Below are 230,686 nucleotides of genomic sequence, written 5' to 3' on the forward strand. Positions count from 1 at the left end.
ATCCTTAGTTATACCTATTCCATTGTCTTCTACACTGATGACAATATATTTCCCTTCCTGCCTGGTATGAACGTGAATCTTCGGTTCGTCCTGACCTGCAAACTTCATAGCATTAGAAATGAGATTATATAATATGCTCCTCAGATTCTTGTGAGAAAAGGATATCTCTTTTACGTCAAGTTCTGTTGTTATTGCAGCATGCGTATCTTTGATCTTTTTTTCAAGGCTCCATTCAATATTACTGATCACGTCTCCTATATCAACCCGCTCCATATCCGTCAAATCGTTTTCCATTTTGGCTATCGTGCTAATATTCTTTATCAATAAGCTGAATTTCTTAATGGAGGAATTGATAATTTGTATAAATTCCATCAATTCTGAATTCTCATTATCCATCAGGTTCATCAATGCTATACTTGATTCTATATTATTCAGGGGATCCAATAAATCATGTGATGCCATATGAATAAAATGGTCCAGATCTGCATTTATACGTAGCAAACTTTCATTTTTTTCATCCAATTCAATTTTCGCCTTTTTCAGCGCGGTAATATCATTAAAAGAAACAACCACACCATTACACCTGTTTTCTGCCTGTTGTATATAAGGCACGATCATCATTTGGTACCAATGACCGGCGTTGGTTTCAATTTCCCGGGTCACTTCGAGTCCATCCTTCAGTACATTCTTTACATCATCTATAATAGTACTCAGTTTAATATTAGTGGAGATGTGGCTAATTGACCTTCCGATATCAGCCTCCTGCAGGTTGATCAGTTTTACCGCAACAGGGGAAAATTTCATTACCTCAAGTTGTTCATTCAAAAATATCTGCCCATTGATATTACTTCTGAAATAGTTGTTCAAATCATCATTAATTTCAAGCAACTGTTTATTCTTCAATTGGTAATCGGCATTTATAGTATGCAGTTCTTCATTGACGGATTGCATTTCTTCATTCGTACTCTGCATTTCTTCATTGGATGAAATGAGTTCTTCGTTGAAGGATTGCATATTTTCATTGTAAGCATCAATTCTTTCATAGGCTGCAGAAAGTCTTTCCCTGACCTCTTTCAATTCATGCTCAAGGTTTGAAACGTACTTTATATTGTAAGCCTGTTCATCGAATACCTGGTAATCTTTATTAACGTCATATCCGCCTGCATCTTCTTTGAAGATGACTAAATAAGATACAGGATTTCCTTTTTTTGCCTGCATTGGGCTGATGGTGAGGCTAACAGAAATATTTTCACCATTGACGTCGACAGGAATACCTTTGACCCCAATTTTCTTATTTGTTATAGATACCTGACTTATTAATGTATTAAATGCAAGTTCCAGGTGTTCTGGCAGCAATTGCATCAGGTTTGAATTAAAGTTTTGTTGCAGCAGGTATTTGGTAGTATTACCAAATGACTTGACTACCTGATAGTTGTCGTCTATACATACAGCCAGGTAATCCAATTCATTCGCCAGCATATCATTTATAGTTTCTGCTACATTATATCCTTTGTTCCTGCCGGTATTTTCACGAACAGGCGCGATTGTAGACGAACCCAGCGATTCTGGTATTGAAATTGAATCGAAATTAATGGTCCGTTTTTCACTGATGTTTTTATATAATCTCCACTTTTTACTGATCACCTCCAGGTGGCTTATAATGGAATTAGGCGTTTCACTCGAACCTAAAAACAGATAGCCATTGAATTTAATTCCGAAGAGCAGCATTGAAAATACCTTCTTTTGCAAAAAGGGAGTCATGTAGATCAATAGGTTCCGACAACTGATGAAGTGCATGTTGCAGTAAGGAGGATTTTTCACCAGATCGTGCTGTGCAAATATCACCATTTGGCGTATCAGAGGATTTATCCTATAGCTTTCATTTTCTTTTAGAAAATACTTCTGCAATCTTTCGGGGGAGAGATCCTTTACACTACTCCAATGATAAAGCCCCTTGCCCGCATATAATAAAGCGGCACTATCAAGATCTGTGGCAAAAAGTTTTACAGTGATATTTTTGTAGGGGCCGGTCAACTGTTCTTTTATCAGTATCGCCATTGAATAAACCTCTTCGCCTGTAGCACAACCAGCAATCCACATCTTAAGTTCTTCACCGGGATTAAGCCTTGAAAGCAGATCTGGCAGAATACTTTTTTCAATTATTTCAAAGGCTTCTGCGTCTCTGAAAAAAGATGTAACGCTGATAAGAAAATCTTTGGCCAGGGTCACTACCTCAGCAGGGCTTGTACGCAGAAAATCATAATAATCCTCCAGTGTAATAAAATTAGCGTATGCAGCTCTTCTCTTGGTACGGCGAAGGAGGGTAGATAGTTTGTAATCTGAAAAATCAAGTGGCAATTGATTCTTTATATAATCTATAATTGTCACAATGGTATTTTCATTTTCCTGAATCCCTACTTCCTGTTCACGCTGGTGCAATACGTAATCTTCGATCACTTCGGGCATAGCAGGAGGTTCTAATACAAAATCAACCATTCCGGTGGCGATTGCATTTGAAGGCATGCCGGGAAATCTTGAAGTCAATGGTTCTCTGGCAATCACCAGACCACCAGCCCGCTTTATTGCGACAATGCCATCTGTACCATCCGCACCTAATCCTGAGAGTACAACGGCAACGGCTCTCTTGCCATGACTGGCAGCAAGAGAATTTAAGAAAATATTGATTGTGAGATGAGGCGCCTTTTCATTTTCCTTACCGGTTAAGTATAGCCGGGTATTCCGAATGGTCATTAACTTATCATTGGGAATCAGGTAAACATGATTGGCATGGATGTTCATTCCGTTTTCAGCTTCCTGCACCCACAATTTGCTATGTCTGGCAAGTAACTCCACCATCCTGCTCTTAAAATCCGTTGAAAGGTGTTGGACAATTATATATGCAACACCGTCCAATGGAGTATTATCAAAGATTGTGTTAATCTCCTCCATACCACCAGCAGAAGCGCCAATGGCAATAATATGATGGGGTTCTATGGTAACCATTGAAATATCTTTTAACGTGTAACCAGATGTAGATTTAGAAAGCTGAGCGGTTGTAACCTAAGGTAGGATAACATTCCGAAAAGCCATTCCACGGGTAAAGCTCCACTGGCATAAACTGTTGTTGCTGCTTTTAATGTCTTAAAAAGTAAATATCATTGCTGCAAAAAAAAAGCCGACCTTTAGAGAGATTGTCAACCCAAGGGTTCCCCCTCTTCCGGTCAATATCTTATTTAAACTTTTTATATGAGCGTCACAAAGATAAATATAGTCCGGTTCGCCTCAAAAGGAAACAGCAGTTTTATTGATACAGTAACCGCTAAAGTGCAGGATTATTTTCAAAGCACAAATACCTCTCCATACGCCAATGGTGGTATGTGGAGGAAGACAATAATCATGATATTGTGTTATACTATTCCCTATTTATTGATAATCAGTAGTGTTGGAGCTAATAGCCTGTTGCTGTTCTGGGTATTCTGGTTACTGATGGGTTTTGGTATTGTGGGAATTGGGACTTCTGTTATGCACGATGCGAATCACGGAGCATATTCTCCTAATAAGAAAGTTAATGCTTTTTTGGGACATATGCTCGAAGTAATTGGTGGATATAGCGTCAACTGGAAGATCCAGCATAATTTACTGCATCATACTTATACAAATATAGAAGGGCTTGATGAGGATATTGATAGTATTGTACTTTTACGTCTCTCGCCCAGGCAGCAATGGTATTGGTTTCATCGTTACCAACACCTGTATGCCTGGTTCTTTTATATGTTAATGACCTTGTATTGGATGACAGCAAAAGACTATCTGCAGGTAATTCGTTATAAAAAGCGGGATCTGCTTATTAAACAAAAAATATCTTTAAGGAGGGCTATTTTTCATATTACCTGGTACAAAATGTTTTATTACAGCTATGTATTAGTGTTACCAATTCTATTCTCTGGTCAGGCATGGTATTATGTGCTGGCTGGGTTTGTAATTATGCATTTTACGGCTGGTTTTATGCTTGCATGTATTTTCCAGCCAGCTCATGTTATGCCAGATGCTAAATTCCCGGAACCGATTGTTGAAGGTAACAAACGACATATTAAAGATACCTGGGCCGTTCACGAACTGGCTAGTTCTACAAATTTTGCACCACGCAGCAGGGTGTTATCCTGGTTTATAGGAGGTCTCAATTTTCAGATTGAACACCATTTATTTTCGAATATATGTCATGTTCATTACCGGAAACTGGCACCTATTGTAAAACAGACTGCAGAGGAATTTGGATTGCCTTATCATGTAAAACGGACTTTCCTGATAGCGTTGATTGAGCATGCAAGGATGTTGAAAATACTGGGGAAAAATCAGTTAGCCTAACATCGTTTCAGCGTGCTCTCTACTGCATTTAGTATATAAGCCTTCAGGTCGAAAGATCCGGGGCTTTTTTGTTTAAGATTATGCTGGTTGATAGAAACGCTTTTTTAACCACAACGCTACCCGTACCAATATAATCAAAGCAGGCACTTCTACCAATGGCCCAATTACACCAGCAAATGCCTGTCCTGAATTAATCCCAAACACGCCAATAGCGACTGCTATGGCCAGTTCAAAATTATTGCCCGATGCGGTGAACGAAATGGCAGCATTTTGGTCATAATCGGCTCCCATTGCCTTAGCAAGAACAAAACTCAGCAGAAACATGACCACGAAATAAATAATCAATGGCAATGCAATACGTAGCACATCTGCAGGTATTTGTACAATTAGCTCTCCTTTCAGGCTAAACATGATCAGTATCGTAAATAACAGAGCGATAAGCGTTACCGGCGAAATAAGCGGAAGAAATTTGTCGTTATACCATACCTCTCCCTTTACACGTAACAAGACCACCCTGCTTATTATTCCCCCTGCAAATGGCAATCCTAAGTACATAGCTACAGTCTTTGCTATTTCTCCGATAGTGATATGTACAACCATTCCCTCAAAGCCAAATAACGGGGGTAAAATGGTTAAGAACAACCATGCATAAAAGCTATAAAGCAACACCTGAAAAACGCTGTTAAGGGCAACCAATCCGGCAGCATACTCCCTGTTGCCTCCGGCTAGTTCATTCCATACAATTACCATTGCAATACAACGGGCAAGTCCAATTAAAATAAGACCTGACATATATTCGGGATAGCCATGCAGCAATAACAACGCTAATACAAACATAACAACAGGCCCAATTACCCAATTTAACAGTAATGATGCTGTTAATACTTTTACATTCATAAATACCTTACCCATCTGTTCAAATCTGACCTTGGCAAATGGCGGGTACATCATAAGTATTAAACCAATGGCTAAAGGTATATTGGTGGTTCCAACTGACAACCTATTGATGAATGCACCCGTATTGGGGGCGATATACCCAATAGCTATGCCAATTGCCATTGCAAGGAAGATCCAGATAGTAAGGTAACGATCTAAAAAGCTGAGACGTTTTGCACTCATTATTTAGTTATGTACTGTTGAATAAAGTCTTGACTATAGGCTTTTATCTGCTCACGCACCTCGCGAAACCGGGCCATGATTTCTTCTTCTGTACCCGTAGCCTTAGCAGGGTCCGGGAAGTTGTGGTGAAACTTTTGTGCTGAAGAAGGAAAGAAGGGACAACGCTCCTTTGCATTATCACATACTGTGATAACAAAATCAAAAGGAATGTCTCTGTACTCGTTCATGTTGTTGGAGGTGTGCATCGATATATCTATCCCATCCTCTTTCATGGTGGCTATAGCGCGGGGATTTACACCATGTGTTTCGACACCTGCACTGTATATTTCAGCTTTTCCGGATGCAAAATATCTTAAATAGCCTTCTGCTATCTGACTGCGACAGCTATTGCCTGTACATAACACTAATATTTTCTTCATTTGGCTTGAGTTTTATTTGCAGCAACCAGGGGCGCAGCATGTTTCAGTATCAGGCTTCTCTGCATAAACGGTAATGCTGTATATTCCGGTACCACTATTTCTGAATTGGTGTATTTCTTCCTGTGATAAAAAAGCACTCAATATATCGTCCGGTATTACTATCCCTTTATTCTTTTGAATAATTATATTGGTAAAACCATTGGAGCTAATTAATTCCAGATATATGCTTTTCTGGATGGCTCCCGATACACAGCCTGCGTACATTTCAGCTGCCTGCTGAATGGTTGGCGGCAATTCTCCTTCTAATACGATGTCGGAAATACTGAAATGTCCACCCGGTTTTAATACACGGTATATCTCTTTGAAAACGCCATTTTTATTAGGCACCAGGTTAAGCACACAGTTACTGACTACAACATCAGCCTGATTCGCTGCAACAGGCATATTTTCAATATCTCCCTGCCTGAACTCTACATTATTTAAGCCTCTGGTTGCTGCATTGCTACGAGCTTTATCAATCATCGCCGGGGTAAAATCTATACCGATGACTTTGCCTGTTTCCCCGGTTTCGTGCCTGGCTATAAAGCAGTCATTACCCGCTCCACTTCCCAGGTCGATTACGGTGTCGCCCTTTTTTATTTGGGCAAATTGCGTAGGCAGACCACATCCCAAACCTAAATCTGCTTCCGGGTTGTATCCTTCAACTGCACTATAATCATCTGTCATAATGTTGTATACTTCCGTGGAACAGCTTCCGGAACCGCAACAGGAGGATGCGTTACTTTCTTTATCCTGTAAGGCGATTTCACTGTATTTCTGCCTTACCAGTTCTTTTAACTCGTTTTCAGTTTTCATGGTTGAGGTGTTATTGTATTATTGCAATATTACGATGAAAGGAGGTAAAAAAAACGCTAACAGCATTTTTCTCCATTCAGTGTGACTTCTTTGAAAAAGCTTTTAAAGAGTTCATTGTACTGTTTCCATACCTTTGGATTAATACAGTAACATACACTGATCCCTTCAATGGTACCCTGGATGATACCCGCATTTTTTAGTTCTTTTAAATGCTGTGAAGTGGTTGCCTGGGCTAACCCCAGTTCTTCTACCAAATCACCACACACACACGCATTCTTTTTAACCAGATATTGTAGGATAGCAATACGGGCAGGATGGGCCAGCGCTTTCGCCATATTAGCCAACTCATTTTGCTGCCTGGTAAATAAATCTGATTTCGTTGCTCCCATATCGCAATATTACGATTAAATATTTAAAAAATATACTGTTGCCATTTTTTTTAAAAAAATAGTGGGTTGAGAGGCCCTGGCATATTTACTTTCCATATCTGCTATTCAAAAGGATTTCAATTAATAGAAGATTGACTTTGCCTGCGGTGATAGCCTGGGCATTGTTGCGGTAATTTCTTATTGCCAGAATCAATATGATCAACTGAAGAAACCCATATCTTCATTGGGCGAAATTTTGTTAGCCGGTAAAACTTCCATGAACGAGCCATTGAACCCTGAAATACTTACGCCCTGACGTTAGCAGATATCCTGATTGTGAAAATCACCTCTTCGTACCAGTCAATGATATAATATCTATCTTTGTAACGGCTATTTTACAATCGAAAAGAGACGTATGAAGAAAATAGGATTTTTATCGTTCGGACATTGGTCCAATCATCCTGCCTATAAGACCCGTACGGCAAGTGACACCTTACTTCAATCTATTGATTTGGCGGTCGCTGCCGAAGAAATCGGTTTAGATGGCGCATATTTTCGGGTACATCATTTTGCAGCTCAGTTAGCATCCCCATTTCCTTTGCTCTCTGCTATCGGCGCTAAAACAAGCAAGATAGAGATTGGAACGGGTGTTATTGACATGCGTTATGAAAATCCCCTGTATATGGTGGAAGACGCCGGAGCGACCGACTTGATTTCGGGCGGGCGATTACAACTGGGCATCAGCAGAGGGTCGCCGGAACAGGTGATCGATGGGTGGCGTTATTTTGGGTATGAACCAGCCGAAGGAGAAACGGATGCAGAGATGGGCCGCAGAAAAGCGTTGCAATTTCTGGATCAGCTCAAAGGCGTTGGATTTGCACAGCCCAACCCCTACCCTATGTTTCCTAATCCTCCAGGGTTATTAAGATTGGAACCCCACGCTGAAGGATTGCGGAATCGCATCTGGTGGGGGGCAGCTTCTAATGCTACCGCTGTTTGGGCAGCTGAAAATGGCATGTTCCTGCAAAGTTCTACTTTGAAATGGGATGAAAGTGGGAAGCCATTCCATGTACAACAGGCAGAACAGATCAGGTTGTACAAAGAAGCGTGGAAAAAGGCAGGGCATCAACGCGAACCAAGGGTTTCGGTGAGCAGGTCTATTTTTGCACTGATGAATGATCAGGATAGGCATTTCTTTGGACGGGATAGTAATGGAGCTGACAAAATTGGAATGATCGAAAGTGACAAACGCGCTATTTTTGGAAGGAGCTATGCAGGGGAACCGGATCAGCTGATTAAGCAGCTGGCGCAGGATGAAGCTATACAGGAGGCGGATACGGTGCTATTGACGATACCTAATACGTTGGGAGTTGAGTATAATGTGCATATCCTGTCGTCGATTTTGGAGCATGTAGCACCAGGGTTGGGATGGAGATAAGAGCTTCGTGAGGAAAACTGGTAAGGATTGGGACAACCCGGCGCTTTACCTGTTAAAAGATTTTTAATCAGGTGGATGGAATGTGAATAATCAGCTCCCAGTACAGGACCTAAAACACCGACAGGGTTGACTGCTGATAGTTCCAGTCCATTGCCTTCTTTTTCTATAAATTCCCAGGCGGCAAGTTCTGCCAGGGTCTTTGATTTTTGATAGGCGGGTGCTTTGCCTCTATACCGCCTTCTTTGAGCATAGCTCTTACCTCTGCATCCCGGTTTAGAGAACGGAGCGTAGCCCGTACACGATAGCCTGCCTGTAATAAATGTAATATACAATGAACGGCAATAAAACCTGCGCCGCCAGTCACCAGGACTGTTTTATCGATATTTGCATTCATCTCAATAATTTGATGATTCAAATTTCGGTGTAAAACAGATTATGGGGTTTGTTGAAAAGGCGTATTTGGTTTGTTGAAAAGTCAGGCATTTTAAAGCAGGCGTTTTAAAACCCTCCCAGTCTCATCTGCTGAATCCCTTCTTCAGTTGAAGGAATTAATTTTTCTCTTACATTATTCGCCGCATCTGCCTGTACTTCTTCTATTAATGGACGTAGGTTCCTATTATAATCCTGAAATGCCAATTCGTAATCCCCATCATGTACTTGCAGCGCATCTGCCAGTGCAGCGGCACCATCCATTGCCAATGAGCCACCTCTACCTGCAGCTGGCGAAGCACAATAAGCCGCATCACCCACTAAAGCAACCCTGCCTTTTGTCCAGGACGGCATTTTGATCTGACAAAATTTATCGAAGTAGAAGTTTTCTGCATCGGCAACTTCTTTTAATAATCCGGTAGTTCTCCACCCCTGTTCTTCAAACTGCTCCAATATGATCTTTCTTTGTTGCCCTACATCGCGATAATCGTATGGTATTTCCTCTTCTGAAAGAAAGCAAAATACAATATCGGTTTTATGCTTGTATGCATTCAACATATACACCTTGCCAGGAACATTATAGAATTGAATGGTATTTTGCGCTACCAACAATTTTTCTACAATGGAGATAGAAAAATATGCGCCGAGAAAATGTGAGAATTCACTTTCATCACCAAACCAGATTTTCCTTACACCTGAATGCGTGCCATCACAACCAAATACAAGGTCAAATGCTTTTTCCGAACCATCTTTAAAAGTAGCCATTATATTATCCGCGGTTTCATCTAATGCGGTAATGCTGTTATTAAAAACAAATGCTACTTCACCTTTTAATTGCGCTAATAAAATTCGTACTAATTCACTTCTTTCAATTTCGATCTCCTCCCCCTTCCGCTCTACCGCTATTGAGCCGACTGTGGCATCATTCGTATCTTTGAATACGATGGTTTCCAGGTTCAATGCACCTGACTTCAACTGCTCATAGATCCCCATCCGCTTCACCACATCAATTGTGGAGCCTTGCAGGTCTACTGCCGTACCTCCCATTCTGGGTGCCGGAGCAACTTCTACTACCGTTACTTTGTAACCTGATCTATTCATCCAATAAGCTATTGAAAGCCCAGCTATGCTTGCGCCCGAGACGAGTACTTCTTTTTTCAATTTATTCCGTTTTTGTTGGTACAAAGTAACTGCACCTTATGCAGGAAAATAAGGTCTGGAAAAAGTAACTATTGGACTAATCGAGGTTTTTGTTCCTGAAAGCTAAAGGCGTTTTTCCGACCACTTTGGTAAATAATCTTGAAAAATAGGGATAATCATCATAGCCTAATTCTGTGGCTATCTCTTTTACGGTCTTATCAGAATGCATGAGCAAACGCTTTGCTTCTAATATGACACGTTGCTGTATAAGATTGGAAACGGAATAGCCTGTTGTGTTTTTGACACATTCATTCAGGTAAGGGATAGATATATTTAGTTGCAGTGCATAGTCTGCCGGCCGTTTGGCTGTGGTATAATTACGTTCTAATATTTTTTTGAAGCTTTTGGTGACGGTTTCAAATCGCGACAGTTTTTGTGTGGATGGTGTTTGCGCCAGGTATTCCGCAATCACTAATGCGACCAATGCATTGCAACTATCTTTCAGTAGCGGGTGATATAGCCTGTCGTTCTGACGTTCAAAAAAACGGATACTGAGGGATACCGCATCCGTAATAAGGGAGAATGTTTCTTTCTTTAATAAGAGGGGTTTTGCCGGTGTGATCTCTTCTAATAATTGCAGGTATTCAGGATGCAGGTTTTCATTATTGAGCGACCAGACACTAACAGTTACATTTTTAAAGGATAATATGCGATGTACCTGATTAGGATGCATATAAAGGATTTGCAATGGCCTGATGTTATATTGCTGAAAATCTATCTCCACCGTAACACTGCCTTTTTCAAGCAGAAAAAACGAATGTCCATCCTCTCTGTGTGACCTTCCAGCCTCTTCCTTTTCCGGAGTACTTAACTCTTTCACAGCAAGTCTTTCAACAGCTATGCCTGAACCAAACTGGTTCGCCATCGGATTGACCGGAATGGATTTTCTTTTTTTCACATTACAAATATAATTTTTTGGCTACAAAGTGCCTCGATAGGGCTACAAGCCGAAAGCAGTATGTGCCGATCTTTGAGCAACAATTAAAACATAAATATTATGTCAGGTAAAATATGGTTTATTACAGGAACCTCAAGAGGGTTTGGACGGGTTTGGACAGAAGCTGCACTTGAGCGGGGCGATAAGGTAGTGGCTACTGCTCGCAAGCTGACCAGCATTGACGACTTTAACACTAAGTATGGTGAAAATGTGCTGACACTGGAAATGGATGTGACGAACGAGGAACAGGTGAAAGCGGCTGTGGCAAAAGCGCATGCCCACTTTGGCAAATTGGATATCGTACTGAATAATGCAGGTTATTCTCTTGTGAGCACCATTGAAGAAGCTAGTGCTGATGATGTAAGGGCACTGTACGAAACGAATGTATTAGGTCCTCTTGCTGTGATTAAGGCAGCGTTGCCTTTTCTGAGAAAACAAGGTAGCGGTCATATTATTGGCGTATCCAGTAACCTGGGACATATTGTATTGCCTGTGATCGGATACTATTGTTCTTCCAAATGGGCATTTGAAGCGATTCACGAAAGCCTGGCAGCAGAGGTGAAACCTTTCGGTATTAAAGTGACGATCATCGAACCAGGGGCCTATGCTACAGAATTCGGGACACAGGAATCGCTGAAGTTCGCTGCAGGGCTTGACATTTATGCAGATTTCAAACAGCAGTTTTTTGCACGGCTCACTTCGTTTGAAAGAGGCAATCCAGCTGCTACACCGTCTTCCCTCTTTAAAATGGTAGATGCAGACAATCCACCATTGCGCTTTAATTTGGGTAGTCATAACCTGGAAGGTCTGCGCGCAGCGTATGCTGAGCGTATAGCAACCTGGGAAGCCTGGGACGATGTTTCCCGTGCCGCACAGGGAGAATCAAAATAATATAATTGAGAATGATAACCGATCTTTATACCGGTTATCATTCTTTAATGTGTAGAAACATGAAAAAAGAAGAAAATCTTCCTTATAAAATGGGATCTCTTTCTGAGATGCATCGCATGTTAGGGTTACCGAATCCGAAGCACCCGCTGGTGAGTTTGCTCAATGGACCGACTACCCAAATAGAAAATATGCCGGCGGGACCTCATGTGCTCACGTACTATAAAATATCCTATAAACCGAAGTTTAGCGGAAAAATACGGTACGGTCAGAGCTACTATGATTTTGATGAGGGTGGTTTGCTATTCGCATCTCCGGGTCAGATCATCGGAGAAAATTCCAACCATCCTGCAATCTGTTCTGAGTATGTGTTGCTGATACATCCGGACTTTCTCCTGAATTACCCTATTGCCAAAAAGATCAGGCAGTATGGGTATTTTTCTTATTCCACCAATGAGGCACTGCATCTTTCAGAAGAGGAAAAGAATACCATCATTTCCATCTTCCAGATGATTGATACGGAACTCAATAGCCGGATCGATGATTTTAGCCAGGATGTGATCATCTCTCATATTGAGTTATTGCTGAACTACGCTAACCGGTTTTATAAGCGCCAGTTTTTGACGCGCAAAGTCATGCACTACGATCTGTTGCAACGCGTGGAAGACTTCTTTGATGATTATTTTAAACATGATTATCCATCATCCAAAGGATTGCCTTCTGTTCAATACCTGGCAGAACAACTGAACCTTTCCCCTAGTTACCTGAGCGATATGCTTCGGTCACTCACTGGCCAGAATGCGCAGCAGCTAATACAGGCACGGCTATTTGAAAAAGCAAAGGAGTTGTTGTCCACCACTACCCTATCGGCGTCTGAAATAGCTTTCCAGCTTGGGTTTGAGCACTCACAATCTTTCAGTAAATTCTTTAAAGTAAAGGCAAAAGTGTCTCCTTTGCAGTTCAGACAATCATTTAATTAGCCTGTTTTTTTTAAAATATTTGGCAGAGATATTTATTTTCTTAAATTTGCACCCTCATTGCGAGGTAGAGCAGAGGTAGCTCGTCGGGCTCATAACCCGAAGGTCAGTGGTTCGAATCCGCTCCTCGCTACAAAGTAAGTCCCGGTTATGCCGGGATTTTTTTATTTTATGCTTCTGAGTAGCGATTCTATTTCCAATTCTCCCGCTACTGTTTGAGCGCCATTTTCCATCGCCTTTTTCATGATCTCTGCGGTTCGCGGTGTAAATGCCAATGCAGCCCATCCATCATTCTCTGCTTTAAAGCCTGCTGCCAATACTTTCTTTGTTGTAGAAATGATTCCTTCTTCCAAGGCAGCCATGTTTTGTGCCAGCTGGTCTACGAATGCGTCAATTTCGGCATCTGGAAGGGCACGGTTGATCCAACCATAATGCGCAGCGGTAGCAGCGTCAAAAAGATCAGCCCCTAACATAATTTCCAATGCACGGCCACGGGTCATTTTTGCAGGAAGGTATTGGGTAGCGCCACCACCGGGGATGATGCCCATCAATGCTTCGCATTGTGCGAGCTTTCCTTTTTCTAAAGAAGCAAAACTCATATCTGCGGCGGTGACAAATTCTGCGCCACCACCACGGGCAATGCCTTTTAGTTTTACGATAGTAACCTGCGGTAAGTTTCTCAGCATTTCGCCAACTGCCTGAAATATATTTAAACCTTCGGGCGCCGTTAGCTGTAATTCATTCAATACCTCCTGTTCATCGAGAATATTGATATCTACGTGGGCAATGAAGAAATCGGGGTTCGCACTGTCAAAGACAATTACCTTTACATCATTGGATAATCCATGGAGGACTTCCTTTAATGATTTCATCAATGACCCACTCAGTACATTCACAGGTGGATTATTGAAAGTAATATTAGCAACTCCGTTTTCTATGTGTAGATGTAATAACTTTGTTGTCATTTCAGAAAAGTTTTAGCAAATGTAATTGCAGTATTGACTGAGATTAAAACTGCTATTGTAAACTATAGCATATGGAAAAGAAAAAACCGTACATCTGTACAATAAAAGATGAGAAAGAAATCAGGTATGCGCAGGATGCACTCTATGTGTTGAGTGGAAAGTGGCGCATGCCTGTTGTATTAGCGTTGCATAATGGTTTGCGCAGGTATAGAGAGATTGCGCAAAGTATTCCGGGAATCACTTTTGCCATGCTGTCAAAAGAATTGCAGATGATGGAATTGAATAACCTGGTTGAAAGAAGGGAAGATCCAGATTTTCCAAGAAACGTAGAATACAGGCTGACCGCCTATTGCGAGTCATTGTACCCGATTGTGGAAAGTTTGATCCATTGGGGAAGAGAACATCGTAAAGTGATTAATACTTCCTCAACTTGTAACTGAGGTTTCCACAAAATGTGACTGGTAACAGTGAGCCATTAAACAAAATACAATTATCTGATTATTATTTATTTGGATAGTTTTCCATCCAATTAAATACCTGTTTGTACCGTGGAATTTCACATGTAATTTATCTAATATGCAAGAGATAGCTTTTGCAACATACCATTGATTATCAAACTTCTTTATTTTTTGCCAGCTCATACGGCATACTTATTGGCTAATTCCTCAATGCGTTTTTTTCCCATATATTTCTATTTGTAAATATTAATTAGAACTATGCTACATCAACTTGCAAATATAGCAGACCATGAGCTCATGGCCAGAGCAAGAAAACTGAAAGATGAGGAAGCAGCAGGAATTTTACTTGAGAGATATAGCCATTTACTGGCGGCGGTTTCCTTGCCTTCTTTAAACAATTACGATAATACCCCTGATGAATTTTTCCCTTCTCTTTTAAAACGGCTATTTAAAAGTTTGCATACACAGACGATTCCTAAAATAGGAGAATGGATGCAGTTTTTTATTAAGTCACAGGGAAACAGAGAGGCAAGGAATACTTACTATTTTCCAACTTCTGTATCCAGCGATATTACACGGTTGGAGAATAAAGTAGAGAAGGCAAATACCCATCTGATGCAAAGGAAGGAATTGGCATTGTGTATGAAAACGGCGTTTGATGAGTTGGAATCACCGCATAGGGAGATGTTGAAGGAGTTTTATTTTGATCAGAAAACGTTTGCAGAGATAGCAGCGGAGAGGGAGTATACAATGGATAAGATCAGGAAACTGGTTAGAAAAGCAAAACAGGAATTGGCGTTGATTATATTGGAGAAGTTGGAGTATGCGAAAGTGAGACCGATGGAGTATACGGAGGTAGAAGAGGAAATTGTGGAGCAGCAGGAAGCGGTAAGGATGGTGGATGAGAATGGAAAGATAGAAGTCGTGAATCGGGAGGAGGTGAAAAAGGTAGATGAGCATGAAAAGATGAAAGTAGTGAAGCGGAATAAGAAGGTGAAGATGGTAGCCGGAAATGGAAAGATGGAAGTTATGAAGATCGAAGAAGAAATGAAAGTAGAATACGCGAAACCGGTGAAGAGTGCAAAGCGTGGATATGCGAAAGCCGCCAAGCCAAAACAGGACGTGCAACAGCCATTGACCGTCAAAGAATATGCAACAACTTTAGAACAACCAAAACCTATCAAACAGGAACCAGCTTTAATGCTGATCGTTGAAAATCCCGAAACACAAGACTATGCAAAATTCAGACAACAAGGACAAGATATTAAAGATCTTCAACAGGGTTCGTTGTTTTAGTAAAGACCAGCTTCCCCGCTATGTAGATGGCCGTTTAACCCACATGGAAAAACACCTTCTCGAACAACATCTTGTCAATTGTGAACTATGCAGTAATGCGGTAGAGATTCTCCAAAAACCAAAATACCACGCGCAATACCAGGCTATGAGTCTGAAAGTTCAGGAACTCATTCGCAGTAGTAGTGAAATTGCACCTGTGTTTGAAGTAGAACGTTATCAGAAGAAGATTGAAACGCAGGAAAGATTCCTCACTTATTTTTGGAGTGTAGTGGCAGCAGCGATCGTAACTGGCATTGTTTTTCTGGCTACTCAACAGGTAAAACATGAAAACATTCATCCGGCTATTGCGAAAGCCGAACCTGCGGCAGCTTCAGTTGGAGTAGCGCATACGGATGCCAGCACGTCACTTACTGATGTAGGCACAGCGCATACTGATGTGGTGACCAGTGATGATAATATGACTGCGGCTCCGCCACCGGTTATAGCTGAAACCGAATCTGATCAATCTCTTTATAAAACCGCCATGGCTTATTATTTCAAAGGAAAACTGGATGAAGCCATGCCAATGTTTACAAAATTAACGACAGACACCGCCAGCAATTATGGAGAATTAGCGAGATATCAGCTGGCCATGTGTTTCAAATATAAAAAGCAGAAAGCCCAGGCAAGACAACTATTTAAAGATCTGGTGAAGATGGACGGGCGAATGAAAAAGCGTGCACAGTTGGCATTGAATAACCTGTAAATATATGGAGACTGCCTCAAAAGTAACTTTGACTTTTGAGGCAGTCTCCCCTTTGCATTATCTAAGAAAATACCCCTAACCAAGAAAATCCATTTCTTCTTTTGACAATGAGATGCCTGCGGCAGCAATATTTTCTTCTAAATGCGGGATAGATGTAGTACCGGGTATAGGTAGTATCCATGCTGATTTATGTAATAACCAGGCGATATTCATCTGCGCCACTGTAATACCATGTGCATCTGCCACCTGTTGTAGTTTTTGCTGTTCCCCACCGAGCGATGTTTGTAAGGAGAAAAATGGAATAAAAGGAATTTCCTTTTGCTCACATAACGCCAATACCTCCCCTCCCTGAAAACCAAATGGACTGTTAGGATCAGTGACACGATGTGTATAACTATACAGATTTTCAACTGATGCGATATTCGCTTTGCTGGTAGCAAAATGGAACTGCTCCGGCGTAATGTTCGTCAATCCAAGATGCAGGATCTTCCCTTCTTTTTGCAATGCCAGCATCTCCTCCAACGATTCTTCATAACTTCCCGGCGTACCTGCTGCTTTTCCAAAATGCACGAGCGGTAGCTGTTCCAGTTTTAATTCCTGTAAGTTATTCTCGATGCTCTTCCTCAACTCTGCAGGTTGACTATAAGGTTGCCAGCTTTTATCGCTACCCCTCGTACCACCTACTTTTGTGGCAATGATGATGTCTGAAGCATAAGGGTAGAGTGCATCGGCCAGTAATCTGTTCGTTACACCCGGTCCATAGAAATCTGCGGTGTCGAAAAAATTCACGCCCAATTCTACAGCTCTTCTCAATAATCTGATGGCTTCATTGCGATCTGTTGGTTCTCCCCACACATCCTGCCCGGTCAATCGCATAGTGCCATATCCTGGTCTGCGGGCAGTGAGCGGATATGCTGTATCTTTTCCAAATATTATCATAGTGATTTTCTATATGATGAAGGCGTTTCGCCGGTAAATCGTTTGAAAAACTTTGTGAAGTTGGACACGTCATAATCTAACTTATGCGCGATGTTTTTGATAGATAGGGTTGGGTCTGCCAATAGTTTTATAGCCTCTTCCAGAATACGCTGTTCGTAGAAATAACAGGCATGGTGTCCCGTATGTAGTTTGACTACATTACTGATATGTACCGGGTGCAGACACATGATCCTGGCGATATCCTTTAGCTCATACATCTTCACTGCACGCCCTGCCATGAAATCATCCATATGATCATTCAGGACCTGCATGAATTGTGAGGAGATCTCTTCCTTCCTGCTGATTATGTTATCTGGAATTTGCTTACCCATACTGCAAATATCGAGTATAGGTAAGCAAAAAAATGGTGAAGTGTCAAGTTTTTATTCTCCGCTCTTCAGGCTGGTATAATCATAAAACCAGCTATTGAGGGGTTTGGTCTGGGCAGCGGTATGCATAACAGAAATTGTCAGCACCGCGAGCAGGGCTCCTATACTTTTCATTCGATTTGATTGAGATGATTTGATTGGTGGGAGAGCAAATATAACTATTAGTCCATTAATTTTGTAGATTAAACAAAACATTGTATGTTTGCTATGTTATAAGGCATGTCTCCACCAAAACCTCCCTTATATCAGTATCGAGAATGTTATACTGAGGTAGTTGATTTCTTACTAATTTATTTTTCCGTTTTTTTATTCTGCTAAGCCAGCGCTTTTAGCTATGACTGTGCTATGCCCAACCAATAGTATTGCTTCTATATCAACCTAATAATATAACAATGAAACAGAATCAGTTTATTCATTCCATCCCTATCAGTGTGTCTGGCAATAAGACTAGTTGCTGCTGCTGTTAATAATCCTCTCTTTTATTTCCTGTTAATTCATCATCCGCAGGCCATACGTTCATGGCCGGGGGGAAGTCTTTGTCTATAATCAAAAATGTCATGTATAAAAAGTTAGTTTTACTGGCTTTGCCATTGCTGTACGCAATGCTATCGCCTGCACAGGATAAGCCACTGATTAATTCTTCCGTGAGCGGAACAGTGGTGGATGCCAGAACCAAAGAGCCTTTACCCGGTGCATCTATCAGGATTGAAGGTGTAACCAATCAGACCGTCACTGATGATAAAGGTCATTTTCAATTGATAACCGGACAGAAGTTGCCCTACCATGTTATTGTACGCTTTATTGGGTACGATACTTTAAGAGTTGAATTAACTGCTTCACCTGCGAAAATTGAATTGACACAAACACTGAATCAATTAGAAGGTGTCGTAGTTGTAGGTTATGGTACACAGAAGAAAAGTGATGTTACCGGGTCTATTGCTTCTGTACCTCCTGCTGTGAAAGAACAACCTGTAAACTCCATTGAACGCTTGCTGCAAGGGTCTGTATCAGGGGTGGTGGTCACCCAGACAAACGGACAACCCGGTGGTGGTGTGAGTGTGCAGATACGTGGTAACAACTCTATTTCTGCAGGGAGTGATCCACTCTATGTGATCGATGGTTTTCCTATCAATAACAATTATAGCGTAACGAATGCCGGTGTAACGAATGGTCCTAATATTAATCCATTGTCTACATTGAATACTGCCGATATTGAATCTATCGATGTATTGAAAGATGCTTCCGCTACTGCAATTTATGGTTCAAGAGGTGCGAATGGTGTGGTATTGATCACTACCAGAAAAGGATCAAAGAACAAATCTTCTATTAATTATGATGGTTACTATGGGGTACAAAAAGTAATTAAAACGATTCCTTTACTGAATGCACGTGAATGGTGGGCATTGAGAAAGGATGCGGCTACGAATTCAGGTAAAACTGTAACATTGCCGACTGTAACAGGTTATACACTGGATACTACAGGCGAAGGGACTGACTGGCAGTCGGAAGCTTTTACCACTGCGCCAATGCAGAGTCATAGCCTGTCTATTTTTTCAGGTGGTGAGAAGACACGTTTAGCAATTGCGGGTAACTACCTGAAGCAGGAAGGCATTCTTATTAAAACAGGTTTTGAACGTTTCTCTGCACGTCTGAATGTGGAGCATGATTATAATACAAAACTGAAATTAACATCCAGCATTATTGGTACACATACAAAAGCGAATGTAGCACCTTCCAATATTGTATCCGGATTGCTGTATACGCCACCTTCCTTACCGGTTTATCAGGATAATGGATCTTATGTTATCAACAGTCCTTTTGAAACAGTGTATGCTAATCCAATCAATACATTGAATAACCAGACAAATGAGACGAGTACGAATCGTTTTCTGGGTAATGTGACTGGTGAATACACCATCGCCGAAGGTCTGAAAGCCAAGGTGCTATTGGGTGCAGATGTTATAGACAATAAGCAGAACAGGTACCTGCCTAAATCTACTTATGAAGGATCTTCTTATAATGGCTATGCAGCTGTAGGGTCTCTCTTTACTTCGAACTGGTTAGAGGAAAATACGATCACGTACGACAAGCAATTCAACGACAAGCACAGAATCAGTACAGTAGCAGGTTTCACCGCACAGCAATCACAGTCAAAAGGGGTAACGGCGGCATCTTATGGCTATACCTCTGATGCGCTTTCCTATAATAACCTGGGTAGTGGTACCAGTGCTGCCACACCGGGTTCTTCTGCGCTGAAATGGTCACTGGCCTCTTATCTCGCCAGGGTGAATTATGCTTTTGACGACAGGTTTCTCGTTACCTTTTCATTCAGGGCGGATGGTTCTTCCAAATTTTCTGCCGGCAATAAATGGGGGTACTTCCCATCCGGGGCCATCGGCTGGAATATTTATAAGGAACGATTCTTTGAAAACGTAAAAGGGATCAATGTTTTGAAGCTCCGTCTCAGTGCAGGTTCCACGGGGAACCAAGACATAGATGCTTACCAGTCGCTGGCCAAAATCACTTATTACCCCTATAATTTCTCAGGAACGGCGGTTTCAGGTTATGCCCCAAGTACGGTATCCAATAAGAACCTCACCTGGGAAAAAACTTTCCAGGTCAATGGAGGACTGGATGTAGGATTGCTGAATGGACGGATCTCTATTGTGGCCGATTACTATTATAAGAAGACGACGAATCTGCTGTTGACAGGTACTGTACCAGGTAGTTCAGGATTGGCCGATCTGACGAATAACCAGACTTCTACCACCTATCAGAATATCGGCGCCATCTCCAACAAGGGTTTTGAGCTGAATGTCAACTCCAATAACCTCACTGGTGCTTTCAGGTGGAATACGATCCTGAATTTCTCCAGGAATACAAACAAGATCCTCCAACTAACGGAAGGTGTAAATGAATACATTCCAAGCAGCTCAGCGCCATCTATTGCCAAGATCGGGCATCCTGTGGGTTCCTTTATCGTGTACAAGACAGATGGCATTATTCAGGAAGGTATGACCCCATTAACCCCACAGGCAGATGCAAGTCCGGGTGGTCAACAGTATAAAGATATCAATGGAGATGGCAAGATTACATCTGTAGACCGTGTCATTATTGACAACCAACTTGATTTTACTGCTGGTTTGACAAACTCTTTCAGCTACAAAGGATTTGATTTGAATGTGTTCTTCCAGGCTTCTGTAGGTGGGAAATTATATAATACCAATGAAGCGCAGCTGGAACTGGGAACGGGGTATACCAATGGATCGAAAGTAATGCTGAGAAGATGGACGCCTACTAACACCAATACAGATGTAAAGGAGGCTTATCAGGATCCGGCGATTACGATGTCTGATCGTTTTATTGAAGACGCTACTTATTACAGACTCAAGAATGTTTCGCTGAGTTATTCTTTTCCAGGATCTTTCTTAACAGCAGCAAAATTAAAGGGATTAAGATTGTATATCTCTGCACAGAATCTGGTTACCTGGACGAATTATACAGGCTTTGATCCTGAAGTAAGCAGTAATGGCCAAACCCTTATCAATAAAGGCGTTGACAACAACTCTTATCCAAACAACAAGTCATACCAGGCTGGTATTACCCTCACTCTTTAATTTGATTTTTTATGAAGTTCTATTATATACTTATTGCTATCAGTTTATTGTCTTCATCCTGCAAGAAATTTCTGGAAGAAGATCCGGAATCATTTGTATCGGAAGAACAATATTATAAGACAGAATCAGATGCTGAAACAGCGATCAATGCTGTGTATTACCACCTGAATACGGGCACTGTGCAAAGCCCTTACAACACCTTGTTTAATACAGGTATGAATATGGCGGATGATGATGAAGATCCGGGACCGGGTGCTACCAACTCTGATGTACGTTCACTGGCAGTATTATCTCATTCTACCAGTAATCAACGTATCTATGAGTTATGGCAACAACATTATGCGGGGATCAGAAAAGCGAATGTAGTATTGGCCAAAGTGCCGGATATTACTTTTAGCGATGAGACAAAGAAGGCAAGAATTCTTGGCGAAGCGAAGTTTCTGAGAGCACTTTTTTATTTCAACCTGGTAAGGCTGTTTGGCGATGTGCCGCTGGTAACGACTTATGAGTCTGAAGTACTGGCATCCTCTTATTATACGACAAGAACTTCATCTGATTCTGTATATGCAAAGATTGAAGAAGACCTTACAGCCGCAGCAGCTTCCCTGCCTGTTTCTTATTCTTCTCCGGATGTAGGAAGAGCGACTGCCGGTGCAGCAAAGGCATTGCTGTCCAAAGTATATTTATATGAAGCTTCTCTGCCACTGAATATTACCAGCAAATACCAAAGTGCAGTGACTGAAGCTGAAGAAGTGCTTTCTTCACAGGATGGTGGTACTGGTAGTTATGGTTATGATCTGTTCACCGATTATTCTCATGTCTTTTTACCTGCTTATAAAAATGGAATAGAGCATGTGTTCTCCGCACAGATGCTGGCTAATTCCAATAGCCAGGATAACAATGAAACGCAGAGAACTTTCCCCCCCCCCCCCCCCCCCCCCCCCCCCCTCTCTCTCTCTCTCTCTCTCTCTCTCTCTCTCTCTCTCTCTCTCTCTCTCTCTCTCTCTCTCTCTCTCTCTCTCTCTCTCTCTCTCTCTCTCTCTCTCTCTCTCTCTCTCTCTCTCTCTCTCTCTCTCTCTCTCTCTCTCTCTCTCTCTCTCTCTCTCTCTCTCTCTCTCTCTCTCTCTCTCTCTCTCTCTCTCTCTCTCTCTCTCTCTCTCTCTCTCTCTCTCTCTCTCTCTCTCTCTCTCTCTCTCTCTCTCTCTCTCTCTCTCTCTCTCTCTCTCTCTCTCTCTCTCTCTCTCTCTCTCTCTCTCTCTCTCCATTTATTCTTCTATACCGGGATTGACTGGCAACTATGCACACATGGTGCGCTATTATACAAATGGGAATGACAATTACTATAGTATTTACAAAATATTCAGGGCAGATGATAAGAGAAGAGATGTAACATTTGTACGCAGTTTTACAAGTCCGACTAACAGTAAAAAATATGCGTTGCCATTATCGAACACGGCTGTGCCAAATGACTCCACTCCTTTCTATAATAAATGGTGGGATCCTAATTATGCCAGTGCTGGTGAGTCTTCTACCAATGTGACGATCCTTCGGTATTCAGAAGTTTTATTAATTCATGCGGAAGCGGAAAATGAGTTGAATGGCCCAACTGCCAAGGCCTATAAATCTATCAACAGGGTGAGGGCAAGAGCTGGATTACCTGATCTGGTAACAGGTCTTTCTAAAGATCAGTTCAGAGATTCTGTGTACCTGGAACGTAGGTTAGAGCTGGTGTATGAATACCAGCGATGGTTTGATCTGATCCGTGAGAAGGATGCAGGTGGCAGTGGTATTTTGCTCACCAGTCTGCAAAAAGTGGGAAAAAACAATGTGGCGGCAAAGCACTATTTATATCCTATTCCTCAAACAGAAATCGACAATAATCCTTTACTCACACAGAATCCCGGGTGGTAGTAAAACCCATTCTTTCTAAGTATGAAAAAGAAATTTTTGCTATTCTTCATGGTAGGAGGTTTTTCTTCCTATTTATATGCGCAGGATACTACCTATAAAGGCAAGGTAGGTAAAACCCTTGCGGAATCACAGGAGTGGTGGGCACCTGTTATCAAGGCGCCGGCAGGAGCTCCCAATGTTGTTTTGATCCTTTTGGATGATGTGGGGTTTGGCGCTTCGAGTAGTTTTGGCAGGTTGATTCGTACACCGGTATTGGATCAGTTAGCCAACAACGGGTTGCGGTATACAAATTTCCATACAACTGCTATTTGTGCCCCGACACGTTCTGCGTTGCTCACGGGGAGGAATAGTCATTTTGTACATGAAGGCGGGTTCTCGCACATTGCAATGTCTGCAGGTTTTCCGGGATGGGATGGACGTATCCCTTCTTCTGCAGGTACGATAGCGGAGATATTAAGAGATAATGGGTATAATACTTTTGCAGTAGGTAAGTATGGATTGACACCGGATGAAGATGCAACGGATGCAGGTCCATTTGATCGCTGGCCGGGTGGAAAAGGATTTGAGCATTTCTTTGGATTCCTGGGGTCTTCTACTGATCAGTATAAGCCAGATCTGGTAGAAGATAATGAACATATCAAACCTGATGGCAGACATTTGAATGAGCAGATTACGGACAAGGCGATTGCGTATATTGACAGACAACATAAGGTGGCACCGGATAAACCGTTCTTCCTTTATTATGCACCGGGGGCTACGCATGCACCGCATCAGGTAGATAAATATTGGAGTGATCAGTATAAGGGGCAGTTTGATGAAGGATGGGATGTGTACAGAGAAAAGGTAATAGCACAGCAAAAGAAGCTGGGTGTAATACCTAACTATGCACAGTTGCCGGATAGGAATTCGAGGGTGAAGGCGTGGAATAGTCTTTCTGCGGAGGAGAAGAAATTGTTTGCACGTTTCTTTGAGGTGTATGCGGGATACCTGACTTATACCGATTATCAGATCGGTAGATTAGTGAATTACCTGAGAGAGCAGAATCTGGAACAGAATACAGTGATTTACGTGATCATCGGGGATAATGGTGCGAGTAAGGAAGGGACTGTGGATGGTGTGATTAAACCAGGGTTGAATAGTACGAATCAATCTTCTGAAGCGGAGTACTTGAAGAAAAACCTAACTTTTATTGATTCTATTGGTACTGCGGGGGCGAATACAAATTATCCGATTGGATGGGCACAGGCAGCGAATACACCTTTTAAAGATTGGAAGCAGGATGCGCATTCGGAGGGTGGTACGCATAATCCGTTGATCATTTATTATCCGAAAGGGATTCAGCAGAAAGGTGGGATCCGTGAGCAGTATGGACATGTAATAGATATACTGCCTACTACGCTGGAATTGGTAGGGTTGCAGAAACCGGCGTATATCAGGAGTGTGAAGCAGGATTCTATACAGGGTACGTCATTAGCTTATTCTATTAATGATGCGAAGGCGAAGTCAAGACATCTGATACAGCATTATTATATTTTTGGTGCGAGGGCGTTGTATTTTGATGGGTGGAAGATTAGTGCGGCGCATAGACCAGATGGGATAGATTATAATTTTTCGGAGGGGAAGAAGTTGGAGAAGACAAGGTTTGAAGATGATACGTGGGCATTGTATAATTTGAACGAGGATTTTAATGAGCGGGTGGATTTAGCGAAGAAGTATCCGGAGAAGTTGGAAGAGTTGAAGAAGTTGTTTGAGATACAGGCGACGGTGAATAGGTTGTATCCGTTTATTGATACGTATGACAGGAATAATAAGTTGATACATCATCCGAATGGAAGTGATCAGCAGGGACCGATAAAATAAAAGTATCCGCAGTGCGGAGATAATTTTAATAAAGCTGAAAAGCCCGCGGAGTTCCGCGGGCTTTTCCTATTTTTGACCCTATGTCACAGGAATTAGATAAGCGACCAGGGGAACTCAGTATCAAAAAGTCCAGTCTTAGCAAAGAGCAAAAGACTTTTAATAAACTGATTCAACAAATTGCCACACTCCGGCAGGAGTTGGCGGAATTGACGGCAGTACTGGATAAGCAACGCCAGCATTATATCAAATTTATCTATCCCTTCATTCAGCAGCTGACTGATTTGCGGGGGCAACTGGCTGTGTTGATGAATGGGTTTATGACTATCTCCAAAGGCTTGTCTGACCATGAAAAAGAAGACCTGCGGTTGTTGATCCTTCAGTTATTAAACGATATCTTCAGGTATCAGCAGGCGGATCCGGAGGGGGAATTGCTGGATATATTCAATGCCTTGTCTGAGACCTCCTACCATGATATCAATGAAGCGTATCTGACTAAGCTGAGAGCGGCGGCGGCTAGTGATGAGACTTTGCCTGCACCGGTTAGTACGACAAAACGCGAACGTTATAAAGAAGAGAAGGAACGGCTGCTGGATGCACTGCGCAGAAAGAATATTCAACAATTGTACAGACAACTGGCTAAGTTTTTCCATCCGGATCTGGAACAGGATCCAACAAAGATACAATTGAAGGAGGAGCTGATGAAACAGCTGGTGATAGCGAAAGAGCAAGAGGATCTGTTGAGCATGTTACAACTGGAAATTCAGTGGATTGAGCAGGAAGACAGGCATCCTGAGTCGCTGACGAATGATAAGTTACACCTGTATAATACTACATTGAAAGAACAGGTGAAAGATTTGCAGGAGCAAATCAATTCGCTTTTCAATCATCCTAAATATGAGTTTCTGCAGGGGTTTGCAAAGACACCGCAAAGTGCGAGGTTCATTGATTGGAAGAGTGAGAAGAATAACCTGGATCATCTGCTATATGGGTTTAGAGATATTATCAGCGGATTATCGCAGGATACGAAGAGTGCATTGAAGGTGTTGAAAAGTGTTTTAAAGCATAATGTATAATACCTGATGAAGTATTTATTTTTTATCCTTATTACCTGTTTGTTATTTTCCTGCCATCAAAAAAAGGATCCGGAGATGGATTCGCAGGCTGGTTATTTTAATGCTGTTGCTAAGAATGATATTTCATTGCCGCCACCTGCGTATGGAGATTGGTTATATAAGCATAAAGAAAAGGGACAAAATCTGGCAGCTTATCAGGCCACTAAACCGGTAACAGATAAGAAGGTGATTTATCTTTTGCCAATGGGGGATTTTACTGCTATGCAGGAAAAAGTGTTGCAGGAGACGAGGAATTACATGGAGATTTTCTTTCAGCTGAAAGCAGTATTGTTGGAGCCAATATCTGATAGTGGCATTGCTTCAAGGAAGTTCGAGGGGCATGTGCAGTTATTAGCTCCTTATATATTGGATAGTGTGTTGATTAGCCGGAAACCGAAAGACGGACTTGCGATGATGGCGATCAGCGCAAGGGATTTATATCCGCAAGCGGACTGGAATTATGTGTTTGGACTGGGATCTTATAGCAGAAGGGTAGGTGTGACATCTATATACAGGTTACAGGATACAAGTTTTTTAAGGAGATTGGTGAATATTTCTTCACATGAGATCGGACATATGTTGTCGATGAATCATTGTATACATGCAAAGTGTGTGATGAATGGAACGAATGGTTTGTATGAGACGGATAGAACACCGTTAAGGTTGTGTAGTGAATGCCAGCAGAAGTTATATTGGAATTTGAGGTTTGATAATCAGCAACGGTTGAAAGAGTTGATGGCATATTGTAAGGATAAGGGGTTTGAGTGGGATTGGGAGGTGTTTAATAAGGATGGCCAATAAAAATGACTTAACTGCCTGATAGCGATTCAGATCGGGCATCTCATTTATAAAAAAAGAGAAATTAACTGACGGGATCTATTATCAGCTTTACCATACAAATATTCTGTTTCACCCCGATTATAGATATTCTCTCTGGAATTTTTATTTTCTTTACTGATATAATAATTTACTACCATGAGAATGTTCGTAATCGCCCTATTAGTACTCTGCTGTAGCTGCAGAAAATCGACCACTAATCCAGTTACTTACACTGATGATGATCTGACTGGACCAGTATCACGCCCCAGCAGCGGGTATGGTGCAGATGGCAGTTATACGGTGGACAGTGTAAGTTTTGATAGTCCTACTTATACTGGTAAAAAAGTCACCGTATTCTACCCCAAAGAAGCGACGGGGCCTGTCCCTGTTATTTTTTATTCACATCCTTATGGAGGTGAAGAGGTGTCTTATAATATAGGCTTGTACAATTTTATTGCAAAGAAAGGTTATGCAGTGGTGTTTGCACCTTATCCTACCACAGGTGTAACAGTAGATTCAAGGTATAATACTTTGTGGCAGAGTTTTCTGAAAGCAGTGAATGACTATCCAAATATTATTGACACTAAGAAGGTGGGATTTATGGGGCACTCTTTTGGCGGCGGTGCTTCTTATGCATTGGCATATAAAGGATTTGTGGACAATGGATGGGGTGAAAACGGCCGGTTTATTTTTACCATGGCACAGTGGTATTCTTATAATATTACCGATACACAATTGCAAAGTTTTCCTTCCAATACGAAATTGATTTCAGAAGTATATAATGATGATGTGACAAATGATCACAGAATGTCGATAGATATGTTTAAGCATATCAATATTACGGATGCGGAGAAGGATTATATTTTAGTGAAGCAAAGTGTGGTAGATGGATATACTTATACTGCTGCCCATGATTTGCCGAATACAAGAACGGCTTATGATGCCTATGATTATTATGTGGTGTATAGATTGCTGGATGCGATGATCGATTATAGCTTTAATGGAAATGCGAATGCGAAAAATACGGCATTAGGCAATGGATCATCTGCACAGGTAAGTCTGCCACAGGGTATGACGGCACTGGAAGAAACGGATAATCCTGTAGCCGCGTTTACGCAGAGTAAATATTTATTTCCGTGTGGATCCAGCGATAATCCAAGGATTGCAAATTGTGAATAAAAAACAAATTCCTGTTGCTGCCTTCAGCAGCAACAGGAAACAAATACCTGCGGTGGGCTTTCTTAATGCAATAATCTGATCATGACTTCCGCCGCTACCCGGCCTTTCATCTTTAGTTGATCTCTGCTGGTGTTATCCCCCACTTCATACGTCAATGCTTCTGCCCCCAACTCGCGGGAGAGCCAGCTTTTGGAGACGTTCCCCCCATTACCACTAGGCTTTACCCTGGCTTTGAACCCGGGTATCGCCTGCTGGAATTCCTTTAACCACTGAAGGGTAAACCCCGGCCTGTTCGTATGCACTGAATCTTCATTGATATAAAATACATCCCTGTAAGTAGAATGAAAGTCAAGACCGAAATACACCTTCGCCTCCTGTGCAGCAATGGTCTTTTTCAGGTAGTCTTTTACTGCTTTCGTTTCAGGTTGTTTGAATTCATCCCAGTCACGATTCAGGTCTACACCACCAAGGTTATGCCTCCAGTCTCCTTCGTCCACACCATCCGGATTTAACATAGGCATGATCAGGATCTCATATTGCTGACGAAAGCGAATCGCTTCCGGCGTATTGGCAGTTACCACCCGAACGAATTCCTGCATAGCAAAATAACCTGTTACCTCCGGTGGATGCTGACGGCTTAATACAACAATGAGTTTTTTGCCATCACTCCCTGTTGTATGCAGGGCAACAATTGGCTTGTGCAAAATGCTGTAGCCAATAGTTTCGTGTTGCACATTGGGCAGACTATCTATCCAGTTGTACACCGCAACAGAAGGAATCACTTCCTGTGCCGCCACTATGAGTGAATCAGGAGATGTCAATAAGGTGAACCATGCTTTTGTACTGTCTGCCGAAAGACGCACCTGTGTCGTATCTGTCCATTGCCGGCCATCGTTGCTGATTTTAGGATCATAGCGATGTTGCTCCCTGTCATAATCTAAGCAGAGATGTATGCGCCCGGGCCGATCTGTCCATACACTGAATGCATACCAGGGACTTGGATTGATGGGTGCATTTTCAGGAAGAATGGTAATCTTAAAAGTACTATCATCTACCTGCCTGATGTCATTCGCCCGGGCACCAGGAAAACGGTTGCTGAAGTGTACGCCTCCTTTAAAATCATACTCCTTTCTCACCTGCATCTTTACCTTCACGGAGGAGGAGGATGTTACCTGCTGTGTACCTTTACAGGCACACAACAGGAATAGCATATAAAATAGTCTTTTCATCTTCTTTACAACGGGTTTTGCTCCATCAATGAATTCGCATTCATTTCATCATCAGGTATCAGGAACTGCCAGCGTTTGTCACCTGCATCGACTGACAATATATTGGCCAGTGCAGACGTATGATTACTGTTCGTTCTGTCCAGCGCACTATTCGTACGCTTCAGATCCAGGAACCGGAAACCCTCTGCCCACAATTCTACCCTGCGCTGTACCATGATCTCATTTAATAATGCAGTACCTGTACTGGTAGTTAACTGGTATTGCGGATCCCTGTTTACAGCTAAGGTATACAATGCTTCCGCAGCTTCCGCATCATGACCACCTTCTCTCGCCAATGCCTCTGCTGCTATCAGGTACATCTCTGCTGCACGCATGTAAGGAATGGCACCTGCTGTAGAGTTGATATCGGCTACGAGATATTTACGATGCATATATGCTTTGCGAACCCCATTGTTCACAATAGGAAAAGCAGTATTCTTACCTGTAGAATCCCAGAGTCCTTTACGAACATCGGTGGCTGTGATCTTTGCATATAACAGTTTATTGATGGCTTTCGGATTGTTTTTGGTGTGTGATGAGCTGTAAAAGTTAGCCGACATATAAGTATAAAATGTGCCATAAGTATACAACTGATCTGCCAGCTGATTGATACCCCACATCCATTCATTGTTAGAGATATCGGTGAAGCCTGCCATGTATACGGTATTCGTCATCAGCGGAAAGCCATTCAGTGCTTTCATCGCATAACTGGCCGCTGTTGCATAGTCCTGCATGGTGAGCGCCACTCTTGCTTTTAGACCTTCGGCTACATTCAGATTAAAGTGTGTTTTTGCCGTACGTGCCGCTGCATCGCCGAATAAGGTGATAGCTGCATCCAGGTCGGCATTGATCTGTGTATACACTTCTTCTACAGTGTTACGTGCATGTGCATCTGTGTTACTCGTGGCCATGATGGGTACGCCTAACTGTGTATTTTCCTTACCTGCATCATACCGCTCGCCGAATAACTGCACCAGGTAAAAATGTCCCCATGCACGAAGGCTCAGGGCTTCAGCCTTAATACGGTTCTTTTCGCTCGTCTCCCCTTCTACTGCATCGATGTTGTTGATGATACTGTTTGCATTAGAGATGATGATATAATAAAAGCGATAGGCAAAGTATGTCAATGCACTGGAGGCATCGCGATGACTGTTCCACTTATACGCTTCCCTGAAATAAGAGGTACCTGCTGCCGTATGCACCACATCGTCTCCCATCCAGTCTATATTGATCATCATGGCGCCCTGCCCGTCTTCTGACTGGCCGGCGTATTGTATATACAGTGCACGATATATTCCATTCAAGGCCTCTTCTGCATTGCTGATATTACTGAATACCACCTGATCAGAGATGGCATCTGTTGGAGAGGTATTCAACTCTTTCTTACAGGAAAAAAGCGTGATGGCTGCTATTATGAAGATGTACTTTTTCATGTGCCGGAAAAATTAGAGTGAAAAATTAGCACCGATTGAAATGATGCGTGCCGGTGAATAAGTAGAGGTAGATGAGATCACACCTGTAAACGCCTTCGATGGATCCATCCCTTTCATGGAAGTGAGCATAAACAGGTTCTCGCCTGACACATAGAACTGTGCACTGCGCACGCCAATTCTTGACAGCAACTGCTTTGGCACCATATACCCAAGCGTAGCTGATTTTAAGCTCAGGTAAGATCCACTCATCAGCCAGCGATCACTGTTCGATGCATTGAACGCACTGCTCTGACTATTGTCCATACGCGGTACATCAGTGATATCTCCTTCTTTCTGCCAGCGTTTCAACTGATCTTTGTGTAGTGCATAACCGTAAGTGGTGCCAGAACCCATGAGCGTAGCGTATTCTCCATTATATACTTTTCCACCCAGCTGATATATAAAGGTGAATTGCAGGCTGAAATTTTTATATTTAAATGTATTGGTGATGCTACCATAGATGTCAGGAATTGCACTGCCGGCGTAATGATAACGGGCATTGTTCTGATCTGTAGTCACCGTATCTCCTTTGTCATTGACAAAAGTGGTCGTTGCATCATCAAATGCATCCGCTTTGTAAAGGGTGGCGCCGTTTGCAGGATTTACACCATACCAGTCACGCAGCCAGAAGTCATAGAGAGAATGACCCACCTTACGCTTTTTGCTGTCTGTGATAATTTCTTCCTGTGGCAGCTTTGTGATTTTGTTTTTGAAAGTGGTTGCATTGATACCCAGGTTCCAGCTAAAGTCTTTGTGACGGATCACATCGCCGGCCAACTGGATCTCTATCCCCCTGTTGTACATGCTACCAATGTTCTTTGCCTGTGTTTCCACACCGGAGGTAACAGGTAAGGGTACATCAAAGAGGAGATTGCTGGAACCACGGTTGAATACTTCGAACGTACCGGAGAGTCTGTTTTTAAAGAATGCAAAATCAATCGCCGCATCCAGGCTATTGCTGGACTCCCACTTCAGGTCAGGGCTGGCAATAGTAGATTGTAGCAAACCCGGTTCTGATCCATTGTTATACCCTACGGAATACAATGCCTGATACAGGTAGTAACCTGACAAATCATCTGAGCCCACCTGTCCATAAGAAGCTCTTAATTTCAGCTGATCTACCCAGTCTGCTTTGAAGAAATGCTCTTTATTGATTTCCCATCCTGCACTCAATGACCAGAAATTTCCCCAGCGGTTTTCCGGAGAGAACTTGGATGATCCATCTCTGCGAAAGGACGCTGCCATCAGGTATCTGTCAGCATACGCATATTCTACACGGGAGAATAAGCCTTCCGTACGATAAGTATTGGTATATGAACTCAGATCGGCCAGCGTCGCAAAATTGTCTAATTCAGTAGAGCCTTCTACGATCTGACTGGTTCTTTGTCCATACAGGTAATTGTATTCGTAGCGGTAATTTTCATGACCTAACAATACTTTAATACCATGCTGTCCTAATTCTTTGGAGTAGTTCAATAACTGGTTAAAGTTAGTGGTCGTCGTGATTGAATTAGTACGATATGAACGACCGGAACCCACAGCATCGCCAATCTCCGCATTGTCATAGACAGAGGATAGGTAGTTGTTCACAGCACTGCTAAAGTTGGTGGACAACTTGAAATCTTTCAGAATAGTAATTTCAGCAAAGGTATTGCCTGTGAGCATATTCCTTTTCAGACGGTTCTGATTCAACACTGTTTCTGCCAATACATTTCTGCCAGTAAATACGGGACGCGCAGAACCCGCATCCCATACTTTCTGACCGGTAGCATCTTTTACATATGCACCATCTTCGTCGTGTTCGTATACAGGATAAATAGGGCCCATTCTCAGGGCGATATAAAATGGATTTTCGTTGAGACCACTCCCGGTATTTGCCTGATCGGATGATACCATTGTACCTGCCAGGTTCACACCGGTGCGGAACCATTTATTCGGAGTAGCAGTCGCATTTACACGGGCAGAAGCTCTTTCAAAGTTAGAGCGGATGGAGAAACCATCATCTTTCAGATAGCCTACAGACATGTAATAAGTGCCTTTGTCACTACCGCCGCTTACATTGAGGTTGTATTCACTACGTTCTCCATTTCGTTCCAGCGCGCGTTTCCAGTTGCCATAATCTACATCGTCTGCATATAGTAATTTTGCATCCGGGTTCAGTGTACCATCAGTGAGTACGATCAGATCGTCGGCTACATTGAAGGGATTATAACCCAATGCGGATTTGATATTGGCAGAAGCAGCGGTGCTGGCATCTGTTATACTGGAACCACTGGAATACACGAGGCTGTTGCGATAGGCTTCCCATTCCAGTGGATAATAATCTTTCGATGTCACTCTATCATAATCAGGAAAAGCTTTGGCGCTAAAACCATGTGATACATTGGCGTTCACCTGCATACTATTCTTCTTCCCTTTTTTAGTGGTGATGAGGATCACACCATTGGCGGCGCGGGCTCCATACAAGGCTGCAGAAGAAGCATCTTTCAGGATAGAGATACTCTCGATATCTGTAGGATTGATGCTGCTCAGTGCATTGTCATAAGGCGCACCATCTACTACATACAATGGCGCATTACCGGCATTTACAGAGCCAAAACCACGGATACGGATATCTGGTCCATCTCCAGGTTGACCACCGCCAATCGTTGTTTGTATACCCGGTGCTGCACCGGTAAGGGCGCTGGTCAGGTTGGTCACAGGTCTGTCTTCAATTTCATTCGCTTTGACCTGTACCACAGCATTGGTCAGGTTTTTATTTTTCGAAGTACCATAGGCAATGACTACTTCTTCCAGTTGTTTTGTCTCTGGCTGTAGCGTTACATCCAGTGTGACTTTGCCGGCAATGGACATTTCTTTTCGTCCATAGCCGACAAATGAAAAGATCAATACGGCATGTTCATCATTGACAGTGAGGGAATAATTTCCCCTCGCATCTGTCATGGTGTGTACACTGGTATTACCTTTCACACTGATGGTGACATTCTGTAGTGGTACGCCACCTTCGTCCGTCACCTGTCCCTTGATGGTGAACTGGTCGGGAGTGGCCATCATCCATTCCTTTTTGTCATGTTCCTTCGATTTGATGAGGATCATTTTGTCGACAATATCATAGGATAATGGCTGGTTGTTAAAACAAAGTTTTAATACGTCCTCGATGCTGGATGTATTCGTGTTACAGGTCACGGGTTTTGACTCTTTCATGAGTTCTGCGGTGTAAAGAAAATGGTAACCACTTTGTCTGGTTAGTTCTTTCAATACTTTTTCGAGTGGCGCATCCTTTACTGACAGCACAATCCTTTGTTGCGGTGATGCCATGATCGGGATTTGCAGGAGGATACATACTAGCAGCAGCAGACAGCTACTGGTAATTCTTCTAAATGCCATAGCGATGATCATTTGGTTGATAAAAATGCAATGTCCTTTAGCACGCCGGCGTGCTATTACAGCTGATTAAAAATTGGTTGATTTGCTTATCGTTTACTTTCCATTTGTTACTGTTAACTTGTGACCTTCCATTGAGAATGTTACCCCGCCGGTAACAGTTAGCATATTTAAGACCTGCGCCAGTTCCACATTACGGGGGATAGTTCCGTAAAAGTGTTTGGCCGGTAGCTGATTGTAACTGACCTCTATGTTATACCATCTTTCCAGTTGTCGGAGTACCTGTTCCAGAGAAGTATTGGCAAACTGGAACTGACCATTTTTCCACGCCAGTACCTGTTCTTCATCCATCTCATCTGCCACGCGCAGGTCATTATCTGACCATGCCTGCTGGCCGGGTTTCAGGATACAGGTATGTTGCGCATCGCTGACTTTCACGCTGCCTTCCATCAGAGATACGATTCCCTTTGGTTCATTTGCATAGGCGTTCACGTTAAAGTGGGTACCGAGTACATCGATGTTCATTTTGTGTCCTGTAATTACTTTGAATGGGTGTGCCGGTTGTTGGGCCACCTCAAAGTAGGCTTCACCAGTGAGTTCTACGATCCGTTCATTTCCAAATCGAACAGGGAATCTCAGTGTGGAAGCAGCATTGATCCATACTTTGGTACCATCAGAAAGTACCAGTGCATATTGACCTCCTTTAGGGATATTGATGGTATTATATACTATGTTGTTTTTTTCGTCGGCGCCTTCGTAGGTCAGCTGACCATGGTGACTGGTAATCGTTGTATTGCCCTGTTTTGCCAGCGTACCATTTTGCAGACTATCCAGTGTCACAACTGAACCATCGGATAATGTGAGCGTTGGTTGAGTACCACCGGGTAGTATGTGTGGAATACTCATTCCAGTAGTTTTTACCTCTTTTGCAGGATGCAGGAAGTAAAAAAGACCTGTTCCAATGAGCAGTAGAATAGCCGCTGCTGCTGAAAGTATGCTGAAGATCCGGGTCTTTTGGATGCGGGGAAAACTACGTGCTTTTATCACTGACTCCTCTCCCATCGCAGGATTCCAGGGTAGGTTCAGCAATTCAAAATCATCCTGGTAAGCATGCAATAGTTCCAGTTCCTCGCTATTGCAAAGTCCGGCATCATACTTTTCATATAGTTTGAGATACTCTTCCCTGGTCATACATTAATAAAGAGACAAATGGGGGGAAGACACACACATAGTTTTGAAGTTTTTTTTTTAAATTTAAGTACTGTTTGTTTTCACTCTTTAATTCCACTTTTATGAAGACCCTAACTTTACTATGGTTATTCCTTGCATTTTATTCTGCAGTTCTTGCCCAGGTACCCTGGCTCCATGTAGATGGTAACCGGATCAAAGACTCCATTGGTAACAATATTACCCTGAGAGGTGTATCTATTCTGGCGCCGGAGCATAATAATGAATGTACCACCTGTAATACCAAATCTATCAGCGAAATGCTGGAATGGCAGGCGGATGCCGGCAGAGGTTGGCAATCCCGCGTTGTACGGTTGCAGGTGACGTGTGCCAAGGTGAGCGATCCGGCACAGAGTTTTGCTGATATCATAGATCCTTATGTACAGCAGGCGATTGCTAAGGGATTGTATGTTATCGTAGATCTGCATTTTGTTTCTAATTATGGTTCAGGTGGTATACCGCAGGTATTAGTGATGAACTTCTGGAAATATGTGGCGCCAAAGTATGCGAATACACCGAATGTATTGTTTGAAGTATATAATGAACCGATCAATCCGGATGTATGGGCGACCTGGAAGAGTTATATACAACCAGTGATTGATACGATCAGGGCAGTGGCGCCTAAAAATATTATCCTGGTAGGTGGACCGCAATGGAGCACGCGTGTAAACAGTGCTTTGGCCAATCCGATGACGGGAGCGAACCTGGTATATGTATATCATATTTATCCTAATCAGGGAGCAGCAACAACGGCTAACCTGAATACGAAGTTTGGTACGGCTGCGCAGACCATTCCCGTGATGGTAACGGAATTTGGCTGGAATGATAACAGTAGTTATTCAGATGCGGTGACACATGGTACAACGACTGCGTGGGGTACACCTTTCAGAACTTATATGGATGCGCATCCGGAATTAGGCTGGATCGGGTATATTTTCGATAACTTCTGGAAACCGCAGTATTTCGATTGGAGCTGGAACCTGATGAATGGAGAGAATCAGGGGCAGTTTATGCAGCAATGGTTTATTGACGCACAGAATTCCGGACAGCCACAGTCAGGCAGTCTGAGAGCATATGGAGTGTCTCCTACTGCTATTAATCTGGCGCTACCTCCGGATTCAGTAGGTGAGTTAAAGCGTGCGACCATAAGTGGCGGACCTTATACCATCATTGATACAGTGCTTACGACCAATTATTCTGATACAGGATTAACAGCCAATACGACTTATTATTATGTGTATGGCAATAGCGGGGAAGTTTCGGCTACTACTGATCCTGTCGGTTTTGCACCTGACCTGCCCATGTACTTAACAAGTGAAGCGGGGAATCAGGTGGTGCAGTTAAACTGGTGGAAAACTGCCGTAGGTGCTACCAGCTACAATGTGTACAGAGCTACAGCAGCAACAGGACCCTATACATTAATAGCTTCGGGCATTACAGGCACTACTTATACAGATGCCAATGTGACGAATGATGTGACTTATTATTACAGGGTATCCTCAGTAGCTACGGTAGAGAGCGCACTGGGACATGTGGTGGAAGATATGCCTTCGGCCAATATCGTTTTTGTGGATAATACGGGAGCGGTGGCAACAGGTACCTGGAACAGCAGTACTTCATTACCGGGGTATTATAGTACAAATTATATGGTGGATATGAATACAGGTGCTACCGGTGGTAAGAGTATGCGATACTCTCCTGATCTGGCTGTGGCAGGTACATATGATGTGTATATGCGATGGTCTTCCGGCACTAATAGAGCTTCCAATACACCTGTGGATGTAAATTATTCAGGTGGTAGCAGTAGTTACATCATTAATCAGCAAATAGATAATGGGGTGTGGAAATATTTAGGTACGTATGATTTTGCAGCAGGGACAACCGGGAATGTGTTGATACGAAATGATTCTGCAAATGGGTATGTGATTGCAGATGCGGTAAAGTTTGTGCTGCACCCTGAGGAGATTCCAGCTTCTTTTATGAAGCGGATTGCCAACAATTCACTGGTGATTTATCCTAATCCGGCTACAAATACCATTCAATTTTCAGGAGTGGATGTGAATGGGAAATATATTACCGTATACGATCTGAAAGGTGTACGAAAGATGTCGGTAGTAGGGCAACAGCAAACGCTGGATATCTCTGCTCTGCAACCGGGTATGTATTTCGTGGTCATTCACGGGGCGAAAACGGTGACGGGGAGTTTTATCCGGAATTAAAAGGTGGTCGGTTGTACTGATTATGATTTTTTGTTGAAAACTCCTATCTTGATTCTGTTATGATTAATGATCAGACGGCAGATGAAAATTTATGGGAGGCAATACAGGAGGGTCATTCAAAAGCTTTTTCGCTTTTGTATGACCGGTACTGGTACAGGGTGTATACGACTGCATTTCATCATCTGAAAGATCAGGAGACCTGCATAGAAGTAGTACATGATATTTTCCTCAATTTATGGCAGAAGCGGACGCAGTTGCAGATACAGTCTTTTCCAGCGTATCTGACCACGGCAGCGCGTTATCATGTGTATAGAAAGGCGCATCAGCAGCAACAGCAGCGGGTGACTTATACAGATACGCTGGAATTGCTATCACAATCTGAAGAACGGAATACGGCAGTGGATAAATTGCGGGAGGCAGAGTTGGAGGTGAGATTGATGGCGGCGTTGGCAGGGTTGCCCAAAAGGTGTAGGGAGATATTTTTGATGAGCAGGAAGGAGCAGCTGACGAATGAGGAGATTGCGGTGAGGTTGGGAATTAGTAAGCGGACGGTGGAGAATCAGTTGACGTATGCGTTGGCGATATTGAGGGATAAGTTGAAGGATTTGATTGTGTTGGTGTTGTTGTATCAGCAAATGAAGTAAGGGGGAGGAAATATTGGGTTCGTTTATCAGCATATGAAATAAAGGTCTGAGAATATTAGTTCTATTATATATACAATTGAACTAAAGTCCTGAATCTGGTAGTGAATCATTTTGAATTTAGTCAAGCCGGCCGCAGGCAACTGCATGGGAGAGCCGGGCGATTCTTTCTAAGAAAATTGAAATTGATATATACTACTGAGAATGTTCGTTTTATTATATCCTCATGCCAAATAACTACATTTGTACCCATGAAATGGTACATCATTCCGGCATTGTTAATATTTTTACACCCTGATACATTTGCCCAATCAAAATTACAACAGTTTGATGATCGTGTGCTCGAAGATCTGGCGGCTCACCGTACGCCGGGGCAGACAAAGATGTGGCGCACTATTTCCAATATGAATGATTATGTAGATGTGGGCATACCTGTAGTGGTATTGACAGCAGGGTTAATTAAAAACGATCCTGACATGAAGCAGAACGCCCTGTATATTGCAAGTAGTACAGCGACTACTTTCCTTCTGAATACGCTGATTAAAGTGATTGTAAAGCGACCCAGACCCTTTGTAAGTAATGTAAGACTGAAAGCAGTGTACGAACCTACATCCTATTCATTTCCTTCTGGTCATACTTCTTCTGCTTTCAGTGCTACTACGGCGCTGGCCAGGGCATATCCCAAATGGTATATCATAGCGCCTTCCATGGTATGGGCATCGGCGATAGGCTATTCCAGGATGTACCTGGGGGTACATTATCCTACGGATGTGGCTACGGGCGCCTTATTGGGTGTAGGCACTTCGTTTGCCTTAGGATTTATACGCCCGGGTTTTCATTGAAAATCCGCCCTTGCATGCGTTATAAATCAGCTTCTTTTGTAAATTCTTTGTCAGCGAAAAACTTCACGCTTAATTCATATTGCAATATTTCGTTGACGGCAGCCATTGCTTCGCGTGAAGGATCGTCAGAAAGATTGTCTCTTGAGTACCAGACAATGCCGTTTTTTTCCTTCAATTGTTTCAATTGATTGTCCAATTCGGTGATGGTGACCTGAGTGCCATTGGCGAAGATGGTGCCGTTTTTTTCGACGTACACTTTCAGCACATTTGCATCATCGGTATGTTGTGCAATGGGAGGTGCGGATTCAAGGGTGAAGACACTATCGTTATTGGCAGTATCTATCGCTTGTTGTCTGCAACTCGTCATTAGCATAAATGCTGATGCGAAAAGGATGGTATATTTCATAGTCTCAGAATTCACGTTCGTATTAGGCCCTTCGATATGCTAAAATTGGAGGGTCAAATATAGTATATAAAATCTAAATGTGAAGGTTTGGGATTAATGATTGAAATTATTTTTGAGTGATATTTAAGGAGGAATGAAATGCGCTGTTTGGGCCTGCGGTAGCAAGGAACAAGTTTTTCTTTTTTTAAGTTTGCAGCGGAAATGAAGATTCTATTCTATTTATAACCCAAGATAGCAGGCCTTTTGAATACGAAGATGAACGATTGCCGATCCTCCGGAGCAATGTGGAGCGTACCTTTCTCTTATAAGGGGATGACGGAAGATATCAGGTCAGGGAAATTAACAATCTAAAAAAAGATCGCTTTTACCTTTGGTAAAAGCGATCTTTTTTTAGATTGTGTCCTGCGGCCGGCAAAAAGGCTATTGCTATCGATTTGATGCGGAACCGCTATTTTTCTTTTATCAGTGTATACACTTTATCACCATAAGTCTCAAATGTGCACGCTTTTGTTCTGCTATTTTCCTGGAGACACTTGGTTTTAAAGATCGTCAGCGTATCCATAAAAAACTTATATCCATATTTCTCTCTCTTATTCTCCGATGTTTGGAATTCAATATAATCTACATCATTGTTAATTTCAGCATACCAATCATCAATGATCGGCGTATAATGGGTAAATAGATCCAACCCTGTGATGGTGTCATTCTCTCCAAACACCACTTTCTTCCCATCTTCCAGATGATAAGTACCACTGAATAACAACTCTTCCAATATTCCCCAATCAGGTTTAGTCACATCTCCCTTCACTAATTTATAGAGATAGGTATCGCGAATTTTGATCCTTGTAGGAGAAAAAATCTGGATAGTATCAGCATATTTTTTACTACGGTCAGGGCTGGTAAAAAGGTATTGATCTCCACTTTTCACAACCACCAGATCTGCTGCGCCATCATGGAAACCACCAATATACCTGGTGACCATCAATGTGCGTGCCGGGATCTCCAGACAACTAATACTATCGGCTCTGCAAAGACGAGGGGATTGTGTGATATGCAGGTCATTTACATATCCTTCATTCACCCATATGCCGGCAAAACTCAGGGCTGTATCCAATGCTTCATAGTTACCTACGGAATCCAACTCTGCTACAGGGGGCGCGGATTCGGTGGCGGTTTCAATTTCAGATTCAGGTTTACTGGCAACTGAGTTTTTACAAGCAATAAACCCCAAGGTTATTCCAAGGATAAATAATGTGTATCTCATAGCGAACCACAAGATAATATATTTTTATAATATAAAAATATATTGATATCAACGGTTAGTTTTCCTGATAACGGGTAGCGAATTCATCTGCAAAAGTTTGCAGGTTGCGGGTACCCTCCTTCTTTCCATAAGGCATCCAGAGGATGCCTGCACGCATGGCTCTATGGGCGATTGAAGAAACAGCTATGCCGGTTTCGAAAAAACCGGAAGATTTTCCCGGAGGGGATATTGAAATTTAAGGCCTGAAAAGTAGCTGAAAACAGTGGTTTAAAAAGAGCGAAATGGAGGCAGCAAGAAGCAAAACCTTCCTTGCTGCCGCAAGACTCTTTAATAATTTACATACTTCTCTGCAAACGTCCCATCTGCATACAAATCAATCAACCCATACCCCGGCGCCGTCTCCCTCCTGTTCCCTTCCCACCAGGCACCACTCACCGCACCATTACAGATATAAGTCACATTGTTGTACACCACCTTATCTCTTAAATGTATATGCCCACTCAGACACAATTTCACATTCGGATGTTTGTAAAACAAACTGATGATCGCAGCTGTATCCGTATGCATATCTCCACCCAACATCGTCCACTTATTGACAATGTTATCCTCAATCATTAATGTAGCTGTAAGTATAGGGATATGTGATAAGACACACACCGGCATGTTCTTATCTGTATTATTCAATTCGCTTTCCAGCCAATGAAACTGCTCCTCACCCAATTTTCCAATATACCACGTATTGTCAATATCCAGGTGCACACTATCTAAGCATATAAACTTCCATCCACCTTTTACAAAACTGTAATAAGGCTTCGCCATTTCCAGCTGCTGTAAAGCATATTCCTTTTCATTCTTTTCCTTCCACCAGATGTCATGATTCCCCAACACTGAATACATGGGCAAACCAGATTCTGATTTGAACACCCCTTTCACCAGTTTCCACTGCGCCTCGTTAGTCGCCAGATCTTCTTTGTTCATATCAAATACCAGGTCTCCCCCATTGAGAATAAAATCTACTTTGGGTGAATGCGACTGTACATGATGTAAACAATCCCGTAGGTGACGGGGCGCATCAAACTTGTCTTTCAAATGAATATCTGTGAGATGGGCGATGCGCAATGCGGGTTTTGCACCGGTTGCCGCCAGCGTACTCAATGGCAATGCAGGCGCCAATAACAAGCCGCCCATTCTTTTGAATAAGGTTCTTCTTAACATCGCAGCAAAGGTAAAAATCCAACTGAATGCCCTGTGTTAAGTTATTGTTTATAAATACCAATCAGGTGGGTACGCAGGTAATAGGCACCTGACAATACAATCTTTGATGAAGGTAATTTCGGCATGTGACAATCAATACAATTTAACACCGCCATTTTATCAAACTTACACCGGGGCGAAGGTTGCTGCTGGTGGCATTGCATACATTTCTGAGAAAATGCTACTGTATTATTCGCTTCATTCTGATGTGGATCATGACAGGTGGTACAGTTCATCTGCCTGCTTTCTTTGAAACATCGGCTGGCTGTAAACAACTGGTATTGGGTACCATGTATATCCAATTGCGATGGCCTGGAAGGACCACTGATATCAGGGAAGAAATAGTCGCCGTAAGCATCACCGGGTTTATACCCAAAGAGCGATTTCTGTGGTGTCTTTAAACCGGAATGACACAGTGCACACATATCCAGTTGTTGCTGATTGCCAAGCGCACGGACAGCTGTCATATGCATGGGTTTCTTTTCGTTCGGATGCGCAGTATGATAAGCGACATGTGCGGCTGCAGGACCATGACAACGCTCGCAATCGATGCCGTAAATGAGCTTCCCTTTTTCAAAGGTTTCGTTCAAACTACGGCCTATCATTGTGACGTTTTTGATACCCACAGCAGAACTGTGGCAACCAAAACAGGTACTGGGGATCTGTCTGTCAAATTTAGGATGGGAAGTAGGAAAACCGGGACTATTCGCCCAATGACCTGCACTGACATAATAAGATACCGGCAACTGAAAATAGTTCTCATTTTGCCAGTATAAATAGGTTTGTGCATGACGCCCGGAGCCTACTGATAAATGAAAGAGATGAGAACCTTGTACCTTGCCACTATCAGTAACGGACATCAACACCCGTTCACCATTATCATAGGTAAAGGAAGCTGGAAATGAACCTAATATATCCTTGCTGGTCGTTTTAAAATGGGTTGTCTGTAAATAATGATTGTAAATATCCTGATGACAACCCGCACAGGTATTCGCACCTGCATACGCGGCTCCTCTCAGATCCTGAGTAACCGGCTGTTTGATGCATTGGGATAATAGTACAATCAGGCCAATGATACCTGTTGCTACTAACAGCATTTGTTTATTCATAACGCAGAAAAATATCTTACATGATCCACGTGTTCAGCGTGAGGATACTCAGCCAACCCATGACTATTACTACTACCCAGCCTATCAGTGACAATGCCAAAGGATGTTTGTAATCCTTCAACATGCTGGATGCCGCTACCAACATAACCGCCAGTGCGACAGGTAGTATCAATCCATTCAGCGCTCCTGCTATAATGAGCAATTGAACAGGATTACCTACCACCGCAAAGATCACGGTACTGAATACAATGAAAAAGGTAATAAACCATTTTTCATTTTTCGCTATAAAAGGATGGAATGTTTTTAAAAATGAAACGGAGGTATACGCTGCTCCTACTACCGAGGTGATCGCGGCACTCCACATCACCATACCAAAGAAACGGTAACCGATTTCACCGGCAGCAATCCTGAATACTGATGCAGGAGGATTACTGCTATCCAGCTGAAAGCCATGGGTCACCACACCCAATGCCGCTAAAAACAACAAACTCCGCATCACACTTGTAATTAAAATTCCACTTACCGCACTCCTGTTTACCTGTGGGATAGATTCACGCCCTCCTATTCCAGCATCCAGCAAGCGATGTGCACCTGCAAAACTGATATACCCACCTACTGTTCCACCTACAAGCGTAATAATTGATTTAGTATCTACATTATCCGGCCATACACTCTGCCGCAAGGCATCCATTACAGGAGGATGAGAACTGATGGCTACATACAATGTGAGCAACACCATCAGTATCCCTAAATAGCGGGTAAACTGATCCATGGCATTTCCCGCCTCTTTCATCCAGAATATAAAGAGAGAGATAGCACCACTCAATATAGCGCCATACAAAGTATCTAATCCGAATAGTGCTTTTAACCCTAATCCACACCCACCAATATTAGCGATGTTAAACACAAGACCTCCCAGCACCACCAGGAATGCCAGAAAATAACCCAATCCGGGCAACAATTCATTGGCCAGATCCTGGGCACGGGAGCGGCTCACTGTCAGTATCCGCCAGATATTCAGCTGTGCACCGATATCCAACAGTATAGATACGAAAATAGCAAAGCTAAAAGCAGCGGCATGCTGCTGTGTAAAAACAGTCGTTTGGGTCAGGAACCCCGGACCTATTGCCGATGTAGCCATCAAAAAGGCGGCACCCAGCAGGATGGAAGAGCGTTGTTTGTTCAAGTGTGTTGTATGGTTAGGTGGTGTTCTTCTAAAGTTTTATGCACTGCTTTTGCAAAAGCCACTGCATGCGCACCATCTCCATGCAGACAAATGGTTTCGGCACGAATCGGTACTGTCTTTCCATTGACAGTCGTTACTTCCTGCTTTGTTACCATTTGTAATACCTGTTGCAGCGCATCTGCTTCATTGTCTATCAGGGCATTGGGTTGACTGCGTGGTGTAAGGGAGCCATCCTCCTGATAAGTTCTGTCTGCAAATACCTCACTGGCTGTTTTAAGGCCCATAGCTGCCGCCGCTTTTATGAGCCAGCTGTTACTCAGTCCAAATAAACATAGGGCCGGATTGGTATCTCTGATGGCTTGTGCGATGATGGTTGATAAGTGTTGATCTCTGGCTGCCATATTATATAATGCGCCATGTGGTTTCACATGTCGGATAGTAGCATCCAGCGAAAGACATACTTTGTCTAAAGTATATAACTGTGTAGCAATCAAATCGTAGACTTCGGCATCTGACAATCGTTGTTCTGTTCTGCCGAAATTCTCTTTGTCCCTGAACCCCGGGTGTGCACCGATCGCCACCTGATGTTTCAGTGCGAGGGTGATTGTTTGTTCCATGGTGCCGTTATCTCCGGCATGATAGCCACAGGCAATATTTGCACTGCTGATGTAAGGCATTATTTCGGCATCGTTAGGCATACCTTCGCCCATGTCACAGTTCAGGTCGATGTACATACTTATTTTTGGTTGTGTTGCAGCCATTCCTGCCATCGTAAGTTACAGGCATTTTGTAGAAAATGCAAGTGTTGCTCTGCTGCGATAAGCAACTCTTCGGCTTCGTCATGAGGAATGATCCTGAAGGTAATCTGGCTGTGTGGTAGTAACTGTGCTAATATAGGGAGGTCAGCACTTACAACGTGGGCGATGCGCGGATAACCGCCGGTTGTCTGATGATCGGCCATGAGTATGATCAGGTGGCCATCTGGTAATAATTGTACGGTACCCCTGGTAATTCCGGCCGAGAGCCGTTCTTCTTCTTTGATCATGTGTAGTACCGGTCCTTTGAGGCGATATCCCATTCTGTCACAATGTTCCGACAAGGTAAATTGGTGGGTGGTAAATACCGACTGCGAAGCGGGCGTCAGTTCAGGATATTCAAGGCTTGTCACCACCCTGATCTCACTGCCATCTGAATACAGATCCCGCACATCTGCCCGCCAGGGTAATGGCGTGGCTTGTTGGGTAGCATGCAGGTATTTATTTCGCAAGGCCTTGTCGATATCTTCATCAACATGATTCACCGGAATACGATCGTTCTTTTGCAACTTCCTGCCTTCAAACCCACCGGCACCCGCTTTGAGATGGGTGCTGTGACTACCCAGCCAGGGCGTGGTCGAGAGCCCGCCTCTCACAGCGATATAACAACGTGCGCCAGAGACTGGTTTAGTAAAACGTAATATCGACAACTGCGATATCCAGATGGGTTGATTCGTAACTAAAGCCTGTTCATTCACCATCGCGCCGAAGTCGCCACCGGAAAGGGCGATGAGGGTATCCTGTTCAAACAGTAATACAGCTGCAGGAAAATGTAACTCTATTACGGCGGCTTCCGGATTGTTGCCTACGAGAATGTTTGCGACATACATGGCGGCTCTGTCCATGGCGCCTCCGGGATTGATGCCCAGATGCTGGTAGCCATATCTGCCCCCGTCCTGTATTGTATCCAGTAAACCCTGTTGGATGACCTGTATCATTTATATCTTTTTATGGAATTCACGCAGCGAGATAGGTATGAATTTTACCTCATCGCCGGGATGACAATAGCAGGGGGAATCTAATGCAGGGTCAAACATTCTGATAGGTGTTTGGCCGATGATGTTCCAGCCCCCTGGTGATGCTAATGGGTAGATGCCGGTTTGCCCCCCGGCTATGCCGACACTGCCCGCCGAAATGTTTAAGCGGGGCTTTTTTTGCCTTGGCGTAGCAAGGCGATCGTCTACCTTGCCCATATATGGGAACCCCGGTAGAAAACCCAGCATGTAAACGGTGTATGTCTGTGATGTGTGTAGGTCGATGATGTCGGCTTCGCTCATGCCCTTCTGAGATGCCATAGTAACCAGATCCAGCCCGAGAGAAGGATCGTAACACACAGGAATTTCAAGGAGGCGTGATGTCCTCTCTTGTATAACGAGCGGAGCGGTTAATGCCGGTGCGATCAATGACTGCATCGTCGTAAAGGCATTGTTGTTTTGCTCGCGGCGAACTAACAGGATGTCGTATACGATTGTAAGCGAAGCGTAAGCTGGTATGATATCGAGAATGTATGGCAGCTGCATGGTAAGCAGGTGATTATACACGTTCATGACCTTGTCGTGAACAGCTGGTGAGATTTCTTGTGACCATTCAATGATCAGGGAGTGATCGCCTAGCGGGTTGATAGTGTAATCGATGCTCATAATTCAGGAATAAGGTACGCGATATTGAGGAAAAAGTTCAGAATTATTTTTAGGATTGCCCCTGCCAGCATGGGAAAAATGTCCTGTTTTATCAGGAAAAAAGCTGACGCGTGTATTCCAATCCTATGTTATAAATGTCATCAAAGTGCTTAAAATCAAACATCCCAAACTTCCCTAACCCATCCGGTTCTATAAACCACTGACAACGTGCTTTATTTTTCAATACCGGCTCACGGATGGCCAGATGTAAGGTGCGATCGATATTGGCCAGGTACCCATTTTCAGGGTGATATTCTGTCAGCGGATTTACATGCACGCCAATGATGTCATTGTATTTTTCCAGCAAAGGTTCGGCAGGCAGATTGCCAGTGAGACCTCCATCTACATAAGGACTTCCATCTATCACTACCGGCTGAAATAATAATGGAATGGAAGATGCCGCTAAGACGGCAGGGATGATCGGACCTTTGTCAAAGATCATTTGTGTACCCTTGTTGAAGTCGGTAGCCGCGATGTACAATGGTGTTGCTAACTCTTCGAAGTTTTGATGGCGAAGGGTTTGCGTCAATACCTTCTCTACTGTTTTTAACGAGAGGAGGCCTGTACGCCAGTTACGCCACTCCATGGAGAGACCGATCTTATTGCGTTGGAATATTTCTCTCACTTCATCCGTTGTATACCCATCACAGATAAAAGCGGCGGCAATAGAACCGGCACTCGTAGCGGCAATGGCGGATGGTGTAATCCCCTGGTCGGCAAAGGCTTTCAGTACTCCCAGGTGAGCATATCCCCTGGCTCCCCCTCCTGATAATACAAAGGGACGCGTAGATGCATTCATGTAGCTGTTCTTATTTTGGCGCCGGTAACTCTCCTCTCCGGTTCCAGAGATAAATTGCTACCAACACACTCAAGATAGGAATTACTATCCCAAATTCATCATAGTAGTACTTAGTTTTATCGGAAGTAAGGGTGAGTGGTGTAAAAATTGCCTGTATAAAAAGGTTATGACTGGCGTGCAACAACACCGCCGTCCACAAACTACCAGACTTCAGGCGGAACCAGGCATAAATAAAACTACCACTGATCACCAGCATGGAAAAACAGGAGAAACCATACCAGGCAGGGGTACCACTATTATAATCTGCAAACAACAATATAGGCAGGTGCCAGAGCGCCCAGATACAACCTGTTATCAGGCAGGTCTTTGTATACCCCATTACCTTGTACATTTCAGGAACCAGGAATCCACGCCAGCCTATCTCCTCTCCCAATGCGCTCGACACACTGCGCACCATACCGAAACCTGCCATCAATAGTATATATAATGCTATCACAATTCCTTTGGGTAGCTTTTCCAAACCAAAAGATTCAGCAACACCACCTACAAACTCCGGATCATAAAACTTACCCCAACCCACCGTCCATATAATTAAATAACCAGCAAGGCTATATAATAGTGGCACCAGGTAACTCCATAACTGGTAACGGGCCTCTCCCCATTTCCAGGCCATGGCACTGATGGGCCTTTTTATGATCCATGAGGTCAAAAAAGCAGACAATGCCGGGCTCCACATCATACCAGTGACAAAAACGCCCCGACCACCCATGATTTTTCCTGTATGAATGATGAAGGCATAAAAAATAGAACTGATAGCTAAGGTGATCAGCAGGAAGATGACGATTGTTTTTCGTGGATTTTGTTGTTGGGTCATGCCCTCAATATAGCAAAAAAATCAGGACTACCAATCACTTAAACACTCCACTTTTCAAGTCTGTATGCACTGTCCCAAAACATAAATTCCAGCTGGCATGCTTTTTCATATGCCCCATGCATAGCCTCTTCCAAAGCGGTTGTGGCCACTGCATCGCAGAAGGCGATCGCTTTCTTTACCAGTTCGCCAAAGGCTTCTCCCGCATACGTATCTATCCAGTTACGATAAGGATGATCTGCACCTGTTTGTTGTGCATAGATGTAATCACCTACTCTTTTGTAAATCCAGAAACAAGGCAGTACTGCCGCCATGCCAACTTCTACCGAAGCCAATGCACAGGTACTCAATAAAAAGTTGTTATAATGATGGCAGGAAGGAGAAGCAGTCGTCTTTTCTGTAATGTCGTATTCTTTGAAATAAGCGGCATGCAAAGCGTTTTCTACTACAATAGCACCTTCTGCAAAACGGGTGTATTGCAATACCTGTTCTACTGTATATGCTCTTGCCGCTATCAAGGACAGTGCACGCCCGAACTGTTCGAGGTACAGTGCATCCTGCGCAATGTAAAACTTAAATTTTTCTATGGGCAATGTACCATCTATCAGTTCTTTTATAAATGGCATCTCAATAATCTCATCATAAATATGGGCAGTACGCTGCCAGGCCCTTTCACTCCAACTCATGTGTAATTTGTTTTTCAGGTGCAAAAAAATGATTCACAGGGCCATGGCCCTTCCCCGTTTGTACATGTTGCCCTGCGGCAATGGCGGTATGTATATATTGACTGGCCTTATCAATGGCTGTCACCAACTTTTCTCCACGACCCAGATAAGCTGCGATAGCAGAAGATAAGGTACACCCGGTGCCATGTGTATTTGCAGTATCTATGTGCTGACTGGATATGATATGCACAATATTTCCCTGATCTTTATAAACATCAAACAATTCTTTACCTGCCAGATGACCACCTTTTACCAACACGGCTTTACAACCTGTTTGTAAAATACGATCTGCTGCCTGTTGCATATCAGCAAGGTTCTGCAAAGGCATGTCTGCCAGGATAGCCGCTTCATCCAGGTTGGGTGTAACCAATGATACCAAAGGGAATAATTTCTCTTTCAGTATTGAAATGGTGGCTGATTCTATCAGCCGGTCTCCACTGGTTGCCACCATGACCGGATCGAGTACTACGGGTACATTGGGATATAATACCAACGTTTCGGCAAGCGCTAATGCTAACGCAGGTGAATGTATCATCCCTATTTTTATTGCAGCAGGTTGTATATCATCCATCACGGCACGTATCTGGCCTGTCACAATTTCGGGGGGAATACTATGGATCCCCGTTACACCCAATGTATTTTGTACCGTGATCGCTGTGATCGCGGATGTTCCAAAGCAACCCAATGCAGCAAAGGTTTTGAGGTCAGCCTGTATGCCTGCCCCTCCCCCACTGTCAGAACCTGCGATGGTCAACACAGGTACATATTTATATTTTGTCATAGTGCTTTTTCTATTTGAAGACGAATGGCGGCAGCTGCTTTTTCAGGATCAGGTGCCCCGCAAATAGCAGATACAATGGCCAGACAATCTGCTCCTGCTTTAATCACATCTGCAGCATTGCCTTCGTGAATAGCGCCAATCGCTACCAGTAGTTTATCTGTGAGTGCACGGATATGCCTGATCCCTTCCAGTTTCCATTCTGTAACGGTATCCGTTTTGGTTGGTGTTGCAAAAATGGGACTTAGTGCGAGGTAATCCGAAGCCACCGCATCGGCTGTATAGATCTGTTTTTCATATTCTATAGAATACCCTAAAATCCCGCAGGAAGGCCATTGAGCCATGATAGTCAATGGCGCCAGATCACTGTTACCAACATGTATACCTGTAGCACCACATTGTTGTGCCACCCATAAGTTGTCGTTGATGATCAAGGGTACCCTGTGAGGAATGAGCGCTTCTTTGAGACGAAGGGCTCGTTCTAAAAATGCAGGATTATCCAGTTGCTTTTCGCGTAACTGAATTAAATCTACGCCCCCTTTCACAGCTGCTTTCGCCACTGCAACCAGGTCCCTGCCTTTGCAGGCTTCTTCGCTGATAACCAGGTATAATCTGCGATTAAACATTAGATTCCTCTATTTTAATCAGTGAAGCCACTACCTCATCTGTCAGTTGATATAACTGGTCCAGTATATGTACCTGCATACTACCCGGCCCGGCAGATACCTTAGCCGCTTTTTCACCTGCTATACCCAGGAGCGCCATGGCTGAAACGGTTGCACAAAATGGATCTTTGGGATTAACTGCTGCAAAAGCGCCAATCAGGGCAGTAGCTGTACACCCCATACCTGTCACCTTTGCCATCAATGGGTGTCCGTTTGATAATAATATCGTGGTGTCTTTGCCAACAATGATATCCACGGCACCAGATACACAAACTACACTGCCAAACTCCTGTTGCAGAAAACGAGCTGCTTCTACAGCGGCAGTGCTTTCCTGTGTGCTATCCACGCCTTTGGTGGTGCCGGCATTCTTACGGGCAAGGGCCATGATTTCAGACGCATTGCCACGGATAATGGTAGGCTTCAGTTCCAGTAATTGTTTTAATACTTCATCTCTGTAGGGGGTTGCACCTGCTCCTACAGGGTCCAGTATCCATGGTTTACTCAGGGTATTCGCCTGACCGATAGCAAGTTCCATACTCTTTACCCAGTATTCATCGAGGGTACCGATGTTGATGACGAGTGCTCCTACAATCCTGACCATGTCCACCATTTCCGAATGAGCATGGGCCATAATGGGAGATGCACCTACTGCCAGCAATGCATTGGCAGTATTATTCATGACTACATAATTTGTGATACTGTGAACCAGCGGGGATTGTTGCCGAACAGCCAGGATCTGTTCCCTGATAAACTCCTTCATAATGCCATATAAATTTTAAGTATAATGGCCAGGAGTACGCATGCGCTAAGCTGCTGCTTTTCCCTACGCCGGTACTAGCCGGATCAGGTTCGAAGAGTAATTCTCAGTCCCAGTGAAGGAACACCCCTAAAGCCTGCTCAAATTTAGCAAACAACGGGAGAAAATGACATAATTATTTTTTATACTTGTGTCTATGCGGTTAATTGTATCAATGGCGGCCATCGCCTGCCTTTTCCACGGAAGTGTTTCTGCCCAAACATCAGACCTTCTACGTTATGTTCAGCCACTTTCTGGCACAGCAGCCAGCACTACGGCTTCTTCCCGGAAACATGGCAGCGGCACTGAATCTTATGCCAATACCATTCCGGCAGTTGGACTGCCTTTTGGTATGACGCAATGGACTCCACAAACAAATACGACCGAAAACAAATGTTTTCCGCCATATACTTACAGAGACAGCCTGTTGACCGGGTTTAGAGGTACACACTGGCTGAGTGGATCCTGTACCCAGGATTATGGTAGTTTCACCATTATGCCTATCACCGGGCACTTTACAACTAACTATGCAACACCGTTTTCCCACGACAAGGAAATCAGTACCCCTGCTTATTACAAATTAACCCTACCTGCTGTTAGTACGGAGATCACAGCCACTTTAAGATGTAGCATGATCCAGTTCACTATGGAAAAGACGGATAGTCTGTACCTGTTGCTGACAGCAAATAGTGACCGGCAGGAAGGTATTGTGAAGATTAACGCATACAGACATGAGATTACAGGTTACAATCCTGTGCATCGTATTTACCAGGGATGGGGAGAACCGGCAGGTTTTTGTGGCTTCTTTGTGATGCAGATAGAGACAGTGACTACCATAGATAAATCTGGCTATGCGGCTTATTACCTGCAAAAAGGTGAACAGGTAAGGGTACGTATTGGAACCTCTTTTACCAGTATTGATAATGCCCGTAAAAACCTGGAAGCTGAAATACCCGATTGGGATTTTGCTGCCTTGAAAGCGAAGAATGAAGCTGTCTGGAACAAAGCACTGAGCCAGATACAGGTGGAAACAACCAGGGAAAAAGACAAACGTATTTTCTATACGGCGTTATACCATGCTATGCAGCACCCAAGGTTGTTCAATGATGTAGATGGCAAGTATCCGCGATTTGCAGGAGATTATCAGAATGAGCGTGTCAGCAAAGGGAATTATTATGATGATTTCTCTATGTGGGATATTTACAGGGCGCAATTACCCTTGTTTGAAATATTACAGCCAACCCTGGTGAATGACTTTGTCAACTCTTTAGTGTTGAAAGGACAGCAAGGTGGATGGCTACCTATATTTCCCTGCTGGAATAGTTATACAGCTGCAATGATCGGGGACCACGCTACGGCTTTTATTGCTTCTGCTTTCAATAAAGGGATCAGGGATTATGATGTGAATGCAGCTTATGAACTGATGCGGAAGAACGCTTTTGAAATGAGCAAAGGCGATGATTACTTAAATGGGAAAGGCAGAAGAGCACTGGATAGTTATATAAAGTATGGATATATTCCGATGGAAGATAGTGTACCCATTGCATTTCATAAGAAGGAACAGGTGAGCCGTACACTGGAATATGCGTATGATGATTATGCATTGTCTACAGTGGCGATAGCTTTGGGCAAAACAGCAGATTATGAAATATTGACTAAGCGTGCGCAGAATTATAATAATGTCATTGATCCGAAGGTAGGCATGGCAAGAGGTAAGTATGCAGATGGTAGCTGGTATAGTCCATTCAATGCTGATAAGAAGGAACCTTATATTACTGAAGGAACACCCAGACAGTACACATTCTACGTTCCACAGGATGTAACTGGACTGGCTAAAATAATAAACCTGAAAGCTTCACTGGATAGTTTGTTTGGAAAGAATGAATACTGGCATGGGAATGAGCCGGGGCACCAGATCCCTTTTATGTACAACTTCACTACTGCACCTGAGAAGACTAGTAAAACCGTACATAAAATTCTGGCAGAAGAATATTCTGACGGACCGGGTGGTCTGAGTGGGAATGACGATGCAGGACAGATGTCTGCCTGGTACCTGTTTGCTGCGATGGGTTTTTACCCTGTAGATCCGGTAAGTAACAACTATGAATTGTCTGTACCTATTTTTGATAAGGTCACTATTTTATTGCCTGATAATAAAAAATTCCAGTTGAAAGCTGTTCAGAGAGGCGGCAGGAAGAGTATGCTTTATAATGGAAAAGAACTGAAAGGACATGCGATTACATATGAACAAATAATGCAGGGTGGCGAATTGGTTTTCTTTTTTTAAAAAGCAAAACCAATGAGTTAGGTGATTACGTAAACTTATTATGCCAGGCATTTTTGAGTCTGGCATAATTATGGATTTTCTTCCAGTACGTATTTTTTTGAATCACCTAAAACCATATCAACATGAATGCACGTTTCAAATTCCTGCTAACGGCAGGCGCTATGTTCTTTAGCTATGCAGGTTTCTCCCAGGTAAATTTAGGTGTTACATCTGCTACCAGCAGTTCTGTAGCTGCTAAGACCAATGCAGCTGTTGTCAATAAAACGACCAGCAAAGTAGCAAATGCAACCCAATCGACTGTGAGCAAAACCACGACAGCTACCAGTAATACAGCGGCGAATACGACTGCTGCTGTGCAACGCGCGAAAGGTACGACTGGCGTAAGTGTTACTTCAAACACAACTACGGCAGCAACAGGTACAAATGTAGCTACTACTTCTGCTACAACTGCAAATGCAAATGTAGATACAAAGGCAGCGACCAGTGAGGTGAAGAGTACTGCAAATAAAGCAGCGACTACAACAAAGACAGCGGCGACTAACACGGCTAATGATGTAAAGGCAGCAACTACTACCACTGCCGCCAACGTGAAGTCTACTGCCACCGCTGCTAAACCGTCTGCCAGCGCAAGCGCCAACGTATCCGGTCATGTAAATGCCAACAATTAATCTCGCACCCCTTTAGTAACCATCATTTATTAAATCATGATTGCCCGCATACAATTCCTTTTGCTGGCTGGTATTGCCATGCCCTTACTCCTGCGTGCACAGGACTCAACACAAACGACTAAGACAGACACACGCAGGAATGTATTTACCGCTGACCTGGATTTCCAGTCAAGGATCTCCTATTACGGTCGCACCGACAGTCTAAAAAGTAGTCTGCTCAACCCCAGCATCGGCTACCAGCTGAAAATGGGATTGTATGCGAAGGCAAGCATGATCTTCATTAACAACCCGGTCAATACACTGGATTATACTGCGACTATCCTGGAAGGTGGTTATCGATTTGGTCAAAACAAAAAAGTATCCGGCAATATCTTTTACAATCAATACCTGTATGAAAAAGATACCCGCCTCATTCAATCTGTTGTAAAATCACAAACTGGTTTTAATGTTGCTTACGAAACAAAGGTGATCACTTTCAACATCAATGGCAACCTGAAGTTCAGCAACAAAACAGACGTAGGTGCAGCCGCAGGATTAGATCATCTCTTCCTGATCCGCCTTCCCAAAAAACACGCTGCGATTGGTATTAATCCATCCGCATACGCTTACTTCGGCACACAGAATTTCAGCAATACTTATTACGAACAAAAGAAGCTTTTTAACCTCATTCCTACCCAACCGGAAGCCGTTACTAAAAGCAGTGAACAATTCAATGTACTCTCGTATGAATTCTCATTGCCCGTTGTATTTGTCTACAAGAAATTCAACTGTTCTTTATCGGGTAGTTATGTGCTGCCACAGCACCTGATCACGGGGGTTGAAACAGGTTATAATATGTTCTATATCTCTGCCGGAATAGGCCTGCGCATATAAGCTTACAACCCCAGTTGTTTCAGAAAATTGTCTTTGTAATTGCTGCCTATAGGGATCTCTGTGGTATTGATAAATGCCCGGTTACCCTCTATATGTGTAATGCTGCCCTTGTTGATGATAAATGAACGATGTACCCTGATGAATAAATGAGCAGGTAATAACTCTTCAAAACCAGAGAAGGTAATAGTAGGGAGAATGGTACGTTGCTTAGTGACTACCTTGGTATAATTACCACTGGCCTCTGCATAGTAAATATCTTCGTACAGTATTTTATAGATCTTTCCATCTGCCTTGATAAAGATGAAGTTTTCCTTTTTGCTGGCGGTGAATTCAGGTTCTGTTAATTTCTCCAATGCCTTATCCACTGCTATAATGAACCTTTCCAATGAAAAAGGTTTTAACAGGTAATCTGTAGCCGCCAGGTCAAAGGCTTCTACTGCATACTCTTTGTAAGCAGTGGTAAAGATCACCTGTGGCTGGTACTTGAGTGTTTTTAAAAATGCCAGTCCATTCAGCACCGGCATGTTGATATCGAGAAATATAAGTTCGATGTCTTCCTGTTGTGCAATAACTTTTGCTTCCAGCGCATTGCCGCAGGAGGCGATGATGTTCAACATCGGGAAGTGACTACAATACGTTTGTATTATCTGCCTCGCTATTGGCTCATCGTCTACTATCAGACAATTGATCTTTCTCATGATTCTTAATTTTTAGCTGCAACTGTACCGTGAAATATTTATCTCCATCATCTATGTTCAGGTCATACTGATTGGGATACAGTAAAGATAAGCGCTTTCTTACATTTTCCAGTCCCAGGCCACCACTGTGTTCTGGTACTTCTCCTTTGGAGTTTTTTACGGAGAAGAGGATGCTATCACTCCAACGCCTGATCATGATTTCGATATAGATCTTGTCATTGGTGGTATTTTTAGAATGCTTAAAAGCATTTTCTATAAATACGATCAGGAGCATCGGTGCGATCATATCACTTGTATCGTCAAAAGGCTCTATTACCGTGTTCAGGTGCAGGCGCTCTCCTACCCTGATCTTCTCAAACTCCATGTAGTTGTTGATGTATGTCAGCTCATCTTTTAAAGGTACAAACATTTCCTTGGCATCGTATACGGAGTATCGCAGCAGGTCGGACAATTGCAACAGCAGTGCCGGTACTTTGTCCGGTGCTGTAATAGAAAGACCATACATATTATTGAGGGTATTGAATAGAAAATGCGGGCTTAACTGTGATTGCAGATTTTGCAGCTCACTCTGGCTGTTGGCCGCCAGGATCTGCGCCTCATGTAAGTGTGCGAAGATCCGGGTACGGAATAGTTTGATGAGCATGCCCAGGGTCAGGCTCATGATCAGGAACGACATAGGGAACAGGAAATCGTGGAAGAAATCCTGCCGCTGAAGGGCCTTTCCTATAAAGAGACAAGTAAAACAGCTGGATAATAAAAATATAATGGAAAGAATAATAAGGGAAAAGTATGATACCTCCCTTTTTTCATTAATGAATAAGAAAGATAAAAACCGTCCTGTATATACTGCCCCCAGAAAGCCTACGGTCAATGCAAAGGCAATCTCCTCATCGTCCATGACGGTAATGGTATGTACAAATTGTCTTATCAGAATAAACAACACCACCCCTGAACTCACGGCGGCTATAAGATGTATCCTCAAATTTCCCACTGTTTTCATATCGATTGTATTTCTGGGTACAAATATGAGTAACAACCCCCATTTTGCAACCTAATAATGATGAACCTGTGAAAATGACTGACGAACCTTGAAAATAAGGTTTTCGTCACGGATATGGCCAGTTACATCACTAAAATTTCGCTTCCCCCTGCTGCTGGCCAATCTTTGCTAAAAATAACACAGCAATGAAACCCATAATCGCCATCTTTATCAGCCTATTTTCTATTATCCAGGCATCTGCACAGGATACCACCAAACCTAAACAGGTACAGCTTAAGAGTATAGAAGTCACTGGCAAAAAACCATTGCTGGAACAAAGTATTGACAGAACTGTCGTGAATGTAGATGCGATGATCAGTGCCGCCAGCAGCAACACACTGGAAGTGCTGAATAAAACACCGGGGGTGACTGTAGATCATAATGGTACCATCCAACTAAATGGAAAAGGAGTATTGGTATTGATCAATGGCAGAGCCACCTATATGTCTGGCCAGGATCTGGCGAACTACCTGAAAGGATTACCCGGTAGCACCCTCGATAAGATAGAACTGATGGATGCGCCACCAGCTAAATATGATGCAGGTGGGGGTGCTGTGATCAATTTAAGATTGAAGAAAAACACCATTCTTGGGCTGACAGGCAATGTTTCGCTCAGTACCAGTCAGGGTATTTATAACAGATCCAACAATTCTTTGAATATCAACTACAATTATAAAAAGATGAACTGGTTTGCCAGTTTCAGTTATAACAAAGATGCAGCGTATGATGATGATAAAACAAACAGGGATTACTTTGCAGATAGCCTGAGTGTTTATTTGCATACACATGTAAAAGGCAGGTCCAATACCAAGGGGATCAGGCTGGGTATGGATTATAATTTAAATGCAAAAAATGTAATCGGGTTTGAAGTAAATGCACAGCAAAGACCCAGTATTTATACCAGGGGATATACCAGTGATGCTAACAATGATAGCATCAGCAAAGGATTTACTTATAGTGATGCCAACTGGAAGAACTTTAGCGGCAACCTGAACTTCCTGCATAGATTCAATAATAAAGGACACGAACTTTCTGCCGATGCCAGTTATATTTCTTATAACAATCACGATGAACAAAACCTGAATAATGACGATGATTTCTTCCATTATCGGTTATGGTCTGATATGCAGATCTTCGCGGTGAAGGCTGATTATGTACATCCTATTGGTATTGAAGCAGGCGCAAAATCCAGTTTTGTTAAAAACGATTATGACTCCAGGTATTATAATGAGAAATGGGTGCAGGTGGATAGTAATTCCAATCATTTTATTTATGATGAGAATATCAATGCAGCATATATCAGTGCAAAGAAGAAATGGAAACGCTGGGGTGCACAGGCTGGTTTGCGTGTAGAGAATACAAACATTACAGGCAGACAACCAGGGAATTCCGCGTATGCAACATCTGTGTTTAAGCGGAATTATACACAGGCATTTCCGACTGTGTTCCTGAGTTACAAATTAGATAGCGCAGGTAATCAAACACTGACCTGGAACATAGGCAGAAGAGTGAACAGACCGAATTACCAACAATTAAATCCCTTTGTGGCTTTTGCGAATAGTTATACTTATGAAACGGGTAATCCTAATCTGCGCCCACAGACGAATTACAGGACTGAGTTAAAGTACCAGTATAAACAATGGCTGGGATTAGGTTTGCAATACAACTGGTTTAGGGATATCATCTTTACGATGAGTGACGTGGTGGATAATATTTACATTACCAAACCCGATAATGTGGCGAAGGGATATATTGCCATGCTACTTGTCAATCTGAATTTACACCCTGCGAAATGGTGGGACATGAATGCAAATATAATGGCGGGAAAAATGCAGCTGCATGGAGAAGCATTCTCCACAGCGCTAAATTCAGGTACTTATTCCGTGAGGGTACGATTGTATAACCAGTTTGATCTGACACATGGATGGAGTGCGGAAGCAAGTGGCGATTATTCAGGTAAGAATATCAATGGACAGGAAGTCATCAATCCCCGGTATATTATATATGCAGCTGTGCAGAAGAAACTGTGGCACAACAAGGCAACATTGAAACTGAATATGGATGATATTTTCCGTTCATCAGGACAGAACGATCATTCAGCCGGGGTGAAGGATAGTTATTATACACATAGAGGCCTGTATGATTCTCAGAAAGTAGGAATAGCTTTTACATATCGCTTTGGTAAAGATACCTTTGCGCGGAAGCGGAATCACAGTGATAATACGGCTGATCAGGAACAGGAAAGGGCGAAGTGATGAAAAGTTGAAGATACTGGTATATTATAAGAGGAAGAAAACGACATTTATAGAATAAAATTCCAACAAAAAATCCTTTTGCTGAAGGCAAAAGGATTTTTTGTTGGCGGCGTGGCCTGCAGCCGGCTGGAAAGAACTGGAAAGAGCCTGAAAGAAAAGCCTGCAACCAGCTTAAAAACAAAAATTATGGATGTTGTGCGTAAGCAATAATAGAAGCCTTACCCAGCATTGTCATATTTAAATTGAACCCTACATACGCCGCAGTAGCGCCCTTATCTAACGTTAACGGTGCTTTCAAAGCATATACTGTGATCAGGTACATATGTGGCAAACCCGGCGTAGGTGCAGGACCACCATAACCTGGCTGACCGAAATCGGTTACTCCCTGAATAGCTCCTGCAGGCAATAATTGCTTCGCAGCATTACCGGCACCCGCTTTTATTTCCTTTACATCTGCAGGAATATTGTACAACACCCAATGCCAGAAACCACTACCGGTTGGAGCATCAAAATCATACATAGTTACAGCAAAAGCTTTGGTACCAGCAGGGGCATTTTCCCATGATAGTGCCGGTGATTGGTTTTCACCGGTATACCCCATAATACTATTATATTGTTTGTTGGAGAACTGACCACCCAGGTCACTACTTTTCAAGGTAAAGGTCTGTGCATGTACGTTGATAGCGAAGATGGCTATCATTCCTAATAAGGCGCTTAATTTCTTCATAGTTCCTCGTATTTTGTTTGTGATACAAAAGTACGACGCGCCATAGGAGCGGGTTTACAGCTAACAGGTCAAAAGCTATTGTAAAACGGTCAATTTCTGTTGCTGGTATTCACTGGGGGTGAGACCGAATACCTGTTTGAAGGATTGGGTGAAGCTTGAATGGTTTTCGTACCCTACTTTATGATATACATCACTGGGTTTTTCACGGTTGTTTAATAATAAGGTCGCCGCTATTTCCATCCTTTTTTGTAAATACCATTTACTGGGCGCTACACCATAGATCTTTGCAAAACGACGCTTAAAAGTAGAGGTGCTCATATTGCAGAGGAAAGCCAGTTCATCGACGGTGATATTGTTTTCGATATGTGCTTCTACCGCCTGCCGGAAGTCATGCTCGTCTTTGTTGGCAGTACGGAGACTCATTACCTGTTGAGGGTACTTGTCCAGCATATACAACATCAGCTCTTCGAACTTGAGTACCCGCATCGCTCTTGAAATGGGTTTGCCGGTAGCCAGCATCAGCTCCAGGGAGTGTAGGAAATTCTGTAAAAAAGGATCCAGCCGGAAGGTAACAAAAGGTTGTTCCGCTATGCTCATAGCCTGTTCAACATGAACCTGGGGTGGGCCGGGGTATTTGATAAAGAAATCTGAGAGGATCTTATTATCGAAGAAAAACAGGATACTCTTGTAAATGCCATTTTCAGGGGCATTTTTTTCGCTCATCATACAATTGCCACAAGATAACAGGATGAACTGAGATGGGTCAATCCGGGCGCTCTTTTCTGCATAAAACGTTGTTTTTACGCCAGCCAGCAGGAAACTAAACAGGTTGGTGTTCATGGTGATCTTATTCTTCACCAGATTTGCTGAAGACTGATAACCGATGATGTGCACATTGTCATTTTCCTGTACCAGATCCATTGGCAGATTGAACGTATCCATGTGACAAAGATAGGAACCTATCAGAATTATGATACTATTATCAATAATTTAAACAAGGACAAACAGGTCCTATACACTACTTAAATAAGTACAATTTTGTTTAAGTAAATGTTACAAAATAAAAAGTCAACTTAATTTTCTAATTTCCAAACGGACACTACCTAAACTAAACCATTATCCATTTACGCTAATGCTATTTAACTCCATAGAGTTTGCAATATTTCTTCCAATAGTATTTTTTCTTTATTGGTTCGTAGGAAAAGGAAATACTAAAGTACAAAATATTATAATATTAGTTTCCAGCCTCTTCTTCTATGGATGCTGGGATTACCGTTTCCTTTTCTTATTATCGTTTTCGATCTTACTGGACTTTTACAGTGGTATCAAAATTAGTGAAGCAGCTACTCCCCGGTCGAAAAAGCTATGGTTGATTACAAGTATTACCATCAACCTGGGATTTTTACTCTTCTTCAAATATTATAATTTCTTTGTGCTGTCCTTCGCTGATCTGCTCACCAACTTTGGTTTGCAGGCAAACGTCTGGACACTTAAAATCATCCTTCCGGTAGGGATCTCATTCTATACTTTTCATGGCCTCTCGTATGTAATTGATATATACAAAGGTAGAAGTGAACCAACCCGGAACCTTATTGACTACTCTGTATTTGTTAGCTTCTTTCCTTTACTGGTGGCTGGTCCTATTGAACGTGCTTCCCATTTATTACCACAGGTTCAGCATCCCAGACACTTTTCATCCGAAAGAGCCAGCGACGGTTTAAGACAAATTCTCTGGGGGCTTTTCAAGAAGATTGTGATTGCAGACGTCAGCGCGATGTACGCCAATGAAATTTTTTCATCCAATGCGCACCTCCATGCAAGCACATTGGTGCTAGGTGCTGTCCTTTTTGCCTTCCAGATATATGGAGATTTCTCCGGTTATTCAGACATTGCATTAGGAACAGCCCGGTTGTTAGGTTTTGAACTGTTAAGAAACTTCTCCTATCCATACTTTTCGAGAGATATCGCTGAATTTTGGAGAAGATGGCACATATCATTGTCTTCCTGGTTTAAAGATTATGTATACATTCCGCTTGGAGGTAGCCGGGGAGGAAAGCTGAACGCAGTTCGCAATACCTTTATTATATTTTTGCTGAGCGGGTTCTGGCATGGGGCCAACTGGACCTTTATATTCTGGGGTGGATTAAATGCGATCTATTTTTTACCCCTGTTGCTTTTTAACAGGAACAGAAATAACATAGAAATCGCCGCTAAAGGAAAAGTATTACCCTCATTCAGAGAACTGGTCGCTATTCTCATCACCTTTGCGCAGGTGACCTTTGCATGGATCTTTTTCAGAGCAGAGAGTCTCCGTTATGCATTTAACTACATAAAAGGGATATTTAGCCGATCCCTGTTTAGCACACCAGAAGTTTTTCCTAAAACACAGTTAGTGCTGATAGCCTTATTCCTGGTCATTGAATGGTTGGGGAGGGAACAACCATATGCTATTGCAGGTATTAATTTACAATGGTCCAGACCTGTACGGTGGTCGTTTTACTTCATGATCATTTTTACTATCGCCATCTTTAAAGGTTCTCCTCAACAGTTCATTTATTTCCAGTTTTAGTATGAAAAAGTTTATTGCCAGATTTATATTATTCTCAGCAATCGTTGCATTGTTAATAGCTGCTCTAAGCGCAAATTATGCAAGGTCAGCAGAAGGTAATTTTGTAAGTGCGATCCGGTTCAAACATGAAAGACTGAACAGTTTTAAAGGCCCAAGGGTCATATTTGCCGGTGGATCCAATGTTGCCTATGGGATAGACAGCAGGGAAATTGAAGATTCTATCAAATTACCAGTTACAAATCTTGCAATCCATGCCGGATTGGGGTTAGACTTTATGCTTTCTGAACTGAAGCACAGTGCGCGAAGAGGAGACTTCATTTTTCTTTCTCCGGAATATTATCTGGATGAAGGTCGTTATAAGTTGGATGAAGAAGCGGCTGACAGTTATCCCGAGGCTAAGAAATACCTTAGAACCCTTGCTATCAAAGATTTTCCGACCTTTACTGATAACATCATTGAACAGTTAAAGACCAACAAGGATTACTTATTTGATAAGATCTCTAAAAAATTATTTGGCGCTAAAAAAGAGACAACGATCGCCTCCATTACTTCATTTAATGAATATGGTGATGTTGTTGCACACCTGAATCGTCCGGCACCTGCTACCATTAAGGACAAAAAAGCATTTGTATATAAATATTGGGATGGTATTCAAAAAATAAACGAATTGGCTCAATATGCCAGTGAAAATGGCATACATCTTTATTTCGTGTTTCCAACTTATTCCAGGAACGCTTATAATATCAATAAAGCCGTCATTAAAAAGTACCAGAACGACCTGGTGCAAAATCTGAAGGTGAAAGTCATCAACTCTCCGGAAGATTTTGTTTATGATGACAGTGAATATTATGACACGGTATATCACCTGAGAAAAAATGCCAGAGAGTGGCGGACACAGAAGCTGATATCTATTATCAAGCCATATACAACGCTGTAATAGCAGCGATATTCTGGTAGTATCAATTTTCTTTAAAAAATCACCCGAATCACCTGTGCAGTTGCCTACGGCAATTGCACAGGTGATTCGGCAAGGGCCTGCGGCCGGCCAGACTAAATCCAAAATGATACACTACTGCTATTTCCTGTATTGATAAAAGATTCCTTTGTCAAAAGGCGTCCAGAGACAGGCACGTTGACCACAGGCTTTGAGGCCGCTGTTCGCCCAGGTATTGCAGGTATGGAACAGGCTGTAACTTCCTTTAGCTTCGTAGAATGCATCAGTGCGGCCATAGTTCGCATTCGTAACAATGTTCATAATCTGCCCCTTGTCATCTCTCCTGAAACTTTGCTGGATGTAGGCAACCAGTCTTGCGTATCTGGCGCTGTCAATGCTGGTGCGGATACAATCTTTTCCTTCACGCAGACTTTTGTAAAAGGTAGCATGAATGGCAGCGGTGCTTAGCCCGGTAGCGGCTTTGAAGGCCGTACTGAACTTCAGGTCTGCCCAGGTAGGCGTTTCGAGGTAAAAGCCTTTATCTCCCCAGCCAAAAGCGATCCATTCAGCAGTGGTGTCTTTGCCAATGGTATTGGCGAAGAGTACACTTTTGCTCCAGTCGATCTGTTCGTTTCTGACAGGGATGACAAGGTCAGTATGTACACCGTTTGTGAGGATGTACATCGGTATATTGTTATGCTCTGATGGCTCGGCTGCAACCGTGATGCGGGAAAGCCCCCAGGCCGATAAGAGATAGATGCAAACGAGTACAATAGGTGTAAGGATCGTAAATAATGCTATTCTCAGTACTTTCTTTATCATAATTTGGAGTTGTCTTCCAATATTTTCCTCTCTTTTTTGGTGAGACTGCGGAGGCCATTTCTATGGATCTTTTCCAGTAGACCATCTATTTCCTGTTCTCTTATTACCTTGGCAGAGTTGTACCTATCCTCGATGGTGAGGTCACCTTTGTGATGACGTTTGAAATACAGGTTATCCACCAGCAGCAGGTGCGGATGCCTGATAACCATGTAGATAAAAAATATGCCCGGCAGGAGTATTAATAATATAGTACCGTAATTATATATTACTGCCAGTGGCTGGAACAACAAGGCGGTGAGCATGCCGACCATGGCGCCGCCAAGGTGTGCATCGTGCCCGATATTGTCACGCTGGGAACGAATACCGTAGATGGAATACAATACGTAGCAAATGCCAAAGAGCCAGCCAGGTACATGAAAAGGAAGGAATAACAATCCTATGTGTACGCCGGGTTCAATGGCGATGGAGGCGAAGATGATGCCGCTGACAGCACCAGAGGCACCAATGGCGGTATAATCGCCGTGGTGACGGTGGAGGAAGAGCGAAAGTAGATTCCCTCCTATCAGACTGGCTAAATATATGGTAAGGTATGCCTCATTGCTGAGAAAGTATTCTAAACTGGTACTGAAGAAAAATAAGGCCAGCATGTTCAGGAAAAGATGCGTTTTATTGGCGTGGAGGAAACCAGCGCTGATAATACGGTCGTATTGTCTGTAAAGAAGGATGCCGTCTACATCGAAGGCGTAGCGGGCAAAGAAGGAAGGGTCCCTGAATCCTTTGAACGAGACGATGATATTAACAATGATAATTAACAAACAGGTAAGTCCGATTGTCCCCATTTTTGCGGTATTGAGATAATGATAAAATTACGAAATTTTCGGGAAAAGACACGGATGCCACAGGCAACAACGTCTTTTTCCGGTGGGAGCCCTGCGGCCGGCCGTCGAAGAGGTTTATGTTTGCTAGGGCCGAAGAGGTTCATGTTTGCTACAGCCGAGGAGGTTTATGCTTGCTACCGCCGGGGAGGTTTATGCTTGCTACAGCCGAAGAGGTTTATGTTTGCTACCGCCGGAGAAGTTTATGCTTGCTACAGCCGAAGAGGTCTATGCTTGCTACCGCCGGGGAGGTTTATATTTGCTACAGCCGAAGAGGTCTATGTTTGCTTCGGTTGGCGAAGAATTATTTTTGTATTATTAACCTAAATTTACCGCCATGATAACTACCCAACCACAACCAGGAGAATTCGTTGATTATCAAATGAATTATATTAAACAGGTGGGCGATGCACCTGTACAGCAGGTAATACTTGAACTGAAAGACAAGGGATATGAGTTTTATACCAGTATTCCAGAGGAAAAAGGCGCCTATGCCTATGCACCGGGCAAGTGGAACGTGAAGGAAGTTTTAGGCCACATTATCGATACGGAAAGGATCTTTGGCTACCGCCTGCTGGCATTTATCAGGGGAGAAAAACAAGGATTACCCGGGTTTGAGCAGGATGATTATGTCGCACTGTCTGATGCAAATGCAAGAACAATAAAGGACCTTGCAGAAGAAATGAAAGCGGTGAGAACAGCGAATTATTTCATTGTGAGAAATCTCACTGAAGAACAGGGAGCAATAAAAGGCACCTCCGCCGGTAACCCTATTTCAGTAAGAACGATCCTGTATATTATGGCCGGTCATGAACTGCACCATATGCAAATTCTGAAAGAAAGATATTTATAAACAAAAAAGGGCGCATGAATTAAATCAGCGCCCTTTTTTGAAAATAGATTTCATGCCCGTTGGAGAATTCCCGTTTTCATGAATGCTTTATAACTTAAAGAAGATGTTGCGTTTGTATAACCAATAACACAATCCCCATTCTAACCCCAACGTCACAAAAGCTGATAATACTTTTATCGGAACAAAAATAGCCACTACCCCATTCAACCACTGTCCACCCACCGTTTCAAAGAAGAGGTAAATGAAGATCGCATTCATACCTACTACCACTGCTACCCATGTATATTTGCTATGCTCCTTAATATCTATCCACCAATACAGGAATGCTAAGATCAATAATATCCATCCTACTGATGCTAATACAAATCCGGCTGTAGCAATTCTCTTAATGATCGGAGACAGTTCAAACCAGTCTGCTGCAAAGCCCAGTATTAATCCTATTAAACCCGCGACGATTAAAATCATTGTCTTCTGCCCACCCGTGCGGGAGGTGGTTAACAACTTACCAGCCGCCATGCCCCACAAAGTATGTGCTGCCGTCGGAATGATATTGATCGCCACCCAGCCATCTGTATTTATTTTACCCATCAATACCGTATCCATGTATGCACCAAAATTGTGGTACTCTACAAACGGCTGTTCAAAACCCGGTACCAGGATCGTTCTGTACAATACATCATTGAGCATAATTAACAGGAACCCTACGATGATCTGTACCGTGAATGAATTACGGATAAACAAATAAGCAATGATACTCGTAAATGCCAGTTGTGTCAATACATTCCACAACTCCCACACCGGCCTGCCCGCATAAATGCAATGCAAACCTACACCACAGATAAACAACTTCAGACTTCGTATTAATATATGTTTGAAGTTCTGTGCCCAACTTACCCCCTTCCGCAATTTGCTTTCATAAGAAATATACATCGCTGTTCCCGCCATAAACATAAACGCCGGCTGTACCAGGTCCCAGAAATGCAACCCATGCCATGGATGATGAAAAAACTGCGCTATAAAGGCATTCGGCGATACCTCATGCAAACTATCATACACCCTACAGCTCTCTCCTGCCAACAGGATCATGATGATACCCCGCATTACATCAAGTGATAATAAACGTCCGGAAGATTTTATCATATTATTGGATTGTGATCTTATGATTCAGGTTGTTGTAACCAGTCGTAGACTCCCAAACATTTTCATTCGCCAGCCGAATACTATAAGCCGGCATATTGCGCAGCGAATTATAACCATCCGGTAAGTTCAGCAATACTTCATATGTGCCTGCTGTAATACCTGCAGGTAATTTAAAGGACTGTCTTAAAGTTACATCACCCGTCAGCCATTTGCGCACCTCTGTCGTGAATGTCAATGTATCTGTTTTCTTACTCTCTGTATTGCGCAACAACAATTGTACTGGCCGTGGATTGTAAGGTGCTGCATAACCCACATTCTGTAAATGTATGGTAACTGACAGCGAATCGGTAGTAGCTAATTTAGTTGGTAAGATAGCATCTTTCAACAACAGTCTGTATCCCAGTTTACGCTTGATATTATCTAAACATCCACCTGTTTGCCAGTCGTTATTCACATCTGCATTGTAATCAGCATTTAAGAAACTATAATGCATATCACTAAACTCCTGCTCTGCATGTCCTGAAGGTTCACAATCATTCTGCGGACTATAAGCATCGCTACAGGTCTCCCCCCCTACTACCACATACTTACTATCCATTGAGGTGTAATTCCGCATGGCTGTCGTTGCTTCTACCGGTGCGGATGAAGAACTGCCATAATCTGCAAAGGTGCCGTAATCATTTGCACTGGACAGGAAACAGTCATTGTGAAAACCAATCCTTGCCTTGTCGGTGCCTGTCGCAGCTTCATCTGCCGTCATGGCACTGGAAGTCGGTAAAGCACTTACCCCATACACAAATTTCTGCTTTAACTGTGGCAAACGGATCTGCACCATTCTATCTGCAGGCAATGCATCCAGCATCGCTTTCAACACGTCTGATCTATCTGTCCAGTTATTATCCAGCAATTGCTTTTGCCCGTTGGAAGAAGCATCTCCAAAATAATCGGTATAAAAGTTCTCTCCCCACACTCCTATAAAACCTAACTGTACAGTGGCGATCACATCGGCATTTGCCTGTAATATTGGTTTTAACTGGCTGATATGATTCAATACCACACTCTTAGGCGCATCGCCATAAGGGGTACAGATCCAGCTTTCCGGACAACTACCTGCTGTTACACTAATCGTATAAGTAAACCTTGGTATCAGTTTCACACCTGCTGCACGCGCAGTTGCGAAGTCTTTACTAAGATTCGTCAGAAATGTAGCAGGTAATGATTTACCTGTATACCCCGTCATAATAAAATACCGGAACACCAATGTGCTCATCACACTAAAACTACCGCCTGAAGGTGTCGCACCACTCTTGTAAGTAGCCAGCGTAGCAGCATCCAGTGCCGTAAAGTTATCCACAGTCGTCTCAGAATATCTATAAAAACCTCTTTCAGGATTCGGAAAATCTTCAGTACTCGCAGTATAGGTGATTGTCGTACTGTCTTTACCCACAGTATTATCTCCGCCGCTGGTCTTATCACAAGCTACAGCCAACAATATAAATGGGAATAATAAGCGTATCGCCCTCATGAAATTATCTTTAATGTTAAACAAAAAGGGCAGGTCATGCAATGTATTGCCTCCCTGCCCCCTTTTACCAGCTACGGCAAAAATTTATTCAAATGTGACTAAGACAGATGATTGCTTACCACCCGGTAAATCGCCCAGGGTAGCCGACCAATCACTCTTTGTCGCTTCGATACCAATTCTGAAGGCTGTGGTTGCAGCCAGACCTTTGAGTTTGGAACGGGACAACCGCATTTCAAACTTAAAGGTACTCCCATCCTGCGCGGTAGCACCTGTGGTATAAAACTCGGATGCACCTGAAGATGACCATGAAAATGCCTGCTGCGTGGCTCCTGCAAAGTTGAAAGCATCTAACCAACTCCCAAATACTGACCCTTCTAACAATACATCATAACCACCATCCGGGAAGGTACCAGTCAGTAAACCAGTGCCGCTGTTATTATCTGTATCCATGTAGAAGTCGTAAATGTTGCCGGAATTCGCCACTGCATTTACTTCTAAATATATGTATATATAGTTCGCATCATAGTCAAACTTCGCTTTCTTAAAGTAGGTTTCTGATGCAGGCGGTGTAACTACATAGGTAGAAATTGTATCCCAGTCTGACAATGTATTATCATCCAGTTTTACAGGCGATGTCTTAGCTATGTTAATCACTGTTGATCCCTCGCTCACCTTACCTCCCTGTGTATATGCATACAAGGTAGGTACATACTTCCCTTTGCCGGGATACGTGTGCACCGGGCTTGCTTCTGTGGAGGAATCACCATCACCAAAATCCCATTTGTAGGAAGTGGCACCCGTTGTTTGATTGGTAAAGGTAACGTTGTTCCCGTCTACCGCTACTGCATAAAACACATCGGCGGTGGGGGTACTATCATCTTTCTTACAGGCTCCTGCTACTACCAGCAGTATCAGGGCTATCACGATATATTTATTGAAACGCATGATATACGGCTTTAAGTGTTAAGGATTCTGTGTGCACAATGTATTTGTCTGCATCTCATCTATCGGAATATAATAGATGGTTTTGGTATTGTCCCAGTTGATGATCATATTATCATAATTGGTAGGCAATACTGACAGATTGATATCGGATTCTTTCAGACCCGGCAGGTGATACCCCCAGTAAGTACGGTTCAGTGACAACTTATTACGATATACATCAAATGTACGGTGACCTTCGAATGCCAGTTCTATACGTCTTTCTTTCAACACTACATCCAGGATAGTTTTCCCTGTAGGTACAGCAGTATACTGTGCATCTTCCAGACCACGGTTTTTACGGATCGTGTTCACATCATCCAGTGCTGCAGCTGTATTGCCAGCCTTCGCTTCGGCCTCTGCCCTGTTCAGGTACATTTCTGCCAGACGGAACAGAATAGGAGAACTTAAGGTTGGACTATTACCCTGACCGGAGAATTTGGAGATCATGTACATTTCAATACCATTCTTTTTAGAAACATTTCCATCTGCATCTGTGAACGGCACGATGTAATCCCAGCGTACATCTTCAGGATGGTCTGCCATGGTATCTCTCAAAGAAGTGGTGGCAAATTCCTCACCCCAGCCGGATGTACCATCTGTGTAGATCATAGATGCAATAGACGCTTTTTTATAATCGTCATTTGTCGTGAAAGCTACACAGAAAATGGTCTCTGTACTGGAAGTTGCATTTGCAAACATAGAAGGGAATCCTGATGCCGTTTCCAGTGTAAAGCGGCCTGAATTGATCACCTGGTTCGCATAATATGTAGTGCTGTCCGTATTATCTTCGTAGAGGAATACTCTTGACAACAGTGCATATGCCGCTTCTTTGGAAGCATATTGCACACCACGTGATGTATTCATCAGGCTAGCTCCCATTTCTGCATCGGAAATGATCTGTGCATATGTTTCTGCCACCGTTGACCTGGCTTTGGATGACGGTTCACTGGTAGAAGTCCGCAATATCACACCTGCGGAAGATGGATCCTGTGTATATGGTTTTGCATAAAAACGCGCCAGTCCGAGGGTCGCCCATGCACGCAGGAAGTAACATTCTCCAATCATCTGCTTCACCTCATCACTCGGATTGTCGATAGCTGATGCCGCTTCAAGCACGGTATTAGCATCACTAATGATCTTGTAAGACACATACCAGAAAAAACGGCTGTTCGTCTGGGTAGGTGTATGCGCCAGTGAAAAACTATAGTAAAAAGCATCTGTAGTAGTCTGCCCACATACAATGTCATCGCTGGCAAAATCATTCATCTGAAAATACTGGCGCAGGTACATATTGTTATCATCCGAACCACCGGCAAAATCCATGTGGTCCTTGAATAAAGCATAGGCTCCGTTTAGCGCATTTTTCATACCAGTTACAGTACTGGTCAGATCTTCTGTAGTGAGTGCATCACTTGGACTCACATCTTTCAGACAGCTGGCCAGAAAGACGGGTAATGTAAGTATGATAAAGAAAAATCTTGTTCTCATGGCCTGATAGTTTTTAACTAAAACCTGATGTTGATGTTAAACAGAAACTGGCGGTTGTTAGGATATTTGAAATCCGAAACACCCGGCATCACATAAGCACTGGAAGTGATGGATGTATTTGGATCCTGACCCAGGAACTTTGTAAACGTATAAACATTATCTGCTGTCAGGGATACCGTCACATCATTCAACAACCATTTTTTTACCAATGATTTAGGCAACTGATAAGCCAGTGCAATATTGCGGATAGACAGGAAGCTACCATCCTTCAGGAAACGGGTAGATGTTTCTGTAGAATTAGCCGCATTCTGTGGACTGGGTTCTGTCGCTACATCTCCTGGCTTAGTCCAGATCTTGTAACTGGATGGCAGCACAATCTGGTTGTAGTAAGGTTCATTACCATCATTTTCTACAAAGCGCAGAGAATTACTGAATACTTTGTTGCCAGTAATGAAATAAGTGTTCACACTCAGGCTGAAGCCTTTGTATTTCCAGGTAGAAGACAGCCCCCCCTGCAGCTTAGGCAGCGCAGAACCTACTTCCTGATAAGTAGCGCTGGCATAGTCTGAAGTCGCTTCGCGGGAAGTTACTTTACCATTTGCATCATAGTTCACTACTTCCCACTGTGGTGCACCTGTTTCTTTGTTTACACCCAACCACTTAGGCATATAGAATTCATACAGGTTACCATCGTTGCGATAGATCTGTGAGATACTCCAGGTAGATTGTGTACGGGTAATGCTGCTAGGCAACTGGCGCAGTTTATTGGTATTGACGTTGATGCTGAAATCTGTGCTCCATTCAAAATCTTTTGAACGGATATTCACAGAATTGATGCCCAGTTCAATACCATTGTTCACCACCTGACCTACGTTTTCCCAACGTTGTTCAAAACCAACTGACAACGGCTGAGATACCTGCAGCAGGAGGTTTTTAGTGATATTATTATAAGCATCGGCAGTGATGTTCAGGCGATTGTTGAGCACACTCAGGTCCACTCCTACGTTGATCTGCTGCTTGCTTTCCCATGTCAGGTTCGGACTTGGCAACTGTGATGGCGTTGCTGCGGTAGAACCATTATACTGACTGCTCAGCGAGTAGAGACCCAGGTAACGGGAAGAACCTATATCCTGAGTACCTGTTACACCGTAGCTGGCTCTCAGTTTCAGGTTATTCACAAATCTGGTATCCTTCATGAAATCTTCATTGCTGATAACCCAACCGGCAGATACTGCAGGGAAGGAACCATAACGCTTATTGGAAGGGAATGCAGTAGATCCATCTATACGGAAAGATCCTGTCAGGAAGTACTTCTCTTTGTAACCATAACTCACCTGTGAGATCAGTGACTGGATGATAGACTGATCTGAGGAGCCATATACCATCTGTGTGTTAGACACCACATTCAATACCTGCAGACCTAAAGGTAATCCTCTACCTGATCCGCCCAGTACTTCTGTTTTGCTGTTTTCAATAGCCACACCGGCTAAACCAGTCAGGGAGTGATCACCAAATCTGAATTTGAACTTCAGGAGGTCATTTGAAACCAGACCATATCCAAGGGTACTGTATTCATAGAGATAGCCATCATTGTGATAAGCCACCGTTTCAGGAGAATAATAATCTTTCGATTTGGAATAGTTGACTGCACCACGGTTGCTGCTGGTAAAGGTTAACCATGGTGTGATGTTTACATTCAGTCCCAGGTCATAATTGACATCGAAACTTTTGTAAGGATGCGAAGAGTTCGCAACGGTATGTACAGGGTTTGTTTTATCCCTGGACCACCATTTGAATGTGGAGCTACCATCTACATATTTTGGAGATCCGTCGGCGTTATAGGGGTTATCCCATGGCATACCCAGATATGCATAATACACATCTTCATAGTTATAGGATTTACCACTGGTACCACTGATATTAATATTGTTGGTTACAGCCACATCTTTCGTGAAATGGTAGGTAGAGTTTGCACGCAGGTTTACACGCTGGTAACCTGTGTTCATGAATGTACCTTTTTCATTGTAGTAAGTGAGGGCTGTATAATAGTCATTCTTTTCGGTGCTACCGCTGGCAGCGATATAGATGTTCTGCATAGGCGCTGTGCTGAACATCGTATTTAACCAGCTGTAGTTCTGATCACGCAGGGTTTGCGGACGCTCACCGTAAAACTTGAGGATATCAATTTTATAGGAGTTGTTCGTAGTACCCGGAATGTAATCGCGGTAGTATTCTTTCTGGTGTTCATACAGTTGACTCCCAGTCATCATCTTCATCTTACCAAAGTCTGGTTTACGAAGACCTGTGGTCACTTTTGCTTCGAACTGTGTTTTGCCCAGTTTTGCTCTTTTGGTCGTTACGATGATGACACCTGCATTTGCCTGAGAACCATACATAGCAGTCGCACCTGCATCTTTCAGTACTGTTACGTTTTCCACATCGTTGGGATCGTAATTACCACCGATGATGCCATCTACTACCACCAGTGGGCTCTGAGAGGCATTGACAGAAGAAACGCCACGCAGTCTGATTTCGGAAGCAGCACCAGGTGCGCCTGAGCTATTTACAACCTGCAGACCAGCCACCTTACCCTGTAGCATACTACCTAGGTCATTGGTGGTCACGTCTTTCAGTTTCTCTGCGTTCACCACAGTCACCGCACTGGTCAGTTCACCTTTCTTCTTATCACTATAACCTACTACCACTACTTCGTTGAACTTTTTAGTATCTTCTTCCATCAGGATGTTGATACTGCCATGTACACCAGCAACCGGGTACTCTCTTGTAGCGAAGCCAATATTGCTGATGATCAATACATCAGATTTATTCAGATCACGGATGGTAAAACGACCCTCTCCATCAGATTGTGCACCTTTGCGGGAACCTTTTACCATGACAGTGGCACCGGGCAATGCAGCACCCTCTGCGGTAGTGACCCTGCCTGATACAGTAATAGTGGTATCAGCCATCGACACTTCGGGAACAGGCGCAATACGGGCTTTGTGAATCACGAAGCTGTTGCCTTCCAGAGAATAAGCAACCTGTTGATTTTTAAGGCATAGGTCGAGCACATCCTGTACATTGGCATCTTTGACCTGAAAAGATACAGGGATTGTATTCGACAATACCTTTTCAGAATAAACAATAGATACTCCTGTCTGAGTGATGATCTCAGCAAACACTTTTTGGAGCGGCGCTTCTTTTACCGTTAAGGTGACCTTCTGGGAATATCCTGCAGCACTAACGTGCAAACAGGTGACCAGAAGAGCTAGGGCGGTCAATTTCATAACCAGGCAAATTTTGGTTGATAGCCCGCGCACACAGCGGGCCATTACATTACAATCGAAATGCATACTTTTGTAGTGTTTGGTAGTACTTAAATGGTCTTACAGTGATTATTCAAGGAATGCCGGATAATTAAACCGGGGATGTTGCGAGCGTCTCCGGTTTTTAAATAGGTATCCCTTTTAGCGGCTGCTTTTTAGTATTCTTCTGCTGCTTTTAAATTTTGGTCTATACTAAATTTTGGTTCAGATACCTTTCGGTAATAAGCTTTAAATTTTGGTTTAATTGTTTACGGTAATACGATGACTTTTCTCCCTTCTAATTTTAAGTGATTATATCCGCTTGCTTCCAGCAAACGTAATACTGATGATAATTGCAGGTTTCTGCTGATTCCCCCTCCGTATAGTTCTGCGCTAGGTTTGGCAGTGTAAACAATCTCCACATCATACCAACGGGCGACTTCTCTAAGAATGGCTGGCAAAGCCGTGTTATTAAATACAAACACACCGTTTTTCCACGCGGTAACTTTTTTGATATCTGCGGGTCTGACTGTGATGGCATGATTATCATTGTCCATGACAGCCTGTTGACCGGGTTGCAGGGTTTGTAGTGTGTTTCCTTCTTTTACTCTGACACTACCGGAAATGAGGGTAGTATTGACGGTGGCTTCGTCGGCATAGGCCATGACATCGAATCCGGTACCCAGTACCTGTATTTCCATACTGTCCCTTTGTGTGGAAGGTACTTTTACGAGAAAAGGATGTGTGGCGTTGGGTGCTACTTCGAAATAACCCTGGCCTTCCAGTTGCACGACGCGGGTAGCGCCGGTGAAAGCGGTTGGATACCGGAGGGTGGTAGCTGAGTTGAGCCATACTTTAGTTCCGTCGGGTAATACGATCTGGAATTGTCCTCCCCTTGGGGTAGATAGCTTATTATAATGTACAGTACCTGAGTTTGTTTGTGCTGTGTATAGTAATTGTCCGTTTTGCTGTTTGATGGATTGGTTGCCCTGGTGAATAGTTTGGTTGCCGGCGCTGTCTAAAGTAACGACGGTACCGTCTGCCAGGGTAAGGGTGGCTTTGTTGGAGCCGGGTGTTATGATTTTTTCGATCTTGCTGGCGACAGGTAAAGGTTGTGGTTTACGGGTGTGGCCAAGGTACCAGAAGGCGGAGCCTGCCAGTAATAATAATACAGCAGCTGCTGCCAGGCGGCGGAAGTTGATGATCCGGCTGCGAGGGGGGATAAGCTGGCTGTATACGTTTTCGTAGTCTATGTCAGGAGCAGTAGACGCCGTATCAGCATAGCTGGCGAAAAGGCTGTTTAAGGTCTCTTCGTTTTGTTCGTTATTGATGTAGGTAAATAGCTCATCCAGCTCCTCGCGGGTGCAGGATCTGTTCACATAACGACCCAACAAATATTGTATTCTTGGCTGATGCTCTGGCATATAATATAAAGACGTGTGAAAAATCGGGAAGGACCGTGAAAAGATAATAATTTTTTAAAAAAGGCAAAAAAACATACTGCTGCTGCCAAAAAAATCGGGTTTTGCCTTCGGCAAAACCCGATTTTTTTGAGGTGCCGAATCTGGAGCAGGCTTGCAGCCTGCTCCAAATTCGGCCGGCGACAAAGACGGTCACCAGCAAAGACGGTTATCGGCAAAAGCCGTTATCAGCTGTAAAACAGTTATTATTTGAGCCAGAGGTTGACGGTGTTGGAGGGCGTTTCTAAGACTATTTTATAGAAAGAAGCATTTAAGGAATTTACATCTATCAGATCATTTACACCTTTTACATCTTTTACACCTTCTGCATCTTTTACACCTTCTGCATCTTTCAAATCCTTTACATCCACCAATGCGTGTTCCTGTTTTAAAGGCACCACCTTTAATAATCTATACTCATCCTGACCTCCTGCCTTAAAATTATTTGTCGCTGCCACCCATATCTTCACATTGCCACTATCCTCCAGCGCTTTCCATTTCAAATCTATATTCCCCTGAATTAAATTTCCTGCAGCCTGGGCGATAGCCACTTTTCCGATAAGGGAAGTACCATCTACTTCACGGGCTACAGAATCAGGTACATTGATTTGTAAATAACGGGCTATAGTAGGCATGATATCCACAATCCCGGGTTCGTAATATTTTGCATAATTATTCAACGGGCGATAACTGGTCACCATCCAGGTGCTACGCTGGCGAACGGATTGACCGCCATGATCACGACCTGTTTTTTCATCACGACCATGATCGGTAGTAATGACAATCATCCAGTCCTCGGCATAATTTTTCTGGCGATACAGGATCGCTTCCCATAACTTCCCCATCTGTGCATCCATCAGGCTCACCGCTTTGTAGAATTCAGGGCTATCGCCATGCATATGGCCCATATCGTCGGTATATTCAAGGTAAACCCAGCTGAGAGATGGCGCGTTCTTTTTGATACCTGCTACGGCTTCTGTGATCACCTTTTCATCGATAGCATGCATGAAATCGCGCTGCTTATCATGATGAAAATTGATGGTATCAAGCTCGAAACCATCTGCATGTAGGTCTACATATTCAGAAAGGGCGAGTTTTGTACGGTTATCTTCCCAGCTGGAATAAACCGCGGTTTGCTTGGTAGGATAAGCCTCTTTGAATAAGCGGAAGATGTTATGATAGTGGTAATTCGGATCTTTGATATCATTGTCAGGTACATTGTGCTTATTCACCCAGGTCCCCGTGAGCAGGCTATTGTACCCTACAGCGGAAATGGTCGGGGTTTCGGAGTAGGTACTTTTTCCACCACCCACATGCATGCGGGTATAGGTACCGGCAGCAATGATCTTATCTATGTTGGGAGTGGCTACTTTCTCTATCACATCAGCAGGAATACCATCTGCAATGACAAATACCACTTTCTTTTCGCGTTTGGATTGTGCGCTGACTGTACCTGCCAGCAACAGACATATAAATAAATGTTTCATGCCCTAAAAATGGAAATTATTCAATGAATTGTATGTTAGCTTTTCATTAAGCATGTGAACAGGAGTACCCCCAGCGGACCTCCATAACGTGACAGGAACACACGGATATGCTTCAGGGTTTCTACCTGTAAATTCTTGACCCTGCTTTTTGACAAACCCAGCTTTGTGGCAATATCATCATGACTCAGCCCCTCTACCCTGCTGAGGCGGAAAATAGTCTGTTTCTGATCAGACAATTGTGCGAGGGCATTGAAAATGAGTTGCTGGCTCTCCCTGGCATCGAGTTGCAGGTCGAGGGCATCCGCCACTTCCGAGATATTGGCCCATACCTGGTCTACCAGTTGCTGCTGGCGGGCCACCTTGCGGAGGTGATCGACCGTTTTATTGCGCGCAATGATAAAGATGTAGTTGCCAATATGATCGATGGCTGGAAGCTGTTCCCGGCTGGTCCAGAGCTTGAGAAAGGTATCCTGAAGAATATCCTCGGCATCTACTGCCGAGTGGGTTAACTGGTATATAAACGCAGCTACCGGCCTGCTATGCCGGTCATATAACTGCCGGAAGGCACTTTCGTCCCCTTTCCGCAGTCGTTGTAGTAATTCCGTATCCGTGGTAGCCTGCATGCGTAAATAAACCCGACTATCGCTCCTTTAGCTGCTTTGAATTGATGTTATCCTGCTAAAAATAATTAAACTGAACCATTGTTTCAGTAATTTTATTCCCAATTTATTCCCTATATGCCCGAATCCCACTACCATTTTTCTGGAAAATTTGACTGGAAATCGCTTATTATAGCCAGCACACTGGCACTCATCGCCTGCATTGGCGGAGGGATTTTTTATAGTACTTCCATGAAACCAGGTGGATTTTCGGGCGGTTGGGCAGTCGCCCTTCTATTATTGGTAATATGGTTGTTCCTCGTATTTTACCTGTTCAGGCGCTTCAATCATAGCAGAAACATAAATGTGAATGCCGGGGTAGGCGTTGTTTTATGTGGAGTGACATGGCTGTTCGGTCATGGCGGATGGGAATCACTCGTACTGCTGCTCCCCCTGACCATGCTACTTTATTTGGATTACTACTGTGAGAAATGTGGGAAATACTATTCCAATAAAACCTTTTATGTACTAAATGCCGGAGAATATTACAAGCATGAGAAAAAACTTAATAAGGAAGCCCCTCCATTTAGCTTTTTGCCAAATATTAACTTTCAGAAATTACCAACCTATGGCCCGACCCAACCACAGGATATTATTAAGATCAGGTTTTCTTATTGCAAATCCTGCGGAAGCAATGCTATTGTAGATATCCATTCCTGCAAATGGACGAGATCTGCCAGTTCAAAGAACGCCGGACGTTCCAACGTAACCCAGCAGGAGACACTCGCTGACGCCGTTTACCTGGATGACACGACAGGTAAAAAGCTGTCGCTCCTGTCCATAGACTGAAGCGACAACTTAATAATTAATACGCAGTCTCATCCGCGCCCTTATCCACTCTGCTATTCTGTATCCTGCTCTGTTTATCAATATCATACTCCTGGTAACCCAACACAAATGAAGGATCTCCCGCATTGATAGCCGGAGACGTACTGCTCAGGTGCAGATTCGTAGTGCTTACATAATTTGGATTGCCATAAGTAGAATGTGCATCCAACCCTGTTGCAGCTGTAAATGCCGCCAGTGAACCATACGTAGTACTGGTAGGATACCAGTCGAATGTAGCTGATGCTGAAGTACCTGACAGTCCATAATACAGGTTGTAATCACTCACCAGATTCGTAAATGAATACCCCCACAATGCAATGATCATGATATCGCTGGCGGAGTAAACAATATTATTCTTGATGGTGAGATAATCTGTATTCTGCAGACTAATCTCTCCACCCCAACCACCATCTGTATAGTTCTTATACAGGGAATTGTTCATGATGGTAGAATACGTCACCTTACTGTTAGCCTGGTTAGAACCAACAAGAATACCAGCATTCCTGCTGTTGTAAATGAAGTTGTCATGAATGTTGATGCCAGTAGCGGTGTAGTTATTGTTTTCACAACCGGCTGAGATACCTGCATAATTATTATAGCAGATATTGCCTTCGATGTTGATATACTTACCACCATCTACATAAATACCACCATTCAATGCAACAGGGGAAATACAGTTGTACACAATATTGTATTTCACATTCCCATTGCGGGCCATATTCACACTATCATTGGTATTTGCCCATGAATAGTGACCAGTCATATCAATACCGATGTTACGAATATGGTGTACCACATTGCTTTCGATGAGGAAGTTCTCCACATTCCCAGCCATGGTCAGCCCTTCGCTATACCCGGTATTACAACTGTAAATCTGGTTGCTGCCAATGTAGACCTTGTTGTAAGAGGCGAGTGCATCACCCCATACCATCAGCGGATTGGCATTGTCTGTAGAAGAAGGTACGGCCGTAGAATCGGTGGTCCAACCGATGTTGTAGATCTTACAACCTGTCACCTGGATGTCTGTACCACTCCCCTGGAAGAGAATACCTACAGCGCTGGAAGTAATGTTGTTCGCCACGGTAATGTTGTTGATCCGGACATGGCTTTTGGAAACCACGGCAATCATGGCTTTCTGATCACCGTTGGAAGCACTTACCCCATCCAGCACAACCGTACCACCATCATAGTTGGTAAGGGTAATGGGATGCGTGGAGTCTGCTCCTGAGTAAGGCCACCAGAGTTTTTCCTTGTAGGTACCGGCGGCAACCCAGATGGTGGCACCTGCGCCATCGGTGGTTTTCCAGAGTGCGGCCTGGATAGTCTTTAATGGCAAAGTGTCTGAGGTTCCTGCATTGGCATCACTCCCAGTGGTGCCATTTACATAAAAGTTCGTGACTGAGGACGTGGTCACGGCGGTGGTAGTGGTGTTCTTCAGCTTTTCTTCCACATCCTTTTTACAGGCAGAGAGAATCAGCAAGCCACTACAGGCAATCAAGAGGGTTTTTCTCATGGCAATTTAAAGTTTGGTTAACGGGTTTCGATTAATAAAGCTGCTTTCACTATAAAGACGATGGAGAGAATAGATAGGACCGCTAATTTCATAAAAAAATAGCCGCCCTTTTTCAAAGGCGGCTATTTATCAAAGCATATGCTTCAAATTATTTTACAAACCGGGGCATGATCAGGTAGCGGACAATAGTGTGTGCAGTGAGTGATAATATGACTACACCACCCAGTATCAGCACCTGTTTACCAATAGTGTCAAATACATCCAGGATAGGTGAAACCTGCTTACCAGCATACATAGCAGCCAGCGAGAATAGCAATACGCCCGTAATCCAGAGGGTGAGGTGAGAATAAAAATAACGTTTCTTCTGGTAACCATTTTTACCAAAGGAGGTGAATAAAAGAATAACATGTGCGACAAAGAATAGTACGGCGAGTGCGGTAAGTGTTGTGAACATAGTCATAACAATCAGTTTTGTTGTGCGTTGTGGTTTTGAGATTAAATTTAAAAACTACAGTGGAACTTGTTGTAATAAAGATAAAAGTTTTCTGATTTCAAACAAGAATATTTCCGGCAGCCAGGGCCTGCTGTCTGCCGGAAAAGAAATTAATGATTTGCCGGAGGTGGTGGTGGCGGACCATCGTGGGCACCTGGAGGTGGAGGACCCTGAGGACCTTTCTCATTACCGCCCGGAGGGGTAGCAACCGGTTCTTTCTGACCATTGTGGCAGGTGTAGCAGGTAACAGTCATAATCTGCTTACCACTCTCATCCTTACCGGATTTAAAATACTTTTTGTTGATGCGCATTGTCAACTTCATCATGTCCCTGGCCGTTTCTTTTTCTTCCAATACATCACTGGCAAAATCCAACTTCTTAGGATCGTCTTTGGAATGAGCATGACAAAAATCGCATTTTACGCCCAATGACTTATTGAACAAATGCATTGTCTGCATCAGGTCTTCATGACTGATGTTTTTAGGCAAAACTTTCAGATTCTTTGCCTTCTCTTCAGGGGGCAACGAAAGTGAACAAAGTGACACTGCCAATATCAATGACAATGGCACCACAAGTGACTTCTTGAATTTCATGACCATGGGTTTTGTAATAGTTATAAGCTTCCGCAATGAATTTAGGAAACTACCCAGATATTACAAATTTATAATGACGAATGGATGACATTTCCCGATAATAATATAGCCTGCCCCTATGAACGGAGCAGGCTGTCAACAGTTGAAGGTTTAAGAAAAAAGCGCTGGAAAATTACTGCTTTTCACACTAGTAGCCGAATCTCAGCTGTATATTTAACGTTTCGATCACACAGCGTTACCACACATTCCGGGGGCAACTGTCATCGTACTTATTGCCAAAAGTAAAGCCCAACACCAGCTCGTGGGTACCCCGGTTATAAGAGGCCAGCGCCGTTGTAGCATTGTCATAAGAGTAACCCAGGTTCACAGAATTGGAGATATTGAAACCTACCATACCCGCAAAACTATCCTTATGACGGTAGCTCGCCCCTATCCATATCAGATCATGGTATTGTAACTTGGTGTTTACTTCTACCTGTATGGGAAGGGGACTGATATATTTGATCATCAGGGAAGGCGTCAGGTTTAAGTCCTCTGTCAACAAAAACCGGTAACCGCCGGTCAGGAAGATATGAGGTACTGTTTTACCCGTTTCCGTTGTGATGGTATGATCTGAATAACTCAGGGTATTAGGCACGATCTGTTGTGCAGACAAGCCAATAAAATAATCAGCGGAATAGAGGTATAACCCCGCCGTCATATCAAACTTTGTTCTGTTCAGTATTCCACTGGAATATACCACGGGGTCTACAGTGGTATTATTAAAATTCAGGGCGGAACTATTCAGACTAAAACGACTAAAACCCGCACCAAATCCTGCTGACAAACTGGTTCTGGGTGTCAACCCGATATGATACGCATACGTACCGAATACACTCAGGTTCGTCAGCGGCCCTGTCACGTCATTGATAAATTGCAAACCTACCCCGTGATGTGGTTCGGATGCTGAATAATTCTCCCAATAGCGCTGTCCACGCGGATTCTCTCCCGGTACAGCGAAGGAAGTAGCAGTAGTGCGATAATCTTTTTTATTGATCGGCCCCTGCATCGTTACATAGGTAGTGACAGGACCTCCACTCAAGCCTGTCCACTGATGACGATGACTCACCTTGACATCGATATAGTTCTCAATCCCCGACAAGGCAGGGTTGATAATATACTGGTTGAGTATATACTGGGTATAGTGTGGCTTTTGCTGTGCAAATCCATTCATCGCCAGCAGCATGCTGATACCTAAAATGATCACTTTATTCATATCGCTGGTTTTCTTATCGGAGTATCACGACCCAACCACTGGGATTCTTACCAAATCCTATTTTCAGATCTATTGCATAATAATAAGTACCTACCGGCAATGGCTTACCATTGTAAGTACCATCCCACGCCGTACCATAGCCATGACTATGGAATACGACCTGTCCATATCTGTTAAATACATTGACATCTGCTTCGGGATATGTATCGAGCTTTGCTATATTCCATGTATCGTTGATTCCATCACCATTTGGAGAAAAGGCATTGGGGATAATGATGGTTTTGTATACCCTTATGAATACATCGTCTGTTGCTTCTCCACATCCCAGGTTGGAAGTGACGGTGAGGGTATAGGTAGTGTCTTCTGTTGGTGTCACGATTGGATTAAGTATCGTCGCATCTGTAATATTATAAACAGGTGTCCATGCATAACTTACATCTGTACCACTGGCTGTACCTGACAACTGTGCAGCCTCTCCTTCAAATATGCGCTGGTCTGCCCCGGCATTGGCTGTTGGCAGTTTCCATACATTCACGGTAACAGTATCATACGCATTGCAGGTGCCATTACTCACCGTTAGTATATAAGATGTCGTATCTGTAGGAGATGCATTGGTTGTTGCACTCGTCGCATCTGTTACTGTTGATGCGGGCGACCATAGATAGGTGCTGCCCCCGCTACCTTCCAGCGTTACGGTAGCGCCTTCACACATATTCTGATCTTCCCCCGCATCTGCTGATGGCGCTGCATTCACATCGATGCTGGTGGTATCTGAATTGGCACAACCTACGGCCGTGGTTAAGGTCACGATATAATCACCATTGTTGGCTGATGTAACACCATAGATGACGGGGTTTTGTAAACTGCTGGTGAATCCATTCGGACCTGTCCAGCTATAAGTAGCTCCCGAAAATGTAGATGAACTCAGTTCCAGCGTATCGCCTTCACACCCAGGATCGTTGCTGCTGGCCTGAGGATCAGGACTATCATCTACCTGTATCGTAATAGTATTTGAACTTACCCTACAGGCAGTTGAACTGATATTAGTGGATGATGCGGCAGACATTCTATATAGATATGTACCTGCGCCTGTTGGCTGACGTACATAAGTAGTACTCGTCGCGCCACTGATATCTGTCCAGGTAGTACCGCCATCTGTACTTACCTGCCACTGATAGGCAGGATCAGAATAACCGGTGGATACCGTACCATTGAATGTAAATACCGTAGTATCGTCTTTACATACTTCTTTGGAAGAAGAACCGTCTGTAGTATAAGCCGTAACTGTAGGACCACAGGCACGGAAAGTGATATCATCCAATGCGAGGTCATTGGCTGGGGCGCCACCAGGACTACTGTTGCTGATCTTGATCTCTACATCTGTGACACCAGTAGGTGTGGTGAAGTAAAAACCAAATTGCTTCCACACGGCACTACCACTTGTAAGGGGAATAGAACCTGTGGTGTAAGAGCCGTAAGTAGTAGATTCGTCGGTTGATAGAATGGAAAATGTAACGTTGGGAGGATTATTATCCTGTGAACGCAACAGGTTTACGACCCATGCTGCAAATTCATAGGTTGTACCACCACATAACCCAGTCACTGTCTTCTTGTAGAAATAATCTTTTACAGAGGTGGCGGCATTTACCACCATCATATATCCGCCACCAGTATGGTCAGTGGTGCTCCACCACACAGTACCGGAAGCAGCTGTTGAGCTCTCAATAGTATAATATCCATCGCTGGGAAAGGCCTGCGCCACATAGGTGTAAGTAGTAATACCCGAAGCAAGTGCACCACCATAGGAGGCTGTACCTGATCCAAAATCAATACTAACAACCGGATCTCCAAGGCTACCAGTACACAACTGAGCCTTCATATGGTGTGAGCAAAGTAGTAGCAACAACATCGACAGCAAACACTTCAAACTGGCGTTCACGCTTGCACGCTTCCGCTTTAAGATAGCAATGATCATTATAACAGGTATAGTCCTTGGAAATTGCTTTGAGATTAACAGAATGTTAGGTCGAGTGGTAAGACAAAAATATTCCAATACAATTAATGGGGAAAAATAATATGCAGAAAGGCGAATTTCATAGACGAAACAGAAAATCCCCGCCTCTGCACATGGCTGAAGCGGGGATTTGAACTGAGAGTGGTTATTAGAATGATGGATCCGTTGGTGTGTTTGTATTACCGTTCCGCTCTACGAATGGATACGGGAAGTAAGAACGCTTGCGCTCTGTAGTTGGTCTGCCAAACCGACGCTCATCTTCCAGGGCCAGACCACCCATAAACAGTTCGATACGACGATGTTTATAGATCAAATCAAGCAGGTCGCTTTCTGTAGCAGCCACTTCACCCGGTAATGCAGCGCCTACGCCAAATGCATCCTGCGATGCAGTTTTAGTCACTACTTTATTCAGTTCAATCAACCCATTGGCGAGATCATGCTGACGGGCATAACATTCTGCTTTGATCAGCGTGATCTCTCCGGGCAGGTATACAGGTATAGCCTGTGTAGTAGAAGTATAAAAACCTTTGATTCTGAAACGCGGACTACTGCTGATGGTTACGTAAAATGGATAACGTTTGTCATCTGCATCCGGACGTAACCCTACTGGTAAACTCATTGTAGAATCAGTGACCTGATAGATGTTGTTCGTAGAAGTCACCAGTGTGAAAATCGGATTTGTAGTCAGCGCATTGTAATTGTATGTAGATGTCACGCTCAGTGTCACCTGGTTTGCTGCTGCCAGCGCAGTGGTATAATCACCTGCAAACAGTGCATAGCGTGCTTTCAGCGCATACAGGGTGTTTTGCAGATCGATACCCGCAGGAATATTTTTGGTAAATGTGCTGCTCACTGCATTGGCACTGATGGCAGCCAGGGCATTGTCAATAATACCAATAGCCTTGGTATAACCAGCAGTATTGGTGATGAAGGAAACATTTGTACCTGTTGTATCCGGTACCTGCTCCCAGAACTCCGCCATATCACCAATGGCCAGCGCCTTCCAGATGGAGGTGTAGGCTATGAGCCCACTGGCATAGCTCTTATCGGTCACCACGCTGTTCACATTGTTCAGCACATTGTTCGCATCGAAGATGATTTTGTTACTTACCGTCCAGAGACCTGTTACGATGGTATTGGTGTTTTGCACATTGGTTCCACCCAGGTACAACTGGTTTTCGTCTGTATTACCGGCGTTCACCACATAGGTTTCACCTGTGAGCAGACTACTGGCAGCTATCTTGGTGTACACATTTCCCGTTCTTGCAGCAGTGTACCAGTTTTGTAAACCTACTGCCACATCCGTCAGTGCATTGGCAGAGCTGAGTGCATTGCCTGATGAAGGTCCGGAAGGATCTGTATATTCTTTTTTGCAGGATGCAGCAGCGAAGAGTAAGATCCCTGCCATGATTGACCTGCTATAATTATTGATATACCTTTTCATGAATCTCCTTTTTGATGGTTTAGAATTTGGCACGAATCGCTACGTTGTAAGTTCTTGGAGCAGGTACTGAACCGAAGTCAATACCACGCAGAATTGTACTCTGCCCTGCTGCATTCACTTCAGGATCGTATCCTTTGTAGTGATCCCATGAATAAAGGTTTCTTCCACCTACGCTCACAGTCAGGTCACTGATCCCTTTTACTTTGCCAATATTATAACTCAATGATACTTCTCTCAGTTTTACAAAAGAACCATCATCAATTCTCCATTCCTGTATAGCATATACACCTGCGATATAACCACGTGGCAGTTGACCTCTGTCTTCCTGCTCTGCAACTTTACCATTGTCTACACCTTGTCTGGTTCTGAAGTCAGCGTTGAATACATCGCCACCCTGTACAGCATCCAGCTGTGTATGCAGGTTCCATTTTTTGTAGGTGAAATCGTTGGTCAAAGTACCTGTCCAGTCCGGGTTTGGATCACCGATCTTCTTTTGCAGGGAAGAACCTGTTGGCAACCCGTTTGCATCACGACCAGCCGTATAACTCATCGAACTGTTCTGTGTACCCAGTTCTGTCAAAGGAATACCTGATGCATTGGTGATCTGTTTGCCATTCGCATCTCTTGCGAAGAAGGTACCATAGAAGAAACCTATTGGCTGACCACTTGCAATAGCTACCGGTGCACCACTGTTTGTGCTGTACAGAATGATGTTCTGTCCTGTATTCAGTGCTTTGTTCTTATTGTGGTTCCAAATGGCTGTCATATCCCAGGTGAAGTTCTTTGTCTTCACTGGTTCTACATTCAGCACTACTTCCACACCATTGTTCTGCAGCGATCCAATGTTGTCCAGGCGGCTGGTGTAACCCTGTGTAGGCGCGATCGAACTGGTGATGAGCAGGTCGTTTACACGTTTATGATATACGTTCACAGACACATTCAAACGATTGTTCAGGAAGCCCAGATCTGTACCGAATTCCAGTTCTTTCTGTCTTTCCGGTTTTACATTCGGATTGGTGTAGGTAGTGCCTGAAGTAAAGGAAGCTGCGCCCACAAATGCAACTGCATTGTATGTATTGTAACGGCCATAGGCAGATATACCAGTCAGGTTACCTGACTCACCATAAGCTGCACGCAGTTTGAACAGGTTCCACCATTTAGATACACCCATCTTATTCCAGTAATCAGTACCTGATATCACATAGCTACCACTCAGTTTGCTATACAGCTGATTTCTTTCTGACTCACCGAATACAGATGAACCATCCATTCTCAATGCACCTGTGATGAAGAACTGATCACGGTATTTAAAGTTCTGCTGAATGAAAGCACCGGAGATAGACAATTCTGTACGCTGGTCAGCACCAGTGATAGCAGTAGCTGCACCGCTTACAGTTGTGACGAAGGGAGGCAGACCACGACCCTGTTGCAGGGAGTAATGCATTCGCTGGTATTGCTGTGAATAACCGAGTTGTGTTACAGAAGCCAGACGGCTGGTGATCTGTGCATTGTAAGTCGCATTCACGTCATGGTTGATCATGAAAGAGATGTTGCTACCTGCACTTGCATAACCATTCTGGGTAGGGTCCAGTGTAGAACCACCACCATAGAAGCTTGAGCTTACATTATACTTGTAAGGAGGAATGAGGGTAGTACCATCCTGACTATAGTTGTCAATACCCATATGATAATCGACAGTCAGGTTCTTCACGGGTTTGAGTTTGATACCCGCCCCCGCGATGATCCTGCTCGTTTGCTGCTGTTGTTTGATGTCCTCTATTACGGAAACCGGGTTCACACGTCCACGCTCGCCTACAGCCTGAATATTACCCACAGCATCTCTTGCCCAGATGTCGTAGTAGTTACCAATGATGGTCACAGAGTTGGTCGGTGAGAAGAAGGAGTTACCATCCGGTTTCTCGTTTGATTTGCTATAAACATAGTTCATGGTGGCATTAAAACTAATCCACTTATTCAGCTCCTGATCGAGGTTTAAACGGAAGCTGTAACGGTTGAAATCAGTATTCCTTACAATCCCCTGGTTGTAGAGATAGCCAGCAGAAGCGTAGTATTTGGTTTTATTTTGTCCCCCGGTAACAGAGATGTTGTTATCAGCACCTACACCAGTACGGAAGATGTAGTCCTGGTAATCGTAACGTTTTACATCGGTGGTAGTGGTGATAGTAGGCGTCAGGATCGTTTGAGTAGAAGTAGCCGGATCGCCACCGAACTTGGTAGGCGCCTGGTTTACTTCCAGTTTTTTACGCAGTTCGTTTACATTGAAACTGGTGCTGAAGTTCACTACAGGAGCACCGCTGGAACCACGTTTGGTAAAGATCTGTACCACACCGGCATTTGCACGGCTACCATAGATGGCAGCTGCTGCTGCACCATTCAGTACTTCAATACTTTCAATATCCGCAGGGTTGATATCAACCATACGGCTCTGCCCTACGTTACCTACAGAGTTACCACCGGCATAGCTTGCATCGGCATTGGTAACACGGGTGGTAGAGTTGTCGATGATAACCCCATCAATGATATACAACGGATCAGTAGAACCACCGATGGTACTGATACCACGGAGTTTTACGGAGATACCGCCTGCAGGGTCACCGGAGTTTTGCGATACCTGTGCACCGGCAGTCTTACCCTGTAAAGCCGCCAATACGTTGCCGGTGGCGCCTTTGGAGAGTTCTGCTGCTTTTACAGTGCTCACATAACTACCCAGTTGTTTGCGGGTAGTACCTGCCGAAGTACCTGTTACCACTACTTCATCCAGTTTGGATACGGAGGTACCGAGCTGTGTGTTTAAAGTATAAGTTTTTCCTGTACCAATTACCAGGTCACTTTGTTTTTGTACGAAACCGATTCCGGAAAAACTCACTGTGTAAGTACCTGGTTTCAGATCAGCATTGATCACAAAGTTTCCATCTCCATCAGTCATTGCTCCGGATTTGGTGTTTTTGATGGCTACCGTGATCCCTGGCAATGGTGTGCCGGTTTCGTCTGTTACTTTACCCGTCAGCTTTACCTGTGCAAAGGCGGCTGCGGCAGTTAAACACTGCATGACAAAGAAGAGTAACAGATACCTGCATTTGACATGCCGGAATAATTGATACATTCTCATAGCTAATTTTTAAATGTGAAGACGATAGATCCTGGCATACTATCCCCATGTCCCATAGGGATAAATGTTTTTTTGATTAAAAGATGATTACAGGGTGCTGGCTGATGGCAATAGGTTTCACTCACCTATTTTCAGGCGATACACTTTCACTGTTTACGACAACGATCCTGCAAAATGAATTACTGATTCTCCTTAGCGCATAGCTTCCATTCTAAACGACGATTTGATTTCCGGGCAGCTGTACGGCCCTGGTTTATTCACAAGTGTTTTATAATATCTGAATGCCTTTTTTCTTGTAAGGCTGTAGTTTTTTGGAATTCGGTGGCAACTCTGTTATTAAAATATCTATCTCCTCTACATCACAGATCTTCAGTTGTTCGGCAGTATCCAGTTTTTCTGAAATGGATAATACGACTACCTTTTTAGAAGTGCTGATCATAGCTCGTTTTACCTGTACCACTTCCCAGTCATTGTCTGTAAGACCATCATTTGCATCCATGGCATTGTTTCCCAAAAAACATAGATCTGCTTTGATCATCTTAATCTTTGAAATCGCTTCTCCTCCTACTGTGATCTTGGAACCTTTTGCCAGCTTATCTCCTATCACGATAACTTCGATGTTAGGATGGTTGGCATATTCAAAAGCTGCCGGTAAACTTACTGTAATAAAGGTGGCCTGCAGGTCTTTGGGCAGCATACGCGCAAGTTCTGCGATGGTAGTACCACCCGTTGTTAATACAAACATGCCATCCTGTATGAGCTGTACTGCTTTTAACGCGATGGTCTTTTTATCTTCTACAGCATATACATCCTGTGAAGTGATACCGAGATGAAAAGAATTGGATAATGCGCCACCATGTACTTTGATGATCTTACCTTCCTGCGCCAGTTCTGCCAGGTCTCTGCGGATTGTATCTTCAGATACCTGGATCTGTTCACTCAGATGTGAGGACAGCACCTTATTATGTAAGTTCACCTGGTGAAGTATATAGGCGTGGCGTTCTTCTTTTAGCATCTTAGTTTGGTTGAAAATTTAATAGGTGCGATCCGGAGTTGAAATTCAGCAAAAAAACGCACAAATCCAAATATAAATCCGCATTTTTTTGCTGGTTCACGCATTTTTTTTTGAAAAACTTGCTGGTTTATGCAGGAAATGAATATTTTCCCATGGTGATAGCTGGCATTCCAGGCTTTCCGAAGTTGATTCCTTCTCCCATTACAGCTTCATTTGCCAGGATAGCAAATAATACCGCTTCTTTCGCATCGCCGGCTATTCCCAGTTCACTGGTGGTATTTATTCTTAAGTGCGGCATGCGGGCTTTGATCAATCCGACTAATAATGGATTGTGTGCACCGCCGCCACTCATGTATACTGCGTAAGATCTGTCTGCGTCCAATACACTCAGCAATGCATCGGTAATAGTATCTGCACTGAATTGTGTAAGGGTGGCCATAACATCGAATGGATTGACCTCAATGCCTTGTTGTGCCTTTAGTACATACTCTTTGCTGAATAATTCCGGACCCGTCGTGCGGGGAAATCCTTCTTTGAAAAAGGAGTTTTCTTTTAGTGCTGCCAAGAGTTTTTCATTCACTGTACCCTGCTTTGCAAATTGTGCATCTTCATCATATTCTTTTTGGAAATAATGACGGGCAAATGCATCCAGCAAGGTATTGCCGGGTCCTGTATCTGTCACGAATACTTTGTTTGCATCCAGTGATCCCGGCAGGAATGTGAAGTTCGCAATACCACCCATGTTCAGCATGATCCTGTCTTCTCCCTCCTGAGAGAATAAACAATAATCGCCGTACAAGGCAAGTGGTGCGCCCTCTCCTCCTGCTGCAATATGCTTCTGGCGAAAATCACTCAGGGTGATGATGCCAGTTTTTACTGCAATGTGATCCCCATCTCCGATCTGCAAAGTAGCATTTGGAAATGCTGCCTGCTGATGCAATATCTTAGGACTATGATACACTGTTTGTCCGTGTGATGCAATCAGATCGACTGCTGACGGATCTATATTCCATTGCTGTAAGCATTGTAATATCCATGCTGCATGATGATTGGCAATCCATGGATTGAGCAGACAAAGCTGCTGAAAGGAAATGGTTTCCTTTGCAAAGATCTTGCGGATCTCGTCCTTCACTTCGATGGGATACGGTACCGTTTCAAATTGTTCCAGCACTACTTTTGTATCCATACCACTGCCACTGATCGCGCACAATGCCACATCCAGTCCGTCGAGCGATGTACCCGACATCAACCCGATAATACGTCGTACCGGCTTTTGTGTGATGGTAAAAAGTCGTTGTAAATTACTGTTCATGCATCCGGCTTTCAATGGCGGCTCTTACACTGCCATGCTCTTCGATCAGTTGTTTTGCTTTTTCTTCGTCTACTACCAGTTCGCTCATCACCATTCTGATGCCCCTGTCTATCAGTTTATGATTGCTCAATTGCATATCTACCATCTTATTCCCTTTTACCCTGCCCAGTTGTATCATCACGGTGGTAGAGATCATATTCAACACCAGCTTTTGTGCAGTACCTGCTTTCATACGCGTGCTACCTGTCAGGAATTCCGCACCCACCGGCACTTCTATGGGATATTCCACTTCAGCTGCCAATGGGCTGTTCAGGTTACAGGTTATACAGCCAGTCACAATACCCCTGGCACGCATTTGTTGAACCCCACCTATTACATAAGGTGTAGTACCTGAGGCAGCGATACCAATCACTACATCATTCTCATTGATGTGATAGGCATCCAGGTCTTTTGCTGCCTGTTCTTTATCGTCTTCTGCAAACTCTACTGCTTTGCGGATGGCGGTATCACTACCTGCTATCAACCCGATCACCAGATCAAAACCTACTCCAAATGTGGGTGGGCATTCTGATGCATCCAGTATGCCGAGACGCCCGCTGGTACCTGCGCCGATATAAAAAAGGCGACCTCCTTTTTTCATTCGTTCTACAGTAGCTGTTACCAGCTTCTCTATTTGTGGCAGCGACTTTGCAACTGCCTGTGGCACGGTGGCGTCCTCACTGTTAATACCTTCCAGAATGGCTTTTACGCTCATCTTTTCCAGGTTGTTAAAGCGGGAAGACATTTCAGTAGTTAGCATATTATAAAAGTGTTTTTTCTGAGGGTTTTGAGAAGATCCATAATCCGGCGAACATGAGGATACCGTTTATCAGTAGTAGTTCCAATCCTATCTTAAACTCGCCCAGTATTTTTGATTGATATGTATCCAACAACAAACAAACCAATGGTGCTACAACTGCAATAACAGGCACAGCCTTGTCACTGACGCGACGCTTTGTCAATATACCAAAGGAGAATAATCCCAGTAATGGACCGTATGTATAACTCGCTACTGTGAGTATCACACCGATCATACTGGCACTGCTAATCCACTTGAAGACCAATACGAATAGCAGGAAAATGAATGTAAATACCAGGTGCACGCGCTGCCTGGTTGACTTTCTTTGTTTTTCATCGAGTCCCGCATTTCTGTTGATACCCAGAATATCTATACAGTAAGAGGATGTCAATGCCGTGATAGCACCATCTGCACTTGGGAATAAGGCAGAGATCAATGCTACGATAAAGATGATGGACATGTACGCAGGCATGTGGTTCAATGCCAGTGCAGGGAAGAGTTTATCGCCCTTTACATCTACATGCAGTTGCTCTGCATACAGGTATAATAAACCACCTAAGAAGAGGAACAACATTAATACCACCATCAGGATGAGGGATAAGGTCACCACATTCTTCTGTGCATCCTGAAGTCTTTTTACAGAAATGTTTTTCTGCATCATTTCCTGATCCATACCTGTCATGGTGATGGTGATGAACGCCCCACCCAGTATCTGTTTCAGGAAGAAAAGTTTACTATTCGGATCGCCGAAGAAGATGCGGGTCATGCCCTGCTGCGACATTCTGTTCAGACTTTCACCCATACTGATATCCATGGTGTGCAGGATGTATATGGTGCAAAGTACTAACCCCAGCAGCATACAGGTAGTTTGTAAGGTATCAGTATATACAATGGTCTTGACCCCTCCTTCGAAAGTGTAGAGTAAGATCATGACCAGGATCACCAGCGTAGTGACCCAAAATGGAATACCAAACTGATTCATGATAGCTTCCTGCAGAATATTCACGACGAGATACAACCTTGCTGTAGCCCCCAGTGTTCTGGATAATATAAAGAAGGAAGCACCTGTTTTGTAAGAGGCGACACCGAAACGGGTCTGCAAATAATTGTAAATAGAAGTAAGCTTCAACCTGTAATACAAAGGCAACAGGACAAAAGCAATAACCAGGTAACCTAACAGGTACCCGATGGTCACCTGAAAATAGGAGAAGGAATTCTTAGCGACATCCCCGGGTACACTCACAAAAGTGACACCACTGAGGGAGGTACCAATCATCCCAAAGGCAACCAACATCCAATTACTGTTGCGGTTACCAATAAAAAAGGATTCGTTACTGGAATTACGGCCGGTGTACCAGGCTACTACCAATAAAATAATAAAATAGACTACGACAATTGAGAATAAAAGCACTGGTGACATAACCGATAATCAATTTTGGCAGATAAAACCGCATAAAAACGCATTCCCGCAAATAAACTTACAGAGAAAAACGCAAAAAAACTAAAATAATGTGCAAAAAGACGAATAAATTTACATTTATCCTGATTCTACAGACAAAGATAAGTGTATGAAAAAACTATCCATACTATTGCTGCTACTGTTTTTACATCTTTCGGTGACCGCGGACTGGATCCGTATTAATCAGCTCGGATACCGGCCTGCAGGGATGAAAGTAGCTGTTTGGTGCAGTAAGAGCCAAGATACATTAAAAAAATTTGAGGTAGTTGATGTGCTGACTAATAAAGTAGTGTACAGCCATGGGGCCGGAAAAGCCGCGGGGGCATATGGTCCGTTTGCACAAACGTGCAGGTTGGATTTTTCTGCTTTGCAGCGGGCAGGACTATATTATATACAGACGGGGACTACCCGGTCTCCACAGTTTGAGATCAGTGAATCGGTGTACGGGGGTGCAGCGGAATTTTGCCTGCGATATATGCGGCAGCAAAGGAGTGGGTTTAATCCGTTTTTGAAAGATAGCTGTCATACCCATGATGGGTTTACGGTGTATGCACCAAAAGATACGTTTGTAAATGTTTCAGGCGGGTGGCATGATGCCACTGATTATTTGCAATATGCCACTACTTCGGCAAATGCGACTTATCATTTATTAGCCGCTTGCAGAGACTTTCCGGGGGTATTTGGAGATACGGTTCAGGCGAATGGATTGAGTGGCAAAAACGGGCTCTCTGATGCCATGGATGAAGCAAAATGGGGATTGGACTGGTTACTGAAAATGTATCCTGCTGATGACTGGCTGTTTAACCAGATTGGCGATGACAGAGATCATCAGGGGATGCGCTTACCAGGGCAGGATACGAATTTTTATCAGCATGGGCTGCTCAGACCCGTATACTTTTGTTCAGGCCAGCCACAGGGATTGTTGAAATATAAAAACAGGGCTACAGGTGTTGCTTCTACTGCGGGTAAGTTTGCAGGTTGTTTTGCATTAGGATCGCAATTGTTTGCTTCTTCTCTGCTGCGGGATAAGGCGATGGCGGCTTATCAGTTAGGTTTGAAATATCCGGGGGTGTGTCAGACGGCGCCGGGCAGGTCACCTTATTTCTATGAAGAAGATAACTATGCAGATGATATGGAACTGGCAGCAGCCATGTTGTCAAAACCTGCGGAGGCCATGTCTTTTGCAAGAAAGGAGCCGGTTACTCCCTGGTTAGGGCAAGATACAGCCCGGCATTATCAATGGTATCCTTTTATCAATCCCGGTCATTATGAACTGGCCAAACAATTGAAGGGTGCGCAAAGAGACAGCTTAATTCAGTTTTATAAAGAAGGGATTGAACGTGTGTGGCACAAAGCGAATCACAATGCTTTTTATCGTGCCATTCCTTTTATCTGGTGTAGTAATAATTTAACGACGGCATTCACTATTCAATGTTATTGGTACAGGCAACTCAGTGGAGATAATACTTATCTGCCATTGGAACAGGCTTGTTTTGACTGGTTATTTGGTTGTAATCCATGGGGTACTTCTATGGTGTATGGATTGCCAGCGAATGGTGACACCCCTGCTGATCCGCACTCTTCTTTTTCACATTTGAAGCAGTATCCGATTGATGGCGGATTGGTAGATGGTCCTGTGTATACCAGTATTTATATGGGTTTGATCGGCATTCAATTACAGAACGAAGATGAGTATGCTCCTTTTCAGAGTGACCTGGCTGTGTACCACGATGACTTTGGAGATTATAGCACGAATGAACCTACCATGGATGGAACAGCGGTGTTGATCTATTTATTGGCAGCGCAGGAAAGTGCGCTGAAAGGCATTGTGCGAACTGATACAACTAAAAAAGAAATTTCATTAGTGTTTACAGCTGATGAATTTGCAGATGGATTGCCAACTATTACACGTGTATTGAATCAGCAAAAAGTAAAGGCTTCGTTCTTTTTTACTGGCAGGTTTTATGAGCGGCATGATGTGCGTACATTGATTAAACAGGGACATTATTTAGGGCCACATTCTGATCAACATTTGTTGTATTGTGATTGGAATAAGAGAGATAGTTTGTTGGTGACGCATGCACAGTTTCGGGATGATATGTTGCAGTGTTTATCTAAGATGAAGCATGCGGGCATTGACACTTCGGGGGTAAGATATTTTATTCCTCCTTATGAGTGGTGGAATAATACGATCGCTGAATGGTCTGCTGATATGGGGTTACAGGTTGTAAACTTTACGCCGGGTACAGGTAGCAATGCTGATTATACATATCCGGAAATGGGCGCCTCTTACAAAAGCAGTGAACGTATTCTTCAATCCATTACTCAGTTCAAAGGTGGATTGAATGGTGTGATCCTGCTTATACATGCAGGCACTGATCCCCGGCGTAAAGATAAACTGTATGATCATCTTGGTGAGCTGATCACTTTATTGAAAAAGGAAGGTTATACCTTTAGAAAAATCAACGAATCAAGCCTCCTTTAAAATCAACAAATCCGGCCTTCTTTATGATGAACGATGTGGTCATCTTAAACGAAACCTGCCATTTCAAATTTTAACAACTCCGGCCTTCTTTATGATGAACGAAATGATCATCTTAAACGAAACCTGCCATTTCAAATTTTAACAACTCCGGCCTTCTTTATGATGAACGATATGGTCATCTTAAACGAAACCTGCCATTTCAAATTTTAACGAACCTGGCCGTTTCCTCTGACGAACCATTTTTCTGTCACCAGTTTTTCCAACGCGAAAGGCCCACGGGCATGCAGTTTCTGCGTAGAGATCCCTATTTCCGCACCGAGTCCGAACACACCACCATCTGTAAAACGGGTGCTGGCATTTACATACACCGCTGCTGCATCTACTTCATTCAGAAAACGCTCACTGATCGCAGCATCGTTTGATACGATGGCTTCAGAGTGTTTGGAAGAATATTCCTGAATGTGTTGCAGGGCTTCGTCTGCACCATTTACTACTTTGATGGAGCACTTGAAGTCCAGGAACTCACGTCCGAAATCCTCCGGTGCTGCATGTTGTAAATATGGATAGGATAAACCTTTTAAGATGTTGTATGATTGCTCATCTGCAAAGATCTCTACATTATATTCCGCCAGTGATGGTGCTAATAATTGTAACAAACCAGTTGCCACCTGTTCATCTACCAGTACTGTATCCAATGAATTACATACAGATGGACGGCTCACCTTTGCATTCGTCACAATCTTACTGGCCTTTTCCAGATCAGCTGTTGCTTCTACATAGGTGTGGCATACACCTGCACCAGTTTCAATCACAGGTACTTTGCTATTTGCACGTACAAATTCAATCAGCTGTTGTGAGCCTCTTGGAATAATGATATCAATATATTTTACTGCGGTGAGCATCTCGTTTATCAACGAGCGATCTACAGGCAGTAATTGTACAGTGTGCACATTCACTTTGAATTCCTTCAGTACATCCTGGATGATCTTTACCAGGATCGTATTCGTATGGAAAGCATCGGAACCACCTCTTAATACACATACATTACCAGAACGGATACAGAGGGCGGCGACATCGAGGGTCACGTTTGGTCTGGATTCATAAATCACACCCACCACCCCTAATGGAACAGTGCGTTTTTGCACATGCAGGCCATTGGCCAGTGTGCGCTCCAGCACCAATTCATTTGCAGGATCGGGTAAGGCAGCTATTTCATTGAGACTGTCGGCGAGTTGCTGTATACGTGCTTCATTGAGCAATAAGCGATCTTTCTTCGGGTCTTCGTCAGACATTTTATCCAGGTCCTTCTTATTCTCAGCTACAATCGTAGCGGCATGCGTGGTGATCTGCACGGCCAGCCTGCGCAGGAGTTGTTGCTTCTGCTCATCGGCCAGTGACTTTATAGCGCTGGTAGCTGCTCTCGCATCTACCAACATTTGATGTATCGATTCCATTTTGATTTCTTTTTCAATTGCCTACAACAGTACGATATCGTCTGCATGGGCAATCTCAAGGTCATGTAGTTTATTATCTTCCGATAATAATTCGGAAGATACTTTTGCGCGTGCTACGGCAATTACATTGTGCTCTTCGTCTACTATTTCAAACACCTCACCTCCTTCAAACTTTTCCAGCACAGACAATACGCCTACAGCCAGCAGGCTACGTCTCTTTTGCAATGCCATCAGCGCACCGGCATCAACCAGTACCCTGCCTGTTACCAGGCTACCGCTGGCCAGCCATTTCTTTCTGGCAGGCATGCTGCACTCCTGTGGTAAACATACGGTACCGGTTTTGCCATTAATAGCATTGAGGATACCGTCTGTCGTGTGAATACCGAATATAACGACACCTATACCCATGCGGGTAGCGAGGCGGGCAAAGGTGAGTTTAGAGACCATGCCACCGAGGCCTACTGATGATTTCTTTGTATCTGCCAGTGATAAAATTGACTCGTTGATTTCCGGGATTTCCGGGACTACCTTTCCTTCTTTATCCAGCAATCCTCCCACGGAGGTACTGAATAACAGCAAAGAGGCACCAAAGCCTACGGCGATCAGGGTAGCCAGTTCATCGTTGTCAGAGAATTTCAATTCCAGGTCGCTTACTACGTCATTTTCGTTTGCCACCGGGATAACATTGCTGGCCCACAGCTCTTCGTACGTCTTTTTCAGTTGCAGGAACTGCTGCCTGTTACTGAAGTGACGACGTTCGCAGAGACTTTGGGCAATGGCGATGTTGTACGGAGAGAAATAACGGGCATATTTGCTGAGGAGCAAGGGGTTGCCGATGGCGGCTGCCGCTTTGCGCTCACTAATGGTGCCACTGTATCCGTGCAGGTATTTTTTACCTGCAGCTACTGCTCCGGAAGAAACTAACACGATATTGTACTGCTCCTGTAATTCTGCCACCTGACGGGCTATTGAAGCTATGATCGTCTCATCCAGCTCCCCACCAACCTGCGTGATGGAAGCTGATCCAAATTTGATTACGAGTATCGGTTTAGTCACTGTCCCAAAAAATTTGGTATCAAAATTATTGAAAATGCTGAGTATATTTTAAAAAAGTATTTTATTGCTATGTCTAGTTTCGGCCTGCGGCCGGCTAAAATGAGAAACCAATGAAAAACAGTCGAATTCCAAAGTTAGCCCTGCTGGCCATTATCAGCCTGATCTGTGGCAAAGCCCATGCTCAAAAGGATACCAGCTGGCACTGGTATATCCCTGCTCAGATTGAAGGTCAGGCCTTTTCGGTGGCGACCAAATATGACAGACTACCTGCCAAAGCAGCGCAAACAGTGCCTTCCAAGGTCTGGAACTTATCAAGGATGAGTGCCGGGTTGTCGGTGCGATTTCGTACTTCAGCACCTGATATTGTGGTGAGGTATGTGGTGACAGGAAAACTGGATATGCCACATATGCCGGCGACTGGTGCCAGTGGTGTGGATTTGTATAGTATAGACCCGAATGGGGCATGGAAATGGAGTGCGGGGAAGTATAATTTTGGAGATACGGTTACTTATCGGTTTTCTGGTATGAGCAAGGATGCGGGCGAATACCGGTTGTATTTGCCGCTCTATAATACCGTGAAGTGGCTGGAAATAGGAACTGTGGGCAGTGATAGTGTTCATTTTTTACCATTGAGACCCGAAAAACCGATTGTTGTTTATGGTACCTCCATTGCACAGGGAGCTTGTGCCTCCCGACCCGGATTAGCATGGACGAATCAATTGGATAGGATGATGGACAGACCGGTGATTAACCTCGGCTTTGCCGGCAATGGGAAACTGGACCCACCGGTGACGGAGTTGTTAACAGAGATTGATGCGAAGGTATATGTGCTGGATTGTCTGCCGAATATTTCAAGTCGTTCCTATGAGGAAATTTTTGCAAAGGTATTGGCAGCAGTTGAACAACTCCGGAAAGTGAAGCCCAATACTCCTATTTTATTAGTAGAACATGGAAGGATCGGAGGAAATGATGCACTGGAAAATGCATATTATTCACTTCAGGACAAAGGGGTCAAACAACTATATCTACTCCCTGTTGAACAACTGGGGCTTGGTATCGAAAGCACTGTAGACGGCACTCATCCCAACGATATTGGTATGCAACAATATGCGAATGCCTATGCTCAGATCCTTCGACAGATCTTTCATGAACCTATTGGCAATATCAACACCACTATCCCCTGCCGCCAATACCGTGAGCTGATCCGGTATGACTGGGATCTTCGCCACAATACCCTGCTGGCTATGAACAAAAAGAACCCTCCTAAAGTTGTTATCATTGGTAATTCCATTACCCATTTCTGGGGTGGAGAACCAGCCGGCCCTATTGCCAGAGGCACAGACTCCTGGCCGAAAGGTGCAAGAAATATGGGGTTTGGATGGGACAGGGTGGAAAATGTGCTATGGAGAGTGTATCATGATGAACTGGATGGATTTGAAGCGAGGAAAATTGTCATCATGATAGGCACTAATAACCTGCAAATGAATACAGATGCGGAAATCATAGCAGGGTTACAACAACTGGTGATCGCGATCAAAGAAAGACAACCAAAGGCAGATATCCTGCTGGCAGGCATACTTCCCCGCGTAGATATGGCAGATAGAGTAGCAAAAATTAATAAAGGTATCCAGCAAATGGCGGGTATGCAACAGGTGTTGTTTATCAACCCCGGGCAGGTTTTACTGAACACAGATTTAAAACCGGATAGCACGCTCTTCACCGATGGCTTGCACCCAAACAGCACAGGGTACAGCCAACTGGCAGATTATTTAAGGAGCTATCTGCAATAGAGCGGGTTATCTGAAGTCTTATCTGCTACAGCAGGCATTATATGCAGCCTTCTGCTACAGAGGGCATTATATGAAGTCTTATCTGCTACAGCGGGCATTATATGAAGTCTTATCTGCTACAGCAGGCATTATATGAAGTCTTATCTGCTACAGTGGGCATTATATGAAGTCTTATCTGCTACAGCAGGCATTATATGCAGCCTTCTGCTACAGCGGGCATTATATGCAGCCTTCTGCTATAATGCGCATTATCTGAAGCGCTACCTGCAATAGGTTTACAATTCATTTAAACTTCCGATGGATTACCTGGACCAATACCTGCAATAGATTTAAAATTCATTTAAACTCTTTGACCCAACCATGACACGTGTTTTGAACCGTGCCTGTACTTTACAACGTTTAAAAAAATCATATTAACCAATGGGTGCACGTTTTGCTTTTCACCTTACAATGTTGACCGCTGTTACGCTCTTTGCTAAGGAATCTTCACAGGCACAGGACAAAGACCTGACACGTTATGTGAAACCAATCATCGGTACTGCTAAAATGGGACATGTGTATCCAGGGGCGACTGTGCCCTTCGGCATGGTACAGCTAAGCCCTGACACGGATACCATTCCTTACGAAATGAATGGAAAATATAACCCGGATGTGTATAAGTATTGCGCGGGTTATCAGTATTCAGACAAGACCATCTGTGGTTTTAGTCATACCCACTTCAGTGGTACTGGTCACTCAGACCTGGGTGACTTCCTCATAATGCCCACCACTGGTCAGCTACACCTGAACCCGGGTACAGCAGATCATCCGGAGACGGGTTATCGCAGTACTTTTTCTCATGACAATGAAACCGCCGCTGCTGATTATTACAAAGTAAAGCTGGATAAATACAATATCACAGCAGAACTCACAGCTACCAACAGGGTTGGTTTTCACCAATATACATTTGCAGAAGCCACTGATCAGGCACATATTATTCTTGATCTGATGGCAGGTATTTATAACTACTCCAACAAGAACGTGTGGACTTTTGTAAGGGTGGAAAATGATACACTCATTACTGGTTACCGTCAGACGAATGGCTGGGCCAGGACAAGGATTGAATACTTTGCCATGTCTTTCTCCAAACCATTCTATCAATATGGTCACCAGAATCAAACGAATGATGTGTACAGAGGTTTCTGGAGAAAGTTTGACACGAACCATAACTTCCCTGAAATGGCGGGAAGACAGGTCCGCGCTTACTTTGATTTCAAAGTAGCTGCTGGTGAAAAGGTGAAGATCAAGTTTGCATTGTCCCCTGTAAGCACAGAAGGTGCATTGAAAAACCTGAGAGAGGAAGCACCGGGATGGGATTTTGAAAAAGTGAAACAGGATGGCCAGGCATTGTGGAACAAGGAACTGCATAAGATCGATGCACAACTGCTGAATGAAGATGAAATGGTGAACTTCTATACTGCTATGTACCATGCTTTCATCAGTCCTACCACATATATGGATGTAGATGGTAACTATCGTGGGTTAGACCAGAACATTCATCAGGCACAGCACTTCACTAATTATACGACTTTCTCCCTTTGGGATACGTATCGCGCATTGCATCCCCTTTTCAATATCATTCAGCCGAAACGCAATGCGGATATGGCACAGAGCATGCTGGCACATTTTGATCAGAGTGCACAACATATGTTGCCGGTATGGTCACATTATGCCAATGAGAACTGGTGTATGATTGGTTATCACAGTGTGTCAGTCATTGTAGATGCGGTGATGAAAGGCAATGCATCATTTGATGCAAACAAGGCACTGGATGCCTGTGTGACCACGGCGCTTCATCGTACTTATGATGGTCTGGGTTATTATATAGATAATGGTTATGTACCTGAAGATAAGAGTGGTGCTTCTGTATCCAAGACACTGGAATATGCATATGACGACTGGTGTATAGCACAGCTGGCAAAGAAACTGCACAGGGATGATATTTATGCAACATTCATCAAGCGTTCTGAGAATTATAAGAATGTGTACGATCCGGCTTCAGGCTATATGCGCCCTCGTTTGAGCGATGGTAGTTTCAGGAAAGAGTTTGATCCATTGAAAACAGACAATCAGGGGTTCATAGAAGGGAATGCGTGGAATTACAGTCTGTATGTACCACAGAATCCTGCTGCTATGATCGCACTGCGTGGAGACAAGAAAGCGTTTTCCCGTCATCTGGATTCATTGTTTACGATGCATTTGCCAGATGAGTTCTTTGCAGAGACAGAGGATATTACCAGGGATGGTATAATTGGGAACTATGTGCATGGGAATGAGCCATCTCATCATGCGGCTTATTTGTATAACTGGACAGGTGAGCCATGGAAAACGCAGGAGCGGGTGAGGATGATCCTGAAAAAGATGTATAAACCGTCTGCTGATGGTTTGGGTGGTAATGACGATTGTGGACAGATGAGTGCGTGGTATATTTTTACATCCTTAGGTTTTTATCCGGTTTGCCCGGGTTCAACTGAGTATATATTGGGTAGTCCTGCGGTGAAAAGTGCTGTGTTACAACTGGAAAATGGGAAGACATTTACAGTAGAGGCGCCGAATCAGAGTGAAACGAATGTGTATGTGCAGAAGGTGACGCTGAATGGGAAGCCGGTAGTGAGTAATTCAATTACCCATGATGATATTATGAACGGTGGTAAGCTCGTGTTTTATATGGGAGCAAAGCCGAAGAAGTAGGTAGTGGCACGGTATAACTACGGTATAACTACGGTATAACTACAGTATAGCTTCGGTACTACTATAGTACTAAAAGGTCATCAAAAGGGCACTTCATTATCCTGGGGATATTGAAGTGCCCTTTTAGTGTCGAACAAGCGTCGAAGAAGCATCGAAGAAGCGTCGAACAAGCGTCGAAGGAATACCAGCGGTTTTATAGCATGATCATGATAAAAGGATTTCGTAAATTTATGATAACTAACCCTACACATATGAAATCCGCCTCTCAACCAAACCAATTCAGGTTTCACAACCTGGGTGTCGGCGACATCCAGTTAGGCCGAAAGCCTGGACACATTCCAGGCATGTTACCTTTTAACCTATATACGGGTAAGCATCATTTTACAGTCGCTCCTCATGCCAGTCTTTACCATGTATTCAACAGACCTATTAAGTGTATGATTGAGCAAAAGGACAATGGTATTGCCATGAGTCATCTTTTTGCTGGTGTGAATGAGAATGGGTTTATAAACAGGATCTTTATTTACCCGGATCAACCAGGGTTTCAACTGGCTACCCGGCTGAGTCATTTATACGGCGAGCCTGCCGACCAAAATAACTGGGTGACAGATAGTGATACGGAGATTACTTTGCAGACTTCCAATGCCTTGTTGCAAACGGTGATTGCATTTCGTTTTCTGTATGATATGACTGCGTTGAAAGAGTATGAGGTTCACGTGGTATAAAAAGAAAAGGCCTGCTAAAAAGCAGGCCAGTTATGGTACTTTGGGGGGGACAATACAATTTAGGGTTTTCAAAGGGTACAATATTTTAAATCAGCATTCAGGCTAATTGCCTTCTCAATATTATTAAAAATAAAGTTGACGTAGCACGTTTGATGGATGAATATGTTACTTGCATTTATTATGTTTGAATTAACTGTTATAACATCCGAATAAACACGCAATAAGCAAAATGCCTGTCAGTCATGCCGGTACAAGTTTTTTGGTGGATAAATTGCTGATAAACAGTCTCAGTTTTACGATTTCGTGGGGATAAAAAACCGGCATTGAATCAACACGAAACGTACCTATGCGCATTCACAAACTGCGTGAATCACGGTCTTTGAAAGACCGTGAAATCACGGTATTCAAGATCTTCATTATAAAGTGTAATCGTAATAGCCCTGATCTGACCGAAGGAGTATCCCAAAACCCGATAGTGTGCAGAAAAAAACAATCCTCACCGATAATTACCGGGGTACATGCACCGTTATTAACGCAGAAATTACTGCATCTTTACTGGAAAATTGAGTAGAAAAGGACGGTTTTTGCATTAGACAAAATTATATATGAACTGATTATACAGTAATTACGAATTTATACACATTGTAATGTTATGATTATTAATAACTTACAGTGATAACTGTATTTGTTTTAAATTAGTTTTATGTTGTCAATGAGATTTTCAAAACCTAAAATAACATCTTATGTCAGCCGCAACAATCATGAAAGCCGGTCAGTTTGTGAACGATAAGCATGTAACCATGCTCAAAAATAATTACAGGGAGAATAGATGGAAAGCTAACTCTGAACGTCTGGGCAAATTGGATTCTCTAAGCGTTTGGTATAGCCTGGATGAACTCAAACATTATATCGAAACAGCTGAAGCTGCTGGAGCTGATGGTATTAGAGTGTATTTTGGTGTTTACCCTTCTTCTTTCCCTGAAAACATCCTGCTGGAAGACAGGCAGACAATCGTTTTCGTCGCTACTCAGCAGAAAGTAAACGAATCCGGTAAAACTGAAAACAAAGATCTGTATGTTTCCACACCTAATGGTGCTGAGATCGTAGCTTTTAACTTTGGTTATCCATGCCCTCCGGCCTGTATTGGTCAAGCTGGTAACGAATTGAGAGGTGTTAAGATCGATGCAGCAATTGCAAGCAAGATCTAATTATACCACATCTATATATAGATATCAACTTATGCTGCCGGATTAGTAATCCGGCAGTTTTTTTGCCAGTCAAAAAATTTCACCCTGCTTTTGCTAACTTTCCACGACCAATAACAGTTAAAAAGCTATCGTATTTATTTCATATGTCCTGTGCACTACTGAACGTATTAACGTTATCACATTTTTCGCTTTATCAACAACCGGTAATTGTCATGACGATCCTGTTGTGCTTCATTGTTGCTTTATTGGCTAAACTGCAAAAGAGACCTCCCAGCTACCTGAACTCGTTTCTCATTTATATATCTGTCACTATATCGGTGGAAGTCATCACCTGGTGGTACAGCCTTCATAATATGAATAACCTGAAGTATTATAATGGCTACGCTATCCTGAATTTCCCATATTTGTTATACCTGCTCCGCTCCTTCCTGTCCACACCTAAGGTGATCAGGGCGCTGAGTTATACGATTGCCCTATTCCCGGTATTTGGGATCGTTAATATGTTCTTTTTACAGGGTACGGGTACCTTTAATACGTATACATATATGCTGGGCTGCCTGCTGGTAGTGATCACCTGCATCTTTTATTTTTATGAACGTATTAAATTCCCCGGTCCTCACAGCCTGCTCCAGGACCCTACTTTCTGGACAGCTACCGGGTTGCTGTTCTTTTACACATGCAGTCTTCCGCTGAACGGGATCCTGAATTTTATTTCCAATATGCCATGGATGGTGTTTACTACGCTACATGTAACAAATATTATGATAAATATTATTCTATATTTATTCTTTAGTATTTCGTTTATATGCAATCTGATTTTCAGGAAATCTTCCCTGTAGTATTTACATCTATCTTCCTGCTTGTATTACTGGTGGGATTCATTATCATTATGCTGATTCTGAATCAGAAAGGCCGCCTTGCGCAGGCCCAGGAGCTTCGATTGCTCAAAGAGCGCTATGAACAGGAACTACTCCGGTCACAACTGGAAATCCAGGAAAACGTGTTTGGACACCTTTCCCAGGAAATCCATGACAACATCGGTCAGTCCCTCACTTTCGTAGCCCTCTCCCTCCTGACCGTACCCGTGGAAAATAACAGCGAAGCGCATGAATATATAGAGGAAAGCCGAAAGGCTCTACAGAAGGCCATTACAGAGCTGCGAGACCTGTCACGCAGCCTCCATACTGACAGAATTACGGAAGTCGGATTAGGGCAAAGCATCAATTTCGAGCTGGAAAGACTAAGACGAACCAATTTATACGAAACTTCCTTTAATTTTGCAGACATCCGGAACCTGCTTGATCACCAAACAGAGATTATCGTCTTTCGCATCGTACAGGAAATGCTGAACAACATTGTGAAGCATGCCAAGGCGACTAAAGTGGAAGTCAGGCTTTCCCATAACATAGACTTTATTGACCTGGAAATAACTGATAACGGTATTGGTTTTGACCAGGAAGCCCTGTTTGCCGACTTAAACCAGCACAAGGGCCTTGGACTTAGAAACATCCGTAAAAGAGCCAGTCTTATTGGTGGAACCTTTCAGATCAACAGCGCTAAAAACAGCGGAACTGCTATCCGAATCACTATACCCGTAAATAAACAATCATTCCATGAGCATAACCAGGAAAGCGAAATATAGTGTTGCCATTGCTGATGACCATGTACTTGTCAGAAAAGCCCTTGGGCGATTAATTAACACTTTTGCGGATTATTTCATTCTCTTCGAAGCCAACAATGGGGAAGAAGTGATCAAAATCATCAATAACAGGGAAATGCAGCTACCTGATATCCTCATTCTCGACGTGAATATGCCGGGTATGAACGGATATGAAACTGCCACCTGGATCAATAACCATTTCCCTCAGATCAAGGTACTGGCCCTATCCATGCTGAACGATGAATCAGTGATTATCAAAATGCTGAAATCGGGAGCAAAAGGATACATTATGAAGAATGTAGAACCAGATGATCTAAAGGAAGCTTTTGATTCTATCATCAAAAAAGACTTCTACCTGCCCGATTATATCTCTGGCAAGGTGATCTCTGGCTTGCAGAAAGATGTACTTTCTCTCAGCGAAAAAATCGAACTCACGCCCAAGGAAAAAACCTTCCTGCAATACCTTTGTACAGAGTTGTCTTACAAAGAAATTGCACAAAAGATGTTCGTGAGCCCACGCACTATCGACGACTACAAAAGTAGTCTTTGCGATAAACTGAAAGTAAAAACCAGAGTAGGTTTAGTAATCTTCGGCATTCGGTATGGCCTGATCGATATCAATACCGATTGATGATTGAATAACCATTATAAGGCATGATCCTTTAAGACCGGTTTCCCTTTCCAGACTTTTTGCGCTGTCCATTCTTCCGGAGCACCGGTCCAGAAAGTGTGTCCGGGAGGCAAACCCAATGCGAGAAATGCCACTGTACACAGGTAAGAGCTGCCAGTAGCCGTATAGACATCTGCTATTTCCGGCTGATGGCCACAAAAGCCCAGCTGCATCCAACCCTTTTGATCAAAGGTATCCGGCGCTTCGAAGATGCGCTTCTTGACAGCTGTCAATGCACACCTGACCTGTGCAGGAGAGAGTGATGCAGGTAACTGATCGTGGAGCGCCAGTTGCACGAGGGGCTGGAAACCCGCATTTCTGTAAGCCATAGACCGACCTACTACAGGGAATGTGCCTTCAGGAGAGATGAGTCTTTCCTGGATCACCGCATACCGTTGCATACGTTCCAGTGCCTGATCATATTCTGATCGATTGGCTTTGCCTTTGGCCACCAATACCTTTAGGATATCGACCAGCATGGGCTGGATCACAAATCCGTTGTAATAGTCAAAGTGAAAGTCTGTACCATCGCCATACATGCCATCACCTTTGTACCATTCCTGGTGTTTTTTGATAGCAAAGTCTACGCGCATCGCATCCCAGTCTTCGCCGAATTCAAGTAAGGCGGTTTCTATCATGGCAGCAAAGAGTAACCAGTTGTTATAACCGGGCTTGATGCTACGCAGGCTTTTGAATGCCGCTACGACCTGACGTTTTACTTTGTCAGACAGTGGCTCCCAGAGTTGTTTGGGGGCACGGATAAATCCATGCGCCAGAAAAGCGCCGTCTACCAAAGGCTGGCCGTCGTACCTGCCTGTGAAGTTCATGTAGTCAGGGCCGGAAGGATCCACTGCCTGAGCGGTAGCTGACTGTGCCAATTTGATCATATGGCCCCGAATTTTGCCTTCTTCCGTCTCGTCAGCACCAAGTTCCAGCCAGGGGGCGATACCAGCCATAGTACGGCCAAAAGCTTCGAGATACGTCACCTTTTCCACAGGCTTGCTGTAGGCAGGTGCTACTTCCAAAGGCATTGTCTTTTTCAGCTGGCCTTTACTCAGATTGTACAATACAGGTTCTGCGATGCGTACCAGCAGCGAGGCACAGTATGCTCTGTCATTGGTGGGGGGAATGGATGAGGGTAACATATTGCCTGGTTTTACGGCGGTGGCCAATCCGGCTATGGGTACTGCCTGTATGAAACGCCGCCTGTTCATTTGCTATATTTTTTATAACGGAGTAATGCTTCTACAAAGTAATAATCTGCATAGGTGAGCGGTACATCTACTTCTGAATCTGCTGGCAGGTGCCCTACGCTGTGTTTGAGTATAAAGTTATTGTTGGTGCCTACTTTGGCTAAGTATTCATCGCTGCAGAGTGTTTGTAAGATCTGTTCTGCCGTTTGCCAATAGGTCTGGTTCTTTGTATACTGACTCAGTTCCAGCAATGCTGCAGCCATCACTGCACCTGCGGATGCATCTCTTTTTGCATGGGGAATATCAGGTGCATCAAAATCCCAGTAAGGTATTTTATCTGCAGGCAGATGAGGGATGATATAGTTTGCGATTTGCTTAGCCTGTTCCAGATATGCACCATCTTTTGTTTCTCTGAACATCATGGTGTAACCATATAAACCCCATGCCTGACCACGTGCCCATGCAGAGCTGTCTGCAAATCCCTGTGCAGTATTTTTTGCTACGACTGCACCTGTTTCAGGGTCATATCCTATTACATGATAAGAGCTAAAATCGGGTCTGAAGTGGTTCCTCATGGTGGTGTTAGCATGGGTACGGGCGATGTGTGCAAACGAGGTATCGCCTGTTTCTTTTGTGGCCCAGGTAAGCAATTCCAGGTTCATCATATTGTCGATGATGACAGGGAATTTCCATTTACCATGATCCCATGATTTGATGCAACCTACTACAGGATTGAAGCGGGTACATAGCGTGCGGGCACTGGTAATGAGCACGTGTTTATCTTTTGGATCTTTGGTAAGGCGGTATGCATTGCCAAAGCTGCAGTACATCATGAATCCAAGGTCATGTGTCGTCTTGTTATATTGTTCTTTTTCCACCTCAGTTGTACGTTTGCGTGCTTCCTGCCGGATGGTTTTATCTTTTGAATATTCATAGAGATACCATAGTGTACCTGGGTAAAATCCGGATGTCCACCAGTCAGTGCCGGCGGTAACCAGTTTACCTGTTTTATTGTTGGTGGTGCGGGGGAGTAAACTATCCGGCACATGGGTCATCATTTGCTTGTATTGTTGGATAGCCAGCTTCAGTGCTTTGTCAACAGGAACCTGTGCACTTACCGGAATGACGAGCAGTACACTGCCCAGGAGGAAGAGTAATTTTCTCATACGTGACTAACTTTCTTTTATAGTATTAACTCTTTTTTCGCTTAGTTACTTTTACTTCGGATGAAGCACGTTTGATTAACTGAATGGGTACCATCTCAGCTGCATGTTGCTGAGGGGTTTGTCTGGGTTGTTGCATCAGATCCAGTAATGCAGCAGCTACCCTTTCTCCCATCAAAGCGGGGAACTGGTCTACCGAAGTGATAGCCGGACTGATAATCTCTGCCCTCGGATCGTTGGAGTAGCCGACTACTTTCAGATCTTCCGGCACTCTGACCCTGATCTTCCTGCAATATTCCAGTATGGTAATGGCAGTGGTATCATTGGCAGCAAAGATGCCATCCGGATAAGGTTGTTGTGCAAAGATCTTTTTGCATGCCTGCCATGCATTGTCACGGGTTAACTCCTGGTAAAAAACCCTTGATTTTTTAAAAGGAATTTTGTGTTGCTGCAAGGCATGTTTGAACCCGGCTACTCTTTCTACATACAGGTTGCAGGTGAGTGGGCCGGAGATGTGGACGATATCTTTACACCCCTGTTCGATCAGGTGTTGAGTCACGGTCAATCCACCTAAGTAATCATCACCTTTCACGACTGTGACATCGTAGTCCTTTGGTACCCTGTCGAAAAATACCAATGGTATATTGTTATCCTTGAAGATATCGAAGTGAGAGAAGTCAGTGGTATTTAATGTAGTGGATACAGCCAGTGCATCTATTCTTGCGGAATACAGGGTATTGGTCAGGGCCACTTCCTGTTCATAAGAATCGTTGGACTGACAGATGATCACATTATAACCATGCTCCTGTAGTTTGTTTTGTACGACTGTACTGATAGTAGCAGGGAAGAACATAGAGATACGCGGCACGAGTAAACCGATGGTTTTACTTCGGTTGTTGCGCAGGCCAGCAGCCATCGCATTTGGACGGTAGCCCAGTTTGCGGGCCATCTTCTTCACTTTTTCTTTTGTACGTGCGCTGATATTGGGATGGTCATTCAATGCCCTGGACACAGTAGACACGGAGAATCCCAGTTCTTCCGCAATATCGACAATCGTTTTTTCTGTTCTTTTACTCATATATCAGTGTGTAGCCAATACTATCGCCCCATCCACCCTCCATCGACAGTCAGGATGGTACCATGTACATAGTCCGAAGCCGCGGAGGCAAGGAATACGGCAGGTCCCTGGAAGTCTTCAGGAGTGCCCCAACGGCCGGCGGGTATACGTGATAAGATGGCAGTACTGCGATCTTCATCTGCACGAAGGGCGGCGGTATTGTCTGTAGCGATGTACCCTGGAGCAATGGCATTGACATGTACGCCTTTTCCTGCCCATTCATTGGCAAATGCTTTGACCAGTGATCCTACGGCGCCTTTGCTGGCAGCATATCCCGGCACATTGATGCCACCCTGGAAGGTGAGCAGCGATGCTGTAAAGATAATCTTTCCACGGCCCCGTGAAAGCATCTGTTTACCAATTTCCCGTGTAAGTATAAATGGTGCATCGAGGTTGATGCCTAATACTTCATCCCAATATTCATCCGGATGTTCTGCTGCCGGTGCACGGAGGATGGTGCCTGCATTGTTGACCAATATATCGATGACAGGAAAACGGCTGGTCACTTCTTTGATGAATGCATACAGGGCTTCGCGGTTCCCCATATCGCAGGTGTAGCCATAAAATTTTTTGCCTGCTGCCTGCACGGCTTTTTCCACTTCACTACCTGTGGGTTCCTGCGAAGCAGATACACCTATTATATCTGCTCCTGCTTCTGCGAGGGCTACGGCTATACCTTTGCCGATACCTCGTTTGGCACCGGTTACCAATGCCACCTTGCCTGTGAGATCAAATGACCGCAGTATCATAATGAGTTATTTTTCAGGTTAACGTAAATCGGGTACTGCACATACATCCATGTCTCCATAGTCGAGGTTTTCACCAGCCATGCCCCAGATAAATGTATAGTTGCTGGTGCCGGCGCCGGAGTGAATAGACCAGGGTGGTGATATCACCGCCTGTTCGTTCTGCATCCAGATATGACGGGTTTCCTGTGGTTGCCCCCAGAAGTGACAAACGGATTGCCCATCGGGTACTTCGAAGTAGAAGTAGACCTCCATGCGTCTGTCGTGTGTATGTGCAGGAATAGTATTCCAGATGCTGCCTGTTTTGAGTTCGGTCATACCCATCTGCAACTGGCAGGTAGGTAGTACAGAGGCGACGAGCAGTTTATTGATAGTACGGTGATTGGCGGTTTCGGGGCTACCCAGGGTTACGATTTCCGCATCCTTCTTTGTGACCAGACGGGTTGGATATGTCTGATGAGCTGGGGTAGAGTTGATATAATACTTAGCAGGTTGCTCACAGTCGTTGCTGCTGAAGAGGATTTCCTGTTTGCCCCTGCCTATATATAATGCCTCTTTGAAGCCTACTTCGAATATTTCTCCATCTACCTGTACTTTTCCGGGAGCGCCTACATTGATAATACCCAGTTCTCTACGTTCCAGGAAGTAGGTAGCTTTCAGCTGATCGGGTGTTCCCAGTTTTACGGTTTTGTTCACAGGCATGATGCCGCCTGTGATAAAGCGATCATAATGGCTATATACCAATACTGCATCGTCGGCAAAGAAGAGCTTATCTATGAGCAGTTCTTTCCGGGTTTCGTCTGTCGTCCAGCGCAACACGGAGGCTGGGCTGGTGGCATATCTCGTTTCGGCTGTCATACGGCTGACAATTAGTTTTTAGAAATGATAATAAAATAGCGGGAGATGCGTATCAGTGCATCTTTCATAACTGAATGGAAAGATAGTGCTTAATGCCCAGAAATGCAAACGTTTGCATGACAATCAGACTGATACTTTTTTATCATTAACCACTTGTTTTTTGGCTAATCTGCCTAATTCAGGGTGTTTGGGAGGTATTACCAGCCGTTTATCACATTATAAATATTTCCATTAGAGAGGGAGTCATTATCTTTGCGTTCCCTTTTCTGATAAGGATTTGGGGTCTTCTTAACCGCTAAAACCTTTTAGCCAACCTATCGAGTGTTTTACTATCATTCTAAAGTCAAAATCGCATTAATGATTAAGATTTTAGTATTAACAGGCGGTGTGGTAATTTTATACTTTAGCTTATATGAATAAGTATCTGCAAATACATCCCGGCGACAATGTACTTGTTGCTTTACAAGACCTCCAGCAAGGTACGGAAGTCGGGTTTAATGGTTCCACAATAACCTTATTAAAAGACGTTCCCGCTAAACATAAATTCATGATCGCTGATGCTAAGGAAGGCGATCCTATCACTATGTATGGAGTATTGGTTGGTAAAGCCAATGTTGCCATTGCCAAAGGTGAACTGATTACTATTACCAATGTAAAACATGACGCCAGTGCTTTCCACGAAAAAGAAGGAACTGTGCAATGGGAAAAGCCTGATGTGAGTAAGTGGGCTAACCGCACCTTTATGGGTTATCCACGTAATGATGGTCAGGTAGGTACGCGTAACTACTGGCTGGTGATTCCGATGGTATTTTGTGAGAACCGTAACGTGAGTGTGATCAAGACTGCCTTTGAAAAAGGGTTGGGTTTTGCGCCAACAGAGGTGTATAATGAGCAGGTACAGGATTTAGTGTCTTTATATAAGAAGGGAGATCTGAATGCGATTAAGACGTACACGGCAGAGGCAGTAACTCTGAGTAATAAACGTCATACCGTATTTAATAATATAGATGGTATCAAGTTCCTGATGCACGAAGGTGGTTGTGGTGGTACCAGGCAGGATTCTGATGCACTGTGTGCACTGCTGGCCGGGTACATTCACCATCCGAATGTAGCAGGTGCTACTATATTGAGTCTGGGTTGTCAACACGCACAGGTATCGATTCTGCAGGAAGCATTAAAGAAACTGAATCCAGCGTTTAATAAACCAGTGTTGGTATATGAGCAGCAGAAGAGTGCTTCTGAGTTCACCATGTTGTCTTCTGCTATTAAAGATACATTCCTGGCGTTGATTGAAGCGGATAAGGAAGGAAGGAAACCAAGTCCATTGTCAAAACTGGTGATTGGCCTGGAGTGTGGTGGTTCTGATGGGTTCTCTGGCATTTCTGCGAATCCGGCGGTGGGTCATACTTCTGATTTGCTGGTGGCGTTGGGTGGTACTTCTATCTTGTCTGAATTTCCGGAATTGTGTGGTGTGGAGCAGGAGTTGATCAATCGTTGTGTGGAGAAAGATGTGTCTGATAAGTTCATTCGTATTATGCGTGCGTATGAGAGTCAGGCAGAGTCTGTGGGTTCTGGTTTTTATATGAATCCTTCTCCGGGGAATATTAAGGATGGGTTGATCACAGATGCGATCAAGTCAGCAGGTGCGGCGAAAAAAGGGGGGATTTCTCCGGTGATAGATGTGTTGGACTATACAGAGTATGTAAAGAAACCGGGGTTGAATTTGTTGTGTACGCCGGGCAATGATGTGGAGTCTACTTCGGCAGAGGTAGGGTCGGGTGCGAATATTGTGTTGTTTACGACTGGGTTGGGTACGCCGACGGGGAACCCGATTGCACCGGTGGTGAAGTTAGCGACGAATACGAAATTGGCGCAAAGAATGCCGGATATTATTGATATTAATACAGGTACGATCATAAGCGGAGAGGTGAGTATTGAGGAAATGGGGGAAGAGATATTGGAGTTTGTGATTAAGGCGGCAAGTGGAGAGGTGCAGACGAAGGCGGAGTTGCTGCATCAGGATGATTTTATTCCGTGGAAGAGAGGGGTGAGTTTGTAACAAAAAAGGCCGCTGCTATCGCAGAGGGCACTGAAAAAGTCCCAAGATGCTTAAATATTAAAGGGAGCAGCAAACGCAAGTTTACTGCTCCCTTTCAATTATCTTAGAGGTATCAGCAATATATCATAGCATGTTACCTCATCAACAGCAACTTCAGCTTAGTTCTTTTTCGAGTCTTTACGATCTTATAGTACCTAAAGACAATCTGCTCCGCCAGATTAACGAACTGATCGATTTTCAGTTTATTTATCAGGAACTGGTGAATAAGTATTGTTTGAATAATGGTCGCATGGCTGAAAGCCCGATCCGTATGTTCAAATACTTATTATTGAAAACGATCTATACTGCCTCAGACGTCGATATCGTTGAGCGTTCCCGTTATGATATGTCCTTCAAATACTTTCTTGATATGTCTCCCGAGGAAGCTGTTATCAACCCTAGTTCACTGACTAAATTTCGAAAGCTTCGCTTAAAAGACACAGACCTGTTAAATCTGCTGATTGGCAAAACTGTATCTATTGCTCTCGAAAAAGGAATTATTAAATCCAAATCGATCATTGTTGATGCCACCCATTCACTCTCCAGATCGAATCCTTATTCGGCCCTTGATGTGTTAAGAGAACGTTCAAAATTACTTCGCAAAGCAGTTTACGCCATAGATAAGGATATGAAGGGCTATCTGCCTGAGAAAAATACGTCGAATGATCTGCAGGATGAGCTGATTTATTGCAGAGAACTTGAGAGGCGTATTAGCTCAGAGCAGACTTTAAGTTCAATACCTGCGGTTAAAGAAAAGCTAAACCTGCTAAAGGAAACATTAGAGGATACGGAAGAAAACCACATACTCTCCACAGATCTGGACGCCAGGATCGGGCACAAATCTGCGGATAGTTCATTCTTTGGCTATAAGACACATCTTGCCATGACAGAAGAGCGTATCATAACCGCGGCGGTAGTCACATCAGGAGAAAAAGGTGATGGCCCGGAGTTGCCCAAACTTTTGGAGATCAGCCAGAACAATGGGATTGAAGTTGATACGATTATCGGTGATTCCGCATATTCGGGCAAAGAAAACCTTAAATTAAAAGATAACCAGGGTCAGAATATACAAGTGGTAGCAAAGCTGAACCCTTCCATTACCCAGGGCTTTAGAAAGGATGAGGATAAGTTTGATTATAATAAGGATGCCGATATGTTCGTTTGTCCGGCCGGTCATATGGCGATTAAAAAAGTCCGTAATGGCAGGAAGGATGTAGGTACTAATCAGGTAGATACCTATTTTTTTGACATTGAAAAATGTAAGATCTGCGCGCTGAAGGACAATTGTTATAAGCCTGAAGCAAAGACTAAAAGCTATTCTGTATCCATACAATCAAACTTACACCAGCAACAAATGATTTTTCAAGAAAGTGAATATTATAAAGAAAAGGCCAGACAGCGATATAAGATCGAGGCAAAAAACAGTGAGTTAAAGAATGTACATGGCTATAATCGGGCAATATCCTATGGGATTGATAGCATGCAAATGCAAGGTGCATTGGCGATCTTCACGGTAAATCTGAAAAGAATTATCAAACTAAACCTCTAAAAGACGAAAGTTGGTGAAAACTGCCCGGAGAACTTTGGATTTTACCAATCATGCGCAACAAATCATCATATAAGCCCAATAACGAGTTCTTGTACAAAAAAAACGATCAGGTAAAAACGTGTTCTACCTGATCATTTTTTAAGAGATCCCTCATAAAAGGGCAACTTCTTCAGTGCCCTCGCTATCGCAGCGGCCTTTTTTGTTATTCGAAATGAACGCTCTCCATGCGGGGAGCAAAGATGTGCATCATGAGCCATGCTACAAGGTAGATACAGCCACAGATTACGAATAAGATATTGTAACCGGTGGTGATGTTGCCCAATAGTTTATAATGATCTAATAAGTATCCTACAACTAAGGGAAATAAGCTCCCTCCTACTGATCCTGCCATTCCTCCTAATCCAACTACAGAACTGACTGCGTATTTAGGAAACATGTCTGATGCTATCGTAAAGATATTTGCAGACCATGCCTGGTGTGCAGCGGCGGCGAGGGCAATAAGACCCACTACGACCCACATGTTGGTAGCGTTTTGTATAAATATAACCGGGGTGACTGCGATTGCGAAGATGAACATCGATGTCTTTCTTGCTTTGAATACTGGCCAACCTCTTTTTATCAGCCATGAAGACAAATAACCACCGCCGATGCTACCGATGGTGGTAGCTGTGTAAATCAGCATCAGCTGCAGATTGGGCTTGGTGAAATCGAGATGATAGGTGTCTGAAAGAAAAGATGGTAACCAGAAGAGGAAGAACCACCAGATGGGGTCTGTGAGCAACTTTCCAAATACGAATGCCCAGGTTTGCCGGATACTTAACAGCTTTCTCCAGGATACACTTTTTGGATGAGGATCTATATCTTTTACAGGTGCTTCTATAATATCATCACTGTGAATGTAGTCATACTCTGCCTGTGTCAGTTGTTTGTGACGTGCAGGAATTTCGTACCAGATCACCCAGAAGATGAGCCAGATAAAACCAATCGCCCCTGTCCATATAAAAGCATGTTGCCAGCCATATTTACCATTTAACCAGGGTACTACTATAGGTGCTAATACCGCACCGATATTGGCCCCTGAATTGAAGATACCGGTAGCCAGCGCCCTTTCCTTTTTAGGGAACCACTCAGCCACTGTTTTGATAGCTACAGGGAAGTTACCTGATTCTCCAAGGCCCAGGAAAACTCTCGCAAAACCGAAGCCCAGCGTTGTTTTGGCCAGTGCATGTAAGATAGCCGCTACACTCCATACTACGATGGAAAGTATATACCCCATCTTTGTACCAATCTTATCTACTAACCGGCCAAAGAATAATAAACCAACGGCATAGGCAGCAGAAAAGGCTGTCATGATATGGGCAAAGTCTGTTTCCGTCCAGTGAAAAGACTCAGATAATGTGGGCTTGAGCAGACCAATCACCTGACGGTCTATATAGTTGATGGTGGTCGCAAAAAACAATAACGCACAAATGCGCCAGCGATACCTACCTATAGTTGTGGAATCCATGCCTTTCATTTTGGAATTTATAAAGTGGAATTAAGATACAACACCGGCGCGAATAATGCAAACGTTTGCACAAAATAGACAGGAATTTAGTCGCTGTCTCTTTACAGGCTACGTTTACAGACTTTTTACGATGTCAACTACTTTGGACAATTGGGTCTTGAGGGCATCCCAATCCTGTTTCGCAATCAGGTCTTTGTTCAATAAGTTTGAACCCATGCCGACACATACCACGCCTGCATTCAGCCAGGTTTGTATACTTTCTTTGGTGGGTGCGACTCCACCTGTCGGCATAAATTTCATGTCAGGAAAAAGCGGCTTGATGGCAGTGACATAATCAGGGCCTAACAGACTACCCGGAAACAGTTTTACGAAACGTGCACCTGTTTTTTCGGCGGTAGCTATTTCGGAAGGTGTCATACAACCCGGTACCCATACAATGTCTGCTTCTTTGCAGGCATCTGCAATACTTACATCAGTAATCGGACTGATGATGAAATCAGCACCGGCACCTGCAAATGCCTTTGCTTCTTCTGCATTCTTAATGGTACCAATGCCCAGGTACAGATCAGGCATTTCTACCAGTTTTTTATCACGCATAGCAGCAAAGTTGCGACGTGCATGTTCTCCCCTGTTAGTGAATTCAAACACACGGATGCCAGCGGCATAACAAGCGGTCATGACCTGAATACAAGTGGCTTCATCATCATGATAAAACACCGGGATGATCTTGCTTTTCTCGAAAGCTGAGACTATGGTAGATGCGGCTATTGCCATATTAAATCAGTTTTAGGATATCTGCTTTGTCTGTTAAATTAAAATCTCCTTTCAGGAAGAGTTTTGACCATGCTGCGGCTGCGGCAAATGAAATGGTTTCCTGTGCATCCATACCACTTAAACGGGCATGAATTAATCCTGCCATGAAACTATCACCACTCCCTACTCTGTCTACCACTTCACTGGTTTCGTATTGTTTGGATACACTCAGTGTACCATTGTCATACCAGGTAGCGTAATACAGATTATGGATAGGTGCATGCGAGAAACGATAGGTAAATGCCACTTGTTTGCAACGGGGGAACTTCTCTGTAATTTCCAGGGCGACTTCATGTGCCTGTTGCAGGTATACTTCCCTGCTGTTGGCTTCCAGTGCTACGGTATTCAGGTTTGTATCCAACATGGTGTGTGCCGCCCAGATATTGCCCATCACCAGGTCACAATATGCTACCAGTTCAGGCATGACAGCGAATGGTTGTTTTCCATATTGCCATAGTCTGCTACGGTAGTTGAGATCTGTAGAGATGAATAATCCTTTGCGGGTAGCAGCTTCCAGTACTTCTTTGCAAATGATGGCGGTATCTTCATTCAGGGCGGGTGTGAGGGCACTCCAGTGGAACCATTCTGCATCACCTAAAAGGCTGTCCCAATCTACCGTTCCCGGTTGTAACTGGCTAAAGGAAGAATATTTACGGTCGTATACCACGCCTGCATTTTTCAGGTCCTTCCCCTGCTCGAGGTAATAGATACCGATGCGGTCTCCACCTCTTATCATACGATCGGTAGTGACACCTAAATGCTGCAATTGTTGTTCTACTTCATGCGCGATACCATTGTCTGGCATACGGCTGATATAAGCAACAGATGTGCCCCATTTAGCCAGGGCCGCTGCTACATTGGCTTCCGCACCTCCTACATAGAGGGCAGCATTGTGCTGTTCCCATTGTGGTGACAGGCGGAGCAATATTTCTCCAAAGGAAATGACTTTAACTGGTTTCATATAGTTCGGTTAACTAAAATCCAAAATACGATCTGGCATTATTATAACAAATATCCTGCACCATTTTTCCTAACCAGTTGATATCACCAGGCAACTCTCCGTTTTCCACATCATCACCCAGGAGGTTACACAAAATACGGCGAAAATATTCATGACGTGACCAGGAAAGGAAACTTCTTGAATCTGTGAGCATACCTACAAAACGACTTAGCAGGCCCATATTGCTCAGGGTGTTCATTTGTTTTTCCATGCCATCTTTCTGATCCAGGAACCACCAGCCGGAGCCAAATTGCATTTTTCCAGGTACTGTGCCATCCTGGAAATTGCCAGCCATGGTCGCAAACACTTCGTTATAAGAAGGGTTCAGGTTGTATACGACAGTTTTAGCTAATTTATTTTTCTTGTCAAGGCCATCCAGGAAACCGGACATCGCGATAGCTACCTGCCAGTCACCGATGGAATCAACTCCTGCATCAGCGCCAATTTGCTGTACGAGACGGCTGTTGTTATTCCGGATCGCCCCTACGTGAAATTGCTGTACCCAACCTCTTTCATGATTCCATTCACAGATCAGGTGGAGGGTACCGGTTTTGAATTGTAAGGCTTCTGCTGTGCTGATTTCTTTGCCTGCTCTCAGTTTGGCGTAGATGGTTTCGAGTTCAGTGGCCGTAAATGCCGTGTTGTAAAATGTACTGATACCATGATCAGAGAGGCGGCCGCCGGCTTCATGAAAATAATCATGTCTGCTGCGCAATGCTTCCATAAACTGGTGATAGCTGCCTGTGGGCATATTAGCTATCATTCCCAGCTTATCTGCGTAGGCGTTGAATGCTTGTGCATCTTCTACCGCTATCGCCTTATCGGGGCGGAAAGTAGGCAATACACGAATGTCGAAACCAGATTGTCTGATCATTGTATGATGCTCCAGGTTATCACATGGATCATCTGTAGTGCAGAGCGTCGTTACTTTGAAATGTTTGAGCAGGGTCTGTGTACGCCAGTGTGGGAGTTGTTCATTGCAATGGTTGTACACCCAGTCAGCATTGGAAGCATCCAGTAACTGCTTTACACCAAAGGGGTTTTGCAACTCCATATGGGTCCAGTGGTACAGGGGATTGCGCATGGTATAAGGTACGGTGGCTGCCCAGTGTTTGAATTTGGTCAGGTCATCGGCATCACCGGTCACGAATTGCTCTGCTACACCGTTTGCACGCATGGCTCTCCATTTGTAATGATCGCCTTTGAGCCAGATGGCTGTAAGGCTTTCAAACTGCCGGTTATTTGCTATTTCATCAGGTGGTAAGTGATTATGATAATCGATGATAGGCATCTCTTTTGCATAATCGTGGAATAACCGCCTAGCTGTTTCCGTTTTCAACAGGAAATCAGCATCCATAAAAGCCTTCATAACTAGAATTACTTAATTAACGCTGCTTGATTCTCCAACATTTCCTGTAAATGTCCTGCCACTGCTGTTGTGAACCCGGACAATGCTGACAGGTCAGCTTCCCACAATGTGGTATCGGCACTGATGGCTTTTACCAGTTGTGGAATATCGGTATACTGTTGCCAATAACCGGCAAAGATGGCTGCGCGGTCGTCGGTGATCTGATAATATTCTGTACCTCTTACACCAAAGTACTGGCCATTTTCCTGCTTCGCCGGGCGAAGGAACAGGATCATGGCGGCAAAACCCTGACACATAGCGGGTGGTACTTTGCCCTGCTGCTCATAATACCTTACAAAAGTGCGCACGTTGCGGGCATTCATCTTACTGCTCTCCTGAAAGGTAATGCTCAGTAGCTTATGTGCAATAGATGGATTGGCAAATCTGTCCAGCACATCTTCTGCAAATAATGGCGCCTGTGGGCAGGTATCTTTAATTGTAGGCAGCATTTCGTCGATGACCACTGTTCTGAAAAATGCACGCATGTAAGGGTCTTCCATACATTCATACACGGTATTCAGCCCTCTCAGGTAACCTAATGGCACTGAAACGGTATGACTACCATTCAGGATGCGCAACTTCTGCTCTCTGTAAGGTGTGATATCAGAAGTAATGAGCATGCGGGCATCGGCCTTGTGGAAATTGAGGATTTGGGCGATGGGAGCATCGCCTTCGATGGCCCAGAGCAGGAAAGGTTCTGCATTGATCCAGAGTTGGTCCGTATACCCTGCAGGTGGCAGTTCTTTTGGTTTGCCGGGAACGATCCTGTCCACCAGGGAGTTGCAGAAGCTGTTATTGGCCGCGATCCAGGTCTGGAATTCAGCTGGCATGTCATTGTAAGCAGCCAGTTTCAGGACGATGTCTTTTAATAAGTTTCCATTGTTCACCACTAATTCGGTAGGTACGATCACAAAACCGGTATGGGAGGCGCCTTTGAAACACTGATAGCGCTCCCAGAGTACGGCCAGTAACTTGCCGGGGTAGGATACCGGGACAATGCCTTCAATCTTTTCAGGAACGTACTGAATGCCGACTTCGGTGGTGTTGGAGATAATAATCTGTAATGCAGGCTGGTGGACGGTTTTTAGTATTTCGTTCCATTCTGCATTCGATTGCAAAACACGGCTAATAGAAGCGTTTATTAGCTGTTGATCTACCAATTCCCCCTGGGCTACGCCCTTGATGTGGGTAGTGAAGAGATTGTCTTGTGAAGTAAATTCGGTAGTTTCTCCGTCCGTGGATTTTACGACTACGATTCTTCCTTCGAACTGGCCGGCTTTGTTGGCTTTGTCAACGAGGTAGTCGACGAGGCCACGTAAAAGCACGCCGGTACCGAACTGGAGGATCTTCTCCGGGAAGGTAAAGTAGCGCTCGGTGACACCCAATTCCGGGTGTTGCAGTAAATATGCTTTATTTAATGTTGGTAACATGTTTAAATTTAGGGAAATCCGGGAATTTGTTTTAATTTTTTTACACCCCGCAGACAGGTAATTTACAAATCGAAAAAAATCGATCTATCCGTTCCCCCTCTTTTTCTGTAATTTTGCATTCTTAAATACACAATAATGAGCAGACATGGCAAAGTGCTGGTAGCAATGAGCGGCGGTATTGATAGTACCGTGACCGCCCTGATGCTACACGAGCAGGGTTATGAAGTGGTGGGTATCACCATGAAAACCTGGGATTACGCTTCTGCCGGCTCCAGTAAGAAAGAAACCGGGTGTTGTAACCTGGATTCTTTTAATGACGCACGGGCTGCGGCTGTACATCACGGCTTCCCCCACTTCGTCCTGGACATCCGGGAAGAATTTGGCGACTACGTCATCAACAACTTCGTCGAGGAATATATGGCTGGACGCACGCCGAACCCGTGCGTGCTGTGCAATACGCATATAAAATGGCGGGCGCTCATGAAACGGGCAGATGCGATGGATTGTGCTTTTATTGCTACAGGGCATTACGCAAAAATTCGTGAAGAGAATAATCGTTGGGTGCTGAGTAAAGGGCTGGATGAGCTGAAGGACCAGAGTTATGTACTTTGGGGATTGGAGCAGGATGTATTGGCACGGACTATTTTGCCTTTAGGTCAATACAGGAAGACCGAGATCCGCCAGATGGCGGAAGATTTCGGGTATCCTGAACTGGCGAAAAAGGCGGAGAGCTATGAGATCTGTTTTGTACCGGATAATGACTATCGTGGGTTCCTGAAACGTCGTGTGGATGGATTGGAAGAACAGGTGAATGGTGGCAACTTTGTATTGAGTGATGGTACGATTGTAGGACACCATAAAGGGTATCCTTTTTATACCATTGGTCAGCGTAAAGGGTTGGATATTGCACTGGGAAGGCCGATCTATGTGACGGAGATTATACCAGAAACGAATACCGTTGTGTTGGGCGATGAGGAAGAGTTGAATAGAACGGAGACCCTGGTAGCGGGGATTAATTATATTAAGTACGATCATATTCCGGAAGGAATGGAGGCGATCACCAAGATCCGGTATAAGGATAAGGGAGCGCTGAGTAATTTGTATAATGTAGATGGAAAAGTGAAGGTGAACTTTTATGGAAATGTGAAGGGGATTGCACCGGGACAATCGGCAGTATTTTATGAGGGGGATGATGTGATTGCCGGAGGTATTATACAGCGAAGTCTATAATTTTATAAAAAGGGGTTTGCCTGACGGCAAACCCCTTTTTTATGCCAGGCGCACAGCAAACATGCTGTCAGCGCCTTTTTCATAGCCGGCAATGACACCTCCCTCCTGCTTTTTCAAGCCTGTCGTATTTTCTACATGAGCGACGACATCTTCATTTTCCTGACGGAATACAGAGCAGGTGATATAAATTAATGATCCACCCGGCTTCAATAGTTTCACTACGTTGCCTGCGATAGTTTGTTGTAATTGTTGGTATTCTTTGATCTGTTCCTCCCTGAAGAAAGAGAGGTTTTCTGGTGTACGTCCCCACGTACCGGAGCCGGAACAAGGTGCATCTAAAATGATATTATCGAAGCGACGTTCGAGGGCGATAGGGGCTGTCAGGTCCATGACCATACTGGTGTAATCCCTGATACCTGCTTCTTTGAAGCGCATGTGCAGATTTGAAATAATGGAGGGGCGCACATCGCTTACCATGAGTTTTACCTTTGGTTCCTGATCAAATAATAAGATGGATTTCCCTCCGCTGGCCGCACAGCTATCCCACCATTGTTCACCCGGTTTTGGATGGAAGAGATGACCTACCTGTTGGGAGGAAGCATCCTGGATTTCGTACCAGCTTTTATCGGTGACGATCGTATCGATCTTTGTGCTGTTTGGCAATGCGAGGGTGGTTGGTCCCCATTCTTCGAATGTGATCTCTGCCCGTTGCAGCAGCTTTTTTATTGCTTCCTGTTTGCCTTTGCGGGTACGAATAAATAAAAACGGCTGCTTCAGAAATGACCGGGAAAAACCGACAGGATCTATATCGGGAGAAAGCGCGGCTTTAAAGGGAAAGATATTATCCAAAGGTATATCTGCAGGAGCTGGAATGGCGAAGTTTTCCGATTCCTCTGCCTTGCATAAATGCAAACCAATCTGGATCCTTTCCTGTACGGACATTTCCTCTTTATACAGATAACCCAACCGGTAATAAGCATACACCAGTTGTGAAATATGCCGTCTATCGCGGCTTCCCATATAAGGATGCTGCTTAAAAAAACCTTTCAGGAAATGATGCAAAGGCAATCCTCCATCATATTCCGCTATCACTTTTTCAGCAGCCGCTAAATAATTCTCCCATCGGGTCATATCACATCATATAAAAAAGGAAAACGCTCAATGCCCTATAATGCAGCATTGAGCGTTTTGCCAAAGGCTTATAAAAAACTAAGTTAGAGTTTCAGTAATGCTTTCAGTGGATCTTTACCGAACAGCAGTTGTTCTGGATTTTCCAGCATTTCCTTGACACGTACCAGGAAGCTTACAGACTCACGACCATCGATGATACGGTGATCGTAGCTCAGCGCAATGTACATCATCGGACGGATTACTACCTGACCGTTCACTGCCATTGGGCGATCCTGGATTTTGTGCATACCCAGGATTGCAGACTGAGGAATGTTGATGATTGGTGTACTCATGAGAGAACCAAACACACCACCATTGGTGATGGTGAAGGTACCACCGGTCATTTCATCCATTGTCAGTTTGCTATCGCGTGCTTTGGTAGCCAGTTCCACTACTTTTTTCTCGATCTGTGCCATATCCAGGCTCTCTGCATTGCGGATAACCGGTACAACCAGACCCTTAGGTGCAGAAACTGCGATAGATACATCACAGTATTCGTGGTACACCAGTTCTTCCCCATCGATGTAACCATTTACAGCAGGGAATTCTTTCAGTGCAAAGCAACAAGCTTTGGTGAAGAAGCTCATAAAGCCCAGGTTCACCTCATGTTGTTTCTTGAACACTTCTTTGTATTTAGCGCGCAGCTCCATGATGTTAGTCATGTCCACTTCGTTGAAAGTGGTGAGCATGGCAGTAGTGTTCTTAGCTTCTACCAGACGGCGGGAAACTGTCTTACGCAGGTTGCTCATCTTTTCACGACGTTCGCCGCGGGTGAACAGTTCCTGATCCAGTGCTACGCCTGGGTTCTGTAATGCAGCCAGTACGTCGCCTTTCTTGATCTTGCCATGAGCGCCGGTACCTTTGATGGTAGCCGGATCTACATGAGAGTCAGCGATAACAGCAGCAGCTACAGGTGTAGTTTTCACATCGTTAGGAATAGCGGTGACAGGTGCATTCTGTACTTGTGGTGCAGCTTGTGGCGCTGTTGTTGCAGCAGCTGGTTGTGCTTTACCTGCAGGACGGCCTACGCTGGTATCGATCTTAGCGATAGGATCGCCTACTTTCAGTACATCGCCTTCTTTACCCAGGGTGATCAGTGCACCAGCTTCTTCTGCATTCAGTTCGAAAGTAGCTTTCTCTGATTCCAGTTCGCAGATCACTTCATCACGCTCTACGTATTCACCTTCTTTCTTTATCCATTTGATCAAAGTAACCTCACTGATAGATTCTCCCACAGTTGGCACCTTCATCTCAATCGTTCCTTTATTTACAGCCGGAGCAGCAGGTGCAGCTTCCGCTACAGGTGCCGCAGGGGCTTCAGGAGCCGGCGCTGCCGCAGCAGCTGGTGCAGTTGCCGCAGGGGCAGCCGCATCTGTATCAATTGTACAGGCCACATCTCCAATTTTCAATGTAGCACCTTCAGGAGCAGCTATCTTCAGGATACCTGCCTTCTCTGCGTTTAATTCAAAGGTGGCTTTTTCAGATTCCATTTCACAGATCACTTCATCCTGTTGCACATAATCACCGTCTTTCTTCAACCACTTTGCAATTGTTACCTCGCTAATAGATTCTCCTACCGTAGGAACTTTGATTTCGATAGCCATATTTCTAATTTCTGTGTGCGATTTGTATAAAGTGAATTTCTTCACTTGTTCTAAACTTCCCTATATGTTAAATGCTGTTTCAATTATCTCGAGCTGTTCGCGTGCATGCACCTTAGCATAACCAGTAGCGGTAGCAGCGCTTGGATTGCGACTGATCACGCCATAGTTGATCTGCTTCAGGTTCATTTGCAGGTAAGAAGCAGCACCCATGTTGAGGGGCTCTTCCTGTACCCAGAACCAGGTGGCAGCTTTGTACTTCTGGTTCAGCGCTTCCAGCTGCACGGCTGGCAGCGGGTACAATTGCTCCAGGCGTACGATCGCTACATCCTTACGGTTATCCTTCGCCTGCTTTTCAGCCAGTTCGAAGTAGATTTTACCGGTACACAGCAATACTTTCTTCACTCTTGATGCATCGTCTACAAATTCATCGTCCAGTACTTCCTTGAATCCACCTTCAGTGAATGCGGAGATTGGGGAGTAAGAACCTACGTGCCTTAAGTTCGCTTTTGGTGAGAAGTTCACCAGTGGCTTACGGAACTGCCAGGTCAGCTGGCGGCGCAGCGCATGGAAGAAGTTCGCAGCAGTAGTGATATTTGTAACGATGATGTTGTATTCAGCACATGACTGCAGGAAACGCTCAGGACGTGCATTGGAGTGGTCTGGTCCACCGCCTTCATAACCATGAGGCAGCAGCATGACCATACCATTCTGATTGGTCCACTTTTGCTCTGCACTGGTAATATACTGGTCGATGACTGTCTGCGCACCGTTAGCAAAGTCACCATATTGCGCTTCCCAGATCACCAGTGAATTTGGATTGGCCATTGCATAGCCATATTCAAATCCCAGTACAGCAAATTCACTCAGCAGGGAGTTATAGATACGGAATGAACCTTGTTTGTCCTGTAAAGAACCCAGACGGCTGTAAGTAGCGTTGGTATTTTCATCGGTCAGGATGGCGTGACGGTGGGAGAATGTACCTCTCTTCACGTCTTCACCGCTCATACGGATGTCTCTACCTTCGCTCAGCAGCGAGGCGTAAGCCAGCAATTCGCCGGTAGCCCAGTCTACTTTACCTTCTGTTTCATACAGTTTGATCTTATCCTGCAGCAGTTTTTCAACTTTACGCAGTGGCACAAATTCCTTTGGCCATGTCATGAGGCGGCCGATCAGCCTTCTCACGTCTTCTTCTTTTACTGCTGTAACCGGAGAAGCATCGAAATCTTCCGGTTTGGATTTGCGGAGTTCCTGCCACCATTGTTCAGGTTTCTGGTAAGTATAAGGCAGCGGGTGCTGTCTTACCTCGTCCAGGCGTTCCTGCAATTGTGCCCAGAAGCCTTTTTCCATTTCCTTCGCCAGGTCCTGTACTTCAGATTCTCCGTTTTGCAGGAGGTACTGGGTGTACACTTCGCGAGGGTTAGGGTGCTTATCGATCAGTGCATACAGGCTTGGCTGGGTAAACTTAGGCTCATCACCTTCGTTATGGCCATGTCTGCGGTAGCACAACAGGTCAATGAAAATATCGGAGTTGAACTCCTGACGGTAGCGGGCTGCGATCTCTGATACCTTTACTACAGCTTCCGCATCGTCGCCATTTACATGGAATACAGGCGCCTGAACGGTAGAAGCGATTGAAGTACAGTAGTCAGAAGAGCGGGCATCGTCGAAGTCGGTAGTGAAACCAATCTGGTTGTTGATCACCAGGTGCATGGTACCACCGGTATAATACCCTTTCAGGTTGCTCATCTGGATGAGCTCATATATAACACCCTGACCAGCTACCGCAGCATCACCATGGATGAGGATAGGCAGGATTTTGTCATAATCACTATTATAAATTACGTCGGCCTTACTACGGGCAAAACCAGTCACCAGTGGATCTACCACTTCCAGGTGGGAAGGGTTAGGGAGCAACTGGAGGTTAACTTTTTCACCGCCCGGGGTGTCAACGATAGAGCGGAAGCCCAGGTGGTACTTCACGTCACCGCTACCCATGGTGAGGTCTGGTACGGCATGACCTTCAAATTCGTTGAAGATCTGCTCATAAGTTTTACCTAAGATATTTGCCAGTACGTTCAGACGACCTCTGTGTGCCATACCGATCACTGCTTCCTGAACACCTTCGCCGGCAGCAGTATTGATGATGGCATCCAGTGCAGGAATAGTGTTTTCACCACCTTCCAGACCAAAACGCTTCTGACCTATATATTTTGTGTGAAGGAATTTTTCGAAGATAACGCCCTGGTTCAGCTTGTGGAGAATGCGTTTGCGCTGTTCCAGTGTGAGTGCTCTTTGCAGGGTGGTCTCCATTTCGCGCTGCAGCCATTCTACTTTTTTTGCATCATTCACGTAAGCGTATTCCAGACCTACTGCAGAAGTATAGACCTGTTTTAACCGGCTGACAATATTTTCAAGGCTGGTTTTTCCTAAACCCAGTTCCTGGCCGATGTAGAATTCAGTCTTTAGATCGGCATCGGAGAGTCCGAAGAAAGAGATATCTAAGTTGGCCTGACGATCTTTACGTTCCCGGATTGGATTAGTTTTCGAGATAAGGTGACCTTTTTTGCGATACGCCTGTATCAGCCTGTAAACGTTCAGCTCTTTTGTTAACTGATCACTGCTAACCGGAGCTCCCGCACCCGGCGCCTTGCCATTTACATTGTTTACCGCGAAGTCAAACCCCTCAAAAAACTTGCCCCATTCCGGGTCAACAGCACCAGGGTCTTTTCGGTAATCCTGGTATAAAGATTCAATGTAGGCAGGATGTGAGTTGGTAACAAATGAGAAGTCCTTCATTTACAACGAGTTTTGCTAAAGCTTCGATTCAAATTGCTATTCTGTTGAATGCACCCATATATAATATATGGGTTTGCAAATATCGTTCTTCTTTTGTGAAAAAAAATGGAAAAATGATATACGTAAAAATGAATAATGAAGATCGGGGTTAGCAGCGGCAAAGGGGCATACTCCGGGCGCTTTTGGAATGGTGCAATCAACTCGTTTAGAATAAAAAATCCTCATTAGGAGTGTTTTTATTTTGTTTGTAAAAAAGTAATCCCTACCTTTGCAGTCCGAAACTTGAAATTAGAAAAATGGCAAACCATAAAGCAACGAAAAAAGACGTTCGTCAAAGCAAAGCGAGAAATGAGCGTAACCGTTACTACGGTAAAACTACCCGTAACGCAATCCGCGACCTGAAGAAATTGGAAGAGAAAGCTGCTGCTGGCGAAAAACTGTCTGACGTGATCTCTATGATCGACAAGTTGGCTAAACGCAATATTATTCACAAGAATAAAGCTGCCAACCTGAAGAGCAAACTTTCTAAGAAAGTGAACACACTGGCTTAAGCTCTTTCAGATTAAAATATTGAAGAACAGCTCTTCCTGTAAAACAGGAAGGGCTGTTTGTTTTTAATTTAAGTCAACCAAAGTCGTCCTAATTATGAGAATAATCCTTGCCCTACTGACCATCTTCGGGGCTTCAACTTTGTATGCCCAGGATTTTACCACCCGATTTGAACTTACCCAGGGAAAAGAAACTGCTACTTATGGGGAAGTGATCGCCTACTATAAGAAATTAGATCAGCGTTATCCACAGATCAGTATGCTGGAGATCGGGAATACGGATGCCGGGTTTCCCCTCCATTTGGTGATCTATTCAGCTGATGGAGATTTCAATTTTCCCAGTCTGCACCGGAAAAACAAGCGTATTATATTGATTAATAATGGAATACACCCCGGTGAACCAGATGGTGTGGATGCCAGTATGATGCTGTTGAGAGATCTGGCGCAGGGGAAAAAGAAATTACCGGCTAATGTAGTGCTGGCTGTTATTCCGCTTTATAATATTGGCGGCGCACTGAACCGCAGTGAATATTTCAGGGTAGACCAGAATGGACCCGCTGCTTTTGGCTCAAGAGGAAATGCAAGGAACCTGGATCTGAACAGGGATTTTATTAAAACTGATTCAAGGAACAGCTTCACTTTCCAAACTATATATCAGCTGACTGATCCGGATGTGTTTATTGATAATCATGTGAGCAATGGAGCGGACTACCAGCATGTGATGACTTTGCTGAGTACAGAATATAACAAACTGGGCGGTGTCATGGGCGAGTTTATGCACAATAACTTTGAACCGGGATTGTATAAACTGATGAAGGAAAAGGGATATGACCTGGTGCCTTATGTAAATCATTTTGGAGAAACGCCTGAAAATGGATGGATGACTTTTGCGGATGTGCCCCGTTTTTCCAGTGGGTATACTACTTTGTTCTCCACATTTGGGTTTGTGCCGGAGACACATATGCTCAAGCCTTATCCGCAAAGGGTAGCTGCGACTTATGCATTGATGGAGTCATTTATCAGTTTTGTAAGTGTGCATGGTGAGGAGATAAAAGCATTAAGAGATAAAACAAAGGAGTCCGTGAAAACACAAAAAGAGTTTGCACTGGAATGGAATGTGGATACCACCCGGTTTTCTTATATCAATTTCAAGGGGTATGAGGCTGGGCATCAACCAAGTGAAATTTCTGGTTTGCCAAGGTTGTATTATGATCGCTCCAGGCCTTTTGAGAAACAGGTGAAATTCTATAATTACGTTACTGCAGAAAACTTTGTGCAGAAACCAACGGCTTATATTATACCACAGGGCTGGTGGAATGTGTTGAATATTCTGAAGAACAATAAGGTGATGATGCGCACGCTTGCACATGATACGACGATTGCTGTGGAAGTGTATCATATTGCTGATTTCAAAACGGCGTTACGACCTTTTGAAGGACACTATTTGCACAATCATGTAAAAGTAACTACTACCCACGATAGCATTCATTTCAGAAAAGGGGATTATTATATTCCAATGAACCAGTCTGCGAACCGTTATCTGATCGAAACATTAGAACCTACAGGTGGTGATTCTTTCTTTGCATGGAATTTCTTTGATGCGATTCTTACACCAAAAGAAGGTTATTCTCCTTATGTGTTTGAAGATACAGCAGCAGCATATATAAGCAGGCATCCGGAGTTGCGGCAGCTGATTGATGAGAAGAAAAAAACAGACAGCACATTTGCCAATAGTGCAGATGCGCAATTACATTTTGTATATGAACATTCGATTTATGGAGAACCGGGTTATTTGAGATATCCGGTATTCAGGGTTAGCAGCATGTAGACGTGTTGCTCTCCAAAGAAGTGATTGTAAATAAGAATATTCTTATAAGGTCCGGTCGGTACCTGCACCATGGGAAACCAATGAGCAGGTATTTGCTGGGCCTTTAATATTTGTGCACCCAACCAGAGTGCAAATGCGCCAGCAGTATCGTATTCACCACAGAGATGTTTGAATGGCAACTCTTTTGGCAGCCCATCATAATAATGATCGAAGTTGCTGTCTCCATTACGACCGCTGATGACGAGATCGATGTCTTCGAGACTTAAGTGGTGAGAGGATAAAAACTTTTGGAGGTAAGATTCCTTTGGTTTATACACCATCTTCATTCCTGCTAACTGTGCATAACCGGGGGTATCGGACAATACAAAGAATGCAGCTCCTTCTCCTGATATCGTACCTGGTGTAGGATGACTGTACAATTCATCGCTGGAGATCTTTTCTTTCTTCCAGCATCCGATCCTGCTCTTGATGTAAAAGTGCTCTGCTGTGATTTCTTCAAATGCACCGATCAGTATATTCTTATTACCTTCTGATATTAACAACATACCATCCAGCAGTGCATTTTCAAATGAAAAACCGCGATGTACAAATGTGTTGTTGTACTGCGTACATTTCTGTTGTAATGCAATCAATCCATTTACTGCATTGTAGGTGGATTGAATGAATGGTGTTGCATTCAGTGCAGTTTCTTTGTACTCCCTGATCTCTTTCAGGAAACGTTCTGTATCAGACAAACTTCCTTTTCCCGTACCTGTCACAATTGCACCGGGTACTGCGACACCCGCGTTCTGCATACATTGCAGCGCTGCTGTCAATCCTACTTTCAATATACGCGTCATGCGGCGTATACTATTCGGTGGCATGAAATTACGATAGTCTGGTTCCACACATGCAAATACATTCTCCTGCACTGTAACCAGTGGTTGAGAAAATATATCCTCTCCAAAAGAGTGTTGCGGCGAGATAGCCGACATGCCTTGTATGTAGTATTTATCCTTCATATTTGCTGATCAGCAGAGAAGCATTGTTGCCTCCGAAACCGAATGAGTTGGAAATAACGTTGGATACCGGTACTCCTTCTTTCAACTGAGTTTCCGGTGTGATATTTAATTCCTCCATTTTCTCTGAGAAATGAAGATTGGGAAAAATTACAGCGTGTTGAATGGCCAATACCGCATAGATCGCTTCGATACCGCCTGCTGCCGCCAGCGTGTGTCCTGTAAAGGGTTTCGTACTACTGAACGGGGGCACTTTATCGCCAAACAATCTTTGTAATGCGTGGCCTTCAGCGAGGTCGTTGCTCAGGGTAGCGGTACCATGTACGTTTACATATTGAACATTGTCCGGTGCTACACCACCCAAAGCCAAAGCCTGTTGCATGGCTGCAAATGCACCATCACCTTCTGGTGAAGGCGCTGTAGGGTGAAATGCTTCGTTGGTATTTGCATATCCTTTCAGTTCTGCTTTTACACGGGCATTGCGTTCTTTGACCAATGATTCACATTCGAGCACCAGGTATGCAGCACCTTCGCCCAGGTTCAGCCCATTACGGTGCTGATCGAAAGGACGGCAATGTTGCTTATCAATATTCTTGAGTGAGTTGAAACCATTCAGGGTAAAGCGGGTCAGGGCTTCAGTACCACCACAGATCACACGGCGTACCAGTCCTGCTTTGATGAGGCGTGCACCAAACATCAGTGCATTGGCAGAAGAAGAACAGGCAGTACTGATGGTAGCGATGTATTCATTGATACCCACTGTATCTGCTATGCGCTGTGTACAGTCTGCACAATCCAGCGTATCGATATACTGTAAAAAATCTCCTTCTTTCTCAGGGTTGATCACATCGAAATATACTTTCTCTGTGTCGCACATCCCTCCTACGGTCGATGCATTGATAAAACCAGTTGGTTCATCACTGGCATCTGCAATACCTGCATCAGCCAGTGCTTCGCGCATAGCGATCAGTCCCAGCAGGGTAGTACGGGTATACCCGTCCTTACCTGCCACACCTGCCATTTGCTGCAAGGCCGCAGTTGAATGTCTGACCTCTGCTACTGGCAGGATATCCTTGTAAATAGTGTCTATATGTTGTGTAAAACCAACACCACTCTGCTGCATGCGCAGGCTTTTCAAATTGCCTGCTACATCATCGCCAATGGCTGTCACCATTCCAAGGCCTGTTATCAATACACGCTCCGCCATACCTGCTTACGCGGGTTGTTTGGATTGAATGAATTCAGCCATAGATTGTACAGACTGCAGGATCTTTCTGCCTTCGCGAGGATCTTCCACCTTGATGTGATAATATCTTTCCAGCAATACCATCAGTTCCAGTGAATCAATACTGTCCAGTCCTAAACCGTCTCCGAACAATGGTGCATTGTCATCAATATCTTCAGGACGGGTATCCTGCAGGTTCAGCGCCTCAATAATCTGTACTTTCAATTTCTGTTTTAAATCTTCCATAGTAGTCGTAGGTTTATACTCTCTTATTTTATTTGGAAAGCTAAGCCTCTAAAGCAATTTTGTTGCCAAGTGGCCGTAAAAATACTGTTTTACATTTAATAATCCCCATCAGCTCATCCTTCTTTGCTCCACACCTGCTGCTATACACAGCATGAGTACGGCACAGGCGATCAGTTTTCCTACATGTAACCAGATGTGTTGTACACCCTGATTACGGAGGTAGATATCATTGATGGCATCCAATCCCCAACTGAGTGGAGATAAATGCCCGATTAGCTGCATTTTTGCCGGCATGATTTCCAGTGGTATCCAGATGCCGCCTATCGCGGACAAGATGACTATTGAAATTGCTCCGAAATTCAGTGCCTGGTTAGGTGTTTTAAACACCGTACCGACCAGTATACCATATGCTGTGGCCGCCAAACCTATGCTCACTGAGATGATGAAGGTAGCCAGGTAACTATTGCCCATCATCAGTTTTGGTAACCCAAATAATGGCAGCAAATAAATACCTACCATCATCATCAGGTAAAACTGCACCACGGTCACTGCCATAAAGAATAACAGTTTACCCCCAAGGATATCCAGGAAAGATCCGGGTATCAATCGTACACGTACCAGACTTCCTTCTTCCCGCTCACGTATCATATGCCCACCTATGGGTATGGCGATAAAGAACATGGCAAAAATACTCCATGCCGGTACATTGTGCTGCACTGAATTGGAGATCACATCCAGTTGTTGCGAAGGTCCTGTGAGCTGTTCTTTCAGACCTACAGCCTTCAACTGGATCACCATGGAATCCTGTTGTGCGATATCTTTATTTTTCAATTGCTGTTTGATCCTTTCCAACAGCAGATCTGTTTCTACCTGTGTCAGGAAATTATCGATTGCCTGATGAATAGCACTCTTGAATGCCTTCTTGGAAGCAGGATCAAAATATACCAATACATTCAGTGAATCTTTGCGCAGGCTCACCGGCAATATTGCAGGTACGCCCATTCTTTTGGACAGGTCATTTACGATGCGATTCGCATTGCTCACGATGGCACCTGTAGCGCCCTGTGGTATGATGATGCAAATTTTGTAATCACCTGCATTCACTCTTTCCAGCGCCTGTGCTTCCTGTACCGGTTGTCCATTTAGTGTATCGATAACTTTGAACTGGCCGGTATGCTCCAATCCTTCCCTGATATATTTGCCTAAGCGACCATGATCGTTGTCAACAGTCAGTATGTCAAACTTCAGTTCCTGGTAGTCTCTGAATGGTGCATCTTCTATCAAAGCCATCACCGTAATGAGCACGACAGGCATGGCAAATAGCAGGGCCAAACCTGTTCTGTCACGCAGCAGCAACAGCCATTCTTTTTTTATGGTAGCTAATAGCCTTAACATCAAATTCTATTAATCTCTTACCGCATGACCGGTATAATGTAAAAAAACATCTTCCAGGTGCCCGCAGTCCGAATGTTGTGCAATCAGGTGTGCCGGCGTTCCCTGTACAATCAGTCTGCCTTCGTCGATGATCGCCACTTCCTGGCAAATGGTCTGTGCTTCATCGAGCAGGTGCGAAGTATATACGATGCTTGCGCCCTGTGCATTGTAGTCACGCAGGAATTGCAGGATCATGCTTCTCGACTGTACATCCACACCCGCAGTCGGTTCATCGAGTATCAGCAGTTGTGGCTGATGCAGGATAGCTGCGATAATGTTGGCGCGTCTTTTCATACCACCTGAATAGCGGTGTACGGCTTTGTTTCCGTTCTGTTCGAGGCCGAAGATCCGGAGGTATTCGTCGATACGGCTGCGCAGTGGTTTTCCTTTCAATCCATACAGGTTACCGAAGTATTCCAGGTTTTCAATAGCTGTCAGTTGGGGAAACAAGGCAATCTGCTGTGGTACGATACCGATTAATTTCTTTATCTCTTCTCTGTGTGCAGCGGTCTGGGGCAGGTCGAAGATCTTTACCAGTCCGCTGTCAGCACTTACCAGTCCGCATAAAATAGAGATGGTTGTTGTTTTACCAGCACCGTTAGGGCCTAAGAGGCCGGTGATCATACCTTTTTCAAAGCTGAATGATAACCCTTTCAATGATGGTTCCAACGCACCTTTATAGGTTTTATGCAGATCCTGTACAAGTATGCTGGTCATAATTTCAATTAAAGTTTCAAGGCTGCCAGTTTCCTGAAGAACACTTCTTCCGAAGCTGCGCATTGCATCATCAGGTCACTCAGTTCGGCATAACCATTTCCGTTGGTGGTTCTGCTTTTACATACTCTGCCGGCAGTAAAGGCAAAGTTTCTCCAGATGTCGCCAACGGCTGTCAGTTCCTGGGCCATCTGGCTCAGGTCATCTCTTTTCAGGATGCCTGCAGCTTCCTGTAAGAATGCGGCATACATAAAGCGGAAGCCGGCACCACCGGTACCAATTTCTTCCTGCATGCGGATGATGTTTCCCAGGTAGAGTGTAGCTCTTCTTTCGCCCACTTTCTCCGGATAATTACGTAGTCTTTTTGCCAGAAAGCGAATACCTTTTACACCAAACCAGGGTAAAGGAATATTGAGCATATCGCTACAGGTTTGTTTGATACCTGCTTTGATAGGTGCTGCAAAGTTGACTTCTTTGGGTACTACCACGGGGTAATACATTTTTCCTTTGGGTGCCGGAAAGCCTTTTGCAAAGCGGGCTTCCGCCAGGCTTGCCGGATCTATTTCTGTTACGTGTTCCATGATAGGATCGCTGACGAGATAGTTCCCGTCTTTCTTTCCATAGATCACGAGGTTATGTGCATTGAAGTGAAAACGGTAGGAAGGAGGAAAGTAAGGCAGGTAATATACACCACTCTGCAGGCCTACAGGCATGCCTCTCTCCAATACCTTGTCCAGTTCAGCCGTTGCTTTTTCCACGCTGGAAAAAGTATGTGATTCCATTTTCACACCCAGTCTTTTGCACACTCTGCTGAAGATGGCGCCGGGTACTACGCGATAAGTGGTACCAGGTACACCGTTTACCTTCACGAAAGGCAGGTGTCCGAAAAAGAGACCGGCGCCGATGCCCAGTGCCATTGGTTCGCTGATCTCAAGACCATAGAAACGGAAAATATTTGAAATCACCCCACACTCACAATGTGCTGTTTGCACGTGGTTGAACTGAATATCGCTCATATAGATTGGTATAAAATTACTGGCCAGCCTTTTTTAGTTCTTCCAGGCTTATTTTGAAAGCGGCAGCATATTTTCTTAAAGTATCATCATTCAGTTTCCTGAATACAGAAGGTTTCAGGTGACGTTTCACCTGCCATTGGAACTTATTCACATAACTGGCCAAGAGGGGCAGATCCATGATGGTCTTTTCCATGTAGTACAAAATAGGGCTGACTTCTCCAGCCTGCATGGCCCTGTGGGCTTCTTCTATCTTTGCATTCACTTCTTCCCATGCCTGTTGCATGGCAATGTTTTCGGGTTCCCAGCCTACACTGGTTACTGGTACATATGCGCCTGCATCATCTGTTGCGTAAAAAAGCTGTTTAAATTTCCCATCATGCATATTATTGCCATCCTGGGGAACTTCTTCTTTTTTCATTTGACAGGTGTTTGATTATGGAAAAAAATCGCTTCAGCCGCGGGCGGAAGCGATTTTTTCAATGGCTTTTGTGAAAATGAAAATTATACAACTGTCAGGTGCGCATACGCATAAGAGAAACGCGCACTTTCAGGAACCATCATCACGATTGTCTGTCCTTTCTTCAGCATGCCGGTATTCATCAGTTCTTCGAGCATGAAGTAAGGAGAAGCTGTACCTACGTTTCCTACTTTCACCAGGTTGGTAAACCATTTTTCCTGCGGAATAGGTACACCCAGACGTGTAATTTCTTCATCTATTTTAAAGCGGAAGAATTCAGAAGACAGGTGAGGCAGGAAGTAATCCAGCTTATCCAGGTCTAAATTGTATTTTTCCACCAGTTCTTTCCACATTTGTGCACCGGATGGTACGATGTTTTTGCCTAGCAGGCGGGTATCCTGTTTGAATGAGAACACGCTATCCTGTGCCCATTCTTCCGGCGTCATATCGATCCAGCCTTTGGTAGTACCGTCTTCGTTTTTAACAGCACCTGCATACATACAGGTTTCCAGTTCATTGGCATAAGAAGCGATCTCCACCCAATCTACGCGCAGGGAGAGGCCGGTTTCATTTGGTTTGTTCTGGAACAGGGCTGCACTGGCGCCATCGGAGAGCATCCAGCGGAGGAAGTCCTTTTCAAAGGCGATGATCGGATTATTATCTATCAATTTCACACGGTCTGTTTCCGGTTCGAATTTCGCTGACAGCATCCAGCTGGAGAATTTTTCGGAACCAGTGCTCACAGCGTTTGCAGAGTTGCCACATTTAATGGACATCCAGGCATATTTAAAAGCCTGCATACCGGCAGCACAAGCGCCAGTAGCAGCGATCAGTTCTACCGGCTGACATTTCAGCAGGCCATGGACCATGGCGGCATGGTTAGGCAACAGCTGATCAGGCGAGGTAGTACCACAGGCTAACACCTGCATTTTATTGATCGGAAATTTATCATCAAAAAGACCCTTTACTGCTTCGGCCGTCATTTCAGCATTGGAATGGGTCGATTTACCATCCTTATCCAGCGAATAGTAACGGGTTTTGATCTTGTTATTTCCAAGAACTCTCAGTCTGGCACGGGAAGGTTTCCCATCAACCAGTCCTAGAATGTTTTCCATTTCATCATTTCCAACAGGCTCATTCGGCAGAAATTTAGAGAGCCTTGTAATATAAACTTCGTTCATTTGAAATATGGTTCCTGTTTTTTGTTATAAGTTGATGCCCTTCCGTCTGTTACGGTTGGTATTGTGTACCTCCTGGCTTACAGTCATTGCTTTTTTTCTTGTCCCATTTTTCATTCGCATCTCTTTCACATTTATACTCAAAGACAAATAAAAGCGCCCGCAAATATAGAATATAAAATGCTATGGTATTGTTTACCCCTGATTGGGAATAGCATCTGCCGCTGGCAGAAGGCTTTCCGGGGAGGGCCTGCGGCCGGCTTTAATTATACGGCCTTCATGCTTCCATTTTAAACAAACACAATAACAATGCCTTTTATTCTGATTGTGTGATATTTAGCTATTATTTTACCTTAATTCAGGTGAATGCCTTTATAATAATCCACCCTTTCGGCCAGTTCCTTTTTCTTAAAAGTCAGCTTGAATAATGATGAAATCTTGGCGATAGGCGACAATACGAATATTCCTATTAACAATAATCCTCTGTACATGCTCACTCTACCCTGGCGTTCAGGAGCACCGGGGCCACCCTTGGCACTGATAAATTTGGACCAGTAGCGGAAAGCCCGGATACCTCTGTCTTCCAACAGGATGAGGGGGGCTAATAATTCCACTGCTTTCAGGTCGATCAGTTCGGGTTGGAGGGCATCCCAGGAACGGGTGGTCAATACTTTACGGATTGGGTTGGCGAACCTTGCTGATTCCACAATGTCTACTTCCTGTACGCCGGCTGGTGGCAGTAAGGAGGTTGCTTCCTTTTTGCCTTTGAACTGCCAGCGCAGTACCGTGATCAGGGCTATCAGATTCGGAGATTTGTCTACCAGTACTATATTTCCTACCAGGTGCGCTCCCGCAGCCTGTAAATATCCTTTTACAGTTTCCTGGGCACTCAGCCACATGTTACGGCAACCCATGAGGGTAATAACGGGTTTGCCATTCAGCAGGCTTTTCCCCTGCTCACTTTGCAGGAAAGCCGCTGTGGGCTGGGATGGAGACAGGAACCAGGGTTGATAAGCCAGTACAACCAGGTCAAAATGCGCATTTGGATCCACATTCAGTGCCTGTATTGCCCTGGGTTTACCTAATACAGTTTCCGGCATTGTATCATAGAAGGTTTGTTTCTTCCAGGGGAATACAAATGGCTGTACAGGTTTCAATTCTTCGTATACTATATCTGCCATATCCTGCAATGGGCCAATTACAGTATCTACTATCCGCTTTAGTTGTCCGGTCTGTGTGTAATATATTACCAGGATCTTAGGTCTTTCGTTCATATTCAGGAATAGGAGTTAGAACAATTGAAATCGTAAACTTACGAAAAACAACCGTAGAGTAAAGATATATTTTTATTATATGATACGAAAGCAGGAAAGAGAGAGAGGAGAAAATTGTGCCTTAGCCAGGTACTGCCATAACCTCTGCATTTGTTTACAGCAGTACCGTGGCCAAAGGACTTAATGAGTTGCTTTACAGGTGCAAATATGAGGTAAGTACTATAAAGAAAGTGTTAAATACTACTTAAAGTTTTAACGCCCCTCATACAAACGTTCTCCAGTTGTACCAGCATACTCCCGTCTGCAGCCGCTTTCGGGGGTTCTACTGCTGTCTGAATTTCAGTGACTCTGAACCCAATATTTTGTAAAATTTCCTGCACCGTCTCTGTATCATACAATGTAAAACCATGATCTACGAATGCTAATTTCTCCATGGTACGCCTGGTGCGAAAGGCCAGTATCACTTCGCCTTCCGGCTGTAATACCCGGTAGATCTCCTGTAGCGTTACAGCTGGCGGTTGCCAGAAGTACAATACATTGACTGCAAAGACTTTTGTAAATACACCTGTATCAAAAGGAATAGTGTCTGCCGTACCTTCCAGGATCTGTACCCTGCCGGCACGGATGGCGTCTGCATTTGCAACAATGGCTTCCTGCACCATCACATCGGAGAGATCCAGTCCTGTATATTGGAGGTTGTTTTCTTTTTCGAATAAGGCGGGTATAAAATGTCCATTCCCCATGCCCAGTTCCAACACCTGATCGCCTGTTTTTAGTTGCAGGAAATCAAGGGTCATTTCATAAATAAGGCGGTTGGACCTGCTCATTTGTACGCCCATCTTCACCCCATCGTCCCCTGTTGGCCGGCGTAGCTGTTGGGCAGCTTCCACAGCCGTCATTTTACGTTGCTCCATTAATCTCTTTTGTGTACAGAACCTGATCCTGATGTTTGGGAATTGACGGTTGGACTACCATGATAATCCACACTACCGGAACCGGATACCTGTACATTCAGGGTTACACTGGCGTGTACTTTTGCATCGCCACTACCGCCTACGTGTACATTGGTAGTTTCAGTATGCAGGTTATAGCCATCGAAAGAACCGCTGCCTGCGATATCCACATTCAGGTCTTTGGCTTCACCTTTCAGTTTTACATCGCCGGAACCAGTTACAGCTACACTAACCTTAGGGCTGTTCACGGCCCCTAACACATCGCCGCTGCCGGTTACGGACAACTTTACATGATCGTCCTGTTCCCAGTCATTCATGAGACGAATGGTGCCGGAGCCGGCAAGACTCAGTTCCTCTACATCGGGAGCGGTGATCTTTACCGTGATCTTTTTATGTAGTCTAATAGAGGTATTGGATTTCTGGCCTACTATCAGCTCACCATCTTTTACTTCGGTGGTGATCAGGGGAAGCACATTGTCTTCAGCTTCGATCACTACATCTTCAGCCGGTCCGTCGGTATATTCAACGTCCATAGATCCACGTAAGGATACGGCGTGGAAATCGCCCAGTTTACGGGTTTCTGTGCTAAGGTTACCACTGCCGTTGACTCCATGTTCGTCACAACCGGTATGGGAAAGTGCTAACAATACAAGGACGGCGTAGCCGGTAATTTGTTTCATAAGGTAATTGTTTAAAATGGCGGAATTATGAATTGGGTTCAGAACGAAAATACCATAATAACTTGGGATTTGCTCCAAGCCCTTTATCTTTGCACCACCATGACAGAAAAGATTCTTATCCTCGACTTTGGTTCCCAGTATACGCAACTGATCGCGCGCAGCATCAGGGAACTGAATATTTATTGTGAAATCAAACCTTGTCTGCAACCAGTACAATGGGATGATACAGTTAAAGGCATTATTCTTTCCGGAAGTCCTTTTTCAGTAAACGAGCCTAACGCACCATCCGTAGATATCGCTGCCATGGCGGCAAAAGTGCCTGTGCTCGGCATTTGTTACGGCGCCCAGCTGATGGCTAAAAACTTTGGTGGTGAAGTAGCTAAGAGCAACATCCGGGAATATGGCCGTGCTTTTATGGTGCACGATAATAAAGAAGAAAAGGCTCTCTTCGACATCTCACCCCGTAGCCAGGTATGGATGAGTCATTCTGATACCATCGTGCGTATGCCGGAAGGTTTTCAGATCATTGCCCAGACAGAAAGTATTCCTGTTGCCGCATTCAAATGCGATACCAGGACTCCGTTCCCAATGGTGGGATTCCAGTTCCACCCGGAAGTAACCCACTCTCTGGAGGGTAAGACTATGTTACGCAACTTCCTCGTACACATTTGTGGTTGCAAACAGGATTGGACCCCTGCTGCATTCGTACAGGAAACTGTAGAGAAAATTAAGGCACAGGTAGGTGATAAAAAAGTAGTAATGGCCCTCAGCGGTGGGGTTGACTCCACTGTAGCTGCAGAGCTGATCCATAAAGCAATTGGCAGTAACCTTTATTGCATATTTGTAGATAACGGGTTGCTCCGTAAAGACGAGTTTGAAACCGTATTAGACTCATATAAACATATGGGCCTCAACGTGAAGGGTGTGAATGCAAAAGACCTTTTCTACGGTGAACTGGCTGGTGTAAGTGATCCTGAAAAGAAACGTAAGATCATCGGTCGTCTCTTTATCGAAGTATTCCAGCAGGAAGCTATCCTGTTGCAGAACATCTCTTTCCTCGGTCAGGGTACTATCTATCCTGATGTGATCGAGTCTGTATCTGTAAACGGACCTTCTGTAACCATCAAATCACACCACAACGTGGGTGGTTTGCCTGAGAAGATGAATATGGGTCTGGTTGAACCACTCCGTTTCCTCTTTAAAGACGAAGTAAGAAGAGTAGGACGTGAAATTGGTATCAGTGAGATTTTCCTGGGTCGTCATCCTTTCCCGGGTCCTGGTCTGGCTATCCGTATCCTCGGTGAGATCACCGCTGATAAAGTAGCGATGTTGCAGGAAGCAGATGCTATCTACATTGAAGGTCTGCGTGAACACGGTCTCTACGACAAGGTATGGCAGGCAGGTACCATCCTCCTTCCGGTACAGAGCGTAGGTGTAATGGGTGATGAAAGGACTTACGAATTCACCGTAGCCCTGAGGGCGGTGACTTCCGTGGATGGTATGACTGCGGATTGGGCACACCTCCCTTACGAATTCCTGGCTCAAATGTCTAACGACATCATTAATAAGGTAAAAGGTATTAACCGCGTGGTGTACGACATCAGTTCCAAGCCGCCGGCTACCATCGAATGGGAATAATTCCAGACAGGCTGTAAGTAATACTATTTTCACTTACAGCCTGTTCCTTTTAAAGGGGGCTGACCAACATCATTTGCAATAGGCACCATATCTCCTATTGCATTTGCATGATTTTTGTATTTTAACGATCGCTATGAGTAAATCCATTCTATGCAGGCCATTGATCACTGCATCCATCGTGGTTGTACTGCTGTCGGCGTGTACTACTTCCAAGAAAAGTAGTTCAAAGACGGCTACACCACCGCCAACAACTGCGAAACCTGTAAAAGACGAAAAACCTAAGGATGAAGCTAAATCTCCTAAGGAAGTTCCGTTTAATGTTCCAGCTTTTGCCCGGGAAATTAAAAAAGACACCTATAATATAGCGTTGTTTACCCCACTTTACCTGGATTCAGTTACTACAGACATGCCCACCCGCTCCCTGCCCCGCTATATTCTGCCGGGTCTGGATTTCTATGAAGGTGCGCAGCTGGCGCTGGATAGTCTGCAAAACCAGGGCATAAAACTGAATGTTACTGTCTACGATAGTAAGAACAAGCAGAACCTGTCGGGTGCAAACCTGATCAACACAGACCTGATCATCGCTGCCGTTGGTACGCCGGAGATCAAGGACCTGAGTGATATAGCCAAAAAGAAACAGATCAACCTGGTGTCGGCTACCTATCCAAATGATGCTGGTGTAAATGAAAATCCATTTTTCATCATCACCAACAGTTTGCTGAAAACACATAGCGAAGCTTTACAGCGCTACCTGCAGGAAGGCTTTGCGACTAAAAATATCCTGGTGATCCACCACGATACGCCGTTTGAAAAGCGCATAGCTGCTGATATTAAGGCTGAATACGAGAAACTACAGAGTAGTAAAAAAACCAAACCAAGAGAAGTAGTTTGGGATGATAACATCACTGACCTGGCACTTTCTCAATACCTGCTGAATGACCGTCCGAACCTGGTGATCGTGACTTCGCTGGATGAAGCCAATGCAAAAGCGATTATCCGCAGACTGAGCACTCAGATGGCGACTTACCCTATCCAGGTGTTTGGTATGCCTACATGGGATGTGATGAAGTTCAAGGAACCTGAATTCAAGGGACTACCTATTTTCTACACCACTCCTTACTGGAATGATAAGACGGATGCTTACAGCCACTATATCAATGACTACTGGAAGAAAGTGTATAAGTCCCGTCCGTCGGATATGGCTTTCAAAGGATTTGAGCTGACCTGGTACTTTGTGAAACAACTGAGTACGAATGGTGTGTACTTTAACAAGGATATCAATGATCCGAATAAGAAAGTATTCAGCAGTTTTAATTACCAGCCTATCTATCTGAAGGAAGGAGATAAGGAACCTGATTATTTCGAAAACAAGAATATCTATATTATACAGAAGGGAGATTCGAGCGATATAAAAATGAATTTTCAATAAGTAGTGATATAAAAATGAACTTTCAATAATTAGAAAAGCCTTGCTCGCGCAGGGCTTTTTTCTTTGAAAATGGTTTTCATCCCCCGTTGGTGAATACCCTCTTTCATGAATGTTTTTTCTGTGCATGATAATTGTAGATTCTCATTTATGCAGTTACTCCAATTCACTGATAAGGGCATTTATTGTCCTGCCGGCGATTTTTACATAGACCCCTGGCAGCCTGTGCAAAAGGCTGTTATTACCCACGCACATTCCGACCACGCACGTGGAGGAAGCCAAAATTACCTTTGTCATCATGATAGTGTACCCATTCTGCAACTCCGGTTGGGAGTGGATATCAGTGTGCAGGGAGTGGCGTATGGAGAAAAAATACGCATGAATGGTGTAACGATTTCTCTTCATCCTGCGGGGCATGTGATTGGTTCTGCACAGATAAGGGTAGAACATGATGGTGTAGTATGGGTAGCGAGTGGAGATTATAAAACGGAGTACGATGGCATTTCTGCAGCGTTTGAACCAGTGCCTTGTCAAACGTTTATTACAGAGTGTACTTTCGGACTGCCTGTCTATAACTGGCAACCCCAGCAGGTTGTATTTGATAACATCCGGAAATGGGTATATGACAATCAGCAGGTGGGTAAGACGAGTGTGCTGCTGGGGTATAGCCTGGGCAAGGCGCAACGATTGTTATATCATCTGAGAGATATTAGTCCTGAGATATGGGCGCATGGCGCTATTTACATCACCAATCAAATGCTGCGTGACAATGGCTGGGATCTGCCGGAGCTGCATCGTATCACTCCTGATACTCCGCATAGTGTGTTTAAAAACAATTTAGTAATTGGCCCTCCTTCTGCTGCAGATACCACCTGGATGCGGCGTTTCAATCCTTATTCACTGGGTGTGTGCAGTGGGTGGATGCAGGTACGGGGACATATGAGAAGAAGGAATGCGGATGCAGGATTTATTTTATCAGACCATGCTGACTGGAATGGATTGTTAACTGCTGTGAAAGCGACGGGTGCTGAGAAGGTGTATACAACGCATGGTTTTAGTAGTGCATTTGCACGCTACCTGCAGGAGAATGGGATACCTGCGGAAGAAGTAAAAACTGAATATGGTGTCACTGAAGAAGAAGAAACGAATCCATCATGAAAGCATTTGCAGACCTGATAAAATTGCTGAGCAACAGCACGAAGACGAATGAGAAACTGGATGCGCTGAGTCGATACTTTGCGAGTGCAGATCCGAAGGATAGCATATGGGTGTTGGCGTTGTTTACTGGCCGGCGGCCAAAGAGAACGGTGAATGCCACACAGTTGGCAACCTGGTGTTTGCAGATGACGGATTTGCCGGGGTGGTTGTTTGAAGAGTGTTATCATACAGTGGGTGATCTGGCAGAGACAATTGCGTTGTTATTACCGCCGGGGAAGAGTATTGCTACACATCCTTTGCATTATTGGCTGGAGCAACTTCTCAAATTGGAGAAAGCAAGTGAAGTGGAAAAGCAGCAATTCATCCTGAATGCGTGGGATGAACTGGATACAAGTGAGCGGTTTGTGTTTAATAAATTGATAACGGGAAGTTTCAGGATTGGGGTATCGCAGAAGATGATGGTGAATGCACTCGCAAATACACATGATATTCCGGCCCCTACCCTGTCGCATATGATAAGTGGAAACTGGGATCCCAGACAGATCACACTGGATGAATTATTGAATGAAGATGTAACGGGAGCAGATGCGTCGAAGCCTTTTCCTTTTTATCTCGCGTATGCATTGGAGACAGCGCCGGATGCGCTGGGAGAGCCGGAGGAATGGCAGGCGGAGTGGAAATGGGATGGGATACGAGGGCAGATCATTAAAAGGCAGGGGCAATTATTTGTATGGTCCAGAGGGGAAGAATTGATTACAGAGAAGTTCCCGGAGTATGGACCATTGCTGGAGCATTTGCCGGAGGGGACGGTGATTGATGGGGAGATCCTGACGTATGCGAATGATTTTCCTTTGCCATTTCAGACCTTGCAGACAAGGATTGGAAGGAAGAATGTGACGAAGAAGCAATTGCAGGAGGCGCCGGTGGTGTTTTTGAGTTATGATCTACTGGAATGGGAAGGGAAGGATATCAGAACGTCTCCATTATCTGAAAGGCGGCGGTTGTTAGAGCAGGTGGTAGAGCAGGTGAATCATCCTGCGTTGCGGTTATCGCCGGCGATCACTTTTCATAATTGGTCAGCGTTGATTGAGTTCAGGATGCAGGCACGTGAAATGGGAAGCGAGGGATTGATGTTGAAGAAAAAAGATTCTGCTTACCAGGTGGGTCGTAAGAGAGGCGATTGGTGGAAATGGAAGATTGATCCATTGACAATAGATGCCGTCATGATCTATGCACAAAAGGGGCATGGCCGGCGATCAAATTTGTATACAGATTACACATTTGCGGTGAAGGATGGGGATCAGTTAGTATCGTTTACAAAAGCGTATTCCGGGTTGACAGATAAGGAGATCAATGAGGTGGATAACTGGGTGAAAAGGAACTCCATAGAAAAGTTCGGGCCGGTGCGGACAGTGAAACCTGAGCTGGTATTTGAGATTGCTTTTGAAGGGATTGCGGCTTCAAACAGGCATAAGTCAGGGGTAGCATTGCGCTTTCCCCGTATCAGCAGGTGGAGGAAGGATAAGCCCCCTGAAGAGATCAATACCCTGGCTGATCTCCAATTATTATTAAAAATGCAGCAGTAGGGAAAATTTAGTATATTGTACTTATTTTCATAGGCTAATTAGAACATTATACTATACAATATGAACCCGGGTAACAACACAATTAAAAAAGATAACGCAACCGAAATTGCGCTGGACGAAAAGGACATCGCCATCCTTCAACTGTTGGAGGAAGATGCCAAGATGACCATCCGCGACCTGGCAGCACGTCTTAACCTGAGTGCAACCCCGGTTTACGAACGTATCCGTAAGATGGAACAGGCCGGCGTAATTCGTCAGTATGCTGCTATTGTAGATCCCAGCAAGATCGACAAGGGCCTGACTGTATTATGCTACATCTCCCTCAAAGAGCATGGTAAAAAAGCAGGCAGTAAATTCATCAAAGAAATTACTTCTTTCCCTGAAGTACTGGAATGCCTCAACATCTCCGGTCAGTTCGACTTTATGTTGAAAGTACAGGTAAAAGATATGATCGCTTACCACGACTTCAATGTGAATAAATTGGGTGAGCTGGATAATATCGGCCACATGGAGAGTGTGTTCGTGATGTCTGTGATCAAAGCGACACACCGCGTGGTGTATTAATCTCACGCTATGATCATCCGCTATCCGGAATATACAAAAGACTTTAACTGGACTGTATTACAATCCGATAGTTACACGTATGCCAAATACAAAAAGGCCATTGGTGCACACAGGCGGGTCATCTTTCTGAAAGAACATACTATTTTGTTTGCCCTGGCGGGGAATAAAACTATCTTCCTGGGCGATGAAGTACTGCATGTGAATCCATCCAGTATTGTGATTTTGAAAAGAGGTCTTTATGGTATGACAGAAGTGGTGCCGGATGGATTTGAATACGAAGCGCTCCTACTCTTTTTCCCGGATAGTATGCTGCAAAGTTTTCTTCGTCAGCATCAGTTACAACCAGATAAAATCATTGCCGATCCCCAATCGTATGTGATGTTGCCTACCAGCGATCTGCTGCATAGTTTCAGGGAACAGTACATGCTGTTCTTTCAGAATCGTGCGGAGAACATGGAGGCGATCTTACAACTGAAAATACAGGAAGCGTTTTTATTACTGCTGGCTGGTGAGCACAGGGATGCCGTTTTGAATTTATTCCATGGCATCACACATGCACAGCCAGCCAATATCGAATACATCGTTAATACCCACTTATTACAACCCCTTACACTGGGCGAACTGGCGCAGCTTTCAGGCCGTAGCCTGGCGTCTTTTAAACGTGATTTCCAGCAGTACTTTAATTGCTCTCCAAAGAAATGGATCAATGAAAAAAGACTGGCGCATGCACGAATGTTATTGCTCAATGATGACATGAATGTATCTGAAGTAGCACTGGCCTGTGGCTTTGAAAATGTGCCACATTTTATAAAGATCTTCAAACAGGAATTTGGAGATACCCCACACGTGCTGCGAGCTAAAAAAGCAACAATTTGAGCTTTTAACGTTATTCCATTTTTTTACTCCGTTCTAATTTTGCTGATATAAATTATACTTTATGTCAAAAGCAGTCGTATTAAGATTCAATGAAGAAGTGCTTGTAAAAGGTGACTTACAGGTATTTGAAGCAATCGTTTCTCCTTCCTTTACAAACCATTCCGCACCAGCAGGTACAGACAAAGGGAAAGCTGGTCTGCTGGCTTTTTATCACAATGTATTGAAGCCTGCATTGCCGGATATCACGATAGAGATCCATGAGATGTTTGAAGAGGGTGATACCGTTATTACAAGAAAAACTATTCGTGGTACGCTTGGTGTTCCTTTCATGGGTTTTGAAGCGGGTACAAAAGTAGCGATGCCAACGATTGATATCGTGAAAGTAAAGGATGGTCAATATGTAGATCATTGGGCAGAAAGGCATATTCAACCTGCATAAAAATTGGAGATTAATGCTTACATTAATAACATGAATCGTAAGCATTTTCTTTCTTCTCTTGCCATCACATCGCTGGGGCTTTCGGCATTTTCTCATCTTCCTGCACCAGAAAAGGAAGATGAGACTTTTACTATACTTCCACCTTATCTTAAAGCGGGTGATACGATTGGTATTACCTGTCCTGCGGGGCATATTAAGCAGGAAGAGATCATGCCTGCTATTCGCATTATGCAGAGCTGGGGTTTTAAAATCCGCATAGGAAATACGGTTGGGAAAAGTGATTTTAGTTTTGGTGGTACAGATGCTGAGCGATTACAGGATCTGCAGTCTATGTTGGATGATCCTGGTATTCAGGCGATCATGTGTGCGAGAGGTGGGTATGGCTGCGCCCGTATTATTGATCAGGTTAATTTTAATAATTTCAGACAGCAGCCGAAATGGGTGATTGGGTTTAGTGATATTACTGTATTGCATTGTCATATCAATCGGCTGTTTGGGATAGCTTCTTTGCATTCTAAAATGTGTAATAGTTTTCCTGATGATTTTGCAAAGGCAGAATCGGTGGTGCAGGAAACCATTCTTTCAATACAGCAGGCGCTGACTGGTAAACCTATGCAATACCTGACACCGGCGGATGCTAATAACCGGATTGGTTCATCGAAAGGTGTATTGATTGGAGGGAATCTTTCTATGCTCGCGAGTGTGTTGGGGACTAATTCAGAGATCAATACCATTGGTAAAATTCTCTTTGTGGAAGAGGTGAGTGAATACCTATATACCATTGATCGTTATTTTAATAGTTTGCAGCGGGCGCATAAATTAGATAATCTCGCGGGGCTTGTGATTGGGGGGTTTAACAGGTTGAAGGCGGATGATCCGGGAGAGGAATTCGGGAGGACGGTGTATGATATAGTGAAGGAGAAGGTGAAGGATTTTGACTATCCTGTTTGTTTTAATTTTCCGGTAGGGCATCAGAAAGGAAATTATGCGTTGAAGTGTGGGGTGATGCATCATTTGGAGGTTCAGAATAACAGGGTTTCTTTGAAGGAGATTGTTAGTTAATACGATGATACGAATCCCTATACGGTGACAGACTTTTTCCTGCTTTTTCCTTAATTTCATACACTCATGAAAAAAACAGCGAGTGGATGGAAAGTGATTACAGACTGGCTTGCCGCCAGAGACCGGCAGCCTTTTGTGTTCCAGGAAGAAGCCTGGAATTATTACCTGCAAGGCAAATCGGGCCTTGTGAACGCCCCTACCGGATACGGTAAAACATTTTCTCTATTCCTGGGTGTGGTGATCGACTGGATTAACCGTCATCCCAAAGACTATCCATCCAAAACAAAAAATGGTCTGCAATTGCTCTGGATCACGCCGCTGAGGGCGCTGGCCAAAGACATTGCGCGTGCGATGGAGGAAGTGCTGCAGGAGCTGGATATCCCCTGGCAGGTGGGTATCCGGAGTGGTGATACACCAGTATCTACCCGTGCTGCGCAGAAAAAGAACATGCCTGAGGTATTGCTTATCACCCCTGAAAGTCTGCATCTCCTGATCGGACAAAAAGAATATCCAAAAGTCTTTACTTCCCTGACTACAGTGGTGGCCGATGAATGGCATGAATTGCTGGGCACCAAGAGAGGTGTGATGATAGAATTAGGGCTTAGCCGTTTGCGCGGATTGACGAAAAAAGCCGGACGTCCGCCATTGAAAGTTTGGGGCATCTCTGCGACTATTGGTAACCTGGAAGAGGCTATGGATGTGTTGCTTGGAGCACCTGATCCGGAGTCAGTAATTGTGCGGGCTAAGTTGGATAAAAAAATAGAACTACAAAGTATTCTCCCTGATGAGATAGAAAAATATCCCTGGGCGGGGCACCTGGGTACGAGATTACTTTATAAGGCGCTGCCCATTGTCAATGAAAGTAATACCACGCTTATTTTCACAAATGTCCGCTCTCAAACAGAGATCTGGTACCAGGAAATATTACGGCAATGCCCTGACCTCGCAGGTGCGCTGGCACTACATCATGGCTCTATTGATATGGAGTTAAGAATATGGGTGGAAGAAGCCTTGCATACAGGTACGCTGAAAGCGGTGGTATGTACTTCCAGTTTGGATTTGGGAGTAGATTTCCGGCCTGTGGATACAGTGATACAGGTAGGTAGTCCAAAAGGTGTAGCTCGCTTTTTACAGCGCGCAGGTCGTAGCGGGCACCAACCCGGTGCTACCAGCAAAATATGGTTTTTGCCAACACATAGTTTAGAGCTGGTAGAAGCTGCGGCGCTTAAGTCGGCTATTAAACAGCAAATAGTAGAAAGCCGGATGCCGGTGATACTAGCATACGATGTATTGCTGCAATACCTGATGACACTGGCTATTTCTGATGGCTTCCATGCACCTGAAATATGGGAAGAGGTAACGAACACCTATTGCTTTCGTGAAATGACGGAAGATGAATGGGGATGGATACTGGCATTTCTCACCACGGGTGGAGACGCCTTGTATAGTTATGATGAATTTAAAAAGATTGAGAGAGAAGGCGACTTTTTTATTTGTCGTAGTCGTATGCAGGCCATGCGTCACCGATTACATATCGGTGTCATCGTCAGCGATGCGATGCTGAAAGTAAAGTTCATGGGGGGTGGATTTATTGGCATGATTGAAGAATGGTTTATTGCCCGGCTTACAGCTGGCGATACATTCAGTTTGGGTGGGCGCATTCTTGAGTTTGTCATGATCAAGGATATGACTGTGTTGGTAAGAAAATCCAATGCAAAAAAGGCCATTGTACCCAGCTGGATGGGAGGACGATTACCTCTCTCACCGAACCTTGGAAAGGTATTGCGTGAAACTTTTAATGAAGCCCTTTCCGGTGATACGACTGAACCAGAATTACAGGTTTTACAGCCTCTTTTTAAACTACAGGAATATCTTTCTCATGTGCCGAAAGCAGATGAGCTATTGATAGAAATGATTCATACAAGGGATGGTTATCATCTGTTCGCCTATCCGTTTGAAGGCCGACTGGTGAATGAAGTAATGGCTACATTACTGGCTTACCGGCTGAGTAAACGTACGCCTATTACTTTCTCGATTGCCATGAATGATTATGGATTTGAATTATTGTCTGATCAGGCTATTCCGCTTACGCCAGATGATGTGTATGAATTGTTTTCGTTAGATAACCTGAACAACGATTTGCTGGCTAGTGTGAACGCTACAGAGATGGCCCGTCGTAAATTCAGGGATATTGCGGTAATAGCAGGATTGATATTTCAGGGATATCCGGGCAAGCATAAACAAAGCAGTCATTTACAGTCATCGGCATCTTTGCTGTTCAATGTATTTACAGAATACGATCCGCAGAATCTCTTGTTGAGACAGGCTTTTAACGAAGCGTTCTTTTACCAGATGGAAGAAGCCCGTTTGAGGGAGAGTCTTGACAGGATTTATAATAGCAAAATCGTGATCACTTATCCGGAAGCGCTGACACCTTTTTGTTTCCCGATTAAGGTGGATAGTTTGCGTGAACAACTGACCAGTGAGAAGCTGGAAGACAGGATAAAAAAAATGCGCCCGGAATTTTAATAAAATCGGAACTTGCAGGGATCTATGGATGAAGTGATTTATAATTTCAGAAATCAGACATGGCTGTTATCGGCCCACCGCGCTGTTTTCTGGAAAGAAGAGCAGGCTTTAATTGTATCAGATCTGCACCTTGGCAAGTCTGCACATTTCAGAAAAGCAGGCATTGCCGTTCCTGCCAATATCGGGCATGATGACCTGTATCGTTTACAAAAACTCATTACTGTTTACGATCCGTCGCAGGTGATCATTGTGGGCGATATGTTTCACAGTAGTCATAACAATGATGTGCCTTTGTTTAAGTTGTGGCGGCAACAGTTTCCGCATATCAAATTTAAGCTGGTGAAGGGGAATCATGATATCCTGTCGGAACAGGTGTATGTTGATATTGATGTGGAGGTGTATGATGAATTGCAGATTAATGAGATTCATTTTGCGCATGAGCCATGTGAGGAGGGGGATGGTTCTAAGTATACATTCTCTGGTCACATTCATCCGGGTGTGGCGGTGTCGGGTATGGGCAGACAACGTTTGCGTTTACCCTGTTTTTATTTCGGGCGTAATTGCAGTATTCTGCCGGCGTTCGGTCGGTTTACAGGCTTAGCGATGCTGGATGTGGAGGAGGCGGATGCGGTGTTTGTGATTGCCGATAATAGCGTACTAAAGATAGGTTAGTGATATATCGCTGATAATAGGGTACTACAGATTGGTTAGTGATATATTGCTGACAATAAGGTACTACAGATTGGTTAGTGATATATTGCTGATAATAGGGTACTACAGATTGGTTAGTGATATATTGCTGATAATAGGGTACTACAGATTGGTTAGTGATATATTGCTGACAATAGGGTACTACAGATTGGTTAGTGATATATTGCCGATAATAGTGTTATAAAGAATAGTTGAATGTCATGCTGATTGCTTACGATCCCATATTTGCACACCCACTACCAGAAGGCCATCGTTTTCCGATGGCGAAGTATGAACTGATTCCTGCGCAGCTATTGCGGGAAGGGGTGGTGACTATTGATCAGTTTCATAAACCGGAGCCGGTGAGTGAGGAAACGATTTTGTTAACACATACTGTTGAATATTGGGATAAGTTGAAAAATGGGAAGCTGAGTGAGAAGGAAGTGCGTAAGATAGGTTTGCCACAATCACCTGCATTGGTGATGCGGGAAAGGGTGATTTGTCAGGGTACGATTGATTGTGCATTGCATGCATTGGAGCATGGTATTGGTTTAAATGTGGCGGGTGGTACGCATCATGCGTTTGCTGATCATGGAGAAGGGTTTTGTTTGATGAATGATTTTGCGGTAGCTACGAATTATTTATTGCATCAAAAGCTGGCTGGATATGTGATGATAATAGATCTGGATGTACATCAGGGGAATGGCACTGCTGCCATATTTGAGGGGAATGAACGGGTGTTTACATTCAGTATGCATGGGGAGCATAATTACCCTTTTCATAAAGAGACATCTGTGTGGGATGTTGGGTTGCCTGATGGTATGAGGGATGAAGAATATCTTAAGAAATTGTCGGATTGTTTAGGGGTTTTAATGGAGAAGAAAAGGCCTGATTTTGTGTTTTATTTGTCAGGGGTGGATATTCTTTCTACAGATCGTTATGGGAGGATGAAAGTAACTGAAAATGGATGCCGCTGCAGAGATGAATTGGTGTTAAATACGGTAAAGCAATATGGAATTCCCTGTGCAGTTGCGATGGGAGGAGGGTATTCTCCGCAAATGAGGCATATTGTGAATGCGCATTGTAATACATTCAAAACAGCGGCAGCCATCTTCTGATTTTCTCTAAGAACGGCGGTGTTCAGATTTAAAAGGCATTTGATTCATCGAAATAATATGCATGCATTTAATTTTTTGTAAGTACAGAAAGAGCATTGATTCGTCCTAAGTCCGCGATGTTAGGTAATGATCTTCCAAAGCATAAAGTAATTTCATTCGTCCTAAGTCCGCGATGTTAGGTAATGATCTTCCAAAGCATAAAGTAATTTCATTCGCCCTAAGTCCGCGATGTCAGGTAATGATCTTCCAGAGCATAAAGTAATTTCATTCGTCCTAAGTCCGCGATGTTAGGTAATGATCTTCCAGAGCATAAAGTAATTTCATTCGTCCTAAGTCCGCGATGTTAGGTAATGATCTTCCAGAGCATAAAATCTTCTGTGACATTAATAAACTTATGCCACGTTCCTGCTGGTACAAAAAGATAATCACCTGAATCAATATCTATGACTCTATCCTTGTACTGTACCTGTCCACATCCTGACATTACGATGTACGTTTCATTTTGTGAATCCGGCTCCTGTGTGTAAACATCCTCGGGACATAACAATACTACCCTCATTGTATTGTGTTCCCATAGGGTCACGGCTGCTTCTCCACTGTCTTCCAGCTGGCGCAATGCGTCAACGAATGCGATACGCATAGTTCAATCTTTGAGATTATTAAAAAAGGGGTTGGAGTAAGTAGCTTTATTAATTTATTCTGATGGTTACTTTGATATTCGTTTTTAAAGGTTGATTGATTTGGAGGCGACATGCGCCTCCCTGTGCACAGTCTTCCCAATGCTTAGAAGTCTATGCATTTTATCTTTTGAAAAAGTAATTGAGGTTGTGTAATTAATTCCTGGTCTTTTTCTTCAGCATATTTACCTGATCCTGGAGGTGGCTCACCATATCTGCGAGGTGGTTCACACTCATCCGGCTTTGTGGAGCGGCTTTGCTGATCACAGCATCAGACTGCCAGAGTTCCAGCACTTCATCCATACCGACGGAATAAGGTTCGAACTGAGGGTTATCAGATACCAATGTCAGTTTTCCTTTTGTGCGGTTACTTTTCAACAAACGTTTATACACAATTCCTTCTCTGCTTGTCACCACGACATAGGCTTCGTTGTTACGAATATCTTCCCAACCGTCAACTTTGTGGCATACGATTACAGAACCGGATGGTGTAGGTAACATAGAGTCACCGGCGATTTCGAAAGCTCTGTAACTACCAGCGCCCATCATAGGGAGGGTAAAGGTGTTCAGTTCTTCGATGAATTCATCATCGTTATAACCTGCGAGGTAACCGGCGGCAGCTTTTACGGGTACAAATTCTATGGACTGGCGGCTATTGCCGAGCTTTTGCTGGCGGCGCTTTTCGAGGAAAGTATCTTTTTGGGAACCTACATCACGGCGAAGGAGATCGTCAATAGAAACCCTGAACATATCGCTGACCAGTTCCAGCACTTCTGTACGGGGCTCTGCACGCTCTTCTTCATAAGCTCCCAGGAGGGAACGTTTGATCCCTAGTTTATCAGCAAACTCCTGCTGCGTCCATCCTTTCTGCTTACGCAGAAACTTTAAATTGCGGCATACAACTGACATAATCTAAATTATTTAGTAGAATTACTAACAAATTTAGTATATAATTTTTGGAATAACCAAATAAATCCGGTGATTCTCACTTATTTTTGTCAGGAAATCCAACTCAAAGATTTATGTATACTCCGTTGCTAATTATTCACTCCCTGTTAAGGTGGGCAATTTTACTAGCTGGCATTTGGGCCGTTTACCGTTCATGGAAAGGCGTTAGTGACAAAACACCTTTTACCGGTGCAGACAACAAAGCTGGTTTATTCTTTATGATTTTCTTTGACCTGCAATTGCTGGTAGGTCTGTTATTGTACTTTGTAGCCAGTCCACTGGTGAAAACAGCCCTGTCTGACATGGGTGCTGCCATGAAAGATGGCGTACTGCGCTTCTATGCTGTAGAACACATTACATTGGCAGTTTTAGCATTTATCCTGGTACACATTGGTCGTGCAAAAGTGAAGAAAGCACCGACCGATGCATTAAAACATAAGAAGGGACTGATCTTCTTCGGTATTGTTTTGGTGCTGGTATTGCTGCTGACTCCATGGCCTTTCCGTCAGGCAGGTTTGGGCAGAGGGTGGTTGTATTAACCGATACGATTATTCAAAAATACAGAGGGGCTGCTGTGATCACATCAGCCCCTTTTACTTTCGTCGTTTTTCATCATTGTTACCCCTTATCCGTATGATATAAACGGAATGAATAGATATACGGCAATGCTGCCAGTATAGCTCCTGTAAAAATCAATAAAAATACTCCCGTCATTACGGGTAAAAAGAAACCTCCAATGAATGTGGCGATTCCCGTCCACATCCATAGATTGCCTGCCATCAGATGCGTTTGCTGCCATATTTCCGTGCTTTGCAACGTCCACGGTGTACGTACCCCCACAAAATAATTCGGTTGTAATCTGCGTAAATAGATCCCGATCATTGCGATTAATGTGCCCACTCCTGTAAATACCCAACGCTCCATCATTAAAGCGCGGCCCTGGCTTACCATCCAGATAATTGCGCCGGTGAATACGGCGAGGTATATGTGAATGGAGAAGCGGATACGATAGTATTGCTGGCGCTGCAGGCGCTCGTTTGCTTCCGGGAAATCCACATGGTCTACGTGAGGAAGGTAGCGGAAGAGGAAATATAACATGAGGTTGGTGAGGAATAGGAAGGTCATGAGTAATAAGAAATCACTTTTGGTGCCGACCCGTTCCGGTATGCCTGTGATGCTGTAGTTGTTTGGGAAGATGTCTGGCATAGAAGGCCAGATGATTCCCAGGTATGCCATCGGCATCAATAATAAAAGCAACAATAATAGTTCTTGTCCTAAATCCGTCTTTTTCATAACAACATGGATTTGGTGTACATGAAAGGTGACAAATACTATACCGTTGGCATACATATATTACAATTGTGAAGGGTGATTGGTTTAATTGCAAACAAAAAACGGATTTGCCTTTCGGCAAATCCGTTTTTTGTTTGGGAGCGGATAGTTCCGCCGATGCCTCGGCGGAACTATCCGTGTGAAAGGATAAATAGCCGGAAGGGATAAACCGCAATAAAGCGCGACAAACCGCCGGAAGAGACAAACCGCGATAAGGGCGAAGTGCAAAAATGGATGGAATTCGAAGGTTTGTTATTAAGTTGTTATTATGCTAATTATTTTAGTATTTACTAATAATATTAGTATTTTTACCACCCGAGCCTTTCCCTCACAATCACCATAAAAAAAACAGGTCGTCCCCTTTATTGGAGACGACCTGTTCCTTTATAATTCATTTTAAAGACTATTCCAGATCAAACAACCCTTTGTTCAGTAACTGGAGCGTTTTCTCCTTATGCTGACCACCGATCAGGATAGAAATATTATGACGGCTACCGCCATAAGAAATCATTCTCAAAGGCACTTCATTCAGCGCTTCAAACAGTTTCTTCAGGATAGAAGGCGTTGCCGCTACTTCGTTACCCACGATTGAAACGATGGTCTGATGATGATCCAGTTCTACTGAACCAAATGGCTGCAGTTCTTTCAGCAGCTGATCCAGCTGTGGTGTATTTTCTATTGTCAGGGAAACCGCTACTTCTGAAGTAGTGATCATATCAATAGGTACACGATATTTTTCAAATACTTCGAAGATCTTACGCAGGAAACCATATGCCAGCAACATACGGCTGGATTTGATCTTGATTGCGATAATGCCATCCTTGGCAGCTACCGCTTTCACGCCATCGCCACTTGGCATTTCTGTGATAATGGTACCATGTGCCTCAGGCTGCATCGTGTTCAGCAACTTCACCGGAATGTTGAAGTGCTGTGCTGGCCAGATGGATGCAGGATGCAGGATCTTAGCGCCAAAGTACGCCAGTTCCGCAGCCTCGTCAAATGACAGCTGATCGATCGGGAATGTTTTCTTTACTACCCGGGGATCGTTGTTGTGCATACCGTCGATATCTGTCCAGATCTGTACTTCTTCAGCCTGGATAGCTGCACCGATCAGGGATGCAGAATAATCACTACCACCACGTTTCAGGTTGTCTATCTCTCCCCTGTGATTGCGGCAGATATATCCCTGCGTAACGAAAATCTTATTATCCTTATGTTTATCCAACAGGTTGCCCAGGCGGATCTTTATCTTTGGAATTTCCGGCTCTTCGTACTCGTCAATGCTCATGAAATCCAGGGCTGATATCAATTCAGAATGGACACCCGCTTCTTCCAGATACACACTGAAGAGTTTAGTAGAGAGTAATTCACCCTGGGCCAAAATATCCTTGTTCAAAGCTTCGTTGAAGCTAATTTTCAGGATGATGTTCAGAAATTCAAAATGCTCGTCAATAACAGCACCAGCCTTTTCACGTGCTTCAGGCTGCTTCACCAGCGCCTCAATAAATGAGCGGTAGTGAGCTTCCAGCTTATCTATCTGCCCCTTAGCCTGCTCCTTTTTACCTTCAGACAAGGATTGTCCTATCTCAACCAAGGAATTGGTGGTACCGGATAATGCAGACAACACGACGATTTTTGGAGCGTCATCAGCAGTCACCAGCTGGGCCACGGCATGCATGCGTTCAGGTTTACCTACCGACGTGCCGCCAAATTTTAAGATCTTCATTACTGTTGTATTGTTATGTGTTTGACGTAACTCTTATAAAAAGCGCAAGTTCGCGCTTAATTCCTGACTTTAAAAGCTCAATTTAAATTTCTCCCCAACTTCTCTCAGATCTTTTATCACCGGGTCCAGTAATGGAATACCTCCCTGACGGCGATGTGCTTCCATTTCACGCTCGGGATCACCAGGTATCAATACCTGCTCTCCTGCTACCGGTGTTGCATTTCTGAAGCGGGTGATCCACTTGTCCATATGCTCCTTGAACTCATCTGCAGGGCGGAAGGCGTCTATACGCATGGCTCCCAGAAAGTGGCCCAGTCCTTCTCCTACAGGATCGGGTGCCAATGGCAGGAAACTTACGAACGGTGGTGCCCAGGGACCATAATTGGCTCCTGACAACACTGCTGAAAATATATCGACGATCGCTCCCAGGCAATATCCCTTATGACTACCGTGTTCACGGTCGCCACCCAGTGGCAACAGGGCGCCGCCATCTTTGAGTTCATGTGGGTTGGTGCTGGAATGACCTTCTTTGTCCTGGATCCATCCGGTAGGAGCTTCCTCACTTTTACGCTGCAGGATCTCCAATTTACCGTTGGCAGCCGTAGTTGTAGCAAAATCCGCTACAAAGGCTGGTTGTGTTTTGGCAGGAATCGCTACTGCAATAGGGTTGGTACCCAGCATACGCTCTGTGGCAAAGGTTGGCGCTACCAGTGGACTGGCATTGGTCATGGCCATACCGATCATGTCCTTATCCAGCGCCATCATGGCATGCTGGCCGGCAATGCCGAAATGGTTGGAGTTCTTTACGCTCACCCAGCCACTACCCACGTTAGCAGCTTTTGCTATTGCTACCTGCATGGCATAAGGAGCTACGACCAGGCCAAGGCCACGATCACCGTCTACTACAGCTGTACTGGGGGTTTCATGCACTACGCGGATGTTCGGAGTGGCATTTACACGACCGTTTTCCCAGAGACGTACATAGCCAATAAGGCGCGCTACCCCATGAGAATCAATCCCTCTGAGATCTGCTGATAATAAAACTTCACTGGCTGTTGCCGCATGTTCGTCTGAACAGCCCATGCGTTTAAAAACTTCCTGGGTAAATTCCCTTAAATGAGGATAGGAGAAAATCTGGCTCATGATGGATTTCCGTGCTATTGATTTTTGTATCAGTTGATCTGGTTCTGTTTTAGGCCTGAGCGGTAGGTCCTCCAAAGTTCATGGGGAGGGATACCGGTTCCTGGTCCTGAATAGTTCCGTGAATCGATTCAAATTTCTTGATATTGTCCAACATTGCCTTCATGAAGCGCTTTGCGTGCTGAGGAGTAAGGATAATGCGGGATTTTACCTTTGCTTTGGGCATTCCGGGCATTACATTCACAAAATCGACTACAAATTCTGCATTGGAGTGGGTGATGATCGCCAGATTAGCGTATACACCTTCTGCAATTTCCTCGGTCAATTCTATATTGAGCTGGGCTTGTTCGTCCTGCTGATTTTCCATGTTCTGTTATATTTTCGGTACAAATGTAAAAAAGAGGATGTAAAATAAATTCTAAAAAAGAAATGGCCGCCTAATGGCGGCCATTTCTTTTTTAGAATTACTGGGCATCCCACCAGACCCTTCTCGTCAAAGTCGTGTTGGATGGGGTATTCGTATTATACCTCACCTCACTGCCTGGATAGAGATTAGCCTGCACAGCATGGTAGAATCTTTTGATTTTCCCCGGGCAAACAAGTCCTTACTGTTTTAGAAGTAGCCACATAAGAAAAAAAATAGAAATGCGTGCTTACTGCAGCAGGTCTCTTCAACGAAAAAAGGTTACCGGTAAAAACCGGCAACCTTTTTCATTATTAGAGTATTGCTTATTAATTATTGTTAGCGTATTGCTTATTAATAAATATCCCAGAACAACTTCGTCTCTACCGCATCTCCACCAATAGCTGAAGATGCTTCATTGTAATTAGTAGTATTCAGGTTCTGTTCTGCAATCGGATAAGTGAAACGCACGGGATATCCAGACTGGGCCTTTGGAGGAGGCGTCAACTGAGGATAATCCAAATGACGCTGTGCCGTCCATGCATCAAACCCACGATTGTATAATGCAATCCATTCCTGCATACCAATCTTCTGTTTCCAGTCACCATCAGCAGTCAGATAATTTACATCTGTTCTTGCCAGGTAAGTCACAGCATCCTCTTCTGTACCACCCCAGTAAAGAATAGAATTTGTAATTGCATTGTTATAGTGTGTAATTGCTGTACCACCTACAGACCAGCCTCTTTCTATTGCTTCTGCACGAATAAATTCCACTTCAGAATAATCGATGAACACACCGGGCAGGTCTTTCTGCTCCAACAATTCGCCGGGATGTGAATAGTTTGCATAAGGGCTCTTTACGCCATTGGTACCACCTTTATATATACCACCGATAGTAGTGAAATAATAAGGTCTTCTTGGGTCTTCTACTGAGTTGATGTAATCAACAAATGTATTAGATCCTACGAAATCCTGACGCCCGCTCTGTACCAGATCTTCCCACAGTGGGTTGGTATTTGGAGGAACGGTTGAGTAAGGGAATTTCGCATATTCACCCTGTGTATCAAATGCACCCGCAGATGCTGCTGTTACAATGGTTTGTGCTGTAGCCGGATCAAAATCTGCCAGCAAAATACCCAGGCGTAATTTTAGAGAGTTGGTAAACTTTTTCCAGTTTACGATCTCATCACTACTAAACAGCATGTTGGAGGTACCCATACCTGTTGCGCTTTCATCGAATGCAGCCAGATCTGCATCCAGACGGGCGATCAGGTCAGTGTAGATGGTATGGGCATCATCGTATTTGTTGAACAGATTGTCAGAATTCAGAGATTGTGAATAAGGCACATTACCAAAGGTATTTACCAATACAGAGGTACCATATACTGACATCACATCGATCTGTGCCAGCATATTTTTCTTCACAGTTGCATCGGTGCTTTCATCTGCTTCCAGTACTGTTTTTGCTTCTTTCAGATCCATCAGTGCATCTGTGTAAAAAGCATCCCAGAAGTTATCAGGAATGGTCCTGGTCACGAGATTATAATTGCTCTCATCGATGTAAGTGGTCTCCGTCCATTGCTGTACGATCAACCTGAAGATACCCAGGTTTACGTTTGTGCTGGTGATCGCATCTGCCATTTCTTTTGTTGCACTGGCATACAGTGAAGCCGCACTTACGGAGCTGGGTTTATTCGGATTTGTATTTAAGTCGGTAATGTTCTTTGTACAGGATACCGTAGACAGTATACCCATTGCAGCAAAGGAACCGTATATGATATATTTTTTCATGATTGCTTTTTTACTTTTTTTAAACATCTGATCAGCACTTTTAGAAACGTAATCTCAGGTTAGCACCAAAAGTTCTTACAGAAGGGTAGCTACCCACCATAAAGCCCTGTGCGTTACCGGAGCTCATTGCATCATCAGGATCTGCATAAGGCATGTTCTTATGTATGATCCACAGGTTACGACCTGTCAGTGAAAGATCTATGCCTTTGAAAGGATTGATGTGTCTGATCAAAGATGTTGGTAAAGAGTATGTCAGCGATACTTCACGCAGTTTTACATAGCCCGCATCGTATACGAATGCTTTGTCAGCATTGTAGTAGTAACCATATACACCATAATCGTTGGCAATACGTGTAGCATTGGGTTTACCATCTTCTGTTACACCAGGCAGGATTACACCACCGCCTTCGCTGAGAGGTGCTCTCGACTCATTGCCCAGATCATTGACAAGTGCTGTTTCAGGGAAGAGACCTGTAGCCAGACCATAGTACATATCCATGTTGAACATGTCGCCACCATGACGTACATCGATCAGGAAGCTCAGCGCCAGGTTTTTATATTTAACTGTGTTGGAGATACTACCAATCCAGTCAGGGTTTACATTACCAATAGTGTGGTTGGAGGTACCAGTGATTTCATAGTAACCATCCGCATCTACCACCTTCTGACCATCTTTGTAGATGTAGTCAGAACCAGTAATAGTTCCGTAAGGCTGACCTACTACTGCATTTACAGTAATACCACCCTGGAAATCACCAATCTGCAGTTTGTCGATACCTGGTAATGATACCACCTTATTGCGGTTGCGGGACCAGTTTACATTAATTGTCCAGGAGAAGTCTTTTGTTTTTACAGGTGTACCGAATACAGACAATTCAATACCCTGGTTCTGGATGTTACCAGCGTTGATCACCTTGTAATCGTAACCAGTTGATGTGGATACTGGTAATGGTACGATCTGGTCAACTGTATTTTGTTTGTAGTAAGTCGCATCGAAACCTAAACGGTTATTCAGGAAAGACATTTCCAGACCGGCTTCGAAGCTCTTTGTTTTTTCTGGTTTCAGATCAGGATTGTACTTGGTACCACCTACTGAACCTAATGCTACGCCATCGATACCTGTTGGCACATCGTAATAGTTTTTAGTATACAGTGGAGGTGCGGTATTACCTACTTCTGCCCAGTTTACTCTTACTTTACCATTGGATAACCAGGTAGCTTCCGGTATCAGCTTAGAGAATACAAAACCAAGAGAAGCAGAGGGATAATAGTAACTATTGTTGCCTTTAGGAAGTGTGGAAGACTGATCTCTTCTCAGGGTCAGGTCCAGGTATAATAATTCTTTCAGGCCGAAATTGGCTGCAGCATAGATACCATCTACTTCTTCTCTGGTAGCGATTTCGGTAGGTGCTTCCATTGGGTTTGCTGTGTTCAGCAGGGCATACAGACGAGGGATGAGGAGACCGCCGTTAGTCGAAGATAAGATAGAGCTAATATTAGTCTGTCTTACGTTACCACCCAGAATACCTTTGAAGGTCAGGTCCTGGGTAATGTTTTTATTGAAGTTCAGCATCAGGTCGTAGTTATACTCGCTGAAGGAACGTTTGAATTCGCTGAATTTTGATACATCGATAGAACCGATTGCGGATCTTTCTTCCTGGTGTTCATTGTAATTATCCAATGATACACGGCCTACGATGTCTAACCAGTCAGCTGCTTTATAGTTCAGACTGATGTTGCCGAAGTGACGGGTACGGCCATCAGTTTCATAGTTCTCATATCTTGTCCAGTAAGGGTTATCCCAGAAGATAGGGTTCAGGGCACCAACATCTGACTGGTTCCAGGTGATGTTACGCTTTTCAACAAAGTACATGTCTTTCTGTTCCTTCACATCTACGTTGGTTTGCCACCATTCTCTCACATTTGTCATGAGGTTTTTGGAGTCATAGCCTGTACCGTAACGGCCCAGACCATCGATGATAGAAGAGTTGACTGATGCACTTGCGGTTAACTTGTTGGAGATGTTGTAAGAAGCGCCGAAGTTGATGAGATCCTTTGCAATACGGCTGTTTGGCATAATACCTTTGTCGATAAATTTGGTATAGCCCAGTTTGAAATAACCTTTATCGCTGGCACCATCTATTGAAATGCTGTTGTTGGTCCCTACAGCAGTTTCGAACATTGCACCTGGATTGTTGCTGGCAGCAACCCATGGACGGGTTTTCATGTAGTAGGGTGACTTGTCATAGAAAGCATCCCAGTGGTATACCTGCAAGGTAGGATCGAACTTACCACCATAGGAAGCATCTTCTGTAACTGGTACTACGCGGTCATCCACGCCATCACCATTTACATCGGTGTAGTAGAAGTAACCATCCGGAGAACCGTAACCAGAGCCATAACCAGCTCCATATTTGTTTTGATATTTTGCAAAGGTAGAAGGATCGTACTTACCTACATTCACACCTGTGTTGAAGGTAACACCAAATCCTCTTGCACCTTTTTTGGTCGTGATCATTACCACACCATTTGAAGCACGGGAACCGTACAATGCAGTAGCAGCAGCACCTTTCAGTACACTCACTGATTCTACATCGTCCGGGTTGATATCTGCAGCAGCGTTACCATAATCATAACCACCTACACCTTCTGTCTGATCTTTGGTGTTGGTGTTAGAGTTATCGATAGGTACACCATCTACTACGAAGAGTGCCTGGTTATTGCCTGTCAGAGATTTGGCGCCACGCAGTACGATATTCGTGGAACCACCCAGGGTATTATTTTTACGGATTTCAAGACCTGAAACTTTACCAGCGAGTGAGGTAGTAATGTTCACATCTCTTGTTCTGTTTAAGTCCTCAGGAGCCACTATCTGTGCAGAGTAAGGCAGTTCATTTTTATTTCTCTTTACGTTCAGAGCGGTTACTACTACTTCCTGGAGGTTTTGGTCATCAGATTTCAATGCGATGTTGACAGTACCGGATGAACCCACCGGAATGTTCTGTGCTAAATATCCTACGCTGCGAATAATCAATACGGCATCTGGTTTTGCGTTCAGTTTGAAAAATCCATCCTGATCTGTGGTTGTCCCAGTGTTTGTTCCTTTGATTTGTACAGTAGCAAAAGGTACAGGTGAACCGTCCGGGCCGGTGACTTTCCCTGTAACCTGGCGCTGTTGCGCATACGTCAGGGTTACACTCACCATGAGCATGGTGAAAAAGAGTAACGCTCTTTTCATAAACGATTTAGATTTTAGTTGACAATAAAAGTTTTAATATAGGTTCCCCTAATTCCAATAGTTTTTCTCTGGTCAATAAGTTTTCAGAACACAGTTTTGCTGGTCTTATTACGATTTAGTTGTTATTCGATTTAGTTGTTGTTTTAAAAAGTTACCATCCGGGATGAAGGCGGCAAGAACCTGGATGGTAGTTTGAAGCACAGTATAATCTTATCCTTTGTTCATAAGCAAAAGCGTACTGCTGCTACACCGCTGTACACAGGTTGACAAATTATTCCGAAATATAAACAGGATAAAGAGTAACTGGCCTCTTTCATGATTACGATTTAGATTTTGGTTGAAGAGCACAATTTATAGAAAAATATTACTCACCACCAAGAAAAATTTAACCTTTTTTTAAGAGTGCATTTTTTTTTCATATGTATACAAATTATTTGCAATATTCTATAAAGGAAAATTTAACATTCAATAACAATTCACTTTCTGCAATATTTCAGCATTTTTAAACAGTTATGTTGATTTTATAATCAGATTTTGACCGTTTTTTAAAACATTATGAAACTTTTTCCTTGATAAGAAGGTGATGGTTTTTTGTTCTCACCAGCTGACATATGTCACTTAATGGGAATGCTTAATGCTACACAGAATAGACTACCTGGATTGTCAAAGTTCCTTCTATTTCAATTCTCGCCCAGGCCTGCCAATGTTTCTTTTGCTTCCATCGGAGTGTACAACTTTGCTTCGCTCCTTTACCATATAATTGAGCCAAATTATAATCGTATAGCACGCTTCTGTCTGGAATATAAAAGCGGGTAGCTGTACCTCCTGTGCTATACCAGATGTAGTTAAGCGTACAGCGCAGTGGCCATTTTGGGAGCTGCCAGGCCAGTTCCTGCTGGTATAGGCCTCCATACTGGTTGCCGCTATCATCCTGCCAGGTGTTTGCTTCTACACGTGTTTTCCAGGTCCAGCCTTTGGCTGGGGATAATGTGAGTTGAAACCTATAATTTTCATGGCGGGTTTCAATCATCGGTGGAATAAATTCATTCCCTTTTGATTGCTGGAATTTTTGTTTGTATTGATACCTGAAGTAGAGTCGTGTTTCTTTATCAGGTGTATAGGTCAGCGATGCAAATAATTCCTGTCCGTCTGTAGGTGAATTGGTTTTATATTGCAACCATGGGAAGTGGAAGATGTCTGCATAGGCATCCAGTTGCCAGTGTTTGATAGTGTGTAGACTAATGCCGGTGTATAATCCTTCTTCATTGACGGGACGTGAATTTTCTCCCATTGCATTTGCATGAATGGGTTCATAGTTTGTGTTGAATTTTCTGTAAAACAGGGCAAGGTCTGCGCTCTTACCAACACTTGTGAGCATACCAAGGATGGTAGCTGTGCGATGATTGACAGCCAGCTCGCCGAATAGATGATAGTTACGGAGAGAGATGGCGTAATCCATGCTCACACTATGTTCCAGCCAGTTGATGCCAATGTGTGCCTGTGGTAATTTGTAAGAGATATTTGCACCCAGCTGATGTAGAGATACAATGGCGGTGGTTTCCCAATGACCTTGTTGTAAAGTAATGGCGGCGCCTCTATTGACACCAGTGGTATTGGAACCTCTTATGATCTCTCCTTCTCTTTTGATGTGTGTGATCATGCTGTTTTTACCCAGTGCATATGCCTGCCAGTTAATCAAACCTTGTCCCATGTTTACAGTAAAATCTCCGATCGCTAAGGCTTTTATTTTCCTGTGGTTTTTGATGAAATAGTAAGCACTATAATTATCTTTTTTCAGCTGCATGCCTATGGTGGAACTACGATATCGTAACAGGTCATTTCTCGCTAGTAAGGTGATTGGACTTTTGCCTGTTTTGATACTTTCTGCGACTGTTACATAAGGTAATATTAACTGAATAGTTGTTTCATCAAACCCAGGTACAGCCTGCAATTCATAGATACTTAGCAGGTTTCCGAATTGCTTTTTATAATTGATCAATTCATCAATTTGTAATGAAGTTAACAGCCCTAATGAAGTCAGTTCAGCAATGTCTGCCTTGTTCAGTGATAAAGGATGTTTTCTGTATACTTCCAGCTGCTGCCATTGCATATCATCATTAACAATATCATCTTCCTGTCTTGCGTGTACTAATAATGGCATGCACACTATTATTATTATCAGTTTTACACTTGCCATATAATCGTTGTTCCGGGTGAGAAACCTAATTGTGGATGGTGGGCTGCATATACTTTTACAAATAGTTTCTTTAGTCCAAATGACACCGCCATATTTCTTTGTATAGGATCATTACACCAATCTAATTCCATGAGGAATTGAGGGATGAATGCATATTCACACATGACTTTGAAAGCAGGTGGCAAGCCTTCCTGTTGGATCAATGCGGTACTTAGTAAGAAACTCTCACTGGCTTCATATCCCAATCCTGCTGAGAAGGTCACGGGCACATCCGGTGTGTTGACAGGATTAAATGCATGTAGTCCTGCAAATAACACCGGGGTGATTTGTACCAGGGTACCTGCTTCCGCTGTCAGGGCATGGGTACTACCATATCCCATGGTCATCGTATTCAGGTAGTTTACCTGCATACCTACGCTACATTTCTCTCCCATGTTATGGCTGTAGGCCAGGCCAAATAATTGTTCATGCCAGGCACGGAATCCTGTTTGTTTAAGCATACCAGCGAAGGTGCCGGAATGTGTAGGCCATGCGATAGCAAGGGTGTGGATACTGAGTGCGTTCAGTAGAAAACGTCTTTCTGTATTTACACCGATAGCAGGGCCTTTCAGCCAGGTAAGGCCGGCTTGATTTTGTAGTGCGGTGAAGAGGTATTGATGATGTTTCGTATAGGTACCTGCAGTAGGTTGGGCACAAATGGTGAGCATGCACCAGGTGCAAACAATGGTAACAACAATGGATTTCATATATAGAAGTTACAAAAAAAAAGTCTCCCACCGAAACGGTGGGAGACTTTTTTTTTGGATAGCCTGCGGCGCTGACATTTTAAATCAGCCTGCATTTTTCCTATCAAAACAGCCCGTACAGCTGTGAATCAATCTTTGAAATAATCTCTCCTAAATCTTCATCACTCTCCGGAAACTTATTCTTATCGATATCAATGATCAGCAAAGGTCCTTCCGTATATCTCTCTATCCAGTTATTATAATATTCATTCAGTCGCTTCAGATAGTCCAGTCGGATATTCTCTTCATACTCTCTTCCTCTCTTCTGAATCTGTGCGACCAGGGTAGGTACAGAAGCCTTGAGATAGATGAGCAGGTCCGGTGGTTTCACCATTGACTTCAGTGTCTCAAAGAAATTAAAGTAGTTGTCAAAGTCGCGCTTTGTCATCAATCCCATCTCATACAGGTTGGGAGCAAAGATGTGCGCATCTTCATAGATGGTACGATCCTGAATCACAATGTCATTGCCATTCTGAATTTCCAGCAGTTGTTTCAATCTTCCATGTAGGAAATACACTTGCAGGTTGAAGGACCAGCGTGGCATATCCTCATAGAAATCATTAAGATATGGATTGTGCTCTACATCTTCAAACTGGGGATCCCATTTGTAATGCTTTGCCAGCAGTTCAGTAAGTGTGGTCTTACCGGCACCAATGTTCCCGGCTATCGCGATGTGTTTGAGAGAGAGAGAGAGAGAGAGAGAGAGAGAGAGAGAGAGAGAGAGAGAGAGAGAGAGAGAGAGAGAGAGAGAGAGAGAGAGAGAGAGAGAGAGAGAGAGAGAGAGAGAGAGAGAGAGAGAGAGAGAGAGAGAGAGAGCTTGTTATTTTTTGCCATGATGTATCGAGGTCACTAATCATTAATTTGAAGCAGCGAGCAGCAACTACCATTAGATGACATCCCATTAATTTACAATTTTATCCGGTTATCAGCCTAAAAATGTTGCGTACTTCTTATGATCAGTAGTAGTTAATTCCGATAAGTTTTCTCGCTTGCTGCAAAGTCTGTGCCGCACTTTCCCTTGCTTTCTCAGCTCCATGGCGCATAATTTTGTTCAGGTAGGCCGGATCTTCCTGCAATGATTTGGCTTTTTCGCGGATAGGTGCTATAAATTTCACCATGTCCTCTCCCAATTGCTTCTTCATGTCTCCGTAACGGATGGTACCGTCCTCGAAAGTTTTCATAAAATGCGCAATTACATCCGGGGTAGAAACCTGCTCCATGAGGCTAAAGAGGTTTGCGACCGCTTCCGGCATGCTACCATCTTCTTCTTTACCTGTGGCAGACTTTGCCTTCATCATTTTTTCTCTGATCAACTGATCACTGTCAGACAGGTACAAAGTAGCCATCTGATTCTCACTCTTACTCATTTTACCATTGCCATCGAGGCTTGCGATCCTTATCAGGTTATCACCAAAGTTAAATGGAACCGGTTCAGGGAACAGCTCTCCATAACGCTCGTTAAAGCGATTTGCAAAGTTGCGGGCCATTTCCAGGTGCTGTTCCTGATCTTTACCTACCGGCACTTTTACAGCACGGTGCACGAGGATATCGGCACTCATGAGTACAGGATAAGTAAGTAGACCGGCATTAACGTTTTCTGGTTGAAGGCGTACCTTGTCCTTAAAAGTAGGTACCCTCTCCAGTTCGCCTTTGTAAGCCATCATATTGAGCAACAGGTACAATTCTGCGATCTCAGGAATATCGCTCTGTACATAGAGTGCTACCTTTTCCGGGTCGAGGCCCGAAGCTATATTTTCAGCCAGTACGCGGTAAACATTGCCACGCAGGTCTTTGGGATCAGGATGGGTCGTCAGGGAATGCCAGTCTGCTACGAAAAAATAACAGTTATAGGCCTCCTGCATCTTTACATAATTGCGGATTGCGCCGAAATAATTACCTAAGTGTAAAAAACCGGTAGAGCGGATACCGCTTACTACTATCTCTTTGTTTGCCATAATGGGGTGCAATTTAGGAAATTCTTAGGAGCTACCCTGCCGGAGGAGCGCATTTTTCAGGTAACACTCTCTTTAGTATTTAGTAACTTTAACGCCGGTTAATAAATATTTTATTATCTTTTCATTTAATTTGACTTATGGAAGTGAACGAACAGCTGGTAGATCAATTAGCAGACCTGGCAAGACTTGAATTTACCCCGGCGGAAAAAACATCCATCCAGGGAGATTTACAGAGAATGATCACCTTTGTGGAAAAACTGAATGAACTGGATACCACAGAGGTTAAGCCATTATTGCACATGACTGCCGATCGTAATGTGTACCGTGAGGATAAAGTGGTTCCTTCCATCACCCGGGAAGAAGGCTTACAAAATGCACCCGCAGCCAATGATCAATACTTTAAAGTTCCTAAAGTGATCAAAAAGTAATCCTTATATCACCTGGCACAACTCAGGAAATCATCTTGTATCTAATACTGTTAGCAAATGCGCCCACAATCCGTCATCCATTTAGAAGATATCCGTAAAAGCTATTACATGGGTTCTAATGAACTACCCGTGCTGAAAGGTATTAACATGGACATTTTCAAAAATGAATATGTTGCCCTCATGGGCCCTTCCGGTTCCGGAAAGTCTACCTTAATGAATATGCTCGGGGCACTCGATACCCCTACCAGCGGAAAATATATCCTGAATGGACATGATGTGAGCACAATGGAAGATGATGACCTGGCCAGGGTACGGAATAAGGAAATTGGCTTTGTATTCCAGCAATTTAACCTCATGCCCCGCCTCACCGCGTACGAAAATGTGGCCGTGCCACTGATCTATGCAGGCATCGGCAAAAAGGAAAGAGAGGAAAAAGCCATCTATATGCTGGAAAAAGTAGGCCTGGGAGAGCGTTATAAACATAAACCCAATGAGCTCTCCGGTGGTCAGTGTCAGCGTGTGGCTATTGCCCGCGCCCTGGTAAATGATCCTTCCATTATTCTGGCGGATGAGCCTACTGGTAACCTCGATAGTAAAACTTCCGTGGAAATCATGGAGATCTTTGGACAGATCCATGCCTCCGGCAATACGGTTGTACTCGTTACACATGAAGAAGACATTGCTGCCCACGCCAAAAGAATTGTCCGTCTCAGGGATGGTCTGATTGAATCAGACAGATCTGTAGAGGATAGTATGCTGGTCAAAGCGTAAAAAAGGGAGCCATTCCGGCAAGTCTGGCTGGTCATTCAAAAATGCCTACGCCGGGTCATTCCATGAAGCCTTAGTTGATCATTTCAACAAACCTAAGCTGGTCATTCCATGAAGGCCAGGCTAATCATTCAAAAAAGCCTACGCCGGGTCATTCCATCCAACCTACGCTCACACCCTCGGCGTCCACTTAATCTCCTCCACCTTCAACCGGTGACCTATCCATCTTGCTAATACGAAAAGATGATCGCTCAGCCGGTTTAAATATTGTAGTACCAATGGTGCTATAAACTCCTCATTTTCCTGCAACCCAACACATATGCGCTCTGCCCTCCGGCATACACAACGGGCTACATGGGCTGTAGACACCGCCACATGCCCACCGGGCAGAATAAATGATTTCATTTCCGGCAGTTCCTCGTTCATGGCATCAATGCTGGCTTCCAGCACCTGTACATCTTTCTCATAAAGGTCCGGAATACGCATTTTTATATCTTTTTCAGGATCACAGGCCAGTGAGGCTCCCACTGTAAACAAGCGATCCTGTATTTCGCGCAGAAAAGCGACCATATTTCCATCAAAAGAAATATAATCACCCACCAGTCCAATATAAGAATTGAGCTCGTCTACCGTGCCATAAGCATCAATGCGAGGGTTGCTCTTGGAAACTTTAGTACCTCCGATCAGGGAGGTCTGTCCTTTGTCGCCGGTTTTGGTGTAAATCTTAAATGACATAAGAAAGATTTTAGAGCATTTTCCCATCCTTCATGACCAGTTGCCTGTCACTTAACGGCGCCAGTTCCTCATTGTGGGTAACGATGATAAATGTTTGCTTAAACTGGTCTCTTAGCTGGAAAAACAGCTGGTGCAGCTCCCGGGCATTGTGCGAATCCAGGTTACCGGTGGGCTCATCGGCCATCACGATATCCGGGTTATTGATCAGCGCCCTGGCGACTGCCACTCTTTGTTGCTCTCCTCCTGACAATTCGTTGGGTTTATGATCCATTCTGTCAGCCAGGCCTAAAGTTTCCAACAAAAAAGCGGCCCTTTTTTTGACTTCATTCTTATTGTGACCGGCTATAAAACCCGGTACACAAACGTTTTCTATCGCGTTAAATTCCGGTAAAAGATGATGGAACTGAAAAATAAATCCCATATGCCGGTTACGGAAATCAGCCAGTGCATTGCCTTTGAGTGCTGTCAGGTTCACATCATTCAGCCAGACCTCTCCGGAGGTAGGCGTATCCAGGGTACCCAGAATGTGCAGCAGGGTGCTTTTCCCAGCTCCGGAAGATCCTACTATCGTAACGATCTCTCCTTTGTTCACAGTTACATCCACTCCCTTCAAAACAGGTAAGTTGGAATAATTTTTGGTAAGATTGCGTGCGGTCAGCATACTTGAATAAAAGTAATTCACCGTTAAGATAGTAATAGTTGTTTATTTCAAATTAAATAATACTTTTGCCAAAATTTAAGACAGTAAAAATTTCAATAACATGTACTGGACCTTAGAATTAGCTTCATACCTGGAGGATGCTCCATGGCCAGCTACTAAAGACGAATTAATTGATTACGCCATCCGTTCCGGTGCACCGATTGAAGTGATTGAGAATCTTCAGGAACTGGAAGACGAAGGTGAAATTTATGAGGGAATAGAAGATATCTGGTCTGATTATCCGTCACAGGATGACTTCTTCTTTAATGAAGACGAATATTAGCGCATAGATATTCCATTTATTGTTGCCTCAGCAAATTCGCCTATGCTAAAAAATTTCCAAGCCGCTCCTTCATTGAAGGACCGGCTTTTTTTGTAGTAAAATTGCCGGCAGAATTCGGCGCAAATCCACGCCAGATAAAGCAGCTGCCATTTTTGTGGGATAGCAATCATTAGCGGAAAGGGGTGGTCGGCTTTAAAACCGAAATGAATGACTGCATTAAAAATTAAGCCGTGAAAATGAATAGTTAATATTCACTTTCACGGCTATTATTTTTGGATCGTACTATCTTATTTTTCCATCTGCAGCATCACATCCATCGTTACACCGGTAGAAGAGAAACCACCGTCATGGAACAGGTTCTGCATGGTCACCATCCTTGTCAGGTCAGAGAACAGGGATACGGTATAGTCAGCACATTGTTTTGCCGTTGCATTACCCAATGGGCTCATTTTCTCAGCATAGTTGATGAAACCATCAAAACCTTTTACACCGCTACCAGCAGTTGTACGGGTAGGTGACTGAGAAATTGTGTTGATACGTACCTTCCTGCTGATTCCATAGTGGTAACCGAAGCTACGTGCTATTGATTCCAGCAGGGATTTTGCATCAGCCATTTCGCTGTAGTCTGGAAATACACGCTGTGCAGCGATGTAAGTCAGTGCTACTACAGAAGCCCACTCATTCAGTGCATCCAGTTTATAAGCTGTTTGCAACACCCGGTGAAGGGACATGGCTGAAATATCGAAAGTTTTATGGGAGAAATCGTAATCGAGGTCAGTATAAGGCTTTCCTTTACGCACATTGAGGCTCATACCTACAGAGTGCAGTACGAAGTCTATTTTACCGCCAAAATGCTCCATGGATTTAGTGAACAGATTGTTCAGGTCATCAAGGCTGGTCACATCTGCTGGTATTACAGGAGCATTGGTAATTTCTGCCAATTTGTTGATCTCTCCCATACGTAAAGCGATAGGTGCATTTGTCAACACGATTTCAGCGCCCTCTTCCACACAGCGAAGTGCGGTTGCCCAGGCAATGGAATTTTCATCCAATGCACCAAATATGATACCCTTCTTTCCTTTTAATAAGTTATAAGCCATTGGGTTGATAATTATTTTGGGCAAAAATAGGCGTTATAGTTGAAAAAAAAACATTAATTGATAAGGCCCTATTTTACCAACTCTCTCGCATTTTCCAGGGCTGCAGCCGTCGGCTTTTCCCCACTCATCATCTGTGCAATATGATTGATCCTCTCCTCCCTTGTCAGCAACCTTACATTCGTCTGCACCTTTCCTGACTTCATATCTTTAAACACAAAATAATGCGCATCGGCCTTACCCGCAATCTGCGGCTGGTGCGTGATACAGATAATCTGGTGCCCTTTGGCCATGCCTTCCATGATAAAGCTTACCTGGCGGGCCGCTTCACCTGAGATACCTGTATCTATCTCATCGAAGATCAGCGTTGGCAAGGCTACTGACTGTGCAACCAGTGATTTGATACACAGCATCAGTCTGCTCAACTCACCACCAGACGCCACTTTCCGGAGAGGTGCGAAGTTGCCGCTCTTATTCGCATCGAATAAGAACTCTATGACATCCTGTCCAAATTGGTTCAATGCACCTTTTACAATCGATGCTTTCAACCTTGCATTTGGCATACCTACCTGTGCCAGCAAAGCATTCACAGATTTTTCGAACGGACCTGCCGCTTTTTCACGGCCTGCTGTAATACCAGCTGCCTGTGTTTGTAACTTACCCTGTAAAGTTTCCAGCTCTTTCTCTAACCCTTCCAGTTTTTCATCCAGGTTCAGCACTCCTTCTACCTTGCCCGTTAGTTCTTCCTGGATCTTCAGCAGCTCGGTCGTATTCTGTGCGGCGTGCTTCTTCAGCAATCTGTACCCGAGTGATAAACGTTCGTTCAGCTGTTCTAATCTGGCACCATCTGTTTGTACCTGGTCATTCATATGTCCGATCTCTCCTGTTATATCCTGTAACTCTACATATGCTGATTGCAAACGCGCTGCGATGGCCGGCGCCTCTTTATGAAAATTAGCCAGCCCCTGTACAGATGATTGTATCTGCTTTAATTGTTGTAATAAAGGTTGTTCATCTTCTTTTAACTGGAAGTACACTTTGCTCAGGGTATTCCTGATTTCCTCTGCATGGCTCAGCACTTTCAGCTCCGCATCCAGCTCCTCTATTTCATGATCCCTGAAGCTGGCCTCTGTCAGTTCGTCCAGCAGGAATTTATTATAATCCAGTTCTTTGTTCGCATTGTTACGCAGGTCATGTAGCTGCTTCAGCTCCCGCTGTACGGCTACATATCTGCCATATCCCTGCTGGTATTGCTGCAGGGCTGTTGGCTGGTTGACCAGGGCATCCAGTACTTCGCGCTGAAAATCGGACTTTTCCAGTTCCAGGGTATCGAACTGCTGATGCAGATCTACCAGGTACTGACTCAGTTCGTGTAGCTGGGACAGGTTCACAGGAGTATCATTGATAAAAGCACGGGACTTACCGGCGGTGCTGATTTCACGCCGGATGATCAGCTGATCTTCCAGGTCCAGTTCATGCTGCTGGAAAAAATCTGCCACCTGCGACTTCTTCACCTTAAAATTCCCCTCTATCACACATTTCTTATCCTTGCTGTGCAATACCCCCGGATCTGCACGCTCCCCAAGTATCAATGACAATGCGCCCAGCAGAATAGATTTACCTGCACCTGTTTCGCCCGTGATGACGTTCAGGTTCCCGGAAAAGTCTACTTCCAGCTGTTCAATAATGGCGTAGTTCTTAATTGTTAGTTTTTGTAGCATATGGGAAAATATTCCGCAAATTAAATTTCTCGGTACGAACTGTATCTGCGTAGCGATTACCTCAACCTCCGTTCAATCGCTGAATTCCGGCCTTTGCCCGCTGATCCAGTGAGTTCTTATAATCATGCCCTTTCATATCCAGACAAGTCTGATAACATTGTTGTGCTTTCACCTTGTCATTCCTCTTTTCATAAATATAACCCATTTGCAGGGATGCTCTTGCAGCAAAATATTCAGGTCTGTTTGTCCCTGCTTTTATGGTCACTTCGTACATGGCAATTGCACTATCATCCATTCCCATTTCATCATATATCCTTCCCAGGCGATAGGCATATTCCAGTTTATCTTCCATGCGGGTATAGTCTGCCGCCTTTTTCGTTTGCAACAATTTCAGGGCATCGCTAAAGAAACCGCCATCGCTCAGTAATCGTGCTTTTAGCAGTACAGCATCCGGCCATTTACCACCTTTTGCATCTTTGAGGGCCTGCTTATCTGCATCGGTTTCTGTATTGCCCCGGGTCAGGATCTGTGCCCGGTATTTATTGGCAGCATCCATATTTCCATGCAGGTAATGGTACCAGCTTAAACGTTGCAGACATTCTTTGAGATAAAATTTTCCCCTGAAGTTGTCGGTGAATCGCTGCAGGTACACATTTGCATCTTCATCCTGTCTGTCCAGTTTCAATACCCCGAGCAGGTAATTATTGTATTTGATATCCAGGTATCCGCCACTGTCACTTCTGTCAGACAGGGTTTTGATACCCAGTGCTGCTTTCTGGTTGTTCATAGCGATATTCGCTACCATGAGGGCAAAGAGGTAATTATTTTTTGTGTCCAGCTGATGTTTCTGAATGAATGCCCATACTTCTTCAGGTCTATTTTCAATGAACAGTTTCAGGTAGCAAAAGTAATAAGAAGCTTCGGCCCGGAATATTAACGCTACGTCATTATTGCTCTCGGCCGACTGCTGTACCTGCCGCATACCTTCACGGATATTGCCTTTCATGCCCAGAATATTGGAAATCCAGCGATAGCCTTCGGGGATAGTACCGAATACGGCCTGCAATGCACCAATCATCATCGTGTTTGGCTGAAACTGCGGAAACTTGCGCTGGTTGTCTTTGAACTGCACAAATGCTTTCCTGATTTCCCACACGGCATCCCACTTTTCGTTGAACTTGATGCGGATCAGGGCCCATTGAAAACGAATGGCTGCCTGGGTATACAGGTAGTAAGGACTATTCTCAGGACCCGAAGCCATCATATCCAGCCGCTGGTCCCGCAGGTCCTTTCGCCTGGCATAAACAGCAGGATCTTCGTTGAAAAAGAGATTGAAAAAGTCGATATAATTTTCGAGAAAGTAAGGTATCAGGTTATCGGGATGTTCTTTTTTTTCGGCTTCCAGTAGAGCGGTGCCCGTGGTGACCTTCAATTGCATAATGGCATCATAGGCTTGCTGGCAGCGGGGATTAAAGTCATATACTTTTTGCCGGGCTACAGCAGGAAAAAAAAGAGAGAGGAACAATCCCAACAGGAATACGGTACGCATGGACACAAATATATTTACAACTGCCGGCTTTACGTCAAATTCCAAACCAAAAACGCCTGCAATGAAAAAAGGTCGTATCATAAACGATACAACCTTTTTCAAAATTATTCCTGGAACAATATTAAATTAAATAGTCACAGTTGCTTCCAGATCATTGTCTACCAGCACGCGACCGCAATGTTCGCAGATGATGATCTTCTTGCGCTGACGGATTTCCGCCTGACGCTGAGGAGGAATTGCATTAAAGCAACCACCGCAGGAATCACGAACTACAGTAGCTACTGCCAGACCGTTACGGTAGTTCTTACGGATTTTTTCGTAAGCTGCCAGCAGGCGGGGTTCTACTTTTGCACGCGCATCTTCGCTTTGTTTGTAGAAAGCTTTCTCTTCTTTTTCAGTTTCACCGATGATCTTTTCCAGCTCACCTTTCTTGTGTTTCAGGTTCGATTCTTTATCAGCAATCGCTTTCTTTGCAGATTCCAGGTTACGGCTCTTGTCCTTTACCTCATCATTTGCATCGCGAATGTGTTTCTCAGCCAGCTTGATTTCCAGGGACTGCATTTCCAGTTCCTTGGTGATAGCTTCGAACTCACGGTTATTCTTTACGTTATCCTGTTGCTTCTCGTATTTCTTAATCAGCGCTTCTGACTCCTTAATCTGGTTCTTCTTGTTGGTTATGAAGTCCTGAATGCCACGGATTTCGTCTTCAACATGGGCCAGACGTGTGTTTAACCCTTCGATCTCGTCTTCCAGATCTTTAACTTCCATCGGCAACTCCCCCTTCAACACCTGGATCTCATCCAGTCTGGAGTCCATCTTCTGTAGTCTAAGTACAGACACCAATTTTTCCTCTACGGAGTAATCTTTATTTACAGTAGCCATGTAATGTGTTTATAAATAATTTACCGGGTTTGTTCGAATGGTAGATTTAAGAGGCGCAAAATTAGGGAATTTTTCAGTCAATATATGAAAAAATAAGTCAACCGTAAACTGCTCGCTCTCGAAATGTCCAACATCCGCTATAACTATTTGATTTTCAGCGTCAAAAAACTCATGATATTTAAAGTCAGCCGAAATATATGCATCGGCGCCAGCTCCAATTGCCCTTTTCAGGAGGAAACTTCCGGCTCCTCCGCAGAGTGCCACCCTTTTAATTGGCTTGTTCCTGAGTGGGGTATACCGGACGCAACCGGTATCGAACTGCTGCTTCACGAACTTTAAAAATGTCATCTCGTCCATCGGCGCTTCCAGCTCTCCTATCAGACCGGACCCAACCTGTGAGTACTCGTTTTCGAGTTTCACCACATCGTAGGCCACTTCTTCATAAGGATGGCTGGCTAAAAGAGCCTTGATCACATATTGTTCCAAATATAAGGGAAAAATAACCTCGATCTTCGTTTCTGCTTCTAAATGGCGGCTTCCGACCTCCCCAACATAAGGCTGGGTGCCCGCTCCCGCTTTAAAAGTTCCCTCTCCTGCCCCATTAAAGCTACATTCACTGTATGCGCCAATATGTCCGGCACCGGCTGCAAATAATGCAGACCTGACATTTTCGGCAGATTCATGCGGTACAAAGGTGTATAATTTTCTTAATAACTCCTTTTTAGGCGCTAATACCCGGGTATTTTTCAGGCTCAGCCGCTGCCCCATCATCTCACAGACCCCATTTCTCACATTGTCCAGGTTGGTATGAGCTGCATATATAGCGATGTCATGCTTGATAGCTTTGATAGCCACCCGCTCTACGTAATTATTGCCATTTATCTTTTTCAGGCCACCAAATACAATGGGATGATGGGCCACGATCAGGTTGCACCCCTTGCTGATCGCCTCGTCTACCACCGCTTCTGTCGTATCCAGGGAGAGCAGTATCCCTGTTACCTCCCAGTCGCCACTGCCGAAGAGTAAACCGGCATTGTCATAGCTTTCCTGGTATTGTAATGGTGCAAATGCGGCGATGGCCGCTGTGATATCTTTAATTTTCATGACAAGCAAATATGATGGGAATTATTTAAAATTGCAAAAAACTAACTGGCATGACGACACAATCTTCGGGTGAATTGTACGCCTCGTACAAAACGAAAATGCAACAGATCGCCGATATACGCAATGCGATTGCTGTGTTGGGATGGGATCAGGAAACTTACCTGCCTGAAAAAGGAGCCGCCTTTCGCGGGCAACAGATCACCACTCTCAGTTCTATGGCGCACGAGCTATTTACTGAAGATAAACTGGGTGAATTACTGACCACCCTGCATGCCCGTCAGGATATGGACATCATTGCTACTAAGAATATCGCCCTCTCCCTCGAGGACTATGAAAAGAATAAAAAGTACCCAGCCAGTTTTGTAGCTGAGTTATCTACTACGACCAATGAATGCTACCATGCATGGATCAAGGCAAGAAAAGCAAACGACTACAAGATCTTTGAACCCGTGCTGGCGAAAATGGTTGCGCTCAAAAAGCAGGAGGCAGACATACTGGGATATAACGGGCATCCCTACAATGCACTGCTGAATGAATATGAAAAAGGGGCGAATACCTCCATGCTGGATACCATCTTTGCTGATGTAAAAGCAGCACTGGCTCCTTTATTAAAGCACATCGAATCAAAACCACAAGTCAATAAAGACTTCCTGCACCTGCACTACGACCGTAATGCACAATGGGCATTTGGGATTGAACTCCTGAAAGCCATGGGGTATGATATGAACGCCGGCAGACAGGATATTTCAGAACATCCGTTTACCACCAGCTTCAACCCACAGGATGTAAGGGTCACTACCCGTATCGATGAAAAGGATTTTGGGAACATGACCTGGAGCTGTATCCACGAAGGTGGCCATGCCCTGTACGAACAGGGGTTGCCTGTAGATGGCTATGGACTACCATCCGGCGAAGCTGCGAGTTTAGGTATCCACGAATCACAGTCAAGGCTGTGGGAGAACAATGTAGGTCGCAGCCTTCCTTTCTGGCAGCATCACTATGCAGCTTTGCAGGCACGCTTTCCGGACAACCTGCAAAAAGTATCGCTGGATGATTTCTATAAAGCCATCAACCAGGTACGACCTTCCCTGATACGTACCGAAGCCGATGAACTGACTTATCATTTCCATGTAATGATCCGGTATGAAATTGAAAAGGGATTACTGGATGGCACCTATTCTACCAAAGACCTGGATGAGGTCTGGAATAAATATTACAAGGAGTACCTGCATGTAGATGTACCTGATGATAATCAAGGAGTATTGCAGGATATTCACTGGTCACATGGTAGCTTCGGTTACTTCCCCACTTATTCACTGGGTAGTTTGTACGCCGCACAGTTTTTCATCGCTGCCCAAAAGCAGATACCGGGATTGATTGAGCAGATTACAAAAGGAGATTATAAGCAGTTACTCACATGGTTACGTGATGAAATCCACCACCACGGCAGGTATTACACCAGCAATGAATTGTGTGAAAAAGTAACGGGAGAACCACTGGCGTTTAAATACTTCCTGGATTACGCTACAGAAAAGTATCACCACATTTATAATGTATAAAACAAAAAGATGGTGTATCATTAGTATGATACACCATCTTTTATTCACGCAGGTGTTTAAACAATTCTCAGGAGGTTGATATCACCTCTTTTGTTTGGATAATGGCTTGCTGGTATAGGGATACGGTCCAGCTAATAGCAATAAAATAAATTCAATTGGCCTCGGCTTGCCATAGATGACGTTAGTTTAATTCTACGATGCCTGTTTTTCTCCAGACTTCCTGTCCTTCTTTGTACAGGATAAATGTAGGTAAGGTAGTAGCACCTAGTGTTTTAATCACGTTCGTGTCTTTACTACCGTCTACTTTTAACAGCTTTACACCTGCATTTGCTTTTAAATAAGCAGCTACTACTGGCTCCATCTTTTGACAGGGAGGACACCAATCAGCGCTTATATAGATTAATACATCTCCTTCAGAGACCTTACCGGTAAAGTCGATCAGTGTAAGCTGAGGGGTATTTACGCCTCCTTCAACTGCAAGACCCGCCTGTTTCCAGGCAGTCAGACCACCGTCCAGTTCTACAACATTTGCGAATCCGGCTTCGCGCATTTTCTTTGCGGCGGCATTACTACGCGGTCCACTCAGGCAATACACATATACAGGCTGCTCCTTATTCAAGTATTTTATTCTCTCATTAAATTCTTCGTCATGTGTAAAGTCAGCCTGCATAGCATGCGGGAGGTGCCCACTACTGTACTCTGCCAAGGTACGTACATCAAATACCTGTACACCCGATTGTTTAATTCCTGTCTGAAATACGTCAGGTTTTACCACATTGTTATTCTGCGCATATACAGCAGTACTCACACATAAAATGAAAAAGCATATTATATACTTACACATCGTAAATTTGCTGTATATTGTTGAGCTCGTGCCAACAGTTAAAGCTGGAATAACTTTTGTGTGATTTTCTTTTCTACTCTGAACCATTAACAATTTGTTTACGTTTACTTAACGTTAGACTTATACGGGTATAACGTTAAAAAATTGAACCTTTATTTTTTAAAAACCTATGCTACTGTCGGAAGCCGAACGACACTAGCCATATCCGGAGAATGAAACACCAACGCCTAAGCCTTTTTGTCCGCACCTGGTATGCTGTTGCATACACGTGTGTAATGGTCCTGCTCTCTGCCTTCAGCGTCCAGGCACAAAACACAGCAGCATTTACTGCTGATAATTTTACAGGATGTGGGACTGCCTATGTACAATTTATTAATCAGTCTACTACAGGAGGCACAGCTTCCTGGGATTTTGGGGATGGAGGAGCCAAATCGATACTCTGGAACCCAACCCGATCCTTTACTAAACCTGGTACATACACTGTAACTCTTACAGTTACGTTTGCAGACGGTACTAAAGGGACCGCTACCCATACTGTAAATGTATATAAAAAACCAACAGCACAGTTTACTACTGATGTTACCAGTGGTTGTACACCTTTACCTGTTAAATTTACAGACCAGTCTACCGCAGGTGATGGTACGATTAGTAGTGTGAACTGGGATTTTGGGGATGGTAACGGAGCTACGGGTAGTACTGCTAACTATACTTATAATGTAGGAGGCGACTATTCTGCTACGACTATCGTGACCAATAGCTATGGTTGTACCAATAGCTATTCACAGATTATTCATGCGAACGCTACCCCTCAGACAGCATTTACCAGCAATACCCAGGGTAGCTGTAAAGCGCCGCTGAACGTTACTTTTACTAACAATACGACGATCAATACCACTGGAAATCCGGGCATTACGTACCTCTGGAACTTTGGAGACGGTAGTACCAGCAGCGACATGAACCCGATTCATACGTACACGGCAGAAGGAAAATACACCGTTACGCTAACGGCTACTTCCGCGGATGGATGTTCACAAACGCTCACACAAACGGAGTATATCCAGATCGCTACGATCGCAGCGGACTTTACTATAGCAGAGAGTCTTTGTAAGGGAACGACTCTCCATTTTACCAATACTACTCAGCCAGCTCCGCAGACCGCTACCTGGACTTTTTCAGATGGCGATGTGCAAAATACAATTGACGCAGTCAAGACTTTTAATACTACTGGTACCTATACGGTCACATTACAGGCACTGACACAGGATGGTTGTCAGGCAAATGTGACAAAGACTTTCACCATCTCGGATATTCCTACAGCTACGATTACCGCAGCACCCATTACCGCATGTGCCGTTCCTGCCAATGTGAGCTTTACGGGTGTAACCACCGGTGCTACCAGCTGGGAATGGGATTTTAACGATGGTACTTCTTCTACTGTACAAAATCTTACACATACTTATACTGCCGAAGGCAGTTATACCGTTTCCCTGCAAGCCAGCAATGCTGCGGGTTGTACAACAACCACCTACCAAACCATCTCTGTACAGAAACCAATTCTGAGTATAGATGGTTTACCAAATGGTTGTGTGCCGTTGGATGATACCTTCACTCCTATCGTGGCTACTGCCGATCCGGTAGTCAGCTGGTCATGGGATTTTGGCGATGGCAGCACTTCTACAGCAAAGATACCGACACATACTTTCACCGCACAAGGTGATTATATCGTTACCTTAACGATTACTACACAGGGTGGTTGTACGCAGACCGCTACTTTCCCGGTGCAGGTGGGCACACCAGTGGCAGTAGATTTCACAGTAGATCAAACAACTGGTTGTCAACCAACTATTTTCCATTTCACTAATACATCTGTTCCTGCGGGTACTGCATGGGAATGGACTTTCGAGGAATCAGGCAATACCGGCAATGGTTCTTCTTCTCTGGAAGATCCGACTTATGTATGGACAAGCATCGGTACACATACGGTGATACTAACGGTTATCAATAATGGTTGCCGGCAGACACTCACCAAAACGGATCTGATCACTATCTATCCGCCATCTGCTGCATTCCTTGTACAAACAGTGAATTGTGCGAATATCTACTCCCGTACTTTCACCGATAAATCTGACTTTGGTACAAGTACGACTAAATTATGGAACTGGGATTTCGGCGATGGTACGTCTTCTACCGCCCAGAGTCCAACACATGTGTATACTGCAGGTGGTACATATACTGTGACGCTCACAGTCGATAATGGTAGCTGTCAGTCAGTATACAAAACGACAGTGACCATCATTGATGAAACACCCAAGATCTATTCAGATGTCACTACCATTTGTAAAAATGGTACCGTGAATTTCGCCATGGATCCCGTAACGGCCAGCCATTTCGCCAGCTACCTGTGGAACTTTGGCGATGGTAATACTTACAATGCACCGGCACAGGGCCCTATCGGTTATGTATATCCCACACCTGGCGATTATACGGCCAGCCTGGTGCTGACAGATGTATACGGTTGTCTGCACACTTCCAATACGATTCCGATTTCTGTGAATGGCGCAAATGCGAAATTCAGCATTGATACCAAACAGTGTAGAAATGTTCCGGTGAGCTTTACTGATCAATCTACTACCAAGACAGGTAATACCATTGTATCCTGGACATGGGATTATGGAGATGGCAGCACTCCGGAGACTTACACTACTGCACCTACCAATATCACACATACTTATTCAGCGATCAATGACTACCCTGTTACACTGACCGTAAAAGACAATACCGGTTGTGAAGACAGTTATACAGCAACTGTACGTATTGCAAATATGATTGCGGCATTTGGTGGTCCGGACAGCATTGCATGTCTGAATACTCCATATCAGTTCTCTAACTCATCCATTACAACACCACTCACTTACCAGTGGGACTTTGGTGATGGCACGACCAGTACAGATGCGACTCCTGCACATACTTATACATTGCCAGGCAAGTATACGGTATCGCTGATCATAGCTAACACTACTGGTTGTAGCGATACGATCACTACTGTTGACTACCTGCGTGTACCTGACCCGATTGCTGACTTCAGCTTCCCGCCGGTAGCGGCTGATGTATGTCCGCCAGTAAAAATTCAGTTTACCAACCTCTCCTCTGATTATGTAAGTTCTGCATGGAGCTTTGGAGACGTGAGTAGTTCTACAGAACAGGATCCGCTGCATAACTATATTAAGCCAGGTACATTTGATATCACACTCACAGTTTATTCACAGGGTGGTTGTGCGAGCGCGGTAGCAGGACCAAAAACTATTTCTATCGCCGGACCAAATGGTAGCTTCACTGTTGCACCTGAAACAGGATGTTATCCACTGACGGTGACGATGAATGCCAATTCTACTGCGGCTATTAAATATATCTGGGACTTTGGCGATGGTCATTCAGCCACCACCACTACACCGACTTCTCCATCTTACACTTATCCACAGGAAGGTGTGTATTACCCGGTTGTATTGCTGGAAGATGACAGAGGTTGTCGCGTAGCGGCAGATGGTGATTCAAAAGTAATTGCTGATAAAGTGGCGGCTAACTTTGGTACGGATGTTACCCAGGCTTGTGATGGTGGTACTGTATTCTTCACCGATTCATCCAGCAGCGTTTCTTCAGAACTGGGTATGGCTATGACCTATGCATGGGATTTTGGTGTCACTACCAAAACTGATGATGTGAGTACAGATCAGACACCTTCTTATATATATGATGCGCCAGGTACTTACAATGTGAAACTGACAACGACCAGTTTTTATGGTTGTGTGAGCACTATCGAAAAAGCGATTGTGGTAGAACCTAAACCAGTAGCGGTGATCGATACACTGGGGCCATTGTGTACAGGTGCGACTATGCAGCTAGTGGGTCATGAAACTAAGAATATACCTGATACCAAATGGAGCTGGCAGATACTGGGACAAAACTATTTAGTACAAACACCACCTGCTACCACCTTTAACCAGGCAGGAGATCAGTTAATTACACTGACGATCACTACTGCCAGCGGTATTTGTAGCAGCACAGCTACGAGAACGGTGAGTGTATTAGATTATCCTGCACTGAATCCGAACCCGGCGAGCGCCAGCATTTGCCGTGGTGCTTCTATCACACTCAATGCAAATACAGATGCCGGTGTGACTATCAACTGGACAGATTATAAGATCAATGATATTCATAGTACAAGTCCGGTAGTTAGTCCGGAAATAGATACGACCTATCATGTATCAGTGGTAAATGCAGCAGGTTGTAAGGTGGAGGGAGATGTACCGGTTATGGTTTCTCAACCATTCCAGGTAACTGCTACAGATACCTTTATATGTAAAGGTGGTTCTGCACAACTGCATGCATCAGGTGCGACTTCTTATTCCTGGTCTCCTGCTACAGGGTTGAGCAATGCTGCGGGTCAGAACCCGATGGCTTACCCGGATACGACCACTACTTATACGGTGACAGGATATGGTAAGGACGCCTGCTTTACTTCGCAGGCGACAGCGTTGGTAACTGTACATGCGTTGCCGGTAGTGAATGCAGGTCCGGATCTGACATTGGCTACAGGTAACAGTTACCTGATTCCGACTACAGGTAGTGCTGATATTACTAACATTGAATGGTGGCCGGTGAATTACCTGGATTGTGTAGACTGTCTGCAACCTACAGCTACACCAAAGACGACGACGACTTATACTGTAACGGCGACGAATACATATGGCTGTAAGGGTGTGGATGATATCACCATCAAGATGGTATGTGAATCAGGCAATACCTGGCTGCCAAATACCTTTACACCTAATGGCGATGGACAGAATGATATCTTCTACATCAGAGGTAAGGGGATCAAAACCGTAAAATCATGGAGAATATATAACCGTTGGGGACAACTTGTATTTGAGCGGACAAACTTTGGCGTAGAAGACATTACAAGTGGATGGGATGGAAAAGTGAAAGGCGTACTTGTGAACCCGGATGTGTTTGTATATGTAGCCGAGGTAGTGTGCGATACAAATGAAGACTTTACCCTGAAAGGTAACGTGATGCTGTTACGTTAAACGGCGATTACCAGATTCCTATTTAAAATTTGCCAAGCATGAGAAGGACTTGTAGAAAGCTGTTTGTGGCACTTTGTTTATGTCTGAGTTCCAGACTGATGGCACAGGATATTCACCTGTCGCAATTTTATGAAACCCCCATTCTGCGTAACCCTGCGCTGATTGGCATCTTTAACGGAGACTACCGCGTACAGGCAGTGTACAGGAACCAGTGGAACAGTGTGACTATTCCCTACCAGACAGGGGCAGTGAGCGGGGAACTGAAATTTCCGGTAGGCCGTGGAGAGGATTTTCTCACCACAGGTGCGCAATTCACTTATGACAGAGCTGGTACGGCACGATTACAGTCTGTGCAGATTTTGCCAGCCATCAACTACCATAAGTCAATGAGTGATGTGAAGAACATGTTCCTCTCAGTTGGTTTCATGGGAGGTTTTGTGCAAAGACAGTTCGATGCCACCAAGCTCACTTTCAATAACCAGTATACCAATGGTCGCTATGATCCCTCTGTAGCCAGTGGTGAAGAAGGCAGACTGGCACTGCGTGGATATGGTTACTGGGATGCCGGTGCAGGTATTAGTTTCAACAGTACAATTGGTGAAGACGTCAATTATTATATAGGTGCGGCCATGTTTCACTTTACACGTCCAAGGGTGTCCTTTTATAAGGACAATAGTATTGTGATGGATCCAAAGTATACCTTCAATGCGGGTATTACCATTCCAATGGAAGACAGGTTGAAACTGATTGCGCAGTACAACCAGATTCATGAAGGGTCGTATTCGGAGTATAATGGAGGTGCCATTCTGGGTTATATGTTATATGACGAGGGTCTGGAAAGTACAAGGGGTATATACGGCGGATTGTTTGTGCGGTGGGGAGATGCGATCATTCCTACCATGCGCCTGGATATGGACAAGTACGAGATCAGTATGACATACGACTGTAATATTTCAAAACTGAAAACGGCGAGTCAGAGTTTTGGGGGATTTGAGCTGGCACTGGTATTCAAAGGGTTCCTGAATAGCAGGAACAGTACGTTGGATGCAGTGCATTGTCCAAGATTTTAATTCCCTTATTAATCCTTTACTATATTTGCCAGTCTAAAAAATATAAAATGAGCATTGCAATCGGCACAAAAGCACCAGCTTTTTCTCTGAATGATACTGAGAAGAAAAAAGTAACCCTGGAAGATTTCAAAGGACAGAATCTGGTTATCCTTTTCTTTCCATTGGCATTTACCAGTGTATGTACAGCAGAACTGTGCAGTGTAAGAGATACCCTGGCTACTTATAACAGTTTGAATACTGCGGTAGTAGGTATTTCTGTAGACTCTCCGTTCACCCTGGGTAAATTTAAGGCAGAGCAGAACCTGAACTTCCCATTGCTGTCTGACTTCAATAAGGAGGCATCCCAGGCTTATGGTGCTTATTATGACAACTTTGTACTGGACCTGAAAGGGGTATCCAAGAGAGCGGCTTTCGTAGTAGACAAAGAAGGTACTGTGAAGTATGCACAGGTGCTCGAGTCTGCTGGTGATCTGCCAGATTTTGAAGCAATAAAGAAAACACTGGCTGAGTTGCAATAAAAATTGCCCAAAAGCGTTAATTTTTGTTAAAAACTAATGGCAGTGCTTCCTTTTTGGCCTGCCATTTGTTATTTTTACAATGATAGAATTGGTAAAGTGGGTTCCGATGTGATAATAAATATATCTAATATAAAAGATAATTTTTATTGTGTCATCACCCGCTATTTCAGAACGAAAATTAATAGATATTCGAAAAAATCTTTATCTTTACGGGTATGTGGAAAACCTTTACTCTTTTACTTACATGCTTTATACTCCTGACGACCTTAGTTTCTAAGGCGCAGACGTATAAACCTGCTTCATCAGGTACTGATGGAGTGAGTAAAATTGTGAAGTTGTACCCTAATCCTGCATCCTCGAGAATTAATTTTGAATTACAGCATAATAACGAGCAGGTTTATGATCTTATTGTATTCAATTTTCTCGGAAAGATGGTAGGGCAGGTAAAGAATGTGAGTAACAAGACTACGGTGGAGCTGGATAACTATTATAGTGGGTTGTATATTTTCCAGTTGAGAGATAGGCAGGGGAACCTGATAGAGTCTGGAAAGTTCAATGTCGTCAAGTAATTTTAAAGATATTATATGAAAAAAGGCTGTCGTAAGACAGCCTTTTTTCATTGTACTTCTACTATTAAGAACTTCAGATAAGTTGTATTCTCAATATTCCATAATATCGGGTGATCCTGCGCCTGTGTCTGGAAGGTCACCTGTCTCAGTTTCTTCTTCGCATCTTTCGCAGCCATATCAATGATTTCCAGGAACATAGATGGCGGTACCAGGTTTGTACAAGACGCTGTAACCAGGAAACCACCCGGTTTCAGCAGCTTCATTCCTCTCAGGTTGATCTCTTTGTAACCCGTAATTGCCTTCTGGATATTCTCACGGCTTTTGGTAAATGCCGGTGGATCCAGGATCACCACATCAAACTTCTTCTCTTCCTTTGTCCATTGTTTCAGCACGTCAAATGCGTTGACTGCCTGGAACTTACATTTATCTTCGAGGTTATTCAGCTGGGCATTTTTGCGGGCAGTATTCACTGCATGCTCAGAAATATCCAGGCCTAATACGCTCTTTGCACCATAGTGGCCTGCATGACAGGAGAAAGTACCTGTATAACAGAACGCTTCCAGTACATCTGCATCTTTTACAATATGTTGTATAGCTCTGCGGTTATCCTGCTGATCCAGGAAGTAGCCGGTTTTCTGGCCATTTTCGATATCTACATGGAACTTTAATCCATTCTCATTAATAATGATGTTCGTATCAAAAGGAGCACTCAGGAAACCTTTCTGCTGTTGCATACCTTCCAGTTCTCTTACCGGCACATCGTTACGCTCATAGATTCCTTTTGGAGAGAAAATTCTGTTCAGGGCATCGACGATTGCACCTTTCCACTTTTCCATACCCAATGCCAGGGTTTGTAATACGAAGTAATCATTGAACTTATCTATGACAAGCGCCGGCATTTCGTCAGCTTCTCCAAACACTAAACGGCAGTTTTCCACATAACCCAGCTGCTGGCGGTATTTCCATGCCTTGAGCAATCGGCGGTAGAAGAACCCGGCATCGATCATCTCGTTTTTGTCACGGGTTAGCAGGCGAACCAGGATCTGAGATTGTGGGTTTATATACCCTCTACCCAGAAAGTGGCCCTGATGCGTGAATACATCCACAATATCGCCGGCATCTACCGGTCCCTGGATCTCTCCGACTTCGTTGCCAAAAATCCATGGATGTCCCTGCAGTACGCGATTCTGTATTTTTTTCTTTAAAAAAACTTTGGTCATTATCAATAGTTCGAAGGCGCAAAGGTAAAGAAAAGGAAGGCATCTTACATGGTTAATATAGAATGGAGAACGGACTCAACTTTCAAAATGACACCTTTATATAAGATGTTTGTCATTTTGGCGGCATTTGAGCGCTTGGCAAGTAAATTGTCTAACGTACATTTGTACATTTTAAGTTAATAAACGAAAACACTACCATATGCAGACAAACGGACAGGACACCGAAAACGGTAAAGGTATGCCAGATATTAATGCAGATGAGAACATGGCCGGCACTTCCCACCTTAACGATGCCTTGGCGGATGAAAGCGAATTCGACAAGAAACAACAGGAGCTGGATGAGATGAAGGACAAGTATCTCCGTCTGGTTGCTGAGTTTGACAACTTTAGAAAACGCACTGCCAAAGAAAGGATCGAGTTGATGCAGACTGCCAACAAGGAAACGATCATTTCCCTGCTGGATGTACTGGATGACAGTGAACGCGCCACCAAACAGCTGGAAAACACCACCGACATTACTGCCATTAAAGAAGGCGTTATGCTGGTTTTCAATAAATTGAAATCAACACTACAAGCCAAAGGCCTGAAACCTATGGAGAATTTGCACACTGAATTCAATGCAGATCTTCACGACGCTATCACAGAAATACCTGCACCTACAGAAGAACTGAAAGGGAAAGTACTGGATGAGTTGCAAAAAGGCTACATGCTGAATGACAAATTGATCCGTCATGCAAAGGTTATTGTAGGGAAATAAAGTGACTTTCTGACAGAATAGTTTTTCTTTAACCATGCCGGCGAAACGCCGGCTATAGTGCGATATATGTCTACCAAACGAGATTATTACGAAATACTGGGCGTCGCCAAGTCTGCCTCCCAGGATGAAATTAAAAAGGCATACCGTAAGGTAGCTATGCAGTACCATCCTGACCGCAATCCCAACAATAAGGAAGCAGAAGAAAAATTTAAAGAGGCAGCTGAAGCCTACGAGGCATTGAGCGATGCGGACAAGCGTGCCCAGTATGACCGTTTTGGTCACGCGGGTATGGGTAATCGCGGTGGCGGTTACGGTGGCGGTAACATGAACATGGATGATATCTTCTCCAATTTCGGAGACATTTTCGGAGACGATATCTTTGGCAGCTTCTTCGGTGGTAACCGTGCCGGCGGCGGTGCTGGCAGACGTGGCAGAGGTACACGTGGTTCCAATCTTCGTATTAAGATCCGCATGACCTATGAAGAGATCGCCAAAGGTGCCAATAAAAAGATCAAGGTTAAAAAACATGTACCCTGTCAGCATTGTGGCGGATTGGGTGCGAAAGATAAAAACGCTTTCCAGACCTGTAATACCTGTCATGGGTCCGGTCAGGTAAGAAAAGTAACCCAGACTTTCCTGGGGCAGATGCAGACAGTAGCTACCTGTCCAACCTGTCATGGCGAAGGCCAGATCATTACCAGCAAATGCGGACACTGTAAAGGTGAAGGCCGTATGTATGGTGAAGAAATGGTAAGCATCGACATTCCGGCAGGCGTACAGGAAGGTATGCAGCTGAGCATGAGCGGTAAAGGTAATGCCGGTGAAAGAGGGGGTGCTCCCGGGGATCTGCTGATCCTCATTGAAGAGGAACCACATCCGGAACTGCAAAGGGATGGGCTGAATGTAGCCTTTGACCTGTACATTTCCTTCCCTGATGCGGTGTTTGGTACTTCGGTAGAGGTGCCGACCATCGATGGTAAGGCAAAGATCAAGATCCCGGCTGGTACACAATCCGGTAAGGTATTCAGGTTAAAAGGTAAAGGGTTCCCTTCCGTGAATTCTTATGAGAAAGGCGATCAGCTGATCCATGTGAATGTATGGACACCTCAGCAGGTGAACAGTGAGGAGAAAACTTTCCTGGAAAAGGTACAGAGTTCAGACAACTTCCAGCCGAAGCCGGATAAGTCTGAGAAAGGCTTCTTTGAAAAAGTAAGAGACATTTTTAGCTAAGGTTATAGCTTGTGGCAGGTGACCTGCCCGGCCCGAAAAATCCGTTGATCGCTATGTGATCAACGGATTTTTCGCTTTTTAGCCATAATTTTACTCCCCATGTTCGATCCTTCCAAATTACAAATGCTAGAAAACCGGTTGGTAAAGGTTTATCGCCATATTGGTAAAATCGCCCGCCGCCAGAACATCACCTGTTACAGGGTGTATGATGATGATATCAATGAATTTCCATTCAGTGTGGATCGCTATGACGATCATATCTATGTGGCAGAATACGATCGCCCACATGGTATGGATGAGGAGACCCATGAGACGTGGCTGGATAGCTCTCTGGAAGTAGTAGGCAAGGTACTGGATGTGCCACTGAACAAGATATGGGTGAAGCAAAGACAGCGAAAAGCCAGCAGGCAGGAACAGTATGAGAAGCTTTCTTTTGAAAGCCATGAGGTGGTGGTGCATGAAGCAGGGCTGAAATTCAAAGTCAATCTTTCTGATTACCTGGATACAGGTCTCTTTTTGGATCACCGTATTACAAGGGGCATGGTCCGGGAGAGTGCGAAGGATATGAAAGTGCTGAACCTCTTTTGTTATACAGGTTCCTTTTCTGTGTATGCTGCTGCAGGTGGTGCCAGCGAAGTGGTGTCTGTAGATTTGTCTAAGACCTATCTGGCATGGGCGGAAGAGAATATGCAGCTGAATGATCTGAAAGGTAATTTTCAGTTTGTACATGCAGATGTATTGCAATACCTGGATACATTGCCTGCTGATTATTTCGATCTGGTAGTGCTTGATCCTCCCACTTTTTCTAATAGCAAGCGCATGAAGGAATTCCTCGATATACAGAGAGATCATGTGGTTATTTTGAATAAGGTATTGCATGCGACCAAACCTGGGGGGGTGGTGTATTTTAGTAATAACTATCGTAAGTTTCAGCTGGATACGGAACAGATTCAGGCGGGTACGATCAAGGATATTACCGGGCAGACGATGCCGTTTGATTTTCAGCAGAAGCTGATCAGGAAATGTTATAAGATCATCAAATGAGAATACTGGTAGCCGGAGATTTTGAAGCTGATTATAATCGTACGAAAATTATCCTGGATGGTTTACGTACTATTCCTGCTGTGTCTCTTTCTTTTTACAATTATAAGGAGCAACGTAAATGGAATTTCGCGGCCCTGCGCAAAGCGTGTGGGGATGCGGATGTGATCTTTTTGCCTGCATTTACACACCAGGATGTGGCGATGATTAAGATGCTTTCCGGCAAGCCGGTGTTGTTTGATCCATTGATCTCAAGGTATCTGTCTAAAGTGTTTGATTATAAGAAGGTGAACAGGTATTCTCCGAGAGCATTGAAAAATTATCTGAAGGATAAGCTTTCTATGCGCATGGCGGACCTTGTTATTTGCGATACAGAAGGGCATCGGGATTATTATCATAGAACTTTTAGTATTCCTTTGCGGAAATTGCGGGTAGTGCCAGTGGGGGTGAATACAGATGAATTTCCACCGGCACCTGCTATTGGATTACGGGATACTTTTGTAGTGGGGTTTTATGGTGGTTTTATTCCTTTGCAGGGCACACGTATGATTGTGGAGGCGGCGAATGTTTTAAAGGATCATGCAGATATTCATTTCCGGTTGATTGGAAATGGTTTTGAGTATAAAGTAATACAGCAATTAGTAGCGCAATATCAATTGAGTAATATTAGTTTACCGGGTTGGGTAGCTTATGATCAATTGGCAGGGGAGATGAATAATTTTGATATTTGTTTGGGGATATTTGGAGAGACGCTGAAAGCGGATTTAGTGATACCGAATAAGATATTTCATTATGCTGCGTTGAAGAAGGCGATCATTAGTAAAGAGTCTCCTGCGATAAAGGAGGTGTTTGAAAATGGGAAAAGCATTTTATTGACAGCAAATACACCATCGGCGATTGCAGAAAAGATTTTGTTATTGAAGGAGAATGTGGTGCTGAGGGCGCAACTGGCGCAAGGTGCATCCGAGGCTATTTGCATGAAGTATAATCATCGTGCAATTGGGCAGCTGGTATATAATCTGGCACTGGAAATTCAGTAGGTGTGTTTATATTAAGGTGTATTATGCCTGCGTAGGCTGCATTTTTCTGGCTCTCGAAATTAAGCGTGCGTGATTACAGGTAAGCATTTACATTGATCCATTATCCCCTTTATACTAAGATCCATTATGCCTGCGTAGGCTGCATTTTTCTGGCTCTCGAAATTAAGCGTGCGTGATTACAGGTAAAGCATTTAAATTGATCCATTATCCCCTTTATACTAAGATCCATTATGCCTGCGTAGGCTGCATTTTATGTGCTAATTTTTCAACAATATTCAGATCAATCCGGGTGCCCATTTCATGCAGCAATTCCAGGTAAGAACGTGTAATACAATTGAGGCTATGTCTTTCAGTTGTGTAGGCAAATGCACGTCTGGCCACTGACTCTCTTTTCAAAGGGTCTTCCAGTAACGACTGTATACCGGCAGCCAGTTGTTGCGGTTGATGTACTTCGCAGGAAACTGCTCTCCCACCCTGTACCAGATCTGACAAGCCACCTGCATTTGTAGAAACTACAGGTACGCGATACATAAAGGCATCCAGTACGCTACTACCTAATCCTTCCTGTTCTGAACTCATGGTGAAGATGTCTAACACAGAGAAAATATCCTCTACATTATCATAAAAGCCCATCAGTTTATACACATCATCCAAACCGTATTCAGCTATTTTATCACGCATTTGTTGTTCCAGCTCCCCTTTTCCAAAGTGCAGGAATACAAAATCACGACGTACAGTTGCCAGTTCACGGATGGCTTCGATCATAGTGAGTGGATCTTTGTGTTGTACAAGTGCAGCCGTGGTGCCGATCAGGTGTAATGCCGGATCAACGCCGGCATCAGTGAGTATCTTTTCTGCCCTGGACTTATCCAGTTTCTTTGCCATAATAGCACTGGATATCAAACGGACATCTTTAGCACCAAAGTCTGTCAATATACGTTTGATGGCGTGGCTGATAGCAACGACCTGGTCAGTGAGTTTATATTTGATTAAGGTCATCTTTCCGTGGGGAACAAAATCCACGCGACGGGTAAAAATGATCTTAGCCCTGTGGAAGGGCTTGGAAAGAATAGCATAAGTGAGGATATGGGAAGATTGCGCATGAAGCACATCATAACGGCTTCCCTTGAAGATCAGGAAGAAGAGTACGCCAAAAATGTTTGCAAATGATTGCGTTTTAAAACCCTTCTCATTTGCCTTTTTTTCCAGCGGGTAGTTTTTTCTACAGAGTAGTTCTACATTAAGACCGGCTTCTTTGAAACCGGACATGGTATACATAGTTTGCCGTTCTCCACCACGCCATCCACGCTCGAAGTTTAGTTCAAGAATCATTACTGACTTGCCATGCATAGGTTTCCCAAGTTTTAGTTCTTACACAATAGGTTGAATTGACGAAAGGTTAGATGCACAAATAATGCAAAGTTTAATTAGCAAGGTAAACTTTTAACAATAAATAACAGTTGAGGCAAGAATTCCCCTATTCATATTGCGTATTAATTGACTATAAATCAAGTATATATCCCTAGAATAATAATACTAATTGATGCTTTTATTTTTTTTCAGGTCTTTTACCAGCTTGATAAATTCTTTTCTGTAATTACCCGGATCGTCTCCCAATGCTGTTTTTGCAATTTCTAATACCATTTTGCTATCTCCATCTCCTTTATAAGCAGAATGTCTTAAAAGCATGCCACATAATGCAACGGAGGTTGCAAAACGGAAATCGACGTCTGCATCCTGGAAGTCTATACAGAAATTGTGTATCTGGTGCCAGATGGTGTGGGAGGAGGAGTCTGTGGGGAGTTGGTAGTTGATTCGGATTTGGGCTAATAGGGTGTCGTGGGAGTTAAATACGGCATCGGTGTCGGGACTGGGGTGGGTGCCGGAATTGGGGAAGGAGTGAGTTTCGGGATTGGGAAGAGATTGGCTTTCTTTAGAGCCAGGGAGAGAGAGGTCTTCAGTATTGGGAAGGGATTGGCCTTCTTTCGTACCGGGAAGGGATTGCCCTTCTTTACTGCCAGTGAGAAAGTGACCTTCACTGCCAGATAGATTGCGAAGTTCAGTACCTGGCACTATTTCATACATCGCAATCGCACAATGCCCTGCACCCACAATCCCTCCGGAAACACGCCCACCAGTTGTATCTGCATTGCTGATCACTTTATTTTCATATCCAATCAGGCGGTAAGACTTGACCATAGCAGGGTTGAAGTAAACTTCTGCCTGTACATCTTTGGCAACAGTGAACAAGGTACCCCCAAATTCCTTAGCGAAAATTTTACTGGCTTCTTCCAGGTTGTCGATATAGGCAAAGTTGCCGTTGCCTTTACTGGATAGGGTTTGGAGTTTGCTATCTTTATAATCACGCATGCCGAAACCCAGGCAGGTGAGCAGTACCCCACTCTCCTTTTTGCTGACAATGAGTTGTTCCATATCCAGATCGCTGGTCTGACCTACATTGAAATCCCCATCAGTAGCCATGATGACGCGATTGTTGCCATCTTTAATAAAGTTGTCCTGTGCCAGCTGGTAAGCGAGTTTGATAGCCGCTTCGCCGGCAGTGGCGCCACCAGCACTGAGGTTGTCTATAGCATTGAGGATTTTATCTTTCTGATCGCCAGGGGTACTTGGCAAAATGATGCCTGGGGCACCAGCGTAAGCAACGATGGCGACATGGTCGTTCTTTCTTAAGTTATTGACAAGGATGCGGAAGGCAGCTTGTAGTAATGGTAGTTTATTGGCGGGAGCCATTGAGCCGGAGGCATCAATCAGGAATACGAGATTGCTGGGAGGCAGACTATCTGTATCCATGACTTCACCCCTTACCACAATTTGCAGTAACCGGTGTTCAGGTTTCCAGGGGCAGGTGGCGTAACTGCTGTAGAGGGCGAGGGTCTGACCTTTTTTCGGAGGAGGATAATGGTAGTTGAAATAGTTGAGCATTTCTTCAATGCGTACGGCATCGACAGGAATCTTTTCTTTGAGGTGGATGAAACGGCGGATATTGCTATAGGCAGCTCTGTCTACATCTACAGCGAAAGTAGAATGGCTGCGGATGAGGGTTTTCATGAATTGATTTTCGTAGAGGGCGCCGTAGGTTTCATCGAAGAAGACACGGGTGCCCATGCTGGTGTTGCCATAGTTTGGGTTGGAACCGCTGGAAGAGCGGTTGCGGGCAATGGCTTTGGCTTTGGCGATGGCGTCCTGGGGGTTGTCGAGGGCGTCGAGTTGAACGAGGATGCGGTTGTACACACCTATAGGAATTCTTTTAGGACGGTATTTGTCCAGTTGAAAGAGTAGTATAGCGTCCTGAGAAGGCACCGCAATCCGAAAAAGACCGTACTGATTGGTAGCGACTTTTACGGTATCATTGATCACTGAGATTAATACACCGGGTAAGGGATTGTGTGAAATACTGTCCTCTACGGCCCCGGTGATGTAAATTTTCTGTGCATTCGCAGGTACAAGGAGTAGCAGGCTGGCGAGCAGCATGAGAAGCTTTACCATGTGGGTTTTGCATCAGTTAGTGTAATATAAGCAAAAATCTCTTCTGCTTTTTAGGCAGAAGAGATTTTTGCTTTATTATTTGACTGACACCAGATGGAGGGATGTCCTCGAAGGTGACCTGCGGCAGCATGGAAGCTTTCTCTTTTTAGGCTGATGCCTGGAGAGGGGGACTTTTCTGCTGCAAGGAATGTGTTTCTTTGAATTGCCTTAAGCCTGTTCTAACTGAGAGGAATTCTGCTCCTTTGGATTATCTAAAGCCTGTTATTGCTGAAGGAATTCTGCTCCTTTGAATTGCCTTAAGCCTGTTCTACTAACTGATAAATTTCCGGTAAATTCCTTCCTAATCCATCATAGTCTAAACCATAACCAAGGAGGAACTTGTTAGGCACACTAAAACCTAAATAATCAATCTTGATCGGGTACTTCATCGCTTCTGGTTTAGTAAGCAGAGAAGTCACCAACAGTCTCTTTGGTTGCTGATGTTCTAACTGTGGGAGGAACTGACTCAATGTCTTTCCTGTATCCACAATATCCTCCAGGATCACTACCGTACGGCCAAACAGATCTTCATCCAGACCAATCGCCTGCACTACATTTCCAGTCGACTTCATGCCTTTGTAAGAAGCGAGTTTGATAAACGAGATCTCCGCTTCTATGGTCAGGTATTTAAAAATATCAGCGGCAAACATAAAGGAGCCGTTGAGGATGGCAATGAATAATGGTTTCTCACCTTTCAGGTCGTTGCTGATAGCAGCTGCCAGTTCCTGAATACGCGCCTGCAGCTTATCTGCGTTGATGTAGGGTGTGAATTGCTTGTCATGAACCTGTATAACAGACATGTGTTTCCTTATTTACGATTGTTTAAATTTTTCCTACTAAAAGCCTTTGACCGATTTTAATGTCGTAGGCTTCCAGATGATTCCATTCCCGTAACTGCTCTACGGTTACGTTATAGCGTTTGGCTATGCCATATAAAGTTTCTTTGGAAGTGACGTCGTGGTACAACAAATTACCTACCTGAATAGTTCCCTCAGGTAATCCGTTGGATGTAGGAGGAGGTGGGGCATTGGGTGTGGTGGCTACTGGCTGAGCAGGTGACTGCGTGGCTGGTGCCTCTGTTGGTGTAGCCGGTGATGGTGCTGCTGTAGTAGCGGTAACCGTACCTGTTGCTACCGGTGGTGTTGGTGCTGGTGTAGTAGCGGGTGCATTTGCTACAGGAGCTGCTGGAGCTGTAGCAGTAACCGTACCTGTTGCTACCGGTGGTGCCGGATTGTAGGTAGGTGTTGATGCCTGAGCAGTTGGTGCAGCGGCGGATGTTCCTACACTTGCAGATGCATTTACTAAAGGAGCTGTTGGCGCTGTAGCAGTAACCGTACCTGTTGTTACCGGTGGTGCCGGATTGTAGGTAGGTGTTGATGCCTGAGCAGTTGGTGCAGCCGCGGATGTACCTACACTTGCAGATGCATTTACTACAGGAGCTGTTGGCGCTGTAGCTGTAACTGTACCTGTACCTGTTGTTACTGGCGGTGCCGGATTGTAGGTAGGTGTTGATGCCTGGGCAGTTGGTGCAGAGGCGGATGTACCTACGCTTGCAGATGCATTTACTACAGGAGCTGTTGGCGCTGTTGCTGTAACTGTACCAGTTGCAGCCGGTGCCGGATTATAAGTTGGTGTTGTTTTAGTGGCTGTTGCCGCAGGCTTTGCAGAAGTGCTTGTACCAGCAGGTGTCACCTCTCCTATCTTCTTCAAATCATCCACCATCCCATCAGGCAATTTATTCACCTGCTGTTGTGATTGTGCCTGTTGTTGCTGTACCTGTTGCTGTTGCGCCAACTGTTGCTGACGTTCCATTTCTGTCTTCACATCATCCACTATCTCCTTTGGATTCAGATCTCCTTCTGTCGGATCTTCTACCGGTGCATTCTTCGCCAGTTCAGGTTTTACGCTTGCAAATCCCTGCAGCGCCAGTTTCTGGCCTGCTGCCGGCTCCTCACCTTCCTTCATTTTGTTACGACGGCGTAACCAACGTAACTGTATACCTTCTGCCTGAGAAATATCGTACATGGTTTCACCCTGTTTCACTACGTGAAAATCATTCTTTCCTGACTTCCCTTTTTTCTCCAAAAAGATATAATTACTCTTTGGCAAAGGATCATCATTTTCCAGGTCATTATACTTCACGAGATTACGCAGCTTCACATCCTTTTCACTCGCTAATTGAATCAATGCAGTACCTGCCTGTGCATAAATTACTTTACGACCATTGATTTCAAATATGCCAGTTGGAATAGGCTTATCAGCAGTTGCTGTATTGCCTTTTCCGGTAGTAGTGGTGGAAGGTTTTGTGGTGGTGGAAGCGGAAGTTGATGGCGTAGACCTTGGTAACAGGCCCTCTCCTTCCTTTGTATATTGCTGTAAGTTATAATCTTCAATAACCTTAATCAGCTGCTGAGGATATGTTTTGCTTGTTGCATAACCCGCCTGTTTTAAACCATATGCCCATGATTTATAATCTTCCAGCTGAAAGGAGAAGAGAAAACTATAGCGTGGGTTATTCTTCAGGAAGTCAGAGTGATCCTTGTAAGAATCAGCAGCTGTGGTGTATTTGCGAAAGCATTCCTGGCGGGCGTCGTCATCATAATTCACGGTAGCGCCTGTCCAGTTGTTTTTACATTTGATACCAAAGTGATTATTGGAATTCTGTACCAGCCAGCTATTACCTGACTGTGTTTCCAGGACCCCCTGTGCAAGGGTGATGGAAGCAGGAATTCCACTCCGCTTCATTTCATCGATCGCGATATCCTTATACATCGCAATGTACTGCGGTGTCGACGTGGTCTGCGCTTTCACCAGTGGCATGCAGCCAATTAGAAAACTGACCGTGAAAAAGGCTCTCCTTAGTTGCATGTATATGAATTTAATGGGTTAGTCTTTGTTTTAACTGCGTTTTCTGCGTGTTGGTGAATTTGCCTCAACTCTTTTTCCTGATCATCAGCAATCCGTCTCTCAGGGTGAGCAATAACTGTTCGGAACGCCCATCTGCAGCCACTTTTTCACAAAACCTTAACATCGCCTTCGCGTTATTGCTCTGCTGTGAACTCTCCAGCAAAGTCTCTCCATGAAACATCACATTATCTGCTAAAATGATCCCGCCGGGACGTAATTTTTCCCACACGAGATCATAATATTTCTCATACCCGACTTTGTCTGCATCAATAAATACCAGATCAAATACCTCGTCAAACTGCGCAATAATATCCGCTGCTTTGCCAATATGCATTTTGATCTTATCTGAAAGGCCTGCTTTCTCAAAGTAACGCAGGCACATATCTTCCCTTTCTTCGTTAATGTCTATCGTATGCAATACACCTGTAGGCGTGAGGCCCTGCGCCAGGCAAATGGCGGAATATCCTGTATATGTCCCTAGTTCCAATATCCTTTCCGGGCGCAGCATATGGCTAACCAGGCTAAGGAACTGCCCCTGCAGGTGACCACTCAGCATATGTGGCTGCTCTACCTTCAGATTTGTTTCCCTGTTCAACTGTCGCAACACCTCGCTTTCCGGGGTGGTGTACTTCTCTGCAAACGCTTCCACGTTGGTTGGAATTATATCCATTTACGCTTAATTTTTGCAAACCTACAGAAAATACCGGGAAGGAATGCGGTTTTAGAAGTTCGGCCGCAGCTTGTTGGTGGTGTAGAATACCCTAAAATACTCTACTACCTCGTCAGCAGTATCGAATAACTTTAAGAGTCCCAGGTCTTCAGGAGCTATATTGCTTTCCTTTTCCATCATGGTGGTGCGGATCCATTCCAGCAAGCCACTCCAATATTCCTTGCCTACCAGTACCATCGGCGTTTCTGTCATCTTCTTGGTCTGGATGAGGGTGGCTACTTCAAAGAATTCATCCATGGTACCGAAACCACCTGGCATCATGATAAAGCCCTGGGAGTACTTAGTAAACATGACTTTACGAATAAAGAAGTAGTCGAAATGGAGGTTTTTGTCGTGGTCTACGTATGGATTGGGGAACTGCTCGTGTGGCAGGGTGATGTTTGCACCTACTGATTTACCCTTTGCTTCCTGGGCACCGCGGTTGGCAGCTTCCATAACGCCGGGGCCACCGCCGGTGATGATACCGAAACCTTCGTCGGCCAGGCGACGGCCTATTTCGTGGGCGAGTTCGTAATATTTATTGCCAGGCTTGGTTCTGGCAGAACCGAAAATGGAGATGCAAGGACCCATTTTGGCCATGGCCTCGAAGCCTTCTACGAATTCGGCCATGATCTTAAAAATCTGCCAGCTGGAATGTGCTTTGGTTTCTGTCCAGTCCCTTTCTTTCAAATTCATTAAACGATCGTTCATTATAGCTATGGATTTTTTTATATAAGCTAAAATACGGAGAATTTGGGATTAGGGGTGTGATATGGGACAGGCTAAAAGTGGGTTTTTCTCATATGAGTAATATGAATAAGGGGAATTGGCCTGCGGCAGCATAGAAGAGGCGTTTTTGAATCTAAGGGACTGAAGAGAAAGGAAGAGACAATCCTCAGGCTGATTCCAGGAGCAGGAAGAGGCGTTTTTGAATCTAAAGGACTGAAGAGAAAAGAAGAGACAATCCTCAGGCTGATTCCAGGAGCAGGAAGAAGCATTTTTTAATCTAAAGGACTGAAGAGAAAGAGGAGGAAAGGGGCCTTATATTACCCTAAATAGTTAATTCCATTTGAACTATAATAACAATAAGCTTAAGGAAGCAGGTAACTTGAAAGAAACCCGCTTAACATTTAACACGTTATGAACATGCAGCAGCCATAAGGCCTACCGCACTACCTTAAATATCTTTATGCTGGATTGACACAATCACTAAGTATATAGCATAACAAAAAACAGCACAGGTGCTGGTCACTTCGGGTTTTTCCTCAAATAATAATATGCTCTCTGCCGCAGCAGCTTTGTGTACAGTACAATGCCTTCATCCTAACGTGGTTTATCCTTTTGGCCAGGCAACGTGGAAGGCCAATTTCTACAAAAATTACTGATAATAACCCATAAAAACAATTATGACGCTGAAATAATCATGACAGCTGTGATAACAAATTAAATAACCGTGTCAATCCTACAATTTATCTACGCTAAAATACAGCTGGTAAAGGGAAATAAAAAAAGGCCAACCAGAAAACCAGTCAGCCCTTCTTACGAATTTAATAGGATTACAACCCTAACGTAGCTCCTACCCGCAGGATCAATCCATTCGAATAAGGTGATCTGCTATCCTGTATTACATCATACAATGCCATGATATTGATAGCCGCCTTGTCACTGATCGGTTGTACATAACCTCCACCCATCAGCAAACTCGGTACCCCATAATGATCTGAATACGTCTCCTTTGGATCATACAGCGTTGTCTTTACATTGATAAAGTTATATTCAGGCTGTATATGGATAAACATGAAATCAAAAGGATAAAAACGCCCCCAGAGCCCGCCACCTAATATTGAATACTGGTTACGCTGAGAGGTGGTACCATCATAGTAACGGAAGCGCTCCGAACCGTACTGTGCATTGAGTGCCACACCTGCTGCAAACATTTGATTAATACGCAGACCTATCAATGGAGAAAAATCAATATTGGTATAATCCCCAAAAGCAAGACCTACTGACCCACCAATCATAAGACGGGATGCGTCGAATTCTTTCTTTCTTGCGGTGTCTGTTTTGTAGTACTGTGCCTGCGTAAGTTGCACGGTAACTAACAGGAATAAGCAAAATAATAATCGTTTCATAGTATACTTTGAGTATTATTTGATTGTTGAAACCACCAATAGTTTAACGATGGTGATAAGCAGCAAGTTACTGCATTTGGATATAATGAAAAAACCGCTTTTACCTGTGGTAAAAACGGTTTTTCAACATTAAAATATCATTAGAAACTAGGACAAATCGTCATGCGTTTTGCATTGCTAAATGACCTGTTCGTATACAATCCTGTATATACAATCCCTATCTCATAAGCGCCCCTGTGGCTATTTGCAGCAGCAAGCGACGACATCGTTGCATCGTAACTAAACATCATCTTCACTCCTTTCAACTGATATCCCACCAGCAATACTGCCGCATCTTTTACCCGATAATACGCCCCACCATACAACTGTGTCTCCCCATGCTCTGAAAGATTATACGCCAGGTGACCACCCATCACTACCTCATTCGATCCCGCCTGTCTTGCATAATAAGCCGAAGGGTTAATAATCACCTTATCACTCATCTTTATGCTGGCATTGATAAAACCTGTATAGAGCCTTGGAATGATGGTATTGCCTTCATAAAAAGTCTCACGTGGCTTATTCACATGCTGTGCGGATACACCTGCATTGATGTAAATATTTTCTGTTGGGAAATATGCATAGTTCATACCCACCTGCATATCATAGTAAGTCACACTCGTTGCACTGAAAGGCTCTGATGTCGGCACCTGGGCATCAAAGAATTTTCCATTCCACTGATCGCCAAATGTCAGTTTGGTTACATCCACTCTCTTGTTTGCACTACCCACATTAAACCCTAATGACAACAAACTACTCTGGCCCAACAACTGGTGATATGCGACAGACGCATACGCCTTTGTAGAAGTCAGATTGCCCGAACCTGCTACATCACGCAACAGCACACCTCCCACGCCTACCCAGCCATATTCCAGCTTGTCGCGAAACAACTGAAAATCGCCAAATGCAGACATGGTTCTATAGGGGACAGGTATACTCGCCCACTGATCGCGGTAAGTAACTCCCAACCGGTAGTTACCATCGGGTATAAAACCTGTATTGGCCGGGTTAGTCAGCAATGGTGCATTGAAGTACTGCGAGAAATGCATGTCCTGTGCATTTCCCTGTAATGCTGTTCCCAACAGCATTATACAACCCGCGATAAATTTTACAAACTGCTTCATGTACGTCATCTTAACAAGGTTACACTACCGTTCTTTGTCGCCGAAGTGCCATCATTGAACTGTACATTGATGACAAAGGCATAGGCATCCATTGGCTGAATAGATCCAGCGTATACCCCGTTCCAGCCAATATTCGCATCATTCGTTTCGAATACCAACCGGCCTACGCGGTTATAAATTTTCATGTTGAACTTAGAGATACCAAATCCTTTCACAAGGAACACATCATTCACCCCATCTCCATTCGGAGAGAAAGCGGAAGGAATATCGAACAATGGTATCACGATCGCACTTACCTGCTTCACAGCTGTATCCTTACATCCTGCTGCATTTACAGCTATCAGTGATACATCATACACGCCTGTTGAATTATACTGATACACCGGGTTCGTTGTTGTAGAACCATTGCCATCTCCATATTCCCAGTCGAAACTGATCGCATCTGCAGAAGATTGATTCGTAAATGTAACCGGTGTATTCTCTATCGGTGTCACCGGCGAATATGTAAAGTCCGCTGTTGGTGCATCGAATACATGTATTGTAACGGTGGTATCATCCTCCTTGTTACAGGTGTTGTTATCTACCACATGCAGACTGATGGTATACTCACCTGCTGTATAATAAGTGTGTGTTGGATTTACATCTGTCGATGTACCGCCATCACCAAAGTCCCAGGTAAATGTTTCACCACCAGATGTTGTGTTATTAAAGTCCAGTGTTGCAGGTACACAACTACTGTCTGCCACAATGAACGATGCTTTCACATTTGCCGCTACGCGCAGTGTCACTGTATCTACATCCGGGGCATTACAATAGTTTGTATCTACGAGTGTCAGCGTTACATTGTACACACCTTCTGCAGCAAATGAATGTGCATATGGGAAGTCTGATGGGCCTACTGTCACTGGTGCAGTACCATCACCAAAATTCAATGTGAATGAATTGCTCTGATAAGGTTTGGGTGGTGTGCTCACCAGGTCAAAAAGGTAACTCAGCGATTCACATGGTGGTTGTCTGGCCGCTGTCATGTCGAATACCGCTTCGTCTGTTCTGATACGCAGTTCCAGTGTAGACGTATCACAACCATTACAACTGGCCGGATCACATTTGATCAGGGTCACTGTATAGTTCCCTGAATTATTGTAAGTATGTGTCACTGTATCATCAGTACCGGTAACGGTTGTTCCATCACCAAAGTTCCAAGTCCAGGTCACTGCACTTGTACCCGTTGTATCTATGAATGTTATGGTGGCGGGCACACAATAATTTGTTTTTCTATCTTCTGTTTTGATACCTGCTCTTACCCCATCGAGATTGAATGCAATCTTCAAACAACCCAGGTTACACTTATCATCAGGTGGTGCTGTCGTAGCATATGCTCCGGGTGTAGTGGGGTACCTTGGCCTGTAGCTGGTACCTGTTCCACACCATGCACAAATACCCTGGTAGATCACCCCATTTCTGTCGAAACGGCTGGTACCACCATCCACGTGTTCGTATGTACCATTTCCTCCAAAGTAGCTACCAAAGAGGATATCCGTTGCATCTTTTTGCAACACGAAGAAGTAAAAATCCTGACTATCCGTGGTACGTTGCAATGGATTTTTGATCGGCATTCCACTCGTATTCGAGTTAGGATAACGCAGACTCACATCAATACCACCACCCCATCCGGATACATACACATTCTCGCAACGATCTACCAGAAAGGCTACCGGCGAAATACTAGGCGTGGAAGCGGATTTACCAAATGTGGTACTGTATACAAATGCAGACAAGTCAGGTTGCAGTTTTGCAATGAACTGCCTGGAATTATCATTGTAGAAAGAGGTCGTACCTGTAGGTTGTACCACCGGCCAGGTGCCTTCTGTTGTACCCATGATGTACACAAAACCTTTGTCATCCATCTGTATGCCATATACCTGATCGGCAGCGGCAGTAGAAGCACCCATGTAGGTACTTTGCGTGATGGTCTTACCGTCTGTTGTGATGTGTGCTATCCAGCCATCACATGCACCACCTTTGTAGGATGTATAAAGTGTACTTCCTTTGATAGGAAAATCGGTACTGGCAGTACCCCCTGCTACATACAGACTGCTGGTGCCATTCAATGCTAATACAAATGCTGCATCTTCATTGCTGCCACCTATAAATGTAGCCCATACCATATCTGTACAGGTAGGATTCAATTTCATAATCACGCCATCCTGTTTACCACCAAAAGTGGGTTGGAGTACGCCTGTTGTCACCGGAAAATTACTACCGCGGGTACAGCTGGCTACGTAGATATAACCGGCATCGTCAATCACCACTTCACTACGTGCATCATCGCCATAGTTGCGGAGTAGTAAACTTGAACCCTGCGTTCTGTCTTCACGAATATTCACCCCATCATCAGAAGAGGACCCAATCATCAAAGAACCGATATAAGCTGAACCATCTGCATTCAGTTTTGTCACGACGATATCCCAGCCACCCTGTGTACCAATCAATTTGGAATAAGGATAGTCGGTTGAGGTCGTTCTGCCTGATATAACGAGGTTATTATTTGCATCTACGAATAAGCTATGTGGTTGTTCCTTGCCGCTACCACCAAGATATGTGGCATAAATTAACTGACGGCCATTGGAACTGAATTTACTGATGCCGATATCGAATGTACCACTGTGGTTGTACTGTGTCTGAAAAGCACCGGTAGTAACAGGATAACCTGTGCCGAACACGATACCGCCTCCATAAAAATTACCCGCACCATCGTAGGTAGCGGTAAAGCCCCAGTTGTCAGCTGTAGAACCGGATACGGTAGAGAAGATATAACTCGGATCAATGATGAGCGGATATGCCTTGTTGTAATCACCGCTAACTTTATATTTCAGTTTATCGCCACTCAGGGAGTAGGATACTTTTACTGTTACACGTTCGTTGTCGATATACTGATAAGCCAGCGGCATCTGTTCTGTCACCGTACCTACTGAGGTAGTGATGATCAGGTTTCCTTTCTTCACTTCCACTTTATTGGCGCCGGAATATTGTAACTGTACCTGTGATGGATCTGCACCGGGTTGTACAATCAGGTCATATTTCAAAACACCTGCATCTGAATACACCTGCATATCAATACCGGTGTACAGTGATTTGTAATTGACCAATCCATAAGATTTTACATGAGAGGCCCATTTAGACTTATCATTTCCGATCAGGTAATTGGAGTAGCTGTCTGCTGCTTTATCTGCGGAGATCTCAGGATTGTTGGCATTTAAGAAGGTCACTTCGTAAGCATGGCTTCTGATCACAGGGAGGGAATCGGAAGTATTGCTGGTGGAAGAGGATGAAGAACGGGATACAGAGCTGGTGCTGGTGGTCACTGTACCCGGAACGAATTGCCACGTGGTATCGTTGGTGCGGGCATGACCGTGCATTTTTTCAGCCAGTGCAAACATGTCGTCTTTGTTCTGTAATAAGAACATAAAACTGGTGCGCTTCAGGAATACGGCGCCACCACCCATATCTGCTTTGTATAGGAAATCGCCTGTCCATTGCCCTTTATTCTCTGTGAATTGCAGGGCTCTGCTATAATACATTTCCTGCGCTGTCGCCGTCTGTGCCATTACACGTTCGCCTACAAAAAGCGAAATTATAAAAGCTAAGCAGCCTATAGGGAAACTACATTTCATCCGTATTGTATATTTCTTGTTTTTATCCACTGGGATATCAATGGATAAGGAGTATTTTGTTTCTGATCAATGTCTCTAAGCTTTAACGCAGACGTCGGTACATATGTTACCGCAATAACAGCGCCAACCTTTAGTATAGTATTATCCCAACCTTCCAGCTACGGGAATTTAGATAGCCCCCCCGGGGGAGTTTAAGTTAAACTTTCTATTATACCAGTAAACCGGGGCTCATTTATAGATAAACGTAAAAACCCGGCAGTAAATTTTGCATTCTCAAGTTATTTTCCTGGGTAACGGGTCAGGAGATTTTGCTCCACTGTGATTTCCCTTGCTGCACGGCCAGATAATGCTGTAACGCCTGATTTTCAGGCAATGTAAGATCGGGATCTTCCTGTAAAATTTTCTCTGCGCTGGCACGGGCGGCTTCGAGAATGGCTTTGTCGGCCACGATATCAGCCAGTTTTAAATCCAGTATCCCACTTTGGCGGGTACCTTCTATATCACCGGGACCTCTCAGTTCCATATCTTTTTCTGAAATAAGGAATCCATCGTTGGTTTGTACCATTACATTGATACGTTCTTTTGAGTCAGCCCCCAGTTTGTTGCCTGTCATGAGGATACAGTAGGACTGCTCTGCGCCCCTACCCACGCGGCCTCTGAGCTGGTGCAGCTGGGAAAGGCCGAATCTTTCCGTACTTTCTATCACCATTACAGAGGCATTGGGTACGTTTACCCCTACCTCTATCACAGTAGTAGCCACCATGATCTGGGTGTCGCCGGTTACGAAACGATGCATATTGGTTTCCTTCATATCCACCGGTTGCTTGCCATGTACCATGCTGATAAAGTACTGTGGTTCCGGGAAGAAAGCCTTGACCTCTTCATAACCTTTCATGAGATTCTCATAATCAAGGGTTTCAGAGTCTTCGATCAATGGGTACACAATGTATGCCTGGCGGCCCTTTTTGATTTCATCTTTGATAAAATTCATTACTGAAGGGCGCTGCCATTCTGTACGGTGTACTGTGGTGATAGGCTTACGGCCGGGAGGTAGTTCATCTATGACAGACACATCCAGGTCACCGTAAACGGTCATGGCCAGTGTACGGGGGATGGGTGTTGCTGTCATAACAAGGATGTGTGGAGGCATGGTGTTTTTTTGCCATAACCTTGCGCGCTGTGCTACCCCAAAACGATGTTGTTCATCTACGATGGCGAGGCCCAGGTTGCGGAAAACCACCTGATTTTCCAGCAGGGCGTGGGTGCCGATAAGAATTTGTATGTTTCCTTCTTCTGTATCTTTTAAGATCTGCTTGCGGGCTTTGCCTTTTACATTGCCGGTGAGCAGTGCGACTTTCAGGTCCATTTTTTCAAGGAGTTCAGCAATGCTTTTGTAGTGCTGCTGTGAGAGGATTTCGGTGGGTGCCATAAGGCAGGCCTGAAATCCGTTGTCGATGGCGAGGAGCATAGTCAGCAGGGCTACCATGGTTTTGCCGCTACCTACATCTCCCTGCACTAACCGGTTCATCTGACGGCCGGTGGCGGTGTCCTGCCTGATTTCCCTGAGTACTCTTTTTTGTGCGCCGGTCAGAGAGAACGGGAGATGTTCGTTGTAAAAAGCATTAAACGTATCACCTACGCTTGTGAACAAAAATCCGTGTGAGGCAGCTTGCCTCCTGATCTTGAGCCGGCAGATGCGGATCTGGGCCAGGAACAGTTCTTCAAATTTCAGTCTTCTTCTGGCCTGTGCTGCATCCTCTTCGCTGGCAGGGAAGTGAATTTTGAAGAAGGATTTTGATCTTTCCATCAGCCGGTATTGGTGAATGACCGGGAGTGGGATATTTTCAGGGATCTCGCGCGGGGACAATTGTTCAAGCAGATTTTTAGTGAGCTTGCCAATAGCCTTTGCAGTTAATCCCCTGGCTTTTAATTTTTCGGTGGTGGAATAGACAGGTTCCAGCGTTGGTTTGCCGGTGACGGTTTCTTCTGTGACCAGGTCCATTTCCGGGTGGGACATTTGCAGGTAGCCGTTGAATACGGAGAGGCGTCCGAATACAAGGTAGTTGGCGTGTTGCTGGAGGGATTTCTCCATCCATTGGTGTCCCTGAAACCAGACGAGAGGTATTTCGCCGGTGTCGTCGCGCAAAGTGGCGACGAGGCGTTTTGCACGTTTTTCGCCGACGGTTTCAATGCTGGTGATGCGGCCTTTGATCTGCACGAAATCCATTTGAGCATGGAGGCTGATGATTTTTTCCACTTTGGTACGGTCTACGTAGCGGAAGGGGAAATAACTCAGCAGATCCCTGAAGGTGTGGATACCGGCTTCTTTGCGCAGGAGTTCCCCCCGTTGAGGGCCGACGCCTTTCAGGTACTCTATTGGATTGGATAATATGGCAGTTCGAATGGAGGCTTCCATGATGAAATACAAAAATAGCGGAAGTCGCGCCTTTAAAAAAGCCATTTATCCAATTGGCGGAAAAGCTGTTTATCCAATTGGCGAAAATCGAGGATTTGCTTTCAGCAAATCCTCGATTTTCGCGAGCAGGCAATTGAATTTTGCCAGAGGCAAAATTCAATTGCCTGAAAAGACTGGAGAAGACTGGAAATTGCCGGAAATACAAAAGAGCGAACTAAAGCCCCTTCGCAGGTTCTTTTAGTTCGCTCTTTAAAATTTATTCTTATTAAAGAATTACTCAGCTTCCACCTTCCCTTCTACAAACTGCTTCATCCACTCAGTAGTAACACTCTTTGGTCTTTCGAGAGAGAAACCAAGTGCACGATCCCAACAAAGCGAGGCTAAAACTCCCAATGCGCGGGATACACCAAACAATACTGTATAGAATTCATACTCTACCAAACCATAATGTACCAACAGTGCACCAGAATGTGCATCTACGTTAGGCCATGGGTTCTTTACCTTACCCAGATCTTCCAGGATCGGTGGTACAGTTTCATATACATTCCATACAATATTCACCAGTTCATCATCAGCCAGATGTTTCTTTGCAAACTCCATCTGTGCTGTGAAACGAGGATCTGTTTTACGGAGTACGGCGTGACCATAACCTGGTACTACCTTACCATCTGCAAGGGTTTTGCGTACATATTCTTCAATCTGTTGTTTTGAAGGATTTGATACACCCAGTTCCTCACGCATCTTCAGGATCCACTTAATCACTTCCTGGTTAGCCAGGCCATGCAATGGACCTGCCAGACCATTCATACCTGCAGCAAATGACAGATATGCATCGCTCAGTGCAGAACCTACCAGGTGAGTGGTATGCGCACTTACGTTACCACCTTCGTGGTCAGCGTGAATCACCATGTACAAACGCATCAGCTCACGGAAGGCCTCATCTTCATAACCCAGCATGTGTGCGAAGTTACCAGCCCAGTCCAACAGACCATTTGGCTGAATATGTACATTGTTCTTGTATTTACGACGGTATATATAAGCAGCTATACGAGGCAGACGGGCAATGAGATCCATTGTATCGTCATACATATAGCTCCAGTAATCTTTTTTATTGATACCTTCTGCATAAGCTTTGGCAAAAGCAGATTCTGTCTGCAACGCCATCACCCCTACAGTGAACATGGTCATTGGGTGGGTACTCACAGGCAATGCATCGATCGCAGCAAATACGTGCGTAGGCACATGCGAACGACGTGCAAACTGGGCGGATAAATACTGTACATCTGCTTCGGTGGGCAACTCTCCTATTAACATCAAATAAAACAGTCCCTCCGGTAATGGCTCCTCTCCGCCTTTCACTTTCGGCAGTTTTTCGCGCAGCTCAGGAATGCTGAAGCCGCGGAAGCGGATACCTTCATTTGCATCCAGTAACGAAGTTTCTGTAACCAAACCGGTAATACCGCGTTGTCCCTGGTACACCTGTGCTACTGTTACATCCTCAATTTTTCTGGTTCCGTGGTTTTTAACAAGGTCTTTAATCTCAACGTTCAGCTCATCGGCCTTGACCTTAAATTTTTCTTTTATATGACCCATTTTAAACTGTTAATTGGTAATGATAACAAAAAGACGATCAATTGTCAAAAGTAATGATTTGTTAATGAACTTAACATTAATATGATCAGCCTGAAAGAGGCGATAATTCATGCGCAAAAATGTAAACTACTGGCTATCAAAATACTAACAAGTAAATAATCCTACATTCACTAAATATTAAAGAAATGTGAATTTTTTACTTCGGTGCCTTCATATACAGGTAGAATCCCAGTCCGCCGAATACGAAATTGGGAATCCATACTGCCAGCAATGGGTTTAGGTTCGCTTTGATGGAAAATACGGTGGAGAACTGCAACATAATGATGTAGGTTGCACTGATAACGATACCTACAGCCAGGTGCAATCCACTACCTCCACGAACTTTTTTGGAACCGATGATGCCTCCGATCAGGGAAAGGATCACCACTGCTGCGGATGATGCGGTACGACGATACTTTTCCACATAGAATACGTTCAATCCTTCTGCCCCGCGCAGGTTTTCCCTGTCAATGTAACGGGTCAGCTCCGGGGTGGTCATGGCTTCCTGCATGTTCTTTTCTTCATGCATTTCGGCAGGATTCAGGGCCAGCTTGAGTATGGTATCCCTGGTTTTATACCAGGTCTCATGGAGGCCATTAATTTTACGAATCGTTACAAGGTTGAGTTTCCACACTTTTTTAATGGAATCCCATTCAATTCTTTCTGATCTCAGCTTCATACGCAGGTCCTGGCCATGAACGTCTTCCAGTTCGAAGTTACCACCACTCTTGTAGTTGGGGTCATAAGATCCGAAGGTCACGTAAGTAAAGCTATCGATACGGATACTCTTATCGTACATGCTTTCTGACGCTTTCTTCTTGTTTACGTATGTGTTTTCAAACTTGGTACGGACCTTATTTGCAATCGGTACGGTCCAGAAGTTACCCAGCCACAGAATACCACCAAACAGGATGGCTCCCATCCAGTAAGGGCGAAGGAAACGTCTGAAACTCACCCCACTACACAGGATGGCTACGATCTCTGTACGATATGCCATCTTGGACGTGAAGAAAATTACGGAAATAAATATAAAAAGTGGGAATAAGAGCGCTGCAATGTGCGGAATAAAGCCAAAATAGTAGTCTACGATGATCCGGTAAACAGATAAGTTACTGTTCATGAAGTCATCTATCTTCTCGGTAATATCTATCACGATAGATATGATGAGCAGGATAGAGAGTGAATAAATGAAGGTACCTATGAACTTACGTAGTATATACCAATCTATTTTAGTAATCATATGGCGGCAAAATAATAAATTCTAAAGTCTTTGTTTCAGCTGCGGCACCATTCTGTTCTTCCACTGGGCATAATTTCCTGTTAAAATCTGTTTCCGGGCTTCTTTCACCAGCTCCAGGTAAAACGCCAGGTTATGAATACTGGCCAGTGTCATACCCAGGATCTCTCCGGCTACGAACAGGTGACGGAGATAAGCTTTGCTATATTGGCTGGAAGCGAAGCAGGGACTGTTTTCGTCAATTGGCGAAAAATCGTCTGCCCACTTTTTGTTTTTGATATTGATGACACCGTTCCAGGTGAAGAGCATACCGTTACGACCATTGCGGGTCGGCATTACGCAGTCGAACATATCCACACCTAAAGCGATGTTTTCCACGATGTTCCATGGAGTACCCACGCCCATCAGGTAACGGGGTTTCTCTTTTGGCAGAATGTCGCATACCAGTCCGCACATTTCGTACATATCTGCTTCCGGTTCACCTACGCTGAGGCCACCAATAGCATTGCCGGCACATTCGCGGGCAGCAATTTCCGTGGCGGAGATGGTACGGAGGTCTTTGAAAGTACTACCCTGTACGATAGGGAACAGGGTCTGTTCATATCCATAAGCAGGTTGTGTTTCCTTTAACCGGGCAATACAGCGGTCCAGCCAGCGGTGCGTGAGCTCCATCGACTTTTTCGCATAGCGGTATTCGGATGGGTAGGGCGGACATTCATCGAAGGCCATAATGATATCGGCTCCGATGGTACGCTGGATGTCCATAACATTTTCAGGGGTGAAAAGGTGACGGGATCCATCTATATGACTTTGAAAAAGGCAACCTTCTTCCTTGATCTTTCTGTTAGCGGCGAGGGAAAACACCTGATAACCACCACTATCTGTGAGAATAGGGCGATCCCAGCCATTGAACTTGTGGAGGCCACCGGCTTTGGAAAGGATCTCCGTACCTGGGCGCAGGTAAAGGTGATAGGTGTTGCCAAGGATGATTTGGGCCTGGACATCCTGTTTAACCTGCTCCTGTGTCAGGGCTTTTACACTGCCTACAGTGCCTACAGGCATGAAAATAGGCGTTTCAATCACCCCGTGACCGGTGGTGATGACGCCGGCACGGGCTTTACTTTCACTATCAGTTGTTGTCAGTTCAAATATCATCTGGCGATTTTCAGGGGGCAAAAATAAGGGATTATGGGGTACAACCTATTTTTTCCCCGGAAGGGGTGCGAACAGGGCTGGAAAAATCTTTTTTTTCCACAGCACTATACAGATAATTGAAATCATATATATTTGCTACGCTATGTTGTATAACTTAGGCTTAGTAGCCTTTTACAGTTTTGCTACCGTTGCAGGGATACAGATTCTCTATTACCTGATCGTCTTTTCCAGGGTAGCTTTTTATCGCCGTACCTTCGACGTGGATGCAGAGCCGGAAGCACAGTTCTCAGTTATTATCTGTGCCAAGGATGAGGAATTGAACCTGCAGAAAAACCTGCCTTCCGTACTTTTACAGCGATTTCACGATAAAAAAAATCCGTCTTTTGAGGTCATTGTTGTGAATGACAACTCAGAAGATGATACAAAATATTACCTCCGGTCAATAGAAGTTGGTTATCCACATTATCGCCATATTGAGATTAAACAACCTGCCAAGTTTATTCCTGGTAAGAAGTTTCCACTTTCAATGGGAATCAGGTCAGCAAAATTTGAAAATATCCTGCTGACAGATGCAGATTGTAAGCCCAGCAGTACTTATTGGTTAGCACTGATGAGTCAGGGTTTTACGGATGGGAAAGAGATTGTGCTGGGGTATAGTCCTTATGTAAAGAAACCGGGGTTGCTGAATAAGGTGATTCGTTATGAGACTTATTTCAGTGCTTTGCAATATCTGGGTTTTGCGCTGAGTGGTGTGACTTATATGGGTGTGGGGCGGAACCTGGCTTATAAGAGGGAGTTGTTTAACCGTCAGAAAGGGTTTACGGCGCATCATCATATTGCTTCGGGCGATGATGATCTGTTTGTGAATGCGGCGGCGAATAGGGGGAATGTTGGTGTGGTGATCAATAAACAGGCATTTACTTATTCTGAGCCGAAGACGAGCTGGCGGAAGTGGTTTTTGCAGAAGACAAGGCATATGAGTACTGGTAAGCATTACCGGTTTAGTCATAAATTCCTGTTGGGGTTGTTTAGTTTGACGCATTTCCTGTTTTACCCGCTGTTTATAGCGAGTTTATTTTTTCAGCCGATGATGATTTATGTGTTGGGGATATTTGGGGGGAAGATGTTGTTGCAGTCGGTGATTACGTTTATGGCAATGAAGAAGCTGGATGAGGGGGATTTGTTTAAGTTCAGCTGGTTTATGGATATGTTTATGTGTTTGTATTATTTGATATTTACGCCGGCGTTGTTGTTTAAGTCGAAGAACAGGTGGTAATAGCAAAGGCCGGGTATTTTTTGTAATTTTGTACAAATGTTAAGTAATGATACCCGTAGAAAACTTGAACATATCGTTAGAGGCCTTAGCCTTGAAGAGGAAGCAGATCATTGCACAGCAACCCGAAATTACTTATGCGCAAGCTTTAGCACAAGTAGAACGGTTAAAAAAGACTTCGAACGTAACGCAATCATCAAAAAAGAGCAGGCCCCAAACCTAACCTTTTTAAAAAATAAAGACTTTTATCTGCCCGGAGACGAGACGTTCTCCGGGCAGTCTTTTTAAATACATCCGGTTTCACTATTTCAGAATAGCATCCTACCTTTGCGCCTACATATGGACATCATTCAAAAATACTTCGGGGACTTCACCCCTACTCAGGTCGAACAATTCTCAGCACTGTTCGAACTTTACAAGGATTGGAACGAAAAGATCAACGTCATTTCCCGTAAAGACATTGATGCCTTATATGAAAAACACGTCCTGCACTCACTGGCAATCGCTGCAATTGCTGACTTCCCGGATGGCCACCAGGTAATCGACCTCGGTACTGGTGGTGGTTTCCCAGGCATCCCCCTGGCCATCTTTTTCCCGGGGGTAAAGTTCCACCTTGTGGATGCCATCGGTAAAAAGATCAAGGTCGTACAGGGTGTAGCCGAAGCCCTGGAATTAAAGAACGTAACCACTGCCCACTCCCGCGCAGAAGATATCAGGGATAGAAAATTCGATGTGATCGTATCCCGTGCCGTAGCCCCCCTCAAGGACCTCTGGCGCTGGGGAAAACCATTGGTTAAAAAAGCGCCTGCTCATGCCCAGGAACCCGGTCTCATCTGCCTGAAAGGCGGCGACCTGGCCCTGGAAGTACAGGAAAGTGGCCTCAGACCCCGTCTCACTCCCGTTTACCAGCTATTCCCTGAAGAGTTCTTCAAGGAAAAATTCGTAGTAGTGGTAAATAAGTAAAAATAATTCCTCTCTTAAATTATTGGTTTTCATTATTTATAGGCTAAATTCAAAAAAACTTTACTGAACTTTAAAATATCCTGCATTTTCCTTCGTCTCCAATAATAAGATGAAAGAATTGCTCCTCACAAAAACGCCTCTAGCTATGGCTGCTGAACAAAATGAGCGCATACAGGAAACGGTGCGGAAGGAGCGGCAACGTCTACTCCATTTTATCCGGAAACGGGTGAATAATGTGGCGGATGCAGAAGATATTTTACAGGACGTTTTGTATCAGTTTACGGAATACTCCCGGCTGGGTAGTCAGATTGACTCTATTACCGCCTGGTTATTCACCGTAACACGCAATAAAATTACCGACTGGTTTCGCAAGAAACGGGAGACTACCTTCAGCGATCATACACAGGAAATAGATGGAGAAGAGACTTTGTTCCTATCCGAACTGATAGCCGATCAGGATGCCAAAAGTGATGCACCACTCACACGAAAAATTTTAGCAGAAGCGATTATGGAAGCCATAGAAGAGCTGCCGGAAGAACAGCGCTATGCATTTATACAGCATGAACTGGAAGGGAAATCCTTCAAGGAATTGTCTGCTGAAACCGGCATCTCCGTGAATACCCTATTGTCGAGAAAACGCTACGCTGTACTGCACCTTCGCGAACGGCTGGCACAATTGTATGAAGAATTGTAAAACACATTATATGTTTAAGAGAGGAGACAAAAAGCCGAAGGCTTTACATATTTTAAAGTTCATTGTCATGGGGGCGGTTTTCGTCACCGCACTGGGCTTCGGTATCCGTGAACTGTGGAATTGCCTGATACCTGAATTATTCCATGGACCAGTTATTACTTTCTGGCAGGGTTTAGGCCTTTGCCTGTTGGGTAAAATGCTCTTTGGCTGGCATGGCGGCGGCCCGGGTGGTTTCAGAAGAAACAGAAGAGCCTGGGATGAAAAGCTGAAAGAACGCTATGCGAATATGACACCAGAAGACAGAGAGCGAATGAAAGAAGGATTGAAGAACTGGTGCCGACCTAATAACCGCTTTAGCCGCTGGTATGATGATATCGACGCAAATGCGGATCAGCCTAAACACGACGCTAAACAGGAAGAAAGTAAACCAGATATAGGAACCAATATTTAATGTAGCCATGCGCTCCTTTGCCATTCAACCATCTACAACTTTTAATGCTATGACAGGCATATTCAAAACTAATATAGCGACACCGGAAGAAAGAACAAATGTACTCCATGCCATCCGGAACAATTATGAAGTAGGTCAGTGCCATGTAGACCTCGAAGATTGTGATAAGGTATTGAGGATTGTGAATATGAGTGTGGAAGAGAATGAGATGATAAAATTTGTGCAGCAGCAGGGGTTTAATTGTGAGGTATTAGACTAACAATTATTTTACGGATTACGATGATAAAAAGGATGTACATTGTGCATCCTTTTTTAATTGAAAATAGAGAAGCTGACACTGCATTTGATTCAGCAACAGAAAGAAATAGAGGAATTGAAAGCGCTGATTAAGAAATAGGCAAAAGAATGGTGTCTCATTCATAAAATGAGATGCCTTCCCCTCTTTTGGGGATGTCGCTTATCTTATTGCCATCGGATTCTACGTCTTATTACTATCGGATTTATTCCAATCTCACCTCTCTCACCGTTTCATTTCCAGGCAGATCTACCGCCACAATGATTAATTTTCCACCCGGTGGCAAACCGGTCGCCTTATAATGCCAATCCACGCCATTCCTGCCTAATACCGCCTTTCCTCTTTCCAGTATGCTGCCTGCTGCATCTACAATACGAATAGCCACTTCTGCTACCCTGAATTCATTCTTCGCGGTTACCACCACAGTCTCGTCTTCGAAGCGAATACGCTGGATTTCAGGAGAATTGTAAGCATCCTTTACAGCCATATTATAGGCATTCTGTCCAGGGCCTGCCAGGGACTTATAATAGGCTTTTATCTCAGGATCTTTTATGATCGCTACTGCATAAGCTGCCGCAATTTTCATCTTATACCTGGCTTCCAGCTGCTTTTTTGTCGGTTTTTTCTTTGACGGACCGCGCTTCTTCGCTACAATAATCTGCCCGTTCCTTTCGTAAATCGTGATTTCATCGCCAAGGGAGCCCGTGACGGCCTGAAGGAGTAGGTTGTTGTCTTTAACAATAGCCATAACAAACAATTTTGAGGTTACAGGATCAATATTAAAACCTTCTCCTGAATAATAGTGCTGCTTTATCACCAAATGAGTACTAATACGCCACTTAAAGGGCACCTTAATATCGATTTGATATTGAGGTGCCCTTATGATGACCTTATAGTGTACTTATAATATACTAGTTTACCCGAATAAAACCTTCATGAAAAAGGGAATTCTCCAACGGGGAATGAAAAACATTTCAAAGAAAAGAGGGAGCCCCGGTTTAAAAGCCGGAACTCCCTCTTCCCTTATTATTATTAAAAATTTATAACTTCAACGTATTGTTACTGCGGTTAATGTCCGCCATGCGTAAGCTGGGATCGATCACTATTTCTCCTATATCGCCCATTGGCGTATCAATCACTACATCATATGTAGGGCTGGTCCATCTCCATGCATCATGCACGGTACGCATAATATTACCATCTTCATTGGGCTTTGTGCCATACATCAATGATAGCGGTATATAGTGCATGAACTTCTTACCTGCCTTTGTTGTTACCAACAAATCAATCGGCATTGGGAAGTTATCCACTCTGCGCAAACGAATTACCGTCTTGCTATTATCGTTGGTGAAAACCGTATCAATTCCATAGTCAATATGCTTCACAGAATAGACTAAGTATTGCTTATACCAATCCAGCGCAATTCCGCTTTCCTTCTCCATTTCACGAATGAAATCATTTGGATTCGGATGTTTGAAACGCCAGTCTGAATAATAACGCAGCAATCCTTTATCCCTGTTCTCTGTACCGATTACATAACCTAACTGCTCTAAGAACACAGCACCTTTATTGTACGCTGTCTGTGTATAACCATAGTTCGTATTGTAATGATCAGAATGGGTACTCATTGGCTCTTCAAACCCGCTTTTTACCAGGTTGTAATAGCCATTGTAAGACCCCTCCTGTGCAAAAGCTTCTTTGGTAGAATCCAATGTATGATACAATACATTGTTCTCTGCAAATGTTGTGAAACCTTCATCCATCCATGGATACAGGCTTTCGTTGGTACCCAGCATTCCCTGGTACCAGCTATGCATCCATTCATGCACACCCAATCCATATAATCCTTCCAGTTTACCATTGCCCATGATCAAGGTAGCCATTGGGTATTCCATACCACCATCGCCACCTTGTATAAAGCTAAAGCTCTTGTAAGGATAAGGACCATAATGTGCTTTGATATATTCATATGCACCTGGGATCATCTTTGCAAATGCAGGCCAGGTATCCTTTGTGATATCATTCTCAATGTAAAAGAAGTGTGCGACAAAGCCATCTACCTGTTGGGTGATGTGTTTATAATCAGGATCGGCTGCCCATACAAAATCATGTACGTTGTTTGCAATGAAATGCCAGTTCAGCTTCTCCCCGGCAGGACGGATCACTTTGGTGCCCGTCATTTCATAACCATAACCGATCTGGTTAGGATTCTGTAAATAGCCGGTAGCTGCAATCACGAACTTTTTGTCCATCGCAATCTTCACATCATAATCACCCCAAACGCCGTAGAACTCACGTGCGATGTAAGGAGTGGCATGCCAGCCTTCGTAATCGTATTCACACATTTTAGGATACCACTGCGACATGGAGTAGTCTACACCTTCTGAATTATTACGGCCACTACGGCGGGTTTGCACTGGCACCTGTGCTTCAAACTCCATTTCGAAGGTAGTCGTGCTATGCGGCAGGATTGGTTTTTTCAGTGGCACTTCCAGGATGGTTTCCAGCATATTGAAAGGCTGTGGTACACCATCACGTTTCAGTGAAAGCACATGCTGATAGCCGGTTTGCTCAGGTGTGAATTTAGAGATCCTATCTGCTACACGGTAATCCCAGTCTCTCCTTTCATTGCCTTTGGCGTCACGACCTATCACTGTTTTGCCCAGCTCACGGCTACGCACATCCATCATGCTGCCTGGCTGAAATGCATTCCAGTAAAGGTGATAGAACACCTTGTACAATGTATCGGGTGAGTTATTGGTATACTCCAGTTTTTGCTTACCTGTAAAACGGTTAGTGGTTGCATCTACATTTACATCCATAACATATTTTACCCGTTGTTGCCAACGGTCAGGCTGTGCCTGCGCAGGTACGAAACCTGCTGCCAACAGGCACACCATCAGGCCTTTAACTACTGACATGTGCTTCATTTCCTAATACTATTTTTGTTGTATGACAAATGCGGTACATACCCCGGTCAGGGTGTAAGCTGTAGGCCGCTTTATGCTTTCGACTTAACTTTTGCGTTTACGTGGGGAGATACTGCAAATCTCCTGCCTGTCATGAAGATACTGAGTTATTCTTCTTCTTCCTGTGCTTTTTTCCTACCGGGAGCACCCTGTAAAATCAGTACGATTTCCCCTTTTATTCCTTTTTCCTTGAAGTAGTCATGTACTTCCTGCAGGGTACCTCGCTTGTTTTCCTCGAACATCTTGGTCAGTTCACGGCTCACGCAGCATTGTCTGTCAGCGCCAAAGTAACCGATCATATCTTCGAGTGTTTTTACAATGCGGTGTGGAGATTCATAAAATACGAGGGTACGTTCGTCTGTAGCCAGCTGTGTAAACAGCGTATGGCGGCCTTTCTTCAATGGCAGAAAGCCTTCAAAAGCAAACCGGGTCATAGGTATACCACTGTTCACAAGCGCCGGCACAAAAGCTGTAGCGCCGGGCAGGCATTCCACTGGTACACCTGCACGTACACATTCCCTCACCAGCAAAAATCCGGGATCAGATACACCGGGAGTACCGGCATCGGTGATCAGGGCCATTGTTTTGCCGGCCTGTAATTGTTGTAACAGGTGCTGCAATACTTTGTGCTCATTGTGCTGATGATAAGGAGTAATGGGTTTATTGATGTTGTAGTGCTTCAATAGCACACCAGAGGTGCGGGTATCTTCTGCCAGCACCAGGTCTGCCTCTTCCAGTACTTTTACAGCGCGGTAAGTAATATCGGCAAGATTGCCTATGGGAGATGGAACGAGATAAAGCTTCATAAAGAACGTATGGCGCATGACATACCGGCAACATCTACCGGTAGTGCATCTTTCCTGAATAAAACACGTAAGGCTGACTTCTGGCAGCTAAAGTAAGCTTTAGCGCATGAAAGTCAGCCTTATTAATTATTTATTGAATAGTTACTTCAAAAGATTCCATTACCTGGTTAGCCAGCAGTTTCTGACAGGCGTTCTCAGCCAGGGTCTGTGCTTCTTCTTTTGTAGCAGCTTCTATATGCAGCGTAATATGTTTTCCGATTCTCACATCATTGATCTGGGTAATGCCAAGATTCTTTAAACCACTCATTACCGCTTTCCCCTGTGGATCCAGTAATTCTTTCAGTGGCATCACGTTGATATGTGCAGTAAACGTCATTTTTTCTAAAATTTTGACGCAAACCTAATACATAAATCGCAAAAAACAAGCTGGGTTTGTTTGAGGAGGGCTGTAGATGGTATTTATTTAAGCCGAAGGAAATGGCTTTCCCTTCGGGGAAAGCCATTTCCTTCGGCTTAAATAAATATTGGCCGGCATGAAGCATGCCGGCCAATATTTATATGAAAAAAGAAGTACTATTTATTTAGAAAGAATTGCTATTTACTTAGCTGTTGTAGCAGGGCGTGCCGCCACTGATAATAAGACATACACAACAAATACAAACGGCACTGTTGCAAATTTCAATACTGGTATTGCCAATATTGCTAATATCAACAGTAAAAACCGTGGCCAGTTCTGTGTAGGATTAAAATTCCTGAACTTCATGCTCAGCATCGGCATCTCTGCCACCATCAGGTAACAAAGCACAGCTATCATAATATACAGGAGCCAGATATTTTGCAGGTAGTGCGCCAGATTATACGGATTGTACAGCATGATCAATGGGAAAGACGCTACCAGCAGCCCTACTGCCGGGGTAGGAACCCCAATGAAATTCTCTGACTGACGGGTATCCAGGTTGAACTTAGCCAGCCGGAATGCTGCAAAACAAGGCACCAGCAAGGCCGGAGCCAGGTTGACATAAGATACGTCAAATACATCCGGCATCTGCATATAAGCACTACGCAACAAACGGAAGAAGATCATACCCGGCACTACGCCAAACGTCACCATATCTGCCAGTGAATCCAGCTCCTTTCCAAATGGGGAACCTAGTTTCAACAGGCGTGCAGCCAACCCATCCAGAAAGTCAAATATCGCAGCCAGTACTACCAGCCCGGATGCCCAGTAGACAGGTGCAGGATTTGTTACGGCGTAGTCATGTCCATTGAATTCGGCGATGTATTGTGGTGCATGCAGGATGTAAATGATTGCCAGCGCACCGCAAAACAAATTACCCAGTGTAAGGATGTTAGGAAGTTGTTTCATTGTGATAGTCCAGCAGGTTGTATCAAAAGTCATTTGACGGGCCAGAGAATTGCATAAGCAAAGATGCTCCCCCATCAGGTATCCGGGTTAAACCGGGCAGGATTTTCTTTTGATACAACCTTGGTTCTGTATTTTTTGGTAAATCTAACGCTAATATTACGCAATAGCGTACGTATTACCTTATTTTTTCATTAAAGATTCAATTTCATCAGCAGTGATAGGAATATTTTTCATCAGGTCGATATTGCCTTTTGAAGTTATCCACACGTTGTTTTCAATTCTTACACCCATCTTCTCTTCTTCAATATAGATACCTGGCTCAATGGTCAGTACGGCGCCATCAGGAATCGGCTGCCAGAAAGATGGCCCTAAATCGTGTACGCCTACACCCAGGTGATGGCTAATACCATGATACAGATATTTGCGGTATGCAGGTGATTCAGGATCCTGGTTTTTGATATCTTCTTCCTTCAGCAGGTTGATTTTTACGAACACTTTTCCTGCTTCTTCCCCCATCATTTCATGGTATTTTGCAATGGTCAGTCCTGGCTTCAGGATTGATTTAGCATAGTTATGCAGGTGCAGACAGGCATCGTATACTTCGCGCTGACGGGGAGTGAATTTACCATTCACCGGTACGGTACGTGTCAGGTCAGCATTGTAACCACCATAAGCAGCACCGAAGTCCATCAGTACCAGTTCGCCGTCTTTACACTCCTGGTTGTTGGAAACATAGTGCAGGGTGCGGGCACGGTCACCGCTGGCAATGATAGAAGTATAGGCTTCACCGTCTGAACGGTTGGAGAGGAATTCGTGTATGATCTCTGCCTGAATTTCGTGCTCATATACGCCTGGACGAATGAATCTGAACAGACGGCGAAGTGCCTTTTCTGTAATGTCCATCGCGGTCTGCAGCACGTTGATCTCTTCAGGTGTCTTAACAGCACGCAGTTTTTTGAAAATAACAGCCGCTCTCAGGTAGTTGTGCAAAGGATAACGGGCACGCATTTCTTCTGCATAGCGGTAATCCCTGACAGCGATGAGGCTGGATTTACGGTTATTCTCGTTGGTATTTAAATAGATATTAGTGGCTTCGTGAATCCATGGTTGTAATAATCCATCCAGCACATCCAGCCAAATAACCGTAGCTATACCCGATACAGCCAGTGCCTCGTCTTTGCGCAGACGGTGGCCATCCCATTTCTCTTTCAACTCATTTGGACGTACTAATACAAGCACTTCTCTGTACTTAGGATCCGGATTGTCCGGGTATAAAATGAGCATGGTATCCTCCTGCTCAACACCCGTCAACCAGTACAGATCATGGTTTTGCTCGAATCTGTATAAAGCGTCTCCATTGCTGGGCAACTCATCGTTGGAATTGATGATTGCAATGGAATTGGGTTGCATTTCCGCAATAAAGCGCTGGCGATTTTTGATGAAAATCTGTGAATCCAGTGGCAAATTTTTCATAATTGATCCTATTGATTAAAACACGCGTCAAACCTACTGAAATTTTAGGAAGTAAAATTGAAGAGGTGAATATGCGTGTACAATGGAAGAGGATAAGTGTATTTACAGCCCATAATTAATTACTGTTTCCAGCAAAACAGCCCCGGCCATTTTAGAATTTATCTAATTTGATATCCATTTAGCATCTATTTTTTCTAAATTTGTGTTAACAGAGGGCTATTAATTTGATAATTTCAAAAAAAGACGCAGCTTTGCTTTAACACACCAAAACAATCTTACTATGCAAGTTAGCAGCGTAAGGAACCCTGATGCCATCCTATCAGCTATAGGAATTGAGCATACAGCAGCTATCTATTATCAGACAGCACCTGCCGTGCTGGTGTCGCAAACACTGGCACGGAAACAGGGAGCCCTCACAGCCAACGGAGCCTTGTCCGTAAACACCGGGAAATTTACCGGCCGCTCTCCTAAAGATAAGTTCATCGTTAAAGATGCGCTTACTTCTGCAACAGTGAACTGGAATGACTTTAACATTCCAATGTCTGCCAATCATTTTGATGGGCTGTACCAAAAAATTACCGCATATTTTAAGGGAAAAGAGATCTGGGTACGGGATTGTATTGCCTGCGCTGATCCGGCTTATCGCATCAATATCCAGGTAGTGACAGAAACTCCCTGGGCCAACCTCTTTGCCTATAATATGTTCCTGCGTCCTTCCACCGAAGAACTGGAGGATCTGCATGCAGACTGGACCGTGATCCAGGCACCTGGATTCCTGGCGGATCCCGCTATGGACGGGACCAGGCAGGAAAATTTTGCAGCCATCAGTTTTGAACGCAAAATAGTGCTGATTGGTGGTACGGCGTACACCGGAGAAATCAAGAAAGGCATTTTCACCATACTTAATTATATACTACCACAAATGCATGGGGTATTGCCCATGCACTGCTCTGCCAACCAGGATGAGCAGGGAGATACGGCGATCTTCTTTGGATTGAGTGGTACAGGAAAAACCACCCTGAGTGCAGATCCTGCACGCAAACTGATAGGCGATGACGAGCATGGCTGGTCTTCCCATCATATCTTCAATTTCGAAGGTGGCTGCTATGCAAAGTGTATAGACCTGAGTGAAGAAAAGGAGCCGCAGATATTCAAAGCGATCCGCGAAGGCGCACTGCTGGAGAATGTCTCGTGCTATGAAGGGACTAATAAAGTAGACTTTGCCAATAAGTGTATAACAGAAAATACCCGGGTATCTTATCCACTGGATTATATTGACAATGCGGTCATTCCTTCAATAGGAAATATCCCTTCCAATATTTTCTTCCTGACCTGTGATGCCTTTGGGGTATTACCTCCTATATCAAGACTGACACCGGCACAGGCTATGTACCAGTTTATATCCGGCTACACAGCCAGGGTAGCGGGTACAGAAACAGGGGTGACAGCACCCACTACTACTTTCAGCACCTGTTTTGGTGCACCGTTCCTGCCGCTGCACCCTGTGCAATATGCACAACTGCTGGGGCAGAAACTGAAAAAACAGGAAGTAGCGGTGTGGCTGATCAACACCGGGTGGACAGGTGGTGCTTATGGTACTGGTCAGCGTATTTCCCTGAAATACACCCGGGCGATGGTGTCTGCAGCGCTCAGTGGCCAACTGGACAGGATTGCTTATAAAGATTTTCCACTCTTTGGCTTTGGTATTCCGGAACATTGTCCGGGGGTACCGACAGAGATGCTGGATCCACGCAATACCTGGGCAGATAAAGCGGCTTTTGACAAACAGGTGGCAGACCTCGCTAACAGGTTTGTACAAAACTTTAAAAAATATGCGGGGCAGGCTGATCCGGAAATTTTATCCGCATCTCCAAAAAATTGATTATATTACGGTCCTAAGCCTGCCTTTAAAATTTCCACTATTATTTATCAAGTTCTATTCAGAGCAAGACAAGTTACCTAAATTTGAAATTTTGAAGGCGGGGAACTTGTTTTGCGGAACTTGTGAGGGAGGAGAAATAACATCGGGATTAAACTTATTCGTATATACAAAAAAGCATCTGCCAGCAGGCAGGTGCTTTTTTGTTTTTAATAGTTGCGGAGGAGCGGGAGCGTTTTGATATTAATGCTTTTAGCGAAGGCAGGAACTTTTTGGTTTTAATGTTTTTGCAGAAGAGTTAGTAGCTTTTTTGTTTGAATGCATTGGGCGAAGTTGGAAGTTTTTCTGTTTTAAACACATTTTCCACCAAACAGAAGCGTTTTTTGTGCTGCTATAGAAATTTGCAGATAATTTTCTCAATTAAGCCTAACTTTGCGCATGCAAATTTTAGACGGTAAACTGGTATCAGCGGCTATCAAAGCCCAACTGGCAGAAAAAGTAACGGAACTGAAAGCTTTAGGCAAGAAAGTTCCTCACCTGGCTGCTATTCTGGTAGGTAATGATCCCGCCAGCGAAACATACGTTGCTTCAAAAGTTAAGTCCTGCGCAGAGATCGGATATAACTCCACCCTGCTGCGTTTTGATGAAAAAATTTCCGAAAAACATCTGCTTGACAATATCACTCTTCTGAATGAAAATGCAGATATTGACGGTATTCTCGTACAGTTACCGCTTCCTAAGCACATCAACGAAGAAGTTGTAATCAATAACATCGATCCAAGCAAAGACGTAGACGGTTTCCACCCGGTAAACGTTGGTAAAATGGTCAGTGGCCTGCCTACTTTCATCCCGGCTACACCTTACGGCATTATGCTGATGCTGGAACACTACAAAGTTCCAACAAAAGGTAAACACGCTGTAGTGATCGGCCGCAGCCACATCGTAGGTACGCCTATGAGCATCCTGCTGAGCAGAAACACTTACCCTGGCAACTGCACCGTTACCCTCACTCACTCACAGACTGCAAACCTGAAAGAAATCTGTCTCCAGGCAGATATCATCGTTGCAGCTATTGGTCGTCCGAACTTCGTGACTGCTGATATGGTGAAAGAAGGTGCTGCTATCGTGGATGTAGGCATCAACCGTATTGCTGATCCTTCTAAGAAATCTGGTCACAGACTGGTAGGTGATGTGAATTTTGATGAAGTTGCTGAAAAATGCAGCTATATCACGCCGGTTCCGGGTGGTGTAGGTCCAATGACCATCGCAGCACTGCTGAAGAATACCTACCACGCCGCTGTAGGTCAGAAAGGAAATATGAACTAATCTTAGAGAATAGATGGTACGCATAGTGCTAACGGCAATATGCGTACCTTTGCATTATGTCAATGACTGCCACATATCCAAACGTACGCACGCTCCCGGTAATGGAACGCTTTTACACTATTCAGGGTGAAGGTAATTATCAGGGTTGTGCAGCTTATTTCATCCGTCTGGGCGGTTGCGATGTAGGCTGCCATTGGTGTGACGTGAAGGATAGCTGGGAGGCAGATCGTCATCCACAGCTGGCACTCACGGATATCGTGGGCGAGGCAGCGAACTATCCCGGCCGTATTGCCGTGATCACGGGTGGCGAGCCATTGATGCATAACCTGGATGCACTGACAGCAGATCTGCATGCAGCGGGTTTCCGCACACATATTGAAACTTCAGGTTCTTCTCCCCTATCCGGTAACTGGGACTGGATCACCTTGTCTCCTAAGAAATTTAAGGCACCACTGCCTGAAATCTGTGCATTGGCTCATGAACTGAAGGTGGTGATCTTTAATAAAAGTGATTTTGCCTGGGCTGAGAAATATGCTGCACTGGCAGGCCCTCATTGTAAACTATATATTCAGCCGGAATGGAATAAAGCGGCTGAAATGACTCCCCTTATCATCGACTATATCAAGGACAACCCTAAGTGGCAGCTCTCCCTTCAGGTGCATAAATACATTAATGTGCCATAAGTACAATACGCGTTCAGGTCATTACGTTTATTGAGAAAAAAATATGTAATCGCATTGATTATCTGATAGAAAGGTATTCATCTGGCGATTTTTTCATATATTGGACCCACATTCCCAATCATGAGTTATGGCTAAATTCCCAATATTGCTGAGTTGTCTTGTGATTTGCCTGGGTGTGCATGC

194 protein-coding genes, 1 tRNA gene and 1 riboswitch (2 of these 196 only partly in view) are annotated in these 230,686 nt (G+C 44.1%); of the genes, 74 read left to right on the top strand and 121 right to left on the bottom strand.

The features are described from left to right. Window positions 1–3,003: the 5' portion of a chemotaxis protein CheB gene (locus QQL36_RS00270; protein ID WP_321568532.1), read on the bottom strand. 171 nt of this gene lie to the left of the window's left edge; only the first 3,003 of its 3,174 coding nucleotides appear in the window; the start codon lies at window positions 3,001–3,003; its stop codon lies beyond the left edge, outside the window. A 243-nt stretch (window positions 3,004–3,246) separates the two neighbouring features. Between QQL36_RS00270 and QQL36_RS00275 the strand changes: the two genes are divergently transcribed. Beyond that, the gene (locus tag QQL36_RS00275) at window positions 3,247–4,365 is read left to right on the top strand and encodes an acyl-CoA desaturase (protein WP_321568533.1); all 1,119 of its coding nucleotides are present in this window, start codon (window positions 3,247–3,249) and stop codon (window positions 4,363–4,365) included. 78 nt (window positions 4,366–4,443) lie between these two features. Here QQL36_RS00275 and arsB read toward each other — a convergent pair whose 3' ends face one another. From arsB to QQL36_RS00295, 4 genes are read right to left on the bottom strand one after another with little or no spacing between them, the layout of a single operon-like run. Next, window positions 4,444–5,484 (bottom strand): ACR3 family arsenite efflux transporter, encoded by a 1,041-nt coding sequence (arsB, locus tag QQL36_RS00280; RefSeq protein ID WP_321568534.1) that lies wholly within the window; start codon window positions 5,482–5,484, stop codon window positions 4,444–4,446. Continuing rightward, entirely contained in the window at window positions 5,484–5,903 is a 420-nt protein-coding gene (locus tag QQL36_RS00285) for an arsenate reductase ArsC (protein ID WP_083725276.1), read from the bottom strand. The genes arsB and QQL36_RS00285 overlap by 1 nt, the downstream gene beginning before the upstream one ends. Window positions 5,904–5,915: 12 nt before the next feature. After that, entirely contained in the window at window positions 5,916–6,758 is an 843-nt protein-coding gene (locus QQL36_RS00290; RefSeq protein WP_083725274.1) for an arsenite methyltransferase, read from the bottom strand. 56 nt (window positions 6,759–6,814) lie between these two features. After that, window positions 6,815–7,147 carry an ArsR/SmtB family transcription factor gene (locus QQL36_RS00295; RefSeq protein ID WP_083725272.1) on the bottom strand — a complete coding sequence of 111 codons (333 nt, stop codon included), beginning with the start codon at window positions 7,145–7,147 and terminating at the stop codon, window positions 6,815–6,817. Window positions 7,148–7,541: 394 nt separating this feature from the next. Between QQL36_RS00295 and QQL36_RS00300 the strand changes: the two genes are divergently transcribed. After that, window positions 7,542–8,564, top strand: a complete 1,023-nt coding sequence (locus tag QQL36_RS00300) for an LLM class flavin-dependent oxidoreductase (protein WP_321568535.1) — start codon at window positions 7,542–7,544, stop codon at window positions 8,562–8,564. A 163-nt stretch (window positions 8,565–8,727) separates the two neighbouring features. Here QQL36_RS00300 and QQL36_RS00305 read toward each other — a convergent pair whose 3' ends face one another. From QQL36_RS00305 to QQL36_RS00315, 3 genes are all read right to left on the bottom strand, one after another. Further along, window positions 8,728–8,958: a hypothetical protein gene (locus QQL36_RS00305; protein WP_321568536.1), complete on the bottom strand. Its 231-nt coding sequence runs from the start codon at window positions 8,956–8,958 to the stop codon at window positions 8,728–8,730. A 104-nt stretch (window positions 8,959–9,062) separates the two neighbouring features. After that, the gene (locus QQL36_RS00310; protein ID WP_321568537.1) at window positions 9,063–10,178 is read right to left on the bottom strand and encodes an FAD-dependent monooxygenase; all 1,116 of its coding nucleotides are present in this window, start codon (window positions 10,176–10,178) and stop codon (window positions 9,063–9,065) included. 52 nt (window positions 10,179–10,230) lie between these two features. After that, window positions 10,231–11,091: a helix-turn-helix domain-containing protein gene (locus QQL36_RS00315; RefSeq protein ID WP_235643912.1), complete on the bottom strand. Its 861-nt coding sequence runs from the start codon at window positions 11,089–11,091 to the stop codon at window positions 10,231–10,233. A gap of 99 nt (window positions 11,092–11,190) precedes the next feature. Here QQL36_RS00315 and QQL36_RS00320 point away from each other — a divergent pair, with 99 nt between their 5' ends. From QQL36_RS00320 to QQL36_RS00330, 3 genes are all read left to right on the top strand, one after another. Then, window positions 11,191–12,021, top strand: a complete 831-nt coding sequence (locus tag QQL36_RS00320) for an SDR family NAD(P)-dependent oxidoreductase (RefSeq protein ID WP_321568538.1) — start codon at window positions 11,191–11,193, stop codon at window positions 12,019–12,021. Window positions 12,022–12,080: 59 nt separating this feature from the next. Further along, window positions 12,081–12,998: a helix-turn-helix domain-containing protein gene (locus QQL36_RS00325; protein WP_083725262.1), complete on the top strand. Its 918-nt coding sequence runs from the start codon at window positions 12,081–12,083 to the stop codon at window positions 12,996–12,998. Between the two features lie 58 nt (window positions 12,999–13,056). Continuing rightward, window positions 13,057–13,128: transfer RNA gene (locus tag QQL36_RS00330), tRNA-Met, on the top strand. Window positions 13,129–13,159: 31 nt separating this feature from the next. On the opposite strand, the gene QQL36_RS00335 is transcribed toward QQL36_RS00330, so the two are convergent. Then, entirely contained in the window at window positions 13,160–13,960 is an 801-nt protein-coding gene (locus QQL36_RS00335) for an enoyl-CoA hydratase/isomerase family protein (protein ID WP_083725259.1), read from the bottom strand. A 71-nt stretch (window positions 13,961–14,031) separates the two neighbouring features. Here QQL36_RS00335 and QQL36_RS00340 point away from each other — a divergent pair, with 71 nt between their 5' ends. The 3 genes from QQL36_RS00340 (at window position 14,032) to QQL36_RS00350 (ending at window position 16,459) form a co-directional block, all read left to right on the top strand. Next, window positions 14,032–14,400, top strand: a complete 369-nt coding sequence (locus tag QQL36_RS00340) for a winged helix-turn-helix transcriptional regulator (RefSeq protein WP_083725257.1) — start codon at window positions 14,032–14,034, stop codon at window positions 14,398–14,400. 276 nt (window positions 14,401–14,676) lie between these two features. Further along, window positions 14,677–15,714: a hypothetical protein gene (locus QQL36_RS00345; protein WP_321568539.1), complete on the top strand. Its 1,038-nt coding sequence runs from the start codon at window positions 14,677–14,679 to the stop codon at window positions 15,712–15,714. Next, entirely contained in the window at window positions 15,653–16,459 is an 807-nt protein-coding gene (locus tag QQL36_RS00350) for a tetratricopeptide repeat protein (RefSeq protein ID WP_321568540.1), read from the top strand. The genes QQL36_RS00345 and QQL36_RS00350 overlap by 62 nt, the downstream gene beginning before the upstream one ends. Before the next feature lie 75 nt (window positions 16,460–16,534). Here QQL36_RS00350 and QQL36_RS00355 read toward each other — a convergent pair whose 3' ends face one another. Both QQL36_RS00355 and QQL36_RS00360 read right to left on the bottom strand, forming a co-directional pair. Next, window positions 16,535–17,398: an aldo/keto reductase gene (locus QQL36_RS00355; protein ID WP_321568541.1), complete on the bottom strand. Its 864-nt coding sequence runs from the start codon at window positions 17,396–17,398 to the stop codon at window positions 16,535–16,537. After that, window positions 17,395–17,769, bottom strand: a complete 375-nt coding sequence (locus QQL36_RS00360) for a helix-turn-helix domain-containing protein (protein WP_321568542.1) — start codon at window positions 17,767–17,769, stop codon at window positions 17,395–17,397. Before QQL36_RS00360 ends, QQL36_RS00355 begins: the two co-directional genes overlap by 4 nt. Before the next feature lie 614 nt (window positions 17,770–18,383). On the opposite strand from QQL36_RS00360, the gene QQL36_RS00365 reads away from it, so the two are divergent. The 7 genes from QQL36_RS00365 (at window position 18,384) to QQL36_RS00395 (ending at window position 28,324) form a co-directional block, all read left to right on the top strand. Next, window positions 18,384–21,443, top strand: coding sequence for a TonB-dependent receptor (locus tag QQL36_RS00365; protein WP_321568543.1), 3,060 nt, complete (start codon window positions 18,384–18,386; stop codon window positions 21,441–21,443). A gap of 11 nt (window positions 21,444–21,454) precedes the next feature. Further along, complete coding sequence (locus QQL36_RS00370; protein ID WP_321568544.1) at window positions 21,455–22,777, top strand: RagB/SusD family nutrient uptake outer membrane protein; 1,323 nt, start codon at window positions 21,455–21,457, stop codon at window positions 22,775–22,777. Next, window positions 22,749–23,354, top strand: coding sequence for a RagB/SusD family nutrient uptake outer membrane protein (locus tag QQL36_RS00375; protein ID WP_321568545.1), 606 nt, complete (start codon window positions 22,749–22,751; stop codon window positions 23,352–23,354). Before QQL36_RS00370 ends, QQL36_RS00375 begins: the two co-directional genes overlap by 29 nt. Window positions 23,355–23,375: 21 nt before the next feature. Further along, complete coding sequence (locus QQL36_RS00380; protein WP_321568546.1) at window positions 23,376–25,214, top strand: arylsulfatase; 1,839 nt, start codon at window positions 23,376–23,378, stop codon at window positions 25,212–25,214. Between the two features lie 80 nt (window positions 25,215–25,294). Continuing rightward, window positions 25,295–26,287 carry a hypothetical protein gene (locus QQL36_RS00385; protein ID WP_321568547.1) on the top strand — a complete coding sequence of 331 codons (993 nt, stop codon included), beginning with the start codon at window positions 25,295–25,297 and terminating at the stop codon, window positions 26,285–26,287. A 6-nt stretch (window positions 26,288–26,293) separates the two neighbouring features. Then, window positions 26,294–27,127 carry an archaemetzincin gene (locus QQL36_RS00390; protein ID WP_083725239.1) on the top strand — a complete coding sequence of 278 codons (834 nt, stop codon included), beginning with the start codon at window positions 26,294–26,296 and terminating at the stop codon, window positions 27,125–27,127. Window positions 27,128–27,301: 174 nt separating this feature from the next. Continuing rightward, window positions 27,302–28,324, top strand: coding sequence for an alpha/beta hydrolase (locus tag QQL36_RS00395; protein ID WP_083725237.1), 1,023 nt, complete (start codon window positions 27,302–27,304; stop codon window positions 28,322–28,324). A 62-nt stretch (window positions 28,325–28,386) separates the two neighbouring features. Here the strand turns inward: QQL36_RS00395 and QQL36_RS00400 are convergent, their stop codons facing one another. The 4 genes from QQL36_RS00400 to QQL36_RS00415 form a co-directional block, all read right to left on the bottom strand. Beyond that, window positions 28,387–29,553, bottom strand: a complete 1,167-nt coding sequence (locus QQL36_RS00400) for a M14 family metallopeptidase (protein ID WP_321568548.1) — start codon at window positions 29,551–29,553, stop codon at window positions 28,387–28,389. Window positions 29,554–29,558: 5 nt separating this feature from the next. Next, window positions 29,559–31,025 carry a RagB/SusD family nutrient uptake outer membrane protein gene (locus QQL36_RS00405; protein ID WP_321568549.1) on the bottom strand — a complete coding sequence of 489 codons (1,467 nt, stop codon included), beginning with the start codon at window positions 31,023–31,025 and terminating at the stop codon, window positions 29,559–29,561. Window positions 31,026–31,037: 12 nt separating this feature from the next. Continuing rightward, window positions 31,038–34,451, bottom strand: coding sequence for a TonB-dependent receptor (locus QQL36_RS00410; protein ID WP_321568550.1), 3,414 nt, complete (start codon window positions 34,449–34,451; stop codon window positions 31,038–31,040). Window positions 34,452–34,544: 93 nt separating this feature from the next. Beyond that, entirely contained in the window at window positions 34,545–35,639 is a 1,095-nt protein-coding gene (locus QQL36_RS00415) for a FecR family protein (RefSeq protein ID WP_321568551.1), read from the bottom strand. Between the two features lie 101 nt (window positions 35,640–35,740). Between QQL36_RS00415 and QQL36_RS00420 the strand changes: the two genes are divergently transcribed. From QQL36_RS00420 to QQL36_RS00430, 3 genes are all read left to right on the top strand, one after another. Further along, window positions 35,741–37,894 carry a cellulase family glycosylhydrolase gene (locus QQL36_RS00420; protein WP_321568552.1) on the top strand — a complete coding sequence of 718 codons (2,154 nt, stop codon included), beginning with the start codon at window positions 35,741–35,743 and terminating at the stop codon, window positions 37,892–37,894. Between the two features lie 59 nt (window positions 37,895–37,953). After that, window positions 37,954–38,538, top strand: coding sequence for an RNA polymerase sigma-70 factor (locus QQL36_RS00425; protein WP_321568553.1), 585 nt, complete (start codon window positions 37,954–37,956; stop codon window positions 38,536–38,538). Between the two features lie 248 nt (window positions 38,539–38,786). Further along, the gene (locus QQL36_RS00430) at window positions 38,787–39,377 is read left to right on the top strand and encodes a phosphatase PAP2 family protein (protein ID WP_083725223.1); all 591 of its coding nucleotides are present in this window, start codon (window positions 38,787–38,789) and stop codon (window positions 39,375–39,377) included. 19 nt (window positions 39,378–39,396) lie between these two features. Here the strand turns inward: QQL36_RS00430 and QQL36_RS00435 are convergent, their stop codons facing one another. From QQL36_RS00435 to thiM, 14 genes are all read right to left on the bottom strand, one after another. Next, on the bottom strand, window positions 39,397–39,783 hold the full coding sequence (locus tag QQL36_RS00435; RefSeq protein ID WP_143708926.1) for a hypothetical protein: 387 nt from the start codon (window positions 39,781–39,783) through the stop codon (window positions 39,397–39,399). A gap of 448 nt (window positions 39,784–40,231) precedes the next feature. Beyond that, a complete protein-coding gene (locus tag QQL36_RS00440; protein WP_321568554.1) occupies window positions 40,232–41,047 on the bottom strand; it encodes a hypothetical protein in 816 nt (271 codons plus the stop codon). A gap of 327 nt (window positions 41,048–41,374) precedes the next feature. After that, a complete protein-coding gene (locus tag QQL36_RS00445; RefSeq protein WP_321568555.1) occupies window positions 41,375–42,262 on the bottom strand; it encodes a metallophosphoesterase family protein in 888 nt (295 codons plus the stop codon). A gap of 41 nt (window positions 42,263–42,303) precedes the next feature. Further along, window positions 42,304–43,410 (bottom strand): multiheme c-type cytochrome, encoded by a 1,107-nt coding sequence (locus tag QQL36_RS00450; protein ID WP_321568556.1) that lies wholly within the window; start codon window positions 43,408–43,410, stop codon window positions 42,304–42,306. A gap of 16 nt (window positions 43,411–43,426) precedes the next feature. Continuing rightward, complete coding sequence (locus QQL36_RS00455; RefSeq protein ID WP_321568557.1) at window positions 43,427–44,596, bottom strand: NRAMP family divalent metal transporter; 1,170 nt, start codon at window positions 44,594–44,596, stop codon at window positions 43,427–43,429. After that, window positions 44,593–45,357 carry a 5-oxoprolinase subunit PxpA gene (locus QQL36_RS00460; RefSeq protein ID WP_235643910.1) on the bottom strand — a complete coding sequence of 255 codons (765 nt, stop codon included), beginning with the start codon at window positions 45,355–45,357 and terminating at the stop codon, window positions 44,593–44,595. Before QQL36_RS00460 ends, QQL36_RS00455 begins: the two co-directional genes overlap by 4 nt. Further along, complete coding sequence (locus QQL36_RS00465; RefSeq protein ID WP_083725213.1) at window positions 45,333–46,349, bottom strand: biotin-dependent carboxyltransferase family protein; 1,017 nt, start codon at window positions 46,347–46,349, stop codon at window positions 45,333–45,335. Before QQL36_RS00465 ends, QQL36_RS00460 begins: the two co-directional genes overlap by 25 nt. Further along, window positions 46,350–47,051, bottom strand: coding sequence for a 5-oxoprolinase subunit PxpB (pxpB, locus tag QQL36_RS00470; protein WP_083725211.1), 702 nt, complete (start codon window positions 47,049–47,051; stop codon window positions 46,350–46,352). A gap of 91 nt (window positions 47,052–47,142) precedes the next feature. Continuing rightward, window positions 47,143–47,889, bottom strand: a complete 747-nt coding sequence (locus QQL36_RS00475) for a patatin-like phospholipase family protein (protein ID WP_083725209.1) — start codon at window positions 47,887–47,889, stop codon at window positions 47,143–47,145. 10 nt (window positions 47,890–47,899) lie between these two features. Continuing rightward, window positions 47,900–48,763 (bottom strand): type II CAAX endopeptidase family protein, encoded by an 864-nt coding sequence (locus QQL36_RS00480; protein ID WP_321568558.1) that lies wholly within the window; start codon window positions 48,761–48,763, stop codon window positions 47,900–47,902. 38 nt (window positions 48,764–48,801) lie between these two features. After that, window positions 48,802–49,446 (bottom strand): TenA family protein, encoded by a 645-nt coding sequence (locus tag QQL36_RS00485; RefSeq protein WP_321568559.1) that lies wholly within the window; start codon window positions 49,444–49,446, stop codon window positions 48,802–48,804. After that, window positions 49,433–50,266 (bottom strand): bifunctional hydroxymethylpyrimidine kinase/phosphomethylpyrimidine kinase, encoded by an 834-nt coding sequence (gene thiD / locus QQL36_RS00490; RefSeq protein WP_321568560.1) that lies wholly within the window; start codon window positions 50,264–50,266, stop codon window positions 49,433–49,435. Before thiD ends, QQL36_RS00485 begins: the two co-directional genes overlap by 14 nt. Continuing rightward, window positions 50,263–50,889 carry a thiamine phosphate synthase gene (thiE, locus tag QQL36_RS00495; RefSeq protein ID WP_083725201.1) on the bottom strand — a complete coding sequence of 209 codons (627 nt, stop codon included), beginning with the start codon at window positions 50,887–50,889 and terminating at the stop codon, window positions 50,263–50,265. The genes thiD and thiE overlap by 4 nt, the downstream gene beginning before the upstream one ends. Then, window positions 50,882–51,688, bottom strand: a complete 807-nt coding sequence (thiM, locus tag QQL36_RS00500; RefSeq protein ID WP_321568561.1) for a hydroxyethylthiazole kinase — start codon at window positions 51,686–51,688, stop codon at window positions 50,882–50,884. The genes thiE and thiM overlap by 8 nt, the downstream gene beginning before the upstream one ends. A 43-nt stretch (window positions 51,689–51,731) precedes the next feature. Beyond that, a riboswitch (TPP riboswitch) is annotated at window positions 51,732–51,826 on the bottom strand. Between the two features lie 55 nt (window positions 51,827–51,881). Here thiM and QQL36_RS00505 point away from each other — a divergent pair. From QQL36_RS00505 to QQL36_RS00515, 3 genes are all read left to right on the top strand, one after another. Beyond that, entirely contained in the window at window positions 51,882–54,011 is a 2,130-nt protein-coding gene (locus tag QQL36_RS00505) for a GH92 family glycosyl hydrolase (protein WP_321568562.1), read from the top strand. A 122-nt stretch (window positions 54,012–54,133) separates the two neighbouring features. Further along, a complete protein-coding gene (locus tag QQL36_RS00510; RefSeq protein WP_321568563.1) occupies window positions 54,134–54,679 on the top strand; it encodes a hypothetical protein in 546 nt (181 codons plus the stop codon). A 36-nt stretch (window positions 54,680–54,715) separates the two neighbouring features. Then, window positions 54,716–55,552, top strand: coding sequence for a hypothetical protein (locus QQL36_RS00515; RefSeq protein WP_321568564.1), 837 nt, complete (start codon window positions 54,716–54,718; stop codon window positions 55,550–55,552). Window positions 55,553–55,554: 2 nt separating this feature from the next. On the opposite strand, the gene QQL36_RS00520 is transcribed toward QQL36_RS00515, so the two are convergent. Together QQL36_RS00520 and QQL36_RS00525 are read right to left on the bottom strand one after the other, a co-directional pair. Further along, window positions 55,555–56,250: a LytTR family DNA-binding domain-containing protein gene (locus QQL36_RS00520; protein ID WP_321568565.1), complete on the bottom strand. Its 696-nt coding sequence runs from the start codon at window positions 56,248–56,250 to the stop codon at window positions 55,555–55,557. Next, complete coding sequence (locus QQL36_RS00525; RefSeq protein ID WP_083725193.1) at window positions 56,216–57,250, bottom strand: sensor histidine kinase; 1,035 nt, start codon at window positions 57,248–57,250, stop codon at window positions 56,216–56,218. Before QQL36_RS00525 ends, QQL36_RS00520 begins: the two co-directional genes overlap by 35 nt. 185 nt (window positions 57,251–57,435) lie before the next feature. Between QQL36_RS00525 and QQL36_RS00530 the strand changes: the two genes are divergently transcribed. Then, entirely contained in the window at window positions 57,436–59,544 is a 2,109-nt protein-coding gene (locus tag QQL36_RS00530) for an outer membrane beta-barrel protein (RefSeq protein WP_321568566.1), read from the top strand. A gap of 184 nt (window positions 59,545–59,728) precedes the next feature. Here QQL36_RS00530 and QQL36_RS00535 read toward each other — a convergent pair whose 3' ends face one another. Further along, on the bottom strand, window positions 59,729–60,271 hold the full coding sequence (locus QQL36_RS00535; protein ID WP_321568567.1) for a YbhB/YbcL family Raf kinase inhibitor-like protein: 543 nt from the start codon (window positions 60,269–60,271) through the stop codon (window positions 59,729–59,731). A gap of 75 nt (window positions 60,272–60,346) precedes the next feature. Next, window positions 60,347–61,213: a helix-turn-helix domain-containing protein gene (locus QQL36_RS00540; RefSeq protein WP_083725187.1), complete on the bottom strand. Its 867-nt coding sequence runs from the start codon at window positions 61,211–61,213 to the stop codon at window positions 60,347–60,349. 427 nt (window positions 61,214–61,640) lie between these two features. On the opposite strand from QQL36_RS00540, the gene QQL36_RS00545 reads away from it, so the two are divergent. Further along, complete coding sequence (locus QQL36_RS00545; RefSeq protein ID WP_321568568.1) at window positions 61,641–62,840, top strand: MBOAT family O-acyltransferase; 1,200 nt, start codon at window positions 61,641–61,643, stop codon at window positions 62,838–62,840. A gap of 1 nt (window position 62,841) precedes the next feature. Then, window positions 62,842–63,777 carry a hypothetical protein gene (locus QQL36_RS00550; protein ID WP_321568569.1) on the top strand — a complete coding sequence of 312 codons (936 nt, stop codon included), beginning with the start codon at window positions 62,842–62,844 and terminating at the stop codon, window positions 63,775–63,777. A gap of 138 nt (window positions 63,778–63,915) precedes the next feature. Here the strand turns inward: QQL36_RS00550 and QQL36_RS00555 are convergent, their stop codons facing one another. Beyond that, on the bottom strand, window positions 63,916–64,596 hold the full coding sequence (locus tag QQL36_RS00555; protein WP_179091368.1) for a TIGR02117 family protein: 681 nt from the start codon (window positions 64,594–64,596) through the stop codon (window positions 63,916–63,918). Beyond that, the gene (locus QQL36_RS00560) at window positions 64,593–65,435 is read right to left on the bottom strand and encodes a rhomboid family intramembrane serine protease (protein WP_321568570.1); all 843 of its coding nucleotides are present in this window, start codon (window positions 65,433–65,435) and stop codon (window positions 64,593–64,595) included. The genes QQL36_RS00555 and QQL36_RS00560 overlap by 4 nt, the downstream gene beginning before the upstream one ends. A 373-nt stretch (window positions 65,436–65,808) precedes the next feature. On the opposite strand from QQL36_RS00560, the gene QQL36_RS00565 reads away from it, so the two are divergent. Then, window positions 65,809–66,324 carry a DinB family protein gene (locus tag QQL36_RS00565; protein ID WP_321568571.1) on the top strand — a complete coding sequence of 172 codons (516 nt, stop codon included), beginning with the start codon at window positions 65,809–65,811 and terminating at the stop codon, window positions 66,322–66,324. 87 nt (window positions 66,325–66,411) lie between these two features. Here the strand turns inward: QQL36_RS00565 and QQL36_RS00570 are convergent, their stop codons facing one another. From QQL36_RS00570 to QQL36_RS00605, 8 genes are all read right to left on the bottom strand, one after another. Then, window positions 66,412–67,464: a DUF5009 domain-containing protein gene (locus QQL36_RS00570; protein WP_321568572.1), complete on the bottom strand. Its 1,053-nt coding sequence runs from the start codon at window positions 67,462–67,464 to the stop codon at window positions 66,412–66,414. A gap of 1 nt (window position 67,465) precedes the next feature. Continuing rightward, complete coding sequence (locus tag QQL36_RS00575; protein ID WP_321568573.1) at window positions 67,466–68,989, bottom strand: DUF4832 domain-containing protein; 1,524 nt, start codon at window positions 68,987–68,989, stop codon at window positions 67,466–67,468. Between the two features lie 84 nt (window positions 68,990–69,073). Continuing rightward, window positions 69,074–69,934, bottom strand: coding sequence for a PKD domain-containing protein (locus QQL36_RS00580; protein ID WP_083730173.1), 861 nt, complete (start codon window positions 69,932–69,934; stop codon window positions 69,074–69,076). Window positions 69,935–69,952: 18 nt separating this feature from the next. Continuing rightward, window positions 69,953–71,461, bottom strand: coding sequence for a RagB/SusD family nutrient uptake outer membrane protein (locus QQL36_RS00585; protein ID WP_083730174.1), 1,509 nt, complete (start codon window positions 71,459–71,461; stop codon window positions 69,953–69,955). A gap of 17 nt (window positions 71,462–71,478) precedes the next feature. Continuing rightward, window positions 71,479–74,748, bottom strand: coding sequence for a TonB-dependent receptor (locus tag QQL36_RS00590; RefSeq protein WP_083730175.1), 3,270 nt, complete (start codon window positions 74,746–74,748; stop codon window positions 71,479–71,481). Window positions 74,749–75,035: 287 nt separating this feature from the next. Then, the gene (locus QQL36_RS00595) at window positions 75,036–76,190 is read right to left on the bottom strand and encodes a FecR family protein (RefSeq protein ID WP_083730176.1); all 1,155 of its coding nucleotides are present in this window, start codon (window positions 76,188–76,190) and stop codon (window positions 75,036–75,038) included. A gap of 242 nt (window positions 76,191–76,432) precedes the next feature. Beyond that, window positions 76,433–77,713: an alkaline phosphatase family protein gene (locus QQL36_RS00600; RefSeq protein WP_321568574.1), complete on the bottom strand. Its 1,281-nt coding sequence runs from the start codon at window positions 77,711–77,713 to the stop codon at window positions 76,433–76,435. A 35-nt stretch (window positions 77,714–77,748) separates the two neighbouring features. Next, window positions 77,749–78,336, bottom strand: coding sequence for an RNA polymerase sigma factor (locus QQL36_RS00605; RefSeq protein WP_321568575.1), 588 nt, complete (start codon window positions 78,334–78,336; stop codon window positions 77,749–77,751). 114 nt (window positions 78,337–78,450) lie between these two features. On the opposite strand from QQL36_RS00605, the gene QQL36_RS00610 reads away from it, so the two are divergent. Then, a complete protein-coding gene (locus QQL36_RS00610) occupies window positions 78,451–79,161 on the top strand; it encodes a hypothetical protein (RefSeq protein ID WP_321568576.1) in 711 nt (236 codons plus the stop codon). A 16-nt stretch (window positions 79,162–79,177) separates the two neighbouring features. Here the strand turns inward: QQL36_RS00610 and QQL36_RS00615 are convergent, their stop codons facing one another. The 11 genes from QQL36_RS00615 to QQL36_RS00665 form a co-directional block, all read right to left on the bottom strand. Next, window positions 79,178–80,713 (bottom strand): right-handed parallel beta-helix repeat-containing protein, encoded by a 1,536-nt coding sequence (locus QQL36_RS00615; RefSeq protein WP_321568577.1) that lies wholly within the window; start codon window positions 80,711–80,713, stop codon window positions 79,178–79,180. 148 nt (window positions 80,714–80,861) lie between these two features. Continuing rightward, window positions 80,862–81,173 carry a hypothetical protein gene (locus QQL36_RS00620; protein ID WP_321568578.1) on the bottom strand — a complete coding sequence of 104 codons (312 nt, stop codon included), beginning with the start codon at window positions 81,171–81,173 and terminating at the stop codon, window positions 80,862–80,864. A gap of 143 nt (window positions 81,174–81,316) precedes the next feature. Beyond that, window positions 81,317–81,799: a c-type cytochrome gene (locus QQL36_RS00625; protein WP_083729800.1), complete on the bottom strand. Its 483-nt coding sequence runs from the start codon at window positions 81,797–81,799 to the stop codon at window positions 81,317–81,319. A 235-nt stretch (window positions 81,800–82,034) separates the two neighbouring features. Beyond that, window positions 82,035–83,054: a type IX secretion system membrane protein PorP/SprF gene (locus tag QQL36_RS00630; protein WP_321568579.1), complete on the bottom strand. Its 1,020-nt coding sequence runs from the start codon at window positions 83,052–83,054 to the stop codon at window positions 82,035–82,037. A 13-nt stretch (window positions 83,055–83,067) separates the two neighbouring features. Continuing rightward, window positions 83,068–85,029 carry a gliding motility-associated C-terminal domain-containing protein gene (locus tag QQL36_RS00635; RefSeq protein WP_321568580.1) on the bottom strand — a complete coding sequence of 654 codons (1,962 nt, stop codon included), beginning with the start codon at window positions 85,027–85,029 and terminating at the stop codon, window positions 83,068–83,070. Window positions 85,030–85,216: 187 nt separating this feature from the next. Further along, window positions 85,217–86,512, bottom strand: coding sequence for a RagB/SusD family nutrient uptake outer membrane protein (locus QQL36_RS00640; RefSeq protein WP_083729803.1), 1,296 nt, complete (start codon window positions 86,510–86,512; stop codon window positions 85,217–85,219). 19 nt (window positions 86,513–86,531) lie between these two features. Further along, window positions 86,532–89,642 (bottom strand): SusC/RagA family TonB-linked outer membrane protein, encoded by a 3,111-nt coding sequence (locus QQL36_RS00645; RefSeq protein WP_321568581.1) that lies wholly within the window; start codon window positions 89,640–89,642, stop codon window positions 86,532–86,534. Between the two features lie 268 nt (window positions 89,643–89,910). Further along, window positions 89,911–90,657 carry a DeoR/GlpR family DNA-binding transcription regulator gene (locus QQL36_RS00650; RefSeq protein WP_083729805.1) on the bottom strand — a complete coding sequence of 249 codons (747 nt, stop codon included), beginning with the start codon at window positions 90,655–90,657 and terminating at the stop codon, window positions 89,911–89,913. Between the two features lie 127 nt (window positions 90,658–90,784). Then, window positions 90,785–91,969 (bottom strand): anhydro-N-acetylmuramic acid kinase, encoded by a 1,185-nt coding sequence (locus QQL36_RS00655; RefSeq protein ID WP_083729806.1) that lies wholly within the window; start codon window positions 91,967–91,969, stop codon window positions 90,785–90,787. Beyond that, the gene (gene murQ, locus QQL36_RS00660) at window positions 91,959–92,768 is read right to left on the bottom strand and encodes an N-acetylmuramic acid 6-phosphate etherase (protein ID WP_083729807.1); all 810 of its coding nucleotides are present in this window, start codon (window positions 92,766–92,768) and stop codon (window positions 91,959–91,961) included. Before murQ ends, QQL36_RS00655 begins: the two co-directional genes overlap by 11 nt. 1 nt (window position 92,769) lies before the next feature. Next, window positions 92,770–94,227: a sodium:solute symporter gene (locus QQL36_RS00665; protein WP_083729808.1), complete on the bottom strand. Its 1,458-nt coding sequence runs from the start codon at window positions 94,225–94,227 to the stop codon at window positions 92,770–92,772. Between the two features lie 148 nt (window positions 94,228–94,375). On the opposite strand from QQL36_RS00665, the gene QQL36_RS00670 reads away from it, so the two are divergent. Beyond that, complete coding sequence (locus QQL36_RS00670) at window positions 94,376–96,751, top strand: glycoside hydrolase family 9 protein (RefSeq protein ID WP_321568582.1); 2,376 nt, start codon at window positions 94,376–94,378, stop codon at window positions 96,749–96,751. Between the two features lie 206 nt (window positions 96,752–96,957). On the opposite strand, the gene QQL36_RS00675 is transcribed toward QQL36_RS00670, so the two are convergent. Together QQL36_RS00675 and proB are read right to left on the bottom strand one after the other, a co-directional pair. After that, entirely contained in the window at window positions 96,958–98,205 is a 1,248-nt protein-coding gene (locus tag QQL36_RS00675) for a glutamate-5-semialdehyde dehydrogenase (RefSeq protein ID WP_321568583.1), read from the bottom strand. A gap of 21 nt (window positions 98,206–98,226) precedes the next feature. After that, complete coding sequence (proB, locus tag QQL36_RS00680) at window positions 98,227–99,261, bottom strand: glutamate 5-kinase (RefSeq protein ID WP_321568584.1); 1,035 nt, start codon at window positions 99,259–99,261, stop codon at window positions 98,227–98,229. 110 nt (window positions 99,262–99,371) lie between these two features. Between proB and QQL36_RS00685 the strand changes: the two genes are divergently transcribed. The 8 genes from QQL36_RS00685 to QQL36_RS00720 all read left to right on the top strand — a co-directional run bounded on the left by QQL36_RS00685 (window position 99,372) and on the right by QQL36_RS00720 (window position 108,005). Further along, complete coding sequence (locus QQL36_RS00685; protein WP_321568585.1) at window positions 99,372–101,051, top strand: SGNH/GDSL hydrolase family protein; 1,680 nt, start codon at window positions 99,372–99,374, stop codon at window positions 101,049–101,051. 132 nt (window positions 101,052–101,183) lie between these two features. Then, window positions 101,184–101,324: a hypothetical protein gene (locus QQL36_RS00690; RefSeq protein WP_321568586.1), complete on the top strand. Its 141-nt coding sequence runs from the start codon at window positions 101,184–101,186 to the stop codon at window positions 101,322–101,324. A gap of 147 nt (window positions 101,325–101,471) precedes the next feature. Next, on the top strand, window positions 101,472–103,781 hold the full coding sequence (locus QQL36_RS00695) for a GH92 family glycosyl hydrolase (RefSeq protein WP_321568587.1): 2,310 nt from the start codon (window positions 101,472–101,474) through the stop codon (window positions 103,779–103,781). Window positions 103,782–104,032: 251 nt separating this feature from the next. Then, complete coding sequence (locus tag QQL36_RS00700; RefSeq protein ID WP_321568588.1) at window positions 104,033–104,506, top strand: hypothetical protein; 474 nt, start codon at window positions 104,033–104,035, stop codon at window positions 104,504–104,506. A gap of 743 nt (window positions 104,507–105,249) precedes the next feature. After that, the gene (locus tag QQL36_RS00705) at window positions 105,250–105,714 is read left to right on the top strand and encodes a hypothetical protein (protein WP_083729816.1); all 465 of its coding nucleotides are present in this window, start codon (window positions 105,250–105,252) and stop codon (window positions 105,712–105,714) included. Window positions 105,715–105,857: 143 nt separating this feature from the next. Further along, entirely contained in the window at window positions 105,858–106,553 is a 696-nt protein-coding gene (locus QQL36_RS00710) for a hypothetical protein (protein ID WP_143709128.1), read from the top strand. Then, window positions 106,520–107,356, top strand: coding sequence for a sensor histidine kinase (locus tag QQL36_RS00715; RefSeq protein WP_083729818.1), 837 nt, complete (start codon window positions 106,520–106,522; stop codon window positions 107,354–107,356). Before QQL36_RS00710 ends, QQL36_RS00715 begins: the two co-directional genes overlap by 34 nt. Further along, complete coding sequence (locus QQL36_RS00720) at window positions 107,328–108,005, top strand: response regulator transcription factor (RefSeq protein ID WP_072362626.1); 678 nt, start codon at window positions 107,328–107,330, stop codon at window positions 108,003–108,005. The genes QQL36_RS00715 and QQL36_RS00720 overlap by 29 nt, the downstream gene beginning before the upstream one ends. 14 nt (window positions 108,006–108,019) lie before the next feature. Here the strand turns inward: QQL36_RS00720 and QQL36_RS00725 are convergent, their stop codons facing one another. The 5 genes from QQL36_RS00725 to kduI are packed head-to-tail and all read right to left on the bottom strand — an operon-like array spanning window position 108,020 to window position 113,121. Then, window positions 108,020–109,258 carry a DUF2264 domain-containing protein gene (locus QQL36_RS00725; protein WP_321568589.1) on the bottom strand — a complete coding sequence of 413 codons (1,239 nt, stop codon included), beginning with the start codon at window positions 109,256–109,258 and terminating at the stop codon, window positions 108,020–108,022. Beyond that, window positions 109,255–110,403, bottom strand: coding sequence for a glycoside hydrolase family 88 protein (locus QQL36_RS00730; RefSeq protein ID WP_083729820.1), 1,149 nt, complete (start codon window positions 110,401–110,403; stop codon window positions 109,255–109,257). The genes QQL36_RS00725 and QQL36_RS00730 overlap by 4 nt, the downstream gene beginning before the upstream one ends. Before the next feature lie 25 nt (window positions 110,404–110,428). Then, the gene (locus tag QQL36_RS00735; RefSeq protein WP_321568590.1) at window positions 110,429–111,478 is read right to left on the bottom strand and encodes a LacI family DNA-binding transcriptional regulator; all 1,050 of its coding nucleotides are present in this window, start codon (window positions 111,476–111,478) and stop codon (window positions 110,429–110,431) included. A gap of 20 nt (window positions 111,479–111,498) precedes the next feature. Further along, the gene (locus QQL36_RS00740; protein ID WP_179091336.1) at window positions 111,499–112,263 is read right to left on the bottom strand and encodes an SDR family oxidoreductase; all 765 of its coding nucleotides are present in this window, start codon (window positions 112,261–112,263) and stop codon (window positions 111,499–111,501) included. Between the two features lie 21 nt (window positions 112,264–112,284). Beyond that, window positions 112,285–113,121, bottom strand: coding sequence for a 5-dehydro-4-deoxy-D-glucuronate isomerase (kduI, locus tag QQL36_RS00745; protein ID WP_083729823.1), 837 nt, complete (start codon window positions 113,119–113,121; stop codon window positions 112,285–112,287). 412 nt (window positions 113,122–113,533) lie between these two features. Between kduI and QQL36_RS00750 the strand changes: the two genes are divergently transcribed. Continuing rightward, window positions 113,534–115,180: an altronate dehydratase family protein gene (locus QQL36_RS00750; protein ID WP_321568591.1), complete on the top strand. Its 1,647-nt coding sequence runs from the start codon at window positions 113,534–113,536 to the stop codon at window positions 115,178–115,180. A gap of 130 nt (window positions 115,181–115,310) precedes the next feature. After that, entirely contained in the window at window positions 115,311–116,768 is a 1,458-nt protein-coding gene (locus tag QQL36_RS00755; protein ID WP_321568592.1) for an IS1182 family transposase, read from the top strand. Window positions 116,769–116,970: 202 nt separating this feature from the next. Here the strand turns inward: QQL36_RS00755 and QQL36_RS00760 are convergent, their stop codons facing one another. From QQL36_RS00760 to QQL36_RS00780, 5 genes are all read right to left on the bottom strand, one after another. Then, window positions 116,971–118,275 carry an MFS transporter gene (locus tag QQL36_RS00760; RefSeq protein ID WP_321568593.1) on the bottom strand — a complete coding sequence of 435 codons (1,305 nt, stop codon included), beginning with the start codon at window positions 118,273–118,275 and terminating at the stop codon, window positions 116,971–116,973. 114 nt (window positions 118,276–118,389) lie between these two features. Then, a complete protein-coding gene (locus QQL36_RS00765) occupies window positions 118,390–119,049 on the bottom strand; it encodes a bifunctional 4-hydroxy-2-oxoglutarate aldolase/2-dehydro-3-deoxy-phosphogluconate aldolase (protein ID WP_321568594.1) in 660 nt (219 codons plus the stop codon). Window position 119,050: 1 nt separating this feature from the next. Beyond that, a complete protein-coding gene (locus tag QQL36_RS00770; RefSeq protein WP_321568595.1) occupies window positions 119,051–120,049 on the bottom strand; it encodes a sugar kinase in 999 nt (332 codons plus the stop codon). 13 nt (window positions 120,050–120,062) lie between these two features. Continuing rightward, the gene (gene uxaC / locus QQL36_RS00775) at window positions 120,063–121,457 is read right to left on the bottom strand and encodes a glucuronate isomerase (protein ID WP_321568596.1); all 1,395 of its coding nucleotides are present in this window, start codon (window positions 121,455–121,457) and stop codon (window positions 120,063–120,065) included. An 8-nt stretch (window positions 121,458–121,465) separates the two neighbouring features. After that, complete coding sequence (locus tag QQL36_RS00780) at window positions 121,466–122,926, bottom strand: tagaturonate reductase (RefSeq protein WP_321568597.1); 1,461 nt, start codon at window positions 122,924–122,926, stop codon at window positions 121,466–121,468. Between the two features lie 135 nt (window positions 122,927–123,061). Between QQL36_RS00780 and mnmA the strand changes: the two genes are divergently transcribed. Next, complete coding sequence (mnmA, locus tag QQL36_RS00785; protein ID WP_083729954.1) at window positions 123,062–124,156, top strand: tRNA 2-thiouridine(34) synthase MnmA; 1,095 nt, start codon at window positions 123,062–123,064, stop codon at window positions 124,154–124,156. Between the two features lie 39 nt (window positions 124,157–124,195). Here mnmA and QQL36_RS00790 read toward each other — a convergent pair whose 3' ends face one another. From QQL36_RS00790 to QQL36_RS00800, 3 genes are all read right to left on the bottom strand, one after another. Further along, entirely contained in the window at window positions 124,196–125,287 is a 1,092-nt protein-coding gene (locus QQL36_RS00790; protein WP_321568598.1) for an RsmB/NOP family class I SAM-dependent RNA methyltransferase, read from the bottom strand. An 83-nt stretch (window positions 125,288–125,370) separates the two neighbouring features. After that, window positions 125,371–126,930 carry a 2-oxoglutarate dehydrogenase complex dihydrolipoyllysine-residue succinyltransferase gene (odhB, locus tag QQL36_RS00795; RefSeq protein ID WP_321568599.1) on the bottom strand — a complete coding sequence of 520 codons (1,560 nt, stop codon included), beginning with the start codon at window positions 126,928–126,930 and terminating at the stop codon, window positions 125,371–125,373. Between the two features lie 60 nt (window positions 126,931–126,990). Next, entirely contained in the window at window positions 126,991–129,726 is a 2,736-nt protein-coding gene (locus tag QQL36_RS00800; RefSeq protein WP_321568600.1) for a 2-oxoglutarate dehydrogenase E1 component, read from the bottom strand. 296 nt (window positions 129,727–130,022) lie between these two features. On the opposite strand from QQL36_RS00800, the gene rpsT reads away from it, so the two are divergent. Beyond that, window positions 130,023–130,277 carry a 30S ribosomal protein S20 gene (rpsT, locus tag QQL36_RS00805; protein ID WP_083729958.1) on the top strand — a complete coding sequence of 85 codons (255 nt, stop codon included), beginning with the start codon at window positions 130,023–130,025 and terminating at the stop codon, window positions 130,275–130,277. Window positions 130,278–130,371: 94 nt separating this feature from the next. After that, window positions 130,372–132,102 (top strand): M14 family zinc carboxypeptidase, encoded by a 1,731-nt coding sequence (locus QQL36_RS00810; protein WP_321568601.1) that lies wholly within the window; start codon window positions 130,372–130,374, stop codon window positions 132,100–132,102. On the opposite strand, the gene QQL36_RS00815 is transcribed toward QQL36_RS00810, so the two are convergent. The 11 genes from QQL36_RS00815 to QQL36_RS00865 form a co-directional block, all read right to left on the bottom strand. Further along, complete coding sequence (locus tag QQL36_RS00815) at window positions 132,063–133,103, bottom strand: beta-ketoacyl synthase chain length factor (RefSeq protein WP_083729960.1); 1,041 nt, start codon at window positions 133,101–133,103, stop codon at window positions 132,063–132,065. The genes QQL36_RS00810 and QQL36_RS00815 overlap by 40 nt on opposite strands. Then, the gene (locus tag QQL36_RS00820; RefSeq protein ID WP_321568602.1) at window positions 133,093–134,307 is read right to left on the bottom strand and encodes a beta-ketoacyl-[acyl-carrier-protein] synthase family protein; all 1,215 of its coding nucleotides are present in this window, start codon (window positions 134,305–134,307) and stop codon (window positions 133,093–133,095) included. Before QQL36_RS00820 ends, QQL36_RS00815 begins: the two co-directional genes overlap by 11 nt. A 6-nt stretch (window positions 134,308–134,313) precedes the next feature. Beyond that, the gene (locus tag QQL36_RS00825; RefSeq protein ID WP_083729962.1) at window positions 134,314–134,571 is read right to left on the bottom strand and encodes a phosphopantetheine-binding protein; all 258 of its coding nucleotides are present in this window, start codon (window positions 134,569–134,571) and stop codon (window positions 134,314–134,316) included. A 108-nt stretch (window positions 134,572–134,679) separates the two neighbouring features. Further along, window positions 134,680–135,966 carry an ABC transporter permease gene (locus QQL36_RS00830; RefSeq protein WP_321568603.1) on the bottom strand — a complete coding sequence of 429 codons (1,287 nt, stop codon included), beginning with the start codon at window positions 135,964–135,966 and terminating at the stop codon, window positions 134,680–134,682. Window positions 135,967–135,975: 9 nt separating this feature from the next. Further along, the gene (locus QQL36_RS00835; RefSeq protein ID WP_179091357.1) at window positions 135,976–136,722 is read right to left on the bottom strand and encodes an ABC transporter ATP-binding protein; all 747 of its coding nucleotides are present in this window, start codon (window positions 136,720–136,722) and stop codon (window positions 135,976–135,978) included. Window positions 136,723–136,730: 8 nt separating this feature from the next. Beyond that, window positions 136,731–137,735: a BtrH N-terminal domain-containing protein gene (locus QQL36_RS00840; protein ID WP_321568604.1), complete on the bottom strand. Its 1,005-nt coding sequence runs from the start codon at window positions 137,733–137,735 to the stop codon at window positions 136,731–136,733. A gap of 16 nt (window positions 137,736–137,751) precedes the next feature. Continuing rightward, entirely contained in the window at window positions 137,752–138,153 is a 402-nt protein-coding gene (locus QQL36_RS00845; protein WP_321568605.1) for a hypothetical protein, read from the bottom strand. Window positions 138,154–138,236: 83 nt separating this feature from the next. After that, a complete protein-coding gene (locus QQL36_RS00850; protein WP_083729966.1) occupies window positions 138,237–139,373 on the bottom strand; it encodes a beta-ketoacyl-ACP synthase III in 1,137 nt (378 codons plus the stop codon). A 350-nt stretch (window positions 139,374–139,723) separates the two neighbouring features. Further along, window positions 139,724–140,644, bottom strand: coding sequence for a hypothetical protein (locus tag QQL36_RS00855; protein ID WP_321568606.1), 921 nt, complete (start codon window positions 140,642–140,644; stop codon window positions 139,724–139,726). Between the two features lie 233 nt (window positions 140,645–140,877). After that, entirely contained in the window at window positions 140,878–141,558 is a 681-nt protein-coding gene (locus QQL36_RS00860) for a class I SAM-dependent methyltransferase (protein ID WP_321568607.1), read from the bottom strand. Continuing rightward, the gene (locus QQL36_RS00865; RefSeq protein WP_321568608.1) at window positions 141,558–142,277 is read right to left on the bottom strand and encodes a head GIN domain-containing protein; all 720 of its coding nucleotides are present in this window, start codon (window positions 142,275–142,277) and stop codon (window positions 141,558–141,560) included. The genes QQL36_RS00860 and QQL36_RS00865 overlap by 1 nt, the downstream gene beginning before the upstream one ends. A gap of 99 nt (window positions 142,278–142,376) precedes the next feature. Here QQL36_RS00865 and guaA point away from each other — a divergent pair, with 99 nt between their 5' ends. The 11 genes from guaA (at window position 142,377) to QQL36_RS00920 (ending at window position 155,363) form a co-directional block, all read left to right on the top strand. Beyond that, on the top strand, window positions 142,377–143,915 hold the full coding sequence (gene guaA, locus QQL36_RS00870; protein ID WP_083729970.1) for a glutamine-hydrolyzing GMP synthase: 1,539 nt from the start codon (window positions 142,377–142,379) through the stop codon (window positions 143,913–143,915). A gap of 133 nt (window positions 143,916–144,048) precedes the next feature. Then, entirely contained in the window at window positions 144,049–145,344 is a 1,296-nt protein-coding gene (locus QQL36_RS00875; protein ID WP_083729971.1) for an ABC transporter substrate-binding protein, read from the top strand. Between the two features lie 147 nt (window positions 145,345–145,491). Next, complete coding sequence (locus QQL36_RS00880) at window positions 145,492–146,499, top strand: ligase-associated DNA damage response exonuclease (protein ID WP_321568609.1); 1,008 nt, start codon at window positions 145,492–145,494, stop codon at window positions 146,497–146,499. After that, window positions 146,496–148,085 (top strand): ATP-dependent DNA ligase, encoded by a 1,590-nt coding sequence (locus tag QQL36_RS00885; RefSeq protein WP_321568610.1) that lies wholly within the window; start codon window positions 146,496–146,498, stop codon window positions 148,083–148,085. Before QQL36_RS00880 ends, QQL36_RS00885 begins: the two co-directional genes overlap by 4 nt. A 60-nt stretch (window positions 148,086–148,145) precedes the next feature. Beyond that, window positions 148,146–148,649, top strand: coding sequence for an Lrp/AsnC family transcriptional regulator (locus tag QQL36_RS00890; RefSeq protein ID WP_083726211.1), 504 nt, complete (start codon window positions 148,146–148,148; stop codon window positions 148,647–148,649). Between the two features lie 9 nt (window positions 148,650–148,658). Then, complete coding sequence (locus QQL36_RS00895; protein WP_083726213.1) at window positions 148,659–149,525, top strand: helix-turn-helix transcriptional regulator; 867 nt, start codon at window positions 148,659–148,661, stop codon at window positions 149,523–149,525. Window positions 149,526–149,586: 61 nt separating this feature from the next. Continuing rightward, on the top strand, window positions 149,587–149,964 hold the full coding sequence (locus QQL36_RS00900) for an ester cyclase (RefSeq protein ID WP_321568611.1): 378 nt from the start codon (window positions 149,587–149,589) through the stop codon (window positions 149,962–149,964). Window positions 149,965–149,994: 30 nt separating this feature from the next. Next, a complete protein-coding gene (locus QQL36_RS00905; RefSeq protein ID WP_083726217.1) occupies window positions 149,995–151,026 on the top strand; it encodes a S66 peptidase family protein in 1,032 nt (343 codons plus the stop codon). Window positions 151,027–151,092: 66 nt separating this feature from the next. After that, complete coding sequence (locus tag QQL36_RS00910) at window positions 151,093–153,555, top strand: ligase-associated DNA damage response DEXH box helicase (protein WP_321568612.1); 2,463 nt, start codon at window positions 151,093–151,095, stop codon at window positions 153,553–153,555. 24 nt (window positions 153,556–153,579) lie between these two features. Continuing rightward, a complete protein-coding gene (gene pdeM / locus QQL36_RS00915; protein ID WP_083726221.1) occupies window positions 153,580–154,227 on the top strand; it encodes a ligase-associated DNA damage response endonuclease PdeM in 648 nt (215 codons plus the stop codon). Window positions 154,228–154,466: 239 nt separating this feature from the next. After that, entirely contained in the window at window positions 154,467–155,363 is an 897-nt protein-coding gene (locus QQL36_RS00920) for a histone deacetylase (protein WP_321568613.1), read from the top strand. Window positions 155,364–155,706: 343 nt separating this feature from the next. On the opposite strand, the gene QQL36_RS00925 is transcribed toward QQL36_RS00920, so the two are convergent. Continuing rightward, on the bottom strand, window positions 155,707–156,003 hold the full coding sequence (locus QQL36_RS00925) for a cupin domain-containing protein (RefSeq protein WP_321568614.1): 297 nt from the start codon (window positions 156,001–156,003) through the stop codon (window positions 155,707–155,709). Between the two features lie 193 nt (window positions 156,004–156,196). Further along, window positions 156,197–156,949: an XRE family transcriptional regulator gene (locus QQL36_RS00930; RefSeq protein WP_083726227.1), complete on the bottom strand. Its 753-nt coding sequence runs from the start codon at window positions 156,947–156,949 to the stop codon at window positions 156,197–156,199. 113 nt (window positions 156,950–157,062) lie between these two features. Here QQL36_RS00930 and QQL36_RS00935 point away from each other — a divergent pair, with 113 nt between their 5' ends. Then, entirely contained in the window at window positions 157,063–157,527 is a 465-nt protein-coding gene (locus tag QQL36_RS00935) for a hypothetical protein (protein WP_083726229.1), read from the top strand. A gap of 79 nt (window positions 157,528–157,606) precedes the next feature. On the opposite strand, the gene QQL36_RS00940 is transcribed toward QQL36_RS00935, so the two are convergent. The 11 genes from QQL36_RS00940 to trpS all read right to left on the bottom strand — a co-directional run bounded on the left by QQL36_RS00940 (window position 157,607) and on the right by trpS (window position 171,555). Beyond that, entirely contained in the window at window positions 157,607–158,281 is a 675-nt protein-coding gene (locus tag QQL36_RS00940) for an SdpI family protein (RefSeq protein WP_179091228.1), read from the bottom strand. Window positions 158,282–158,723: 442 nt separating this feature from the next. Further along, on the bottom strand, window positions 158,724–160,046 hold the full coding sequence (locus QQL36_RS00945; RefSeq protein WP_083726232.1) for an aspartate kinase: 1,323 nt from the start codon (window positions 160,044–160,046) through the stop codon (window positions 158,724–158,726). A 69-nt stretch (window positions 160,047–160,115) separates the two neighbouring features. Next, window positions 160,116–161,189 (bottom strand): Ldh family oxidoreductase, encoded by a 1,074-nt coding sequence (locus QQL36_RS00950; protein ID WP_083726234.1) that lies wholly within the window; start codon window positions 161,187–161,189, stop codon window positions 160,116–160,118. A 49-nt stretch (window positions 161,190–161,238) separates the two neighbouring features. Further along, window positions 161,239–161,553 carry a DUF3467 domain-containing protein gene (locus tag QQL36_RS00955; RefSeq protein WP_083726236.1) on the bottom strand — a complete coding sequence of 105 codons (315 nt, stop codon included), beginning with the start codon at window positions 161,551–161,553 and terminating at the stop codon, window positions 161,239–161,241. A gap of 390 nt (window positions 161,554–161,943) precedes the next feature. Further along, a complete protein-coding gene (locus QQL36_RS00960) occupies window positions 161,944–163,380 on the bottom strand; it encodes a SusD/RagB family nutrient-binding outer membrane lipoprotein (protein ID WP_321568615.1) in 1,437 nt (478 codons plus the stop codon). Window positions 163,381–163,420: 40 nt separating this feature from the next. Then, window positions 163,421–166,618 carry a SusC/RagA family TonB-linked outer membrane protein gene (locus QQL36_RS00965; protein WP_321568616.1) on the bottom strand — a complete coding sequence of 1,066 codons (3,198 nt, stop codon included), beginning with the start codon at window positions 166,616–166,618 and terminating at the stop codon, window positions 163,421–163,423. A 637-nt stretch (window positions 166,619–167,255) separates the two neighbouring features. Further along, the gene (locus tag QQL36_RS00970) at window positions 167,256–168,779 is read right to left on the bottom strand and encodes a helix-hairpin-helix domain-containing protein (RefSeq protein WP_321568617.1); all 1,524 of its coding nucleotides are present in this window, start codon (window positions 168,777–168,779) and stop codon (window positions 167,256–167,258) included. Window positions 168,780–168,802: 23 nt separating this feature from the next. Continuing rightward, window positions 168,803–169,561, bottom strand: coding sequence for a hypothetical protein (locus tag QQL36_RS00975; protein WP_321568618.1), 759 nt, complete (start codon window positions 169,559–169,561; stop codon window positions 168,803–168,805). Window positions 169,562–169,664: 103 nt separating this feature from the next. Continuing rightward, the gene (locus QQL36_RS00980; protein ID WP_321570531.1) at window positions 169,665–170,273 is read right to left on the bottom strand and encodes a deoxynucleoside kinase; all 609 of its coding nucleotides are present in this window, start codon (window positions 170,271–170,273) and stop codon (window positions 169,665–169,667) included. Next, window positions 170,242–170,502 carry a hypothetical protein gene (locus QQL36_RS00985; RefSeq protein WP_321568619.1) on the bottom strand — a complete coding sequence of 87 codons (261 nt, stop codon included), beginning with the start codon at window positions 170,500–170,502 and terminating at the stop codon, window positions 170,242–170,244. The genes QQL36_RS00980 and QQL36_RS00985 overlap by 32 nt, the downstream gene beginning before the upstream one ends. A 54-nt stretch (window positions 170,503–170,556) precedes the next feature. Then, entirely contained in the window at window positions 170,557–171,555 is a 999-nt protein-coding gene (trpS, locus tag QQL36_RS00990) for a tryptophan--tRNA ligase (protein ID WP_321568620.1), read from the bottom strand. A gap of 137 nt (window positions 171,556–171,692) precedes the next feature. On the opposite strand from trpS, the gene gatC reads away from it, so the two are divergent. Together gatC and QQL36_RS01000 are read left to right on the top strand one after the other, a co-directional pair. Then, window positions 171,693–171,983, top strand: a complete 291-nt coding sequence (gatC, locus tag QQL36_RS00995) for an Asp-tRNA(Asn)/Glu-tRNA(Gln) amidotransferase subunit GatC (RefSeq protein WP_083726247.1) — start codon at window positions 171,693–171,695, stop codon at window positions 171,981–171,983. Window positions 171,984–172,040: 57 nt separating this feature from the next. Beyond that, window positions 172,041–172,754, top strand: coding sequence for an ABC transporter ATP-binding protein (locus QQL36_RS01000; RefSeq protein ID WP_083726249.1), 714 nt, complete (start codon window positions 172,041–172,043; stop codon window positions 172,752–172,754). Window positions 172,755–172,922: 168 nt separating this feature from the next. On the opposite strand, the gene QQL36_RS01005 is transcribed toward QQL36_RS01000, so the two are convergent. Further along, window positions 172,923–173,486 (bottom strand): cob(I)yrinic acid a,c-diamide adenosyltransferase, encoded by a 564-nt coding sequence (locus QQL36_RS01005; RefSeq protein WP_083726251.1) that lies wholly within the window; start codon window positions 173,484–173,486, stop codon window positions 172,923–172,925. Window positions 173,487–173,496: 10 nt separating this feature from the next. Further along, window positions 173,497–174,147 carry an ABC transporter ATP-binding protein gene (locus tag QQL36_RS01010; RefSeq protein WP_083726253.1) on the bottom strand — a complete coding sequence of 217 codons (651 nt, stop codon included), beginning with the start codon at window positions 174,145–174,147 and terminating at the stop codon, window positions 173,497–173,499. A 100-nt stretch (window positions 174,148–174,247) separates the two neighbouring features. On the opposite strand from QQL36_RS01010, the gene QQL36_RS01015 reads away from it, so the two are divergent. Then, window positions 174,248–174,469 carry a DUF2795 domain-containing protein gene (locus tag QQL36_RS01015; RefSeq protein WP_012794455.1) on the top strand — a complete coding sequence of 74 codons (222 nt, stop codon included), beginning with the start codon at window positions 174,248–174,250 and terminating at the stop codon, window positions 174,467–174,469. 287 nt (window positions 174,470–174,756) lie between these two features. Here the strand turns inward: QQL36_RS01015 and QQL36_RS01020 are convergent, their stop codons facing one another. The 5 genes from QQL36_RS01020 to QQL36_RS01040 form a co-directional block, all read right to left on the bottom strand. Further along, window positions 174,757–175,569 (bottom strand): enoyl-ACP reductase, encoded by an 813-nt coding sequence (locus QQL36_RS01020; protein WP_083726255.1) that lies wholly within the window; start codon window positions 175,567–175,569, stop codon window positions 174,757–174,759. A gap of 68 nt (window positions 175,570–175,637) precedes the next feature. Then, window positions 175,638–177,287 (bottom strand): DNA repair protein RecN, encoded by a 1,650-nt coding sequence (gene recN / locus QQL36_RS01025; RefSeq protein ID WP_083726257.1) that lies wholly within the window; start codon window positions 177,285–177,287, stop codon window positions 175,638–175,640. A 61-nt stretch (window positions 177,288–177,348) separates the two neighbouring features. Next, window positions 177,349–178,917 carry a tetratricopeptide repeat protein gene (locus QQL36_RS01030; protein WP_321568621.1) on the bottom strand — a complete coding sequence of 523 codons (1,569 nt, stop codon included), beginning with the start codon at window positions 178,915–178,917 and terminating at the stop codon, window positions 177,349–177,351. A 45-nt stretch (window positions 178,918–178,962) separates the two neighbouring features. Continuing rightward, complete coding sequence (locus tag QQL36_RS01035; RefSeq protein WP_083726261.1) at window positions 178,963–179,718, bottom strand: zinc ribbon domain-containing protein; 756 nt, start codon at window positions 179,716–179,718, stop codon at window positions 178,963–178,965. A 9-nt stretch (window positions 179,719–179,727) separates the two neighbouring features. After that, entirely contained in the window at window positions 179,728–180,822 is a 1,095-nt protein-coding gene (locus QQL36_RS01040) for a Nif3-like dinuclear metal center hexameric protein (RefSeq protein ID WP_321568622.1), read from the bottom strand. Between the two features lie 50 nt (window positions 180,823–180,872). Here QQL36_RS01040 and QQL36_RS01045 point away from each other — a divergent pair, with 50 nt between their 5' ends. Beyond that, window positions 180,873–182,381 (top strand): carboxypeptidase M32, encoded by a 1,509-nt coding sequence (locus tag QQL36_RS01045; protein WP_083726265.1) that lies wholly within the window; start codon window positions 180,873–180,875, stop codon window positions 182,379–182,381. 181 nt (window positions 182,382–182,562) lie between these two features. On the opposite strand, the gene QQL36_RS01050 is transcribed toward QQL36_RS01045, so the two are convergent. Continuing rightward, the gene (locus QQL36_RS01050) at window positions 182,563–183,189 is read right to left on the bottom strand and encodes a rhodanese-like domain-containing protein (protein ID WP_179091230.1); all 627 of its coding nucleotides are present in this window, start codon (window positions 183,187–183,189) and stop codon (window positions 182,563–182,565) included. 248 nt (window positions 183,190–183,437) lie between these two features. Here QQL36_RS01050 and QQL36_RS01055 point away from each other — a divergent pair, with 248 nt between their 5' ends. The 4 genes from QQL36_RS01055 to QQL36_RS01070 all read left to right on the top strand — a co-directional run bounded on the left by QQL36_RS01055 (window position 183,438) and on the right by QQL36_RS01070 (window position 190,466). After that, on the top strand, window positions 183,438–188,309 hold the full coding sequence (locus QQL36_RS01055) for a PKD domain-containing protein (protein WP_321568623.1): 4,872 nt from the start codon (window positions 183,438–183,440) through the stop codon (window positions 188,307–188,309). A 38-nt stretch (window positions 188,310–188,347) separates the two neighbouring features. Next, the gene (locus QQL36_RS01060; RefSeq protein ID WP_083726271.1) at window positions 188,348–189,379 is read left to right on the top strand and encodes a PorP/SprF family type IX secretion system membrane protein; all 1,032 of its coding nucleotides are present in this window, start codon (window positions 188,348–188,350) and stop codon (window positions 189,377–189,379) included. A 47-nt stretch (window positions 189,380–189,426) separates the two neighbouring features. Further along, window positions 189,427–189,897: a redoxin domain-containing protein gene (locus QQL36_RS01065; protein WP_083726273.1), complete on the top strand. Its 471-nt coding sequence runs from the start codon at window positions 189,427–189,429 to the stop codon at window positions 189,895–189,897. A gap of 215 nt (window positions 189,898–190,112) precedes the next feature. After that, window positions 190,113–190,466, top strand: a complete 354-nt coding sequence (locus tag QQL36_RS01070; protein ID WP_083726275.1) for a T9SS type A sorting domain-containing protein — start codon at window positions 190,113–190,115, stop codon at window positions 190,464–190,466. 47 nt (window positions 190,467–190,513) lie between these two features. Here the strand turns inward: QQL36_RS01070 and QQL36_RS01075 are convergent, their stop codons facing one another. Next, on the bottom strand, window positions 190,514–191,686 hold the full coding sequence (locus QQL36_RS01075) for a class I SAM-dependent rRNA methyltransferase (RefSeq protein WP_083726277.1): 1,173 nt from the start codon (window positions 191,684–191,686) through the stop codon (window positions 190,514–190,516). A gap of 199 nt (window positions 191,687–191,885) precedes the next feature. Between QQL36_RS01075 and QQL36_RS01080 the strand changes: the two genes are divergently transcribed. The 4 genes from QQL36_RS01080 (at window position 191,886) to QQL36_RS01095 (ending at window position 195,754) form a co-directional block, all read left to right on the top strand. Next, window positions 191,886–192,443: a nucleotide exchange factor GrpE gene (locus QQL36_RS01080; protein WP_083726279.1), complete on the top strand. Its 558-nt coding sequence runs from the start codon at window positions 191,886–191,888 to the stop codon at window positions 192,441–192,443. Between the two features lie 66 nt (window positions 192,444–192,509). Next, on the top strand, window positions 192,510–193,673 hold the full coding sequence (dnaJ, locus tag QQL36_RS01085) for a molecular chaperone DnaJ (protein ID WP_083726281.1): 1,164 nt from the start codon (window positions 192,510–192,512) through the stop codon (window positions 193,671–193,673). Between the two features lie 99 nt (window positions 193,674–193,772). After that, entirely contained in the window at window positions 193,773–194,717 is a 945-nt protein-coding gene (locus QQL36_RS01090; RefSeq protein WP_083726283.1) for a class I SAM-dependent methyltransferase, read from the top strand. Then, entirely contained in the window at window positions 194,714–195,754 is a 1,041-nt protein-coding gene (locus QQL36_RS01095) for a glycosyltransferase (RefSeq protein WP_321568624.1), read from the top strand. The genes QQL36_RS01090 and QQL36_RS01095 overlap by 4 nt, the downstream gene beginning before the upstream one ends. A 228-nt stretch (window positions 195,755–195,982) precedes the next feature. Here the strand turns inward: QQL36_RS01095 and QQL36_RS01100 are convergent, their stop codons facing one another. From QQL36_RS01100 to recG, 10 genes are all read right to left on the bottom strand, one after another. Then, a complete protein-coding gene (locus QQL36_RS01100; RefSeq protein WP_321568625.1) occupies window positions 195,983–197,104 on the bottom strand; it encodes a glycosyltransferase family 4 protein in 1,122 nt (373 codons plus the stop codon). A gap of 186 nt (window positions 197,105–197,290) precedes the next feature. Beyond that, window positions 197,291–199,261 (bottom strand): YfbK domain-containing protein, encoded by a 1,971-nt coding sequence (locus QQL36_RS01105; protein WP_321568626.1) that lies wholly within the window; start codon window positions 199,259–199,261, stop codon window positions 197,291–197,293. Window positions 199,262–199,557: 296 nt separating this feature from the next. Then, window positions 199,558–200,100 (bottom strand): hypoxanthine phosphoribosyltransferase, encoded by a 543-nt coding sequence (hpt, locus tag QQL36_RS01110; RefSeq protein ID WP_083726291.1) that lies wholly within the window; start codon window positions 200,098–200,100, stop codon window positions 199,558–199,560. Window positions 200,101–200,122: 22 nt separating this feature from the next. Next, window positions 200,123–202,168, bottom strand: a complete 2,046-nt coding sequence (locus QQL36_RS01115) for a glucosaminidase domain-containing protein (RefSeq protein ID WP_321568627.1) — start codon at window positions 202,166–202,168, stop codon at window positions 200,123–200,125. Window positions 202,169–202,232: 64 nt separating this feature from the next. Then, window positions 202,233–202,877, bottom strand: coding sequence for an O-methyltransferase (locus QQL36_RS01120; RefSeq protein WP_321568628.1), 645 nt, complete (start codon window positions 202,875–202,877; stop codon window positions 202,233–202,235). A gap of 51 nt (window positions 202,878–202,928) precedes the next feature. Further along, window positions 202,929–203,627, bottom strand: coding sequence for a TIGR00730 family Rossman fold protein (locus QQL36_RS01125; RefSeq protein WP_083726297.1), 699 nt, complete (start codon window positions 203,625–203,627; stop codon window positions 202,929–202,931). A gap of 845 nt (window positions 203,628–204,472) precedes the next feature. Beyond that, complete coding sequence (locus tag QQL36_RS01130) at window positions 204,473–205,048, bottom strand: hypothetical protein (protein ID WP_143708975.1); 576 nt, start codon at window positions 205,046–205,048, stop codon at window positions 204,473–204,475. A 140-nt stretch (window positions 205,049–205,188) separates the two neighbouring features. Next, complete coding sequence (locus tag QQL36_RS01135; RefSeq protein ID WP_083726333.1) at window positions 205,189–206,211, bottom strand: PorP/SprF family type IX secretion system membrane protein; 1,023 nt, start codon at window positions 206,209–206,211, stop codon at window positions 205,189–205,191. Window positions 206,212–206,216: 5 nt separating this feature from the next. Then, complete coding sequence (locus QQL36_RS01140) at window positions 206,217–209,885, bottom strand: PKD domain-containing protein (RefSeq protein ID WP_143708976.1); 3,669 nt, start codon at window positions 209,883–209,885, stop codon at window positions 206,217–206,219. 298 nt (window positions 209,886–210,183) lie between these two features. Next, window positions 210,184–212,301, bottom strand: coding sequence for an ATP-dependent DNA helicase RecG (gene recG, locus QQL36_RS01145; protein ID WP_321568629.1), 2,118 nt, complete (start codon window positions 212,299–212,301; stop codon window positions 210,184–210,186). On the opposite strand from recG, the gene QQL36_RS01150 reads away from it, so the two are divergent. Next, on the top strand, window positions 212,300–212,542 hold the full coding sequence (locus tag QQL36_RS01150) for a hypothetical protein (RefSeq protein WP_321568630.1): 243 nt from the start codon (window positions 212,300–212,302) through the stop codon (window positions 212,540–212,542). The genes recG and QQL36_RS01150 overlap by 2 nt on opposite strands. Before the next feature lie 32 nt (window positions 212,543–212,574). On the opposite strand, the gene QQL36_RS01155 is transcribed toward QQL36_RS01150, so the two are convergent. From QQL36_RS01155 to tgt, 3 genes are all read right to left on the bottom strand, one after another. Then, on the bottom strand, window positions 212,575–213,894 hold the full coding sequence (locus QQL36_RS01155) for a citrate (Si)-synthase, eukaryotic (protein WP_321568631.1): 1,320 nt from the start codon (window positions 213,892–213,894) through the stop codon (window positions 212,575–212,577). A 196-nt stretch (window positions 213,895–214,090) separates the two neighbouring features. Continuing rightward, window positions 214,091–215,173, bottom strand: a complete 1,083-nt coding sequence (locus QQL36_RS01160) for an LptF/LptG family permease (protein ID WP_321568632.1) — start codon at window positions 215,171–215,173, stop codon at window positions 214,091–214,093. A 21-nt stretch (window positions 215,174–215,194) separates the two neighbouring features. Then, window positions 215,195–216,325 carry a tRNA guanosine(34) transglycosylase Tgt gene (gene tgt / locus QQL36_RS01165; protein ID WP_321568633.1) on the bottom strand — a complete coding sequence of 377 codons (1,131 nt, stop codon included), beginning with the start codon at window positions 216,323–216,325 and terminating at the stop codon, window positions 215,195–215,197. Between the two features lie 142 nt (window positions 216,326–216,467). Between tgt and QQL36_RS01170 the strand changes: the two genes are divergently transcribed. The 5 genes from QQL36_RS01170 to QQL36_RS01190 all read left to right on the top strand — a co-directional run bounded on the left by QQL36_RS01170 (window position 216,468) and on the right by QQL36_RS01190 (window position 219,965). Then, window positions 216,468–217,601 (top strand): glycosyltransferase, encoded by a 1,134-nt coding sequence (locus QQL36_RS01170; RefSeq protein ID WP_235643928.1) that lies wholly within the window; start codon window positions 216,468–216,470, stop codon window positions 217,599–217,601. Window positions 217,602–217,937: 336 nt separating this feature from the next. Next, a complete protein-coding gene (gene rsmG, locus QQL36_RS01175) occupies window positions 217,938–218,561 on the top strand; it encodes a 16S rRNA (guanine(527)-N(7))-methyltransferase RsmG (RefSeq protein WP_083726315.1) in 624 nt (207 codons plus the stop codon). A 145-nt stretch (window positions 218,562–218,706) separates the two neighbouring features. Next, window positions 218,707–219,255 (top strand): RNA polymerase sigma factor, encoded by a 549-nt coding sequence (locus QQL36_RS01180; protein ID WP_321568634.1) that lies wholly within the window; start codon window positions 218,707–218,709, stop codon window positions 219,253–219,255. Between the two features lie 10 nt (window positions 219,256–219,265). Further along, on the top strand, window positions 219,266–219,706 hold the full coding sequence (locus QQL36_RS01185) for a hypothetical protein (RefSeq protein ID WP_179091232.1): 441 nt from the start codon (window positions 219,266–219,268) through the stop codon (window positions 219,704–219,706). A gap of 49 nt (window positions 219,707–219,755) precedes the next feature. Then, complete coding sequence (locus QQL36_RS01190) at window positions 219,756–219,965, top strand: hypothetical protein (protein ID WP_083726319.1); 210 nt, start codon at window positions 219,756–219,758, stop codon at window positions 219,963–219,965. 241 nt (window positions 219,966–220,206) lie between these two features. Here the strand turns inward: QQL36_RS01190 and QQL36_RS01195 are convergent, their stop codons facing one another. The 6 genes from QQL36_RS01195 to QQL36_RS01220 all read right to left on the bottom strand — a co-directional run bounded on the left by QQL36_RS01195 (window position 220,207) and on the right by QQL36_RS01220 (window position 226,615). Next, complete coding sequence (locus QQL36_RS01195; RefSeq protein WP_321568635.1) at window positions 220,207–220,749, bottom strand: hypothetical protein; 543 nt, start codon at window positions 220,747–220,749, stop codon at window positions 220,207–220,209. 292 nt (window positions 220,750–221,041) lie between these two features. Then, on the bottom strand, window positions 221,042–222,931 hold the full coding sequence (locus QQL36_RS01200; RefSeq protein WP_321568636.1) for a M1 family metallopeptidase: 1,890 nt from the start codon (window positions 222,929–222,931) through the stop codon (window positions 221,042–221,044). 146 nt (window positions 222,932–223,077) lie between these two features. Beyond that, a complete protein-coding gene (gene rsmI, locus QQL36_RS01205) occupies window positions 223,078–223,776 on the bottom strand; it encodes a 16S rRNA (cytidine(1402)-2'-O)-methyltransferase (RefSeq protein WP_083726325.1) in 699 nt (232 codons plus the stop codon). A gap of 130 nt (window positions 223,777–223,906) precedes the next feature. After that, entirely contained in the window at window positions 223,907–224,152 is a 246-nt protein-coding gene (gene purS, locus QQL36_RS01210) for a phosphoribosylformylglycinamidine synthase subunit PurS (RefSeq protein ID WP_083726327.1), read from the bottom strand. Window positions 224,153–224,374: 222 nt separating this feature from the next. Further along, complete coding sequence (locus QQL36_RS01215; protein WP_321568637.1) at window positions 224,375–225,142, bottom strand: CDP-alcohol phosphatidyltransferase family protein; 768 nt, start codon at window positions 225,140–225,142, stop codon at window positions 224,375–224,377. A gap of 180 nt (window positions 225,143–225,322) precedes the next feature. Next, window positions 225,323–226,615: an aminopeptidase P family protein gene (locus QQL36_RS01220; RefSeq protein ID WP_083726329.1), complete on the bottom strand. Its 1,293-nt coding sequence runs from the start codon at window positions 226,613–226,615 to the stop codon at window positions 225,323–225,325. A gap of 280 nt (window positions 226,616–226,895) precedes the next feature. Here QQL36_RS01220 and pckA point away from each other — a divergent pair, with 280 nt between their 5' ends. From pckA to QQL36_RS01240, 4 genes are all read left to right on the top strand, one after another. Beyond that, window positions 226,896–228,497 carry a phosphoenolpyruvate carboxykinase (ATP) gene (gene pckA / locus QQL36_RS01225; RefSeq protein ID WP_321568638.1) on the top strand — a complete coding sequence of 534 codons (1,602 nt, stop codon included), beginning with the start codon at window positions 226,896–226,898 and terminating at the stop codon, window positions 228,495–228,497. Between the two features lie 435 nt (window positions 228,498–228,932). Then, window positions 228,933–229,820, top strand: coding sequence for a bifunctional methylenetetrahydrofolate dehydrogenase/methenyltetrahydrofolate cyclohydrolase FolD (gene folD / locus QQL36_RS01230; RefSeq protein ID WP_083725568.1), 888 nt, complete (start codon window positions 228,933–228,935; stop codon window positions 229,818–229,820). Window positions 229,821–229,876: 56 nt separating this feature from the next. Continuing rightward, the gene (locus QQL36_RS01235; RefSeq protein ID WP_235643919.1) at window positions 229,877–230,503 is read left to right on the top strand and encodes a 7-carboxy-7-deazaguanine synthase QueE; all 627 of its coding nucleotides are present in this window, start codon (window positions 229,877–229,879) and stop codon (window positions 230,501–230,503) included. A 127-nt stretch (window positions 230,504–230,630) separates the two neighbouring features. Next, window positions 230,631–230,686 carry the 5' end (the start) of an OmpA family protein gene (locus QQL36_RS01240; protein ID WP_083725572.1) on the top strand. It continues 1,840 nt past the right edge of the window, so only the first 56 of its 1,896 coding nucleotides appear in the window; it begins with the start codon at window positions 230,631–230,633; its stop codon lies beyond the right edge, outside the window.

Origin of the sequence: Chitinophaga sp. LS1, assembly GCF_034274695.1 — a bacterium.
GTDB lineage: Bacteria > Bacteroidota > Bacteroidia > Chitinophagales > Chitinophagaceae > Chitinophaga.

What these genes read in the sequence shown, in the direction of transcription:
- QQL36_RS00275 (WP_321568533.1), top strand. Translation starts at nt 3,247, where the DNA reads ATGAGCGTCACAAAGATAAATATAGTCCGGTTCGCCTCAAAAGGAAAC.
- arsB (WP_321568534.1), bottom strand. Translation starts at nt 5,484, where the DNA reads ATGAGTGCAAAACGTCTCAGCTTTTTAGATCGTTACCTTACTATCTGG.
- QQL36_RS00285 (WP_083725276.1), bottom strand. Translation starts at nt 5,903, where the DNA reads ATGAAGAAAATATTAGTGTTATGTACAGGCAATAGCTGTCGCAGTCAG.
- QQL36_RS00290 (WP_083725274.1), bottom strand. Translation starts at nt 6,758, where the DNA reads ATGAAAACTGAAAACGAGTTAAAAGAACTGGTAAGGCAGAAATACAGT.
- QQL36_RS00295 (WP_083725272.1), bottom strand. Translation starts at nt 7,147, where the DNA reads ATGGGAGCAACGAAATCAGATTTATTTACCAGGCAGCAAAATGAGTTG.
- QQL36_RS00300 (WP_321568535.1), top strand. Translation starts at nt 7,542, where the DNA reads ATGAAGAAAATAGGATTTTTATCGTTCGGACATTGGTCCAATCATCCT.
- QQL36_RS00305 (WP_321568536.1), bottom strand. Translation starts at nt 8,958, where the DNA reads ATGAATGCAAATATCGATAAAACAGTCCTGGTGACTGGCGGCGCAGGT.
- QQL36_RS00320 (WP_321568538.1), top strand. Translation starts at nt 11,191, where the DNA reads ATGTCAGGTAAAATATGGTTTATTACAGGAACCTCAAGAGGGTTTGGA.
- QQL36_RS00325 (WP_083725262.1), top strand. Translation starts at nt 12,081, where the DNA reads ATGAAAAAAGAAGAAAATCTTCCTTATAAAATGGGATCTCTTTCTGAG.
- QQL36_RS00335 (WP_083725259.1), bottom strand. Translation starts at nt 13,960, where the DNA reads ATGACAACAAAGTTATTACATCTACACATAGAAAACGGAGTTGCTAAT.
- QQL36_RS00340 (WP_083725257.1), top strand. Translation starts at nt 14,032, where the DNA reads ATGGAAAAGAAAAAACCGTACATCTGTACAATAAAAGATGAGAAAGAA.
- QQL36_RS00345 (WP_321568539.1), top strand. Translation starts at nt 14,677, where the DNA reads ATGCTACATCAACTTGCAAATATAGCAGACCATGAGCTCATGGCCAGA.
- QQL36_RS00350 (WP_321568540.1), top strand. Translation starts at nt 15,653, where the DNA reads ATGCAAAATTCAGACAACAAGGACAAGATATTAAAGATCTTCAACAGG.
- QQL36_RS00355 (WP_321568541.1), bottom strand. Translation starts at nt 17,398, where the DNA reads ATGATAATATTTGGAAAAGATACAGCATATCCGCTCACTGCCCGCAGA.
- QQL36_RS00360 (WP_321568542.1), bottom strand. Translation starts at nt 17,769, where the DNA reads ATGGGTAAGCAAATTCCAGATAACATAATCAGCAGGAAGGAAGAGATC.
- QQL36_RS00365 (WP_321568543.1), top strand. Translation starts at nt 18,384, where the DNA reads ATGTATAAAAAGTTAGTTTTACTGGCTTTGCCATTGCTGTACGCAATG.
- QQL36_RS00370 (WP_321568544.1), top strand. Translation starts at nt 21,455, where the DNA reads ATGAAGTTCTATTATATACTTATTGCTATCAGTTTATTGTCTTCATCC.
- QQL36_RS00375 (WP_321568545.1), top strand. Translation starts at nt 22,749, where the DNA reads ATGGTGCGCTATTATACAAATGGGAATGACAATTACTATAGTATTTAC.
- QQL36_RS00380 (WP_321568546.1), top strand. Translation starts at nt 23,376, where the DNA reads ATGAAAAAGAAATTTTTGCTATTCTTCATGGTAGGAGGTTTTTCTTCC.
- QQL36_RS00385 (WP_321568547.1), top strand. Translation starts at nt 25,295, where the DNA reads ATGTCACAGGAATTAGATAAGCGACCAGGGGAACTCAGTATCAAAAAG.
- QQL36_RS00390 (WP_083725239.1), top strand. Translation starts at nt 26,294, where the DNA reads ATGAAGTATTTATTTTTTATCCTTATTACCTGTTTGTTATTTTCCTGC.
- QQL36_RS00395 (WP_083725237.1), top strand. Translation starts at nt 27,302, where the DNA reads ATGAGAATGTTCGTAATCGCCCTATTAGTACTCTGCTGTAGCTGCAGA.
- QQL36_RS00400 (WP_321568548.1), bottom strand. Translation starts at nt 29,553, where the DNA reads ATGAAAAGACTATTTTATATGCTATTCCTGTTGTGTGCCTGTAAAGGT.
- QQL36_RS00405 (WP_321568549.1), bottom strand. Translation starts at nt 31,025, where the DNA reads ATGAAAAAGTACATCTTCATAATAGCAGCCATCACGCTTTTTTCCTGT.
- QQL36_RS00410 (WP_321568550.1), bottom strand. Translation starts at nt 34,451, where the DNA reads ATGGCATTTAGAAGAATTACCAGTAGCTGTCTGCTGCTGCTAGTATGT.
- QQL36_RS00415 (WP_321568551.1), bottom strand. Translation starts at nt 35,639, where the DNA reads ATGACCAGGGAAGAGTATCTCAAACTATATGAAAAGTATGATGCCGGA.
- QQL36_RS00420 (WP_321568552.1), top strand. Translation starts at nt 35,741, where the DNA reads ATGAAGACCCTAACTTTACTATGGTTATTCCTTGCATTTTATTCTGCA.
- QQL36_RS00425 (WP_321568553.1), top strand. Translation starts at nt 37,954, where the DNA reads ATGATTAATGATCAGACGGCAGATGAAAATTTATGGGAGGCAATACAG.
- QQL36_RS00430 (WP_083725223.1), top strand. Translation starts at nt 38,787, where the DNA reads ATGAAATGGTACATCATTCCGGCATTGTTAATATTTTTACACCCTGAT.
- QQL36_RS00435 (WP_143708926.1), bottom strand. Translation starts at nt 39,783, where the DNA reads ATGAAATATACCATCCTTTTCGCATCAGCATTTATGCTAATGACGAGT.
- QQL36_RS00440 (WP_321568554.1), bottom strand. Translation starts at nt 41,047, where the DNA reads ATGAGATACACATTATTTATCCTTGGAATAACCTTGGGGTTTATTGCT.
- QQL36_RS00445 (WP_321568555.1), bottom strand. Translation starts at nt 42,262, where the DNA reads ATGTTAAGAAGAACCTTATTCAAAAGAATGGGCGGCTTGTTATTGGCG.
- QQL36_RS00450 (WP_321568556.1), bottom strand. Translation starts at nt 43,410, where the DNA reads ATGAATAAACAAATGCTGTTAGTAGCAACAGGTATCATTGGCCTGATT.
- QQL36_RS00460 (WP_235643910.1), bottom strand. Translation starts at nt 45,357, where the DNA reads ATGGCTGCAACACAACCAAAAATAAGTATGTACATCGACCTGAACTGT.
- QQL36_RS00465 (WP_083725213.1), bottom strand. Translation starts at nt 46,349, where the DNA reads ATGATACAGGTCATCCAACAGGGTTTACTGGATACAATACAGGACGGG.
- pxpB (WP_083725211.1), bottom strand. Translation starts at nt 47,051, where the DNA reads ATGAGCATCGATTACACTATCAACCCGCTAGGCGATCACTCCCTGATC.
- QQL36_RS00475 (WP_083725209.1), bottom strand. Translation starts at nt 47,889, where the DNA reads ATGAATGCATCTACGCGTCCCTTTGTATTATCAGGAGGGGGAGCCAGG.
- QQL36_RS00480 (WP_321568558.1), bottom strand. Translation starts at nt 48,763, where the DNA reads ATGACCCAACAACAAAATCCACGAAAAACAATCGTCATCTTCCTGCTG.
- QQL36_RS00485 (WP_321568559.1), bottom strand. Translation starts at nt 49,446, where the DNA reads ATGAGTTGGAGTGAAAGGGCCTGGCAGCGTACTGCCCATATTTATGAT.
- thiD (WP_321568560.1), bottom strand. Translation starts at nt 50,266, where the DNA reads ATGACAAAATATAAATATGTACCTGTGTTGACCATCGCAGGTTCTGAC.
- thiE (WP_083725201.1), bottom strand. Translation starts at nt 50,889, where the DNA reads ATGTTTAATCGCAGATTATACCTGGTTATCAGCGAAGAAGCCTGCAAA.
- thiM (WP_321568561.1), bottom strand. Translation starts at nt 51,688, where the DNA reads ATGAAGGAGTTTATCAGGGAACAGATCCTGGCTGTTCGGCAACAATCC.
- QQL36_RS00505 (WP_321568562.1), top strand. Translation starts at nt 51,882, where the DNA reads ATGCGGTTAATTGTATCAATGGCGGCCATCGCCTGCCTTTTCCACGGA.
- QQL36_RS00510 (WP_321568563.1), top strand. Translation starts at nt 54,134, where the DNA reads ATGAATGCACGTTTCAAATTCCTGCTAACGGCAGGCGCTATGTTCTTT.
- QQL36_RS00515 (WP_321568564.1), top strand. Translation starts at nt 54,716, where the DNA reads ATGATTGCCCGCATACAATTCCTTTTGCTGGCTGGTATTGCCATGCCC.
- QQL36_RS00520 (WP_321568565.1), bottom strand. Translation starts at nt 56,250, where the DNA reads ATGAGAAAGATCAATTGTCTGATAGTAGACGATGAGCCAATAGCGAGG.
- QQL36_RS00525 (WP_083725193.1), bottom strand. Translation starts at nt 57,250, where the DNA reads ATGAAAACAGTGGGAAATTTGAGGATACATCTTATAGCCGCCGTGAGT.
- QQL36_RS00530 (WP_321568566.1), top strand. Translation starts at nt 57,436, where the DNA reads ATGAAACCCATAATCGCCATCTTTATCAGCCTATTTTCTATTATCCAG.
- QQL36_RS00535 (WP_321568567.1), bottom strand. Translation starts at nt 60,271, where the DNA reads ATGAAGAAATTAAGCGCCTTATTAGGAATGATAGCCATCTTCGCTATC.
- QQL36_RS00540 (WP_083725187.1), bottom strand. Translation starts at nt 61,213, where the DNA reads ATGGATACGTTCAATCTGCCAATGGATCTGGTACAGGAAAATGACAAT.
- QQL36_RS00550 (WP_321568569.1), top strand. Translation starts at nt 62,842, where the DNA reads ATGAAAAAGTTTATTGCCAGATTTATATTATTCTCAGCAATCGTTGCA.
- QQL36_RS00555 (WP_179091368.1), bottom strand. Translation starts at nt 64,596, where the DNA reads ATGATAAAGAAAGTACTGAGAATAGCATTATTTACGATCCTTACACCT.
- QQL36_RS00560 (WP_321568570.1), bottom strand. Translation starts at nt 65,435, where the DNA reads ATGGGGACAATCGGACTTACCTGTTTGTTAATTATCATTGTTAATATC.
- QQL36_RS00565 (WP_321568571.1), top strand. Translation starts at nt 65,809, where the DNA reads ATGATAACTACCCAACCACAACCAGGAGAATTCGTTGATTATCAAATG.
- QQL36_RS00570 (WP_321568572.1), bottom strand. Translation starts at nt 67,464, where the DNA reads ATGATAAAATCTTCCGGACGTTTATTATCACTTGATGTAATGCGGGGT.
- QQL36_RS00575 (WP_321568573.1), bottom strand. Translation starts at nt 68,989, where the DNA reads ATGAGGGCGATACGCTTATTATTCCCATTTATATTGTTGGCTGTAGCT.
- QQL36_RS00580 (WP_083730173.1), bottom strand. Translation starts at nt 69,934, where the DNA reads ATGCGTTTCAATAAATATATCGTGATAGCCCTGATACTGCTGGTAGTA.
- QQL36_RS00585 (WP_083730174.1), bottom strand. Translation starts at nt 71,461, where the DNA reads ATGAGAACAAGATTTTTCTTTATCATACTTACATTACCCGTCTTTCTG.
- QQL36_RS00590 (WP_083730175.1), bottom strand. Translation starts at nt 74,748, where the DNA reads ATGAAATTGACCGCCCTAGCTCTTCTGGTCACCTGTTTGCACGTTAGT.
- QQL36_RS00595 (WP_083730176.1), bottom strand. Translation starts at nt 76,190, where the DNA reads ATGCCAGAGCATCAGCCAAGAATACAATATTTGTTGGGTCGTTATGTG.
- QQL36_RS00600 (WP_321568574.1), bottom strand. Translation starts at nt 77,713, where the DNA reads ATGAAACATTTATTTATATGTCTGTTGCTGGCAGGTACAGTCAGCGCA.
- QQL36_RS00605 (WP_321568575.1), bottom strand. Translation starts at nt 78,336, where the DNA reads ATGCAGGCTACCACGGATACGGAATTACTACAACGACTGCGGAAAGGG.
- QQL36_RS00610 (WP_321568576.1), top strand. Translation starts at nt 78,451, where the DNA reads ATGCCCGAATCCCACTACCATTTTTCTGGAAAATTTGACTGGAAATCG.
- QQL36_RS00615 (WP_321568577.1), bottom strand. Translation starts at nt 80,713, where the DNA reads ATGAGAAAAACCCTCTTGATTGCCTGTAGTGGCTTGCTGATTCTCTCT.
- QQL36_RS00620 (WP_321568578.1), bottom strand. Translation starts at nt 81,173, where the DNA reads ATGACTATGTTCACAACACTTACCGCACTCGCCGTACTATTCTTTGTC.
- QQL36_RS00625 (WP_083729800.1), bottom strand. Translation starts at nt 81,799, where the DNA reads ATGAAATTCAAGAAGTCACTTGTGGTGCCATTGTCATTGATATTGGCA.
- QQL36_RS00630 (WP_321568579.1), bottom strand. Translation starts at nt 83,054, where the DNA reads ATGAATAAAGTGATCATTTTAGGTATCAGCATGCTGCTGGCGATGAAT.
- QQL36_RS00635 (WP_321568580.1), bottom strand. Translation starts at nt 85,029, where the DNA reads ATGATCATTGCTATCTTAAAGCGGAAGCGTGCAAGCGTGAACGCCAGT.
- QQL36_RS00640 (WP_083729803.1), bottom strand. Translation starts at nt 86,512, where the DNA reads ATGAAAAGGTATATCAATAATTATAGCAGGTCAATCATGGCAGGGATC.
- QQL36_RS00645 (WP_321568581.1), bottom strand. Translation starts at nt 89,642, where the DNA reads ATGAGAATGTATCAATTATTCCGGCATGTCAAATGCAGGTATCTGTTA.
- QQL36_RS00650 (WP_083729805.1), bottom strand. Translation starts at nt 90,657, where the DNA reads ATGCTAAAAGAAGAACGCCACGCCTATATACTTCACCAGGTGAACTTA.
- QQL36_RS00655 (WP_083729806.1), bottom strand. Translation starts at nt 91,969, where the DNA reads ATGAACAGTAATTTACAACGACTTTTTACCATCACACAAAAGCCGGTA.
- murQ (WP_083729807.1), bottom strand. Translation starts at nt 92,768, where the DNA reads ATGCTAACTACTGAAATGTCTTCCCGCTTTAACAACCTGGAAAAGATG.
- QQL36_RS00665 (WP_083729808.1), bottom strand. Translation starts at nt 94,227, where the DNA reads ATGTCACCAGTGCTTTTATTCTCAATTGTCGTAGTCTATTTTATTATT.
- QQL36_RS00670 (WP_321568582.1), top strand. Translation starts at nt 94,376, where the DNA reads ATGAAAAAACTATCCATACTATTGCTGCTACTGTTTTTACATCTTTCG.
- QQL36_RS00675 (WP_321568583.1), bottom strand. Translation starts at nt 98,205, where the DNA reads ATGGAATCGATACATCAAATGTTGGTAGATGCGAGAGCAGCTACCAGC.
- QQL36_RS00685 (WP_321568585.1), top strand. Translation starts at nt 99,372, where the DNA reads ATGAAAAACAGTCGAATTCCAAAGTTAGCCCTGCTGGCCATTATCAGC.
- QQL36_RS00690 (WP_321568586.1), top strand. Translation starts at nt 101,184, where the DNA reads ATGAAGTCTTATCTGCTACAGTGGGCATTATATGAAGTCTTATCTGCT.
- QQL36_RS00695 (WP_321568587.1), top strand. Translation starts at nt 101,472, where the DNA reads ATGGGTGCACGTTTTGCTTTTCACCTTACAATGTTGACCGCTGTTACG.
- QQL36_RS00700 (WP_321568588.1), top strand. Translation starts at nt 104,033, where the DNA reads ATGAAATCCGCCTCTCAACCAAACCAATTCAGGTTTCACAACCTGGGT.
- QQL36_RS00705 (WP_083729816.1), top strand. Translation starts at nt 105,250, where the DNA reads ATGTCAGCCGCAACAATCATGAAAGCCGGTCAGTTTGTGAACGATAAG.
- QQL36_RS00710 (WP_143709128.1), top strand. Translation starts at nt 105,858, where the DNA reads ATGTCCTGTGCACTACTGAACGTATTAACGTTATCACATTTTTCGCTT.
- QQL36_RS00715 (WP_083729818.1), top strand. Translation starts at nt 106,520, where the DNA reads ATGCAATCTGATTTTCAGGAAATCTTCCCTGTAGTATTTACATCTATC.
- QQL36_RS00720 (WP_072362626.1), top strand. Translation starts at nt 107,328, where the DNA reads ATGAGCATAACCAGGAAAGCGAAATATAGTGTTGCCATTGCTGATGAC.
- QQL36_RS00725 (WP_321568589.1), bottom strand. Translation starts at nt 109,258, where the DNA reads ATGAACAGGCGGCGTTTCATACAGGCAGTACCCATAGCCGGATTGGCC.
- QQL36_RS00730 (WP_083729820.1), bottom strand. Translation starts at nt 110,403, where the DNA reads ATGAGAAAATTACTCTTCCTCCTGGGCAGTGTACTGCTCGTCATTCCG.
- QQL36_RS00735 (WP_321568590.1), bottom strand. Translation starts at nt 111,478, where the DNA reads ATGAGTAAAAGAACAGAAAAAACGATTGTCGATATTGCGGAAGAACTG.
- kduI (WP_083729823.1), bottom strand. Translation starts at nt 113,121, where the DNA reads ATGACAGCCGAAACGAGATATGCCACCAGCCCAGCCTCCGTGTTGCGC.
- QQL36_RS00750 (WP_321568591.1), top strand. Translation starts at nt 113,534, where the DNA reads ATGAATAAGTATCTGCAAATACATCCCGGCGACAATGTACTTGTTGCT.
- QQL36_RS00755 (WP_321568592.1), top strand. Translation starts at nt 115,311, where the DNA reads ATGTTACCTCATCAACAGCAACTTCAGCTTAGTTCTTTTTCGAGTCTT.
- QQL36_RS00760 (WP_321568593.1), bottom strand. Translation starts at nt 118,275, where the DNA reads ATGGATTCCACAACTATAGGTAGGTATCGCTGGCGCATTTGTGCGTTA.
- QQL36_RS00765 (WP_321568594.1), bottom strand. Translation starts at nt 119,049, where the DNA reads ATGGCAATAGCCGCATCTACCATAGTCTCAGCTTTCGAGAAAAGCAAG.
- QQL36_RS00770 (WP_321568595.1), bottom strand. Translation starts at nt 120,049, where the DNA reads ATGAAACCAGTTAAAGTCATTTCCTTTGGAGAAATATTGCTCCGCCTG.
- uxaC (WP_321568596.1), bottom strand. Translation starts at nt 121,457, where the DNA reads ATGAAGGCTTTTATGGATGCTGATTTCCTGTTGAAAACGGAAACAGCT.
- QQL36_RS00780 (WP_321568597.1), bottom strand. Translation starts at nt 122,926, where the DNA reads ATGTTACCAACATTAAATAAAGCATATTTACTGCAACACCCGGAATTG.
- mnmA (WP_083729954.1), top strand. Translation starts at nt 123,062, where the DNA reads ATGAGCAGACATGGCAAAGTGCTGGTAGCAATGAGCGGCGGTATTGAT.
- QQL36_RS00790 (WP_321568598.1), bottom strand. Translation starts at nt 125,287, where the DNA reads ATGACCCGATGGGAGAATTATTTAGCGGCTGCTGAAAAAGTGATAGCG.
- odhB (WP_321568599.1), bottom strand. Translation starts at nt 126,930, where the DNA reads ATGGCTATCGAAATCAAAGTTCCTACGGTAGGAGAATCTATTAGCGAG.
- QQL36_RS00800 (WP_321568600.1), bottom strand. Translation starts at nt 129,726, where the DNA reads ATGAAGGACTTCTCATTTGTTACCAACTCACATCCTGCCTACATTGAA.
- rpsT (WP_083729958.1), top strand. Translation starts at nt 130,023, where the DNA reads ATGGCAAACCATAAAGCAACGAAAAAAGACGTTCGTCAAAGCAAAGCG.
- QQL36_RS00810 (WP_321568601.1), top strand. Translation starts at nt 130,372, where the DNA reads ATGAGAATAATCCTTGCCCTACTGACCATCTTCGGGGCTTCAACTTTG.
- QQL36_RS00815 (WP_083729960.1), bottom strand. Translation starts at nt 133,103, where the DNA reads ATGAAGGATAAATACTACATACAAGGCATGTCGGCTATCTCGCCGCAA.
- QQL36_RS00820 (WP_321568602.1), bottom strand. Translation starts at nt 134,307, where the DNA reads ATGGCGGAGCGTGTATTGATAACAGGCCTTGGAATGGTGACAGCCATT.
- QQL36_RS00825 (WP_083729962.1), bottom strand. Translation starts at nt 134,571, where the DNA reads ATGGAAGATTTAAAACAGAAATTGAAAGTACAGATTATTGAGGCGCTG.
- QQL36_RS00830 (WP_321568603.1), bottom strand. Translation starts at nt 135,966, where the DNA reads ATGTTAAGGCTATTAGCTACCATAAAAAAAGAATGGCTGTTGCTGCTG.
- QQL36_RS00835 (WP_179091357.1), bottom strand. Translation starts at nt 136,722, where the DNA reads ATGACCAGCATACTTGTACAGGATCTGCATAAAACCTATAAAGGTGCG.
- QQL36_RS00840 (WP_321568604.1), bottom strand. Translation starts at nt 137,735, where the DNA reads ATGAGCGATATTCAGTTCAACCACGTGCAAACAGCACATTGTGAGTGT.
- QQL36_RS00845 (WP_321568605.1), bottom strand. Translation starts at nt 138,153, where the DNA reads ATGAAAAAAGAAGAAGTTCCCCAGGATGGCAATAATATGCATGATGGG.
- QQL36_RS00850 (WP_083729966.1), bottom strand. Translation starts at nt 139,373, where the DNA reads ATGAACGAAGTTTATATTACAAGGCTCTCTAAATTTCTGCCGAATGAG.
- QQL36_RS00855 (WP_321568606.1), bottom strand. Translation starts at nt 140,644, where the DNA reads ATGAACGAAAGACCTAAGATCCTGGTAATATATTACACACAGACCGGA.
- QQL36_RS00860 (WP_321568607.1), bottom strand. Translation starts at nt 141,558, where the DNA reads ATGGAGCAACGTAAAATGACGGCTGTGGAAGCTGCCCAACAGCTACGC.
- QQL36_RS00865 (WP_321568608.1), bottom strand. Translation starts at nt 142,277, where the DNA reads ATGAAACAAATTACCGGCTACGCCGTCCTTGTATTGTTAGCACTTTCC.
- guaA (WP_083729970.1), top strand. Translation starts at nt 142,377, where the DNA reads ATGACAGAAAAGATTCTTATCCTCGACTTTGGTTCCCAGTATACGCAA.
- QQL36_RS00875 (WP_083729971.1), top strand. Translation starts at nt 144,049, where the DNA reads ATGAGTAAATCCATTCTATGCAGGCCATTGATCACTGCATCCATCGTG.
- QQL36_RS00880 (WP_321568609.1), top strand. Translation starts at nt 145,492, where the DNA reads ATGCAGTTACTCCAATTCACTGATAAGGGCATTTATTGTCCTGCCGGC.
- QQL36_RS00885 (WP_321568610.1), top strand. Translation starts at nt 146,496, where the DNA reads ATGAAAGCATTTGCAGACCTGATAAAATTGCTGAGCAACAGCACGAAG.
- QQL36_RS00890 (WP_083726211.1), top strand. Translation starts at nt 148,146, where the DNA reads ATGAACCCGGGTAACAACACAATTAAAAAAGATAACGCAACCGAAATT.
- QQL36_RS00895 (WP_083726213.1), top strand. Translation starts at nt 148,659, where the DNA reads ATGATCATCCGCTATCCGGAATATACAAAAGACTTTAACTGGACTGTA.
- QQL36_RS00900 (WP_321568611.1), top strand. Translation starts at nt 149,587, where the DNA reads ATGTCAAAAGCAGTCGTATTAAGATTCAATGAAGAAGTGCTTGTAAAA.
- QQL36_RS00905 (WP_083726217.1), top strand. Translation starts at nt 149,995, where the DNA reads ATGAATCGTAAGCATTTTCTTTCTTCTCTTGCCATCACATCGCTGGGG.
- QQL36_RS00910 (WP_321568612.1), top strand. Translation starts at nt 151,093, where the DNA reads ATGAAAAAAACAGCGAGTGGATGGAAAGTGATTACAGACTGGCTTGCC.
- pdeM (WP_083726221.1), top strand. Translation starts at nt 153,580, where the DNA reads ATGGATGAAGTGATTTATAATTTCAGAAATCAGACATGGCTGTTATCG.
- QQL36_RS00920 (WP_321568613.1), top strand. Translation starts at nt 154,467, where the DNA reads ATGCTGATTGCTTACGATCCCATATTTGCACACCCACTACCAGAAGGC.
- QQL36_RS00925 (WP_321568614.1), bottom strand. Translation starts at nt 156,003, where the DNA reads ATGCGTATCGCATTCGTTGACGCATTGCGCCAGCTGGAAGACAGTGGA.
- QQL36_RS00930 (WP_083726227.1), bottom strand. Translation starts at nt 156,949, where the DNA reads ATGTCAGTTGTATGCCGCAATTTAAAGTTTCTGCGTAAGCAGAAAGGA.
- QQL36_RS00935 (WP_083726229.1), top strand. Translation starts at nt 157,063, where the DNA reads ATGTATACTCCGTTGCTAATTATTCACTCCCTGTTAAGGTGGGCAATT.
- QQL36_RS00940 (WP_179091228.1), bottom strand. Translation starts at nt 158,281, where the DNA reads ATGAAAAAGACGGATTTAGGACAAGAACTATTATTGTTGCTTTTATTA.
- QQL36_RS00945 (WP_083726232.1), bottom strand. Translation starts at nt 160,046, where the DNA reads ATGAAGATCTTAAAATTTGGCGGCACGTCGGTAGGTAAACCTGAACGC.
- QQL36_RS00950 (WP_083726234.1), bottom strand. Translation starts at nt 161,189, where the DNA reads ATGAGCCAGATTTTCTCCTATCCTCATTTAAGGGAATTTACCCAGGAA.
- QQL36_RS00955 (WP_083726236.1), bottom strand. Translation starts at nt 161,553, where the DNA reads ATGGAAAATCAGCAGGACGAACAAGCCCAGCTCAATATAGAATTGACC.
- QQL36_RS00960 (WP_321568615.1), bottom strand. Translation starts at nt 163,380, where the DNA reads ATGAAAAAATATATCATATACGGTTCCTTTGCTGCAATGGGTATACTG.
- QQL36_RS00965 (WP_321568616.1), bottom strand. Translation starts at nt 166,618, where the DNA reads ATGAAAAGAGCGTTACTCTTTTTCACCATGCTCATGGTGAGTGTAACC.
- QQL36_RS00970 (WP_321568617.1), bottom strand. Translation starts at nt 168,779, where the DNA reads ATGCCATTATTAGTACACGCAAGACAGGAAGATGATATTGTTAATGAT.
- QQL36_RS00975 (WP_321568618.1), bottom strand. Translation starts at nt 169,561, where the DNA reads ATGAAATCCATTGTTGTTACCATTGTTTGCACCTGGTGCATGCTCACC.
- QQL36_RS00985 (WP_321568619.1), bottom strand. Translation starts at nt 170,502, where the DNA reads ATGGGATGTCATCTAATGGTAGTTGCTGCTCGCTGCTTCAAATTAATG.
- trpS (WP_321568620.1), bottom strand. Translation starts at nt 171,555, where the DNA reads ATGGCAAACAAAGAGATAGTAGTAAGCGGTATCCGCTCTACCGGTTTT.
- gatC (WP_083726247.1), top strand. Translation starts at nt 171,693, where the DNA reads ATGGAAGTGAACGAACAGCTGGTAGATCAATTAGCAGACCTGGCAAGA.
- QQL36_RS01000 (WP_083726249.1), top strand. Translation starts at nt 172,041, where the DNA reads ATGCGCCCACAATCCGTCATCCATTTAGAAGATATCCGTAAAAGCTAT.
- QQL36_RS01005 (WP_083726251.1), bottom strand. Translation starts at nt 173,486, where the DNA reads ATGTCATTTAAGATTTACACCAAAACCGGCGACAAAGGACAGACCTCC.
- QQL36_RS01010 (WP_083726253.1), bottom strand. Translation starts at nt 174,147, where the DNA reads ATGCTGACCGCACGCAATCTTACCAAAAATTATTCCAACTTACCTGTT.
- QQL36_RS01015 (WP_012794455.1), top strand. Translation starts at nt 174,248, where the DNA reads ATGTACTGGACCTTAGAATTAGCTTCATACCTGGAGGATGCTCCATGG.
- QQL36_RS01020 (WP_083726255.1), bottom strand. Translation starts at nt 175,569, where the DNA reads ATGGCTTATAACTTATTAAAAGGAAAGAAGGGTATCATATTTGGTGCA.
- recN (WP_083726257.1), bottom strand. Translation starts at nt 177,287, where the DNA reads ATGCTACAAAAACTAACAATTAAGAACTACGCCATTATTGAACAGCTG.
- QQL36_RS01030 (WP_321568621.1), bottom strand. Translation starts at nt 178,917, where the DNA reads ATGATACGACCTTTTTTCATTGCAGGCGTTTTTGGTTTGGAATTTGAC.
- QQL36_RS01035 (WP_083726261.1), bottom strand. Translation starts at nt 179,718, where the DNA reads ATGGCTACTGTAAATAAAGATTACTCCGTAGAGGAAAAATTGGTGTCT.
- QQL36_RS01040 (WP_321568622.1), bottom strand. Translation starts at nt 180,822, where the DNA reads ATGAAAATTAAAGATATCACAGCGGCCATCGCCGCATTTGCACCATTA.
- QQL36_RS01045 (WP_083726265.1), top strand. Translation starts at nt 180,873, where the DNA reads ATGACGACACAATCTTCGGGTGAATTGTACGCCTCGTACAAAACGAAA.
- QQL36_RS01055 (WP_321568623.1), top strand. Translation starts at nt 183,438, where the DNA reads ATGAAACACCAACGCCTAAGCCTTTTTGTCCGCACCTGGTATGCTGTT.
- QQL36_RS01060 (WP_083726271.1), top strand. Translation starts at nt 188,348, where the DNA reads ATGAGAAGGACTTGTAGAAAGCTGTTTGTGGCACTTTGTTTATGTCTG.
- QQL36_RS01065 (WP_083726273.1), top strand. Translation starts at nt 189,427, where the DNA reads ATGAGCATTGCAATCGGCACAAAAGCACCAGCTTTTTCTCTGAATGAT.
- QQL36_RS01070 (WP_083726275.1), top strand. Translation starts at nt 190,113, where the DNA reads ATGTGGAAAACCTTTACTCTTTTACTTACATGCTTTATACTCCTGACG.
- QQL36_RS01075 (WP_083726277.1), bottom strand. Translation starts at nt 191,686, where the DNA reads ATGACCAAAGTTTTTTTAAAGAAAAAAATACAGAATCGCGTACTGCAG.
- QQL36_RS01080 (WP_083726279.1), top strand. Translation starts at nt 191,886, where the DNA reads ATGCAGACAAACGGACAGGACACCGAAAACGGTAAAGGTATGCCAGAT.
- dnaJ (WP_083726281.1), top strand. Translation starts at nt 192,510, where the DNA reads ATGTCTACCAAACGAGATTATTACGAAATACTGGGCGTCGCCAAGTCT.
- QQL36_RS01090 (WP_083726283.1), top strand. Translation starts at nt 193,773, where the DNA reads ATGTTCGATCCTTCCAAATTACAAATGCTAGAAAACCGGTTGGTAAAG.
- QQL36_RS01095 (WP_321568624.1), top strand. Translation starts at nt 194,714, where the DNA reads ATGAGAATACTGGTAGCCGGAGATTTTGAAGCTGATTATAATCGTACG.
- QQL36_RS01100 (WP_321568625.1), bottom strand. Translation starts at nt 197,104, where the DNA reads ATGCATGGCAAGTCAGTAATGATTCTTGAACTAAACTTCGAGCGTGGA.
- QQL36_RS01105 (WP_321568626.1), bottom strand. Translation starts at nt 199,261, where the DNA reads ATGGTAAAGCTTCTCATGCTGCTCGCCAGCCTGCTACTCCTTGTACCT.
- hpt (WP_083726291.1), bottom strand. Translation starts at nt 200,100, where the DNA reads ATGTCTGTTATACAGGTTCATGACAAGCAATTCACACCCTACATCAAC.
- QQL36_RS01115 (WP_321568627.1), bottom strand. Translation starts at nt 202,168, where the DNA reads ATGCAACTAAGGAGAGCCTTTTTCACGGTCAGTTTTCTAATTGGCTGC.
- QQL36_RS01120 (WP_321568628.1), bottom strand. Translation starts at nt 202,877, where the DNA reads ATGGATATAATTCCAACCAACGTGGAAGCGTTTGCAGAGAAGTACACC.
- QQL36_RS01125 (WP_083726297.1), bottom strand. Translation starts at nt 203,627, where the DNA reads ATGAACGATCGTTTAATGAATTTGAAAGAAAGGGACTGGACAGAAACC.
- QQL36_RS01130 (WP_143708975.1), bottom strand. Translation starts at nt 205,048, where the DNA reads ATGAAACGATTATTATTTTGCTTATTCCTGTTAGTTACCGTGCAACTT.
- QQL36_RS01135 (WP_083726333.1), bottom strand. Translation starts at nt 206,211, where the DNA reads ATGAAGCAGTTTGTAAAATTTATCGCGGGTTGTATAATGCTGTTGGGA.
- QQL36_RS01140 (WP_143708976.1), bottom strand. Translation starts at nt 209,885, where the DNA reads ATGAAATGTAGTTTCCCTATAGGCTGCTTAGCTTTTATAATTTCGCTT.
- QQL36_RS01150 (WP_321568630.1), top strand. Translation starts at nt 212,300, where the DNA reads ATGATGAAATACAAAAATAGCGGAAGTCGCGCCTTTAAAAAAGCCATT.
- recG (WP_321568629.1), bottom strand. Translation starts at nt 212,301, where the DNA reads ATGGAAGCCTCCATTCGAACTGCCATATTATCCAATCCAATAGAGTAC.
- QQL36_RS01155 (WP_321568631.1), bottom strand. Translation starts at nt 213,894, where the DNA reads ATGGGTCATATAAAAGAAAAATTTAAGGTCAAGGCCGATGAGCTGAAC.
- QQL36_RS01160 (WP_321568632.1), bottom strand. Translation starts at nt 215,173, where the DNA reads ATGATTACTAAAATAGATTGGTATATACTACGTAAGTTCATAGGTACC.
- tgt (WP_321568633.1), bottom strand. Translation starts at nt 216,325, where the DNA reads ATGATATTTGAACTGACAACAACTGATAGTGAAAGTAAAGCCCGTGCC.
- QQL36_RS01170 (WP_235643928.1), top strand. Translation starts at nt 216,468, where the DNA reads ATGTTGTATAACTTAGGCTTAGTAGCCTTTTACAGTTTTGCTACCGTT.
- rsmG (WP_083726315.1), top strand. Translation starts at nt 217,938, where the DNA reads ATGGACATCATTCAAAAATACTTCGGGGACTTCACCCCTACTCAGGTC.
- QQL36_RS01180 (WP_321568634.1), top strand. Translation starts at nt 218,707, where the DNA reads ATGGCTGCTGAACAAAATGAGCGCATACAGGAAACGGTGCGGAAGGAG.
- QQL36_RS01185 (WP_179091232.1), top strand. Translation starts at nt 219,266, where the DNA reads ATGTTTAAGAGAGGAGACAAAAAGCCGAAGGCTTTACATATTTTAAAG.
- QQL36_RS01190 (WP_083726319.1), top strand. Translation starts at nt 219,756, where the DNA reads ATGACAGGCATATTCAAAACTAATATAGCGACACCGGAAGAAAGAACA.
- QQL36_RS01195 (WP_321568635.1), bottom strand. Translation starts at nt 220,749, where the DNA reads ATGGCTATTGTTAAAGACAACAACCTACTCCTTCAGGCCGTCACGGGC.
- QQL36_RS01200 (WP_321568636.1), bottom strand. Translation starts at nt 222,931, where the DNA reads ATGAAGCACATGTCAGTAGTTAAAGGCCTGATGGTGTGCCTGTTGGCA.
- rsmI (WP_083726325.1), bottom strand. Translation starts at nt 223,776, where the DNA reads ATGAAGCTTTATCTCGTTCCATCTCCCATAGGCAATCTTGCCGATATT.
- purS (WP_083726327.1), bottom strand. Translation starts at nt 224,152, where the DNA reads ATGACGTTTACTGCACATATCAACGTGATGCCACTGAAAGAATTACTG.
- QQL36_RS01215 (WP_321568637.1), bottom strand. Translation starts at nt 225,142, where the DNA reads ATGAAACAACTTCCTAACATCCTTACACTGGGTAATTTGTTTTGCGGT.
- QQL36_RS01220 (WP_083726329.1), bottom strand. Translation starts at nt 226,615, where the DNA reads ATGAAAAATTTGCCACTGGATTCACAGATTTTCATCAAAAATCGCCAG.
- pckA (WP_321568638.1), top strand. Translation starts at nt 226,896, where the DNA reads ATGCAAGTTAGCAGCGTAAGGAACCCTGATGCCATCCTATCAGCTATA.
- folD (WP_083725568.1), top strand. Translation starts at nt 228,933, where the DNA reads ATGCAAATTTTAGACGGTAAACTGGTATCAGCGGCTATCAAAGCCCAA.
- QQL36_RS01235 (WP_235643919.1), top strand. Translation starts at nt 229,877, where the DNA reads ATGTCAATGACTGCCACATATCCAAACGTACGCACGCTCCCGGTAATG.